Annotated in this window: 153 protein-coding genes, 2 tRNA genes, 2 rRNA genes, 1 pseudogene and 2 riboswitches (2 of these 160 cut by a window edge); of the genes and pseudogenes, 98 read left to right on the forward strand and 60 right to left on the reverse strand. The window is 61.9% G+C overall.

Going from position 1 to position 170,000, the window contains the following annotated elements; all coding sequences use genetic code 11:
- The 3 genes from H351_RS12735 to H351_RS12745 form a co-directional block, all read left to right on the forward strand.
- Positions 1-2,169, forward strand: a 23S ribosomal RNA gene (locus tag H351_RS12735); it begins 966 nt to the left of the window's first position.
- A gap of 152 nt (positions 2,170-2,321) precedes the next feature.
- Positions 2,322-2,438, forward strand: a 5S ribosomal RNA gene (rrf, locus tag H351_RS12740).
- Positions 2,439-2,927: 489 nt separating this feature from the next.
- The gene (locus H351_RS12745; RefSeq protein WP_244891484.1) at positions 2,928-4,247 is read left to right on the forward strand and encodes a plasmid pRiA4b ORF-3 family protein; all 1,320 of its coding nucleotides are present in this window, start codon (positions 2,928-2,930) and stop codon (positions 4,245-4,247) included.
- An 82-nt stretch (positions 4,248-4,329) separates the two neighbouring features.
- On the opposite strand, the gene H351_RS12750 is transcribed toward H351_RS12745, so the two are convergent.
- Together H351_RS12750 and H351_RS12755 are read right to left on the reverse strand one after the other, a co-directional pair.
- Positions 4,330-4,905 (reverse strand): TerD family protein, encoded by a 576-nt coding sequence (locus tag H351_RS12750; protein ID WP_003940660.1) that lies wholly within the window; start codon positions 4,903-4,905, stop codon positions 4,330-4,332.
- A 113-nt stretch (positions 4,906-5,018) separates the two neighbouring features.
- Complete coding sequence (locus tag H351_RS12755) at positions 5,019-8,201, reverse strand: DEAD/DEAH box helicase (protein WP_029255773.1); 3,183 nt, start codon at positions 8,199-8,201, stop codon at positions 5,019-5,021.
- Between the two features lie 111 nt (positions 8,202-8,312).
- Here H351_RS12755 and H351_RS12760 point away from each other — a divergent pair, with 111 nt between their 5' ends.
- Entirely contained in the window at positions 8,313-9,431 is a 1,119-nt protein-coding gene (locus H351_RS12760) for an alpha/beta hydrolase (protein WP_019749282.1), read from the forward strand.
- A gap of 52 nt (positions 9,432-9,483) precedes the next feature.
- On the opposite strand, the gene H351_RS12765 is transcribed toward H351_RS12760, so the two are convergent.
- Both H351_RS12765 and H351_RS12770 read right to left on the reverse strand, forming a co-directional pair.
- Positions 9,484-9,843 (reverse strand): excalibur calcium-binding domain-containing protein, encoded by a 360-nt coding sequence (locus H351_RS12765; protein WP_020970160.1) that lies wholly within the window; start codon positions 9,841-9,843, stop codon positions 9,484-9,486.
- Positions 9,844-10,015: 172 nt separating this feature from the next.
- Complete coding sequence (locus H351_RS12770) at positions 10,016-11,389, reverse strand: dicarboxylate/amino acid:cation symporter (RefSeq protein ID WP_003940669.1); 1,374 nt, start codon at positions 11,387-11,389, stop codon at positions 10,016-10,018.
- 339 nt (positions 11,390-11,728) lie between these two features.
- Here H351_RS12770 and H351_RS12775 point away from each other — a divergent pair, with 339 nt between their 5' ends.
- The 3 genes from H351_RS12775 to H351_RS12785 all read left to right on the forward strand — a co-directional run bounded on the left by H351_RS12775 (position 11,729) and on the right by H351_RS12785 (position 15,543).
- Positions 11,729-12,634: a phosphodiesterase gene (locus H351_RS12775; protein ID WP_020970159.1), complete on the forward strand. Its 906-nt coding sequence runs from the start codon at positions 11,729-11,731 to the stop codon at positions 12,632-12,634.
- 78 nt (positions 12,635-12,712) lie between these two features.
- A riboswitch (SAM riboswitch) is annotated at positions 12,713-12,826 on the forward strand.
- On the forward strand, positions 12,809-14,155 hold the full coding sequence (locus H351_RS12780) for an LLM class flavin-dependent oxidoreductase (protein WP_029255772.1): 1,347 nt from the start codon (positions 12,809-12,811) through the stop codon (positions 14,153-14,155). (Overlaps the previous riboswitch by 18 nt.)
- Before the next feature lie 20 nt (positions 14,156-14,175).
- Positions 14,176-15,543, forward strand: a complete 1,368-nt coding sequence (locus H351_RS12785) for an NtaA/DmoA family FMN-dependent monooxygenase (protein ID WP_020970157.1) — start codon at positions 14,176-14,178, stop codon at positions 15,541-15,543.
- A 51-nt stretch (positions 15,544-15,594) separates the two neighbouring features.
- Here H351_RS12785 and H351_RS12790 read toward each other — a convergent pair whose 3' ends face one another.
- Positions 15,595-17,088: a stealth family protein gene (locus H351_RS12790; RefSeq protein ID WP_020970156.1), complete on the reverse strand. Its 1,494-nt coding sequence runs from the start codon at positions 17,086-17,088 to the stop codon at positions 15,595-15,597.
- A 280-nt stretch (positions 17,089-17,368) separates the two neighbouring features.
- Between H351_RS12790 and H351_RS12795 the strand changes: the two genes are divergently transcribed.
- A complete protein-coding gene (locus H351_RS12795; RefSeq protein WP_024488025.1) occupies positions 17,369-17,602 on the forward strand; it encodes a hypothetical protein in 234 nt (77 codons plus the stop codon).
- Between the two features lie 3 nt (positions 17,603-17,605).
- On the opposite strand, the gene H351_RS12800 is transcribed toward H351_RS12795, so the two are convergent.
- Positions 17,606-18,031 carry a nuclear transport factor 2 family protein gene (locus tag H351_RS12800; RefSeq protein WP_020970154.1) on the reverse strand — a complete coding sequence of 142 codons (426 nt, stop codon included), beginning with the start codon at positions 18,029-18,031 and terminating at the stop codon, positions 17,606-17,608.
- A 381-nt stretch (positions 18,032-18,412) separates the two neighbouring features.
- Here H351_RS12800 and H351_RS12805 point away from each other — a divergent pair, with 381 nt between their 5' ends.
- From H351_RS12805 to H351_RS12825, 5 genes and pseudogenes are all read left to right on the forward strand, one after another.
- On the forward strand, positions 18,413-20,017 hold the full coding sequence (locus tag H351_RS12805) for an ABC transporter substrate-binding protein (RefSeq protein ID WP_029255771.1): 1,605 nt from the start codon (positions 18,413-18,415) through the stop codon (positions 20,015-20,017).
- Positions 20,018-20,025: 8 nt separating this feature from the next.
- Positions 20,026-20,985 carry an ABC transporter permease gene (locus tag H351_RS12810; RefSeq protein ID WP_029255770.1) on the forward strand — a complete coding sequence of 320 codons (960 nt, stop codon included), beginning with the start codon at positions 20,026-20,028 and terminating at the stop codon, positions 20,983-20,985.
- The gene (locus H351_RS12815) at positions 20,982-21,836 is read left to right on the forward strand and encodes an ABC transporter permease (RefSeq protein ID WP_029255769.1); all 855 of its coding nucleotides are present in this window, start codon (positions 20,982-20,984) and stop codon (positions 21,834-21,836) included. The genes H351_RS12810 and H351_RS12815 overlap by 4 nt, the downstream gene beginning before the upstream one ends.
- A gap of 36 nt (positions 21,837-21,872) precedes the next feature.
- Positions 21,873-23,573, forward strand: coding sequence for a dipeptide ABC transporter ATP-binding protein (locus tag H351_RS12820; protein WP_029255768.1), 1,701 nt, complete (start codon positions 21,873-21,875; stop codon positions 23,571-23,573).
- A 64-nt stretch (positions 23,574-23,637) separates the two neighbouring features.
- A pseudogene (locus H351_RS12825) lies at positions 23,638-24,612 on the forward strand (TauD/TfdA dioxygenase family protein).
- Here the strand turns inward: H351_RS12825 and H351_RS12830 are convergent.
- Together H351_RS12830 and H351_RS12835 are read right to left on the reverse strand one after the other, a co-directional pair.
- On the reverse strand, positions 24,613-25,455 hold the full coding sequence (locus H351_RS12830) for a hypothetical protein (RefSeq protein ID WP_029255767.1): 843 nt from the start codon (positions 25,453-25,455) through the stop codon (positions 24,613-24,615).
- A 31-nt stretch (positions 25,456-25,486) separates the two neighbouring features.
- Positions 25,487-27,280: an alanine racemase gene (locus H351_RS12835; protein WP_029255766.1), complete on the reverse strand. Its 1,794-nt coding sequence runs from the start codon at positions 27,278-27,280 to the stop codon at positions 25,487-25,489.
- 160 nt (positions 27,281-27,440) lie between these two features.
- On the opposite strand from H351_RS12835, the gene H351_RS12840 reads away from it, so the two are divergent.
- Both H351_RS12840 and H351_RS12845 read left to right on the forward strand, forming a co-directional pair.
- A complete protein-coding gene (locus H351_RS12840; RefSeq protein WP_029255765.1) occupies positions 27,441-28,886 on the forward strand; it encodes an amino acid permease in 1,446 nt (481 codons plus the stop codon).
- Positions 28,883-29,803 carry a universal stress protein gene (locus tag H351_RS12845; RefSeq protein WP_003940649.1) on the forward strand — a complete coding sequence of 307 codons (921 nt, stop codon included), beginning with the start codon at positions 28,883-28,885 and terminating at the stop codon, positions 29,801-29,803. Before H351_RS12840 ends, H351_RS12845 begins: the two co-directional genes overlap by 4 nt.
- Positions 29,804-29,845: 42 nt before the next feature.
- On the opposite strand, the gene H351_RS12850 is transcribed toward H351_RS12845, so the two are convergent.
- Positions 29,846-30,847 (reverse strand): MBL fold metallo-hydrolase, encoded by a 1,002-nt coding sequence (locus H351_RS12850; RefSeq protein WP_029255764.1) that lies wholly within the window; start codon positions 30,845-30,847, stop codon positions 29,846-29,848.
- 296 nt (positions 30,848-31,143) lie between these two features.
- Here H351_RS12850 and H351_RS12855 point away from each other — a divergent pair, with 296 nt between their 5' ends.
- From H351_RS12855 to H351_RS12885, 7 genes are all read left to right on the forward strand, one after another.
- Positions 31,144-32,244: an LLM class flavin-dependent oxidoreductase gene (locus H351_RS12855; protein WP_029255763.1), complete on the forward strand. Its 1,101-nt coding sequence runs from the start codon at positions 31,144-31,146 to the stop codon at positions 32,242-32,244.
- Positions 32,245-32,353: 109 nt separating this feature from the next.
- A complete protein-coding gene (locus H351_RS12860; protein WP_244891485.1) occupies positions 32,354-34,477 on the forward strand; it encodes a hypothetical protein in 2,124 nt (707 codons plus the stop codon).
- Complete coding sequence (locus H351_RS12865) at positions 34,470-35,987, forward strand: ATP-binding protein (protein WP_029255761.1); 1,518 nt, start codon at positions 34,470-34,472, stop codon at positions 35,985-35,987. Before H351_RS12860 ends, H351_RS12865 begins: the two co-directional genes overlap by 8 nt.
- Entirely contained in the window at positions 35,984-38,908 is a 2,925-nt protein-coding gene (locus tag H351_RS12870; RefSeq protein ID WP_019749268.1) for a Z1 domain-containing protein, read from the forward strand. The genes H351_RS12865 and H351_RS12870 overlap by 4 nt, the downstream gene beginning before the upstream one ends.
- Positions 38,909-38,941: 33 nt before the next feature.
- Positions 38,942-39,796: a ParA family protein gene (locus H351_RS12875; protein ID WP_003940667.1), complete on the forward strand. Its 855-nt coding sequence runs from the start codon at positions 38,942-38,944 to the stop codon at positions 39,794-39,796.
- Entirely contained in the window at positions 39,793-40,284 is a 492-nt protein-coding gene (locus H351_RS12880; RefSeq protein ID WP_029255760.1) for a hypothetical protein, read from the forward strand. The genes H351_RS12875 and H351_RS12880 overlap by 4 nt, the downstream gene beginning before the upstream one ends.
- A 378-nt stretch (positions 40,285-40,662) precedes the next feature.
- On the forward strand, positions 40,663-41,454 hold the full coding sequence (locus H351_RS12885) for an HNH endonuclease (protein ID WP_244891486.1): 792 nt from the start codon (positions 40,663-40,665) through the stop codon (positions 41,452-41,454).
- A 45-nt stretch (positions 41,455-41,499) separates the two neighbouring features.
- On the opposite strand, the gene H351_RS12890 is transcribed toward H351_RS12885, so the two are convergent.
- Positions 41,500-42,090 (reverse strand): T3SS (YopN, CesT) and YbjN peptide-binding chaperone 1, encoded by a 591-nt coding sequence (locus tag H351_RS12890; protein ID WP_019749265.1) that lies wholly within the window; start codon positions 42,088-42,090, stop codon positions 41,500-41,502.
- Positions 42,091-42,333: 243 nt separating this feature from the next.
- Here H351_RS12890 and H351_RS32515 point away from each other — a divergent pair, with 243 nt between their 5' ends.
- The 6 genes from H351_RS32515 to H351_RS12910 all read left to right on the forward strand — a co-directional run bounded on the left by H351_RS32515 (position 42,334) and on the right by H351_RS12910 (position 48,266).
- Positions 42,334-42,831 (forward strand): IS1096 element passenger TnpR family protein, encoded by a 498-nt coding sequence (locus H351_RS32515; RefSeq protein ID WP_276328045.1) that lies wholly within the window; start codon positions 42,334-42,336, stop codon positions 42,829-42,831.
- Between the two features lie 178 nt (positions 42,832-43,009).
- Positions 43,010-43,729, forward strand: coding sequence for a hypothetical protein (locus H351_RS32520; protein WP_244891511.1), 720 nt, complete (start codon positions 43,010-43,012; stop codon positions 43,727-43,729).
- A gap of 388 nt (positions 43,730-44,117) precedes the next feature.
- Positions 44,118-45,770 (forward strand): sodium:solute symporter family protein, encoded by a 1,653-nt coding sequence (locus H351_RS12900; protein WP_182262229.1) that lies wholly within the window; start codon positions 44,118-44,120, stop codon positions 45,768-45,770.
- Positions 45,771-45,797: 27 nt separating this feature from the next.
- Positions 45,798-45,929, forward strand: a complete 132-nt coding sequence (locus H351_RS32435; RefSeq protein WP_003941363.1) for a putative transporter small subunit — start codon at positions 45,798-45,800, stop codon at positions 45,927-45,929.
- Positions 45,930-46,032: 103 nt separating this feature from the next.
- Positions 46,033-46,476: a MarR family winged helix-turn-helix transcriptional regulator gene (locus H351_RS12905; RefSeq protein ID WP_007726042.1), complete on the forward strand. Its 444-nt coding sequence runs from the start codon at positions 46,033-46,035 to the stop codon at positions 46,474-46,476.
- The gene (locus H351_RS12910; protein WP_029255757.1) at positions 46,473-48,266 is read left to right on the forward strand and encodes an AMP-dependent synthetase/ligase; all 1,794 of its coding nucleotides are present in this window, start codon (positions 46,473-46,475) and stop codon (positions 48,264-48,266) included. Before H351_RS12905 ends, H351_RS12910 begins: the two co-directional genes overlap by 4 nt.
- Here H351_RS12910 and H351_RS12915 read toward each other — a convergent pair.
- Complete coding sequence (locus H351_RS12915; RefSeq protein WP_029255756.1) at positions 48,263-48,643, reverse strand: helix-turn-helix domain-containing protein; 381 nt, start codon at positions 48,641-48,643, stop codon at positions 48,263-48,265. The genes H351_RS12910 and H351_RS12915 overlap by 4 nt on opposite strands.
- A 223-nt stretch (positions 48,644-48,866) precedes the next feature.
- Here H351_RS12915 and H351_RS12920 point away from each other — a divergent pair, with 223 nt between their 5' ends.
- The 3 genes from H351_RS12920 (at position 48,867) to H351_RS12930 (ending at position 51,146) form a co-directional block, all read left to right on the forward strand.
- A complete protein-coding gene (locus H351_RS12920; protein WP_223257939.1) occupies positions 48,867-49,112 on the forward strand; it encodes a hypothetical protein in 246 nt (81 codons plus the stop codon).
- A gap of 124 nt (positions 49,113-49,236) precedes the next feature.
- Positions 49,237-50,826, forward strand: coding sequence for an FAD-dependent oxidoreductase (locus H351_RS12925; protein WP_029255754.1), 1,590 nt, complete (start codon positions 49,237-49,239; stop codon positions 50,824-50,826).
- Positions 50,823-51,146, forward strand: a complete 324-nt coding sequence (locus tag H351_RS12930; RefSeq protein WP_007726052.1) for a 4Fe-4S dicluster domain-containing protein — start codon at positions 50,823-50,825, stop codon at positions 51,144-51,146. Before H351_RS12925 ends, H351_RS12930 begins: the two co-directional genes overlap by 4 nt.
- Here H351_RS12930 and H351_RS12935 read toward each other — a convergent pair.
- Positions 51,136-52,191 carry a 2,3-butanediol dehydrogenase gene (locus H351_RS12935; RefSeq protein WP_003941279.1) on the reverse strand — a complete coding sequence of 352 codons (1,056 nt, stop codon included), beginning with the start codon at positions 52,189-52,191 and terminating at the stop codon, positions 51,136-51,138. The two genes, H351_RS12930 and H351_RS12935, sit on opposite strands and share 11 nt — an antisense overlap.
- 164 nt (positions 52,192-52,355) lie before the next feature.
- Between H351_RS12935 and H351_RS12940 the strand changes: the two genes are divergently transcribed.
- Both H351_RS12940 and H351_RS12945 read left to right on the forward strand, forming a co-directional pair.
- Positions 52,356-52,862 (forward strand): DUF3558 family protein, encoded by a 507-nt coding sequence (locus tag H351_RS12940; RefSeq protein ID WP_029255753.1) that lies wholly within the window; start codon positions 52,356-52,358, stop codon positions 52,860-52,862.
- 41 nt (positions 52,863-52,903) lie between these two features.
- Positions 52,904-53,230 (forward strand): hypothetical protein, encoded by a 327-nt coding sequence (locus H351_RS12945; protein ID WP_029255752.1) that lies wholly within the window; start codon positions 52,904-52,906, stop codon positions 53,228-53,230.
- Position 53,231: 1 nt separating this feature from the next.
- Here H351_RS12945 and H351_RS12950 read toward each other — a convergent pair whose 3' ends face one another.
- The 3 genes from H351_RS12950 to H351_RS12960 all read right to left on the reverse strand — a co-directional run bounded on the left by H351_RS12950 (position 53,232) and on the right by H351_RS12960 (position 56,778).
- A complete protein-coding gene (locus tag H351_RS12950) occupies positions 53,232-53,585 on the reverse strand; it encodes a UBP-type zinc finger domain-containing protein (RefSeq protein WP_003941317.1) in 354 nt (117 codons plus the stop codon).
- 70 nt (positions 53,586-53,655) lie between these two features.
- The gene (locus H351_RS12955) at positions 53,656-55,092 is read right to left on the reverse strand and encodes an ATP-binding protein (RefSeq protein ID WP_003941311.1); all 1,437 of its coding nucleotides are present in this window, start codon (positions 55,090-55,092) and stop codon (positions 53,656-53,658) included.
- A 9-nt stretch (positions 55,093-55,101) separates the two neighbouring features.
- Positions 55,102-56,778, reverse strand: coding sequence for an NAD(P)/FAD-dependent oxidoreductase (locus H351_RS12960; RefSeq protein ID WP_029255750.1), 1,677 nt, complete (start codon positions 56,776-56,778; stop codon positions 55,102-55,104).
- Positions 56,779-56,991: 213 nt separating this feature from the next.
- Between H351_RS12960 and H351_RS12965 the strand changes: the two genes are divergently transcribed.
- Together H351_RS12965 and H351_RS12970 are read left to right on the forward strand one after the other, a co-directional pair.
- A complete protein-coding gene (locus tag H351_RS12965; RefSeq protein ID WP_029255749.1) occupies positions 56,992-57,486 on the forward strand; it encodes a DUF3558 domain-containing protein in 495 nt (164 codons plus the stop codon).
- A gap of 44 nt (positions 57,487-57,530) precedes the next feature.
- The gene (locus tag H351_RS12970) at positions 57,531-57,884 is read left to right on the forward strand and encodes a hypothetical protein (RefSeq protein ID WP_144440108.1); all 354 of its coding nucleotides are present in this window, start codon (positions 57,531-57,533) and stop codon (positions 57,882-57,884) included.
- A gap of 56 nt (positions 57,885-57,940) precedes the next feature.
- Here H351_RS12970 and H351_RS12975 read toward each other — a convergent pair whose 3' ends face one another.
- Together H351_RS12975 and H351_RS12980 are read right to left on the reverse strand one after the other, a co-directional pair.
- Positions 57,941-58,402 (reverse strand): 6,7-dimethyl-8-ribityllumazine synthase, encoded by a 462-nt coding sequence (locus H351_RS12975; RefSeq protein WP_003941401.1) that lies wholly within the window; start codon positions 58,400-58,402, stop codon positions 57,941-57,943.
- A gap of 46 nt (positions 58,403-58,448) precedes the next feature.
- Positions 58,449-58,961: an Lrp/AsnC family transcriptional regulator gene (locus H351_RS12980; protein WP_003941343.1), complete on the reverse strand. Its 513-nt coding sequence runs from the start codon at positions 58,959-58,961 to the stop codon at positions 58,449-58,451.
- Positions 58,962-59,180: 219 nt separating this feature from the next.
- Between H351_RS12980 and H351_RS12985 the strand changes: the two genes are divergently transcribed.
- The 3 genes from H351_RS12985 to H351_RS12995 all read left to right on the forward strand — a co-directional run bounded on the left by H351_RS12985 (position 59,181) and on the right by H351_RS12995 (position 63,025).
- Positions 59,181-60,296 (forward strand): Glu/Leu/Phe/Val family dehydrogenase, encoded by a 1,116-nt coding sequence (locus H351_RS12985; RefSeq protein ID WP_029255747.1) that lies wholly within the window; start codon positions 59,181-59,183, stop codon positions 60,294-60,296.
- A gap of 129 nt (positions 60,297-60,425) precedes the next feature.
- Positions 60,426-61,544 carry a methyltransferase gene (locus tag H351_RS12990; protein ID WP_029255746.1) on the forward strand — a complete coding sequence of 373 codons (1,119 nt, stop codon included), beginning with the start codon at positions 60,426-60,428 and terminating at the stop codon, positions 61,542-61,544.
- Positions 61,545-61,657: 113 nt separating this feature from the next.
- Entirely contained in the window at positions 61,658-63,025 is a 1,368-nt protein-coding gene (locus H351_RS12995) for an acetamidase/formamidase family protein (RefSeq protein WP_029255745.1), read from the forward strand.
- A gap of 20 nt (positions 63,026-63,045) precedes the next feature.
- On the opposite strand, the gene H351_RS13000 is transcribed toward H351_RS12995, so the two are convergent.
- From H351_RS13000 to H351_RS13030, 7 genes are all read right to left on the reverse strand, one after another.
- A complete protein-coding gene (locus H351_RS13000; protein WP_029255744.1) occupies positions 63,046-64,392 on the reverse strand; it encodes a T3SS (YopN, CesT) and YbjN peptide-binding chaperone 1 in 1,347 nt (448 codons plus the stop codon).
- Positions 64,393-64,604: 212 nt separating this feature from the next.
- On the reverse strand, positions 64,605-65,087 hold the full coding sequence (locus tag H351_RS13005) for a hypothetical protein (RefSeq protein ID WP_020970103.1): 483 nt from the start codon (positions 65,085-65,087) through the stop codon (positions 64,605-64,607).
- 165 nt (positions 65,088-65,252) lie between these two features.
- Complete coding sequence (locus H351_RS13010; RefSeq protein ID WP_020970102.1) at positions 65,253-65,810, reverse strand: LysM peptidoglycan-binding domain-containing protein; 558 nt, start codon at positions 65,808-65,810, stop codon at positions 65,253-65,255.
- A gap of 306 nt (positions 65,811-66,116) precedes the next feature.
- Positions 66,117-66,911: an ABC transporter ATP-binding protein gene (locus tag H351_RS13015; protein WP_029255743.1), complete on the reverse strand. Its 795-nt coding sequence runs from the start codon at positions 66,909-66,911 to the stop codon at positions 66,117-66,119.
- Positions 66,912-66,919: 8 nt separating this feature from the next.
- Positions 66,920-67,723, reverse strand: coding sequence for an ABC transporter permease (locus H351_RS13020; RefSeq protein WP_003941393.1), 804 nt, complete (start codon positions 67,721-67,723; stop codon positions 66,920-66,922).
- Positions 67,701-68,729: an ABC transporter substrate-binding protein gene (locus H351_RS13025; RefSeq protein WP_029255742.1), complete on the reverse strand. Its 1,029-nt coding sequence runs from the start codon at positions 68,727-68,729 to the stop codon at positions 67,701-67,703. The genes H351_RS13020 and H351_RS13025 overlap by 23 nt, the downstream gene beginning before the upstream one ends.
- Entirely contained in the window at positions 68,729-69,472 is a 744-nt protein-coding gene (locus H351_RS13030; protein ID WP_029255741.1) for a TenA family protein, read from the reverse strand. Before H351_RS13030 ends, H351_RS13025 begins: the two co-directional genes overlap by 1 nt.
- Positions 69,460-69,555: riboswitch (TPP riboswitch) on the reverse strand. Its footprint overlaps the gene before it by 13 nt.
- 130 nt (positions 69,556-69,685) lie before the next feature.
- Between H351_RS13030 and H351_RS13035 the strand changes: the two genes are divergently transcribed.
- Entirely contained in the window at positions 69,686-71,254 is a 1,569-nt protein-coding gene (locus H351_RS13035; protein ID WP_029255740.1) for a carboxylesterase/lipase family protein, read from the forward strand.
- On the opposite strand, the gene H351_RS13040 is transcribed toward H351_RS13035, so the two are convergent.
- Both H351_RS13040 and H351_RS13045 read right to left on the reverse strand, forming a co-directional pair.
- Positions 71,247-72,521: an MFS transporter gene (locus H351_RS13040; protein ID WP_020908357.1), complete on the reverse strand. Its 1,275-nt coding sequence runs from the start codon at positions 72,519-72,521 to the stop codon at positions 71,247-71,249. The genes H351_RS13035 and H351_RS13040 overlap by 8 nt on opposite strands.
- A gap of 122 nt (positions 72,522-72,643) precedes the next feature.
- Entirely contained in the window at positions 72,644-72,913 is a 270-nt protein-coding gene (locus tag H351_RS13045) for a GNAT family N-acetyltransferase (RefSeq protein ID WP_020908356.1), read from the reverse strand.
- A gap of 575 nt (positions 72,914-73,488) precedes the next feature.
- Between H351_RS13045 and H351_RS13050 the strand changes: the two genes are divergently transcribed.
- Entirely contained in the window at positions 73,489-73,815 is a 327-nt protein-coding gene (locus H351_RS13050) for a hypothetical protein (protein ID WP_003941297.1), read from the forward strand.
- 57 nt (positions 73,816-73,872) lie between these two features.
- Here the strand turns inward: H351_RS13050 and H351_RS13055 are convergent, their stop codons facing one another.
- A complete protein-coding gene (locus H351_RS13055) occupies positions 73,873-74,496 on the reverse strand; it encodes a Type 1 glutamine amidotransferase-like domain-containing protein (protein WP_020908354.1) in 624 nt (207 codons plus the stop codon).
- A 34-nt stretch (positions 74,497-74,530) separates the two neighbouring features.
- Entirely contained in the window at positions 74,531-75,349 is an 819-nt protein-coding gene (locus H351_RS13060) for a maleylpyruvate isomerase family mycothiol-dependent enzyme (protein ID WP_029255739.1), read from the reverse strand.
- 191 nt (positions 75,350-75,540) lie between these two features.
- Between H351_RS13060 and H351_RS13065 the strand changes: the two genes are divergently transcribed.
- Positions 75,541-77,079 (forward strand): AMP-binding protein, encoded by a 1,539-nt coding sequence (locus H351_RS13065; RefSeq protein WP_029255738.1) that lies wholly within the window; start codon positions 75,541-75,543, stop codon positions 77,077-77,079.
- Positions 77,080-77,170: 91 nt separating this feature from the next.
- On the opposite strand, the gene H351_RS31390 is transcribed toward H351_RS13065, so the two are convergent.
- Positions 77,171-77,332 carry a DUF488 family protein, N3 subclade gene (locus H351_RS31390; RefSeq protein ID WP_019749235.1) on the reverse strand — a complete coding sequence of 54 codons (162 nt, stop codon included), beginning with the start codon at positions 77,330-77,332 and terminating at the stop codon, positions 77,171-77,173.
- Positions 77,333-77,606: 274 nt separating this feature from the next.
- Between H351_RS31390 and H351_RS13070 the strand changes: the two genes are divergently transcribed.
- From H351_RS13070 to H351_RS13080, 3 genes are read left to right on the forward strand one after another with little or no spacing between them, the layout of a single operon-like run.
- On the forward strand, positions 77,607-78,746 hold the full coding sequence (locus tag H351_RS13070) for an NAD(P) transhydrogenase subunit alpha (protein ID WP_029255737.1): 1,140 nt from the start codon (positions 77,607-77,609) through the stop codon (positions 78,744-78,746).
- Positions 78,746-79,069 carry an NAD(P) transhydrogenase subunit alpha part 2 gene (locus tag H351_RS13075; RefSeq protein WP_003941319.1) on the forward strand — a complete coding sequence of 108 codons (324 nt, stop codon included), beginning with the start codon at positions 78,746-78,748 and terminating at the stop codon, positions 79,067-79,069. The genes H351_RS13070 and H351_RS13075 overlap by 1 nt, the downstream gene beginning before the upstream one ends.
- Complete coding sequence (locus H351_RS13080; protein ID WP_020908350.1) at positions 79,069-80,496, forward strand: NAD(P)(+) transhydrogenase (Re/Si-specific) subunit beta; 1,428 nt, start codon at positions 79,069-79,071, stop codon at positions 80,494-80,496. Before H351_RS13075 ends, H351_RS13080 begins: the two co-directional genes overlap by 1 nt.
- A gap of 375 nt (positions 80,497-80,871) precedes the next feature.
- Here the strand turns inward: H351_RS13080 and H351_RS13085 are convergent, their stop codons facing one another.
- From H351_RS13085 to pdhA, 5 genes are read right to left on the reverse strand one after another with little or no spacing between them, the layout of a single operon-like run.
- Positions 80,872-81,525 carry a hypothetical protein gene (locus H351_RS13085; protein WP_029255736.1) on the reverse strand — a complete coding sequence of 218 codons (654 nt, stop codon included), beginning with the start codon at positions 81,523-81,525 and terminating at the stop codon, positions 80,872-80,874.
- Positions 81,526-81,554: 29 nt separating this feature from the next.
- Positions 81,555-82,760, reverse strand: a complete 1,206-nt coding sequence (locus H351_RS13090; RefSeq protein WP_019749231.1) for an MFS transporter — start codon at positions 82,758-82,760, stop codon at positions 81,555-81,557.
- 10 nt (positions 82,761-82,770) lie between these two features.
- On the reverse strand, positions 82,771-84,006 hold the full coding sequence (locus H351_RS13095) for a dihydrolipoamide acetyltransferase family protein (RefSeq protein ID WP_029255735.1): 1,236 nt from the start codon (positions 84,004-84,006) through the stop codon (positions 82,771-82,773).
- Positions 84,003-84,980 carry an alpha-ketoacid dehydrogenase subunit beta gene (locus H351_RS13100; protein WP_029255734.1) on the reverse strand — a complete coding sequence of 326 codons (978 nt, stop codon included), beginning with the start codon at positions 84,978-84,980 and terminating at the stop codon, positions 84,003-84,005. The genes H351_RS13095 and H351_RS13100 overlap by 4 nt, the downstream gene beginning before the upstream one ends.
- Positions 84,977-86,065: a pyruvate dehydrogenase (acetyl-transferring) E1 component subunit alpha gene (gene pdhA, locus H351_RS13105; protein WP_029255733.1), complete on the reverse strand. Its 1,089-nt coding sequence runs from the start codon at positions 86,063-86,065 to the stop codon at positions 84,977-84,979. The genes H351_RS13100 and pdhA overlap by 4 nt, the downstream gene beginning before the upstream one ends.
- A gap of 221 nt (positions 86,066-86,286) precedes the next feature.
- Between pdhA and H351_RS13110 the strand changes: the two genes are divergently transcribed.
- Positions 86,287-87,315: a phosphotransferase family protein gene (locus H351_RS13110; protein WP_020908344.1), complete on the forward strand. Its 1,029-nt coding sequence runs from the start codon at positions 86,287-86,289 to the stop codon at positions 87,313-87,315.
- Here the strand turns inward: H351_RS13110 and H351_RS13115 are convergent.
- Genes H351_RS13115 through H351_RS13125 form a run of 3 tightly spaced genes read right to left on the reverse strand, consistent with a single transcriptional unit; the run spans position 87,312 to position 89,506 of the window.
- Positions 87,312-87,761, reverse strand: a complete 450-nt coding sequence (locus tag H351_RS13115) for an acyl-CoA thioesterase (protein ID WP_029255732.1) — start codon at positions 87,759-87,761, stop codon at positions 87,312-87,314. The two genes, H351_RS13110 and H351_RS13115, sit on opposite strands and share 4 nt — an antisense overlap.
- The gene (locus H351_RS13120) at positions 87,758-88,996 is read right to left on the reverse strand and encodes a benzoate/H(+) symporter BenE family transporter (protein ID WP_003941402.1); all 1,239 of its coding nucleotides are present in this window, start codon (positions 88,994-88,996) and stop codon (positions 87,758-87,760) included. The genes H351_RS13115 and H351_RS13120 overlap by 4 nt, the downstream gene beginning before the upstream one ends.
- 36 nt (positions 88,997-89,032) lie before the next feature.
- A complete protein-coding gene (locus H351_RS13125; protein ID WP_003941284.1) occupies positions 89,033-89,506 on the reverse strand; it encodes an Lrp/AsnC family transcriptional regulator in 474 nt (157 codons plus the stop codon).
- Between the two features lie 102 nt (positions 89,507-89,608).
- Between H351_RS13125 and H351_RS13130 the strand changes: the two genes are divergently transcribed.
- Both H351_RS13130 and H351_RS13135 read left to right on the forward strand, forming a co-directional pair.
- On the forward strand, positions 89,609-90,232 hold the full coding sequence (locus H351_RS13130) for a LysE family translocator (protein ID WP_003941342.1): 624 nt from the start codon (positions 89,609-89,611) through the stop codon (positions 90,230-90,232).
- A 22-nt stretch (positions 90,233-90,254) separates the two neighbouring features.
- On the forward strand, positions 90,255-91,091 hold the full coding sequence (locus H351_RS13135; RefSeq protein ID WP_029255731.1) for a sulfurtransferase: 837 nt from the start codon (positions 90,255-90,257) through the stop codon (positions 91,089-91,091).
- A 1-nt stretch (position 91,092) separates the two neighbouring features.
- On the opposite strand, the gene H351_RS13140 is transcribed toward H351_RS13135, so the two are convergent.
- Together H351_RS13140 and H351_RS13145 are read right to left on the reverse strand one after the other, a co-directional pair.
- A complete protein-coding gene (locus tag H351_RS13140; RefSeq protein ID WP_003941357.1) occupies positions 91,093-91,554 on the reverse strand; it encodes a DUF6328 family protein in 462 nt (153 codons plus the stop codon).
- A 13-nt stretch (positions 91,555-91,567) separates the two neighbouring features.
- On the reverse strand, positions 91,568-92,386 hold the full coding sequence (locus H351_RS13145; protein ID WP_029255730.1) for a shikimate 5-dehydrogenase: 819 nt from the start codon (positions 92,384-92,386) through the stop codon (positions 91,568-91,570).
- A gap of 127 nt (positions 92,387-92,513) precedes the next feature.
- On the opposite strand from H351_RS13145, the gene H351_RS13150 reads away from it, so the two are divergent.
- Positions 92,514-94,088 (forward strand): molybdopterin-dependent oxidoreductase, encoded by a 1,575-nt coding sequence (locus H351_RS13150; RefSeq protein ID WP_029255729.1) that lies wholly within the window; start codon positions 92,514-92,516, stop codon positions 94,086-94,088.
- Here H351_RS13150 and H351_RS13155 read toward each other — a convergent pair.
- Positions 94,075-94,710, reverse strand: a complete 636-nt coding sequence (locus H351_RS13155; protein WP_019749222.1) for a TetR/AcrR family transcriptional regulator C-terminal domain-containing protein — start codon at positions 94,708-94,710, stop codon at positions 94,075-94,077. The genes H351_RS13150 and H351_RS13155 overlap by 14 nt on opposite strands.
- Positions 94,711-94,868: 158 nt before the next feature.
- On the opposite strand from H351_RS13155, the gene H351_RS13160 reads away from it, so the two are divergent.
- On the forward strand, positions 94,869-96,101 hold the full coding sequence (locus H351_RS13160) for a metal-dependent hydrolase family protein (RefSeq protein WP_021334169.1): 1,233 nt from the start codon (positions 94,869-94,871) through the stop codon (positions 96,099-96,101).
- Between the two features lies 1 nt (position 96,102).
- Here the strand turns inward: H351_RS13160 and H351_RS13165 are convergent, their stop codons facing one another.
- Both H351_RS13165 and H351_RS13170 read right to left on the reverse strand, forming a co-directional pair.
- The gene (locus H351_RS13165) at positions 96,103-96,804 is read right to left on the reverse strand and encodes an HNH endonuclease family protein (RefSeq protein ID WP_029255728.1); all 702 of its coding nucleotides are present in this window, start codon (positions 96,802-96,804) and stop codon (positions 96,103-96,105) included.
- A gap of 80 nt (positions 96,805-96,884) precedes the next feature.
- Complete coding sequence (locus H351_RS13170; protein ID WP_029255727.1) at positions 96,885-97,805, reverse strand: NADP-dependent oxidoreductase; 921 nt, start codon at positions 97,803-97,805, stop codon at positions 96,885-96,887.
- A gap of 92 nt (positions 97,806-97,897) precedes the next feature.
- Here H351_RS13170 and H351_RS13175 point away from each other — a divergent pair, with 92 nt between their 5' ends.
- From H351_RS13175 to H351_RS13185, 3 genes are all read left to right on the forward strand, one after another.
- Entirely contained in the window at positions 97,898-100,714 is a 2,817-nt protein-coding gene (locus tag H351_RS13175) for a DEAD/DEAH box helicase (RefSeq protein ID WP_029255726.1), read from the forward strand.
- The gene (locus tag H351_RS13180) at positions 100,711-101,484 is read left to right on the forward strand and encodes an SWIM zinc finger family protein (RefSeq protein WP_029255725.1); all 774 of its coding nucleotides are present in this window, start codon (positions 100,711-100,713) and stop codon (positions 101,482-101,484) included. Before H351_RS13175 ends, H351_RS13180 begins: the two co-directional genes overlap by 4 nt.
- A 149-nt stretch (positions 101,485-101,633) precedes the next feature.
- Positions 101,634-102,383: a GntR family transcriptional regulator gene (locus tag H351_RS13185; RefSeq protein ID WP_019749216.1), complete on the forward strand. Its 750-nt coding sequence runs from the start codon at positions 101,634-101,636 to the stop codon at positions 102,381-102,383.
- A gap of 54 nt (positions 102,384-102,437) precedes the next feature.
- Here H351_RS13185 and H351_RS13190 read toward each other — a convergent pair whose 3' ends face one another.
- Entirely contained in the window at positions 102,438-102,896 is a 459-nt protein-coding gene (locus H351_RS13190) for a PTS sugar transporter subunit IIA (RefSeq protein ID WP_019749215.1), read from the reverse strand.
- Positions 102,893-103,123, reverse strand: a complete 231-nt coding sequence (locus tag H351_RS13195) for a PTS sugar transporter subunit IIB (protein ID WP_003941324.1) — start codon at positions 103,121-103,123, stop codon at positions 102,893-102,895. Before H351_RS13195 ends, H351_RS13190 begins: the two co-directional genes overlap by 4 nt.
- Before the next feature lie 327 nt (positions 103,124-103,450).
- Between H351_RS13195 and H351_RS13200 the strand changes: the two genes are divergently transcribed.
- The 11 genes from H351_RS13200 (at position 103,451) to H351_RS13250 (ending at position 115,038) form a co-directional block, all read left to right on the forward strand.
- Entirely contained in the window at positions 103,451-104,794 is a 1,344-nt protein-coding gene (locus tag H351_RS13200; protein WP_029255724.1) for a PTS transporter subunit EIIC, read from the forward strand.
- Between the two features lie 2 nt (positions 104,795-104,796).
- Positions 104,797-105,066, forward strand: coding sequence for an HPr family phosphocarrier protein (locus H351_RS13205; protein WP_019749212.1), 270 nt, complete (start codon positions 104,797-104,799; stop codon positions 105,064-105,066).
- A complete protein-coding gene (ptsP, locus tag H351_RS13210; protein ID WP_029255723.1) occupies positions 105,066-106,739 on the forward strand; it encodes a phosphoenolpyruvate--protein phosphotransferase in 1,674 nt (557 codons plus the stop codon). The genes H351_RS13205 and ptsP overlap by 1 nt, the downstream gene beginning before the upstream one ends.
- Entirely contained in the window at positions 106,736-107,977 is a 1,242-nt protein-coding gene (locus H351_RS13215) for an N-acetylglucosamine-6-phosphate deacetylase (RefSeq protein WP_029255722.1), read from the forward strand. The genes ptsP and H351_RS13215 overlap by 4 nt, the downstream gene beginning before the upstream one ends.
- Positions 107,965-108,744, forward strand: a complete 780-nt coding sequence (nagB, locus tag H351_RS13220) for a glucosamine-6-phosphate deaminase (RefSeq protein ID WP_019749209.1) — start codon at positions 107,965-107,967, stop codon at positions 108,742-108,744. The genes H351_RS13215 and nagB overlap by 13 nt, the downstream gene beginning before the upstream one ends.
- A 1-nt stretch (position 108,745) precedes the next feature.
- The gene (locus H351_RS13225; RefSeq protein WP_029255721.1) at positions 108,746-109,468 is read left to right on the forward strand and encodes a copper homeostasis protein CutC; all 723 of its coding nucleotides are present in this window, start codon (positions 108,746-108,748) and stop codon (positions 109,466-109,468) included.
- Between the two features lie 129 nt (positions 109,469-109,597).
- On the forward strand, positions 109,598-111,115 hold the full coding sequence (locus tag H351_RS13230; protein ID WP_019749207.1) for a CoA-acylating methylmalonate-semialdehyde dehydrogenase: 1,518 nt from the start codon (positions 109,598-109,600) through the stop codon (positions 111,113-111,115).
- 14 nt (positions 111,116-111,129) lie between these two features.
- Positions 111,130-112,290: an isobutyryl-CoA dehydrogenase gene (locus tag H351_RS13235; RefSeq protein ID WP_029255720.1), complete on the forward strand. Its 1,161-nt coding sequence runs from the start codon at positions 111,130-111,132 to the stop codon at positions 112,288-112,290.
- Complete coding sequence (locus H351_RS13240) at positions 112,287-113,345, forward strand: enoyl-CoA hydratase/isomerase family protein (RefSeq protein WP_019749206.1); 1,059 nt, start codon at positions 112,287-112,289, stop codon at positions 113,343-113,345. Before H351_RS13235 ends, H351_RS13240 begins: the two co-directional genes overlap by 4 nt.
- Positions 113,346-113,368: 23 nt before the next feature.
- Entirely contained in the window at positions 113,369-114,262 is an 894-nt protein-coding gene (gene mmsB / locus H351_RS13245; protein ID WP_003941308.1) for a 3-hydroxyisobutyrate dehydrogenase, read from the forward strand.
- Positions 114,262-115,038 (forward strand): enoyl-CoA hydratase, encoded by a 777-nt coding sequence (locus H351_RS13250; RefSeq protein ID WP_029255719.1) that lies wholly within the window; start codon positions 114,262-114,264, stop codon positions 115,036-115,038. Before mmsB ends, H351_RS13250 begins: the two co-directional genes overlap by 1 nt.
- A gap of 93 nt (positions 115,039-115,131) precedes the next feature.
- Here the strand turns inward: H351_RS13250 and H351_RS13255 are convergent, their stop codons facing one another.
- Positions 115,132-115,665 (reverse strand): MarR family winged helix-turn-helix transcriptional regulator, encoded by a 534-nt coding sequence (locus H351_RS13255; protein ID WP_020970065.1) that lies wholly within the window; start codon positions 115,663-115,665, stop codon positions 115,132-115,134.
- An 85-nt stretch (positions 115,666-115,750) separates the two neighbouring features.
- Between H351_RS13255 and mraY the strand changes: the two genes are divergently transcribed.
- Complete coding sequence (gene mraY / locus H351_RS13260) at positions 115,751-116,827, forward strand: phospho-N-acetylmuramoyl-pentapeptide-transferase (protein WP_003941316.1); 1,077 nt, start codon at positions 115,751-115,753, stop codon at positions 116,825-116,827.
- Here the strand turns inward: mraY and H351_RS13265 are convergent.
- The gene (locus tag H351_RS13265; RefSeq protein WP_029255718.1) at positions 116,824-118,110 is read right to left on the reverse strand and encodes a multidrug effflux MFS transporter; all 1,287 of its coding nucleotides are present in this window, start codon (positions 118,108-118,110) and stop codon (positions 116,824-116,826) included. The two genes, mraY and H351_RS13265, sit on opposite strands and share 4 nt — an antisense overlap.
- Before the next feature lie 222 nt (positions 118,111-118,332).
- On the opposite strand from H351_RS13265, the gene H351_RS13270 reads away from it, so the two are divergent.
- Positions 118,333-118,403, forward strand: a tRNA-Cys gene (locus tag H351_RS13270).
- 159 nt (positions 118,404-118,562) lie between these two features.
- A complete protein-coding gene (gene dcm, locus H351_RS13275; RefSeq protein ID WP_021334279.1) occupies positions 118,563-119,858 on the forward strand; it encodes a DNA cytosine methyltransferase in 1,296 nt (431 codons plus the stop codon).
- An 82-nt stretch (positions 119,859-119,940) separates the two neighbouring features.
- Here the strand turns inward: dcm and H351_RS32780 are convergent, their stop codons facing one another.
- Both H351_RS32780 and H351_RS13280 read right to left on the reverse strand, forming a co-directional pair.
- Positions 119,941-120,066 (reverse strand): hypothetical protein, encoded by a 126-nt coding sequence (locus H351_RS32780; protein ID WP_255246884.1) that lies wholly within the window; start codon positions 120,064-120,066, stop codon positions 119,941-119,943.
- Between the two features lie 394 nt (positions 120,067-120,460).
- Entirely contained in the window at positions 120,461-121,108 is a 648-nt protein-coding gene (locus H351_RS13280) for a TetR/AcrR family transcriptional regulator (RefSeq protein WP_029255717.1), read from the reverse strand.
- 97 nt (positions 121,109-121,205) lie between these two features.
- On the opposite strand from H351_RS13280, the gene H351_RS13285 reads away from it, so the two are divergent.
- Together H351_RS13285 and H351_RS13290 are read left to right on the forward strand one after the other, a co-directional pair.
- Positions 121,206-122,996, forward strand: coding sequence for an N-acyl-D-amino-acid deacylase family protein (locus tag H351_RS13285; protein ID WP_029255716.1), 1,791 nt, complete (start codon positions 121,206-121,208; stop codon positions 122,994-122,996).
- Complete coding sequence (locus tag H351_RS13290) at positions 122,993-123,838, forward strand: alpha/beta fold hydrolase (RefSeq protein ID WP_029255715.1); 846 nt, start codon at positions 122,993-122,995, stop codon at positions 123,836-123,838. The genes H351_RS13285 and H351_RS13290 overlap by 4 nt, the downstream gene beginning before the upstream one ends.
- A 73-nt stretch (positions 123,839-123,911) precedes the next feature.
- Here the strand turns inward: H351_RS13290 and H351_RS13295 are convergent, their stop codons facing one another.
- Genes H351_RS13295 through H351_RS13305 form a run of 3 tightly spaced genes read right to left on the reverse strand, consistent with a single transcriptional unit; the run spans position 123,912 to position 127,010 of the window.
- Positions 123,912-125,051 carry a sulfotransferase family protein gene (locus H351_RS13295; protein ID WP_020908307.1) on the reverse strand — a complete coding sequence of 380 codons (1,140 nt, stop codon included), beginning with the start codon at positions 125,049-125,051 and terminating at the stop codon, positions 123,912-123,914.
- A gap of 7 nt (positions 125,052-125,058) precedes the next feature.
- Complete coding sequence (locus tag H351_RS13300; RefSeq protein ID WP_007726165.1) at positions 125,059-125,841, reverse strand: SDR family oxidoreductase; 783 nt, start codon at positions 125,839-125,841, stop codon at positions 125,059-125,061.
- Positions 125,842-125,843: 2 nt separating this feature from the next.
- The gene (locus H351_RS13305) at positions 125,844-127,010 is read right to left on the reverse strand and encodes a hypothetical protein (RefSeq protein WP_021334277.1); all 1,167 of its coding nucleotides are present in this window, start codon (positions 127,008-127,010) and stop codon (positions 125,844-125,846) included.
- A 116-nt stretch (positions 127,011-127,126) separates the two neighbouring features.
- Here H351_RS13305 and H351_RS13310 point away from each other — a divergent pair, with 116 nt between their 5' ends.
- The 5 genes from H351_RS13310 (at position 127,127) to H351_RS13330 (ending at position 132,495) form a co-directional block, all read left to right on the forward strand.
- Positions 127,127-128,062 (forward strand): helix-turn-helix domain-containing protein, encoded by a 936-nt coding sequence (locus tag H351_RS13310; RefSeq protein WP_029255714.1) that lies wholly within the window; start codon positions 127,127-127,129, stop codon positions 128,060-128,062.
- 143 nt (positions 128,063-128,205) lie between these two features.
- The gene (gene cysD, locus H351_RS13315) at positions 128,206-129,132 is read left to right on the forward strand and encodes a sulfate adenylyltransferase subunit CysD (RefSeq protein ID WP_019749195.1); all 927 of its coding nucleotides are present in this window, start codon (positions 128,206-128,208) and stop codon (positions 129,130-129,132) included.
- A complete protein-coding gene (gene cysC / locus H351_RS13320; protein ID WP_029255713.1) occupies positions 129,132-130,976 on the forward strand; it encodes an adenylyl-sulfate kinase in 1,845 nt (614 codons plus the stop codon). The genes cysD and cysC overlap by 1 nt, the downstream gene beginning before the upstream one ends.
- On the forward strand, positions 130,973-132,127 hold the full coding sequence (locus tag H351_RS13325; RefSeq protein ID WP_019749193.1) for a 3'(2'),5'-bisphosphate nucleotidase CysQ: 1,155 nt from the start codon (positions 130,973-130,975) through the stop codon (positions 132,125-132,127). Before cysC ends, H351_RS13325 begins: the two co-directional genes overlap by 4 nt.
- Entirely contained in the window at positions 132,124-132,495 is a 372-nt protein-coding gene (locus tag H351_RS13330) for a nuclear transport factor 2 family protein (protein WP_007726173.1), read from the forward strand. Before H351_RS13325 ends, H351_RS13330 begins: the two co-directional genes overlap by 4 nt.
- A gap of 9 nt (positions 132,496-132,504) precedes the next feature.
- On the opposite strand, the gene H351_RS13335 is transcribed toward H351_RS13330, so the two are convergent.
- Complete coding sequence (locus tag H351_RS13335; RefSeq protein ID WP_019749192.1) at positions 132,505-133,656, reverse strand: N(5)-(carboxyethyl)ornithine synthase; 1,152 nt, start codon at positions 133,654-133,656, stop codon at positions 132,505-132,507.
- Between the two features lie 233 nt (positions 133,657-133,889).
- Positions 133,890-134,267, reverse strand: a complete 378-nt coding sequence (locus H351_RS13340) for a MarR family winged helix-turn-helix transcriptional regulator (RefSeq protein WP_029255712.1) — start codon at positions 134,265-134,267, stop codon at positions 133,890-133,892.
- Between the two features lie 85 nt (positions 134,268-134,352).
- On the opposite strand from H351_RS13340, the gene H351_RS13345 reads away from it, so the two are divergent.
- The gene (locus H351_RS13345; protein ID WP_019749190.1) at positions 134,353-135,882 is read left to right on the forward strand and encodes an MFS transporter; all 1,530 of its coding nucleotides are present in this window, start codon (positions 134,353-134,355) and stop codon (positions 135,880-135,882) included.
- A 73-nt stretch (positions 135,883-135,955) separates the two neighbouring features.
- Here the strand turns inward: H351_RS13345 and H351_RS13350 are convergent, their stop codons facing one another.
- From H351_RS13350 to H351_RS13365, 4 genes are all read right to left on the reverse strand, one after another.
- Positions 135,956-137,818 carry an FAD-dependent monooxygenase gene (locus tag H351_RS13350; protein ID WP_051636483.1) on the reverse strand — a complete coding sequence of 621 codons (1,863 nt, stop codon included), beginning with the start codon at positions 137,816-137,818 and terminating at the stop codon, positions 135,956-135,958.
- Positions 137,819-137,820: 2 nt separating this feature from the next.
- The gene (locus H351_RS13355; protein WP_019749188.1) at positions 137,821-139,149 is read right to left on the reverse strand and encodes an MFS transporter; all 1,329 of its coding nucleotides are present in this window, start codon (positions 139,147-139,149) and stop codon (positions 137,821-137,823) included.
- Between the two features lie 128 nt (positions 139,150-139,277).
- Positions 139,278-140,204, reverse strand: a complete 927-nt coding sequence (locus tag H351_RS13360) for a LysR substrate-binding domain-containing protein (protein ID WP_029255710.1) — start codon at positions 140,202-140,204, stop codon at positions 139,278-139,280.
- Positions 140,205-140,293: 89 nt separating this feature from the next.
- A tRNA-Arg gene (locus H351_RS13365) sits at positions 140,294-140,369 on the reverse strand.
- A gap of 243 nt (positions 140,370-140,612) precedes the next feature.
- Between H351_RS13365 and H351_RS13370 the strand changes: the two genes are divergently transcribed.
- On the forward strand, positions 140,613-142,982 hold the full coding sequence (locus tag H351_RS13370; protein ID WP_029255709.1) for a phosphoketolase family protein: 2,370 nt from the start codon (positions 140,613-140,615) through the stop codon (positions 142,980-142,982).
- Between the two features lie 70 nt (positions 142,983-143,052).
- Here the strand turns inward: H351_RS13370 and H351_RS13375 are convergent, their stop codons facing one another.
- Both H351_RS13375 and H351_RS13380 read right to left on the reverse strand, forming a co-directional pair.
- A complete protein-coding gene (locus tag H351_RS13375) occupies positions 143,053-143,772 on the reverse strand; it encodes a DUF305 domain-containing protein (RefSeq protein ID WP_029255708.1) in 720 nt (239 codons plus the stop codon).
- 4 nt (positions 143,773-143,776) lie between these two features.
- Positions 143,777-144,604 (reverse strand): DUF3105 domain-containing protein, encoded by an 828-nt coding sequence (locus tag H351_RS13380; protein ID WP_021334274.1) that lies wholly within the window; start codon positions 144,602-144,604, stop codon positions 143,777-143,779.
- 216 nt (positions 144,605-144,820) lie between these two features.
- Between H351_RS13380 and argS the strand changes: the two genes are divergently transcribed.
- From argS to H351_RS13490, 22 genes are all read left to right on the forward strand, one after another.
- The gene (argS, locus tag H351_RS13385) at positions 144,821-146,473 is read left to right on the forward strand and encodes an arginine--tRNA ligase (protein ID WP_029255707.1); all 1,653 of its coding nucleotides are present in this window, start codon (positions 144,821-144,823) and stop codon (positions 146,471-146,473) included.
- On the forward strand, positions 146,470-147,891 hold the full coding sequence (lysA, locus tag H351_RS13390; RefSeq protein WP_029255706.1) for a diaminopimelate decarboxylase: 1,422 nt from the start codon (positions 146,470-146,472) through the stop codon (positions 147,889-147,891). Before argS ends, lysA begins: the two co-directional genes overlap by 4 nt.
- Entirely contained in the window at positions 147,888-149,201 is a 1,314-nt protein-coding gene (locus tag H351_RS13395) for a homoserine dehydrogenase (protein ID WP_007726192.1), read from the forward strand. Before lysA ends, H351_RS13395 begins: the two co-directional genes overlap by 4 nt.
- Entirely contained in the window at positions 149,198-150,280 is a 1,083-nt protein-coding gene (thrC, locus tag H351_RS13400) for a threonine synthase (protein WP_029255705.1), read from the forward strand. The genes H351_RS13395 and thrC overlap by 4 nt, the downstream gene beginning before the upstream one ends.
- Positions 150,281-150,324: 44 nt before the next feature.
- The gene (gene thrB / locus H351_RS13405) at positions 150,325-151,269 is read left to right on the forward strand and encodes a homoserine kinase (protein ID WP_007726194.1); all 945 of its coding nucleotides are present in this window, start codon (positions 150,325-150,327) and stop codon (positions 151,267-151,269) included.
- 503 nt (positions 151,270-151,772) lie between these two features.
- On the forward strand, positions 151,773-153,911 hold the full coding sequence (gene rho / locus H351_RS13410; RefSeq protein ID WP_021344853.1) for a transcription termination factor Rho: 2,139 nt from the start codon (positions 151,773-151,775) through the stop codon (positions 153,909-153,911).
- Between the two features lie 226 nt (positions 153,912-154,137).
- Positions 154,138-154,374 (forward strand): 50S ribosomal protein L31, encoded by a 237-nt coding sequence (rpmE, locus tag H351_RS13415; RefSeq protein ID WP_003941310.1) that lies wholly within the window; start codon positions 154,138-154,140, stop codon positions 154,372-154,374.
- Between the two features lie 146 nt (positions 154,375-154,520).
- On the forward strand, positions 154,521-155,600 hold the full coding sequence (prfA, locus tag H351_RS13420) for a peptide chain release factor 1 (RefSeq protein ID WP_003941341.1): 1,080 nt from the start codon (positions 154,521-154,523) through the stop codon (positions 155,598-155,600).
- Between the two features lie 77 nt (positions 155,601-155,677).
- Positions 155,678-156,610, forward strand: coding sequence for a peptide chain release factor N(5)-glutamine methyltransferase (gene prmC, locus H351_RS13425; RefSeq protein ID WP_019749178.1), 933 nt, complete (start codon positions 155,678-155,680; stop codon positions 156,608-156,610).
- The gene (locus H351_RS13430) at positions 156,607-157,269 is read left to right on the forward strand and encodes an L-threonylcarbamoyladenylate synthase (RefSeq protein WP_003941345.1); all 663 of its coding nucleotides are present in this window, start codon (positions 156,607-156,609) and stop codon (positions 157,267-157,269) included. Before prmC ends, H351_RS13430 begins: the two co-directional genes overlap by 4 nt.
- A gap of 2 nt (positions 157,270-157,271) precedes the next feature.
- Entirely contained in the window at positions 157,272-158,597 is a 1,326-nt protein-coding gene (locus H351_RS13435) for a serine hydroxymethyltransferase (protein ID WP_019749177.1), read from the forward strand.
- Complete coding sequence (locus H351_RS13440) at positions 158,594-159,781, forward strand: glycosyltransferase family 4 protein (RefSeq protein ID WP_029255704.1); 1,188 nt, start codon at positions 158,594-158,596, stop codon at positions 159,779-159,781. Before H351_RS13435 ends, H351_RS13440 begins: the two co-directional genes overlap by 4 nt.
- A gap of 32 nt (positions 159,782-159,813) precedes the next feature.
- On the forward strand, positions 159,814-160,284 hold the full coding sequence (locus H351_RS13445) for a Cg1360 family ATP-synthase-associated protein (RefSeq protein ID WP_019749175.1): 471 nt from the start codon (positions 159,814-159,816) through the stop codon (positions 160,282-160,284).
- A gap of 280 nt (positions 160,285-160,564) precedes the next feature.
- Positions 160,565-161,392, forward strand: coding sequence for a F0F1 ATP synthase subunit A (gene atpB, locus H351_RS13450; protein WP_019749174.1), 828 nt, complete (start codon positions 160,565-160,567; stop codon positions 161,390-161,392).
- 83 nt (positions 161,393-161,475) lie between these two features.
- The gene (locus H351_RS13455) at positions 161,476-161,718 is read left to right on the forward strand and encodes an ATP synthase F0 subunit C (protein ID WP_003941327.1); all 243 of its coding nucleotides are present in this window, start codon (positions 161,476-161,478) and stop codon (positions 161,716-161,718) included.
- 7 nt (positions 161,719-161,725) lie between these two features.
- Positions 161,726-162,283 carry a F0F1 ATP synthase subunit B gene (locus H351_RS13460; protein WP_019749173.1) on the forward strand — a complete coding sequence of 186 codons (558 nt, stop codon included), beginning with the start codon at positions 161,726-161,728 and terminating at the stop codon, positions 162,281-162,283.
- A 5-nt stretch (positions 162,284-162,288) separates the two neighbouring features.
- Entirely contained in the window at positions 162,289-163,113 is an 825-nt protein-coding gene (locus H351_RS13465; protein WP_003941304.1) for a F0F1 ATP synthase subunit delta, read from the forward strand.
- Positions 163,114-163,175: 62 nt separating this feature from the next.
- Positions 163,176-164,819, forward strand: coding sequence for a F0F1 ATP synthase subunit alpha (gene atpA, locus H351_RS13470; protein WP_019749171.1), 1,644 nt, complete (start codon positions 163,176-163,178; stop codon positions 164,817-164,819).
- Between the two features lie 48 nt (positions 164,820-164,867).
- A complete protein-coding gene (locus H351_RS13475) occupies positions 164,868-165,851 on the forward strand; it encodes a F0F1 ATP synthase subunit gamma (protein WP_003941320.1) in 984 nt (327 codons plus the stop codon).
- Between the two features lie 3 nt (positions 165,852-165,854).
- On the forward strand, positions 165,855-167,306 hold the full coding sequence (gene atpD / locus H351_RS13480) for a F0F1 ATP synthase subunit beta (protein ID WP_003941349.1): 1,452 nt from the start codon (positions 165,855-165,857) through the stop codon (positions 167,304-167,306).
- 6 nt (positions 167,307-167,312) lie between these two features.
- Positions 167,313-167,681, forward strand: coding sequence for a F0F1 ATP synthase subunit epsilon (locus tag H351_RS13485; RefSeq protein ID WP_019749170.1), 369 nt, complete (start codon positions 167,313-167,315; stop codon positions 167,679-167,681).
- Between the two features lie 49 nt (positions 167,682-167,730).
- Complete coding sequence (locus H351_RS13490; protein WP_029255703.1) at positions 167,731-168,153, forward strand: DUF2550 domain-containing protein; 423 nt, start codon at positions 167,731-167,733, stop codon at positions 168,151-168,153.
- A gap of 10 nt (positions 168,154-168,163) precedes the next feature.
- Here H351_RS13490 and H351_RS13495 read toward each other — a convergent pair whose 3' ends face one another.
- Entirely contained in the window at positions 168,164-168,736 is a 573-nt protein-coding gene (locus tag H351_RS13495; protein WP_020908291.1) for a cob(I)yrinic acid a,c-diamide adenosyltransferase, read from the reverse strand.
- Positions 168,737-168,790: 54 nt separating this feature from the next.
- Between H351_RS13495 and murA the strand changes: the two genes are divergently transcribed.
- Positions 168,791-170,000 carry the 5' portion of a UDP-N-acetylglucosamine 1-carboxyvinyltransferase gene (gene murA / locus H351_RS13500; RefSeq protein ID WP_003941314.1) on the forward strand. The gene runs 50 nt beyond the window's last position, so the window shows 1,210 of its 1,260 coding nt (coding positions 1-1,210); the start codon lies at positions 168,791-168,793; its stop codon lies beyond the right edge, outside the window.

Consider the following 170,000-nt stretch of genomic DNA (forward strand, 5'->3'; position numbering starts at 1 on the left):
CTACTGGATGGTCTAGGGGGCCCACAAGCTTACCGAAATCAGCCAAACTCCGAATGCCGGTGAGTGAGAGCGCGGCAGTGAGACTGCGGGCGATAAGGTTCGTAGTCGAGAGGGAAACAGCCCAGATCGCCAGCTAAGGTCCCTAAGCGTGTACTAAGTGGAAAAGGATGTGGGGTCGCGAAGACAACCAGGAGGTTGGCTTAGAAGCAGCCACCCTTGAAAGAGTGCGTAATAGCTCACTGGTCAAGTGATCCTGCGCCGACAATGTAGCGGGGCTCAAGTACACCACCGAAGCTGCGGCATTCACGCAATAGCCCCCAGTTGATCCAAGGATTTTCTGGCAGGTGTGTGGATGGGTAGGGGAGCGTCGTGTGGCCATGGAAGCGGCAGGGTGACCTAGCCGTGGAGGCCACACGAGTGAGAATGCAGGCATGAGTAGCGAAAGACGAGTGAGAAACTCGTCCGCCGAATGACCAAGGGTTCCTGGGCCAGGTTAATCCGCCCAGGGTGAGTCGGGACCTAAGACGAGGCCGACAGGCGTAGCCGATGGACAACGGGTTGATATTCCCGTACCCGTGTGAACGCGCCCATGGTGAATCAGTGATACTAACCATCCTGAAGCCACGAGAAGACCTTCGGGTCTCGAGTTGGTGGATGCATGGGACCTGATCTGGTAGTAGCCAAGCGATGGGGTGACGCAGGAAGGTAGCTGAGCCAGTCAGTGGTAATACTGGTGTAAGCGTGTAGGGCGTGACCTAGGCAAATCCGGGTCACACATAGCCTGAGACGTGATGCGTAGCCGATTGAGGCGAATTCAGTGATCCTATGCTGCCGAGAAAAGCCTCTAGCGAGCTTTCACACGGCCCGTACCCCAAACCGACACAGGTGGTCAGGTAGAGAATACTAAGGCGATCGAGATAACTATGGTTAAGGAACTCGGCAAAATGCCCCCGTAACTTCGGGAGAAGGGGGGCCCTGTTTGGTGACGACATTTACTGTCTGAGCTGGGTGGGGCCGCAGAGACCAGTGAGAAGCGACTGTTTACTAAAAACACAGGTCCGTGCGAAGTCGTAAGACGATGTATACGGACTGACGCCTGCCCGGTGCTGGAAGGTTAAGAGGACCGGTTAGTTCCTTCGGGAGCGAAGCTGAGAATTTAAGCCCCAGTAAACGGCGGTGGTAACTATAACCATCCTAAGGTAGCGAAATTCCTTGTCGGGTAAGTTCCGACCTGCACGAATGGCGTAACGACTTCTCAGCTGTCTCAACCGTAGACTCGGCGAAATTGCATTACGAGTAAAGATGCTCGTTACGCGCGGCAGGACGAAAAGACCCCGGGACCTTCACTACAGCTTGGTATTGGTGTTCGGTTCGGTTTGTGTAGGATAGGTGGGAGACTGTGAAACGGTGACGCCAGTTATCGTGGAGTCGTTGTTGAAATACCACTCTGATCGAATTGGACCTCTAACCTCGGACCATGATCTGGTTCAGGGACAGTGCCTGGTGGGTAGTTTAACTGGGGCGGTTGCCTCCCAAAATGTAACGGAGGCGCCCAAAGGTTCCCTCAGCCTGGTTGGCAATCAGGTGTCGAGTGCAAGTGCACAAGGGAGCTTGACTGTGAGACTGACAGGTCGAGCAGGGACGAAAGTCGGGACTAGTGATCCGGCACCGGCAAGTGGAAGCGGTGTCGCTCAACGGATAAAAGGTACCCCGGGGATAACAGGCTGATCTTCCCCAAGAGTCCATATCGACGGGATGGTTTGGCACCTCGATGTCGGCTCGTCGCATCCTGGGGCTGGAGTAGGTCCCAAGGGTTGGGCTGTTCGCCCATTAAAGCGGCACGCGAGCTGGGTTTAGAACGTCGTGAGACAGTTCGGTCTCTATCCGCCGCGCGCGTTAGAAACTTGAGGAAGGCTGTCCCTAGTACGAGAGGACCGGGACGGACGAACCTCTGGTGTGCCAGTTGTTCCGCCAGGAGCACCGCTGGTTAGCTACGTTCGGAAGGGATAACCGCTGAAAGCATCTAAGCGGGAAGCCTGTTCCAAGATGAGGTTTCTCACCCCCTCGAGGGGGTAAGGCCCCCGGCAGACCACCGGGTTGATAGGCCAGAACTGGAAGTGCAGTAATGCATGCAGGTGACTGGTACTAATAGGCCGAGGACTTACCACAAAGAAGCTACGCGTCCACTGTGCGGTATCTGAAACAACACACAGATACCTTGATTTCGATCATCCATCATCGATCACCCCTTGATATTCACGGGTGGTGGGTGTGTGGAGGATCTGGATCACAGGTTGGTTACTGTGACAGTTTCATAGAGTTACGGCGGTCATAGCGAAGGGGAAACGCCCGGTCCCATTCCGAACCCGGAAGCTAAGCCCTTCAGCGCCGATGGTACTGCACTCGACAGGGTGTGGGAGAGTAGGACACCGCCGAACACAATGTAGAGAAGCCCCCCAACCAGTACTGGTTGGGGGGCTTTCTCGTACCCAAAACACCCCCCCCAAAAACCACCCCCCGGATCGAGCGAACGGCACGTCCGTCGCCTCAGATCGACCCAACGCCCCGTTCACACCATCAAGGGGCGGGCGCACGGCCGGCTCACCACCCCGTCCGGGATCGAGCGAACGACACTTTCGTCGCCTCAGATCGACCGAACGTACCGTTCGCACGATCAGGGCACCATCAGGGCAGGAATTGGGTGAGGAAGATGCCAGCGCCGACGCACGTAGCGACTGGTTAGCCAAGGTACAGATTGTGAACCCTCTCATAGGTGCGAAGTACTCTCCGATTTTGTGCCTTTGTCCCTAGTACTTTGGCCTAGGCTGAGTGTCATGGTGGGGTTGAGCAGCTCGCGGGTGTCGCATTTGCGACTCGTTCCGACGGAACCTGAAGAACTGCAAAGGTTTGTACAAGAAGCTGGCGGAGTGCGTGGGGGCATTCAGATTGCGCGATCGTTACGTTCGAAGAGGCGCGCGGTTCCGGCGCAATACGCGATACGTATCAGCGTCGACAATGTATCCACTCAGATCTGGCGACGAATTCTCGTCGCGTCGGATTTGAATCTGGGTGACCTGCATTCGGTGGTTCAACGGGCAATGGGGTGGAGTGACCGTCATTCGCACGCGTGGTCCAAGTCAGGAACCCGATTTCCCGGCGAGGTCGAAGAGTATGTAGCTTCCGGAAGCAACGCCGAGCAGCGCCTCGCCGGACGAGTGGCGATCGTGGAGTCTGCGGTACGTCTGGACGAGGTCATGGTCTCGCCGGGCGATGAACTTAGATATCGCTACGGACGCTTCGGAAACTGGAGTCACACGCTGACACTTGAATCTTCGGAAGTACTGCCCGACGGATTCCAAATTGTCTGTGCCGCGGGTCGCGGTGCGTGTCCGCCGGAGGAATGCGTCGGGCCTGACGAGTACGAGCAGCTCCTCGGTGTCCTCGCTTCGGAGAAGTTGCGCTCCCACGAATGGACCCTCGAATGGCCGCAAACCGAATTCGAGCCGACACGATTCGAGATCGCTGAGGTCAACAATCGGCTTCATATACCTCGACCGGACGAGATCGTTGCGCCGTACGACACCGCAATGCTCGTCGAATGCCTGGAACCCTCGCGAGTCCCGGAACTGCGCGCGGTCCTCGCCCGAGCCGGCATTGACGATGAGTCGGCAATCGGAGAGTTGGTCCACGTCGAGGCGGGCCAACGCCTTCAAGCGGTCTTGACGCTGATCGGTGTCGAAGGGGTCGACGCTGATGACTTCTTCACGACGGTCGACGCGATGCTCGACGAACCCGAACTAGGACCTGTCAACCTTCCCAAGGGGCGATCACTCTTCGCAGTACTCAAGAGATTTGGCCTGGTGCGAAAGCACAAAGGGCAGATTGTGCTGACGAAGCGGGGACAGTCAGCGCAGCGGGACGCATCAATCATGTGGTCGGTGATCGTCGACAGCGTTCCGGTGGCGCCGGGCGGCTCGCAGAGAGCAGTGGAACTTCTTGTCCTCCTCGCCGTAGCCGCTGGTTTGTCGCCGGCAGATCGTCATCGCTTCGTCGCGGGAGCACTGGAGTCGATTCGGTCGTCAAGCATCCTCATGTCCGGCGCTCAGACTTCCAAACGTGACACGTCCGGGAGCACCGTAGAGGTGCTCGGTTTGATCGGCGCTACGGGGTACGAGCTGGGGAAGTTCGGCACCAAAGAGGACTCTCCCTGGGCAGCTCACCTGGCGAGGGCGATCCTGCAGCGTTAACTCGCGCGTTCGATGCAGACAACCGAAACGGGGTTCGATCCGGCACAGCCGAATCGAACCCCGTTTCGTGTCCTGGTAGAGATCAGATGTTGACGCCGTAGTCGCGGGCGATGCCGGCGAGTCCGGATGCGTAGCCCTGTCCGACTGCGCGGAACTTCCACTCGCCGTTGTGGCGGTAGAGCTCACCGAAAAGCATGGCGGTCTCGGTGGAAGCGTCTTCCGAGAGGTCGTATCGTGCCAGTTCGGATCCATTCGACAGATCTACGACGCGGATGTAGGCGTTGGTGACCTGCCCGAAGGACTGGAGTCGGGCATCGGCGTCGTGAATCGAGACGGGGAAGAAGATGTTGGTGACGTTGGGCGGTACAGCCGGGAGGTCGACGTTGATGACTTCGTCGTCGCCGTCACCTTCACCGGTGAGGTTGTCGCCGGTGTGCTCGATGGATCCGTCGGGCGAGCGAAGGTTGTTGTAGAAGACGAAGTGCAGGTCGGAAAGAACCTTGCGTTCCGGGCCGGTGACCAACGCGCTGGCGTCGAGGTCGAAGTCGGCACCACTGGTGCTGCGTGCATCCCAGCCGAGACCGACTGCGACCTTGGTGAGGTTGGGTGCGGCTTTCGACAGAGATACGTTGCCGCCCTTGGCAAGTGTGACGCCCATTCAGGTTCCTCTCGTTCGAACGAAGTGGATTTCTTCGTTCGGGAGTTCTGTGTTGTCCGTTCTCGACTCACATTACCGTGAGCGGGTAGGTGCGGTTCGACCGAATAGCTACCTCACTCGAACAGCGCGCGAAGATCCTCGGCGTCGAGTCCGGTGCCGAGTGTCCCTTCGGCGTCCATGACATTCGAGAACAATGCCGACTTCTTGGCTTTGAGCGCCATGACCTTCTCTTCGATCGTGTCTTTGGCAATGAGACGGTAGACCATGACGTTTCGTGTCTGCCCGATGCGGTGAGTGCGATCGACCGCTTGTGCCTCGGCGGCCGGGTTCCACCAAGGGTCGAGAATGAAGCAGTAGTCGGCCTCGGTGAGGTTGAGGCCGAAGCCACCAGCCTTGAGGCTGATCAGGAATACGGGGGCTACGCCAGACTTGAACTCCTCCAACACTTCACCGCGATTGCGCGTCGAACCGTCGAGATAGCTGTACGGAATTTTTTCCACTTCGAGTCGTTTGCGGACAGAACCGAGGAACCCGGTGAATTGGCTGAAGATCAACGCACGGTGTCCGCCCGCAATGACGTCGTCCAATTGCTCGACGAGAGCGTCGACCTTGGCTGAGGGGACAGGTCCGCTTTCCTCGTCGACCAGCGAGACGTCGAGACTGAGTTGGCGTAGCACCGTCAGCGATTGCAGGATCGTGAATCGGTTCTTGTCGACGTCGTCGAGCAGTCCGAGAATCTTCTGCCGTTCGCGTTGCAGGTGGGTGTCGTAGATCGCGCGATGGCTCGGATGCAACTCGATCTCGAGTACCTGCTCCTGCTTCGGCGGCAAGTCTGCAGCCACCTGTTCCTTGGTGCGCCGAACCATCAGCGGTTTGACGCGCCGCCGAAGTTGCGCCAATCGCTCTGTGTCGCCTTCCTTTTCGATGGGAGTGCGGTAGACGTCGGTGAACGTGGTGGGGCTGGGAAACAGTCCTGGTGCAGTGATCGCAAGGAGCGACCACAACTCCATGAGATTGTTTTCCATGGGTGTACCGGTGATCGCGAGTTTGAAAGGTGCGTTCACTGCCGTCGCACTTTGGTGGACCTTGGACTTGTGGTTCTTGGCGAATTGGGCTTCGTCGAGTACCAGTCCGGACCAGACGCCCGCCGAATACGCATCGGTGTCGAGGCGAAAGAGAGCGTACGACGTCACGACGATGTCTGCCCCGTCGACGAGTGTTGCGAGGTCGGTTCTTCTGCGCCGCAGAGTATCCGTGATGACAGCGGTGTGGAGGGTTGGTGCAAACTTGGCCACTTCGGATTTCCAATTGGAGACCACGCTGGTGGGAGCAACGATCAGAAAGGGCGGCGCCGCTGGATTCGATTGCCGTGCAGTGCAGATCATTGCGAGAGTTTGCAGGGTCTTGCCCAGGCCCATGTCGTCGGCGAGTATGCCGCCCAGGCTGTGCTGCCGGAGGAAGTTGAGCCAGCGGAATCCGTCGACCTGATAGGGGCGCAGTGTTGCCGTCAACGTGGCGGGGACATCGACGGGATCGATCCCGGAACCGCCGAGCAATCCTGCGATCTGCTTCTTCCAAGCTGCTGCCTGATGTTCGACTCTTCCCAGTGCCGTCAATTCTTCCCACAGCCCGGCTTGAAACTTGCTGATCGCGAGTTTGCCGGTTGGTCGATCGAGCAGCGACCGCGCTTCGGTGATGAGTCGGTGTAGACCGAGAAGGTCAGGTGCGTCGAGTCGGAAGAAGGCGCCGTCCGGCAGCAGTATGTGAGTCTCACCCTTGCTCAGGGCGGAGAACAGCGTGGTGAACGGAACGCCTTGTCCCGCAACGTCGACGGTGACGTCGAGGTCGAACCAGTCGGATCCGCTGCTCCCGTCGGGGGCTGACGTGCTGAGGCCGATCACGACAGCGTCGTCTGCGGGCCGATAGTCGGCGGGAGTGCCCACGACGGTGAGGTCGACGTCGTCGTTCGCGTCGAGTTGGGGGAGGAGGTCGAGTGTGAACTGCATGGAATCGAGACCGGCCAACGTTCCCGCGAGAGTGGCCTTCGCCGCGGCCGCACCGAGGCTCTTGGCAATGGCATCTTCGGCAACGTGGTTGCGGATCTCGGACTCGTCGGTGGTTGTGTCTGCGGTAGAAATGATCAGTTCGTCGGCATCGACTGTGTACTTCCATGCCGATTCGATGTCGATGCGGTGGTTGTCCGCGTACGTGGCGACCAGTTGTAGCCGAGGACCGGACACAGTCGGTGGGTTGTAGGCGCCGTCGGAAGATATGACGGGAGCGAGGTTTCCGAGTTTGAACACGAACCGCGAAGTGAATGCATCCCGATGCTCGGCGGGTATGTCGACCGATTTTCCGGAGTCGATCAACTGCCTTAATTGGTGGGTTATCGGCGTGTGCAGTGGTGCGAGAGTGATCGCGTTGGCGGCGTCGAGCGCGAAGACGCCATGTGCCGGCGTGCCGACCAGTCCCCAGTCGGAATGAGTCACGATGTGCCCACCGGCCTGAATTCGGGGCGTCAGGCGGAGGTTGTTGTCTTCTACACCGTGGACGTCGAGGCAGATGCTGGCATCGTCGAGTAGGGAGATGTTGCCGAGGCCGGCCTTCGAGTGAACGAGTGAAACGCCGACGCTGATGGCCTCACGAAGAAGCGACCAGAGTTGCGGGCTTGCGAACCCGGCAAGATCGATTTCCGCGGCATTTTGATTTCGGTAGTAGTTGCCGGCGCTGTGGAGGAGATGTATGTCGCGTAGAACCCGGAGGTGATCTGCGGGGAACTGAAAAGTGCTTCCGAGTTTGTTCCAGGCGAGCCCGCCGGAGATCCACCCTCTCGCTCCTGGTTGTACGGGTTTGATGATGAGCCTTGTCGATGCGCCCTTGGTTCGGGTGGTGAATTGAATGCCAAGTCCACGTGTAGTGCGGCCGGCCGGGTCTGGTCGGAGCAACTCCTCGAGCGCGCTGTCCCATCCGAGGTGTTGTGGAGTCTTGTTCGCCTCGGCAACCGCTGCGAGCACCAACGCGACTACGTGCTTGCAGTTCATCCGCACGGGACACGTGCAGAGGCCACGCGTGAACGTTGCTGTACCGGCCGCGCTGCGACTTACCGAAATCGTGCAGGTGTACGGCTCCCGCGCAGTTCCCGATACAGCGCCGGTCAAGGTGTCAGCGGTGTCGTTCCATCCGATGGATTCGACTGCATTCTGCCGCAGGTAGACAAGTCCGCGTTCGTAGGTGGTTGTGCCCACGACAGCGCGAATTCGGTCGAGGTCGAGGGCCCTGACTGAATCCAGTTGCACGGGGCCAGCCTAGTAGCGGTGACCGACAGATCTTGTCGTGGTCGTTTGTCCAAGAAAGTCCGAACTGCACGGTATGTTCACGGAAACATCTTTGACTGGTTTGGGAGTTTCATGAGGACTGAGCGGCGTGCGTGGATCCGATCTGCGCGCACAGGTGCGGTGTGTTTGGCCGTTTGTGCACTTTCTTTGCAGTTGGGCGGACTGTCGACGGCAGCGCCGAGTTCCGGGAGCTCGGGAAGCTCGGGAAGTCTGGGCAGCGTCGAGGGCAGCGTGAGTTCGGGGTCGACGATCCCAGGACCGCTTCAGGAGGATCCGGGCCCCAAGCCGGAGCTGCGCGACGACATCGTCGTCCCGGCCATCGTCGGCGAGAAGGTGACCGCACCGCAGGCAGTCAGGCTGACGGTGGCGTCGCCTGCACTTCGACGCGAGGTCGGCGTCGAGATCTTGCTACCCGCGGACAATTCGGTTCCGCGCCCAGCGCTGTACATGCTCGAGGGCGTCGACGCCGGAGAGAAGAGCAGCGGATGGATGACGATCGGCGGCGCCCCGGCGTTCTTCGCCGACAAGAACGTCAACGTCGTGATGCTTAATGGCGGAATCGCGAGCCTGTACTCGGACTGGGAGAATCCGGATCCGCGGCTGGGACTGCACAAGTGGGAAACCTTCATCACCGAGGAGTTGCCACCGCTGATCGACGCGCGACTCAAGACCAACGGAATCAACGCGATTGCCGGCAATTCCATGGGCGCAATGGGTGCAATGATGCTCGCCCAACGCTTTCCGGACATGTATCGCGGCGTTGCCGTGTTCAGCGGCTGTTATTCCACGATGGATCCGCTCGGCCGAACTGCCGTCCAGGCCACGATTTCTTCGCGAAGCGGAGATCCGGCCAACATCTGGGGTGTGCCAGGAGGCCCCGAGTGGGAGGCACACGATTCGTTGATCAACGCAGAGAAGCTGCGTGGCAAGGAAATCTACGTGTCGACGGCAAATGGTCGTCCCGGATCCGACGAGACGCTGCAGACTCCTGAACTGCTCGAGCGCCTGGTGATCGGCGGCGGCATCGAGGTTGCTGCGCACGCCTGCACCAAGATGTTCGACGCGCGGTTGCAGGAGCTGAAGATTCCGGCGCAGGTGGATTACGAGCCGAACGGCACACACGCGTGGGCATATTGGCGTGAACGACTGCCCAAGGCGTGGCCGACTCTGTCCCGGGCATTGGGCGTCTGACGGTTCGACAACAGTGCTCGGGTTGTGGGTGCACCACAACCCGAGCGTTGGATCACTCGCAGGCGATGCCGTCGTTGTCCCGGTCGAGATGCGGGGCATATCCGTTCTGGCCCCGGTACAACGGAGCTGCGCCGGCGTTACGCACGGCAGTGCAGTTCTGGTAATACCGCGCCGGTGCGGGAGTGTTCTGCGGCGCCGGCTGGTTCTGGGGCGCTTGCGGAGCGGGCGGTGCAGGCGGTGCGAAGACCGGGGGAAGGAACGGCTGGACTGCGTCGGCAGAGCCAGTCGGAATCATGCGTGCGATCTCGATCGGTAGGAAATCGAAAACCGTGGATGCCTGAGCGGCGGGTGCGGCAACCAGAGTGATTGCGGCGCAACCTGCGATGCTGAATGCCAGACGGCGGAGCTTCATGTGACCTCGTGTTCAACTGGGCAGCCCTTCCACTTCGGAGGGCTGTGCCGGCTGAGCATACTGGTCATAACGACCAAATGGTTTATTTCAGTAAGGGTGAAACCTGGGGTGAAAAGCAGCGTCCCCGCACCGTATTGCTCGGGTGCGGGGACGCTGCTGCTGTCAGCGAGGGTTACGCGTCGACAAGTTCCTCGGCGAAGGGATCACCGTTGCGGGGAGCGTCGAAGCGCTCCTTGTCGAGGATTCCCTCACGCTTTGCGACGATGACCGGGACCAGTGCCTGGCCGGTGACGTTGACTGCGGTACGGCCCATGTCGACGATCGGTTCGACTGCGAGGAGCAGTCCGACGCCGGCCAAGGGAAGACCCAGGGTGGAGAGTGTGAGTGTGAGCATGACTGTCGCACCCGTAGTTCCGGCCGTTGCTGCCGAGCCGATGACCGAAACGACGACGATCAGCAGGTAATCGGTGAAGGTCAGCGGAACGTCGTAGAAGCCGGCGACGAAGATTGCCGCGATCGCGGGATAGATTGCGGCGCAACCGTCCATCTTCGTGGTGGCACCGAGCGGAACGGCGAACGAGGCGTACTCACGCGGAACACCGAGGTTGCGTTCGGTGACGCGTTCGGTCAGCGGCAGGGTGCCGATCGACGAGCGCGAGACGAACCCGAGCTGAGTTGCGGGCCAGACACCGGAGAAGAAGCTTCGAACCGAGAGACCGTGTGCGGCAATCAGGATGGGGTAGACCACGAAGAAGACAATGGCCAGACCGATGTAGATGGCGGCGGTGAAGACGCCCAGCGAGCCGATCGCATCCCAGCCGTAGGTGGCGACAGCGTTGGCGATCAGCGCGGCGGTGCCGATCGGGGCGAGGCGGATGATCCACCACAGGACCTTCTGGACGATCGCGAGCAGCGAAGCGTTGAACTCGAGGAACGGCGCAGCCTTGGGACCGATCTTGAGTGCAGCAATGCCGATTGCGCCGGCGATGACGAGCAGCTGCAGGACGTTGAAGCTCAGCGATGTAGTCGCCACGCCTTCGGCGACGGAAGTCTTTGCACCCAACCCCAGGAAGTTGTTCGGAACCAGTCCGGTGATGAACGCCCACCACGAGCCGGAGCTCTTGGGTTCCTTCGCGGCTTCGGCGGCGACGTCGGTCCGTGAACCGGGATCGGTGATCAGGCCGACGATGATGCCGATGATCACAGCGATGAAAGCGGTGATCGCGAACCAGAGCAAGGTCTGCACGGCCAGGCGAGCTGCATTGGCGACCTGGCGCAGGTTGGCGATGGAGCTGACAATGGCGGTGAACACCAGCGGGATCACCGCAACGGTGAGCAGCTTGACGTAACTCGAACCGATGGTCTGCACGGTGCCGACCAACCAGTTGACGTTGCCGTCGGCTGCATCAGGCATTGCCCGGGCGACGAGACCGATGATGACGCCGAGTACGAGACCGGCGACGATCTGCGGTCCGAATGCCGTCGCCCAGGACGGAAAACGGGACGTGGACTTTTCCGGCACGCCGGTGGAGGTGGAGCTGGGCATGACTATGCCTTTCGAAAATCAAGGGAGCGAAACGCAGCGCGGCACCAGAGGCCGGGCAGATTCGAAGAAATGTTTCCTGGTACGCGTCAGGTCAGAGCGAGCGCGTACACATTGCGCTCGCCTGCAGGCGAAGGTCGACGTAACGCCGACTGGTCAGGAACAACACTGTCCACACACTACTCGCAGCTTCAACTACTCGATCCCGAGGGTCGCCGCGGGAGTTCGCTTCGTGTTCGTCGGGCGTGCCCCGATCAGTCACTGTTGGTCGGTTGACTAGTCTCGACGATCAGTAGGTGCCGCACCGGCGCCTAAGCGTCGGCAAGCGGAAGCGAGAGACCGATGAGCGTTCGGAATGCCGAGTACCCGCGTCCGAAGCATTTCCTGGTGCACCTCAGTGACACGCATCTGGTGGCTCAGGGGGAGTTGTACGACGCCGTGGATGCGTCGACGAGATTGCGGGAAGTGCTCAGCGGGATCGTGGCCTCGGGCGCACGCCCGGATGCACTGATATTCACCGGCGACCTGACCGACCAGGGACACCCCGACGCATACGCGGAATTGAAAGCCATCGTGGAACCCGTGGCGGCCGAGATCGATGCGCAGGTCATCTGGGCGATGGGCAACCACGACGACCGCTCTACTTTCAGGTCTCTGCTGTTGGGCGAGGACGCCACCGATCATCCCGTCGACAACGTCTACGACCTTGACGGACTGCGGGTGATCACCCTGGATTCGTCGGTTCCCGGTCACCACTACGGTGAGATCTCGGATCGTCAATTGGATTGGCTACGCTCAGAATTGGCGGTGCCCGCGCCCGACGGAACAATTCTGGCGCTGCATCATCCGCCGGTTCCGTGCATTCAGGATCTCGCGGTTCTGGTGGAGTTGCGCGATCAGTCCCGGTTGGCAGACGTCTTGCGTGGCAGCGACGTCCGGGCGATTCTTGCTGGGCATCTGCACTATTCGACGACGGCGACGTTCGCCGGCATTCCGGTGTCCGTGGCGTCGTCGACGTGTTACACCCAGGACTTGAACGTGGAAGTCGGTGGTCAGCGTGGTCGTGACGGGGCTCAGGGGTGCAACCTGGTGCACGTCTACGACGAGACAATTGTTCATTCGGTCGTTCCACTCGGCGCGCACGTGACGGTCGGTGAGCCTGTCGACGCGGCCGAGGGAGCCCGGAGGCTCAGCGCTGCCGGTATTCGAATCCTCGAGAGCGAAAAGGCGGCACGCTCGATCATCTGAGGTGGCAGGCGGTTTCCGGCACCCCGGCGCAGTTCTGGGTGATTGCCGGGCTGTCGCGTACTCACTACCGTCGAGGTAGGTGCAGAGCTCCAGCAACAAGGACCGGCTAGCTGGACGGCAACCCTTCATGCCGATGGGGTGCCCCGGAATCACACCTGGCGATACGCGCGGTGCGTGTCGCAAGCGGCAGTCGCCACGAGAACCGTCAGTCGGGTGCTGACGGTTTCTGCGGTCGGCACTGTGCGCTCCCGAGTAGTTCTCGAACAGGAGTATGCGCCGATGACCTCCACCCCCTCTTCTCATCTTGCTCCGTTGCATCTCGCCGTAGCGCTGGACGGTGCCGGTTGGCACCCTGCAGCCTGGCGAGAGCCACACTCGCGCCCGAGTGAGCTGTTCAGCGCGTCGTATTGGACTGACGTGGTGACGACCGCCGAGCGTGGTCTGCTCGATTTCGTCACCATCGAGGACAGTCTCTCGGTGCCGGCCAACCCACTCGAGCCCGTCGACGACGCGGTTGATCGGGTGCGCGCTCGGCTCGACGCACATCTCGTGGCCGCCCGACTGGCACCGATCACGAGCAACATCGGCTTGATCCCGACCATCACCACCATTCACACCGAGCCGTTTCACGTGTCCAAAGCCGTTGCCACGCTGGATTACACCTCGCGCGGTCGCGCCGGATGGCAGGTGAAGGTTTCGGCGTCGGAATCCGAGGCAGCACAGTTTGGGCGTCGCGACATCCCCGCGCTCACCGATGCCGACCGTCAGTCGATCGTTTCAGGCGTCCTCCCGGACTTCGTGCGCGACCTGTTCGACGAAGCTGCGGAGGCGGCTGACGTAATCCGGCGACTCTGGGACAGCTGGGAGGACGGCGCCGAGATCCGCGACGTGGAGCAGCGCCGGTTCATCGACCGAGACAAGCTGCACTACATCGACTTCGAGGGAAAGTACCTCTCGGTCCGTGGACCGTCGGTGACTCCGCGCCCGCCGCAGGGGCATCCCGTCGTTACCGCGTTGGCACATCAGCGGGTCGCGTACGAACTGGCGGCGCGGACGGCCGATCTGGTGTTCGTGACGCCGTTCGACGACGAGCAGGTCACGGCAATCCTGGGTGAAGTGCGAGCAGCCGAAGAACACGTGCAGCGCACCGGCGAACCTCTTCGGGTCTTCACCGACATCGTCGTCTTCTTCGATACGCCGGAAGAAACCGGAAAGGAACGGCTCGCTCGCCTCGACGCGCAGGCCGGCGCCGAATACCGTTCGGACGCGCTGACCTTCACCGGCTCTGCTGCGGAGTTGGCGGATCTCCTGCTCCGGTGGCAGCAGTTGGGAATCGACGGCTTCCGGTTGCGGCCGGGCGTCCTCGTGGACGACCTCGACGCCATCGCAGGTGAGCTGGTGCCTGAATTGCAGCGACGCAACGTATTCCGCACCGAATATCCGCAGACGAATCTTCGCGGACTCCTTGATCTACCCATCGACGTTCCCAACCGCTACGCCGCCGGCACTCCGGCCGCCTGACAGACGAGGAATAGATTCTCATGAGTTCTCAGAAGCGTAAGCAGGTCATCCTGGGTGCCTACCTCGGCGGCGTCAACCATCACACTGCATGGTGGGATCCGCAGGCGGGCAGCCAGATAGAGTTCGATTCTTTCGAGCACACCGCTCGAACCGCCGAGCGTGGGAAGTTCGACTTCTTCTTCCTCGCCGAAGGCCTCGCCCTTCGTGAGCGTGCGGGACAGATTTTCGACCAAGACATCATCGGTAGGCCGGACACCTTCACGGTCCTTGCGTCGTTGGCGGCGGTAACCGAACACCTCGGATTGGCCGGCACCATCAACGCCACGTTCAACGAGCCGTACGAACTGGCCCGCCAATTCGCGACGCTCGATCAGTTGTCCGGAGGGCGTGCCGCCTGGAACGTCGTCACCTCGTTCGACGCATTCACCGGCCAGAACTTTCGCCGCGGCGGATACCTCGACCGCGCGCAACGATACGAGCGTGCGGAGGAGACCGTAGCGCTGGTGCGTGAACTGTGGGATTCGTGGCGAAGCGACGACATCGTGGCAGACAAGGCATCAGGGCGCTTTCTCGCGCGACCGGATGCCGGTGAATTCGCTTTTCATGGATCGCATTTCGACGTGAACGGCCGATTCACAGTGCCGCGTAGCCCGCAAGGGCGCCCGGTTATTCTGCAGGCCGGGGTGTCGCCGCAGGGGCGCGATTTTGCTGCCGGCAATGCCGACGCGATCTTCTCACCGTACGGTCAGTTGCCCGAGGCGGCCGATTTCTATCGCGATATCAAAGCACGTGCCGTCGCGGCCGGACGTGACCCGGGTGACATCAAGATCCTGCCGTCGGCGAGTTTTGTTCTCGGCACCTCGGAGGCAGATGCGATCGAGAAGTACCGAGAGATTCGCGACCAGCAGGTCACCGGCCAGACCGCTTTGGTTCTGCTCGAACAGATCTGGAATCTCGATCTGTCGAAGTACGACCCCGAAGGACCACTACCCGATATCGCTCCGGATCCCGAGGCTCCGCCGATCATCCAGGGCCGCGCCTTCATTCACCAAGATCGTTTCGCGACCGTCGCAAAACTGCGCGCGGTAGCCGAGAGCAAGAAGTTGAATCTGCGCGAAGTGGTGATCGATCAGTTCGAGCGTGGACCGATCGTCGGTACACCGCAGCAGGTTGCCGAGAAAATAGATTCGTTTGTCAGCAACGACGGTTCGGACGGATTCATCCTCGGGTCGCACCTCGTGCCGACCGGCCTCGACGAGTTCGTCGACGACGTGGTGCCGCTGCTGCAGGATCGAGGTGTTCTCCGCAGTGACTACGAAGGAACGACGTTGCGTGACAATCTCGGACTGCCCATCCCGGTGCAGCGGGAGCGTGCGACAGCACGCTGATCGACCGAAGTAGCAAGGGCCCAGCCGAAATCGGCTGGGCCCTTGTTTTGTCTAGGCTTCCCAGGGCGCCGGGATGGGGTAATAGCTCTCCAGAAACTCCGTGATCTTGCGTGTGCGAAGTTCCAGATCGATTTCCGGAGCGCTGCCGTCGTTGAGGCAGAAGAAGTCCATGGAGCGCTTGGCGAGCAGTGAGTCCATGTCGCGCAAACCGGCTTTGACCGTCGTATCGACGTACTTGACGGCTGCGGACTTCTGTACCACCGACCGTCCACTCATCAGTGTGTAGTAGTGATACAGCGAATTGGTCACCGAGATATTGGAACTCGCGCGGAAGGTGCTTGCTGCAGTTGCGGCGAAGTCTTCGGCGAACTCGCGTTCCATCTCGGCCATCACGCTTTTGCGTAGTGGCGTCGCTGCGTGCTCCAGATGCCTGGTGGTCATCAGACCGAAGCGGTCCTGGAGTAGCCGGCGGTTGACGCGAGCCGCATTCTCGAACCCGCTGCGGTCGTTGTCGTTGTGTCCCAATCCGATTCTGGTGTCGGCCTCGATGAACATGCTGATCCCACCGGGGGAGAAGAACATGTCCGGGCCGACGGGGCGACCGAAGAACATGTCGTCATTGGAGTAGAGGAAATGCTCTGCCAGACCCGGAATATGGTGCAGCTGGCACTCGACAGCTTGAGAATTGTGGGTGGGCAACACACTTGGATCGGCGAAGAACTTTTCGCTGGGCATGAACGTGACTCGCGGATCGTCGGCAAGCCAGTCCGGACGATCGGAATCGGTTGCGACGAAGATCCGCCGGATCCACGGCGCGTACATGTGGATGGATCGAAGCGCGTATTTGAGCTCGTCGATCTGACGGAAGCGCGCTTCTGATTCGTCGCCCTCTCCGACGATGTAGTTCTGCATGCGCTTGGCGCGCTGAGCCTGAAACTCCTTGGAAGAGCCGTCGACCCAGGAAAAGACCAGATCGATATCGAAGCTGATATCGGAGGCATGATCGGCGAACATGTTCTCGATAGTCGGCCAGATCCGGCCGAATCGCTCGACGGTTCCTCGGACAGCTTCTTCGGGGAGGACGGTTCGTCGTGTCAGTGAGTTCTCGACGGGTAGGACGATTTCTTCGTCGGAAATCGACCACAATTCGATTTGAACGCCGATGTTCGCGCCGTAGTTCATGCCGCTTGCGACGTGAACCCGCGGACGGAACAAGCGGAAGATCCGTGACTTGTTGGTTTTCGACAGGGCACCGTCCGCGACAAGGAGCGCTGGGCTCTTCTTCGCGTCGACGGTTTTGGAATAGAAGGGTGCGTTGGCGCATCCCTCGACAAGCGCCTGCCGCAGGTTTTTGCGCTCGGTCCAGCTCACCGCGATCACGGGGCGCTCGTCGTTTCCGCGGACGAGCAGATACTCGATTCCTGCGGCGTCGAGGATGTCGCGGATGAAGAGGAGATCTTCGACCATCGCTTCGAGCGGCGTGGTGGTCGTGATCGCGAGGGCAAAACGATTCTTGAATCGGACGGTCTCGGGTAGCTCGCCCATCCGTGCGCGTGACGCGGCCGACGCCGGTTCCACGGGATTGGGGCTGTCCTGCTCCGGGGGTACGAAGTAGATGTCGTGCGGAGCGGGAGATTCTGTAATGGGATGCCTTCCGATTCTGATCCAGCTGTGTATCTGTCGCCCCCGACGCTGCGAGAGCGTGGTGGCGACGAGCTCAGTCTATGCCGTCGGCGCCGAAAGTCGGACATGAGTGACGGCGATGGGTAGGGCGGGGCGAGTCGGGTACCCCGAGGACCGAAGCGAGAGTGAAGGAGGAGAACCGATGCGTGTGAAAGCGATGGTCGGAACAGGCGCGATGGCTGTTGCGCTGGCCGCCGGCCCAGTTGCCACAGCTTCTGCTGAAGGCGCCGAGACGGCGGGGTCGGAGGGTTCACCGGAGATGCTGACCTGCGAGGTGGTCTTCGATGCACTGGAAGACATGAGCCCGGAATGGACGGAAGAGGGGATCGATCAGGTCGAAGACTGGTGTGAGGCGATCACCGGCGAAGAAGACTGAACGTCAGCCGCGCGAGATCACTCGTCGCGACAGTCGCCACCGCCCATCTTCGAGCTCGAACTCGTCGGCGTAGCTCCCGACGCCACTGAGCTTGGGAGTTGTGGTCGTGTCGACGTAGAACGTCCACACCGCATCCGCGCGGGCTGTAGTTTCCGACGTCACGTTCACGGCGATCGCCGTGGTGACGTGACGTGTGAACGTGCCAGGCCCTTGAATTCCGGCCGCCCTGCGCTCGACTACTCCAGCAGCAATTTCTTCACGGCCACGTCGTACCTGTGCGGGGATACCGCGATCGGGATTGGCCGGCATGTTCCATTCGGCCTCGCGTGTGAACTGCTCCACGTAATCCTCGACCGAGCCGGTATCGGCAAGATGTGCGATGCGAGCGAGCGTTGAACGAATCTGTTCGGCAGGGCCCTCGGGTTGCATGCTGTTCTCCGTACGTGTGGGTGCTGTGGTGGATCGCAGGATATTGCCCGTGGACCGACCGAACACCGAGGCGTCCCAGTCAGTGGCAGCAGTTGAGAGAAATTCAGATCACCGTGAGTTCAACTATTTCCCCGATATCAGGGGAAATGGTTGAGTATCCCCTGAAGGCAAAAGCCTTAATTCCGACCGGGAGGTTTCACACCGTGTCCGTCGCTCCTCGATGTCGGCTCTGACTTCTTCAGCGCCACAACGACTGTCGTAGCAGCTCGCTTTTCTGAATTCCCGGGAGTGAGCATGTCGGAACGACACTCTTTCCCATTCTCGCAAGCGTGTGCCCTGAGAGTGCACAGCTGCGCACCTATTACGAAGGACAACACCTCCGTGAACTCGTCTCTTTCGACGGCCGGTCTCGACCGCCGTGCCTTCTTCCGTGGCAGTGCGATCGCCGCATTCGCCATCTTCGGTAGCGGCTCACTGGCCGCGTGCTCCTCTGCAGTCGGCGAACAACGTTCGGACACAGGTGAATCAGTTGAGCCGGTTCGAGGTGGGACGCTCACACTGGCGATACCGGACGACGTCAGCCCTGCGGCACTTTTGACCAGCACCACCGTTGCCGGTGTCACGATATCCGGGCTCGTGTACGAGACCCTGACCCGCTATCCACTCGATTCGGTAGTGCCACAGCCAGTTCTGGCCAAGGCCTGGAAGCTGTCCGACGACGGGCTTACGCTCACGCTCGATCTGCGCGATGACGTCACCTTCCACTCCGGCCGGCGCTTCACCTCCGCTGATGCGGAGTTCTCGCTGCGCACCTATGCGGACCCGAAATTCTCGGCCCAGCTCAGGAGTACGGCGGCCGCCATCGCCGGCTTCGACTCTTCGGATCCCAATACGCTGGTTCTCACCCTCGCACACCGAACCGGGAACATCTTCGATCTTCTCGATCTAGCGCCGATCTTCGACCCCGAAACGTTCGACAAGGCGGTGACCGGTGAATCCTTCGTTGGTACGGGCCCTTTCGTATTCACCTCACGCACCCCGAACAGTTCCATCTCCTTCGATCGGAACCCGAACTACTGGGTCGCCGAGCGGCCGTACCTCGATCACGTGGAAGCGCGGATCGTTCCGGACGCCCAAGCGCGCCTGACATCGCTGAAGTCCGGACAGGTCTCTCTTGTTGCTCCGGCGTCGTTGCCCTTCCGTGACTCACAGAACTTGGCCAAGACCAGCGGGTTCGTGACAACCTCGATCGAGGGTGCGGAACTACAGATATACCTGGGCGCAAACGTCACCGCCGACGGGCTGACCGATGTGCGGGCACGAAAGGCGTTGGCCTACGCGATCGATCGTGACCGCATCATGAGTGAGGTGTATCGCGATACGGGGTATGCGGTCAATCTGCCGTGGCCGAAGTCGTCGCCCGCCTACGACGCTGCCAAGAACGCGACCTACGCTCGCGATGTCGACAAGGCGCGCGCCCTGGTCGGCGATCTGGGTGCACTGCCGACCATTCCGTTGACCTACACAGGAGCGAGCCCGGATTTCGAAGCCGCCGCGCAGATCGTGCAGGCCAATCTCGCCGAGGCAGGGATCCGCGTCGAATTGGATCCTGTCGAGGCATCCATCTTCGTCAAGCAGTTGATCGGCGCTGAGTTCAAAGGACTTTGGCTGACCAATCACACTTTTGCGCAATATGTTCCGTCAACCCTGACGGTCAGCGCCTACCCGTTCAACGCTGCACACAATGCCTCGAAGTTCAGTTCGCCGGCGTATTCCGCCGCAGCGGAGGGTGCGTGGCAGGTTCCCGACGGTTCGAGCGATGAGGCAAAGAAACTGTATGCCGAATTGGGCACGCAACTGTTGAACGAGTTGTTCTTGATCGAGATCGGTGTTGTCGTGCCGCAGGTATCGGCGGCCGAGACCGTTCGTGGTCTGGCCTGGACAAAGGGTCGCCAGCCACAATTCGCCAACACATTCCTGGCGTAGGGGATTCGATGATTCGTTACATTGCGGGGCGACTACCGTCGGCGGTGGTGGTTCTCTTCCTCGCGTCGATATTGATCTTCTCGGTGATGCGTCTGGTGCCTGGCGACCCCGCGTTGGCTCTCGCCGGCCCCGATGCAACTCCGGAAGCGATTGCAGCCATTCGTCATTCGCTCGGTCTCGACAAGTCGATTCCCGCGCAGTACCTGACCTGGATCGGCGACGTACTGACATTGGATCTCGGGCGTTCGTTCGTTCTCGGGGGCCAGATTTCCGATCTGGTGCTGGCGGGGTTGGGGAACACCGCAGTTCTGGCGGGAAGTGCGTTGCTGCTGGCCGTCGTGTTGAGTCTGGTGCTCAGTGTTGCGGTGGTGGTGTGGCCGAAGAAATGGCTGACCTCGGTGGTGAACCTTCTCAACACTCTCTCGGTTGCTCTGCCCAACTTCGTGACCGGTATCCTCCTGGTTCTCGTCTTCGCGGTGCTGATTCCGGTTCTGCCATCCGGTGGTGTTCCACCAGGTGGGTATCTCGCTCGTCCCGACATCACGTTCCAGTACCTGCTGCTGCCGTCACTGTGCCTCGCACTTCCTGTCGCGGCCGCTCTCACCAGGTTCCTGTCCGAAGCGCTGCGCACCGAGATGGCGCAGCAGTACGTGATAACCGCTCGCGCAGCCGGTGTGCCACGGTGGAACTTGGTTACACGCAGTGCATTACGCAATGCACTGCCAACCATGCTCACCGTGCTCGGAATTCAGACCGGGCACCTTCTCGGCGGAGCCGTACTGGTTGAGGCGATCTTTGCCTGGCCTGGCATCGGCCAATTGATCGAGCAGGGAATCGGTCGGCGGGATTACCCGGTGGTGCAGGTGCTGCTCCTGCTGTCGGTCACGATCTTCGTTCTGATCCAACTTCTGACCGACATCGTGCATGCCTACCTCGACCCACGCATCCGAATCGGAGGGCAGCAATGACGGTGGCCGATCAGTCTGTTGACGAAAGGGTTCTGCGATCTCGTCCTGTGGGCGCTGCTCTGACGCACGGTCAGGGGTTGGCGGGTGTGTTGATCCTGGTGGTCATCGCAGTAGCGGGAATTGCTGCTCCACTGTTGACCCACTACGGGCCCAACGAGCAGATCGAGGGTGCAAATCTGCTGGGGGCCAGTGCACAGCACTGGTTCGGAACAGATCAGGTCAACCGTGACGTCTTCGCCCGTTCTCTTTACGGAATCCGGATCAACCTCGTAATCGTGCTCGTCGCGGTGCCAGTGGGCGCGATCATCGGTTCGCTCGCAGGCCTGGTGTCGAGTATCAATTCGGTGGCAGATGTCATCGCACAGCGGATCTTCGATGTGATTCTTGCCTTCCCGCTGTTGATTCTGGCGATCACGTTGGTCGCGATCACGGGGCCGGGAGTAGCGCCGGTGATCGCGGTGATCGTGGCTGCTGAAATACCCTTGTTCGGGCGCCTGGTGCGAACGACGGTGTTGAAGGTGCGCGAACTCCCGTTCGTGGAGTCGGCCGAGGTAATCGGTGCGGGGCGGTGGTGGGTACTGCGTAAGCATGTGCTGCCCAACGCCGTAGAACCGCTGGGTGTGCAGATTGCGCTCTCCATGTCGGTTGCGGTGTTCGCCGAAAGTGCGATGAGTTTTCTCGGAATCGGCGTGCGCCCGCCGGATCCGTCTCTCGGTTCGATCATCGCGGGCGCCATTCCGAACCTCGATGCCAATCCGGCCTACGCGATCGGACCGTTGGTGATCGTCTCGGCGTTGGTCCTGAGCTTCCTGCTGATCGCCCAGGGACTGGGCAAGGCCCGCCGAATCTGAAATTGCCACCGCCACCACCACTTCAAGGACGTAGTCATGAATGCAACACCCGCACAGGCAGTTCTCGCCATCCGGGATCTGGTGATCGAGTTCGATGCCGACGGTTCCCGTGGCTCGTCGACAACTGTGGTCGACCACGTCAACCTCGAATTGGGTTTCGGTGAGATATTGGCGTTGGTCGGCGAGTCCGGATCCGGTAAGTCGTTGACCGCACGCGCTGTTCTCGGGTTGTTACCGGACGGCGCGCAGGCCCGCGGGTTGATCCAACTCGGTGGCCAACAGGTGCTCGGTGCCGACGAGGCGACGCTCAATCAATTGCGGGGGACTCGGGCCGCGATGGTTTTCCAGGAGCCTCAGACTGCACTGAATCCAGTGCAGAAGGTGGGTTGGCAGATCGCGCAGGCGCTGCGGGCACACGGCAAGATCTCGCGTGCCGACGCCAGAGTTCGCGCAATCGATCTTCTACGGATGGTGGAGATTCCGGAACCGGAGCGTCGGGTCGACTGGTATCCGCATCAACTCTCGGGTGGACAGAAGCAGCGGGTTGTCATCGCGCTGGCGTTGTCGGGTTCTCCTGATTTACTCATCGCCGACGAACCGACTACTGCGCTCGACGTCACCGTGCAGGCCGAGATTCTGCAACTCCTGCGTAATCTGCGTGATCGTTCGGGCACTGCAATACTGCTCATCACACACAACATGGGTGTCGTTGCGGACATCGCAGATCGCGTGCTGGTGATGCGATCGGGCAGGGTCGTCGAGCAGCAGTCCGTTTTCGATCTCTTTGCGACGCCGCGTGAGTCGTACACACAGGCTTTGCTTGCGGCCGTGCCACGTCTGCCGGAGGCCGACCAGCCGAAGCCTGTGGTTGCTCTGATCGATAGCGAAGGCGACGCGCAAGTCCCGCCGATCCTGCGGTTCGACGCGGCCTCCATCGTGTACCCGGCGAGGCTGGGCAACAAAGAGTTTCGTGCGGTCGATCAGGTGAGCCTGACGGTTCAGGCCGGCGAGGTTGTCGGACTGGTCGGTGAATCGGGATCAGGGAAGACAACTCTCGGCCGGGCCGCGCTCGGTGTTATCAGGGCCAGTAGTGGCATCGTTGCTTTCGACGGAACCGATCTCGGAAAGATCTCCGCCGCGAATCTTCGGGGCCTCCGCAAGGGAATGGCCTTGATTCATCAGGACCCTGCGGCATCTCTCGATCCGCGTCGGACGGTCGGACAAAGCGTCGGCGAGCCACTCGAAGTCCATCGCTTTGCCACCGGAGCCCTGCTGCGAAACCGGGTGGGGGAGTTACTCGAATCAGTTCGCCTACCGAAGTCTTTTGCTCACCGGGCACCAGGAGAACTTTCCGGTGGTCAACGCCAGCGTGTTGCGCTGGCCCGAGCACTTGCCCTCGGACCGAGACTGCTGGTGGCCGATGAGCCGACCAGCGCTCTGGATGTTTCCGTCCAAGCCGATGTTCTATCACTCTTTGCCGATCTCAGGGAGGAATACAACTTCGCATGTCTGTTCATCAGCCACGATCTTGCAGTCGTCAATCAGGTAGCCGACCGGGTAGCGGTACTTCGCAGCGGGGAGTTGGTCGAAGAGGGCCCCGCTGCAGAGGTATTCAGCTCGCCACGCCAGGACTACACACAACAGTTGGTTGCCGCGGTGCCTGTTCCAGATCCGCGTCGTCAGCGCGCCGGGCGGGAACGGGAATCACTGGTTCCCGACCTGACTGTTGCCGTTTGACCCGTCTCGACATCAAACAGCATTACCACCACCTCAACCTTTTGCAGACTCATAGGAGCTTGACATGTCCATCACCGAACTCGAACGCGTCACTCAGACCCCGGAGCAGATCTACGCTGCCGGCGGAATCACTGTCCACAAGGTCGGTGAGCTGATCGGCGCCCGCATCGACGGCGTACACCTCTCTGGGGATCTGTCCGAAGAGACCGCCTACGCGATCAACTATGCGCTGGCAGCGCACAAGGTTGTGTTCTTCCGTGGGCAGCAGCATCTCGACGACACGTCGCAGTACGAATTCGCCGGAACCCTCGGCAGCCAGACCACCACGCATCCCACTCTCAAGTCCAAGGACAACAAGCTGTTGGTGCTCGACGGCGCTGCCAGCAGCTGGCACACCGACGTCACTTTCATCGATCGCATCCCGAAGGCATCGATCCTGCGCGCGACCACAATTCCCGAGTACGGCGGAGCCACCACGTGGGCGTCTACCACGGCTGCGTACAACCAACTGCCGCATTCGCTCAAGGTATTGGTCGAGAATCTGCGCGCTGTCCACACCAATGCATACGACTACGCCGAGATTATCGACAAGGTGAAGCAAGGCGACGCTCAGCGCGTGACGAACTACTCCGAATTCACTCGCGAAATCTAGGAGACGGAGCATCCGGTGGTTCGGGTCCATCCTGCGACAGGGGAGAAGACTCTGCTTCTCGGTCACTTCGTCAAGGAGTTCGTCGGACTGAAGCCGTCGGAGTCGGTTGCTCTCTACCAGCTTCTGCAGGCACGAATCATCAAGTTGGAAAACACCGTTCGGTGGTCATGGGCTCCCGGTGATCTGGCGATCTGGGACAACCAGGCAACCCAGCATTACGGGATTTCCGATTACGGGACACAGGCGCGCAGCGTGCATCGCGTGACGTTGGCCGGTGACGTTCCCGTCGATGTCCACGGTGAGCAGAGCCGCATCATCAAGGGCGATGCATCCGAGTTCTCGATCGTTGCAGACATCGACCGGCTTCCCGGCTTTGCCGCGAACTGATCAGTCCTGCTGCGGGTGATCCGGCGGGAACATCTGTCCCCATGAGTGATTGCATGCTCGGCACGTCCATTCCGGGGTGTCCGGTCCCACGACGCAGCCTGTTCCGGCGAGCCACGGTAGGTGATCGAATGGATGGACCGGCATCCCCGGGGAACACTGAGCGGTTCTGTGTGCACCGCAGAGTGGGCACGGTGGATTTTTCGCCAGCATGTAGTCGATGAAGTTGGTGTGCCCGGACGTGGCCATCCTTCCGGTGCATTTGCGGCACAGGACGGCTGGGTAGTCGTCACCAGGTTCAGCCTGCCTGAAGATCCGTGATGCGGAATGAAAGTGAAGGCGATCGCCGCTGTTGAACTTTCGCAACGGCATCGGTGAGCTGCAACCTGTGCAGTTGCCCCGCTCGTTCATCAACGTTCGGGCGTGGGCAGCGGTGGACGTCGGATCCAGCGTGTCGATGTCGCCGAAGTAGTGCGCATAGTGTGACTGGCCGGCCGTGAGAATTTGGTCGGCCAGTGCGTCGTCGACCGGCCCTGGATCCGTGGGAAACGTGATGGACCATCGTTGTTCGAGTTCTGGAACGGTGGGCATACCGTGGAGTTCGTACGGGCGTTCATCGACTTCCATCCGCGACGTGCCGTCGAAGGGCGCAGCCACGGTCTCGATGCAGAGCAGCGTGCGAGGAGTGGTGTCGAGAACAGTGATCAGCAGGTCGCCGATGGCCATCTTTCCGCGCATGATCCAGGGATCGACACGGGCACGGGGTTCGAGAAACGCGACCACGGCATCGAGCCACGGCGTGCCGAGTGCGATGAATACGTGCTGACCGGAGCTCCGCGTGATCATCGAACGATTCTCGCAAGGGCTGCCGACAACGTCAGGCTTTGACCACCTTGCGCCCGAGCAGCGATGCAACCAGTCCGTCGACGAAGGTCGCCTGACGGCCGAGAGGATCGGAATCCGCTCCCACAACGCTGCCGATCGAAATCGATCTCGTCAGGCCGGTCTCGCTGATGAATTCGGCGGCGAGGTGCGCTTCTCGGAATGTGAGGCCGCCCAGATGCGTCGTGTCGTCGACGCCGAGAACGCGCCCGTCGATGATGTCCAGGTCGAAGTGGACGTGGACGCCGTTCACACCCTGACCCGCCGCGGCGAGGACGCGAGGCATCAAGGCCGCCATGCCATGGCGATCGATCTCGTCGATCGTCACCAGCAATACTCCGTACTCGTCGAGTGCGCGCTTGTGATCGACCGTGGCGTTCTTGACGCCCACCAAGACGGTGTTCTCCAAACTGGGGCCGTGCAGATCCGCCGCCGACGACAGCAATTGTTCGATATCGCCGTGGGAGGCGAAAATAATTGCACCCAAATCAGTTCCGGGTTCGGTGGCGATCGGAATTTTGGTGTTCTGCCAGGCCTCGGCAGTGAGCCACAGCGGCAACGTCGTGAGATCCGCGGCGGCGTTCTCTCCTTGAATGCAGCTGAAACCGATTCCGGACATGTCCTCGCGCAGACCGTGATCGAGGAGATGGCTTGCCAGCCCGCTAGTTTCGAGGTCGATCAATTCGACGGTCGCATTGGCATCGATCGGTTCGGTGCCCAGGACGTAGCGCTTTTCGACGTAGGGCGATGTCATCGCCATCAAGAGCGCGCCGTAATCGATCGTGAAGTCGACGGTGCCACCCAGTCGGTATTCGTCGCCTGTTTCTCCGGCGTCGACGAGGAGGTGATCGCTACTGGCGCTGATCACCTTCAGGCGCGGATCGATCGGGGTCAAGCCTTCCGGCGAGATGTCTTCGCGGCCGATGGACAAGATCAGGCGTCGGCTCGGCTTGTCCTCGTTGTCGAAGACGGGGCGTCGGCCGAATGCGTCTTCCCCTGAGACTCCATACGGCCGCGACGGCTTGACCTTGGCCTCGATGATGTCCGCGGTGAGAGTGAAGGCATCGTTGTTCAGCAGTTCGTACAGTCCGGGGGGAGTAGGTGATTCGGCCAAAACGATGCTGGCGCCCAAACGCAGATGGTTGATCCCCTCGGGCATCGTGCCCGTCTCGAGTAGTGGCAGCGAGAACGTATTGCCGCCGGAAACGATCGGCAGTTCGATCGAGAACCGCTTCGTGATTTCGTCGGCTAGGTAGACCAGATTCGACAGGTTGTCGACGGTCGGTTGGATGCCACCGACACACGCGAGGTTCGCGCCGATTCCGATCAGTCTGATGCCCTCGATGGGAAGGATTTCAGCGACTACGTCCAACGCCTCCGCCGGCAGGATCCCTTCGCGGAGATCTCCGAGGTCGATCATCAGCACGATGTCGTGGACGACGCCTCGCGTTTGTGCTGCTCTGCCCAGCGCAGCAATCGTCGTCAACTCGGAGTTGAGGCTGATGTCCGCGTAGCGGATCGTGTCGTCGATCTCGTTGAGCGACGGTGCGCGGATCAGCATCAGGGGAACGGTGATGCCGTCGCGGCGAATGCGGGCCAGGTTGTCCAGACGGGAGTCGGCGATCTGCGCGACGCCGCCGCGGACCATTGCTCGTGCCACTTTGGGGGAGCCGCACGTAGATTTGCTGACACCGGCCACCGATATACCGTGAGCGCTGGACGCCTCGACGAGGACGCGCGCATTCTGTTCGATACGACGCAGGTCGACGGTGATGGTCGGTCCGGTCATGATCTCCCCGTTTTCTCCGAAGGCGGTTCACGATCCGGGCATTCCAGACCGGACGGTTGGCGTGAGCTGGGCAACTTTGCTCCAGCTGTTGTGTCACAGGACACTTACGTGCAGTATAAGGATACAACAGTTTCCTACCAGGCACTCTAGAGGAGCGTCGATGGCTACTCTCGTCAAACACGTACTTCGGCGCAAGCCGGCTTTGCAGATAGACCAGGAGACCGGCGCAGATACCAACGGCGGTGAGCTGACCCGCAGTATCGGTTTGGCGCAGTTGTCCATGTTCGGCATCGGCGCCACGATCGGCACCGGTATTTTCTTCGTCCTCTCGCAGGCGGTCCCGGTCGCCGGTCCGGCAGTGATCATCTCCTTCGTTGTTGCCGGTATCGTCGCGGGACTCACGGCGATTTGTTACGCGGAGTTGGCCGGAGCTGTCCCGGCGTCGGGCTCGTCGTATTCCTACGCGTACGCGACGCTCGGAGAGCTTCCGGCCATGGCCGTCGGCGCGTGTCTGCTTCTCGAGTACGGAGTCTCGGCCGCGGCGGTGTCCGTCGGATGGTCGCAATACTTGAACCAGCTGCTTGGCAACCTCTTCGGGTTCCAGATCCCCGACGCGTTGTCACAAGCGCCGGAGCAGGGCGGCATCATCAATCTGCCCGCAGTGATCCTGGTGTGCCTGTGCGGTGTTCTGCTCATCCGCGGCGCCAGTGAATCGGCCAAGGCCAACGCCATCATGGTCTCGATCAAGCTCGCAATTCTGTTGCTCTTCATCGTGGTCGGCATCGCCGGATGGAACAGCAATCACTTCGCCGACTTCGCACCGTTCGGATTCAGTGGCGTCATGTCCGCCGCCGGAATCATCTTCTTCTCGTACATCGGCCTCGACGCTGTGTCCACTGCCGGCGAAGAAGTGAAGAACCCTCGTCGCAATCTCCCTCTCGCGATCCTCATTGCGCTCGTGTCCGTCACCGCGATCTACATCGCCGTTGTCGCCGTGGCGATCGGTGCACAGGATTCCGCATCGTTCGAAGGTCAGGAAGCCGGGCTGTCCGCCATCCTCGAACAGGTGACCGGGTCTACCTGGCCGGGAACACTTCTGGCCGCCGGTGCGGTGATCTCGATCTGCAGCGTCACGCTCGTGGTCATCTATGGTCAGACCCGCATCCTGTTCGCGATGTCACGCGACGGCATGATTCCGTCGATCTTCCACAAGGTGAACCCGCGGACTCTGACGCCGGTGCCCAACACCATCATCGTCTGCGTCGTCATCAGCATTCTGGCCGGTTTCATTCCCATCAACTTCCTCGCCGAAATGACCAGTATCGGAACCCTGGTGGCCTTCCTCGTGGTCTCGATCGGAGTCATCATCCTGCGGCGCAGTGACCCGGACCTGCCGCGCAGCTTCAAAGTTCCCGGCTATCCGGTGACGCCGATCCTCTCGATCCTGGGCTGCCTGTGGATCATCAAGGACCTCCGAACCGTCACGATCTACGTGTTCCTCATCTGGGTGACCGTCGCGATCATCTGGTACTTCGCCTACGGTATGAAGCACTCGCGCCTCGGTGCGAAGAACCGCGCCGAATTGGGATCGGAGTCCGAGTCATGACGCTGCTCGCGGGATACGCACCCGACGGTGACAGTTCCGGAACCGTCCATCTTGCAACGCTGTTGGCGCGCTCGTCCGGTGAACCGCTGGTGATCTGCGCGGTGATTCCCTCGCCGCCACCGCCCGGAATGGCGCGTGTCGACGCCGAATACCACCAGCAGTTGCGAGCCGAAGCCGAAGCGGCGCTGGCGAAAGCGCGGGCAGACATGCCCTCCGACGTCGACGTGACCTATGTCGTACATGAGGCTCAGTCGACGTCGAGTGGCCTGCTCGATCTCGTTCACGAGCACGAAGCCAAGATGATCGTCCTGGATTCGTCCACAGCCGGGGTGTTCGGTCACGTCGCTCTCGGCAGTGTCACCTCACGCTTGCTGCACAGCTCCGACGTTCCGGTCGCGCTGGCGCCGAGGGGATTTCGAACCAAGCCCGGTGAGGTGGTCCGCCGCGTCACTGCCGCATACTCGGGCACACCCGATCAGGACGATCTGGTGCTCGCCGCCGCGACTGTGGCTGCGCGTGTCGATGCCGGACTCAGATTGGCGGCGTTTGCAGTTCGTGCGAACGCGCAGTACACGACCACGCTCGGGACCGAGGGGGATTCGCCGATCATCTCCGAGTGGGCCGAGGTGGTCGAGCGTGAGACCAACGCTGCCTTCGAGCGCGTGCGTGCACTGCCCGAAATACCCGACGTCATGGAATCGGTTATCAGCCATGGTCGTAACTGGGCCGAGGCGCTCGAGGGCGTCGAGTGGGATCGAGGTGACGTTCTGACAGTCGGCTCGAGCAAGGCAGGTCCACTGGCCCGGGTCTTCCTCGGCAGTCGGGCGGCGAAGATCGTGCGGTACTCACCGGTTCCGGTGGTGGTGGTCCCGCGATCGGCGTCGACCCGAATAGTCGATCAGGCCGAAGCGGAATAGCGATCAGGGCCGACGAGCGGAGTGCTTGTCGGCCCTGATCTTTCAGATGGAGCGAGCGAAGAGCGCGGGCTCGGAGCCGGGAACCTGAGAGACCTGCTCTCGGGCAACCAGATGGCGAAGGTGAGCTGCACCTTCGGACAACGCCATCGTCTTTCCCATCGGTGAGATCTCGGCCCACGGCTTGTACCACTTCATCTTTGCCGCGACGTCCCACACGGTGAGCTTGTCGTCGGCGAACTCCTGGAGCAGATGATCGAGTCGCTCCTGGTGATGCTCGATCAACTCGCCGGCGCGACCTCCGACGTCGTCGATCGGAATGCCGTGAGCGCCGAGACCGCGGGTGATGTTCATGTTCTGCACCCGTGCGAGCGAGTCGAGGAAATCGGCGAGGGCGTCACGCTCGTCGAGGGGGTACACGAAGTTGCCGACGTGCGGTGTTGTCTTCTGCAGGACGTGGTCGCCGGTGAACATGACGTCGGCGTCGTCGAGGTAGAAGCAGACGTGGCCAGGCGTGTGGCCGGGGGTGTAGACAACGCGGAGGCCGCGGCCGGTGAGCGCGATGATCTCGTCGTCGGCGAGAAGGCGGTCCGGAGCGGACTCGGGGCCCACCGGAGACTCACCCGCGGCAGCCAGTCGGAAGGCATCACGGTCAGCTGCGGGCGCTCCGGCACGTTCCATGTTGTCGAGCTGGTACGCCATCCACTCCTCATTACGCGCAGTGGCCATCTGATCGAACAGGTAGTGGTCGTCCTCGTGCATGGCGATCCAGGCGCCGGATGCCTCGCGGACCCGTCCGCACAGTCCGGTGTGGTCCGGATGGAAGTGCGTGACCACAACGCCCTCGATGTCGGTCACCGAATGCCCGATCTCGGCGAGCCCTGCGTTTAGGCCCTGCCAGCCGTTGTCGTCACCCCAACCAGCGTCGACCAAGATCAGTCCGCCGGGGGATTCCATGGCGTAGACGAGCGTGTGCCCGAGCGGGTTGTCCGTGATTGGGACAGGAATCTGAAATATGCCATCACCGATGGCTGCCGCACCGTTCATATCAAGTACCTCTTAACGATAAGGGAACGCACTCTTAGTACTTCATGTTTACCGTGCGCTCGATTGGTCGGTGACACAGGTCCTGCCTGGCGGGAGTTCGGCATGTTTTCGGTCGACTTCGGATCGGTGAGAGTTTTATCGACTGAATGGTCTCATTGAGGCGAAAAATGTTGCTGAATAGAGTGTTTCGCGAGTTCGTTGCGTTGGGCGCGTCCTCGGATGGCAGATCCGTCGAGCCGCCGCGCACTAGCCTCCGAGGGACAGGCGCGCTGTGCGGTTATCGAGAAAGACGGGTCATGCGTTTTCAGGTTCTGGACATCATTTTCAATCCACCCCATCCAGTGACCGGCGAGGAAGTTGCCCCGTCCGATCGGCTCAACCGCGTCGTCGAACTGGCGGTTCTCGCCGAAGAACTGGGTATCGATTCGTTCTCGGTGGGTGAGCGCCATGCCGGGCCGGTTCTTTCGTCGGCGCCAACCGTCGTTTTGGGGGCGATTGCGCAGGCCACGGACAGAATCCTGCTGTCGACGGGTGTCACCGTCCTGTCGCTACTCGACCCGATTCGAGTCGCCGAAGATTTCGGAACCATCGATCAGCTGAGCCGGGGACGCCTCGAGATCGTGATCGGCAAGGGCAACGAGGTCCTTCAGTACCCGCTCCTCGGGTTGGATATCGCCAAGCAGTACGAATACCTGGCCGAGAACTACGAACTCCTCAAACTGCTGATCAGCGAGGAAAACGTCAAGTGGGTGGGGACTCACCGACCATCGCTCGAGGGCGCGACGACGCTACCGCGTCCCTACGACGGACCGTTCCGTATCTGGCATGGATCGGCTACCTCGTTCGAGGCCGTCGAACTCGCGGCGAAGTGGGGCGACCCCATCGTCACCGCCAACGCCTTCCAGCCTCGTGAGAACTACAAAGTGCTGATCGACCACTACCGCGAGCAGTACCTGGCGTACGGGCACGACCCGTCCAAGGCGTACGTCGGATCGGGTTCGGGCGGATTGTTCCTCGCCGATACCACCGAGCAGGCCATCGAAGAGTTCCGTCCGATCTACGAGGGCGCCGTTGCACAAGCTGACAAACGCAAGCACGACCCCAAAGCGGTCGGAAAGTCGACGAGCTTCCGGACGATCGAGGAAGCCGTCGACCGCGGGCCGGCGTTGGTCGGGTCTTCGGAGCGAGTCGCCGAGAAGATCCTCGATTACCACCAGAGCTACGGCCACGATTTCCAATCGGTGTCGGTCAATCATGTGCTCGACTTCGAGCAGCAGAAGGACACTCTGCGCCGCTTTGCCGAGGAGGTCATCCCGCTGGTGAAGGCCGAACTGTCGACGACGCTGTGGACGTCGGTCGACAAAGATCGGGCGAAGGGTTTCACCGCCGTCGACTGAGCGGAGAAGTCTGACTGTCGGGTAAGCAGGTCCGGCGCTGCGACCGCTCACAAGCTGCAGTAACTTGTTACCGACATCGCGGTCGGTTTTGACTGCAATGAAGGTATCCGTGAGTGGGAGTAGTGCGTTGACGTTGGGTGTGAACTCGCTTCCCGCGAACGAGCTGAGTCAGACGCTGTGGGTCGATCTGTTTCCTTGGTTGGACGACTACGTATCCGATCGTGCTGCGCTGCTCGAGCCGCTGTCCCCGTCGCCTGATTGGTGGTTCAGCGAAGCGCCGTCGTTCACTGTTCTCGAGGTCGATCTCGAGAAGGTTCTCTCCGAGCTGGCGTCCCTCTACATCGCTCACCACGCGGCAGCGGTATTACAAGAGAGCTTTCCGCTCCTTGGTGAAGATCTCCCGCTGGAGGTGTTGAGTCTCGATACTCGCGCAGTGACGGCGTTGTCACGGCTCACCACCGACAAAGCAATCGGCGGTCTACTGACGCACACGACCGCTGAGATCTTCGGCGTGCGCGGAACTAGCGAACAGACGGTGCACGACATAGTGCTCAACCTGTTGGTCTGTGCGGTCATGACGACTCCGCTCGCCCGCGTCGAGACCGCTGAGGAAGCAGTTGCCCCACCCGCGATCACAGCGCTGCTCGACGATCTCGCTCAGCTGGCAATGTGGCGACGGGTCCGAGGCCAGGACAGCAGACCACTCGTCACCGTCGAGATCGACGATGAATCTCCGGCCTCGATTCAGGAAGTTGCCGCCCGGATCTCGGCTCTGACGCCGAACGACTTGCCCGACACCGACCGTACTGACGCGATGGACGAGATCGACAATCTCTTCTCGCAGCTGGATGAGCGGGAGTCGTTGGTGTTGTGTGAGCGGATCGTGGCGCGAGTTCCGCAGCGCAGGGGAGCGATCGGAGCCAAGCTCGGTGTGGGCTCGGGGCGAGTCGGGCAGATCGAGGCCGACGTGAAAGTCAAACTCAACGCGGCGTGCGGATTCGGGACGGCGGTGGGGAACCTGCTTGCCAGCCTGCGCGTCGAGATTCAGCCGGTAGCTTCGCTTGATCGCCTCCTCGACGTGCATCCGAGCATCGCGGCGGAGGTGCCTGGTTACGGAGTTCCGCTGTGGTTGGTTCTGGACCGTCTCGACGACTACTTCGAGGTGACTGACGGTTGGGCTGCCGCTCCGGGCGTCGCGGAGGCCAAGAAACGCACTCAGACCTTGCTGGAAGACTTTGAGTCCCCCAACGGTGTGGTTGCACTCGACGACGTCGCCGAAGTGGTGTCGATGTCACGCGGCGAACTGGAGAAGTGGCTTGCGTGGTGCGGCGTTGTCGTTGTGGCGGAGTCTGCGCTGACGCGTGCGCGTCGGATCTCCGATCTGGCAGTCGGCGCGCTCGAAGCCGTCGGATCGCCGAAGTCCGTCGTCGAGCTTGTGGAGTTGCTGAAGTCCGATCGCAGTGACCGGTCGATCGAGCGCGCGCTCGAGGCCGACGATCGCGTGGCGCTCGACGGCGCAGTGTGGCGGCTGCACGCCTGGGGAAGTGCGGATTCCGTTGGGGAGGAATCGCTTTCTTCGGGAGAGGCTGAAGGAACCAGTGAGTTCAACATTGGTGGTGACGGGATCGTCCGGCGCAAGCGGACACGTAACACTGCGAAGACGCCAGAGTTGACTCGCCGCCTGTACCGGTCAGGTAGTACGTGGCGGTATCGACTGACCGTGACCTCCGATCATCTACGGGGTTCCGGGTTTGCGGTGCCCGCCGGTGTTGCGGTCGCTGCGGGCTGTGTGCGCGGCGAGACCATCGAGTTGGAGAGCCACCTCGGCGTTCAAGCAGTTCGGTGGACCGGAGCGCAGCCGACGTTCGGCACTATCCGCCGATTCCTGCGTGAACTCTCCGCTGTCGAGGGCGAAGACGTGCTGCTCGAGCTGTGGCAAGACGGAACCTTCCGCGTGGTTCGACCGGCGATCGTCCACTCTGACATCGACCCACTACGTCAGGCACTCGCAGAGGTTGGCAATCGCGAGCCATTGCGAACTGCCGAGAGACATGTGGTGCGGATCCTTGCCGAAGCCGTGTGTCTGGACGGCGAAGACCGTCCACGAAAGATACTGCGCGCGTACGAAGATCGTGGTGAGGACGTGATTCTGGACTTCTTGGAGGCGGCGTGGAGGCGCGGCGAATCATCCGAAATCGACGAGGCAGACGGTAAGGATGCATCTCATGACTGACGTCGCGGGCACCCGCATAGTGGGCACCAAGATCCTTGCGGCGGACGAGTCCCTCGCCGGCGCCATTGGCTTGCACCACACCATCGCGACAGCGCTCGCCGATCTGATCGACAACAGCCTCGACGCCGCGGCCTCCCACGTGCTGATCAGGTTCGTTCAGGACGGCACACGGATCGTGTCGATGATGGTGATCGACAACGGTTCCGGCATGGACAGTGACACCATCGATGCTGCGATGACCTACGGCCGTCGACGCGACTATGCCGCCGAGGACCTGGGTCATTTCGGTGTGGGGATGAAGGCAGCGTCGTTGAGTCAGGCTCGTTTGCTACGAGTGTGGTCTCGAAAGTCGGGCCACCCGACGCAGGGCCGCGAGATCGACTCCGCCTCAGTGCAGGGGCGTCAGTCAGTTTCGGTGATCGAGGACCGGCAAGCCGCCGAATTCTTCGACGCAGTCACGCCTCGCTTTCCGTTCGACACCGGAACTGTTGTCGAATGGCGCGGCATCACAACCTTTCTCATGTCCGCACACGCGGACGAGCAGACCAGCTGGCTCGAACAGACCATCAACGACGTGCGCAGTCATCTCGGCGTCGTATTTCACCGTCTCATCGAATCCGGCCGGATTGCTCTGACTGTCGATGTCTTCGACGTCGAAGCGGGACGCGCTGGCGCGCTGCGCAAGGTCAGCGCCATCGACCCGTTCCGGTATCCGCGCACCGGTGACCTCAACTACCCTCGGACACTTACCGTGTCGATCGCCGGTGCCACAGTAACCGCCGAAGCTCACGTGTGGCCCGCTCGGAGTAATGCACCGGAATTCCGTATCCACGGCGCCCCCGGCCGCGACCAGCAGGGGCTCTACTTCTATCGGCACGATCGACTCCTGCAGATCGGTGGATGGAACGCGATAGTGCGGGGCCGACCGGATTACGGATTGGCACGAATTGCCGTCGATCTGAACGATTCTCTGCTGCAGCACATCACAATCAATCCCGAGAAATCGGGGGTGACGCTTGATGCCACTGTGTCGGCTGCCGTCGACGGGGCCGTCTTCACGGAGGGGAACGGTGGATTCCGCTCGTATTTGAGCGACGCCGAGCGCGCGGTGCGGGCAGCCCGAAGTTCTGCACCTCGGCCGATCAGCGTCATCGAGCCGGCATCCGGCTTTCCGGAAGACGTGCTCGATTCCTTCAGCGACGCCTTCGAATTCAGTGTCGGCGATGATCCTGTTGCCGTGGGTTGGCGAGCTTTGGCGCGTGATCAGTTCTTCGAAGTCGACCTCAAGACTCGTACTTTGTGGATCAATGCGCGTTTTCGGCGTGATCTGCTCGGACGCCGCAGCCTTGACCCGGCTGATGCTCCGGTGCTCAAGACTCTTGTCTTCCTGTTGGTGAGTGAGATGTTCGAAGGAACGAGAATCGGCGCTCGTCAGAGGGAAAAGTTGCAGGCGTGGCAGGAAGTGTTGATTTCCGCAGTGGCAGCGCACCGGGAGCAGGTAGTGCAGTGAGTGATGAAGTATTCCGTGCGGTTGCACGTGAACTCGGTGACGGGTTTCCGCCCGAGAACGTGCTCTACCCGGTCAACGCGCGCCTGCGAGCGAGCTATCCGGATGGCCTGACCATCGCGGACGTCATCGATGTGTTCCTCGACGACAGTGCGGTCGGTGTACGAACGGCGCTCACCTCGCGTCTGCGGCAGTGGGATGCGGAAAGTGTTGAGACATGGGTAGGTTCGACTACCCCGCAGAGCCCGGAACGGCGAGCTCGGATCTACGACCTGTTGGGACTGCCGGTAGACGCGCACGCCGAGATGGATGCGCGCTTCCCTCGCGAAGGTGGGCCCGTTGTCATTGCGGCTCAGCAGCCGTGGGACCCCTGGTACACCTCCGAGCGCCGGCGCGAGCACGACTTCTATTGGCGGGCTTACAAGCGAGTTCTAGCCGACAAGAACTGGGACGAAGCAACAATCGGAAAGCTGGACATCGCAACGACCGAGGTTGTGCATCGACTCGCCGACCCAACCAGGCCGGAGCCGTATCAGTCCAAAGGTTTGGTGGTCGGCTACGTCCAGAGCGGAAAGACGGCGAATTTCAGTGGCGTAGTAGCCAAGGCGATCGACGCTGGGTACCGCTTGGTCATCGTTCTGACAGGCACGATCGAGATTCTCCGGAGCCAGACTCAGCGACGCCTCGACATGGAATTGGTCGGTCGTCAAAACATCAGTGCCGGTGTGGACGACGACTACGCCAACGACGAGGACTGGCGGGACGGGAACTTTCTCGAACACGAAATCGATCCGAACAAGACGAACGAAATCCCGGCTATCCGTCGGCTCACCACCTCGACCTTTGACTACAAGAGTCTGCTCGCGGGCTTGAGCGCACTGCACTTCGAAACCGTGGATCACTCTCTTCCACTCAATGATCCGAAGAATCTGTACCCGAGCAATATTCGTATCGCGGTCGTGAAGAAGAACGTCTCCAGCCTCAAGAAGCTGGTGGCCGATCTGAAGAAAGTCCCGACCGAGCTCGATCAGATCCCTGCCCTGATCATCGACGACGAAGCCGATCAGGCATCGGTGAACACGATCGATCCGAAGAAGATGAAAACCGAGCAGATCGAGCGGACGGCGATCAACGGTCAGATCGCTGAGATCCTCGGTCTACTCAAGCGTGCCCAGTACATCGGTTACACCGCAACACCTTTTGCCAATGTGTTTGTCGATCCGGAGGACAGCGTCAACGTCTTTCCTTCGGACTTCATCGTCAGTCTCGAGCGGCCCGGCCCATACATGGGTGGTGCGGACTTCCACGATCTCGACGATCTCGAAGACGACGACAAGACTCCGGCCAATTCGAACCAGAAAGCGTACGTACGGGATCTCCGGGCCGAGTGCGACGAGGATCGTTCTGCCGAGCAACTGCGGGCCCTCGACTCGTTTGTCCTGACCGGGGCGATCAAGCTTTTCCGGGAATCGAAGGGCGCCAAGCAGTATCGGCACCACACGATGTTGGTGCACGAATCGGTGAAGCAGGCCGAGCACGACGCTGTGGCCAATGATTTCAAGGCCTTGTGGAAGTCGGCGGGGTACAGCCAGGCTAAGAGTCTCTCGAGGCTGGAAAAGCTCTGGGCCGGGGACTTTGCTGTGGTGAGTGCTGCGCGTGGTAGCGAGTTGGCTAATCCCAGCTCGTTCGGTGAGCTGGAGGAGTTCATCGGCGCCGCCTACGACAAGATTTCCGAGGGAACCAGCCCCGTCATCGTGGTCAACGGGGCGGCCGAGAAGGACTACAAACAGGATTCCCTCGACTTCCAGGAACGGGGAGTATGGAAGATCCTTGTCGGCGGAACAAAGCTGAGTCGCGGCTTCACAGTCGAGGGCCTGACCATCACTTATTACACGCGTCGCACGGGCCAAGCTGACACGTTGATGCAGATGGGACGCTGGTTCGGATTCCGCCCCGGGTACCGAGACTTGGTGCGCCTGTTCATCGGCCGCACGGTTGGCGGACCCGCCGGCGCGGACTACGACATGTACAAGGCGTTCGAGGCGATCGTTCGGGATGAGCAGGAGTTCCGGAACGAGCTCACCAGGTTCAGCGGCGTGAACGAGAAGGGCGAACCGTGGGTCACTCCACGCGATGTGCCGCCGATGGTGTTTCAGCAGCTGCCGTGGCTCAGACCAACGGCTCGAAACAAGATGTTCAACGCCGATCTGGTTTATCGAGGCATGGGTGGTGAAAGTTTCAGCTTCACGATGCAGCCCCCGCGAGGCGACGGTTCGATCAACGCTCGGCACTTCGAGGCGGTTACACCATTGTTGAAGTCGTTGGACGAAACAGGGTCCTTCAATTTCGTTGACAAGGATGACGTTTCGCGATCGTTCACTGCGCGATACGGCATCGTGCCTGCCCATGTGGTGTTGGAGGCCGTCGACCAGTTCGAGTGGGCGAACGGGTGGGATTTCGGTCCCCACCGCGAAGCGCTCTCGACCGCAATCGAATCCGGATTGCTCGAAGACTTCGCAGTTCTGCTTCCGTACCCCAAGACCCGGGAGCCGATCGAGATCAAGGGTTGGCACGAGAAACTTCCGATCGTCAATCGCAAACGCCAGGAACGCGAGTACCGAACAGGTTTCACCGGTACGGCCGTTCGTGAGCGCGATGCGATCGAGCACATTGCGGGCAGCCCGAAGAAGAACGGCGGACCGCTTGCGGGTGCTCTTCATCGGAAGACTCGCGGTGCATTGATTCTGGTATTTGCGAACGATCCGGCTCCTCGTCAGTTGAAACGGGCACAGGCTGGTCCCGTGGACTCGCGCGATTTTGCGACGTTGTTCTCGTACGCGCTTCCGCACGCGGCGGAGCCGTTGGGGCGAATCGGTTTTCGGGTGAAGCAGTCAGGGACAGGGGCGATCGTCGATGCGAACTAGGTGTGTTGTGGTGGGAGACAGGAATGGGTTCTGATGGCTAAGACGATTGCGACGATCAACCTCAAGGGCGGCGTCGGTAAGACGACGATCACCGCGGGGTTGGCCGAGTTCATGTCGCTCGAATTCGGTCAGCGCGTGCTGTTGATCGACCTCGACGCGCAGATCAATCTGACGACGATGATGATCAGTGAGGATCACTGGCTCGAACTCAACAAGCAAGGGCTGACCAGCGCAACCATTTTCCGTGACGCCGTCGATGGCACGTCGAACTTCGATCTCGAAGCCTCGATTCAGCGCGGAGTCTCGCCGGTCAAGCGAGTGACGGGTGTGGATCTGCTTCCCTCATCTCTCGATTTGATCGAGCTGCAGGAGGAGATCAGTGCCCTTCGGGTTGCTGATCGGAACTCCACCAAGCCGGTTGAATTGTTGAGGGATGCCGTCGCACCGGTGATGCCGTACTACGACTACGTCCTGATCGATTGCCCGCCGAATCTCGGGCCGATCACACTCAACGGATTGGCAATGGCAGACGGCTACGTGATCCCTACGATCCCGGATGTGCTCTCCACGTACGGCATTCCGCAGATCCAGACGCACATCGCGAAGTTCGGCAAAGAACTCGGCCGTGAACTCTTCGAACTCGGGTTGGTGATCACCAAGTACAAGTCCAACTCGGCGGTGCACCGCACGACTGTGCGAAATCTTCGACGCGATCCCAACGTTCCTCACGTCCTGCCGGAGTATCTCGCGGAGTCGAATCAGATTGCCGCGTCGGCGGAGTTTCACCCGTACAGCACTTTGAAGGTGAAGTACGGCAACGCAGGTCAGTTCGATCAGATGCGTGCGATCACGCAGAACATTCTCACGGAAGCGCAGGCGAAGCTATGAGTGCGGGTATCGATGAAGCGCGTCGTCGGGTGCAGGTGCAGGAAACCGGTGCAGCGCTCCTGAAACTGGGAGCAACCAACGCCTCAGCATCGGTGTTGCTGGCCAAGCTCGTTCAGGTCGTGGCGGAGGAAGCCGCCCGCACTCCGCGTTTTGCGAAGGCAATCGAAGAGGCTTTTGCGGTTCCATCGGATGGAGCGACGGTTGCGTTGCCTGCTGCTGTGCCGGCGCCGCGTCGTCGTGCTGCTGCCCCGAAGGTGAAACGGGAGCCGGGGGCTTTCGACCCGTTCGAGGTCTTCAAGGCGGACGGGGAAGCGGTTCTGCTGGAGCGTCTTTCAGCTCTCGATGCGGACGGTATCAAGGACATCATCGCGGAGCAGGAGATCGACACGCACAAGGAGACGGGTCGCAAGCGCAAGGTGGATGTGCTTGCGATCTGGACTGTCGAGCGCGTGAAGGCACTGACCTCGAAGGGGAGTGCGTTCCGGTAGGGGCCTGCGGCCCAGTGCGCCGTTGTGGTCCTTGGGGCCGCCAGATTGGCACACGCGTTCGCCGGAATCCTTCATCGGTGGATGGCGATCCCCCACGAGTGGCTTCGAACGATTCCGCGCGGCGCCGGCTAGTGTGTGAACTTGCGGGTTGGACACTTACCAGGAAGGCGCAAAGTGGCACCTTCGGTAATCTCCGAGTTTCTTGATCCGTCGCCCGCCGCGCTGGCGGCGCAATGGAAATCGGTACTCGCACGCGAGGAGGTACCGAAGGGAAGCCGACAGGTGCCGTTCGTTCCGAGCGAGGTCGTGTTGTCGCTCTGTGCATCGCTGTTGGTTGACCATCGCCGGTTCGGTAGCTCTTCTGCACATCGTGCGGGAATGCCGGTCCAGCATTTTGCGAGTTTGTTCAAGCGTCGGCCCACGAGCTTTATCGCAAAGATGGCGAACCTGGATGGAACACGTAGTCATGGCGGGCGACATGAGGTCGAAGTCGCGTCGTTGATGCTTTCGGACAGCGTGTTGATGCAGGACGTATACCTTCGAATTCTGCGATCGGCGCGTTCCCACGGAATTGACGAACACGCGTTGCCAGACTTCCTCGAATTGGAAAACGGCGAAACGCTGTGGTTGGCGGGACAAGAAGAGTTAGTCCAAAGTGAGATCGAGAGATCCTTGGAGCAGTCGCTCGAAAAGTGGTCTAGCGAGCGTAACGATATTCCCATCGCGACCACTCAGCGATTGCTGACCTCCAGAGTTCGGATCGGCCAGCATCGGTTCGCCGCTGGCGTACTCAGCAATCACGAGCACCGTTGCGTGTTCTGTGGCCTTAGCGCGAACATCGGTGGCCGACGCCGGCCGCGCCTCCTTACTGCAAGCCATATCAAGCCCTGGCGAGACAGCACTGACAAAGAGCGACTTGACCGTCGCAACGGCTTCACCGCGTGTCCGACACATGACATTGCCTTCGATACGGGGCTCATCACCGTCGACGAGGACTTGAACCTCCATTACGCGCCCGGCGTCGAGAGCGATATGGAGATCGAAAGCCCGCTTCGCGCCGCACTCGGGAAGCCACCTCTGAGAGATCGATTGATCTTGCCGGACAAGGCGGAGCGTCCGGACGTTGTCTATCTGGACTGGCACCGCACGCAGATCTATGTCGCTTCGTGACAAACGCCAGCGGGCGCTCTGCGGAACTGATCGAAGAGGGCCAGTCTATTTGACTTGGCTAATACCAAGATCGCCGTCGGCGGCGTCTGTATTGGCGCCGCACGCACAGTCGCAGTCTCCTCCGCAACCGCCGGGATTGCAGTCGCCGGCGTAACTGTCGTCATCCGCGTCGCAGTCGAGGGACCCGCCGAAGGATTCAGCAAAATCGTCGTCGAGTTCGTGAGTGAAGTCGTGAACCTCGTCGATCAAGTTCAGCAGATGCTGCGGGGCGAAGGGGTCCGCGTCGAGCATCGTGGAGACCAGCAGGTGGTCGCCGCTGAAAGCGAAGCGCAGGCGCGGCCATTCCTGCGCGAGTTCGATCAACCGGGTTGCAGCGTGCGAGGGATTGCCGAGGCCGGTCAGAACCGAAGACCAGACGTTGATCTGGGGGCCGTCATCCGCAACTGTCACGTAGACGACAAATCCGTGAACCGGCACGACGATGTCGCCGTCGTCATCGGTGGCAGGCTCACTGCCCAGTAGTTCGGCGAGGGTCTGGACGCACAGGCGAACCAACTCGTCGCGCTCGTCCGTCACCAAGGCAATTGCGCCGTTGATGTGGAGGGGCTGGTCGGCGGTCGTGTCGTGGTCGCTCATGGATCCTCATGTTCTGTGCCAGTCCGATCAGGCGCTGGGCACGGTTTTCGTGCGGTAGGTGTCAGGTCTACGGTAATCGGCGCACACTATTGTCCGCGCAGTGGATGATTGAAGATGCCTGGCTAGGTCCGCACTGATCTGGACTTGACAGCCGACCAGCGACGTCATGCAAGCCCCGACAAATCGGGCAACCTTGTGGCAGTGAGTATCTCGGATGTCGGTAGGTAGATCTAGCCTCCATACATGACGGGTCAGCGAGTTCGGCGAGCTTCACATCTGCGTTTGGTACCTGCATATCAAGCGGTGCAAAGCCAGATGAAGGTCCTTACGCCGAGGCAGATGCGGAATCAGCGTCGACGGCCGGCGGCGGCGAACTTTGTCATGCGGATCGAAATCGATTGCATCACGCCGCCTATTTGGAGACGGTTTTCGGTTCCGTCGAATATCGAACTGGACCAGCTTCATTCGATTGTGCAGGCGGTGATGGGATGGGGAGATCAACACGCTCATCAGTGGGTGAGTGTCCATCATTCAACGGGCAATGGCCCAGATCGGTATATCGCGCCAGAGGTGATCGAGCGCGACGGATACCAGGAAGACGAGTTTGGTGAGGACGAAGTCCGGATCGACGAGGCAGTTACCGCGGTCGGGGAGTACGTCCGTTATGAGTACAAACGCCCGCGCAAGGTGGAGTCACACGTTGGTTCTGGAGCAGATTGTCGAAGACCAGCCGATTTCTGAGCCATCTTGTCTTGACGGTGCGAGGGCGTGCCCGCCGGAGGATTCTGGCGGTCCGATCGGGTATCGCGAGTTCCTGAACGGGCAGGCGAGTAATGGACTGTTCGATCCCGAACGTTTTGTTCCCGCAGAGTCCGATGCAGCAGTCACCATTGCAGTGGCATTGCATAAGTCACCGCCTGTGGGAAGCTCGCTGTTCGAGAAGTTCTTGCGCCGCTTGTCTGTTCATTCCGCGCCGAAACTGTTTGCCGCAGTTGCCGAAGCGGAGCTTCGTGGCGGATACGACAACTACTTCGAGGTGATGCGTGAAGGAGCAACCCGTCAACTGCTGTGGCTGCTGAACTCCGCGCGAGGTGGTGGGATTGTCTTGACGGCGTTCGGGTCACTGCCTCCCGACCTTGTTGCGTCTGCCCGAGACGAACTCGATTGGGACAGTGAGTGGATCGGTGTCACGGCAGGGAGCGGCTCGCAATTGGCAGTTCTCGTTGAAGTCGCAAAGACACTGCGATTGGTCAGAAAACTCCGAGGCACATTGATTTTGACTGGACTCGGCGCGTCAGTTCTTGCGTATGAAGGCGAGCTGTGGCGTCACATCGTGACGGCCATGCCGTTGGGAAAGGGTGAGTTGGCGCAGGAAGCCGGCCGAATTCTGTTCCTTACGTTGGCTGCCGGCTTGTCGCAGTCCGAACGTAGTGAAGTGATGATCGAAGGCCTCACGGCATTGGGTTGGTCGACAACAGACGGAACACGACTCGGAGACGACGACTGGACGTGGATGGTGCGAGACACGCTCGTGTACTTGCGAATGATCGGGGCGATTGTCTCCAATCCGCTGGACCAGCATGTTTCCGCCGATCCCGAGTGGGGTCGACGGTTTGCCAGGATGGTCCTGTCGAAGTAGCTGAGCGATCGAATCGAGCATCGATTTCAATCGATGCGGAGTTGTTATATGCGCTGGAAGCGCATGATTTTTCTGCGGCGGAATCATGAATATTTTCGGGTGGGAAAATATTGGAGTTTTTGTTCGAAATTGCCATCATGCTATGGTCGATTCTCGGTTGTTAAATTGCGTGGTCGAGCCAAAAGCTTGCGCAGAAGATTTATTTTGTGGAGGTTGGGTTTCCGAAAAGACGAAGTGCGTGTTGCTAGTCAATTGAATATGTGACCGGTGTTGGTATGGCGGTCGCTCCTAGGGCGTGCAGAAACGAAGCGCAAAGATCCTGAACAGGGGTTTTGTGCTTTGTTCTGCCGATTATGTGCGAAGGATGTGGCATGTGACGGGGTCCGACATGGTCCAGTTCAGTACCTTGGTAATTGTTTCACTGCTTATTTCTTTTTATGGTGGAACTTTTCTGATTTCTCTTCGTATTGGTAAGAAGCAGGAAAATGCCGACGGTTTTATGACCGCCGGAAACAAGTTAGGATTTGGTGTTTCGGCCGCGAGTATGACGGCCACCTGGATTTGGGCGTCGTCGATGTACGCATCCGCCACTTCTGGCTACACCTACGGAATCTCCGGCCCCATTCACTACGGTTTATGGGGCGCGTTGATGATTCTCTTCATTTATCCGTTTGGCCAGCGAATTCGCAAAGTAGCGCCGAAAGCCCACACGCTGGCCGAGGTCATGTACGCGCGGCACGGACGCTCGAGTCAGCTGATGCTCGCGGGTTCCAATATCGTCGGTAGTCTCATCAGTTTGATGTCGAACTTCCTCGCTGGTGGTCTGCTGATCGCGTTGCTTTCGCCGTTCAACTTCATCCAGGGTGTGTTCATCGTCGCGCTGGGCGTTTTGCTGTACACGCTGTGGTCGGGCTTCCGTGCTTCGGTGTTGACCGACTTCGTTCAGCTGATCGGAATGCTCGGTGCGGTAGCGGTTTTGGTGCCGTTCATCTTCTTTGCGGCGGGGTTCCCGGCAGCCTTCGAATCCGGGGCAAGCAACCTTACTGCTGAGCAGGGCAACTTCTTCTCGAGCGTTGCCTTCTTCGAACAGGGGGCGCCGTACATCGCGGCAGTTCTTGCCTACGCAATCGGCAACCAGACCATTGCCCAACGTCTGTTCGCGGTCCGCGAAGACCTGATCAAGCCCACCTTCATCACCGCAACCGTGGGATATGGCGCCACGGTCATCGGCGTCGGAATGCTGGGTGTGCTCGCTCTATACCTCGGAATCGAGCCGATGGATGGTGACGTCAACAACCTGATTCCGCAGATGGCCGCGTCGTACCTGCCCGGAATTTTGCTGGCTGTCTTCTTTGTCATGATCATCGGCGCGCTGTCATCGACGGCGGACTCGGACCTTGCTGCGCTCTCGTCCATCGTGATGACCGACGTGTACGGCCAAGCCGTCGCAGGCAAGGCTAAAGCGAACCCTCGCCGGATGCTGCTCATCGGCCGAGTAACGATGATTGTTGCCACGGCGGCGGCTATCTCCTTGGCAAGTCTGCAATTGAGCATTCTGGACCTGTTGGTGTTCGTCGGCGCGCTGTGGGGCGCTTTGGTGTTCCCGGTTATCGCGAGCTTCTATTGGGGAAAGGTCACCAACAAGGCCTTCACTGTGTCGGTGCTGGTGGCTCTTGCTGCCTTCTTGCCCGTCCGATTCAGTTGGGTGCCGATGGATGGGATGTTCGGGATTCTCTCCGACATCGTTGCCGTTGTCGGTATCGGAGTGGTGCTGGGGCTCATGGTATTTGGATTCTTCGGTCTGAAGGTTGCGCAGATCGTCGGTGGCCTGGCGATCGTGCTGTCCGCACCATTCGCAATCGGCTTCCTGCACGACTACCCAACGCTCAGCGGATCTTTGGTGGCCTATGCCGTCAGTACCGTCGTGTGCTTTGCGATGTCCGTCAATCAGCGTGAGACGTTCGATTTCGAACTCATCAAGCAGCGGACGGGAGACTTCGACGATGACGAGCTTCCTGCTGTCGGAGCGTCCGGAAAGTAACCGTCGAGACAAGTAGAAGGAATACGAATGAGTACAGCCCTACTGACCATTTATGTTCTGATCTGGCCGGCGTTGGTCTTGGTCGTGCTGGGAGTCATCAGCAAGGGATTCTTCAAGGATTGGGCAACTGCTCGCCGCAACGGTGAGGATCTGGTCTAACTTTTCACGCCGCCACCGACGGACTTCTTGTCGGTGGCGGCGGTCATATTGCAATCGGGACTAGGGGCAGCGTTATAGTTGCCCAGTGCAACACGACGGAGCAATGGCGCTCACCGGTCCACCAGCCGTTCATGACGAGCTGGTGCACCTGACGCGGCAGCTGATGACGGGGGATCGGCATTCCGATGATCACCCGTCGATCGCGCAGCATTCCTTCCTCTCCTTCATCGGCCGCAACGACGGCTGCAAGGCCACGGAGATATCCGAAGTCTTCGGCGTCAATCGCTCGACCATTTCGCGCCAAGTGCGCGGGTGTATCGAGGCAGGCTGGGTGTATGCCGATCCGGGATCCGTTCGTCAGGGCAATCCGCTGCACCTCACGGAGGCTGGCCGCAAATACCTCGACGCCGCCGACGCGCGTCGGCTCGACCAAGTCGCCGGCAGGCTGCACGATTGGACCGAGTCCGAGGTCGCAGACTTCGCCCGCGCACTCCACCGCTTCAGAATCAGCATCGAATCGCAGACCAACGGAGATGACACCCTGTGAGTGAGTACAGCGCCAAAGCCCAGTTCACCATCTCCGACAATGAGTCTGTGGTGCACACCGTCTTCACTCACGCCGAGCGCACGCCCGAACTGACGGTGTTCTCCCGCCCCCAGGGAGAGGGTTGGGTAGACGTCACAGCCAAGGAGTTCGCCGAGCAGGTCACCGGCGTCGCAAACGGTCTCATTGCAGCCGGGGTGCAGGCAGGCGACCGCGTCGCACTCCTCTCCGCGACCCGATACGAGTGGACGCTCTTCGACTTCGCCATCTGGGCTGCCGGCGCCGCTACCGTTCCGATCTACGACTCGTCGTCTCAGGGGCAGGTCAGCTGGATCCTCGAAGACTCCGAGGCCGTCATCGCGATCGTCGAAACCGGCGCGCACGAGCAGCTGTTTCAGGACGCGCCAAGCACCCTCAAAGCCGTCATGCAGATCGACGACGGCGCTGTGGAGAAGCTGACCGCACAGGGTGCCGACGTTGACGACACCGAGCTGAAGAAGCGGCTCGCGGGCATCAAGGCCGACGATCTTGCGTCACTCGTCTACACCTCCGGCACGACAGGCCGTCCCAAGGGATGCATCCTCACACACCGCAACTTCCTGTCCGAGGTGCGCGGGATTCTCACGGCATCGATCGGCAAGGTGGCGGTTCCGGGAAACCGAGTCCTGACCTTCTTGCCGCTCGCGCACGTACTGGCCCGCGCGGTGTCCCTCGCGACGTTCGAAGCTGGTGCGTCGCAGGCGCACTGGTCCGACTTTGCCACCATTACAACTCAATTCGAGCGGTACAAGCCCAACACCATCCTCGGTGTTCCGCGTGTCTTCGAAAAAGTTCGTGACGGCGCAGCACGCAAGGCGGAATCCGGTGGAAAGATCCCCAGCGCGATCTTCGCCTTCGCCGAAGCCACCGCCAAGGAGTACAGCCAAGCCCTCGACAAGGGCGGTCCCTCGCTGATCTTGAAGGCGAAGCACGCAGTGGCAGACAAGCTCGTGTATTCGAAGCTTCGTGAGGCTCTCGGCGGCGAGTGCTGGTTCGCGATCTCCGGTGGCGGCGCCCTCACTCCTGAGCTGGGGCACTTCTTCCGTGGGCTCGGAGTTCCGATCTACGAGGGCTATGGCCTCACCGAAACCACAGCAGCGCACTGCGTCAATGTCCCAGGTGCTCAGAAGATCGGAACCGTCGGACAGCCGATGGGCGGCAACGGGGTACGCATCGCCGAGGATGGCGAGATCGAACTCGACGGTGGAGTCGTCTTCAAGGGCTACTGGAAGAACGACAAGGCCACCGAAGAGACATTCGTCAACGGCTGGATGCGAACCGGTGATCTCGGTGAACTCGACAGCGACGGTTACCTTTCCATCACCGGACGCAAGAAGGATCTTCTGGTGACGGCGGGCGGCAAGAACGTCTCGCCGGGCCCGATGGAAGACCGTATCCGTTCGCATTCCATCGTCTCGCAGGCAGTTGTCGTCGGCGACGGGAAGACCTACATCACGGCGCTGTTGACCGTCGACCCCGAGGTGTTCGAGAAGTGGAAGTCGGAGAACGGCAAGCCTTCCGGCGCCACCGTCGCCGAACTACGTGATGACAAGGACCTTCGAGCGGAGCTGCAGAAGGCTGTCGACGACGCCAATGCCGCTGTCTCGCATGCGGAGTCGATCAAGAAGTTCGTCATTCTCGATCGCGATCTGACCGAGGAAGACGGTGAGATGACAGCGACGCTCAAGATCAAGCGCAATGTCGTCGTTGATCGGTTCTCGAAGGAGATCGAAGGAATGTACGCGAAGAGCTAGGCGCGTTTGGGGAACTGCTCGCGGTAGGCCATCACGTCATCGAGGCGGAACCTGCGGTGGGTGCCGCGTAGTTCGATCGGGAGTTTCCCGGCGTCGGCGAGCTTACGTACATACGTGTCCGAAACGCCGAGGATCTCTGCTGCCTGCGAGGTGGTGAGGAGTTCTGCGCCGGGCCCGAGGGCGACGCTGTCGCCGGCAGCGAGGTAGGTCAGGAGCTGCACGACGGCGTCGCCGACCGATGGCGGAATCTCGATGCTCACGCCGTCGAACACCAGCGTGGTCGTGTCCGTCGAGGTTGCGGCTCTCTCGGCCAGAGCTGTCTTGATTCGCTCGGCAGCGTCACCGTCGACTGCGGAAACGATGTGGTCGATGCTCACGCGTTGTATCTCCGATCGAAGGCAGTGTGTCGCAAGCATAGACAGCGGTAGTGTCCGTCGGCACGCTGGATGGCGCTGTGTGCGTTGCATTACATGAGTGCCGTGAGTGGAAAACTATTTACCCACGTAGATCGGAATTCGAAGGGTTTGGCGCGCAAAGATATTCGACTCGACGCATATGTAACTCACCAATCTTGGTGTACCCGCAAGTAACATCCTGAGCGTGGCTAGACGATCGGTAACGGTGAGATTCGACGTAGAGGAACTGAGGGCCCTAGAGACCCTCCAAGAGCTCACGGGGGCGGACATTTCCAGCGTCATACGTGAAGCTGTGATCGAACATGCGCGTCGATGTGTTGTGCAGGGAAAGCCCCGCGACATCACCGAGCGACGCAAATCGCTGACCTTGCAGGAAGCCTTCGCCAAGTACTCCGCGTTGTGCACCGACGAGGAGCGGGAAGCGTCGTAGCGCTCTGCCGATGCGGCGGTGAGCGGTTGAGTTCACAGTGATTCTGACTGTGGCGCTGGGTAGTTCGTTCGAGGAATATTGCGGCAACAGAAGTGTTGCGTAGACCTCTGACAGGAGCTGGCCAGTGACGGACGTCCTCGAACTCTCCACCGATGTATTGGTGATCGGTGGTGGCCCCGCCGGCGCGTGGGCGGCGTTGCGTGCGAACAAGGCCGGTGCAGACGTCGTCCTGGTCGACAAGGGATACTGCGGAACGAGTGGCGCGACGGCCCCATCCGGAACGGGTGTTTGGTACGTCGAGCCGGATTTGACAGCCCGTGAGCTGGCCAAGGCCGGACGCGAGGCGCTCGGCGGATATCTGGCCGACCACCATTGGATGGACCGCGTCCTCGAGCAGACCTACTCCAACATGGATCTCCTCGCGGTGGAGGGTAGATATCCGTTCCCTGTCGACCCGAGCACGGGCAAGCAGATACGTACCGGCTTGCAGGGACCTGAATACATGCGACGGATGCGCACCTGGATTCGTCGAGCCGGGGTGCGGATCCTCGACCATTCGCCGGCACTGGAGTTGTTGGTGGACGGCGAGGGCCGAGTTCGCGGAGTCGCCGGATACCAGCGTCACGAACACCAGGACTACCGCGTCTCGGCAGGCGCGGTAGTGGTCGCCAGCGGAGGTTGTGCGTTTCTGTCCGGTGCGCTGGGCACCAACGTCGATACCGGTGACGGTGCATTGATGGCAGCGGAAGTCGGAGCCGAGTTCTCCGGCATGGAGTTCTCGAACGCGTACGGGATCGCGGCGGCCGGATCGACGATCACCAAGACGGCTTACTACGCGTACGCGACGTTCTTTCACGCAGACGGAAGCGTGCTCGAAGGTGCCGGTTCGGCGAAGGGGAGGTCCGTCATCGCCAGCACGTTGCGGAACGAGCCGGTCTTCGCGCAGATCGATCGGGCCGACGCTGAGGTGCAGCGTCGAATGAGGCTGGGGCAACCCAACTTCTTCCTGCAATTCGATCGCCGCGGAATCGATCCCTTCACCGACAAATTCGAGGTCGGCATGCTCGCAGAAGGCACGGTGCGCGGCACTGGGGGAATCAACGTCGTCGATGACGATTGCGCGTCATCCGTTCCGGGACTGTTTGCCGCCGGGGACGCTGCGACCCGAGAGCGAATCTGCGGAGGGTTTACCGGCGGGGGAAGTCACAACGCCGCGTGGGCGATGTCTTCTGGTTCGTGGGCGGGAACCGGTGCTGCGCGCTATGCGCTGTCGGTCGGACGTGGGTCTACCAGTGGTCTTCGCGGAGCCGGAACCGTCGGATTGCGTAATCCGGCACGAACCGGGTTTACTGCCGACGATGTGGTGAAAGCTGCTCAGGCGCAGCTGATTCCCTTCGACAAGAACTACCTCCGCAGCGGTGATCGAGTATCCGCAGCGCTCGGTGAGCTCGAATCGCTGTGGGGTGCAGTGAGTGCGGATCTGGGCGCAGATCCTGCAGGTCGGATGGCGGCGCGGCAGGCTGCCGCGATCACGGCCGTCGGTCGCTGGATGTACCACTCGACGTTGGCGCGGACCGAGACTCGGGGAATGAGCAAGCGGGACGATTATCCCGAACTCGATGTGACGCAGCACCATCACGTCCTCACCGGCGGTTTGGATTCGGTGTGGACCCGGACTTCTGAATCTGTCGGGTCTGCACTGGTGGCGTCATGATCGAGCTGGTGTCCGCGCCTGACTGCATCGGCTGCGACAAGTGCGTAGACGTTTGTCCTACCGATGTTTTCGACCGGACGCCGTCGGGCGTCCCGGTGATTGCGCGCCAATCGGATTGCCAGACCTGCTTCATGTGCGAGGCATATTGCCCGACGGATGCGTTGTATGTGCATCCGCAATCCACACCATTGGAAACGGCCGATGTGATCGAGGACGATCACATCGGCCGCTACCGAGAGAAGATCGGATGGGGCAAGGGGCGGGCACCTGGGTCGCTGACTGCGGTGGGCCCGGAGGTGCCCCGTCCGGTCACGACCTGACGAGAATCTTGACCGCAGTGTCGTTGTGCTCGATCAGAGTGGTGAATCCTTCGGAGATCAACTCTTCGAGCTGAATACGACCGGTGATGAATGGCGCCAGATCGACGACACCGTCCTGGACCATCTTGATGACCGCTTCATGGTCACGTACGTACGCGATGGTTCCGCGTAGATCGATTTCCTTGAGGACCAGCTTCTGCATGTCGATGGTCGCGGGCTTGCCCCAAATCGACACGTTGACAACAACTCCGGCGGGCCGGACCGTGTCGAGCATGGTGTCGAGGACCGCGTTGACGCCTGCGCATTCGAAGCCGATGTCTGCGCCGATGCCTCCGCTGAGTTCGAGGACGCGCGCTTTGACGTCTTCGGTGGTGGGATCGATGACGTAGTCGGCGACTCCACTGGAGAGGGCCTTGGCCTTGCGGGCTTCGCTGAGTTCGGTGACGATCGTCGTGACACCCAGACCCTTGAGAACTGCCGCAACGAGGAGTCCGATCGGTCCGGCTCCGCCCACGATGGCGACGTTGCCGCTTTCGGCTCCACTGCGTACGACTGCGTGATGGGCGACGCTCAACGGTTCGATGAGAGCTGCCTCGTCGAGCGGGATGTTGCCGATCTTGTGGATCCAGCGACGGTCGACGACGACCTTCTCGCTGAGTCCGCCACCGCCGCCGGCCAAGCCGATGAACCCCATCTTCGTACACAGGTGGTAGTTGCCCGCCTTGCACGGGGCGCACTCGTTGCAGACGAAGTACGGCTCGACGACAACATTTTCACCGACCTCGACGTCCGTGACACCTTCGCCGACCTCTTCGACGGTGCCGGAGAACTCGTGGCCCATCGTGACCGGCGCATTCTCGTGTGAGAGTGGATGCGGGTGTCCGGGTGCGGAGATGAAGATCGGTCCCTCGAGGTACTCGTGGAGATCGGTGCCGCAGATTCCGCACCATGCGACCTTCAGCTTGACTGTTCCTGGCCGCAATTCGGGCTCAGGGATCTCTTCGATCCGGATGTCTTTCTGCCCGTGGAACCGTGCTGCCTTCATTGATCCGCACCTCACTTCGTTGTGAATCCCCTGGTAGATCGACGCTAGGCCGATTATCGGCGTGGGTGAAGGGTTGCAACGGAATGCAATGTCGTGGAACCGATCGGCGCTGGGGAGCGTCCAATACTGTGAGCGGGTCGTGAACGAGGGGGAGTGCTGTGGGAGTGAGGGGTGCAGTGGTCTTGGTCGCGGCCGCGCTGTTGGTTGGGGGTTGTTCCTCGACGGTCGAGGGCGAGGCTTTCCCTGTCGATGTGATTGGGATGTTTGATCCGTGTGAGGTTCTCAGCAATGAGGAATTGGAGAGAGTAGGAGTTGACCCGGCAACAAAAGAGGTTGACATAGTCAACACCCATATCGATGGGTTCAATATATGCAAGTGGGAAGGATCTTGGTTCTTCCTCCGTCTGACTTCCACAACACACTCGCTTGCGGACGTCGAAGCAAATCCGGTGATGCGCGATCTACATCGAATTCAACTTGCCGGCCGAGAGGTCCTGATGTTCCAGGAACACAATGACAAGGCGGACACCGCGTGCAATATCGCCTTCGCGACTGCTCAGTCCACGGCGATGATTCGAGTGGGTGCGAAAGTCGGTGACCAGCGCCCCGAAACTTCGTGTGCACTGGTTGAGCGGGTCGGTCTGACCGTGTTACCGCTGCTTCCCGAATAACGCTCGGAAGAGATTCGACTCGTAGTGAATTGGAGTATGTGATGTCCGGTTTGTATCTGGAGAAGAGGGTCGCAGAGGATCTGGCGAAGGCGTGTGATGATCTAATTTCGCTGTTCAGGTCACTGTCGGACGATGCGAACTATCTCGGGCAAGTGGGAGGCTTCGGCACTCTCGGATCCGCCCGGGCACTGCAGGTTAAGTTCGAGGAAAAGGCGGTTGGCGGCCCGGATGCGCTCGTCGATGTGTTGGCGAGTCATATCGCGGTCGTGGAGGCAATGCAGGCTCAGTTTCAAGCCTGCATCGTCAACGCATTGGATCAGGAGTCGTCGAACGTCTCGACTTTGAGGTCGATCGACCAACCGAACTGAGTCAGTGGATGTGTTGCTGCCAATCGGCTGGGACACGACCCTTAGGTCCCGGCGTCGGCTGATCTACGGGATGTGAAGTGGGCGCCGCCAATTCAGGTCCGTCGTACGCCTCGTTGGTTTCGAAGCTCCAGAACCAATCCTCACCGGGTTCGTAGCTCTGCATGAACGGATGCTTTGTCGAGGCCGCATGCTTGCTCGCGTGCTGTGACGGTGAGGAGTCGCAACACCCCACGTGACCGCATTGCGCGCATCGACGCAGGTGCACCCACCAACCGCCGCTCGCATCGCATTCGACGCATCCCGCGCCACTGGGCGGCACACTCGGATCGATCCCCGCTGGAAGTCCGTCGGTCATGGTCCACCCTCTCGCTGACTGAAGTCGGTCATTTCATCGTGCGCTTTGCCTACCGGCCGTGCAAGGGCGACTAGTCGTCGCGCGTATCCCGCGGTGGGCCCGCGATGGGCAACAAAACTCTGAACCGGGTGTTACCGGGCTCAGACGTGACCCGCAGCTCACCACGATGCTTGCCGACCACAATTCGCCACGAAATATCAAGGCCGAGACCGGTTCCCTCACCGACAGGCTTAGTCGTGAAGAAGGGTTCGAAGATCCTGTCGATGACGTCATCGGGAATCCCGGCGCCGGTGTCGCAGATCTCGATGCACACGCGGTCACCGTCGCGGCTTGTCCGAACGGTGAGTGTTCCCGATCCGTCCATGGCAGACACCGCATTGTCGATGAGGTTGGTCCACACCTGATTGAGTTCGGCGGCGTAGGCGTCGATCGGTGGCAGCGCGAGGTCGTATTCCTTGACGACTTCGATTCCGCTTCCGATCTTTTGCCCCAACATGATCAACGTGCTGTCAAGTAGTTCGTGGACATCGATGGTCTGGAAGGGTGCGCGGTCCATCTGAGAATACTGTTTGGCTGCACCGACGAGAGTCGAAATCCTCGTTGTGGAGTCGGCGATCTCGTTCATCAGGAGTTCGGATTCGATGGTGTAATTCAGCCAGCGAATTGCGCCTTCGAGTACGGACTCGTCAACGGCTGCAGCAACATTCTCGAGCCAAGCGGTGTCGAGACCAGCTTGCACGAAGGTCGGAGCCAGATCCCAACCCTCTCGAATCGAATGATCCTCGAACCATTCACCCAACGAATCCTCTCGATCCGAGGCTTCGAGGGGAGTGAGCGTCGGCGCCTTGGCGACAACCTCTGCAACTTCCTCTTGAAGTCGCATGAGAGTGACGAGGGCATCGCGGTCGTAGGTGCCCGACGCGACCATTCCCAGTTTGTGACGCATGCCTGCGACACGCTCGCGCAAAGAGGCTGTCGCTCGAACCGCCGCGGCTGCAGGGTTATTGAGCTCGTGAGTCAACCCGGCCGACAGTGATCCGAGTGCAAGGAGTCGCTCTCGCTGATCGATGATTTGCTGAGTGTTCTTCTTGCCGAAGAAAACACCTTCGAGCAGATGAACCGCCATCGGAAACCACTCGCGCATCGCGTTGCCGAATTTGTCGGCGTCCAGGACGAAAAACGTCGAAGGAGTCGTCACTCGCATCGACCCCGCGTAGACCTGCGGTACACGATCGCCGAGATACGCCGTCCAGCCTCCCGAGTAGACGCCGCGCTGGGTGGTCCTGTTGATCTCGATGTCTTCGCCGCCCGACAGTTTGGACAGCACCACCTCGCCCTCGATGAGGACGTAGAAGCAGGTGGCAGGCTCACCTTCGAGGTAGACCTGACCTCGATCGATCTCGGTGATATGGCCTGCCTGGCACAGTGATTCGAGTTGATCGTCGGTGAGCTTCTCGAACAGGAACAGGGTGCGGAGCAGGTCGGGGCTGCATTCAGGAATGGACATCGAATCTCCCTATTGTTGAGCGAGATAGCGGTGGACGAACATCACGGCCATCGCGCCCTCTCCGACGGCCGACGCGACGCGCTTGGCCGATTCGGCGTGTACGTCCCCGGCAACAAACACTCCGGGGACACTGGTTTCGAGATGATGTGGTGCGCGGTCGAGCGGCCACCCGTCCGGGGTGACGCCTTCGGACGGAAGGTCCGGGCCGGCAAGAACGAAGCCATTTCCGTCGCGGACCACCACGTCTCCGAGCCAGTCGGTCAGGGGAGCGGCACCGATGAAGATGAACAACCACTGAGCATCGACAGTGTCTTCTTCTCCGGTGGCTCTGTTACGCAGTGTGATTCGTTCGAGGTGATCGTCACCCTCGGCTCCGATCACCTCCGTGCACGTGCGCACGGTGATCTTAGGATTCTTTTCGATCTGCTGAATCAGGTAGTAGGACATCGAGGCTTCGAGCGAGTTGCCGCGAATGAGAATGGTGACGGACCTAGCTCCGCGGGAGAGATAGACCGCAGCTTGGCCTGCCGAATTGGCGCCGCCGACTATGTACACATCCTGCTCGCTGCACCGAGCGGCTTCGGTGACAGCTGACCCGTAGTAGACCCCTCGCCCGGTGTATGTATCGAGCCCCGGCGCCGAAAGTTGGCGATAGGAAACACCTGTCGCCAAGATGACCGAATGAGCGTCGACCGACGAACCGTCGTCGAAACGCACTGTGCGGGCCGAGCCGTTGATTTCCAAACCGGTGACGTCGCGAGCGGTGATGACTTCGGCGCCGAACTTGGTTGCCTGGCGCCTCGCCCGATCGGCCAACTGTGCGCCGGAGACTCCGTCGGGGAAGCCGAGGTAGTTCTCGATCCGCGAACTCTGGCCGGCCTGACCGCCTGTCGCTCGCCGTTCGATGAGAACCGTCCGAAGCCCCTCCGAAGCGCCGTACAGAGCAGCTCCCAGACCCGCTGGGCCGCCGCCGATGACAACGAGATCGTAAAAGTCTTCGGAGAGAGTAGTACTCAACCCGAGTTTGTCGGCAAGTTCGGCGTCAGTGGGCTCGACGAGGACATCCCCATTGGATGCGATGACGACGGGAAGCCGCAGTTCGTCGGTACCGGCAGCCGAGAGCAGTCGTTGGCCCTCCGGCTCGTCCGACATGTACCAGCGATAGGCAAGTTGGTTGCGTGCCAAGAACTCTCGAACGTCGGAGGATCGCTCGGACCAACGATGGCCGATCACCTTTGTTTCCTCGGCGGGGTGATGACTCGAGCTTGCCCAGGCATCGAGAAGCGCATCGATGACGGGGTACAGCTTCTCTTCCGGCGGATCCCAAGGCTTGAGGAGGTAGTGGTCGAGGTCGACGACGTTGATGGCGTCGATCGCAGCATCAGTATCGGCGTAGGCGGTGAGGAGAACGCGACGAGCTACGGGGTACAGGTCCATTGCCTGTTCGAGGAACTCGATTCCACTCAAACCGGGCATGCGGTAATCGGCGACGATCACAGCGACTGCATCGCCGCGAAGTTTCATTTCGCGCAAGGTTTCGAGAGCCTGGTCGCCGGACTCCGCACGAATGATTCGGTACTTCTCGCCGTACCGCTTGCGGAGGTCTCGAACGACGGCACGCGAAACACCAGGATCGTCGTCGACGCTGAGGATCGCTGGTTTGGCCGGGGCTTTCGGTGCGCTCACTCGGTGCCTTCCCGAAGTTGTAGTCAACCTCTCCAGTATGCGACTGCTGAGCTGAGCGTCAATCGCTGGAGATGCGCTCTGAGTGAACCAGCGATCGTGACCTGGGAATTTCAAGATTGCGGGAACCGATCCGGCCTCCGATGCATCCAATACAGTGGGTCCACATCAACAGGGGGTGCCATGCGGGGGTCGGTGGGGGTTGGGCGACTGCTCATGGCTGGGATGTTGGTGTGGGCTGCGGCAGGATGCAGCTCAGTCGTGGAGGGGGCGGCTGAGCCTGCATCCGGCCAAGAGGGTTTGTTCGATCCGTGCAAGGACATCCCGGACTCGGTTCTGGAAGAAGTGGGGCTTGATCCGGCGACCGAGGAAGTTGATATCGCCGGCGTCGAGCAGCCGGGTTGGAAGATTTGCTCGTGGACTCAGTCCGGGTACTACGTGATCGTCTTCTCCGGCGAGAACTCTCTTGACGATGCGAAGGCAAATGCAAGCTTTACGGGGTTTGAGACTTTGTCGATCGGTGGTCGGCCGGCGCTTCGGTTTCACAGTGCCAGTGACCCAGATATCGATCGTTGTTACGTGGGTCTGGACGTATCACTTGGTTCGATTTGGATAGCGGCCGACGCAAAAAATTCTCAGCAACAAGAGGATTCAATGTGTTCCATAGCTTCCAGATATGCCGAGGCGCTGGAGGGGGCTTTGCCGCGCTAGAGCGAGGACTGACTGCGGGTAGCGGAACACTAGAGGGGAACGAAATGACCGGATTCTTTGGCGGTTGGCAGGCAGATCAGATCAGTGTTGATCTCAAGGCGGCACAAGGTTTGGTCGCGTCGTGTTCTGAATTGTTGATCGAATTGTGGGCCGTCGAACGAGAGGCAGCGTCACTCCAGTTTCTCGATGCGATGGGAACACTCAAGTCAGGGCAGGACCTCGCCGCGAAGTTCTCCAAGAAGGCCGTCGGCGGTGAAGATTCGTTGGAGAAGTCATTGAACAGCCACATCCAAGTGGTCACCGAGATGCGGGACTTCTTCCAGCAATGTGTCGACCGCTACGGGGAAGTCGACGACTCGAATGCGTCAGCGCTGACTAGCGCTGAGACGCCTCGATAGACACAAAAAATCTCGCTGAGTCGATGGCATTCGACTCAGCGAGACTTGGTTAACGACTAGCTGGTGGGCAGGGCCTTCAACGACTTGACGGTGGCGTCGACCGCGCGAGCAGCCTCGGCGCCCTTCTTCACGAAATGCGTGCTGAAGTAGTCGACGTGCTCGGCGTGCTCGTGGAAGTGATGCGGCGTCAAGACCACCGAGAAGACCGGAACGTCGGTGTCGAGCTGCACGCGCATCAGACCGTCGATGACAGCCGTCGCCACGAAGTCATGCCGGTAGATACCGCCGTCGACGACCAGACCCGCGGCAACGATCGCCTGGTAGCGGCCGGTCTTGGCCAACCGCCGGGCGTGCAGCGGGATCTCGAAAGCTCCCGGTACCTCGAAGAAATCAACCGTGTCCTTGGGGTAGCCGAGCTCGACGATCGCGTCGGTGAATCCGTCGCGTGCACGGTCGACGATGTTGCGATGCCACGTCGCCTGAATGAACGCGATGCGCTGTCCCTGGATCTCACTCATAACCATGAAACTAGCGCACTGGGAAGCATCGACGCGACCACCCGTCCTAGTCCTGCTGACGGGGGAAGGCGGTCGAACGACCCCATCCGGCGTCATTGGTGAGGTGCTCGAGGAGAGGCTGAATTCGATACGGAAGGGGATTGGTCAGAGCGATGGTCGTGGTCGAATGCGTGACGCCTGGAAGTGACACGATCTGCTCGGCCAACTTCTGCAGCGCCGCGTGCGTCGAGGTGGCAACCCGTACGAGCAAATCCTCGCGACCGGTTGTGGCGTGAATTTCGATCACCTCGGGCAACTCGGTCAGACTCCGAGCGACTGCGCTGATCTTGCCCTGCTCGAGTTCCAGACCGACAAATGCCTGAATCGGGATACCGACCTCGGGGAGATTGAGATTCGGCCGAAACCCGGTGAGAAGTCCGTTGGATTCCATGCGCTTCATTCGCGACTGGACGGTGTTGCGGGCGACGCCCAACGAGTTGGCCAACTCGGCCACACTCATCCTCGAGTCCTTGCTGAGCAGTCCGAGCAACTGGACGTCGAGCTTGTCGATGCTGAGCACTTTGTGAACCTCTCCTCAGTGATATGGGTCACTGGATGATCGAATTGACTAGTTCAAGAGATTTGCATTGACCAAATCGTAGCTCAGGCAGAGCATTGGTTCCACGAATTGCTCAGCGGGATTCTCTTTGGGTTATTTGTCCCCAATAGTACCCAACGGCCATTTCGTCCCAATGTTTCGACTGCACCCCGTTTATCCTTCGGAAAGGTCTATCCCACAATGACTCTCACCGCCGAGCCCGTGAACTCTGTTGTTTCCCATGACGACACTGCGGGCGTGTTCGATCGCGCCGACTACCTGCGCGATTACCCCCACGAGCAGGTGAGCTTCTTCCAGGATCCCGCGAGCGGCCTCAAGGCCATCGTCGCCATCCACTCCACGACGCTCGGCCCCGCGCTCGGCGGAACGCGCTTCTACCCGTACTCCGACGAATCTGCCGCAGTCACAGACGTTTTGCGTCTCTCGCGCGGAATGACCTACAAGGCTGCGGTTGCCGGCGTGGACCTCGGCGGCGGCAAGGCCGTCATCATCGGCGACCCCGCAACGGCCAAGACCGACGAATTGCTCGGCGCCTACGCAAAATTCGTCCAGACTCTCGGCGGCCGCTACATCACCGCTGGTGACGTCGGAACCAACTCCAACGATCTTGACATCATCGGTCGTAACACCGACTTCGTCGTCGGCCGCAACGCTACGGTCGGCGGTTCCGGCGACAGCGCTCCGATGACGGCCCTCGGCGTATTCCAGTCGATGCGCGCCGCGGCACAGTCGCATTGGGGCACTCCGTCGCTCGCAGGCAAGACCGTTGGTGTCGAGGGCACAGGCAAGGTCGGCTACGAGCTGATCAAGCTTCTCCTCGCAGACGGCGCGACCGTTCTCGCGACCGACGTCAACGCCGGAGCGCTCGATCGCGTCAAGGCGGACTTCCCGCAGGTGAGCATCGTCGACAGCATCATCGACGCCGATCTCGACGTTTACGCACCCTGCGCGATGGGCGCAACCCTCACCGACACGACCGCACGCTCGATCAAGGCCGAGGTTGTCTGCGGCGCTGCCAACAACCAGCTCACCGTGCCCGAGGTCGAGAACATCCTCCGCGACCGCGGCATCACCTGGACCCCCGATTACGTCGCCAACGGCGGCGGCCTCATCCAGGTCGCCGGCGAGCTGAAGGGCAACTCGGCCGAAGAGGTCAAGCTCAAGGTCGAGAAGATCTTCGACACGGTCAGCGAGATCTTCGCGAAGTCGAAGAACGACGGAATCCTCGCCGGCGAGGCTGCTGACGCGGTCGCCGAGGCTCGGATCGCCGAGGCAGCTCGCGTCGCCAAGGGCTGACATCCCTCTCGCAGTCATGTAGCGCGGCCGGTCCCGACTAGTGTGGACACCAGACGAGCAGATTTTGCAGATCTGGACCACATCAGCCGGTAGACCGGCCGCTATGCGTCGGACGCCGGAAGGGCTTACATGACTGAACAATTCGCAGTGTGGACCGAGAACGACGTCGAGCAATCGGCCCGTTGGGGTTCGACGAGCAACGCCCCGGTGCCCAAGCGCATCGTCGTCGCCGACGACACGATGAAGGCCGACGACGCCTATCGCTTGGCATGCGAAGGCACGGCGTTGTTGTGGCGCGGAGATTTTCAGAACGCTCGCCAACTGTCGAAGGCCGTCGCGTCGCGCATCGACCGCAAGCCGCGCCGAGCGTCCGACGACCCAGCCAAAGCCTTCCATCTCCACCGGCAGACCCAAGGACGCCGCGCGCAGATCCTCGGCATGCTGCTCATTCCCTTGGACGCAGATCTGTCGATGCCACTCCGGCGAGCCCCGGACGCGCAAGTAGCGTTGACCGAAGCGTTCGGGATTACCGGTGAGCCTTCGGTTCGCTCGTTGCGTGACATCCTCGGCGCGATCGGCGCTCACGAGTGGCACCGCAAAGGTGTTTTCATCGAGGCTCTCGACGCACGAGTGCATCCCGCCTTCGGAGTGTTCTCACCCGTCCGCGGGGAGTATGTCGATCTTGTCGCGTCTGCTCCGCTACCGTCGACGGAATCTGCTTTCGATATCGGAACAGGTACCGGCGTTCTTGCTGCCGTCCTGGCGCGGCGTGGAGTTCAGACAGTGACGGCCACCGACCAGGACCCCCGGGCATTGCAATGCGCGCGCACCAACCTGTCGCGGCTTGGCTACGGCGATCAGGTGAACGTGGTGGAAGCAGACCTCTTTCCCGAAGGCACCGCTCCGTTCGTGGTCTGCAATCCTCCCTGGATTCCGGCCAAGGCCACCTCGCCCATCGAATACGCCGTCTACGACCCTGCTGGAGCGATGCTGAAGGGCTTCCTGACTGGTGTCGCAGCGCATCTGGACGACGGGGGAGAAGCGTGGCTGATCCTCTCGGACATTGCCGAACACCTCGGTCTCCGAACGCGATCCGAACTACACGACCTGATTGCGGCCGGTGGGCTCACTGTTGTCGATCGCATGGACGTCAAGCCGACGCACGCAAAGGTCAGTGACCGAACCGATGCGCTTCACGCTGCCCGGGCACGAGAGACGACCTCGCTCTGGCGGCTTCGCCGTCGCTGAATTCATTCTCAGTCAACGGTATTTCCCTGCCATGAAATGGTAATGAACGAGTAACAAATCGGGTCTAGCTTTCTTCGCAGTCGCACATCGTCACGCACTCCGGAGGAATCTCGATGGAAAACACTCTTGCCCGCAACGCAGCCGAAGATCTGACGAAAGGTCTTGGCCGACGCGGATTCATGAGGGCAGTCGCTGCCCTCGGTGCGGGAGTAGGCGTTGCCGGTGTGGCTTCGGGATGCGCGCACTCGAACGCGTCGCCGGCTGGATCGTCCTCCTCTGCGCTGCCGTTCGCCGATGGTGTGCCGATTCTGCAACCGGGCAGCGGAAACGTCAGCGGCGACCACTATCTGAGTTCGGATCCGTCGGACGTCATGTGGGGTTATGTGCCCAACATCCACACCCGCGAGGTGATGCGGATGAAGTCGGGTCAGACCGTCACGATCGACGCCCTCTCGCACGAGGGAATTCTCGAGGATCAAGGGCGCAATCCTCTCGAATACTTCGGTAGCAAAGGCGTTTCCGAGAAGGACGTGCTCGAAGATGCGATTGCCGTTGCGGCCGAATACAACCGAACCGAACGAAACTTCGACAAGGACGGACCGCACGTCGTCACCGGCCCGGTCTTCGTCGAAGGCGTCCAGCCTGGAGACGTACTCAAGATCGAGACTCTCGAAGCCATTCCCCGCGTGCCGTACGGCGTTGTGTCGAGCAGACACGGCAAGGGCGCTCTCGCCGTCACAGCAGACGGAACCGCTCCAGCGGGAATCACTCTGGACGAAGTCATGCCGCCGGTCGCCACAGACGGGCGCGCGACAAAGGACCCGTTGAAGTACGGCGGTGTTTCCACCTTCACGGCGATCGAAGACGGCAAGGGCGTGATGCCTTTCGGACAGTCGAAGGTGCGGTTTCCCTTGCGACCCTTCATGGGAATGATGGGAGTTGCCTATTCCTCGGATGCCGACCCGACGTCCCCGTCGTCGAACTCCATTCCTCCGACCCTGGGCGGCGGAAACATCGACATCAGGCATCTCGGTGTCGGATCAACCTTCTATTTGCCGGTATTCGCTGAAGGCGCCCTCTTCTACGTCGGTGACCCACACATGGCCATGGGCGACGGTGAGGCGGCGCTGACGGCGATGGAAGGATCGCTGCGCGGCACGTTCCGACTCAGCGTGTGCAAGAAGGATTCCGGTGACGCTCCATCGGTGGCTTTCGGGTACCCGTTCGCCGAGACCGAGGAGGCCTGGATTCCGATCGGCCTGTCCGACCCCAACGGTTCGGTCGATGGGCAGAACAGTGACCTCAACGGCGCCATGCGGCGCGCGGTGGTCAACGCACTCGACTTCCTCGAGCACGATCGCGGTATGGATCGAGCGACGGCCTACGCCTATCTTTCTGCCGCAGCCGATTTCACGGTCTCACAGGTAGTCGATCGAACCGTGGGCGTCCACGGACAGATCTTCAAATCCCACTTCGAATAGAGGGAAGGCGATCCGTCGTGTCAGGACGGATCGTCGAAGAGACTCTGTTGCAAGGGATCGGCAAACAGGCCCATCTGCTCAGGTTGCGGCTTTGCCGGCGTCTCGGTTCGAGAATTGGGCAGGACCACCAGTCGCAAAGCCCCGCGAAGACGGTCGACCATGAGTTCCCACCCACCGACCTGATCCTCGTATCCTGCAGCCTCTTCGGCGTCCCCGCGACTGTGGGCGTCCACCGCCTGACCACGGAGCTGAATCTGCCATTCGTTACTGATGTGGAGGAGCTGAAGAATCAGATCGCGATCGCGCCCGCAGACATCGGCTACCGCGTCGAGATCCTCGGCCACGTCCAGATCGAGATGCAGCAGGGTCTCGAGTTCGGGAGGCAGGTCCTCGGCCGTCAGATCAGGCTGCAGCGAGGAGGAGTCACCGCTCTTGTTCGCGAAGAAGAGGTCTCCGCCGACGCGTGCGGCGAACTCGTCGTCCACGGTACGCAGGAACGACGTCAAGGCTGCGCACGTATCGGTGAGTTGTTTGGGAACGAATGGTGAGCCCGCCACCTCGAGGAACACCGACAGACGGTCGTCGATCAAGACGAACTTGATGCGCGACCACTTGCGGTTGAGATCGGCGATGACCTCGGCTGCACGAGTGCGGTTGCTGATGTCCTGAACGAGTGGGGAGAACAACTGCACGTCCATGGACTCGGAAAGCGGACCGACGAACATGACCGTCGAACCGACCCGAATTGGTATGTCGCCGTCGCTGTCCCGCTCGGGAAGCGTGCCGAGCATGGGAAGCAAAGCGAGAGTGACCAACTCCTTGAGGTGGTCGACGTCGTTGGGCATGTAGGCCGCGGTGGGGTCGAGTGTCGGAAGTTCTGTCGACTCGACAACCGACGGATCGAAATCCGGAGTCTGCTCGTTGCCGGTGAGATCGCTGGATAGAAAAGCCGGGTGCTGCACACCGAACACATCACGGAACGCAGCGACAGTCATCGCTGCGAGCTGATCGGCCCAGTTCTGCGCCTTGTCGACGCAGAAGGCGGGGGAGTTGTTCGGATCGTCGAGATTCTCGGAAGGCGGATTCCAGCCGAGTGCGATCAACTTTTGTTCGTCGGCATATTCGAGTCGATAGCGCGGATGAAGGAAGTCGTTGGAAGGAACCTCGCAGCGGACTGTGTTCTCGTCCCACACGAGGAACTGAACACATGGCGCTGCGCCGTCAGCTGGATCGAAGTCGCCGGTGGACGATTCCACGGCAAGCACGTCGCCGTCGACCATGATGGAAATGTGATCGCCGAGGCGACGTTGAAATTCTGCCCATGCCCGGTCGACACTGACATCGAGATCGAAGCCCATTGCGCTCATCAGCCACCTCCTTCCGCAAAAGCTCAGACCTATACGGTATCGCGAGGTCCCGACAATGCTGCTGTCCTTTTCCGGTCGACCGGATTGCAGCGGGCCACGAACCTTGACGACTAGGAAGGTTGTCGCAGGTAGATCGGGTATTTGAGAGCGGCGACTGAAGTGTGCCTGTAACCGCCGTCACGCCAGGCGGTATGCAGGCGAAAGAGCGATGACTATCCGGCGAGAACGGGCGAGACCTCGACGACGGGCGGCGTGGACCCGGTCGTGACAACTGGGGTGGTGCTGGTCTTGGTGGTCGTGGCTGTCGCGGTCGGTGACGAGGTCGCGGTAGCCGACGCGGTGGTCGTGGACGAGACCGGTGTTGTCGTACTCGTTGCAGTCGTAGTGGACGTAGCGGAGCTCGTGCTTGTCGCGGTCACCACCAGCGGCTGATTACGAGGAGCAGTCGTCTCGTCGGCGATTCGCCAGGTCGGCGTCGGCGGGATGACAACCGTGGGAACTGCAACCGAGCTGTAGAACGCGGCCGGTTCGATCCCGGCGACGGACTCCACGGAAACCGACGAGACCAGAGCGGGAGGCTTCACCACAGGGCCGCCGGAACCGAATGCGCCGGCTGCTCCGCCGAAAACGAGGCCTGATGTCAGAGAGAGAGCGGCCACTGCGACAGCGCCGATCATGACTGTTCTGTCTTTCATGCACACCTGTCCTTCGGGAGCAGTACGGAAGTACTGTAGGCGAAAAGATGCCGCAATGGAGTATCAGGGCCTGCTGGGCGGGACGCGAATCTGTGTGGCGTAGAACACAAAAGGCCCTGGGTGCCGACGCGGACGTCGGCACCCAGGGCCAGGTCAAGCAGTGAATCAGGCGGGGATCGTCAGTACCTGACCGGCGTTGATGAGATCCGGGTTCGGGATGCCGTTTGCATCCGCGATGCGCTGGTACTGGTTGCCGTCACCGTAGAAACGCTCGGCGATTGCCCACAGGGTGTCGCCGCTTTCGACGGTGTAGCTCTGCGCTGCCGGAGCGGCGGGTGCAGGCTCGGGCTCCGGTGCCGGAGCGGGCTCCGGGGCAGCCTCGGCGGCCGGAGCCTCGATTGCAGTGTCCGAAGACCACAGAGCATTTCCACCGGCGGACAGAACGACGTTGCGATCGTCCTGAACCGAGAGGGAGGCACCGTCGTTGCCTGCGGTCTGCGATGCCCACACGGCGTCGGAGTCCTTGTAGATGACGAAGTTTCCGTCAGTCTGCACCTCGGCGCGGTTGGCGCCGGATCCGTTGGTGCCTGCGGCCCAAACAGCCTGTCCGCCCTCGGACAGAACCAGGTTGCCGTCGTCCTGCAAGGTGAGGGTGTATGCGCCGTTGTCGGACTTGAGTTCCTGGCCGACTCCGAGGCTTTGACCTGACTGCAGTGTGCTCACGCTGTCCCTTTCCAAATCTGTTGCGATGACTGTGCCTCCACGATTCCGCTTTACCGTCCAGTTACCTTCTGGCCGTTGGTCTCGTAGGCGACCGAGTGTACGTTACCGAAGAGTACGGAGAATTGTGCAGCGTTGACGGACTGCGTGTCGAGCGTTCGGATCTTGCTGATATTAAGGCGTTTTGGGTGAAAGTGCCGGATCATGGTACGTGACCTCGTCAGGTTTCGGTGCGCATTCTCCTGAACTCCAGGTGAACTCGAAACTCTCTCAGCGCATTATCAGTAACTACTGCATTATCAGTAACCGCTAGGGGTGTAGTGACTTGCGCGTCTCGTCGTGGAGAACGGCATGCAGTTCACGCTCGACGTCGGCGAACTCGGGCGCGGTGATCATGTCCAGCTCGCGTGGTCTCGGCAAGGGAACGTCGACTACGCACCTGACCGTTGCCGGACGCGCAGACAGAACGACCACGCGGTCGGACAGATAGATCGCTTCACGAATATCGTGGGTGATCATCAGCACGGTCCACCGGTACTGCTGCCACACGTCTTGCAGCCAAGCCTGCATCTCGGTGCGGGTCAACGAGTCCAGCGCGCCGAACGGCTCGTCGAGCAGCAGGACAGGTTTGCCCTGAACAACGGTGCGCAGCATCGCCGCTCGCTGGCGCATACCGCCCGACAGCTGTGACGGCCGGGCGTCCTCGAATCCGGACAGGCCGAACGCGGGGAACAACTCACGAGCGCGCTCGCGTGCTTCCTTCTTGCCGACTCCCTGCACTTCCAAACTGAGGGCCGTGTTGTCGAGTACCGAGCGCCAAGGGAACAGAAGATCCTTCTGCGGCATGTATGCGGTGTGCACCTCGGCGGCTGCTTCGGATTCAGTTGCGTGCGTGCCCACACGGACCGAACCCGAGGTCGGGGATTCGAGCCCGGCCAGGACGTTGAAGATCGTGCTCTTGCCGCAGCCGCTCGGCCCGATCACCGACACGAATTCGCCCGCATCGGCGCGGAAGGACACCGAATCGAGCACGAGACGCGATTCTCCGGCCGTGTCGAACCTCTTGGTCAGGTCCTGAATTTCGACCATTGCATCCTCGACCATCGGGTCAGTCATGTCCGCGACCTTTCGTTCATCGCCCATGGTGCAACGATGCGCTCGATGGCGAACGTCAGCAAGTACAGAGTGACGCTGATCAACGCGGTCACCAGTACGGCCGCCAACACCAGGTCGGTGCGGAAGGAGTTCTTCTGGGTGCTCATGTAAATGCCCAAACCGGAAGTAGCGCCGACGTATTCGGAGAACACCGCGCCCACGACCGCGTAGGTGATACCGATACGCAGGGCGGTGAAGAATCGCGGAATCGCCGAAGGAAGGCGGACGTATCGGAACTCCTGCCAGCGAGTGCTGCCCATACTGCGCAGGAGAGCGCCCGCTTCACGGTCGGCCGCGGCAAATCCCTCGATGAGTCCGATGGTCATGGGGAAGAACGTCGCAAGCGCGATCACCAACACCTTCGGCAACAACCCGAAGCCGAACCAGATGATCATCAGCGGCGCGATGGCGATGATCGGCAGCGTCTGCGAGACGACAAAAAGTGGTACCAGCGCGCGTGACAACCACGGCGAAAAGTCCACGACCACAGCAAGAATCCAGGCCAACACCAGTGAAACAGTGAAGCCGACCAACGTGACCTGCAATGTCGACCAGGCGTGGCCGGAGATGATCTCGCGGTTGTCCCACCCCTGGGACAGAACGCGCCCCGGAGACGGAAGTACTTGCGGCCGAATCCCACTGATCTCGACGTAGATCTGCCACGCCGCTACGAGGAGCACCACCACGGCGAGCGCGGGAAGCGCCCGCCGCATGGTCGAGACCAGCCGTCCGCTCACGTCAGGACGCGTCGAGATACTCATTGGTGAAGTACTCCGACCAGTCCGGCTTCTGGGTCAGCGGCTTCCCGTCGGGTCCGGCGAGCAATGCGTTGTCGAAGAGGAATCCCGAATAACCCGACCAGGTTTCGAGATTCTGCGTACCGACGACGCCGTTGGCGTCTTTCATGTAGTCGGCGGCGAGCATCCGCTGACTGTCACGGACGAGGTCTTCGTCGGTGAAAGCTCCGGGGTTCGCGTCGATGAGATCCTGCGCGGCCTGGTCCGGGTTGTCGGCAGCAGTCTGATATCCGCGTTGAACGGCCTTGACGAACTTGCGTGCCTCGTCGGGATGGTCCTTCAACCACTGCTGGTTGCCGTTGATCACGATCGAATATGCATCGGGGAAGCCGTAATCGGTGTACTGGAAGTACCGCATCGGAGTTCCGTTTCGCTCCGCCTCGAGGCCTTCCCACGCAAAGTAGGAGACCGTGAAATCGGCCTGGCCCGAGTACACGGCTTCGTACGCGGACGTACCGAGCGTGACCGTCGTGAAGTTCCCGGTCCCGCCGTCGTTGCGGATGATCTGCTGCAGCGTTTCGACTTCGCCGGGATCACCGAACCCGGCGTACGTCTTTCCGTCGAGATCACGCGGGCGCGTGATGTCCGCACGATCCGCCTTCACACCGATGCCGGTGGCGCGGTGCTGAAGTGGCGCGATGACGGACGTCGTGGCGGCGCCGGCCGCTCGGGCGAACGTGGCCTGACTCTGTGTGCTGATGCCGAACTCCGCGTTGCCGGCGTCGACCAGGGTGTCGGGAGAGGTGTTGTTGTACGGCAGGATCGAGACGTCCAGACCGGCGTCCTCGAAGTAGCCCTCTTGGAGTGCAACGTACAAACCGGTGTGGTTCGTGTTCGGGGTCCAGTCGAGTGCGAACCGAATGGTCCCGTCGGAAGAGCCGGTGTCAGCGGCGCATCCGGTCAGAACTGTGAATGCGGCTGCGATCGCGGCAGACGTGGCAAGTGTGCGGCGTAGCGCCGCAAACGACATCACGACGCCGGCCAAGGCTGCTGGTGGAGTGCGGAATCCCAGAACATCAACTCGTAGCGACTGGCGATGCGGAATGCTTCACTCATCGCCTCACGCTCTGTCTCGGTGGCTGCTTCGGCCGCAGCATCGACCAGTACGCGGGCCTGCGCCACCGACTCGTGGAATTCGGGTGCGTCGTACGTCGTGACCCACTGTGCGTACGGATGCGACGGATCGGCGTCGAGTACCGCGCGCGCTGAAGCGGCAAGATCGCGACCGACCTCGGCGTAGATCCAGAAGCAGGGGAGTACTGCCGCTGCGGAGACCGGGTAAGGCGCAGTTGCCGCAGTCGCCGTCAGATACGAGACGTATCCCAGGCAGGCCTGCGAATGCTCGAGCCTTCCCGATCCCGCTGGAAGAATTCCACCGGTGAGAAGTCCGTCGTGAAGCGCAGATTCCACTGTCGCTGCCGTGGACGCGGAATTCGACCAGAAGCCCGCGGACTGCGGATCCGGGGCGTGGGCCGCGACCAGGGACAACGCTTTCGAATACCCCTCGAGATAAAGCTTGTCCTGCTCGATGTACGTGCGAAACGCGTCGAGAGGCAATGTTCCGTCGCCGAGGCGTTCGAGGAACTCCAGTGAGTCGATCGACTCGCGGAGGACCTTCGTCTCGGCCCAGAGCCGATCGGTGAACCGATCCGTCGACGGCGCTGTGGCCACCGAGTTTTCGGCAGAATTGTATGCAGGCTGCGTAGTAGCCATGACATCCCTTCGTCAGCATTACCTGATCAGGTTCCCGGGTGTGTTCTCAGCCCCGCCCATGCGGAGCACCCCGTGTCAGAACTAGGCGACCTTAACACCGAGCCTCTGCTTCGTCGGCGCCTACCTGGCAGTTGAGTAGTCGGCGCACATCGGCCTTATGTTGGTACGTTTGGTCTTGTTTGCCACACGCGCGGGTCGGGAGGGGATTCAGACATGGAGACCGACGTTCGACCGAATCTCGGCGAGGACGGAACACTCGTGATCCGTGCCCGCGGCGGAGACGCCCGCGGGTATCCGGATGGCGGAATATTCGCGTGGAAGGGCATGCCTTACGCAGCAGCGCCGGTGGGTGAACGGAGATTCCGCGCGCCGCAACCCGCTGAGTCGTGGGACGGGGTGCGCGACTGTCGTGAGTTCGGGCCGATCGCGCCGCAGGGCCAGAGCCCGGCGGTTCCGATCGATCGGGCCTTCAAAATCGACGAGGACTGCTTGTCGATCAACGTGTGGGCCCCGCGCCCCGACGGCACGCCGCGACCGGTGATGGTGTGGATTCACGGCGGCGCCTACTGCCTCGGGTCCGCCGCCCAAACGATCTACGACGGCCGTCATCTGGCTGAAACCGGTGACGTCGTTCTCGTCTCCTTCAACTATCGCGTCGGTGCCCTCGGATTCCTGGACCTGTCTGGATTCTCCACCGCGGATACCGTTTTCGAATCGAACTGTGGTCTGCGAGACCAGATTGCGGCACTCGAATGGGTTCGAGACAACATCGACGCCTTCGGGGGTGACCCGAGTGCGGTGACGGTGTTCGGTGAGTCGTCCGGCGCAGGATCCATCACGACGCTCATGACCTGTCCGAGCGCCGAAGGTCTGTTCCATCGTGCGATTGCCCAGAGTCCTCCCGCGACCTCCGTCTACGGGGCCGAGCGCGCCAAGACCGTGGCGGAGCGGTTTCTCGAACTGCTCTCGATCGACCCTGAAGACGCAGGCGATCTGCTGACCACGGATCTCGAACTGCTCGTCAAGGCAAGCGATGACCTGGTCAACGAAATTCCGACCCGGATTCCGGGAACTTTGGCGATGGCACCCGTTGTCGATCGTGATCTGGTGCCGCACTACCCGGTTGCGGCTTTCCAGAAGGGTTACGCGCACCGAATTCCACTGATCATCGGTTCCAACAAGGACGAGGCGTCGATCTTCAAGTTCATGAAGTCTCCGCTGATGCCGGTGAGCGCGCAGTCGGTCGAGGCCATGCTGCAACTGCTGGCGGATGATCACCCAGACATCTCCGCGACCAAACTTGCCGAGATCATGTCGGCTTACCCTGATCACGCGAAACCAAGTGGCGCGCTGGCACTGTCGCGGGACGCGGCGTTTCGCATGCCGACTCTGTGGATCGCCGACGCCCACTGCAGGCATTCCCCTACGTGGGTGTACCGCTTCGATCACGCGACGCCGATGCTCAAGGCCGCACGGATCGGCGCGGGCCACGCGACCGAATTACCCTATGTATTCGGCAATTTCGGAACACTGAACGTCGACCCCACGTTCTGGCTGGGTGGACGGAAGGCTGCGATGGAGGTAGCCGGCCGTATTCAACGGCGATGGCTGGCCTTCGCGCGGCATGCCGTGCCGGCAGCTCTCGACGGTTCGAAGCACTGGGCGCCGTACGAGGAAGAGAAGCGGTCGACGCTGTTGATCGACTCGGCCGACACCCTCGTCAGCGACCCCGATCACGGACTGCGCGTCGCCTGGGGCAACGACGTGATGGGGTTCAACTGACGTCGGTCGAGTGTCGCGGACGATCCAGTTCGCGAAGCACCGGCAGGGAGGCACAGACTGCGGCGATCAGGATGATCGGAATCGACAGGGCCACAAAGGTCGACGCGATTCCGAGTTGATCGAGCAGAGGGCCGACCGCGAGGTAACCCAGCGGGCCGGCGGCGTAGGCAGTCGACGTCATGACACCGACGACGCGTCCGCGCATGTGCTCCGGGCTGTGCGTCTGCATGGCGTAGTTGGCGATCGGGCCGACTGGTCCGTAGACGAGCCCCTGCAGTCCGGCGAGCACGAGGATCACCCACAGCGGAGGTAGAAGCGCCATGGCAAGCATCGCTATGCCGAGAACGGCAACGGCAAAAATCATGATCAGTCGCCGGGACATGATCGGTGCCAGCGGAGCGTAGGCGAGAGAGCCGATGATGCCGCCGATCGCCAATGCCATCAGCACCGATCCGAGTTGCGCCGGTTGATCCAACTCTGTGAAGTACACCGGGAACACGACACTCTCCACCGGCATGTAGAGCGCGACGACGGCCATGTCGATCAGCGCCAGAGTGCGCAGCAGTTTGTTGTTCCAGACAAACCGAAGACCGTCGAGTGTGCCGTGCCAGATCGATTTCGGACGATGTTCGTGTTCTGGGACTCCGGCGCCAGGAAGGCGGATGAAGGCAACCACGACGATCGAGAACACAAAACCAGCCGCCGTCACCCAGAGCGTGTTCACCGCCCCGATCGTTGCGATCAGGACACCGCCGATGCCAGGGCCGATCAGATATGCGACGTTGAAATTGGCCTCGTACACGCTGTTGGTGCGATCGAGCTTCCACTTGGCTGTCCGAGTTGCTGCAGGCAGCATAGACTCCCTCGCCGCCATTCCGGCGGGGTCGAACACCGCACCGAGCGCGGCCAACGCCGCGATCACCGGGATCGTCAAGCCCGCGGTGGCCGCGATGATCGGGATCGCCGCTACGGACATCGCCGAAAGAGCGTCGGAAATCATCGACGTTCGACGGCGTCCGAATTTGTCGACGAATGTCCCCGAGAACAGGCTCGACACGAGTAGCGGAATGGCTGCTGCGCCGGCAACTATCGCCGCGTCGGTAGCCCGGCCGGTTCGTTCGAGAACAAGCCAGGGGAGTACGACGATGGCGATACCGTTGCCGATCGCCGAGAACAGCGTCGCGAGATTGACGAGGACGAGAGGGAGATAGCTGGGGGTAACTACGTCCTCGGATGCAGGTGGGCGCCGATCTGCTGAGGCGACCACGTTCTTTCCTTCCCCGAGATGGTGCCGACCAGGATTTCGAGAGTTTCGACGACGGCACCATCGACGCTAGCAGCGGGGGTTGCAGGTCCGCGAGTGATTTTTCGCGGGCCGTCCTCGTTCGGTTATGCCTGGTAAACGGGGTTCTCTGCAACAAACTTCTCGACGTACGAGCACGTCGGAAGGATCTTCAATCCCTCGTTCCGGGTCTGATCGAGCGCTTCACGCACCACGATGGCGGCAAGCCCGCGCCCGCGAAACTGTGGGTACGTCACCGTGTGGTGGAAATCACGGACACCGGAATGGTCCGAGTACTCGGCAAAACCGGCCAGTTCGCCGTCGACTCGGATCTCGAAGCGCGTTTCCGCGGAGTTGTGCGCCACTGTCTCGGTCATCTTCGGGCTCCGTTTCGAAAGGGCGGCCGGTTGCGGCGCGCCGCGTCTGCGTTCTGTGGAGCCACGCTACCTGGCAGGCGGTCCGCAATATCGCTTGCCGGCGTGAGTTCCGTTACTTAGCGCAACTACAACTGGACGACCGTTCAAGGGACCTTGGTCGTGTCGGATCAGGAAGAAAACTGGTCTGTACGTGCCGATTTGCCCGTACTTTTGTGCCCACATTGGGTGATACATATGCATCACGAACGTAAACATCCCAATATGTGGGACTCGTCACAAAGTTTTTTGTCATCTGTTCGGATGGATTAAGTGGAGGGCCTGAAACGGGCAAATTGCAGGTCAGCGGGGCGCGGATTGTGTGTCGGCGAAGGGTACGAGCGCCCGGAAACCCCAGGGGTATTGCCTTGGTCATCAGATCGTTTCTCGGACGTGATCCCAAAGACCCGCTTGGGGGGTTAGCGTTTGAATCGTCGGGGATAGAAGAAGCGTTACAACTTCGCCAAAAAAACTTTGGCGCGGCTTCGCAACGGTTCGATTTCGAGTCTTCGTCGGACAACTTCGAGGAAGGAACGCACATGATTTTCGGGCAGCGTGAGTCGAACAGTTACTTTGCCGCAATTTTTTCGTACGACTTCCTTGACGAAGGTCTGGGATACGAGACCATCGCACGGATCCACCGGGGCGAGATCTGCGAGTGGATTCGCGATCTCGAGGCGTCCGGGTTGTTCTCGGCTGCGGAGGTCCATGCCGCCGAACTGGCATGGCGCGAAAATCCGCGCCTGCTCCTCGACGCCCTTCTCGAGGACGCCGACGAGGTCTCGGTCAAGCGCTGGGAGATTGCGTGGACGAGGCTAGAGCGTCAGTCGCCGGCAGCCGGAACCGCGGTGGCAGAGCACGGCTGATCCAGTCGGGCCGAGTCGACTGCCCAGTCTGCGTCAAGATCAACCGTCTGCGTCAGATCAGCGGTCGACGACTATCACCTCTTGATCAGTAAGCACGGTGAATTGCGCGCCAGCAGTGGTCAGCGCTGCGACCGTCCGCGCGGTCACCTGCGGATCTTCGAGTAACGAATCGCCGCCGTGCGGCACTATCGCGAAGTCGACCAGCGCGAGCCCGGACCAGATCGGGTCGATACCGCACGTAGGCGTGACTTCAGCGGGGTCGTCCGACGCGTCGAGCCCGATCAGAGTCGGAGTCGCCAGACACGCTCCCGCGCTGTATCCCGCATAGGCCACGAGGCCCGAACGAACCAGCATCTCGATGACCCGATCTGCGCCGCTTCGGGCTAGCTGAGCTCGCAGGACAAACGTGTTTCCGCCGCGAACCCACAGACAGTCGAATTCGCGAAGCCGGACTTCGAGTGCTTCCGGTGCACCCAGGAAGTCTCGGACGTCAACTTCCTCTGCCGTGAAGCCCGCAGCCCGCAATGGGGTCAATTCGCTTGTCACTGCCGAACTGCGGGCATTGACGGGCCACGAATCTGCAGCCGCGGCGATCACCGCTATGCGTGCGCCGCGGCCTACAAGATCGACAAAAGCCTCGCGGTGGTCGCCGAAACGGTAGGACGAGAGAAACAGTTTCACTTCTCAGTACCTTCGCGACCTACCCACCCAGCTCTCAAATCGTGAACGCCAGATTGTCGACGACGCGTGCGCCCACCGTGGTGTCGCCGCGAAGTGAGATGTCGGTTCGATGATCGGACGCGTGGACGCGGCCACCGGCAATCCGGGTGAAGAGCGGTGAGCTCATCGAGATGGTCGTGGTCGCCGGACCGTCGAGCTCCGGGACGAGCGTTGCACGCGCATCGACCGAGACGTGAAGTGAACGGGCAAGTGGCCCTTCGAGTTCGAAAGTGATCCGTGCTCCCTCGGGTGCCTTTCCTCGTTTCCCGACGACAAATCCGAGCGCGCTGGTGATTTCGCCGAATGCAGTCTCCGCGCGCAATCCGCCTTCCTCGCCTGGAATGCCGACTGCATCTCTGATGTCGAGTTCGTGCATCCAACAGTCGAAGGTCCGAATACGCATGAACCGGCCATAGGGCGCAAGACCGACCGGTGTTTGTGTCTCGGCGTCCCAGTCTGCGCCCGTCATCGAGCGAAGAGCGTCGGCTCGCGTGGCGGTGATATCGCGATAGTGGGCCAACAAGTCCGCGTGCGGCGTCCGCCTCAGGCCTTCGACCCAGCGCTCGTTGAACGCCGCAATCTCGTTGTGGACGTGAGGCAATGCGTGCACGTCCAGGTCGATCGACGGCGGATTGATGCCCGCGAGCAGTGATTCCGTACCGATCAGGTGGGACACGATGTCATGAACCGTCCACCCCGGAAGGTTGGACGGTGCCAACCACTGGTCACCGTCGAGTTCGGCAAGCAGTGCGTCGATGACTTTCCATTCCTCGGTCAACGCGTCGACTACTGCGTCCTGGGGCCAACCACTCATGCGGACATCTCCTGTTTCGGACGGTGCGGTTCTCCTCACTGTATGTCGCGCCGGATAAGTGAGCGGGCATTCCCATGCTTCGAGTCGGTGTCGCCAAACATCCGAGGGAGGCAGAGTTCCTGTGGTAGACCAGGATTGTCGACGCCGAAGCAGGCTCACGCGGCGTTGTCGTCACCGACAGAGGAGTCTTCGTGTTTCCAGGAAATTTTGTCCAGTTCACCCCGGACAAGCCCGCCGTCATTCGCCCGGCCACGGGTGAGTCCATCACCTATCGGGAACTCGACGAACGGTCGACGCAGTTGGCGCGATACTTCCGAAGTGTCGGTGCCAAGCCTGGGGACCACGTCGCTCTCATCTCGAACAACGATCTCCGGGCGTTCGAGGTGTACTGGGCAGCATTGAGATCAGGTCTCTACATCACTGCGGTGAACTGGCATCTCACGGCTGCGGAGACCGCCTACATCGTCGACGACTGCGAGGCGACAATTCTGGTGGCGTCGGGTCAGGCGTCGACAGCAGTTCCGTTGGACGAGAAGCTGATTCCGCGCGTGCGTCACCGATTGGTGTACGGCGGCGCCCTCGAGGGTTTCGACGACTACGAGGATGCGGTCGATGCTCAGTCCGCCGATCCACTCGACTCGCAGCCACGTGGGGCTGACATGCTGTATTCGTCAGGAACCACGGGGAGGCCGAAGGGGATCAAGGGAGACCTTCCGGAGGGCGAGGTGGACACCACCATGGATCCGTACACCGCGGTGTTCGCGCCGATGTACGGGTTCGATTCCGACACAGTCTATTTGTGCCCGGCTCCGGTCTATCATGCGGCGCCCCTGCGCTTTTGTGGCGTGATCAATTCGGTCGGCGGAACCGTGATCTTGATGGATGCATTCGAAGCCGAAACCGCGCTGGAGTTGATCGGTAAACACGCTGTGACGCACAGTCAGTGGGTGCCGACGATGTTCGTTCGAATGTTGAAACTTCCGAAGGAGACCCGCGATCGTTACGACGTTTCGACGGTGAAGGTCGCCATTCACGCTGCTGCTCCCTGTCCGCCTGAAGTGAAGACGGCAATGATCGACTGGTGGGGGCCGGTGATCCACGAGTACTACGCCTCGACCGAGGGTTCGGGCGCCACCTTCATCAACAGCGAGCAGGCCTTGGCGCATCCGGGTTCCGTCGGTCGTGACGGAGTGATGGGGATCGTGCACATCTGTGACGGCGCCGGGCGTGATCTTCCGGTCGGCGAGGTCGGTACCGTGTTCTGGGAGCGGGAGACTCTGCCATTCCGGTACCACAACGACCCCGAGAAAACGGCTGCCGCGCAGCATCCGGATCATCCGACGTGGACAACGAGTGGAGATATCGGCTATATCGACTCCGAGCGTTTCCTTTATCTGACCGATCGTGCGGCATTCACGATTATCTCTGGTGGCGTCAATATCTATCCGCAGGAGTCTGAGAACATCCTTACCTTGCATCCGAAAGTGTTCGACGTGGCGGTCATCGGTGTTCCCGATGAAGAAATGGGCGAACAGGTCAAGGCGGTTGTCCAACTGGCGGAGGGAGTCGAGCCGAGTGCCCATGTCGCCGAGGAATTGCTGGAATACGTTCGCAGCCAGGTTGCACATTTCAAAGCTCCGAGAAGCATCGACTTTGCCGACGAATTGCCTAGGACCGCGACAGGAAAGCTCGTAAAGCACAAGTTGCGGTCTCAATATGTGAGCAGTTGATCCTCCGGTGAAATACTAGGACATCAGAGTAATTCTGCGAGATAGTCGGCAAGGACCTGCGCGTGGCTGTATCGCAGGTCCTTGCTTGCTGTCAGTAGAACAACGGGTCGAGAATCCGATGCCGGTGCGATGCGTACTGCAGGTTTTCGCGTTTGACGCCGCGCGGCCAGAGTCGGTCGACGAGGAGACGGACGGCGTTACATTCGGAAGCTGGTTCGTAAACTCGCTCGACGGTGATTATTCGGCGCGTCATTCTCATGCCTTTTCGTCTTTCGGCCGTTTCAAATAGTGGAATAGCCCGCCATTCGAGTGTGATCGGCCTCACAGTAGGCTTCTTGGGGTATGTCCAAACATACTGTTCGGACTCGATTCAGATGGAGAAAGTGCGTCGTCGGTTTCCCTACGCCGCGGTAACTCTGGCTACTATCAGTCACCATTCACCCAAAAGCGGGTCATCTTCCGCTCATCACATGCTGGTTGCCGCTCGTCGCAGCAGGCGAACCACCAACCGCAGAAGGTAATGGAAAATGGAAACATCGAAGAGCGCACAAGTGCGTCCGACGGTCGGCGTCCCTCGAGAATCGAGTGATGGTGAGCGTCGGGTCGCATTGGTGCCGAAAATTGTGTCCGCTTTGATCGGCAAGGGCGTCGACGTGGTCGTCGAGTCCGGGGCCGGTCTCGGGGCGTTGATTCCCGACGAGTTGTACACCGCTGCCGGCGCGAAGATCGGCGATCCGTGGACTGCTGACGTCGTGGTCAAGGTTGCGCCCCCGTCGACAGAAGAGATCGCCCGGATCAGTACCGGCGCGAAGCTCATCGGTTTCCTGAATCCGCGTAATGCGGACAACCGCATCGCCGAGTTGAAGGCCGCCGGCATCGAGGGATACGCAGTGGAGGCGATTCCTCGTATCTCCCGCGCGCAGGTGATGGACGCGTTGTCCTCGCAGGCGAACGTGTCCGGGTACAAGGCTGTTCTGTTGGCAGCATCGGAGTCGACGCGGTTCTTCCCGATGCTCACCACCGCTGCAGGCACGGTGAAGCCTGCGACCGTTCTGGTGCTCGGAGTGGGTGTGGCAGGTCTGCAGGCGCTGGCGACAGCCAAGCGCCTCGGTGGCCGCGCTACCGGGTACGACGTGCGTCCTGAGGTCGCCGACCAGGTGCGTTCGGTGGGTGCACAGTGGCTCGACCTCGGAATCGACGCGGCGGGTGAGGGTGGATACGCCCGCGAGTTGACCGACGACGAGCGAGCGAAGCAGCAGCAGGCACTCGAAGATGCGATCAAGGGCTTCGACGTTGTGATCACCACTGCTCTGGTTCCGGGTCGTCCGGCGCCGCGCCTGGTCACCGCTGCCGCGGTCGAAGGCATGAAGCCGGGCAGTGTCGTGGTCGACCTCGCGGGTGAAACCGGCGGTAACTGCGAGCTGACCGAGCCGGGTCAAACCGTCGTCAAGCACGGCGTGACCATTTGCTCTCCGCTGAATTTGCCGGCGTCCATGCCTGAGCATGCGTCCGAGTTGTACTCGAAGAACATTTCCGCGCTGATCGAACTGATGCTCGTCGATGGCGGGGCGAGCGAAGCGACGGGGAATGTTGGTGCATTGGCGCCTGATTTCTCCGACGAGGTTCTGGCCGGTGCGTGCGTCACCCGTGAAGAGAAGGGCGCCTGATGTACACATCACTTCTGGCGAACATCGCGATCCTGGTGTTGTCCGGGTTCGTCGGTTTCGCTGTGATCTCCAAAGTTCCGAACACCCTGCACACCCCGTTGATGTCCGGCACGAACGCCATCCACGGCATCGTCGTCCTGGGTGCGTTGGTCGTCCTGGGCAAGGTGCACGATCCCTCGATCGGGTTGCAGATCATCTTGTTCGTCGCGCTCGTCTTCGGAACCGTGAACGTTGTCGGTGGTTTTGTGGTCACGGACCGCATGTTGGCGATGTTCAAGGCCAAGCCGGCCGCCAAGTCTGTGTCGAAGGATGGTGACCAGTAATGGAATACCTGGTCAATGCGCTCTACATTGTCGCGTTCTCGATGTTCATCTACGGCCTCATGGGCCTTACCGGCCCGAAGACCGCAGTCCGCGGCAACCAGATCGCCGCGGTCGGCATGCTCATCGCCGTCGTTGCAACTCTGATCTCCATTCGTGATGCGGAAATGGGGAACTGGATCCTCATCGCTGCCGGCCTTGTCATCGGTGTCGTGCTCGGCGTCCCGCCGGCGCTGCGCACGAAGATGACGGCCATGCCGCAGTTGGTGGCACTGTTCAACGGTGTCGGCGGCGGCACGGTCGCGTTGATCGCGTACGCGGAATTCCTGGACTCGGACGGGTTCACCGCTTTCCAGCACGGCGAGTCGCCGACGGTGCACATCGTCATCGCTTCGCTTTTTGCCGCGGTGATCGGATCGATCTCCTTCTGGGGCAGCGTGATCGCGTTCCTGAAGCTGCAGGAAACTCTGCCTGGTCGTCCGATCGGAATCGGTAAGCTCCAGCAGCCGCTCAATGCTCTGCTGCTCATTGCCGCCGTCGCGTTCTCGGTAATCATCGGTATCAAGGCGATCTCACCGGAAGGCCCGACCAGCTCACTGTGGATCGTCGGCGTGCTCGTACTCTCGGGCATCCTCGGACTGATGGTCGTGCTGCCCATCGGCGGCGCGGACATGCCCGTCGTCATCTCGCTGCTCAACGCTCTGACCGGTTTGTCAGCTGCTGCTGCAGGTTTGGCGCTCAACAACCAGGCGATGATCGTCGCCGGCATGATCGTGGGTGCTTCGGGCACCATCTTGACCAACCTCATGGCCAAGGCCATGAACCGGTCCATCCCGGCCATCGTGGCCGGCGGCTTCGGTGGCGGCGGCGAAGCGCCGACCTCCGACGGCGTCGTGCGCACGGCAAAGGCGACCTCGGCCGCCGACGCGGCTATCCAGATGGCCTACGCCAACCAGGTCATCGTCGTACCCGGATACGGACTTGCCGTCGCGCAGGCTCAGCACGCGGTCAAGGACATGGCGAAATTGCTCGAGTCGAAGGGCGTCGAGGTCAAGTACGCCATTCACCCGGTCGCCGGCCGTATGCCTGGTCACATGAACGTTCTTCTCGCAGAGGCGGATGTCTCGTACGACGCGATGAAGGAAATGGACGACATCAACGACGAGTTCTCTCGTACCGATGTCACCTTGGTGATCGGCGCGAACGACGTCACCAACCCGGCGGCGCGCAACGATCCGAGCTCACCGATTCACGGAATGCCGATCCTCAACGTCGACCAGTCGAAGTCGGTCATCGTGCTCAAGCGTTCGATGAACTCCGGTTTCGCCGGTATCGAGAACCCGCTCTTCTTCGCCGAGGGCACCTCGATGCTCTTCGGTGATGCCAAGAAGTCGGTCTCCGAAGTAACCGAGGAACTCAAGGCGCTGTAGCGCTCGAGCTCGGAAGGGGCGTCCACTCGTAACCACGAGTGGGCGCCTTTTTCGTGTCCCTGTGTTGCAACGATTCCTGTGCTGAAACGGCTTCTTGTGCTGAAACGACAAAGGCGCCTGGTCCGAGACGAAACTCGGAACAGGCGCCTCTGGCGACGTTTTACGGGACCTCGGGGGTTTCGGGGTCGGAAGAGAAGCCGGAAAGTAGTTCGATCAACTTCTGGATCAGTTCGAGCGGGTTCAGATCTTCGAGGCTCACGGTAAAGACTCCTTCGCTGTGGAACTACTTGATTCGGACATTTCAGAACATACGTCATGCCCCGCCGTCGCGGGAGGGCTTAACGGCGAGAATCTCTGAATCACAAAGATTTAGGACTAAAGTCGGATGCTCCGGTGCCTTGAGAACGCGATTGCTGCCGTATCCGGGCGTAGCGCTTCACGTTTCGCGGCGATGGGCGATCGTGCCATCAAAATGGCTGCAGCACAGGCCCATACCAGAGCGATCAGAACGCCAGCTATCACTCCGAAAAGGCCGCTCATCTCGGCGGCCAGTGCGCTGGCACCGATCGCAGCAACCCCCACGAATCCGAGACCGGCGACTACCGGACGCCACTGCGGGGCAGAGATCAAGATCGCCGAGCAGTACAGCGCGGTCGCCGCTGCCACATGTCCGCTGGGCAACAGGTCCTGGGGCACATCGGGGAGCCAGGAACCGAATGCCGCATTGGTGAGATTGGCGCCCATTCCGAGGAGCAGGATCGCGCCGATGCCGTATGGCAGTCCGCGGATCATCGAGACGACGGCCAGAGCAGTAGTGGCTGCGAGTACAGCGGTGACGTCGAATCGGCCTACCGTCCACTCGGCAAGTGCGCGCACCTGTTCGGGGACGCTCACCCCAGGCGAGGTGGGTCGCACGAAATACAAGACGCCCAGCGCTACGACGGCGATCGCAGCAAGGACGAGGAAGCGAGTGGTTGTGGAGGGAGCGGGGTGCTGGGTGGAGGTCGAGACGGTCACGAGTACCAGCATCCCTGTTGAGTCTGTGCCGATCGTGAGGATCAGCTGTGAGGTCTGTAGGCGGTCGGAGAATCGCGCCGAACGACACCCGCACAAGCCGCTGCGACCAGGACGCATGCAAACGGGATCAACATTGCTGTGGTGAGAGGCACAAGCGTGGTGACCCAGCCGATGGTTGCCGGACCGGCGAGGAATCCGATGTATCCCATGCCGACGACGCGAGACATGTTGGTGCCGGCCGAACCTGAGCCCAGATTTCCCGCCGTGGTGAAGATCTGCGGAATGCATCCCGACAGGCCGGCGCCGAACAGGGCCCAACCGAGCAACGTCAGTGGTAGCCAGCCCGACACCACGACGGTCAGCATTCCGATGGACGAGAGCAACGCACCGTAGCGAACCACTGCCACCGGGCCGACTGCCGCGCTGATCCGATCCGCGGTGAATCGGCCGACGGTCATCATGGCAGAGAATGCACCGAACGACAGTGCAGCAACGGCATTCGAGACACCCAGATCTTCCTTGACCTGCAGTGCGCTCCAGTCGTTTGCCACTCCCTCGGCCAGCATCAGAACAAAGGCGAGGGTTCCGAGGGCAAGTACGCGAGCCGAGAATCTGCCGTGTGTCTTTCCGGTAGTCGACGCGGTTTCGGCATGCACGTCGACGTGAGGGAGCAGGGGTCGCGAGCACAACCAGACCGCGAGCAAGCCGATTGCCGACGCGATGCTGAGCGTGACGTACGGCGGAAGATCCAGTGCGAGAGTGCCGAATCCGATGACGGACCCTAATACGCCGCCGACCGAGAACATGCCGTGAAAGGCCGCCATGATCGGGCGCCGGTACAACTGTTCGGCCTCGACAGCCTGCGAGTTCATCGACACGTCCAACGCGCCGTTCGCGAAGCCGAATACAACAAGTGCAGCGCCCAGTTGCCAGGTGTTCGTGGCAAATCCCGGGCCGAGAGTGGCGAATGCCAGCCCGCTACCCGCCAGGATGACCATGCGCCTGCTGCCGTATCGATCGGCGAGCGGACCGCTCAATTGCATACCGGCAATGGCTCCGACAGCAAGAAGGAGAAGCAGTGAGCCGAGCGTCGAGTGACTGATTCCCACACGGTGTTCGATGGACGGAATGTGGACGACCCACATCGCGAGCAGAAATCCGTTGATGCCGAAGATGCCGAAGATGCCGGCCCGGGCGCGTACCAGGGCGGAGGTGGGGACTACTCGGTCGGTGGGGTTGACGCTCACTCGTTCCTTTTTACAGGTGAGACAGCAACAGGTCCGGGTCCGCGAGCATCTGTGCGACAAATGAGAGGAATCTCGCGGCCTGCTCACCATCGAGTATCCGGTGGTCGAACGTCAACGTCAGTGTCGCGACGCTCCGCGCTTCGATCTTGCGCTCGATTACCCAGGGACGCTCGCTCACTGTGCCCAGGCAAAGGATGACGGCTTCTCCCGGATTGAGGAGCGGAATGCCCCCGTCGACGCCGAAGACTCCGACATTGGTGATCGTGACGGTTCCGCCGGTCAGGTGATGGACGTCGGTCACTCCCGCGCGGGCAGCGACGGTCAGTTCGGTCACCGCGCGTGCAAGTTGGACCAGGCTCAGCGTCTCGGCGCTTTTGATGTTGGGCACGGACAGTCCACGTTCGGAGGCGACGGCGATGCCGAGATTCACGTGATCGTCGATGACGGCGTCGCCGCGGGCCTCGTCCCAATGCGCGTTCACCATCGGGTGCGACGAGATCGCCGTAACCAAGGCCCTGGCCGCGAGAGTCAGCGGAGTGAGAGAAAGTCCGGTGAATGCGTCCGAGGGACGGAGCCTGCCGAGTAGTTCCATCGAAGGCGTGACATCGGCGGTGAGGAAGACGCTGGCCTGAGGGGCACGGGTACTGGCGACCATCGCCGACGCCATCTGTTTCCGCATGCCGGACGAGACCGGCTGTTTCTGTATACCGGATCCGGCCGGCCGCGGAGCTTCATTCGACGCGGCCTTCACGCGAAGCGCGTCTGCGACGTCCGCTGCCGTGACGGCACCGTCGAATCCACTTCCGGTGATTTCGCTCAGATCGATGCCGGCTTCGCGGGCCGCGCGCCGCGCCGAGGGTGTTGCGGGCCGACGCTCGGTACTCGCCGCGGTTTGCGAGTGTGGCGTGATCCTGTTCCGTCGTCGGCTCGGTCTCTCGGCCGCGGGTCCGTATCCGACCAGCACGCTCGGAGATTGTGAATCACTTGGAGACGGTGAATCTGCAGGCTCCTCGATACGGATGATCGGAGTGCCGACCGGGACGGTAGTGCCAGGTTCGACGAGGAGTTCTCTGACAACGCCGACGTAGGGCGACGGCAGTTCGACAAGAGCTTTGGCTGTCTCTACCTGGGCGAGAACTTGATTGAGTTCCACCGTGTCGCCGACGCCGACCGTCCATTCGACCAGATCGGCGGACGTCAGGCCCTCGCCGAGATCCGGCAACCGGAATTCGTGCCCTGTACTCATGCTGCCAGCGTCCGGTCGAGTGCTGCGAGGATCCGGTCGGCGTCCGGAAGGTGAAATCGCTCGAGCTTGACGGGCGGGTAGGGGATGTCGAATCCGGTGACCCGCAGGATCGGTGACTCGAGCTGATAGAAGCAGTGTTCCGCGACGTGTGCTGCGATTTCGGCGCCGACGCCGAGAAACTTCGGCGCCTCGTGGACGACGACCAGCCGTCCTGTCTTGTTCACCGACGCCTCGATCGTGTCGAAGTCGATGGGGGAGAGTGAACGCAGATCCACGACCTCCAGATCGTGGCCTTCTTCTTCGGCGATCCGCGCGGCGTCGAGCGCGGTGGGGACCATGGATCCGTACGCAACTACTGTCGCGTCGTCTCCAGGGCGAGCGACGCGGGCACGGTGGAGCGGAAGCTCGGGCGCGGCATCGGTATTCACGTCGGCGGTATCCCAGTAGCGCCGTTTGGGTTCGAGGAATATCACCGGGTCGTCGGCCGCAATGGATTGGCGGATCATGTGAAAACCGTCGATCGGATTGCTCGGGTACACCACCCGCAGTCCCGCGGTGTGAGCGAAGTACGCTTCCGGCGACTCCGAATGATGTTCCACCGCACCGATTCCGCCGCCACTGGGAATCCGAATCGTCAGTGGCGCAGACGCAGCGCCTCGGGTGCGGTACTGGATCTTGGCCACCTGCGAGACGATCTGATCGAAAGCCGGGTAGACAAACCCGTCGAACTGAATTTCGCAGACAGGCCGATATCCGCGCAAGGCAAGACCGAAAGCTGTTCCCACGATCCCTGATTCGGCGAGGGGCATGTCGATCACCCGAGTGTCGCCGAAGTCCTTCTGCAGGGCGTCGGTAACCCGGAATACACCGCCGAGACGGCCCACGTCCTCTCCCATGATGACAACGCGACGATCGTCTTCGAGTGCGCGTCGAAGGCCGGTGTTGAGCGCGGTCACCAGATTCATGACGGTCATGACGAAGCCCCTTCCATGCTGCGGAGATACGCGCGATGCTCTTCGCGTTCAACGTCGATCAGTGGGTGTGCCTCGGCGTAGACGTGATCGAAGAGCGCTGACGGGGGTGGATCGGCGAGCGCGATGGTTGCGCGTCGCAGTCCAGCTGCGACGTCGTCGGCCGCCGCCGCGATGGTGCTGAGTTCGTTTTCTCCGAGAAGATCTCGACGGCCGAGGAACAGACGCATTCGCTCGAGCGGATCGCGGCTTCTCCACTCCGACATGTCGGTATCGGCGCGGTACCTGCTCGGATCGTCGGACGTCGTGTGCGGGCCCATTCGGCAGGTGATCGCCTCGATGAACGTCGGGCCGCTGCCTTCGCGTGCGCGATTGAGCGCCGAGCGCGTGACTGCGAGAACGGCGAGGACGTCGTTGCCGTCGACGCGGATCGCGGGGATGCCGTAACCGATCGCCCGATGTGAGATGGGCGTGCGTGACTGGAGGGATACCGGTTCACTGATGGCCCACTGGTTGTTCTGGCAGAAGAAGACAACGCCGACACGGAAACTGGCGGCAAATCCCATCGCCTCGGCGATGTCGCCCTGACTTGTGGCGCCGTCGCCGAAGTACGCGATCGTTGCGATCTCGGCGCCGTCCAGGTGTGCGCCGAGTGCGTATCCGGTGGCGTGCAGCCCTTGGGAGCCGACGACGATCGCCGGATTGGTGACGTTGAATTGTTTTGGATCCCAACCGGAATGGGAGATTCCTCGCCACATGGTGGTCAGCAATTCGGGGGGAACTCCCCGGCAGTACGCGACGGCATGTTCGCGGTAGCTGGTGAACGCGAAGTCGTCTGGGGCGAGTGCTCTCGCGGAACCGACCTGGGCGGCTTCTTGGCCGAGCATCGGAGCCCACAAACCTATTTCGCCTTGACGCTGCAGGGCAACAGCTTCGGTGTCGATTCGGCGACTCACGACGAGATCGCGATACAACGACAGCAGTTCGTCAGGCCCGATGTCTGTTATCAGACGGTCGAATTCGGGACGGCACACTCGTGCGCCGTTCGGTTGGATGAGTTGGACCGGATAATCGAGGTTGTCGATCATCTTCGCTCACCTCGGTTTCTGCTCATGCCCGGCGCGCCTCGTGAGTACGCCGCACAATCCCGATGTGTTGTATGCAGTTGTCGCTCTACCATCAGGATCCCCCTGATTGGGAAATCCGCAAGTATTTTCACTGCCGTATCAAGACCTGAACTTCGAACTGGCGAGTAACAAACGTGTCGGTACGGCCAACCGATCGGAATTCAACCGCTAGCATCGGTGCGGTGACTGCAGTCGGTTTGAACGAAGAAGCTGTTTCCGCGTGGATCGCCGAACTGGGGGTCGGCGCCACGACACCACTGACTTTCGAGAGGATCGGTAACGGGCAATCGAACCTGACCTACTCCGTGACGGATGCGGGCGGAGGACGGTGGGTACTGCGCAGACCTCCACTCGGCACGTTGTTGGCGTCCGCGCACGACGTCGTTCGCGAGCACCGCATCCTGTCCTCGCTCCAGGGAACCAAAGTGCCGGTTCCGAAGATCCTCGGCATCACGGAAGATCCGGAGATCACGGACGCTCCGCTGGTCCTCATGAGCTACATCGACGGCGTTGTGATCGACGGCGTTCCAGTGGCTCAGAAGTTGACCGAGGACGAGCGTCGCGCGGTCGGATTGGCGATGCCGAAAACCCTCGCAAGCATTCACGGGGTTGACCTGGAAGAGACCGGCCTCGACGATCTGGCCAGCCGCAAGCCCTTTGCCGAGCGTCAGCTCAAACGGTGGTCGGCGCAGTGGGAGAAGTCGAAGACCCGCGATGTTCCGGACGTCGACAGGTTGGCCGAGATTCTGCACCGAAACATTCCGGAACAGAACGAAGTGACCTTGGTTCACGGCGACTTCCACCTCAACAACGTCATCACCGACCCGGTCGAGGGGCGCATCGTTGCCGTCGTCGACTGGGAGCTGTGCACGTTGGGGGAGCCGCTCGCGGATCTCGGTGCGCTACTCGCGTACTGGCCGGAAGCCGGTGACAAAGTTGCCGGTCCGTTCATGGCGTCCACGCTGGAAGGCTTCCCGAACCGCGACGAGCTGGTCGCTGCCTACGTCGAGGCGACCGGCCGCGACGTGTCAGCGGTCGGATATTGGCACGTACTCGCTCTGTGGAAGCTCTCGATCATCGCCGAGGGCGTGCTGCGACGCATTCTCGACGATCCGCGGAACAAAGCCGAGCACGGCGGCCCGACGGTCGCGCTGATCGACGGAATCGTTGCACGCGCCGTCTTGACGGCAGATCAGCTCGGCCTGAGCTAGTTTTCGGTCAAGGTCCCGGCTGCTGATCTGATCGCAGCCGGGATCTCCACCGGCTTACGGGTGTCGGCATCGACGTAGACGTGCACGAAGCGACCAGTCGCGGCAGGTTCCCAATGGCCGCTTTCGACCTCGTGGAATATCGCCAGCGCGTAGATGATGCTCTTGGTGCCCAGCTTCTCGACGGAGATACCCACCTGCAACTGCTCGGGGAACGACAGTTCGCTCAGGTACCTGCACGACGTCTCGGCGACGACGCCGATGGCAGGCAGATTGCGGATGTCGGTTCCAGTGGAAGACATCAGCCAGGCGTTGACCGCGGTGTCGAAGTACGAGTAGTAGGTCACGTTGTTGACGTGGCCGTAGTGATCGTTGTCGTCCCACCGCGTCGGGACGGGCCAGAGAACGGGAAACTCGCTGATCGACGGGGGCGTCTGCGCTGTGCTCACGGCTTCGACTGTAGTGAGGACTTTCGCGAGAGTGAGGGCAGGGTGGTGCCCTGTAGGACTGCGCGCACGATCAGCCCCACCAACAGTGCCCAGAATGCCGAACCGATTCCCAGGATACTGACCCCGGATGCGGCGATCAGAAACGTGACCACGGCGCCTTCACGTTCACTCGCCTCGCTCAGCGCCGACGTGAGGGCGCCGGCAAGCGTGGCCAGGAGCGCCAGTCCGGCAACAGTTTCCACGACTCCGGCCGGTGCGGCGGCTACCAGAGCCGCCACCGCGGCCGCGCCGGCAGCGAGAACGAGATACGCCCAGCCTGCGGTGAAGGCAGCGATCCATCGACGTTTGGGATCCGGATGTGCGGTGGGGGCGGCGGCCAGGGCTGCGCTGATCGCCGCGAGGTTGATCGCATGGCCACCGGCCGGTGCGCCGACGATGGTGCCGATACCCGTCACGATCATCGACGGTCGCCAGGGAACGGTGTAGCCGAACGAATTCATCACGGCCACACCGGGAATGTTCTGCGAAGCCATCGTGACGATGTAGAGGGGAATCGCAATGCCGATCATTGCCTGCCAGGTCCACGACGGCGCGGTGAGATCGATGCGGGGAATCATGGCGCCGGCGTCGAGCACTCGATCCGACGTGACGAGGCTGATCCCGATCACGACCGCTGCTGTGAGAAACGCGAGCGGAACCGCCCATCGCTTGGAGAAGCGCTGCGCGGCAAGCCAAACCAGGATGACGGGCGCGACCGCCGCCGGTGCGTCCCGGACGGCGATGATCGGCGCCAGGCACAACGGCATCAGAACCCCGGCGAGCATCGCTTGCGCGAGGGGCGTCGGGATTGCCGAGATGATCCTTCCGAGCGTCGGCCACAGTCCGGTCAGCACGATCGCGATTCCGACGACGATGAATGCTCCGACCGCGGCCGGCCACCCACCCTCGACCGCTCCGGCGCCGGCGAGCAGAGCGGCACCGGGCGTCGACCAGGCCAGGGTGATCGGCATCCGATACCGGCGTGAGAGCCAGAGCATTCCCAACGCTTGGGTCACACACAGAACCAGCAGTCCGGACGCCGCCTCGGTTGCGTCCGCACCGACAGCCGCGAGGCCGGTGAGCACCACCGCGAACGAACTGGTGAAGCCGACGAGGGCCGTGACGATGCCTGCGCTCATCGGTTGCGAGTTGCTGCGAACGGCTTCCGGTTCGGTGGTATCTGTGGAGTCCGACATGGTCAGTGATTCTGCCCGACCCGCCCCAGACCCGATTTACCTGTCCGGTCGGATGGGTGAGGTGACCGCTTTGCCGTAGATGAGGTGCGTTTGGGCGTGCCAGACCTCGGGATGTGCGGCGAGGTGGTCGATCAATACTCGCTGTAGATGAGCACTGTCACGGACCGCGACGTGGAGGAAGAAATCCTCAGGCCCCGAGACGTTGAAGAGCGCAAGCGTTTCCGGCAGTGCTAGGGCGTCGGCGGTGAACCGGTCGACGAGGTCGCGGCGGTGTGGTCGCAGTTGAACGGCGATGATCGCCTGCATCGACCGGCCAACGGCTGCCGGATCGACAACCGCGTGGATACCGCTGATCGTTCCGTTGGCACGTAGGCGTCGTACGCGCTCGTGGCACGAGGAAGTCGCCAAGCCGACTCGATCGGCCAACACCTTGTTGGTGATCGACGCGTCGTTCTGCAATTCGGCCAAAATCTTCCAGTCCACCGGATCCAGAGGCTCATTCTTCGTCATCTGCCGAACTATATCCGGAGTCGTTTTGAACTTCCCGGATCCAGTTGCACACTCCTGGCATGAACATGTGTCTCGAATCAGCTCGGGTGTGAGGTATTTCGGATGAGTGTCGGTCAATGGCTCGCTTTCGGTTCCCTGCTATCCATCGTCCTGTTCACGCCGGGACCGGATTTTGTCCTGATCCTGCGTCATTCTCTGGCAGATCGTCGGACCGGCGCGGTGGTGGCCGCCGGTGTGATTTCCGGGCTCTTCGTTCACACCGCTGCCGCGTCACTTGGTCTCTCCGCACTTGTGGCGACACGGCCACAGTTGCTCTCTGCGCTCACATACGCCGGGGCGGCATATCTGACCTGGCTCGGCATCTCCGCGATTCGAAGTGCTTTCAAAGCCCGAGCCTCGGACGAGGGAATTCCGGCAGCGAAAGAACCGATCGCGGTCACCACGGCATTTCGCTACGGCTTCCTCTCGAACCTGCTGAACCCGAAGGCGCTGTTGTTCTTTCTCGGGCTACTCCCGCAATTCATCGAGCCGGGTGAAGGCGCAGGGCTGCGCACGTTGATGTTGGCGGGCGCGACGGTGGTCGCCGCGGCACTGTGGTGGGCGATCGTGGTGGTGTTGGCGGCCGGAGCCGGCAAGAAGCTGCGTCGTCCTGGCGTCGGCAAGCGAATCGACGTGGTGACGGGAGTGTTGTTGGTGGGTCTCGGTGCCTTCTTCGGGGTTGCATGAGTGGTCGTGTCAGGATGGGTTCATGACACTTCCCGTGCTGATCGATGTCGAAGAACTGTCCGCTCTCATCGAGGCCGGCGCTGCGCCGCGATTGCTCGATGTCCGATGGGCGCTGGGTGATTCGAACGGCGAGCAGCATTTTCGCGACGGCCATATTCCCGGCGCGGTCTTCGTGAACCTCGACGAGGAACTTGCCTCGCCGCCGTCGCCGGACAAGGGAAGGCATCCGCTGCCGAGTCTCGAAGACCTGCAGGACGCTGCGCGTCGTTGGGGAATCGACGACGGTGATTCGGTGGTGCTTTACGACGCCACCGGCAACACGGCCGCTGCCCGTGGTTGGTGGCTGCTGCGGTGGGCCGGGCTCTCGGATGTCCGACTGCTCGACGGCGGGCTACAGGCCTGGGAGTCCGCGGGACTGCCGTTGGCGGCCGGTATCGGTGAGTCGGTCACTCCGGGCAGCGTGACTTTCACCGGCGGCAACATGCCGACGGTCGACATCGACGGCGTCGGCGACTGGACGCGTGCGGGCGGTGTGCTTCTCGACGCCCGAGCGGGGGAGCGGTACCGCGGCGAGGTCGAGCCGATGGATCCCGTCGCAGGGCACATCCCCGGTGCGGTGAGCGCGCCGACCGCGGAGAACATCACCGGCGACGGGCGGTTCCTGGATGCGACCCGCCTGCGTGAGCGGTTCGCCGGACTGGGCGCCGGAGACAGTGTCGCGGTGTACTGCGGATCCGGAGTAACTGCAGCGCATGAGATTGCGGCACTCGCGATCGCCGGTTACGACGCGACGCTGTTCCCGGGCTCGTGGTCACAGTGGTCGAACGACAGCACTCGCGCCGTCGACACCGGAGCCTGACTCAGCTCTTGGTGCGATCGATGAATGACGGCACGAGAAACCACAGTGCCGTGAACATGATCGCGGCGCACGCTGCCAAGACCTTCGCAGCAACTCCGCCGACGGCGACCTCGGCGATCAACAGGACCGTGCCGGTCATGGAGGCGGCGAGAAAGGCTATGCCGCACAGGGCGAATCGGTTGGCCACGGGCAATATGTTCTCGCGGTGCCCACGGCGGAAGAGCATGCGATGCCAGACCGCGGGTGCCATCAGGAACCCGAACGAGATGGCAACAAGTATCACCGTCACCAAGTGGATGCCGCGGATGTACGCCGACGCTTCCTCGTAGCGTTCGGTGAATGCCACGGCCAGCAAGAAGGCAAACAGGATCTGCACACCAGAGAGCGCGACGCGCAGTTCTTGCAACAACTCGTTGAAGTTCCGCGCGAGTTGTTGAGGTGGAGTCTCCCCGGTCTCGTTCACGGCGACGTGGTTCCTACGCCCGTGAGTATTCCGACGCTCGCTGGATCTGCTCCGCGCTCGGACGCACGCCGGTGTAGAGCACGAACTGCTCGGCGGCCTGAAGGGCAATGACCGACGCTCCCGTGATCGCCGTCTTGCCGAGTTCGGTCGCCAACGCGATCAGTGGCGTGTTCGCAGGCATCGCGACGACGTCGAAGACGACATCGGCGGCGCGCACTGCTAGTTCGGGGAACGACAATGCATCTGCCTCTGCGCCGCCGGACATACCGATCGGAGTGGCGTTGATCAGTACACGGGGACGAAGCTCACCGAGTTCGGCCTGCCAGTCGAAGCCGTACTGCTTCGCGAGCGACGACCCCACTTGCTGGTTGCGGGCGATCACGGTGACGTCGGTGAATCCGGTGTCGCGCACCGCAGCGACGACTGCTTTTGCCATGCCACCGCTGCCGGCGACAGCGACGGACAGGCTCGTGTCGACGTCGTTGTCACGCAGCAGATCGGCCACCGCCTGATAGTCGGTGTTGTAGGCGTGCAGCACTCCGGACTCGTTGACGATCGTGTTCACGGAGTCGATGGCGCTGGCCGAATCGTGCATGACGTCGATGTGCTCGATGACCTGTTCCTTGAACGGCATCGACACCCCGCAGCCTCGAATCCCGAGTGCTCGGATGCCGCCGATCGCGGCTGGCACGTCTTCGGTGGTGAAGGCTTTGTAGACGAAGTTCAGGCCCAATTCCTCGTAGAGGTAATTGTGAAACCTGGTGCCGATGTTGCTCGGTCGCCCGGAGAGCGACATGCACAGGAGCGTGTCCTTGTTGAGGTCGACGGTCATTGTCCCCACTCTAATCGCGAGTTCGGCGTAGTTCTTGATGGAGGAGTGCACCCATCCGGATGTCCCGCAGCGCCGAATGTCGGGTATCCGATCGAAGCACCACTCGCACCGACAGAGCCGAGACGACATGGTCACACAGAACATCGACGAGCACCCGAGCACCGAATCTCGTCCACCGCGTCGTAGATGGGCTGCTCACGCGATCTCCGGAGTGTTGGCCGCGGCTGTCGTCCTGGGCATCGGTGAACTGGTGGCGCTGCCGATCAACCCGGACGCGTCGCCCTTCTACGCAGTTGGCGCGACCACCGTCGACCGAACCCCGGCGTGGGCTCGCGAGTTCGCGATCGACACCTTCGGCACCAACGACAAGCCGGCGCTGTTCATCGGAATGTCGATATTGATCGTTCTGCTCGGTGCGGTAGCCGGGCTGTTGGAACGGCGACGCCGCCCGATCGGCAGTGTCATCCTCGTTCTTCTGGGCGCGGTTGGTGTGTATGCGGCGATGCAGCGCCCGACTGCCGATGCGATGTACGTGTTCCCGACGCTGGTCGGTGTGGTGGCGGGCGTCGCAACCTTGCGGTTGCTGATCACGCAACTCGAGGTGCCGCTCTCGCCTGGCGTCGCCGACTCGTGGTTGCCTCGTCGTCAGTTTCTTCTGCTGGCAGGTGCGGCGTTGGCAGTGGCTGCGGCAGCGGGTGCCGCCGGGAAGTTCGTGGGGCAGAGAATCGCCGGAGCAGTAGCGAATCGTGAAGACTTTGTCGTGCCCACTGCCGCTGACCCGGCGCCGCCGATTCCGGCGGGTGCGGACATCGCGATTGCGGGTGCGTCGACGTACATCACGCCCAACGACGACTTCTATCGAATCGACACTGCACTCCTCGTTCCGCAATTGACGACGGATTCGTGGGAACTGCGGATTCACGGAATGGTGGACCGCGAGATGACGTTGTCGTTCGACGATCTGGTGGCGCGAACGCCCATCGAACGGGTCATCACGCTGACGTGTGTTTCCAACGAGGTGGGCGGCGTTCTGGCCGGGAACGCGAAGTGGATCGGTTATCCCATGAAGGACCTGCTCGACGAAGTCGGTGTCCATCCCGACGCCGACATGCTCCTGTCGACCAGCGTCGACGGCTTCACAGTCGGCACCCCGGTCGAGATAGTCACCGACGGCCGTGACGCGATTCTCGCCGTGGCGATGAACGGTGAGCCGTTGCCGTTCGAGCACGGCTATCCCGTTCGGCAAGTAGTTCCCGGCCTGTACGGTTTCGTCTCCGCCACCAAGTGGGTGACGGAGTGGGAACTGACGCGTTTCGACAAGGTTGAGGCCTATTGGACCCAGCGCGGTTGGGGTGCGCAGGCACCGATCAAGACGTCCTCGCGTATCGAGGTGCCGGCAGCTTTGGCGCCGATCGAGCCGGGCCAGGTGCTGGTGGCGGGAACGGCCTGGGCGCAGCATCGCGGGATCGAGAAGGTCGAGGTTCGCGTCGACAACGGCGAATGGCAACCGGCGACACTGGCGCAGGAGTACTCGATCGACACCTGGCGTCAATGGTCGTGGATGTGGGATGCAGGCTCAGGTTTGCACACCGTGCAGGTCAGAGCGACGGATTTGGACGGGAACGTTCAGGTGGAAGAGCGCACTCCGCCGATTCCCGGTGGAGCCACTGGATGGCATACGAGGTCGTTCACCGTGAAGTGACAGGTAGATCCGAATGGGATTCGGTATACAGGCGGACGACGCACTGGGCCATCCATCCAGCGATCAGCGTTCGCAGGCCGAAGTCGAAGGTGTCGTCGGTTCGCAGTGGGTTCGCGGCCTCACGCGTGACCTCGCTAGGGTTGGAGGATTGAGTCCACGCGACATCCGGCGTCGAGAGTTTCACGACGGATCCGAGAACCAGACTGTCCAGCGTGGAAATTGCGTGACGCGTATCGGTCGAATCGAAACCCCCGTCCGAAAATGCTTGAACGAGTGCAGTATCAATATCAAAAGTCACCTCGGTGCGGACGCTGCGTGTCATGAGTAGCGGGATGAGGCGCCAATGTTCGACGGCAGCTCGGCGATATGCCCACCCCCACGCGCTGATCCGTTCGCTCCATCCTGCGGGTGGGTGGGGGACAGAGATCGACGACATCACGCGGATGCGCATGAGTTCGACGATCTCGGATCGACCCGAAATATGTGTGTAGAGCGAAGACGGAGTCACGTTCAGTTGCTTGGCAATCCCGGGCATGGTGAAGTCGCCGGTTGCGTCGACAGCATCCAGAGCCGCGTCGGTGATGTTTCGCGTGGACAGTATCGGCTGAGTGGGACGCGGCATCGATTCTCCTGGTGAGGGATTCGTCGGCAATCTCGGACTTGATCGATTGATGACAACTCCTTGATTTCGGGAGCCGGTATGCATCATACTAACCGAACCCTATTCGGTATGTCGGCGGAATCTTCCGGCGATCGGTACACGTCGGAGGAACATTCAATATGTCTGTCGTATGGCTGACCGGTGCAACGATCATCGACGGCACGGGCGCCGACCCGATCGAGAACTGCGCTGTTGCCGTGGAAGATGGCCGCATCAGTGCACTCGGTGGAACGCCGCCTGCGGGGGCGGAGGTGCTGGACTGCACCGGGCTGACAATCACGCCCGGCCTCATCGACGCACACGTTCATCTCGGTGGATCGAGCGATCTCGCACCGAGTCTGCGGCGTCAGATCTCGGTAGCCGAGCTCGCTGCAGACATGTTCGCGACCTGCGCATCGACCCTCGACGGAGGATTCACCACTGTTCGTGACTGCGGCGGAATCGACGGTGGACTCGCCGGAGTTGTCGCCTCGGGCAAGATTCCGGGTCCGCGGATCATTCAGTGCGGCCCGATCCAGTGCCAGACAGGTGGACACGGACACCTGGCGGCCGAGTGGGAGCCGACTTCGGACTGGTCCGATCATGACATCCCCGGATTACGTTGTATGTCTCTGCTTTCCGACGGTCCGCACGAAATGCGAAAGAACGTTCGCGAGACGTTCCGCAGGGGTGCGGACTTCCTCAAACTGTGTGTTACCGGGGGAGTGGTATCGACTCATGACAAGCTCACCGATACCCAGTTCACGGTCGACGAGATCGAAGTTGCCGTCGAGGAAGCCAATGCGCGCGGTACCTATGTCACGGTGCATGCCCACAACAACGAGGGAATCCGAAACGCTGTCACTGCCGGCGCGAAATGCGTCGAGCACGGCTCAGGTATCGACGACGAGACTGCCAAGTTGATGGCCGAGCACGACGTCGCGTTGGTGCCGACGTTGGCTGTGGTGCAGGCACTCTCGGACAGCGCGGCGTCAGCAGGTCTACCCGAATCGATTTCGGCGCGGATCGGCCAGATGATGCAGGGTCAGATCGACGGGCTTCTTGCTGCTCGAAATGCCGGCGTCAGAGTGGGATTGGGATCGGACCTCATCGGTACCGATCAAACGGGCCGGGGAATGGAGCTAGTCCTGCGCGCCAAGGTCGAAACCCCGATGGACGCATTGGTTTCCGCTACCCGGATCAACGCCGACATTCTCGGTATCGCCGACGAGGTCGGCACCATCGAAGTCGGCAAGTTCGCCGACCTCGTTGCGTTCCGCGGCAATCCGTTGACGGATCCGTCCATCTTCGCCGATCGTGAGCGCATCGCACTCGTCATTCAGAGCGGTCGAGTGGTGAAGGACGGCCGGTAGCTCAACAGCGAGTGGCGAGTTCTGTCAACGCCGAGTGATCCGCCCGGCTGACCGGTAAGCCGTAGGAAATCGCGACGGTCAAGTACTTGCCGGCGTAAAAGCATCGGTATGCAGGATCGGGCGGCAACCACTCACTGGGCGTGCTGTCGCCTTTCGACTGGTTGTCGGGGCCGTTGACGGCCAACAGGTTCAGTGACGTGTCGTTCGCGAACCTCATCCGAAGCGCGGGCGTCCAGGAGTTCGCGCCGAAGTCCCAAGCCGCGGCGAGTGGGAAGACGTGGTCGATCTGGACGGACTTGGCCTGGCTGCGTTCGAATTCGATGCGATCACCGGAGTACGGGTCGGTCATCGCGCCCGACAGTACGACGCAGTCACGTGTTCCCGGTTTGAACACCACGTCCGAGAGATCATGGGCCAGAACGTTGTTGCGGGTATCGCACCCGTCGTGGCCACCTGGTGCGTCCTGGTCGTCGGACCAAGCGGGGCCGAAGACGCAAGCCTCGCCGTTACCGCAGCCGCGCTCGTATCCACCCGGATGTGGTCGGTTGTCGACAATCGCGGTCCGGGACAGCAGCGATTCGAGCTCCGATCGTGTCGGGCTGCCCGGGGCCGACTCGAGACGCTCGTCCCCGAACCATCCGCAGGACGCGACGAGACATACGAGCGCGAGCGTCGACAGGATCGCAGATAACCGTGCAACCACCTGTGCCCCCGCCCGTCGTAGACGGTGATTCAACGCCGCCCGTCGTAGAACGTGATTGAACCATCGGGGGCCGACAGAAATCAGCCGAACTCGATCACCACTTTGCCGGCTGAATGGCCGTCTTCGACTGCAGCGAGCGCTTCCCCAGCGCGGGAGAATGGGTAACGGCCGGCCACGGACGGGTCGAGGGTCCCGTCGGCCACGAGCGCCGCGACCTCCGTGAATACTGCTGTAGTTCTTCGGCGTTCGACACCACCGCCGCCGAGTCGGCTCGCCGCCAGAGGATCGGCGATGCTCAGGATCGGCGCGTCCGGTCGGGCGAGCTCAGCGCCGCGAGTGAGAGTGTCCCCGCCGACCAGGTCGAAAACCGCGTCCACTCCGCCTGGGGACAACGCGGACACTTCGCCTGCAAAGGCGTCTCCCGACGCAACCCACCGTGCTCCCGCTCCCTCGATCGCGGTTCGCTTGGACTCACTCGCGACGCCGATGACGTCGATGCCGCGAGACACCGCAAGCGCGGTCGTGCTGCGACCAACGCCGCCGCCGGCACCGAGGAGCAGGAGTGTCGCTCCGGGCTTGAGCCCGAGATCGTGGAGAGCGTCGTAAGCCGTTCCCGCCGCAACCGTCAGCACCGCGGCATCGGCCCAGGACACGGTCGGCGGCTTGTGTGCTGCCGACGAGACGTTGAGCAATGTCGACGCGGCGTAGCCGCCGAAGCCGGTAGCGGTAGCGCCGAACACTTCGTCGCCGACCTCGAACTCGGTGACCCGCGGACCTACTCCGATGACAACACCAGACACTTCGCGGCCCAGAACCGCAGGCAGCGTCACCGGGACAGTATCTTTTCGAGTACCCGCGCGAACTTTCCAGTCAGCTGGGTTGACGCCTGCCGCTCGGACCGACACCAGCAGTTGGCCGGCACCCGGTGGGGGCAGGGTGACGTCGAAGTAGGACTGTGTGTCGGGTCCGCCGTACTCGGTGAAGCCGTATGCCGTCGTCATGACTGCCAGCCTATTGCCCAGCCAGATCGGAAGGACGGTCCGGAAGGGTGGTGTCGAAGAGCGGTGTCGGTGGCACCTGATTGGATGGTCGGATGCTGCATGGACTCTGGTCACCGGGATCGGGGCTCAAACTGTGGGTCGACGGGCACGACGGTGCCGGAACCGACGATCCGCGAGATCCGGTCAGTGCTGTCCTGCATCGTAAGTTCCGTCATCGTGTGAATGTCGCTATGCCGCCCGTGCCTGGCGGGCCTTTGCAGAGTGAGTACGCAGCTGTTGCGTTGGCGCCGCCGGACGCAGTCGCTCTCCTGCTGCGGTTCAAGGCCGACGATCAGCGAATCGCGGGAGACCTGCACTTTCTCGTGCACGTGGCGCGAGGAATCGACCGTTGGGTGCGCGCCGGCCGGGTGGTGCCGGCGCTGACGCGAGCCGAGGGTAGTTGGTGGCCGCGGTGGCAGTTGTCGGTGGGGGAACGCCAGCGCGCCTGGATCGGCGAATTGGTAGTGGCCATGCCGCCGGTGCAGCGGTCAGTCGGCTCGCCGAGGGCGACGATCGAAGACATCACGAACGAACTCACGGACCCGATCGTCCGTCGTGTTCTCGGTGACTCGCATCCGGTGGTGCAGACCCCGCTGTGGCAGGCCGTGTTGTCCGGGGACGCTTTCGACGACGTGTCGGTACGAGCGGCCGAGGGACTCGCCGAATGGGGGTCGACGTTCACCGCCGGAGAGCCGGACCTGGTTCTGCGGCTGATCGAGCCTGAACTCGACGACAATTCCGATCCCGACGACGATGCGCTGTGGCGTCTGCACGTGTGTTTGCGTCCCGAAGGTGAAGCGCCCGAACGTGTTCGACTGCACCGGGCAGATCCCAAACGTATCCAGCTCGGTAGCCGCAAACTCGAAGAGGCGATCAAGGCTTACCCACGTTTTCGCGACGTGCCGCGCGACGAGGACAGTCTCGACCTGTTGCTGCCCACTCCTGTCGTGATGGACCTGGTCGGACACGGCGCGATAGTCCTGCGAGAGCGAGGGATCACGCTGCTGCTTCCGCGTGCCTGGAACGTGGTGTCTCCATCCCTGCGTGTGCGGGTGACCTCGGCGGCGTCTCCGATCGTTGCGGAGAATCGTACGGTCGGTATGGACCAATTGCTGGAATACGATTGGGAATTGGCGCTCGGAGACAAGGTGCTCACCGCCGAGGAAATGACCCGACTGGTCGATGCGAAGTCCGATCTGGTCCAGTTGCGCGGCGAGTGGGTTCAGGCGGACAAAGACGTCCTGGCCCGCGCGGCTCGTTTTGTCAGTCAGCGGCACTCGAGCGGGGACCGAGCGATTGTCGATCTGATCAAGGATTTGATCGCCGACGACCTCAAAGACCTGCCGGTCGAGGAAGTGAAGGCAACCGGATGGGCTTCGGCACTGCTCGACCAGTCGGTAGCTCCGCGGCAGGTCGCGGTACCGTCGACGGTCAACGCGACTTTGCGTCCGTATCAACGACGCGGTCTCGACTGGTTGGCGTACATGAGTGCCCTCGGGCTCGGCGCGGTACTGGCCGACGACATGGGTCTGGGTAAGACGCTGCAACTGTTGGCGTTACTTGCGCACGAGAAGTCCAAGACAGCAACACTTTTGGTGTGCCCGATGTCGGTCGTGGGAAACTGGCAGCGTGAAGCGGCGCGATTTGTGCCGAGCTTGCGCGTCTACGTTCATCACGGTTCGGATCGCGCTACCGGGGCGGAGTTGGAACAGGCAGTTCGTGAGAGTGATCTGGTGATCACCACCTACGCGCTCATGACCCGCGACGTCGCGGCGCTCAAGGATCTCGACTGGCGGCGCGTGGTGCTTGACGAAGCTCAACACATCAAGAACGCCAAGACATCTCAGGCCCGCGCTGCTCGCAGCATTCCTGCGGACCATCGCGTTGCTCTGACCGGAACGCCGGTGGAGAACCGGCTGGACGAGTTGCGGTCCATCCTCGATTTTGCCAATCGCGGGGTACTCGGCTCTGAGCAGATGTTCCGCAAACGGTTTGTCGTGCCGATCGAGCGGGAAAAAGATCAACTTGCCGTCTCGAGACTGCGAGCCGTCACGTCCCCCTTTGTGCTGCGACGGGTCAAGACCGATCCCTCCGTGATCGCGGATCTCCCGGAGAAGTTGGAGATGACGGTTCGAGCGAATCTCAGTGAGGAACAGGCGGCGTTGTACCGCGCCGTGGTGGACGAGATGATGGCGCAGATCAAGGGAACGGAAGGGATGAAGCGCAAAGGCGCCGTCCTGTCTGCGCTGACCAAACTCAAACAGGTGTGCAATCATCCGGCGCACTTCCTGCGCGACGGTTCGCCGGTGATGCGCCGCGGGCAACACCGTTCGGGAAAACTTGGCCTGGTCGAAGATATCGTCGAGTCGGTCACGGCCGACGACGAGAAGGTTCTGTTGTTCACACAGTTTCGTGAGTTCGGGGAATTAGTGGTGCCGTACCTGGCCGACCGGTTCACCACCGAGGTTCCGTTTCTCCACGGCGGCGTGTCCAAGGCCGGGCGCGACGCGATGGTCGAGGCATTCCAAGGCGCAGACGGTCCGCCCATCATGGTGCTCTCGCTCAAGGCCGGCGGCACGGGTCTGAATCTCACAGCGGCCAACCATGTGGTTCACCTCGACAGATGGTGGAACCCGGCGGTAGAGAACCAGGCGACGGACCGTGTCTTCCGCATCGGTCAGAGAAAGAACGTGCAGGTCCGCAAGATGGTGTGCGTCGGAACTTTGGAAGAGCGAATCGACACGATGATCGCGAGTAAAAGTGAACTCGCCGAACTTGCAGTCGGGACCGGTGAGAACTGGGTGACGGAGATGAGCGTCGAGCAATTGGACGAGTTGTTGCGACTCGGCGACGACGCGGTGGGCGAATGAGTCCGCGCGGTAAGGGCCCCGATTTCAGCGAGTACACCGGGCCCCGGCGGCGGGCACCTGCGCCGGTCAAGCCTCGTCCAGCGTTCGGGAGAACGTTCTGGGGCAAGGCTTTTGTCCGCGTCGTCGAAGAGATCGGCGACAAACCTCGTGTCACGCGTGGGCGAACGTATGCGCGTTCGGGTCAGGTTTTGGCGCTCGACATCGAACCGGGAGTGGTGACGGCCGAGGTTCAGGGCAGCCAACTTCAACCTTTCGTTTCCACGCTGTCGATCGACACTCTTGATCAATCGGATATCGACGACATCATCACCAAGATCCGCCGAGTGCCGGGAAGCCTTGCCGCGCTGGTGTCCGGCACTGTCCCGGACATGCTTGCTGCCCAACTGATACCGGACGGCCCGTCGGCTTTCCGTTTCGACTGCACCTGCCCCGATGACGGTTGGCCGTGCAAACACGCTGCGGCCGTGGCGTTCTTGACTGCCGAGCGGATCGACACCGATCCGCTGAGGTTGCTGAGACTTCGCGGGGTCGACCTGGAGCAGTTGATCGGGGGAGTGGAGGACGAGTCGACTGTTCCGGTAGACGTCGAGAATTGGTTCGGAATCGCTGCTGCCCTCCCCGCGCTACCGAAGGTGCAATTTCGACCGGCGATAGACGATCTGGATATCCGCCGTCTGCGTGAGGCGGTGGCGGCACTGGGATTGGACATGGCTCAGCAGAACGTCGCCTTGGACGAAATACGGTCCATCTACCGACGGTTGGACGGTTGAAATCGGACAACTCCGGACTGATGCTAGTTTCCTACCGTGAATTCCAGTATCGTTAATTGGACCGGTCCGGTCGGGACCTGCCCGCGATTTCAGATCGTTATCGTCGGCGAATAGACGACTATTCATTTCTCGGAGGGACAGTCGCTGTGATGCCCGTTCATTTGCGCGACAGCGCAATACCCAAACATGAGCAGTTGCGCACCATTCTCCTGCGCAAGTGCACCCAAGAACTCCAGCCTGGCGACTTGATGACCAGCGAGCGAAACCTGATGCAGGACTACGGCGTCAGTCGGATCACTGTTCGCGAGGCCATCGGCCAGTTGGTCAATGACGGACACCTCGTGCGTGTGCGTGGCAAGGGCACCTTTGTCGCGCACCGCGCTGTCCAGTCCAAGCTGCACCTTGCGTCGTTCACCGAGGAGATGAGGGCCCAGGGGCATCACCCCACCACAGTGGTCCTGGTCAGTGAGCAGGGGCCGGTCCCCGAAAGCACTGCTGCCGCACTGAATATGAGACCGGGTTCCGAGGGGTATCACGTCAAGCGCTTGCGCCTCGCCGACGGCGAGCCGGTGAGTGTGGACGACGGCTGGTTCAATCCGGAACTGTTGCCTGGTCTACTCGACATGGACTTGACGGGTTCGATCTACCGGGCGACCGCTGACAAGTACGACAAGCCGATCGACCGGGCAGAGCAGACTGTCAGTGCAGATGGTGCCAGTACGGAGATCGCGACTCTCCTCGGCACTCGTAAAGGCGCGCCGGTTCTGTACTTCGATCGAGTGTCGTTCAGTGAGATCGCGCCGGTCGAACACACTCGCAGTTGGTACCGATCCGACCGCTACCAGTTGCAGATGGAAGTGCAGGGCCAGGCGCGGCCCAAAACGCGCGGAGACCAATAGCCATCGTTCGAAACGAAAGGGCGAGCACACCTTCCGGTGTGCTCGCCCTTTGCGTTACGCCGACCAGTCGAACAGAGTGTCGCCTGTGGCGACGTCCCCACCGACGGAAGGGGATTCGACGGTGTCCGGTTTGGAATCCATCACGACAACCGGGCAGATCGCCGAGTAGCCGGTCGTGTCGATGTGCGCTGGATCGAAGCTGACAATGGGATCACCCGCATCGACGGTGTCACCCTCGGCGGCGATGAGCGTGAATCCGTCGCCTTCGAGCTTGACCGTGTCGATGCCGATATGGACCAGCACACCGGTGGCCTTCTCGCCGAAGATCACAAACGCGTGGGGGTGAAGTTTCAGGATCTTTCCGCTGATCGGCGCCACGACCGTGAGCGGGCCTTGACCGCGGGCGGGTTCGATCGCGACGCCCGAGCCGACCATCTGCTGAGCGAAAACCGGGTCCGGGACGTCCGCGAGTGCGACGACCCGGCCGGGCAGCGGGGCGAGGACGACCGTCACAGGATGTCCTCGATGTCCTCGGCAAGGGTGTCGGCTTCGGGCCCGACGATGACCTGGACAACCGTTCCGGCTTTGAGCACGCCGTGTGCGCCGGCAGCCTTGAGAGCGGACTCGTTCACCTTCGCTCCGTCCTTGACCTCGGTACGCAGGCGGGTGATGCAAGCCTCGATCTCGACGATGTTCTCTGCGCCGCCGAGGCCCTTGATGATTGCTTCCGCTTTCGACATTTGCTGCTCCTGATTGTCGGGTTGGTCGTGATCGTTGAACGGTCGTACAGGTGGGCTGACTAGTTGCTGGTCAAGGCTATCCCGGTTACGTATGTCACATTTGGGTGTTGACAACTCGCCTCCACCAGGTAAAACTACAACTGGTTATGACCGGACAGTACCCGTTGGAAGTCCGGCTCCACAACAGTTTCGACAAAACGGTTTTGCCCTCACTTCCGAGCATGAACCGTGACCTGCATTTTCACGAAACCTGCACGTGCACGACACCCGAATTTCCAGAACCAGCGGCCGATCGCGACGCGGCCCGGCGAACGAAGAAGGTCCTTGATGACTCTCGAAGACACCCCGAAGAAGGAATCGAAAGTGTTCGCCGGGGTTCAACGCCTCGGCCGAAGCTTGATGCTTCCGATCGCCGTTCTGCCGGCTGCGGGAATCTTGCTCCGCCTAGGCCAGGACGACCTGCTCGGGCGATTCAGTTCGATGCACAGTGCTGCCGCAGTGATCTCTGCGGCAGGACAAGCAGTCTTCACGTGGCTGCCGCTGATCTTCGCCGTCGGTATCGCGATCGGCTGGGCCAAGAAGGCCGACGGCTCGACTGCCTTGGCAGCCGTCGTCGGCTACATGGTGATCGACGGAGTGTTCAAGGCGATGTCGCCCATCGTCCTCGAAGGGAAGACCGACCCGAACGGGGATCAATCACTGATCAACTACGGTGTGCTCGCCGGCATCGTGATGGGCTTGCTGTCGGCGATCTTGTGGCAGCGGTTCTATCGAACGAAGCTTCCCGATTATCTCGGATTCTTCAACGGGCGCAGGCTCGTTCCCATTCTGACAGCGATCACAGGTCTCGTCGTCGGTGTCCTGATGGCATTCGTGTACCCGTTGTTCAACTCCGGATTGAACTGGGTCGGTGAAGCAGTTGCTTCCAATACCGTTGTGGGCGGCGGCATTTACGGCGCAGCGAACCGCCTCCTGATCCCCACCGGCTTGCATCACATCTTGAACTCCGCCGTGTGGTTCCTGATCGGCGACTACCAGGACGCGAGCGGACAGATCGTTCGCGGTGACCTCAACCGGTTCTTCGCCGGCGACCCATCTGCCGGCACGTTCATGACCGGCTTCTTCCCGATCATGATGCTCGCCCTCCCCGCTGCAGCCTTCGCAATCTGGCGCAACGCCAAGCCTTCTCAGAAGAAGCTCGTCGGCGGCATCATGCTCTCCACCGGCCTGACTGCTTTCCTCACCGGTATCACCGAGCCGCTCGAATTCTCCTTCATGTTCGTCGCGTGGCCGCTGTACGTCATCCACTCGCTCCTGACCGGAACGTCGATGGCCTTGGTCAATGCGCTGGGGATTCACGACGGATTCACGTTCTCCGCAGGCTTCTTCGACTACGTGTTGAACTTCGGCAAGGCAACCAACGCATGGATGTTGATCCCGATCGGACTCGGCTACGCCGTGATCTACTACTTCCTTTTCAGCTTCGTCATCAAGAAGTGGAATCTGCGCACGCCGGGACGAGAAGAAGAGGTCGAGGTGGCCGCAGGTGAGCCCGACGCCGCGCTGCTCGAGGCCGAACTGGCACTGGCTGCCGAAGGTGACAGCCGCACCGACGCCCCGCTCGTCGCCGAACTGGAAAACAAGCTCGACAAGGAACTGGGAGGACGCTGACCATGGCGATCGCAACCACGACAATCGGATCCCGAGTCGGGCTCCACGCACGACCCGCAGCGCTCTTCGCGCGCGCCGCGGCCGACCTGCCGGTCGACGTCACCATCTCGCTGGGCGACGGCGAACCCGTCGACGCCTCCAGCATGTTGTCTGTCATGACTCTCGGAGCCGCATTTGGGGATTCGGTGACGTTGCGTGCTGACGGTGACGGCGCCGATGCTGCGGTCGGTTCGCTCGCAGAGCTTCTCGCCTCCGAACTGGACGAAGCCTGATGACGGCGAGTGTGGACAACCGCATCGCGGGTATCGGAGTGAGCGCGGGTTCGGTCTGTGCGCCGTGGTTGCGATTCTCCACGCCTGAGCCGACTTCGGCGTCGGACCCGATCACCGGCAGTCCCGAGGCGGAGCTGATCAGGATCCGTGAGGCACTGGACGCCGTCGCGGAGGAACTGCTCTCGCGTGCAGAGACAGTCGAGGGCGTGTCGGCAGAGATCCTGACGACGTCGGCTGCGATGGCGCGCGATGCGGGCATCGTGAAGGCGGCCGAGGCGAACCTGGAATCGGGGTTGCCGACCGCACACGCCGTCGCAGTTGCCTTCGACGCATTCTGTGAAAAGCTCACGGCGCTCGGTGGGTACATGGCCGAGCGGGCAACGGATTTGCGCGATCTCGGGCAGCGAGCCGTGGCCGTTCTTCGCGGGGAACCGATGCCCGGAATCCCCGCTCCCGGTCATCCGTACATCCTGGTGGCGCGCGACCTCGCTCCGGCAGATACAGCGACGTTGGGCAACAGTGACGTGGTCGGATTGTTGACTGCCGAAGGAGGTCCGACCAGCCACACCGCAATCTTGGCGAAGTCGCTCGGAATCCCGGCCGTGGTCAACTGCTCGGGAACCGATCTGCTCGCGGAGGGAAAACTCCTCATCCTCGACGGCACCACCGGGACGGTCACCATCGATCCCTCGGCAGAAATGCGCGAGCGCGCTGTCCTCGAAGCATCGTTCGTGGCAGAGCAGTCAGCTTCGGCACATGGTCCAGGACGCACGCGTGACGGGTTTGCGGTGAGGTTGTCGGCCAACATCGGAACCCTCGAGGACGCCGCGCGGGCCGGGGCGGCGGATTGTGAGGGCGTCGGACTGTTCCGTACCGAATTCTCGTATCTCGGGCGCCACGACGCACCTTCGGTGGAGGAGCAAGCGCAGACGTATGCGTCGGTGCTCGGGCACTTCGCCGGACAGAAGGTGGTGGTCCGCACTCTCGATTCGGGTTCGGACAAGCCGTTGCCGTTTCTCGATCTCGGGGTCGAGGAGAATCCGGCCCTTGGTGTCCGCGGGCTCCGTGTCGGCACGGTCTATCCCGACACACTCATCAGTCAGCTCGACGCCCTCGCGGCGGCAGGCAACGCGACGGGCGCCGATCTGTGGGTGATGGCGCCGATGGTAGCCACTGCCGACGAGGCGAAAGACTTTGCAGAACTTGCGCGTTCGCGGGGGATCGGCAAGGTCGGAGCAATGATCGAGATTCCAGCTGCAGCGTTGCGAGCGAAGGATATCCTCGAGCACCTCGATTTTGTCAGTATCGGCACCAACGATCTGAGCCAGTACACCTGCGCCGTGGATCGTATGGCCGGAGGCCTGGCGCAACTGCTCGATCCGTGGCAGCCGGCGGTCCTCGATCTGATCGCGATGGTCGGTCAGGCGGGCGCCGACGCCGGGAAACCTGTTGGTGTGTGCGGAGAATCCGCGTCGGACCCGCTGTTGGCTCCGGTTCTGGTCGGTTTGGGCGTGACGAGTCTGTCGATGTCGGTCCCGGCATTGGGTGCAGTTCGCGCGAAACTGGCCTCTCTCGATCTGGCGGTGTGCAAGGACATGGCCGCTGCGGCGCGGGGCGCGCGAAACCCGCTCGAGGGTAGAGCAGCTGTCGCGCGGATTCGCGAGTCAGCATGAGTACATCAGGCTCGGCTGCTGTCGGCGATCGGCTCGTACTGCGGGGAACGGTGATCGGATCTCCGATCGGCAAGATTCACGACGGAGTTGTGGTCGCGGACGGTGAGAAGATCAGCTGGGTCGGCTCGGCTGCGGACTACGTGGCGTCCGCACCGGTCGTCGTCATTCCGGAACGCACCGACACTGTGATCATGCCCGGCCTGATCGATGTCCACAGCCACGGCGCAGCTGGTGCTGGTTTCCCGAACACCGACGCCGATGGTGCGAGCCGCGCTGCGGCGCACCATTGTGAGCACGGCACGACCGGAATGCTGGCCAGCCTGGTCTCTGCACCGCGCGCAGATCTGGTCCGACAAGCAACGATGCTCGCCGATCTGGTCGAACGCGGAGAACTTCTGGGTATCCACCTCGAGGGGCCGTTCATCAACGGCGTTCGCTGCGGTGCCCAGGATCCGGCGGCGATCGTGCCCGGCGATCCGGACCTTCTCGAAGCCGTCTGTGACGCTGCGCGGGGGACCGTGCGGTCCATGACCTTGGCGCCCGAGACCGAGAACTTCGAAGAGTTGCTCGCGATCATGCGTCATCGCAATATCGTGCCGAGTTTCGGTCACACCGATGCGGACGCGGCAACGACATCGGCGCGCATCGATGCTGCGGTGCAAGGGGATTGGGCCGGTCAGATCAGCGCAACCCACCTCTTCAACGGGATGCCGCCCCTGCACCATCGATCTCCGGGTCCCGTCGCGGCGTGCCTGGCGGCTGCCGCGAGAGGCGAGATGGTGGTGGAACTGATCGCAGACGGTGTGCATCTTGCGCCCGAGACCGTGTCGATGGTCTTCGACGCTGTCGGACCGGACCAGATCGCCTTGGTCAGTGATTCGATGGCCGCGGCCGGAATGGACGACGGCGACTACCAACTCGGTGCGCTCGACGTCACGGTTGCCGACGGAGTGGCAAGACTCGCGACCACCGACGGCAGTTCCGGTGCCATCGCCGGAGGGACTGCAAGATTGCTCGACGTGCTTCGCAGCACTGTCCTCGACGGCGGCGTCGCGCTGGAAGACGCTGTCGCAGCGGCAACTCGGAGCCCTGCGCGTCTGCTGGGGCTTGGCGACCTGATCGGATCGCTGGCCGTGGGCTGCCGAGCCGACATCCTTGTCACCGATCGTCACTTGCGCCTGGGGCGTGTACTACTCGGCGGAAAAGCCGCCGGAAAGGAACAATCATGGAAATCGTAATTCAGCCGACACCCGCGGAGGTCGACTCGACCGTCGCGGACATCGTCGAAGGCTACGTCAGAGCCGGGGCGACGACGCTTGGACTTGCAACGGGGTCGTCGCCGATCGGAACCTATCGTGAACTGGCAGCGAGGCATCGCGATGCCGAACTCGACTTCTCGCTGGCTCGGGCGTTTCTGCTCGACGAGTACCTGGGATTGCCGAAACGCCATCCGGAGTCGTACTACTCGGTGATTCGGTCGGAGTTCGTCGATCACGTCAATCTGGATCCGGCGATGGTGTCGAGTCCCAACGGTGAAGCACCGTGCCCGGAGAAAGAGATCGCACGATACGACCAGAGCATCGCGGCGGCCGGGGGAGTGGACGTGCAGTTGCTCGGCATCGGCACCGACGGTCACATCGGCTTCAACGAGCCCGGATCGTCGTTGACCTCGAGAACTCGCGTGAAGACGCTGACCGAGCAGACCCGGATCGACAACGCACGGTTCTTCGACGGGGTGGACGACGTCCCACACCACGTGCTGACCCAGGGTCTCGGAACCATCAGCGATGCACGGCATCTGGTGATGATCGCGACCGGAGAAGGGAAGGCCGATGCGATCGCCGCTGCCGTCGAAGGTCCGTTGTCTGCGTTCTGCCCGGCTTCGGTGATGCAATTGCATCGCCATGTCACCGTCGTGATCGACGAAGCTGCTGCCAGTTCGCTCAAACTTGCCGACTACTACCGGTATGCGCTCGAACACAAGCCGTCGTGGCAGTCCTTCTGACATGACGGTTCTGGAGCTGGCTGTGCAGGACGTGCGGGGGGCGAGGATCGCGCGTTCGGTGGGAGCGACTCGAGTCGAGTTGTGTGCGGCACTCGGCCCGACGGGGGGATTGACGCCCAGCATCGGAGTGATCGAGGCTGCGTCGGAAGTGGGGATCGCGGTTCACCCGTTGATCCGTCCGCGCGCCGGAGGTTTCGTGTTCTCACCCGACGAAGTGTGGGTGATGGAGCACGACGTACTTGCTGCCGTGGCCGGAGGAGCTTCCGGCGTCGTGATCGGCGCACTGACAGAAGACAATACGATCGACACCGTCGTGCTGCGTCGCATCATCGGATGCATGGACCGTGCGCGGGTCGAGGTGACGGTACATCGTGCGATGGACGTGGTGGCCGACCGTCTGACCGCGCTGGACGAACTGATCGAGTTGGGCGTGACCCGCGTGCTGACGTCCGGGGGTGCGGATACCTGCAGCGAGGGTCTCGACGAGATCGGTCGAATGGTCGAACATGCCGCAGGCCGGATCCAGATCATGGCCGGTGGCGGAATAACCGTCGACGACATCCCGGCAATCGCCGCCGTCGGCGTCGATGCGGTGCATCTCTCGGCACGCAAGGTTGTCGCGGTGTCCGGTGGCCCGGGTGGGGGATCGGACGGATACGACGTCACCGATGCAGTAGTCGCGCAGGAAGCGGCAGCCGCGCTCCGCGCTGTGCGCCTTTATTAACCCCCCGCGGTTAATAAAGGCGCACAGCCCTTGGGCTCTAGACATACATGGACATCCAACTATAGGATGGTAGACATATTCACTGCTGCCTCCTGGGCGGTCCATACGAGCAAGGAACGGGTTAGCACAATGGTTGAAAATGCGACGGTTCACGAGTTGACGCACTTCGTCGGTGGCAAGCGTGTTCCCGGGACATCTGATCGATTTGCGGACGTGTTCGATCCCAACACCGGCAAGGTGCAGGCCCGCGTCCCCCTCGCGAGCAAGGCCGAGACCGAAGCCATCATCGCCAATGCCGAAGAGGCGCAGCAGGTGTGGGCAGCATACAACCCGCAGAAGCGCGCCCGCGTGCTGATGAAGTTCCTGCAGCTCGCTCAGGCCGAGATGGATTCTCTGGCCCGCCTCCTCTCGTCCGAGCACGGCAAGACCGTCGCCGACGCCAAGGGTGACATCCAGCGTGGCCTCGAGGTCATCGAGTTCGCCGTCGGCGCTCCGCACCTGCTCAAGGGTGAATTCACCGAGAGTGCCGGCACCGGCATCGACGTGTACTCCATGCGTCAGCCGCTCGGCGTCGTCGCAGGCATCACGCCCTTCAACTTCCCCGCGATGATCCCGCTGTGGAAGGCCGGCCCCGCCCTCGCCGCCGGTAACGCCTTCATCCTCAAGCCCTCCGAGCGTGACCCCTCTGTCCCGCTGCGACTGGCTGAGCTGTTCCTCGAAGCCGGACTGCCTGCGGGTGTGTTCAACGTGGTCAACGGTGACAAGGAAGTTGTCGACGTCCTGCTCACCGACGATCGCATCAAGGCTGTCGGCTTCGTCGGCTCCACGCCGATCGCTCAGTACATCTACGAGACGGCCGCAGCTCACGGCAAGCGCGCACAGTGCTTCGGTGGCGCCAAGAACCACGCCATCGTCATGCCGGACGCCGACCTCGACGAGGTTGCCGACGCCCTGATCGGTGCAGGCTACGGCAGTGCCGGTGAGCGTTGCATGGCCATCTCGGTTGCCGTTCCCGTCGGCGAGGAGACCGCGGACGCTCTTGTCGCGAAGCTGAAGGAGCGCGTCGCGAAGCTCAAGATCGGTCGCAGTGACGACGAAGGCGTCGATTTCGGACCGCTCGTTTGCCAGGATGCCCTCGACCGCGTCAACAACTACGTGCAGATCGGCATCGACGAAGGCGCAACGGCAGTCGTCGACGGCCGCGGCTTCACCCTCGAAGGCCACGAAGGTGGATTCTTCGCCGGCGCAACCCTGTTCGACAACGTCACCTCGGACATGCGCATCTACAAGGAAGAGATCTTCGGACCTGTCCTTCAGGTGGTCCGCGCTGCCGATTACGAAGAGGCACTGCGTCTTCCGACCGAACATGAGTACGGCAACGGCGTCTCCATCTTCACCCGCGACGGCGACACCGCGCGTGACTTCACCGCTCGCGTCAACGTCGGCATGGTCGGCGTCAACGTGCCGATCCCGGTCCCGATCGCGTACCACACCTTCGGTGGCTGGAAGCGCTCCGGCTTCGGTGACCTGAACCAGCACGGTCCCGACTCCTTCCGCTTCTACACCAAGACCAAGACGGTGACGCAGCGTTGGCCTTCCGGCAAGAAGGAAGAGACCAATCACTTCGTCATCCCCACGATGAACTGATCGGACTACCTTCCATGTTTACTCTGACCGATGACGAGCGGGCGATTCGTGACACTGCCCGCGACTTCGCGGCCGAGCATCTGGCGCCCAACGCAGTGGAGTGGGATCAGACCAAGCATTTCCCGGTGGACGTCCTCCGTAAGGCGGCGTCCCTGGGAATGGGCGGTATCTACATTCGTGAAGACGTGGGCGGCAGTGAGCTGAGCCGCGTCGACGCTGCTCGGATCTTCGAAGAGCTCGCCAAGGGCGATCCGTCGATCGCCGCGTACATCTCCATCCACAACATGGTCACGTGGATGATCGACCAGTTCGGCGACGACGAACAGCGCCACAAGTGGGTACCCGGACTCTGCTCGATGGATCAGTTGGGCAGTTACTGCCTGACCGAACCCGGTGCAGGTTCCGACGCGGCCGGCTTGAGCACCAAGGCCGTTCGTGACGGCGACGACTACATCCTCAACGGCGTCAAGCAGTTCATCTCCGGCGCAGGCACTTCCGACGTGTACGTCGTGATGGCGCGCACCGGATCTGCCGGTGCCAAAGGGATCTCGGCGTTCATCGTGCCCAAGGATTCGCCCGGACTGTCGTTCGGTGCCAACGAGGTCAAGATGGGCTGGAACGCGCAGCCCACCCGTCAGGTGATCTTCGAAGACGTGCGAGTTCCTGCCGCCAACATGCTCGGTGAAGAGGGCAGCGGCTTCCGCATCGCCATGAAGGGTCTCAACGGCGGCCGGCTGAACATCGCCGCCTGCTCGGTCGGTGGGGCCCAGGCGGCGCTGGAGAAGGCAGTCGCATATCTGGTGGACCGCAAAGCTTTCGGTTCGGCACTGATCGAGTCGCAGGCCCTGCAGTTCCAGCTCGCCGACATGCGTACCGAACTCGAAGCGGCCAGGACGTTGCTGTGGCGCGCCGCTGCCGCACTCGAAGACGGAGCGTCCGACGTCGTGGAGTTGTGTGCGATGGCCAAGCGCTTTGCCACCGACACCGGGTTCGACGTAGCCAACAAGGCTCTCCAGCTTCACGGCGGGTACGGCTATCTTGCTGAGTACGGGATCGAGAAGATCGTCCGCGATCTTCGGGTTCATCAGATCCTCGAAGGCAGCAACGAGATCATGAGGGTGGTCATCGCGCGAAGCGTGGTCGCATCAGGTCAGGGAAAGCAAGGAGCAGCATGAGCGACGAGCTCGAGGTATTGATCGAAAAGCGTGACGGACTGGGGCTCATCACCCTCAACCGGCCCAAGGCGATCAACGCCCTCAACCACTCGATGGTCAAGGCGATGGCCAAGGCACTCGCGGAATGGAAGTCCGACGACGACGTCAAGGCGGTCGTACTCACGGGCGCCGGCGAGCGTGGTCTGTGCGCCGGCGGCGACATCGTCTCGATCTACCACGACGCCAAGGACGGCAAGACCGGTTCGCTCGATTTCTGGCGTGAGGAGTACATCCTCAATTCCGAGATCGCGAACTACCCGAAGCCGTACGTCGCAATCATGGACGGGATCGTCATGGGCGGCGGCGTCGGAGTGTCCGCACACGGCGACATTCGCATCGTGACCGAGCGCTCGATGATCGGAATGCCCGAGACCGGAATCGGTTTCATCCCTGACGTGGGCGGAACTTACCTGCTCTCGCGTGCTCCCGGTGAACTCGGAACGCACATCGCGCTCACCACGGCGCGACTGAGCGCCGGCGATGCCATCGCAGCAGGCTTCGCGGATCACTTCATCCCGTCGGAGAACATCGAGACGTTCATCGCCGCACTCGCGTCGTCTTCGGTTGCCGACGCCGTGGCGCAGTACGCGGAGCCGGCTCCGGTGTCGGAACTGTTGGCCCAGCAGAGCTGGATCGACGCCGCGTACTCTGCCGACGACGTCTCCACCATCGTCGAGCGTCTTCGAGCGAGTGGAATCCCCGAGGCGGAGAAGGCAGCGGAGCAGATTCTCGGCAAGTCCCCGATTGCACTGTCGGTGACCCTGCGATCCCTGCGACATGCCAAGGAAGCAGCAAGCTTGGAAGAAGTCCTCAACGAGGAGTTCCGGGTCTCGACGGCAGCGCTCGCCTCACACGACCTGGTCGAGGGTATTCGCGCCCAGGTAGTCGAGAAGGACCGAAACCCGAAGTGGTTGCCGGCAACCCTCGAAGATGTCACGGCTGAATCCGTCGATGCCTACTTCGCCCCGCTGGGCGACAACGAGCTCGGACTCACCCCTCAACCGCAAGGCAACTGATCACCGCCGAAGGAGCATCACTAATGAGCACCATTGGATTTATCGGACTCGGTCACATGGGTGGCCCGATGGCGGCCAATCTCGTCAAGGCCGGACACAAGGTCGTCGGTTTCGATCTGGCACCCGCGGCGCTGGAGCAGGCAGTCAAAGACGGTGCATCGGTAGCGGATTCGGCGGTCGATGCCGTTCGCGGTGCCGACGTCGTGATCACGATGCTGCCGAGCGGTAAGCATGTTCTGGGTCTGTACGAAGAGCTGCTGCCGGTGGCAACACCGGGCACGCTGTTCATCGACTGTTCCACCATCGACGTCGCCGACGCCCGCGAGGCACACGACAAGGCCGAAGCGGCCGGTCACCGCAGCGTCGACGCACCGGTCTCCGGTGGAGTCGTCGGGGCTACCGCAGGCACGCTGGCATTCATGGTCGGCGGTTCCGAGGCTGACTTCCAGGCCGCGTCACCGTTGCTGGACGTGATGGGCCGCAAGGTCGTTCACTGCGGCGACGCCGGTGTCGGCCAGGCTGCCAAGATCTGCAACAACATGATCCTCGGCATTTCGATGATCGCGATCAGCGAGGCATTCGTGCTGGGCGAGAAGCTCGGCCTGAGCAACCAGGCGCTCTTCGACGTGGCGTCCAACGCCTCGGGGCAGTGCTGGGCACTGACCACCAACTGCCCGGTACCGGGACCGGTGCCCACCAGCCCGGCCAACAACGACTACCAGCCCGGCTTTGCTGTCGCGCTGATGGACAAGGACCTCGGTCTGGCTGCAAATGCGCTGCGCAACAACGGCGTCGATGCGGAGATCGGGCTCAAGGCCGCGGAACTCTACAGTCGCTTCCACGCCGCGGGCGGTGGCGGTCAGGACTTCTCTGCCATCATCAACGACATCCGTGACCGTTCGACCGAAGGACAGTAGTGACCGACTTCAACACCATCATCCTCGAGCGTAAGGGTCGCGTCGGCGTCATCACGCTCAACCGCCCGAAGGCTCTCAACGCCCTGAACTCCGAGCTGATGAACGAGGTCGTCGCCGCGGTTGCCGACCTCGAAGCGGACAACGGCATCGGAGCCATCCTGATCACCGGTTCCGAGCGCGCCTTCGCCGCCGGCGCCGACATCAAGGAAATGCAGTCCAAGACGTACATGGACGCATACGTCGAAGATTTCTTCACCCCGTGGGATCGCGTCGCAGCCGCTCGTAAGCCGCTGATCGCCGCCGTCTCCGGGTACGCGCTCGGTGGTGGCTGCGAACTGGCGATGCTCTGCGATTTCATCATCGCTTCGGATACCGCGAAGTTCGGCCAGCCCGAGATCAAGCTCGGTGTCATTCCGGGTATCGGTGGCTCACAGCGCCTTACGCGCGCCGTGGGTAAGGCCAAGGCCATGGAGCTGTGCCTGACCGGCCGCAACATGGACGCAGAAGAGGCCGAGCGCGCAGGCCTGGTTGCCCGGATCGTTCCGGCCGCCGAGTTGCTCGACGACGCATTGAAGACCGCAACCACCATCGCCGAGATGTCGCTGCCGATTGCGATGATGGCCAAGGAAGCGGTCAACCGTTCCTTCGAGACCACACTTGCCGAGGGCGTCCGCTTCGAGCGTCGGGTGTTCCACTCGACCTTCGCGACGGAGGATCAGAAGGAAGGCATGACCGCGTTCGTGGAGAAGCGGTCCGCCGAGTTCAAGCACCGCTGAAATTCGTTAGCGCTGAACTTTCGAACAGCTGAAACTGCCCTCACACTCGTCGAGAGTGTGAGGGCAGTTTCTTTGTGTGTACGGGTCGTCGGTTCACCACTTGGTGGGCGCGCCGCCGGTGTCGAAGTCGCCCGCAGTCTTGCGAAGTTCAGTGAGGATCGTCACCAATTGCTCGAGCTTGTCCTGCTGGAGTCCGGGGTGTGCGAACACTTTGCTGTTGAGCATTTCAGTGGCTTCGAGGGCCAGCGCGCGACCCGCGTCGGAGATCTCGATGAGCGTCGCACGTCGATCGCTGGGATGCGGAACCCGTCTGACCAGCTCCGCTTTCTCCAAACGGTCGACGGCATTGGTGACGCTGGTGGGGTGAACCTGGAGTCGGGCACTTGCCTTGGCCATCGGGAGGGCGCCCGACCTGGTGAAGGTGAGAAGCGTCAGCAGTTCGTAGCGGGCGAAGGTCAGCCCGAGAGGCTTGAGTACCTCTTCGACCCGCGCCATCATGATCTGTTGCGCACGCATCACCGACGTGACCGCAGCCATACCGTCGGCGACATCGCTCCAACCGTGCTTCGTCCACTGACGATGCGCCTCTTCGATGGGGTCGAGGGGGAGCGGCGCGGGGGGAGACATAAGTTCGATCATCCCATGCTGGCAAGCGGTCGGGTGCCTTGTCTGATTGTGTGTCGCAGCCGCTTACGTCTGTAGAGTCCCACGGGTGATTTCAATCCTCGTAGCGGGTGGCGTCTCGTTGTTCGTCGCGCTCTTCCTGACTCCGTTTCTCATTCGTGTGCTTTCGCGGCAGGGGCTCGGGCACGAGATTCGGATCGAGGGTCCGCAGAGTCATCAGGGCAAGCGTGGCACCCCGTCGATGGGCGGCATCGCGATCATCGCCGGCATGTGGGCGGGCTACCTGGCGGCACACATCATCGGTTTCGGCTCGCGGCTACCGCGGCTGTCTGCATCCGGTTGGTTGGTTCTCGCGCTGGCGACGTCACTGGGAATTGTCGGCTTCCTCGACGACTTCATCAAGATCCGCAAGAAGCGCAATCTCGGGCTCAACAAGACGGCGAAGACCGTCGGTCAGCTCGCGAGCGCCATCATCTTCGGCATTCTCTTCCTGCAGTTCTCCAACAACAACGGAGTCACCCCCGGAAGCCAGTACCTGTCCCATGTGCGAGATATCTCGGTGTTCTCCATGGGTGCCATCGGCTTTGTGGTCTTCTTCTGCATTCTGGTGTTCGCCTGGTCCAACGCCGTCAATTTCACCGACGGTCTCGATGGTCTCGCGGCCGGTTCGATGGGCATGATCCTGGGGACCTACGTCGTCATCGCCGGTTGGCAGTACCGGAACTCGTGTGTCCTCGAGCCTGCCGCCGGTTGCTACGACGTTCGTGACCCCCTGGATCTCGCTATCGTCGCTGCCGCGGCAGGCGGGGCGTGCCTCGGCTTCCTCTGGTGGAATGCCGCCCCGGCTCAGATCTTCATGGGTGACACCGGCTCCTTGGCGCTGGGCGGCCTGGTGGTCGGCCTGTCCGTCACGACGCACACCGAGTTGCTAATGGTCATCATCGGCGCCCTGTTCGTGGCTGAGATCCTGTCGGTGATCATCCAGGTTCTGGTCTTCCGATCGTCCGGCCGACGCGTATTCAAGATGGCCCCGATCCATCATCACTTCGAGTTACTCGGTTGGCCGGAAACCGTCGTGATCGCAAGATTCTGGATCTTCGTCGCGATCTCGTGCGTCCTGGGACTTGCCACCTTCTACAGCGAGTGGTTCTCCGCTGCCGGTTAGACCGATTCACTCTTTCGGGTCGTATCACTCTTTCGGGTCGTAGCCAGAAGAGCGACCAGACCGAGCGACACACACGCCGTCATCGTGACGGCCAGGGCTGTGCTCGTGTTTCCCAGCAGGCCGACGGCCGGCGCGATGGCCGCACCGACGCCGAACTGGAATGCACCGAGCATTGCCGCGGCAGTACCGGCCGCTTCGCCGTGACGAGCGAGCGCCAGTGCCGGGGCGTTGGGAAGAACGAACCCGATGGCACCGGCCATGACCCACAGTGCGATCACGAATCCGGTTAGCCCGCCCAGTTCCAGGACCGCGACGGCAATGACGACGGCCCCGGAGACAACGGCAGCCACGAGGGCCCACTTGGTGATCTGCTGGGGAGTCCAGCGATCGAGCAGTCGGACGTTGACCTGCGAAGCACCGATCAACGCAATCGCGCCCGCACTGAAGAGCAGTGCGAACTCCTGCTGATTGAGGCCGTACTGATCTTGATAGACAAACGACGCGCCTGAGACATACGCGAACAACGACGCCATACCGACGCTGGAGACGAGCGTCAGGACCATGAACGTGCGGTCGCGGAGCAGCGAACCGTAGGTGCGGAGAACCGACTTCAATCCGCTCGGGCGACGCTTTTCCTTCGGCAGTGTTTCGGACAGTCCGAAAGCACCGATCATCGCTGTGCCGACGCCGATCAGTGCCAGGACGACGAAGATCCCGCGCCAGTCGAGGGCGACGAGGAGGGCGCCACCGATGCTGGGCGCCAGAATCGGCGCAACGCCGAGCACGAGCATCAGCCGGCTCATCACGACGGCAACGGTGTTACCGCTGTAGAGGTCGCGGACGATCGCCATGGTGACCACTGCCGCGGCCGCCGCGCCCATGCCCTGGAAAACCCGCAGGATGCCGAGGACCGCGATGCTCGGTGCGAAGACCGCCAGCAGCGAAGCCAGGATGTGCACACCGATCCCGGCGAGCAGCGGCTTCTTGCGGCCGAGAGTGTCCGAGAGCGGCCCGACCAACAGCTGTCCGAGTGCGAGGCCGATGAGAGTTCCGGTGATCGTCAGCTGAACCGTTGACGACGAGACCCCGAGATCGGCGGCGATATCCGGCAGCGCGGGCAGGTACATGTCGATGGTGAAGGGCCCGAGCGCAGTCATGGAACCGAGGGCAAGAATCTTCCCGACGCTGGGCTTACGGTCGACACTGCTCATTTCCAGCGGGGCTGCCTCCAAGGGCGGAGCTGCCTTCACGGGCGGGGCAACGGCGGTGTTCTCGGCACTCATGAAACCTTCTGGGTTGTCTGGGTCTGGCGAACTGCTCGGTCGTTCGGGCGAAATTCGTATGATCTGCGCCCGCCGAGGGAGTCAGCATCGAGACTGACCGATTTGTTCCCGAAGGGCTCGCAGTTTTCCCAGAGACTGGAACGGCGGGTGGGATCGCACTCGAATCATGCTGAGCGGAACTGTGGTTCGACGCCGTGACTCAGGGCAGAGTTACTCACTGACGCGGGTGTGGCTGAGTGGCTAGGCACCGGCCTGCAAAGCCGTTCACACGGGTTCGAGTCCCGTCATCCGCTCGTGTCGGAGACCGGCAGGCCTACCGCCTGCCGGTCTTCCTTGTGAGGTCCCGGTTCACGGGGTCGGCTGCGATAGTCTGGGCTGCCGGAGCGAGCGGACCATATGAGTGAGGCACTGAATTGATTTCGGGACAGGACCTGCGATCACGGCGCTTGGACGTGGGGATCAGTCAGTTCCAGTTCGCCCGTCAAGCGGGAGTCTCGTCAGCCGTCGTCTCCGCGTGGGAACTCGACAAGGCGTATCCGAAGCCACCGGCGGAACGAGCAGTTCTCACGGCCCTCTCCGCGCTGGAAGCGGCCAAGCGTGAGGGTACGTACGCGGCCCCCCGGAAGCGATCGAGCGGCAGTACCCGTGCGCGTCGAGTGACACCGGTCAACGACCCCGCCTCGGTGGCCAGGCGTGCCGTCGCGGGGGCAGGAAGCGGCGGCCCCACCGTATTGACAGCGTTCTCGGGTTGTGGCGGTATGGCCGAAGGCTTTCGGATGGCGGGGTTTTCGGTGGAGGGATACATCGAAGTCGTGCCGGAGGCGCGTGCGACCTTCGATCGGAACTTCCCCGGCGCGAGGTGCCTCGGCGAGGACATTCGGGCGATCGACGAAGCCCGGGTGAAAGATCTTCTGGCACAAGTGGACATCGATGTGTTGGCTGGGGGACCGCCGTGTCAGGGGTTCAGCCTCGCCGGCCGGCGAGACCGCGACGATCCGCGCAACCATCTCTTCCGGAACCTGCTGCAGCTCGCCGAATTGGTGAAGCCGAAGGTCTTGGTGATGGAAAACGTGCGACTGCTGCTCAGCATGAAGGACCCGGACGGTGGGATGGTCGTCGACCGGATTCTCGGCGAGATGGCTGCATGCGGTTACGACGCGTCGGTCAACACGGTCAATGCGCAGGATTACGGCGTCCCGCAGTTCCGGGAACGAGTGTTCATCGTGGCGACCCGCCGCGACAGTAGTATCGGGCCGCTGCGTTTTCCGCCGAAGACTCACGGCGTGAATGGTGTTGCGCCGCTGAGGACTTTTCGCGATGCCACCGTCGACCTGGCCCCGCTGGAATCCGGGCAGGCTTGCGAGACGGACCCGCTGCACTGGGCCGTCGAGCATCCCGAGCACGTCTTGCGGTGGCTGCGTGATGTACCAGAAGGAATGTCGGCGCACGACAACGAAGATCCGGCCATGCGACCGTCGTCCGGGTACAACACGACGTACAAGCGCCTCCGGTGGGACGAGCCGGCGTCCACGGTCGGAACCACTTTCGGGATGATCTCGGCTTCACGCAACGTGCATCCGAAACACACGCGATCGTTGACCGTTCGAGAAGCTGCTCGCCTCCAGACCTTTCCCGACGACTACGTCTTCGAGGGTAAGTGGGGAGCGGTGCGCACGATGATCGGCAATGCGGTGCCGCCGCAGCTGGCGTCGGTACTGGCAGGAGAGATCAAGAAGGCACTCGGCTGAGATAGAGCACCTACGGAAAATGGGGCCGACAATGTCGGCCCCATTTCGAGTTACGCCCTGGCAGGGGTGTGGTGCAAGCGAATCAGCTGAGGTTGAGCTTGGCGATCAACGGCTGGACGACCTTGATGATGTCGATGACGGCGCTGAGGGTGTTGATGGAACCCATGTTTCGGTCCTCCGTGTCGTATGTACAGGTTTGTATGTACAAGGTTGTGTCTGCGTGGTGTTTCTGTACGACCTTGTGTCGCAGACACAAGTTAGCAAACTGGACGCTTGTTTTGGTCGAAATGACCACTTTGCGCTGAAGTTGCTGAAAAGTTCACGGATTGTTCAGGAGCGGAAACAAAAAACAGGCCGGACTCCCCGAAGTCCGGCCTGTCGATGACGCTTTGCGATCAGCTGAATGCCGAAAGTGCGCTGATGAGGCCGATGCCCGCAACTGCGACCTTGAGGACACTCAAGACGTCTTCGAGCTTGACACCCTCGGGCAATACGTTTTCGACAGACTCCATGTTGGATCCTTCATGTGTTGGGGTCGTGGTCCAGCGCCACTGCAAGCAAGATACCCAATCGTGACCACCTGTGAAACCCCGGCGCGAAGATCACAGTTTTGTTGCGCCGGACTCACTGGCTGTCGCAGCCATGGTGGCCGCCACTATTTGTTCCACGCTGATGCCCGCCGCCGGTAGGCAGTGGTAGAAAACTCGTTCGCAGAGGTCGACCATCTCGCCTCGTTCGAGGGTCGGCTCGTCGATCCAGTTGACGACTATTTCCTCCATGAATGCCTGCCACCCGGCGATGGTCGCCTCGACGGTCGCATTCGATTCGATGCCCAGATTTGTGAGCGCGGCGACGATCCATGTGGTGAACGTTCGGCGCATCCCGCGATAGATCGTGCGCATCCGGACGTCGCCACTGCCGGCCATCCGCATCACGGCGAGGTAAATGGTGGGGTGCTCGATAACGGCATCGACGAAAGTTTCGATACCTGAACGCAGCTGGGACGTGATCGGTAGTTCGGGATCCGGTCGCATTCGATCTTCGAGATCGGCCGAGGCAGCCTCGAGGATGGCGTTCTGGAAACCCTTCTTGTTCTTGAAGTAGTGAAACAGCAGTGGCGGCGAGACACCGGCCTCGGCTGCGACGCGATCCATCGACAGTTGGTCGAAAGGCTCGGTCCGCAACATGTGTACTGCTACCTCGAGGATTTGCCTCTGACGGTCTTCGGGGGAGCGGGGGACTGCGGCCATTCCGACATCTTATGTATTGGTTCGGGAGGTTCATTGACTTTTACTCAACGCTGTCTATAACGTGAGGTAACACATACGTGAGGCGAGGAGTCCGACAGTGTCTGCTTTCGACATCGTGGTCAACGACGGGTTGTGGTTCGACGGGACGGGGGCTCCTGGTCTGCGTCGAAATCTCGGAATTCGAGACGGCGTGGTCGCGGAGGTGTCCACGACGCGCCTGGAGATCGGGCCGGACACCGAGGTGATCGACGCGGCCGGCAAGTGGGTTCTCCCGGGCTTTGTCGACGTCCACACGCACTACGACGCCGAAGCCTTGGTCAGTCCAGGCCTTCCGGAATCGGTTCGCCACGGCGTCACTACGGTCGTGCTCGGCAATTGCTCACTGTCGACGGTGTATTCGACCCCGCGTGAAATCGCTGACCTGTTCAGCCGGGTCGAAGCAGTTCCCCACGACGCGGTGCTGCGCATCCTCGAAGCGAACAAGACCTGGACCGGTCCCGCGGCCTACACCGCCGCACTCGAAGCCCTTCCCCTCGGACCCAATGTCGCGGCATTCATCGGCCACTCCGACATCCGCACGCACGTACTCGGATTGGGGCGCGGCACCGACAAGAAGGTCAAGCCGACCCGCTCGGAACTCGGCCGGATGGGCTCGATGCTCGAGGACGCCATCGATGCGGGGATGCTAGGCCTGTCGTCGATGACCAATGCCCTCGACAAGATCGACGGCGACGAATACCGTTCTCGCTCTTTGCCGTCGACGTATGCACGGTGGAAAGAGTTCCGATTCCTCAACCGCATCCTTCGCGATCGCGGAAAGATCTTGCAGAGCGCTCCGACCATCAACCTGCATCCGAACGTCGCGGCGTTCTTCGCCGAAAGCTCCGCCATCGGACGCAAGAAGCCGCTCAAGACGTCGCTGCTCTCCGGTGCGGATTCGAAGGCCTACCCGGTGATCGTGTACTTCATGCTCGCTGCGGCCCCACTGCTCAATCGCTTCGCGAAGACCGATTTCAAGTGGCAGCACCTTCCGGTTCCCTTCACCGTCTACGCGGATGGAATCGACCTGGTCGTGTTCGAGGAGTTCGGTGCCGGCGCCGCCGCTTTGCATCTCAAGGACCAGGTGGAGCGCAACGAACTGCTCCAGGACGAGTCGTACCGTCGCGCATTCCGTAAGGACTACGACAACAAGTTCTCACCCCGCATCTGGCATCGCAATTTCTACGATGCGGTCATCGTGGGATGCCCGGACGAGACGTTGATCGGCAAGAACTTCGGTCAGGTCGGTGACATCCGCGGAGTGCACCCGGTGGACGCGTACCTCGACCTGGTGGTGAAGTACGGGCGAGATCTTCGCTGGCGCACCACCATTGCCAATCACCGGCCCAAGTTCGCGAAGAAACTCGCCGCGAGTTCCGGTGTGCAGATGGGCTTCGGCGATGCCGGCGCACATCTGCGCAACATGGCGTTCTACAACTACCCGGTGCGACTCCTCAAGCGCGTCAAGGACGCTCAGAGTGACCGCAAGCCGTTCCTCACCATCGAGCGCGCAATCCACCGCCTGACCGGTGAACTGGCGGACTGGTACGGCATCGACGCCGGACATCTACGCCAGGGCGACCGCGCGGACTTCGTTGTCATCGATCCAGCCGGGCTCGACGAGTCGGTCGACGGCTTGTTCGAGGCAACCGTTCCCGAGTACGGCGGGATCAGTCGAATGGTCAACCGCAGCGACGATGCGGCCGTCGCGACAGTGATCAACGGCCGACTCGTCTACCGCGAAGGTGAATTCGCCCTGGGATTCGGCATCGAAAAGACAGGCCAGTTCCTGCGCGCAGGTGAAAAGGCTCCGATTACACGGGCCGCGAAGACTAGCGTGGCGCTATGACTACGCCGGCGGATCGCCTCACCTCGTACTCCCGGTCCGGGCTGACCTTCGACGTACGCGACGAAGGACCGGCAGACGGTCCGGTCGTGGTCCTCTTGCACGGATTTCCGCAGGATTCCCGCTCATGGGATCATCTCGCGCCGTTACTGCACGCCCGCGGCTTCCGCACCGTGGCGCCGGACCAGCGAGGGTACTCACCCGGTGCCCGGCCGAAAGCGCGCTGGGCCTACCGCGGGTCCGAACTCGCCGCCGACACTGTCGCGCTGATCGACACACTCGGTGTGGGGAAGGTGCACCTGGTCGGCCACGACTGGGGTGCCGCAGTCGCATGGCAGGTGGCTGCCGAACGGCCGGATTTGCTCGATACCGTTACCACGGTGTCGGTTCCGCACCCGCTGGCCTTCATCAAGGCGATGGTGACCAGCACTCAGGGACTGAAATCGTGGTACATGGGGGCGTTCCAATTGCCCTTCGTTCCTGAGAAGATTCTGGCCTCGACTTCGCTGGGCGAGAAGTTCCTGGTTTCGAGTGGGCAGACGCCGGCGAATGCGCGGCGCGATCTGAACGCCATGCTCGCTCCCGGCAGACTGCGCGGCGGTCTGAACTGGTACCGCGCGATGTGGATGACCAAGCCGAACCCGGCAGCTGCCCGGGTCACCGTGCCGACCCTGCACGTCTGGAGTGACGGCGACGCCGCCATCGGGCCCAAGGGTTCTGCCCTCACTCCCGCGTTTGTCGACGGTCCGTATCGGTTCGAAGTTCTCCGGGGTGTGAGCCACTGGATTCCCGACGAGGCGCCGACGGAGTTGGACCGGTTGCTCGGCGAGCATTTCAGCAGCTGACCGAGTTGCGGACTGAAGCCCCCGCCGTCCGGCGGGGGCTTCAGTCGTCAGCAAGGTCGTCGACCAGCGGTGGTCAGCGAGTTCCGAATCGCTCCTCCACCTGTTCCTTCGTCAGGCCGAACTCCTCGAGCGTGTACTTGTGCGACGGTTTGCGAGCACCCGAGCGGCTTTCCTCGTGCATGGCCTCCATCGACTGCTGGGCGGTAGATGTCAACGGGATGTCGAAGTGCGTGTAGATGTTCTCGACGGTTCCCAGTGGATCGGTGACGAAGTCCTGATAGTCGACGTCGATGAACTGCGCGGGATTGTGGTGTGCGCGTGCACTGTCGAACTGCTCGAGCCCCCTGGCCCACAATTCGAGCTGACTTTCGCCGATCACCTTGTCGGTGAACGTGTTCGACCAACCCTCTGTCGCCTGGGCGGCCAGGCTGCATACCGACGGAATGATCGTCGTAGGGGAGCGGTGAGTCTGGATGACGAGAGCGTCGGGGTACGCCTCCATCAATTCGTCGAGCGCAAACAGGTGGCTCGGGTTCTTGAGGACCCACCGTCGATCCTGATCGGGCAGACCGATCAGCTGCAGGTTCTTCTTGTGTCGTGCATAGGCGTTCGACCACTCCTGGTCCTTCAGCCATGCGGAGTACGTGGGTAGATTCGCCAGGCACTCGTACGACACGGACTTGAACGTCTGACGCAAGAGTTGCCAACATTCTTCGACTTCACTGGCCGACATGTAGTGCACGCCCATGAATTCGGGATGCTCGACGTGGTGTTGACCGAATGTCTCCTCGATCTTGGCGAAGACCGGGTTCGATTCCCACGTATCGCGAGGCGGGCGAGGCTGAGGGAACTCGGTCAGCCACATCTCGAGGCCCTGGTGAGCCGGGTCGACCGTGAGGAGGCGGTGCAAGGCAGTGGTGCCCGTGCGTGGCAATCCGGTGACGAAGATCGGCCGCTCGATCTTGACGTCGGCGTGTTCCGGATGCTCCTTCCACGCCGATTCGCTGAGGAGACGGGCCACCAGGGCGCCGCGAAGGAATACCCGAGAGATCTTGCTGCCGAAGGGCGTCAGATCCTCGTCGCGGTCGTAAGACTCGAGGAGGACCGACAGAGCCTCGGTGTAATCGTCGACGCCGAAGTCCGTCAGGCCGGTCATCCGCGTCGCCGAGGCATGGAGATCCTCGACGGTGCCGACGTGAGTGCGTTCAGTCATGGTGCTCCTAGTGATGGAATTCGCCGCAGTTGACGTCGATGCATTGGCCGGTGATCGCGCTGGCCATCGGGGACGCCAGGAAGATCGCCGCATCGGATACTTCATCCGTCGTCGGCAGGCGCTTGAGGTCGGTGTTCGACGCAGTGTGCTCGTAGATCTGCTCGACGGTCATGCCGAACTTCTCCGCCTGGTGCGCGAAGTATCCCTTGAGGGTGTCGCCCCAGATATAGCCGGGTGCAATCGAATTGACACGAATTCCCTGCGGGCCGAGTTCGGTGGCCAGGGACTGCGACATGGCGAGCAGGGCCGACTTCGCCATCTTGTAGCTGCCGTAACGCTCTTGCGAATGCCGCAACACCATCGAATTGATGTTCACCACGGAGCCGTCCGACTCGGCAAGTGCCGGCGTGAACAGCTGAGTCAGGCGCAACGCACCCAGTACGGTCAGTTCGATGCTGTCGCGGATGTGCTGGTAATCGGTGCGAGCCAACGGTTTCATCGACGGAATCGAGAATGCGTTGTTGATCAGAGTGTCGACTTTGCCGTAGGCGGCAATGGACTCGGCCACCAGATTCTCGGCGGAAGCCTGGTCGGTGATGTCGGTGGCAACGGTGACGGCGCGCCCACCGGCATCGACTATTTCTTTCGCAACGTCGTCGAGTCGCGATTGCGTACGTGCTGCGAGAACAAGACTCGCGCCGGCCGACGCACATCGAAGGGCCAGAGCGCGGCCGAGTGCCGGGCCGACTCCGGAGATGACTACTACACGGTCTTCGAGCAAGGCGGTCATGATTACCCCAGCATTCGGTTGTCGATGGCCGCCTGGCGCTGGGCAATGCGCGCTGCCCAGTCCTCGGCGGTGATGGTGTTGGTGTCGAAATGCGGCAGGTGCTTCGCAATATCTGCGACGGCGACGATTTCGACGGTGGGACCGTCCTGCGGCGTCAGCTCGCGGGACACGCGCTGCCAACGGAACTGCAGAATGCCGCGCGGATGTCCGACGGTTTCGATCCAGTTGGTGACACCGGGGTTCTTCTCGCTGACCACCATTCGGACCATCCCGTCCGGATCGACCTGTGCCTGGCCGTTGTTGAGGGAGGTCTGATGATTGACGTAGTCCAGTGAGATGTACCAGAGGCTCCCCAGTTGGAAGCCCAGATACGGTGCGTCGGAGGCGGGAACGGTGATGATCATCGCCTGCTCGTCGGTGAGTTCGTAATGTCCCACCGACGAGTACTGCGTTGCCAGCCCGCCCGGTGTCAGGCGTGGTTCGGTCATGGTGTTGACCGTGAGCTTGAGGTAGAACCACTCCGGGAACTGGAGCCACGTCTTGACCCGCGTGACCAGTGCCTTCCCAGCCCGGGCGTAACGCTTCTCGGTCTCTTCGGCGGTGAGAGGTGGCGGCGCGATCCCGATCGAATCGGTGCGCTCGATGCGGATCACGCCGCGCTGCTGACTCCAGTCGCTGTAGACCTCGCGAACGACCAGCTGCGAGGATCCGGGGGCCAGGGTGTAGTAGTTGGCTCGGCCGTCGGCGGGGCCAGGGCCGAACCAAGCGACGAAGTTGCCGTCGTCGTCTATCTCCAGCTCGCGGTCGTCGAAGGCGATTTCGCTTCCGGGAACGTTGGAGTTGGTGTAGTTCCCACTCAACACCTGGAAGCTGAGATCGGCTGTGGTGCCGCGCTTTCCGGTGACCTTGTATTCCTTGTCGTCGTTGATGCGGGCGCCGAAGTAGAGGGTGTCCGGGTTGTCGAGCCCCATCTTGGTGAATGGTCCGGTGCCCTGGATGAAACTCGGATGGGTCTTTTCGCTGGCCCAGGCGGCATGCGTCGTCGCGATGATTCCGCCGGCCAGATATTGGTATCCCTCCAGTAGATCCTGTTCGGATCTGATGTGCGGCGCAGTCTCGATCAATTTCTCGGCTTCGGCGATCGCCTCGGCAAACGGGTCCGTCAGCACGCTGGCTCCTCACAGTTCCGACTATGTCGCCGGTCCAGAGCGTCGTGGTACAAATATGTACCTATTTGGTAGATGTTGGGTATTTCGACAATAGAACGCGTTCTAGGGAGTGGTCAATGGGTGGACCGGAGAAGACGCCTGAAGCAGCACGCCCGAGGGGGAGACAATCGCCTCCCACCGAACGGGTGGTTCAGGTGCTCGACTACCTCGTCGGCCGCCCTGATCAGCGGTTCGGGCTGTCGGAACTGGCCCGCGCGCTAGAGATCAGCAAGCCCACCTGCTTGGGAATCCTCACGGCGCTGGCTGATCGTGGATACCTGACTCGGGACGAGGTGTCGAAGACCTATGGGCTCGGTCCGGCCTTGATCGCGGCCGGACGTGCAGCTCAGCGAGGATTTGCCGTCGGACCCATTGCCCGCACCCATCTGGAGAAAGTGAGCACGGAGTTCGGAACGACGTGCACGGCGTCCGGTGTGATCGGTGATCAGATCAGCGTTCTCGAAGTGACCGGACCGATCGGAGCGCGTCGCGCCGCCAAGGTCGGTCAGGTGTACCCGTTCGCACCACCGGTCGGACTGATGTACGTCCTCTGGGGTTCGGATCACGACATGGACAGTTGGCTGGGCAAAGAGCCGAGCCTGCCGGTGCGCTTGGATCGCGAGCGTCTGTGGAACGTGGTCCGCGAGTGTCGCGCTGCGGGGTATCTGGTCGAGAGTCTGGATCCAGTCGGGCAGCGACTGCACACGTTGATGGCGGGCGTTGCGACGCACGATCTTCCGCCGGAGGTGCGTGAACTGCTCGGGGAGATGGTGTCGAGCCTGGGCGAGAGGGTGTACCTCGGGCGCGACATCAGCTCTGACGACGAGCATCCCGTCAGTCTCATCGCGGCCCCGACCTACGACGCCGAAGGGCATCAGGCCCTTGTGCTGACACTTTATGTGGGCGGGGCGATTACGGGCGCCGAGATCGAGCGAAGGGCTGCGGCGCTGGTTGCGGCGGCGGATGCAGTGACGGCGGAAGTTGGTGGCCGGAGTCCGGTTCGCGGTTTGTGACGTCTGATTGCCGGTCATTGACCTTTGGGTAGAACGAGTTCTATTCTGTGATTGCGTTCAATTTAGAACCAGTCCGGTACATAAATGTACCGATGCGGAAATGGTGTTCCGCACGGAGTACGTGATGCTCAGGAGCGAAAGACATGGCAACACTCCAGACCCCGCCCGCCTACGAGTTGTCGCATTTGCGGGCACTCGAAGCGGAGGCGGTCCATATTTTCCGCGAAGTCGCAGCGACTTTCGAAAAGCCGGTCCTCCTGTTCTCCGGAGGTAAGGATTCCGTCGTGATGCTGCACGTAGCGGCCAAGGCATTCTGGCCTGCCCCATTGCCGTTCGCCGTGATGCACGTCGACACCGGTCACAATTTCGACGAGGTGATCGAGTTCCGCGACCGCACGGTCGATCGCTTCAACCTGCGTCTTGTCGTCTCCAGCGTGCAGGACGACATCGACGCCGGACGCGTCATCGAGGATACCGGAGTCGGTTCCAGTCGCAATCGCCTGCAGACGCACGCGTTGCTGCGCGGAATTCGCGACAACAAGTTCGACGCCGTGTTCGGTGGTGCTCGCCGAGACGAGGAGAAGGCGCGCGCCAAAGAGAGGGTGTTCAGCTTCCGGGACGAGTTCGGGCAGTGGGATCCCAAGGTGCAGCGACCTGAACTGTGGAACCTGTACAACGGCAAACACCGTAAGGGTGAACACATTCGGATCTTCCCGCTCTCCAACTGGACAGAGCTCGACATCTGGCAGTACATCGAGAAGGAACGGATCGACCTTCCCGGCATCTACTACGCCCATCGTCGCGAAGTTGTTCCGCGCGACGGAATGTTGTTGGCACGCACCCGCTTCCTCGAGCTTCGCGCCGGCGAGGAGTCCTACGAGGCGTTGGTGCGCTTCCGTACGGTCGGCGACGCAACGTGTACCGGATGCGTCGAATCGTCGGCCGAAACACCGGCCGCTGTCGTGGAAGAAGTTGCGGCGAGCCGTATCACGGAGCGTGGCGCAACCAGAGCTGATGACCGGATTTCCGAAGCTGGCATGGAAGATCGTAAGAAAGAGGGGTACTTCTGATGCCGCAACTGCTGAGAGTCGCTACAGCGGGCAGTGTCGACGACGGAAAATCGACACTCATCGGCCGGTTGCTCTACGACTCCAAGTCGATCTTCGAGGACCAACTCGAGGCCGTGGAGCGAAGCAGTCGAGAACGCGGCGACGAGTACGCCAACCTCGCGCTACTGACCGACGGATTGCGCGCCGAGCGTGAACAGGGCATCACGATCGACGTGGCCCACAGGTATTTCGCGACCCCTCACCGGAAGTTCATCATCGCGGACACACCCGGGCACGAGCAGTACACCCGCAACATGGTGACCGGCGCTTCGACGGCCGACCTTGCCCTGATCCTGGTGGACGCACGCAAGGGTGTGCTCGAACAGACGCGGCGGCACGCTTTCTTGTCGACTCTCCTGGGGATACCCCACCTCGTGCTGTGTGTGAACAAAATGGACCTCGTGGGCTGGTCTCAGGAACGGTTCGAGGAGATCAAGGAAGAATTCCGGCAATTCGCGATCAAACTGGACGTCCACGATCTGACGTTCATTCCGGTGTCGGCGCTGTTGGGGGACAACATCGTTGCCCGGACCGAGAACATGTCCTGGTACGACGGGCCTTCTCTGCTGCACCATCTCGAGCAGGTACACATCGCTTCGGATCGCAACTTGATCGACGCGCGTTTCCCGGTGCAGTACGTGATCCGTCCGCAGAAGCAAACGGATGCCGACCTCCACGATTTCCGGGGATACGCCGGAACGGTTGCCAGTGGCGTCTTCAAGCCCGGCGATGAAATTGTGGCATTACCTTCAGGATTCACCTCGACGGTGAAGGCAGTCCACGGGCCGGGCGGTGACGTGATCGACGAGGCGTTTGCGCCCTCGGCCGTCTGCATCGAGCTGGCCGACGATCTCGACGTCAGCCGCGGGGACCAATTGTGTCGGCTCAACAACCGGCCGCAGGTCGGGCAGGAAATCGATGCGATGGTCTGTTGGTTGACTGAACAGACCACCCTGTCGGAGAACAACCGCTACTCGTTGCTGCACACCACGCGCTCCACGAAAGCGCAGATCGTCAAGCTCGACTATCGCCTGGACGTCAATTCTCTGCACCGCGACGAGAAGGCAGAATCTCTGTCCCTCAACGAGATCGGTCGCATCTCGATCAAAACGCAGCAGCCGTTGATGTTCGATCCCTACCGCCGCAACCGCGTGACAGGCAGCTTCATCCTCGTGGACGAGACCACGGGCAATACCGTCGCGGCCGGAATGATCAACGGTCCGACACTCAAGGAATCGCGCGTCGTCTGGCACAGTTCGGAGGTTTCTCGCGAGGAACGTGCGACTGTCGGCGCCACAGTCTGGCTCACCGGTCTCTCGGCCTCGGGTAAGTCGACGATCGCGGTCGAACTCGAACGCCGCTTGGTGGCCGCTGGTATCCCGGCGTACCGCCTCGACGGCGACAACCTCCGGCACGGATTGAACGCGGATCTGGGATTCAGTGCCGAGGACCGAGCCGAGAACGTCCGCCGAGTCGGCTCGGTGGCGCAGTTGTTCGCTGATTCAGGTGCAGTGGCAGTGGCCTGCCTGATCAGCCCGTACCGCGAAGATCGTGATCGAGTGCGGGCGGCGCACGAGGCCGCCGGGCTGAAGTTCGTCGAGGTTTACGTCGACACCCCGATCGAGCAATGTGAAGCCCGAGACCCCAAGGGTATGTACGCCAAGGCCAGGGCCGGGGAAATCAAGGGTTTCACCGGAGTCGACGATCCGTACGAGGCTCCAGCCAGTGCCGAGCTGGTGATCAGACCCGAAGACGGAACGCCTACCGAACTTGCGCTGCGAATTATGGAAGTGTTGGACCGGTGAGCGAATCCACACACAGCAGAATCGCCGACGAGGCACTCGCGGCGGAATTGGCGCAGGCCGCTGGTGCGATCCTCCTGGGGATCCGAGCCGAGGGCCTGGGTGTCGACGACGGTCGTGAGCTTGGTCGCCGGGGCGACAAGGCCGCCGATTCCTACATCCTCGACCGGTTGGCCGCCGAGCGGCCGGAGGATTCCGTGCTCTCGGAGGAGTCTGCCGATGATCGCAATCGTCTGGACGCATCCCGGGTTTGGATCATCGATCCGCTGGACGGCTCCAAGGAATACGGCTTGCCGGATCACGCGGATTGGGCAGTGCACGTGGCGCTTTGGGAGCGCGGTAGCGGAATTACCGCAGCCGCGGTTGCTCAGCCGGCGCTCGGAGCGGTGTACTCCAGTGGCGACGAGGCCGATTCGGTTCCCGCGAATTCGCCGCTCCGCGTAGTAGTCAGCGGATCGCGACCACCCGCATTCACCGAAGCGGTGGCAGCCGAACTCGGCGCCGACGTGGTGCACATGGGATCGGCCGGCGCCAAGGCGATGGCGGTGGTGCGAGGCGAGGTCGACGCCTACCTGCACGCCGGTGGGCAGTGGGAATGGGATTCGGCTGCACCCGTCGGCGTCGCACAGGCGGCCGGGCTGCATTGCAGCCGCATCGACGGTTCACCGCTGCTCTACAACGAATCTCATCCCTACCTTCCGGATCTCGTGATCTGCCGACCGGAGTTGGCTGAGTCGATCCTGGGTGCAATTGCCAAGCACTCCACGGAGTCTGCGGTCAGTGGGCGCGTCGCCATGGCGCGTGAATACGTGAACGCATTGCTCACTCACGACGCAACGAAGGTCCGATTCGCCGCTGACGCCTGGCGGGTCGAGAACGGTCAGCGAACCGGTGACACCGGCGCTTTCATCAGCAACGAGCTCGAGCAGGGGCAGCAATATCGCGGAATCGTGGCGATACGTGAACTCGCGCTGCGTGAGTGGGGCGAAAGCGTCGTCGCGCGGTATCTGCTCGACCTCGGAACACCTGGCCAGGCACCGGCCGTCACAGTTTTCGTCACCGAGTACTTCGGGATACCGGCAGGCGAGATCGAAAGCATCCTGGCAATCATCGAACCCTACGAAAACGATTCGAAAGAGGCTGGAACACAATGACATCGGATAAGCTGATCACCGATTTCTGTGCGCTGTGGGCGGACGCCGATGTTGCAAAGATCGTCGACTACTTCACCGATGACGTCGTTTATCACAACATTCCGATGGAGCCCGTGGTCGGTCGCGAGGCCGTCCGGGCGTTCATCGAGCAGTTTGTCGGTGCCTTCGGCAACATCGACTTTCAGATCAAGCGTCAGGTCGCGGACGGCAACACCGTCATGAACGAGCGCGTCGACGTCTTCACCATCAACGGCGCCGAGGTAGCGCTCCCGGTCATGGGGGTATTCGAAGTCGAGGACGGAAAGATCAAAGCCTGGCGCGACTATTTCGACATGGCACCGATCAACGCGGCAGCCGGCCAGGCCTGATCGGGGCGCCTATTCCGCGATGACAGCGTGCGGGTAGTCCGCCGAACGGTGCTGGAAACGCGTAATGGCGGGATTCACGATGACGCCGTCACGGATTTCGATGGCGCGGTCGACGGTCTCGTCTGCCTTCCAGGCCGTCTCTCCTGCCATCACAGTGGGCAGGTAGGGAAGAAGTGATTCGCTGATCTCCCACGACGCGGAGTTCCACAGGTACGACGGGCTGTGATCGACGCCGTAGTAAGTGATGTTGTCGCCGACGATGAAGGTCGGATCCGCGAACGAGGTGGGACGAGCCCAGCTGAACCCCATGCCTTCGTCGCACGAGACGTCGACGATGAGGCTTCCCGGTTGGAAGTCCATGAGATCTTCCTCGGTCAGGAACGTCAGCGGGGCATCCGTGTTCTGCAGTACGCAGTTGACGACGATGTCGTGCTCGGCCAGGAAGCCCGGTACCGGCACGCTGTGGTTGTCGAGCATGACGTGGCTGCCGCGGACATCGCCGTTGTTGTTGTCGAACGAGACCATTCGCGCCGAGTGGATGGGGGAGCTGACGGCGGTGACGCCGCGCTGAGTCAGTACGTCCACTTCGTGGATACCGTGCGCCTTGAGTGCAGTGACAGCGCCGCGTGCAGTGGCACCGAAACCGATCACGGCGGCAGTGAGACGGCGGCCGTAGTCTCCGGTGGAACCGATCAACTGCAGGGCGTGCAGTACCGAGCAATAGCCGGCCAACTCGTTGTTCTTGTGGAACACGTGCAGATTGAACGATCCGTCGCTGTGCCAGAAGTTCATCGCTTCGAAGGCGATGAGAGTCAGTTTCTTGTCGATCGCGATCTGTGTCAGCTCGGTGTCCTGGACACAGTGCGGCCAGCCCCAGAGAACCTGACCCGACCGTAGTTCGGCGAGGTCACGCACCAACGGCTTCGGTAGCAGAACCACATCGGTTTCCGCCAAAATCTGCTTGCGCGTGCGGATTCCGGCCACCAGACGCGAGAGGTAGTCGTCGGAGTAGCCGAAGGGGTGGCCGTAACCCTCTTCGAGGTAGATCCGAGAACGTAGTTCGGCATCGATGCGATCGAAATGCGCAGGATGGATCGGCAACCGGCGTTCTGCCGGTTTGCTCGACTGTCCGATGACTCCAAGGGTGCGTGCGTTGTTCAATTGTGTATCTCTCGATAGGAGCAGGTAGAGATGTCAGACAGGCGCCTGAGGGACTAGCAGAAGCCGCAGGAACGCTGGCAGATTGCCTCGGCCAGGATCGCGTGAAGGCGTGCCGGCTGCGCTGCTGTCGATCGCCGACGGCAACAGAAAGGCGCGCCGGTATGTGCTCAGTCTAGTCCGGAACGGTCCTCGCCCGGCGGCCGGGCGAGGTGCGGTGCTGCTCCGACGTAGGGCTACTGCTCGCGCAGGCGTGAATGCAGCACGGCCAGTTGAATTTTGCTGGCATCCGTGTGTACTTGACGACCTTTGTCGGTGACGTCGATGAAGACTCCGCGCCGGTCAGCCTCGCACAGTGCTCGCTGAACCAGTCCGGCCTTCTCGAGGCGGGCGACGCTGCGGGAGAGCGCACTGGGACTCAGGTACATCTCCGAAGCCAGATCCTGCATCCGTGGACGCTCACACGAGGTGTCCATGAGTCGGTCGAGGGCCTCGAAGTCGCTCATACTCAGGCCGTGCGCCGACTGCATCTGGCGATCGAGCTCGCACGCGATGTCGTTGTAGCTGGTCGACAACGAGCGCCAGGTGTTGCGCAATTCCGATTCCGACGTCACGACCGCATTCTAGTTGAAGACTCGATTACGTGCAATTGCATTAAATGCTTGTGCATTAAGTGCAGGTGCATCTATTCTCGCTGACGTGACTTGCACAGACTCGACACTCAAACCATTCGATTCGCCGGAATCCCCGGGTTCTACGGAATCCACGGATCCGGCCACAGGAGAGGGCTGGTCCCTCAAGCTGTGGGGCATCCTCGCGGTGCTCTGCCTCGTGTTGTTCCTCGACGGTCTCGATGTGTCGATGGTGGGCGTCGCTCTACCGTCCATCGGCAATGAACTGGGCCTGTCCACTACTTCGCTGCAGTGGATCATCAACGGCTACGTCCTCGGATTCGGCGGCTTGTTGCTACTCGGTGGACGTACCGCCGATCTTCTCGGGCGCAGGAAGGTCTTCCTGATCGCGCTGACCGTGTTCGCAATCGCTTCGCTGGTCGGTGGCCTTGTCGACAACGGAACACTGCTGATCGCATCACGATTCGTGAAGGGACTGGCGGCGGCCTTCACTGCGCCGACTGCAATGTCCATTCTCACCACGACGTTCAAGGAAGGTCCGGCCCGTAACCGTGCGCTTTCGGTGTTCTCCGTGTTCGGCGCCAGTGGTTACTCGTCGGGCCTGATCCTGGGTGGGCTGTTGACCAGTGCCGGTTGGCGATTCACGTTCCTGATGCCGGTCCCGTTTGCCGTCATCGCGCTGATCGGTGGGTACTTCCTCATTCCGCGGGACCGTCCCGCAGATACCGGGGGACACGACCTCGTCGGCGCCGTCACCCTGGTGACGGGAATGCTTCTCACGGTGTACACGATGGTCTCGGCTCCGACCCGTGGGTGGGCACACCCGATGACGCTGGGTTCGTTCGCCGTCGCAGCCGTGCTTCTGGCGACGTTCTTTTTCGTCGAGAAGAAGGTGGCTCATCCACTTGTGCGACTTGGGCTTCTGCGCGTCGGCACCATCGTTCGTGCGAATCTGGCCATCATCGCGCTCTTCGGTTCCTACCTGAGCTTCCAGTTCATGATGACGATCTTCCTGCAGTCGGCCCTCGGCTGGTCGCCCCTGAAGATGGCGATGGCACTGCTCCCCGCGGGCATCATCGTCGCCTTCGGATCGCCGTTCGTCGGACGGCTGGTCGACTTGTACGGCAGTGCCAAGCTCATCATCGCGGCACTGACCTCGCTCAGCGTCGGGTACCTCTGGTTCCTCTTCGCGGGCAGCGATTCACCGTCGTACGTTGTGGCGATTCTGCCGAGCGTCATCCTGCTCGGACTCGGATTCGCGTTGGGGTACACCTCGATCATGGCCCAGGCCACCTCCGGCGTCGACGATTCGGAGCAGGGTTTGGCGTCCGGGCTGGTGAACACGTCCGCTCAGGTCGGTGCGGCGCTCGTACTCGCTCTCACTACCGCCCTCGTGACCGCCGGATCGCACACCGCATCCGGTGCCGGTACCGCCGGATTCGAACAGTTCCATCCCGGACTGATCCTGGTTACCGGAGTGGCGCTGGTGGGCTTGGCGATCACCGTCTCGCCGCTGGTACGTGGAAGGTCGCTGCGGGGAAGATCCGTGCGTGAAAGGCGCGCTGAGGAAGAAAAGGAATTGGCCGAGGTCAACTGAATACTTGCTTCATCCGCGAATGCGCTCGGCCGCGTAGGAGACAATCCTGCGCGGCCGAGTTGCTGTGTCTGAACTATCGGGCGGCAGATTTCAGGGCTGCGTCGAAACTCGTCGACGTAGCTTGCGAACCGAGAATCAAGGCAAGACGCACCAACATGGCTTCGCGGTCGGACGGATCAGCCTGATCGAGTGCGTTCGACAGTGCCAACCAGACGTGCTCGCGGCGGCCCTCGTCGTCGATCACCGCAGTTGTCGCCGACTGTGCCGTATCGAAGTGCGTCGGCGCAGTGCCGGCGGTGAGGTGCTTGGCCACGTCGTTCAATTGCGTGGGATCGCTGATGCGGCAGAGCGTCAATCCGTCGGGCCGAATCACGAAGATCTCGCCGACACGAGCACCGAGGGCAGATGCGAGATTGCCTTCGGCATCGCGAATCGTGGAGTCGTTAGTTCCCGCGGTGATCACCCGTACGGTTTCCGGTGCAAGGGCCTGAGCGAGAATCTCGGCTTGCGTGTCGAGTTCGGATACCAGCTCAGCTGACAGTCCGAAAGCCAGCAGGCCGAATCCAGTACCGCGCAGACTGTTCAAGGAGGTTTTCGAACCGTCCGCCGAGACCTGGACGACTCTGTCTTCCAGCGGATCCCCGGGTAGTACGCCCTCGGTGCCCGCAGCTGTGGGCCACGTCAGCGGCGAGAGACGGGCGTGCGTTGCACTCGACTGGCGCGGGTTGATGAGGTGCGCGAATTCGCTTCGCTTGGTGGCGAGTTCGAGTACGGCGTCGCGGGTGGTTCGGTAGCCGTGACTGCCGGGCGACATGATGAGCGTCGACTTGCCTGCATTGTCGACGTTCTGCTGCCACGCGCTACGACGTTCCTTCGAATACGCGTCGAGGATGGCGGTATCGGCAGCTCCGTTGATGACGGCCGCCAGTTGCCACACCAGGGTCTCGGCATCTTCCATGCCAGAGTTGAGGCCACGAACACCGAAGATCGGAACGAGATGCGCGGCGTCGCCGGCAAAGAGCACACGGCCGTGAGTGAAATCTTCCAGGGCGAGTGCATGGGCGCGGTAGAAGCCGAACCATTCCAGGGTCCAGGGGATGTCGCTCTCGAGCCATTCGAGGTGACGCGTGATGCGGTCACGGATGCGATCTTCTTGCGTCTCCGCTTCCGGATCGTCCGACGCGTCGAGCTGGTAGTCGATGCGCCAGATGTCCCGTGGTTGGCGGTGCATGATGATCGTGGAGCCCGGGTTGCTGGGTGCGTCGAACCACACCAGACGCTCGGCCGGGAGTTCCGATTCCCAATGAATGTCGGCAATGACGTAGTTGCCCTCGTAGCTGTTGCCCTGCAAGCGGATTCCGCTGAGTTCGCGCATCTTGCTGCGTCCACCGTCGGCAGCCACGACCCACGCCGCACGCAGTTCGCGGGTTCCGAACGCGGTGGAGACGGTCAGTGTCACCTCGTCGTCACCGCCGGAAATGCCGGCGATCGACGACGACCAGTGGAAGTTCACCAGTGGGTGGGCGAGCAACTTGTCGGTCATGATCTGTTCGAACTCGGATTGCGAGACGTTGACCATGGGTCCGCGCGCGTCGTGCTCGGCGGATGCCATCCGGAACTGCAGTACTTCCTGATCGCGGTAGTAACTCCGACCACCCACCCACGGTAGAACGATGTCTTCGAGTTCGGCGCCGAAACCAAGGCGTTCGGCAACTTCGAGGCTGTGCCGTGACACGCAGATCGCGCGACTGCCGAACGAGACCTGATCGGCCGCTTCGAGAATCGTGACGGCAATGCCGCGCTGCGCCAAGCCCATGGCTACGCCCATGCCGACTGGGCCGGCTCCGACGATCACGACGGGAAGTGCGTCGGCCGAATGCGCCAGGGAAGCGAAGTCCTCGGGTGCGTACTTCTTCGGATGAAAGTAGGTCGACATGGTCACGAGGCTTTCTGTGCGGCAGTGTTTTTCGGGATCAGTTGAGGTTCCGGGAGTAGCAGGATGGAAACCAAGCTGATCACGGCAATGATCACGAAGTAGACGGTGATGGCGAACGAGGTGTCGAAGGCGGCGTAGAGCGCGGTGGCGATCATCGGGGCCAGACCGCCGCCGAGGATTGCGCCGATCTGGTAGCCGAGTGACGCTCCGCTGTAGCGGATGTGTGCGGGGAACAATTCGGCGAACAGCGCCGCTTGTGGGCCGGCGCAGCAGCCGAGCGTGAAGCCGAGGGCGATCATCGATACGAGCATCACCGGGACGATCGCCGTGTCGATCAGCGGAAAGAACACCGCTGCCGCCACTACCAGGGTGATCGAACTGCGGATGTAGACGGTTCGGCGTCCGAGAGTGTCCGACTTGTGAGCGCTGAAAGCCATTCCCGCCATCCAGAACGGGCAGGATGCGATGAGGAGGAAGAGCATCGTGGTTTTGCTGAAGCCGAGTTCGGTCTCGCCGTATTTGAGCACGTAAACCATGTACGCGTACGCAATTCCGTTGGTGGCGATGAAGGTTCCACCGGCGAGGAGCACTGTCTTCCAGTGTCTGGTGAGAACCTCGAGAATCGGCATGGACTCCGCCGGTGCTTCGGACTTCGAAGCGGTGAACTCGTCACTTTCCTCGAGGCCGAGACGGATCCACATCGCAACGCCCACAAGAACTGCGCTGAGCAGGAACGGGATTCGCCATCCCCAGGAGTTGAATGCATCGTCGTCCATGAAGGCGGCGAGGGGGAGATAGACGAGATTGGCCACCAGTACGCCTGCGGGAACACCGATTTGTGGTGCGCTGCCGTACAGCCCCTTCTTGCCCTCCGGTGCGTTTTCGGTTGCGACCAGAACTGCGCCGCCCCACTCGCCGCCGACACCGAGTCCCTGAACGAATCGCAAGGTCACCAGGAGTATGGGGGCGAAGACGCCGATGGCGGCGTAGTTGGGTAGCAGGCCGATGGCAACGGTGGCGCAGCCCATCAGCATCAACGAGGTGACCAACATGGATTTGCGTCCGATGCGGTCGCCGAAGTGGCCCATCACGATTCCGCCGATGGGACGCGCGACGAATCCGACGGCGAGGGTGGCGAAGGCGGCCAGGGTGCCGGCCAGATCGGACGTGCCGGGGAAGAACTGCTTGCCGAGCACGAGCGCGGCGGCGGTGCCGTAGATGAAGAAGTCGTACCACTCGATGGCGGTGCCGACAAAGCTGCCGAGGGCGGCCTTGCGCGCCTTGACCGTCGCGGCGGTGCGCGTAGCGGTCGGTGAGGCGATGGAGGTCATGAAGTGCCTTTCGAGATGAATGTGGCTTGAAGAAACAATGACGTGCGCCACAACAATTGAAAAGCGAAAGAATTGGAGGTTCTTGCACGGAAAATGCGTGGAACTAGCTCCGCTGCCTGGTAGTGGGACTATTGGGCAGGTTCCGAGGGTGAAACGAATTCTATGAAAGCGCGTGCCACGCGGCTGAGGCGAGTGTTCTGGTGCCACGCGAGAACTACGTGCACCGACGGCACGACAGGGGAAGCGATGGTCTTGACGACTACCTCGAGCCCCTCGTACGTGACGTCCATCTTGGGGCGCTGGAGTAACAGCGTCCAGCCGAGTCCGCGCCCGACAAATGCCCGCGCCGTCTCGAAGTTCGCGGTTCTGTATGCAACCTTCGGGATGAATCCGCCTGCGCGGCAGACGTCGAGCGCGTGTTTGGTGCTCGGCGGCGCGTCGAGGAGAACCATCGGGTGTTCCGCGAGGTCCGGAAGATGGATCGGTCGCTCGGACCGCGCGAGTGGGTGTTCTGCACCCAGGACGATCAAGGGTTCGCGGATGGCCAACGGAACTGTGCGCAATTGTGGAGACAGGTCCAGGTCGTAAGCGATCGCGAGGTCCAACTCGCCGTTCTCGAGATGTGCCTGGAGCCGATTCTGAGTGTCCTCGCGGAACTCCACCTGCGCGTCGGGATTCTCACGGGTGAACCCGGCGATCATCGACGGCAATACCGTCGGCCCCAGAGCGGGATAGCAACCGATCGCGATGGGCCCCGACACGTTTCCGCCGGTTCCGAGCGCATCGGATTCGAGCTCCCCGGCTTGCTGAAGTAGCGCCCGGGCGCGCACCAGAACGGATTCACCGGTGCGGGTCAGTTGAATGCCGAATGAGCGACGGCGAACGCACAGTTGAACTTTGAGCGCGCGTTCGAGTTCGGTGAGCGACGCGGACAGGGCGGAGGGGGAGAGGTGCAAGCGCTCGGCCGCGCCGCTGATCGTACCGGTCTCGGCTACCGCGACAAACGCAGCCAGCTGACGCATCGTGTACGTGGGAGCAGGATCGATGCGAGGCATGAGATCGACAGTAGTCGGATAGATTGCCCTGATTATTTTGGTGCGGCACCGTGGAGAAGTCGAAGATCAATCGCTGACCTGCGTCTTCGTGGTGCCCCCGGCAGGATTCGAACCTGCGACCTTTCGCTCCGGAGGCGAACGCTCTATCCCCTGAGCTACGGGGGCGCACCGAATACTCGGTGTGCCGATTGGGCTGCGTTAGCGTAGCGCATCACGGGGGGACAAGACCAAACCGGCACCCGTCTCGGCATGGCGTCGTCGCGGGAGGCAGTCGAGGATGCGGCCGGGGACCATGGTCGTCGAATCATCTGTACCGACTGACTCGGATGCTTTTTACGCCTAGGCTCGGCTCTGAGCACAGGCTCGGGCGGACTGCTCGGGCACCCTCGTGAGGTACGGGAGTCGTTGATGACCGATCACCACTATTCCGAAGATCAGCTCGCGCTCGACCTGAAGTGGTGGGCAGCGGCCAACTACCTGACCGTTGCGCAGATCTATCTGAAAGACAACACGCTTCTGCGGGAACCGTTGCGAGCCGAGCACATCAAGCCTCGACTGCTCGGACACTGGGGGACCAGCCCTGGCCTGTCGATGATCTACACGCTCCTCAATCGGCACATCGTCGCCACTGATGCCGACTGGCTGTACGTCACGGGCCCGGGGCACGGCGGCCCGGCGCTGGTCGCGTCGACGTATCTCGAGGGAACGTATTCGGAGATCTATCCGGAAGTCTCGGACGACGCCGAGGGTATCCACCGGATGTGTCGGCGATTCTCGGCTCCCGGCGGAGTGCCCAGCCATGTGAGTGTGCAGACACCCGGAAGCATCCACGAAGGCGGCGAGCTCGGCTACGCCCTTGCACATGCGGCCGGCGCTGCCTTCGATCATCCGAACCTCGTGGTGGCCTGTGTGATCGGCGACGGCGAAGCCGAGACCGGGCCGTTGTCCGGCTCGTGGAAGCTCCCGGCGTTCTTGAATCCACGACGCGACGGCGCGGTGTTGCCGATCCTGCACGTGAACGGTGCCAAGATCGCGGGCCCGACCGTGTACGGGCGCAGCAGCGACGAGGACATTCAGGCCTACCTCGGCGGCCAGGGGTGGGCGCCGATCGTCGTCTCCGGTGACGACCCCGACGTCGTGTTTCCTCAGTTGTATCAAGCGATCTCGCAGGCACACGAGAAGATCCGCGAGATGCAGGGTGCCGCACGCCGCGGCGACGAGTGGACGGGTTCGTGGCCGGCAATAGTCTTGCGGACGCCGAAAGGATGGACCGGTCCGCACACCGTCGACGGAATCTTGGTCGAGGGCACACATCGTGCGCACCAGGTGCCGTTGTCCGGCGTGCGAACCAACGAATCGCATCTGCGGCAACTCGAAGAGTGGATGCGGTCGTACCGTCCGGACGAGTTGTTCGACGCCAACGGATCACTGGCCGCGGAACTGGCGGCGCTCTCGCCGGCGGGGGACAAACGCATGGGGAGCACTCCCTACGCGAACGGTGGGCGACTTCGCGTCGATCTCCCGATGCCGCCGCTCGAAAAGTACGCGCTTCCCATCCAATCCCCGGGTTCGACCTTCCACGAGACGACACGAGTTCTCGGCGAGCTTCTGCGCGACATCTACGCCGCCACGGAAACCGAGGACAGCGGCGGGATCTTCCGACTCTTCTGTCCGGACGAGACGTCGAGCAATCGCCTCGGCGCCGTGTTCGAGACAACCGACCGCTGCTGGCAACTGCCGATCACCGACTACGACGACGGGCTGTCCTCGGACGGTCGTGTCATGGAGGTCCTCAGCGAGCACCTCTGCGAGGGTTGGCTCGAGGGCTATCTGTTGTCCGGTCGACACGGGATGTTCGCGAGCTACGAAGCGTTTGCGATGGTGAGTGTCTCGATGCTCATCCAGCACGCCAAGTGGCTCCAACATGCCGTCGACCTGCCGTGGCGGGCGTCCGTCGCTTCGCTCAACGTGCTGCTGACCAGTACATGCTGGCGCAACGATCACAACGGATTCAGTCATCAGGGCCCCGGCATGATCGACGCCGTTATTCCCTTGGCACCCAGTGTGATCCGCGTGTGGCTGCCGCCGGATTCCAACACCTTGCTCTCGATCTCGGATCACTGCCTGCGTAGTACCGACCACGTCAACTTGATAGTCGTGGACAAGCAACCGCATCTGCAGTACCTCACGCTCGAGCAAGCGCACGAGCACTGTGCGGCGGGCGCTTCGGTCTGGGAATGGGCCGGAACCGAGGCTCGCGGACAGGAACCGGACGTGGTCCTGGCCGCTGCGGGAGATGTGCCGACGCAGGAGATCCTGGCTGCTGCACAGTTGCTGCGCGATCACACGCCCGAACTGATCACCCGCGTCGTCAACGTCGTCGATCTGATGGCCCTGCTGACGCCAACCGAACATCCCCACGGATTTGGGGAGCGGGTCTTCCTCGACCTGTTCACCGCGCAGACCGACGTAGTGTTCGCATTCCACGGGTACTCGCGTGCGGTGCACGAACTGATTCACGGGCGTCCGAGTCCCGAACGCTTCCACGTTCGCGGATTCAGTGAACAGGGAACAACCACAACACCGTTCGACATGGTTGTCCTCAACAAGATGAGCCGCTACCACCTGGTGATCGAGGCGCTACGACGCTCCAAGCGTCGGCCGGCCGGGGCGTCCGAGTTGGCGGAGTTCTGCCGGACACAGCTCGAAAAGCACTCGCGTTACATCGTCGAGCACCTCGAAGACATGCCGGAGGTAGAAAACTGGACCTGGTCCTGAAATTCAGGACCAGGCCCAGTTGGGTCTGAACATTCTCGGTTCAGCTCAGTGCAGTGCAGTGCAGTGCAGTTCAGTTCATGGGCAGCGGCACTGCGCCGCGAGCTGCCAACATGTCGGTCATCAGCTTGGACTCGCTCTGCTGCGTGTTGACCATGGTCTGCGCCAGGCTGCGCACCGGACCCTCGGTGGCGTCGGCAGCTGCGTACTCCATCATCGGAAGCCCACCTTCGTGGTGACGAAGCATCAACTGCAGGAACAAGGTGTCGAGTTGCAGGCCTTCCGCCGCGCGGAGAGCCGCAAGGTCCTCGGGGGACGCCATGCCGGGCATGGTGTCGACCGGCCCGGAATGACTCATGTCCATCGTGGCCGAAGTCCCGTGCGATCCGTGGCCGGAGCCCGAATCCGACGACATCCACTCCATGTACGGACCCACCTTGGACAGCGGCTGATCCCACATGGTCAGCCACGCCTGCATCTGACCGAGCTGGTTCTGCTGCGTGGTCAAGATGTCGAACGCCAGCGTGCGCACATCGTTGTCCGTTGACTTCGTCAGGGCGATGGACGCCATGTCCACGGCCTGGCTGTGGTGCACGCTCATGTCCTGCGCGAAGCCCACGTCCACCGAATCCGATGCCGGAACGGTCAGTGACGACTTCGCATCGGGTCCGAGGAGGTTGGTCAGTGCGCCGAGGGCAAAACCGACGGCGATCGCGCCGATCAGACCGATGATCAGCAGTGCGGTGCGCTGACTCGGCTTCGAAGGCTGATCGGTGGTCTCTGAACTATTCACCGGACTATCCACCGGCGGGAATCTGCTCGTCGGTGGCCGGGGTAGCGCCCGTGCCGTCCATCTGGATGGCGTCGGCGCCCGGAGGCGTCGGATCGAACGGCGACGTCGACGGGGTGAACAGCGGGTTGGTGCAGCTCGCTCCGACCTCGGGGTAGACGTTCGGGTTCTGGTTCAACGCGGTGATGAACTGATCGATGCGATCGTCGTCGGCCTTGTCGATCTCGAGGCGATGGCCCCACGACTGCAGAGAAATGGGGCTGCTCTGGCCGGGGAACGGCGACATCAGCATGTAGGACTTGCCGTTGACGCGTCCGGCGAGGCTGTCGATCTGGTCCTGGTCGACGAGATCGGGGTTGTACGTGATCCAGATGGCGCCGTGCTCGAGCGAGTGGACGGCGTTCTCGGTGCGAATCGGGTCGGCGTACACGGTTCCGGTGCAGTTCGCCCAGGTGGCGTCGTGCGGGCCACCGAACGGCGGGGTCTGGTCGTACGCCACGCGCTGAGTGGAATCGACGTGCTGGCCGGCCGGGTACTCGATCTTGAGGACGCCGTCGATCTTGTCGGACGGATCCTTGTTCTCGGAGCTGTACTTGTACGGCTCGAGGGCCTGCCGCTCCTCGACCTTGGGCCACAGATTGATACCGAGCACGGCGATGAGTGCGAGCACAGCCACACCGGCGCCGATCGACAGCCAGGGGATCTGGCGGGGAGCGGGGACGCCGCCCTTGCCCTTCTTGGCCGGCCGACTGTTCTTGTTGGCGGCCTTGATGGCCTTGGCTGATTTGGCCCCGGAGTTCTTGTTGGGACCGCGACTATCGGAACCGCTTGGCATCGATTGGGCTCTTTCGGTGTGTGGGCTTGAGGTGTGGCGCGCCCGCGCATGAAGGTACGCGGTGGTAGCTCGGGCATTACCACTGTACTTTCCGAGTCTGAGGGCAAACTTTGAGAGTGGCGTGCGACACGCCACAGCGGCCCCGCGCACGTTCACGGAGAGCGAGGCGTGAGGCGAGTCTCCACTTCCGGTGTGCAGGCAATAGGATGAATACCTGTGACTCCAGCTGACCTTGCCGAACTGCTCCGCGGAACCGCAGCGAGCGTCCTTGCCGATCGTGGCCTCGACGTATCCGTGCTGCCCGAAACCCTTACCGTCGAGCGACCACGCAACCCCGAGCACGGCGATTACGCCACCAACATTGCCATGCAGGTAGCCAAGAAGGTCGGCACCAATCCCCGCGAGCTGGCGGGCTGGATCGCCGAAGCCCTCACCGCTGCCGACGGAATCGAATCCGCCGAGATCGCCGGACCCGGCTTCCTCAACATTCGGTTGGACAAGGACGCCCAGGGCGCGATCGTCGTGTCGGTTCTCGAAGCCGGTGCGTCGTACGGCTCGGGTGACTCCCTCGCCGGCAAGAAGATCAACCTCGAGTTCGTCTCGGCCAACCCCACCGGACCGATTCACCTCGGTGGAACCCGTTGGGCTGCAGTCGGAGACGCGCTCGGACGCATTCTGTCCGCGCAGGGTGGATTGGTCACACGTGAGTACTACTTCAACGATCACGGTGCCCAGATCGACCGCTTCTCGCGTTCACTGATCGCTGCAGCGAAGGGTGAACCTGCTCCGGAAGACGGTTACGCCGGTGCATACATCGCCGACATCGCCGCCTCGGTTCTGAAGCAGCGTCCCGACGTCATGGAGCTGCCCGCCGACGAGCAGCAGGAAACCTTCCGCGCCATCGGCGTCGAATTGATGTTCACGCACATCAAGCAGACCCTCCACGACTTCGGCGTCGACTTCGACGTCTACTTCCACGAGAACTCGCTCTTCGAATCCGGTGCGGTCGAGAAGGCCGTCGAATCCCTCAAGGGTTCGGGCAACCTCTTCCACGAAGACGGTGCGTGGTGGCTCAAGAGCACCGACTACGGCGACGACAAGGACCGCGTCGTCATCAAGAGCGACGGCAACGCCGCCTACATCGCCGGTGACATCGCCTACTTCCAGAACAAGCGCGCCCGCGGGTTCGACCTCTGCATCTACATGCTCGGTGCCGACCATCACGGATACATCGGCCGTCTCAAGGCTGCCGCGGCCGCATTCGGCGACGATCCGGACACCGTCGAGGTGCTGATCGGCCAGATGGTCAACCTCGTCAAGGACGGCACTGCCGTCAAGATGAGCAAGCGCGCAGGCACCGTCATCACCCTCGACGACCTGGTCGAGGCAATCGGCGTCGACGCCTCGCGTTACGTCATGATCCGCTCGTCGGTCGACTCGAGCATCGACATCGATCTCGACCTGTGGACCAAGACCAGCAGCGAGAACCCCGTCTACTACGTCCAGTACGCGCATGCACGCCTCGCGGCGATCGCTCGCAACGCCGCGGACCTCGGTCTGTCCGCCGACGCGAGCAACCTCGCCCTGCTCACCGTCGAGCAGGAGGGTGACCTCATCCGCACGATCGGCGAGTACCCACGCGTCGTGTCGAGCGCGGCGAATCTGCGTGAGCCGCACCGTATTGCCCGCTACCTCGAAGAACTCGCGGGTGCGTACCACCGCTTCTACGGCGCGTGCCGCATCCTTCCGCAAGGCGACGAAGACGCCACCGACGTGCACCGCGCGCGTCTGGCTCTCTGCGCCGCCACCCGACAGGTCCTGGCCAACGGCCTCGAACTGCTCGGCGTCACCGCACCGGAGCAAATGTGAACGCGCACCCCGCCGGCCCCAAGCATGCCGAGCAGTTGCAGGCCCCCGGCTTGCCCGACCGTCCTGCCAGCCCCGAAGCCTTCGGTGAACTCTCACCGCAGGTGTGGCCGCGCAACGCTTCTCGCGGCGACGACGGTGAAGTGACCCTCGCGGGTGTCAAGGTCGGTGAACTTGCCGAGAAGTACGGCACCCCGCTGTTCGTCATCGACGAGGACGACTTCCGCTCGCGTTGCCGCGACATGGCCCGCGCCTTCGGCCCGGATGCCAAGGTGCACTACGCATCCAAGGCATTCCTCTGTGGCGAGATCGCACGCTGGGTCGCCGACGAAGGCCTCTCGCTCGACGTCTGCTCCGGCGGCGAACTGGCGATCGCGTTGCACGCGGACTTCCCGGCCGAGCGAATTGCCATGCACGGCAACAACAAGTCAGTCGCCGAACTGGCCGCTGGTGTCGCCGCGGGCGTCGGGCATGTCGTGCTCGACTCGGCGATCGAGATCGACCGACTCGATCGTGTCGCCGGTGAGGCCGGTGTCGTACAGGACGTGTTGATCCGACTGACCGTCGGCGTCGAAGCGCATACCCACGAATTCATCTCCACCGCACACGAGGACCAGAAGTTCGGTTTCTCGCTGGCCGGGGGAGCGGCGATCGACGCGGTCCGTCGCGTCTTCGCTGCCGACAACTTGCGACTGGTCGGCCTGCACAGCCACATCGGTTCGCAGATCTTCGACGTCGACGGTTTCGAGGTGGCAGCGCACCGCGTGATCGGTTTGCTCCGCGACGTCGTCACCGAGTTCGGAGTCGAGAAGACCAAGCAGATTTCGATCATCGACCTCGGCGGCGGCATGGGGATCTCGTACATCCCCTCCGACGACCCGCCGCCCGTCGACGAACTGGCAGCAAAGCTCGGCCACATCGTGCGCAACGAGTCCGTACTGGCCGGATTGCCGGAGCCGACGCTTGCCGTCGAACCCGGCCGCGCCATCGCCGGACCTGGCACGGTGACGCTCTACGAGGTCGGCACCATCAAGGACGTCACGGTGGGTAGCTCGCTGACACGCCGCTACATCAGCGTCGACGGCGGGATGAGCGACAACATCCGCACGTCCCTCTACGGTGCGGAGTACGAAGCCAAGTTGGTTTCGCGAACTTCCGAGGCTGATCCCGTCGTTGCACGTATCGTCGGTAAGCACTGCGAGTCCGGTGACGTGGTCATTCGGGACACCTGGATGCCCGAGGACGTCGGGCCCGGTGATTTACTAGCGGTAGCAGCGACCGGTGCATACTGCTATTCGATGTCGAGCAGGTACAACCTGCTCACCCGCCCAGCCGTGGTGGCGGTGCGTGACGGAGTCTCACGCGTGATTCTGCGGAGGGAAACAGTGGAAGATCTGCTCAGCTTGGAGGTATCGCAGTGACGAGCGAATCGGCGCATCGCGCTATCGGTGTGGCCGTTCTCGGCCTCGGCAACGTCGGGAGCGAGGTCGTCCGGATCATTCGTGAGCAGGCCGAGGAACTCGAAGCTCGCGTCGGCGCCCCGTTGGAACTGCGGGGAGTTGCCGTCCGCCGTATCGGCTCGGACCGCGGAATTCCCGAGGAACTGCAGACGACGGACGCCGAGTCCCTGGTCGGTCGTGACGACGTCGACATCGTGGTCGAGGTGATCGGCGGAATCGAGCTCCCTCGCAAGCTGATTCTCTCTTCCCTCAACTCCGGTAAGTCGGTCGTGACCGCCAACAAGGCGCTGCTCGCGGACCACACCGGTGAATTGGCGGAGGCTGCAGAGGCCAACTCTGTCGACCTGTACTTCGAGGCCGCTGTTGCCGGTGCGATCCCCGTGATCCGCCCGCTCACACAGTCGTTGGCCGGAGACCGTGTCAACAAGGTCGCCGGAATCGTGAACGGCACCACCAACTTCATCCTCTCCGCGATGGACGAGACCGGCGCCGACTACGAAGAGACCCTCGCCGAAGCCGGACGCCTCGGATACGCGGAAGCCGACCCGACCGCGGACGTCGAAGGCTACGACGCCGCGGCGAAGGCTGCGATCCTCGCGTCGATCGCGTTCCACACCCGCGTCACTGCCGCGGACGTGTACCGCGAAGGAATCTCCACGATCACCTCCGCCGACCTGGCGTCGGCGAAGGCACTCGACTGCACGATCAAGTTGCTCTCGATCTGCGAGCGCATCGTCACGCCCAAGGGCAAGGAGCGGATTTCTGCTCGCGTGTACCCGGCGCTGGTTCCGCTCAGCCATCCGCTGGCCTCGGTCAACGGCGCGTTCAACGCCGTTGTCGTGGAAGCAGAGAACGCCGGCCGGCTCATGTTCTACGGCCAGGGCGCTGGCGGCGCCCCCACCGCTTCCGCGGTGATGGGTGACCTGGTGATGGCGGCGCGCAACAAGGTTCACGGCGGCCGCGGCCCCCGCGAGTCCAAGTACGCCAAGCTCAAGGTCGCCCCGATGGGCGACATCCTCACGCGCTACTACGTGAACATGGAGGTCGCGGACAAGGAAGGTGTGCTGTCCGCAGTCGCCGCCGAGTTCGCCAAGCACGGCGTGAGCATCTCCGTCGTCCGCCAGGAGGGCGCCGGCGCCGGCGCGCGTCTGGTGGTCGTCACTCATGTAGCAACCGACGCGGCTCTCTCCGAGACCGTGGCGGCCCTCAACGAACTCGAATTCGTCACCGCTGTGACCAGCGTGCTGCGACTGGAAGGCACTGAACAATGACCGGCATCGTCAACCCCGTCCACAAGGCATGGCCGGGTCTCATCGAGGCATACCGGGACCGTCTCGCGATCGGTGACAACTGGAAGACCGTCACCCTGCGCGAAGGTGGCACCCCGCTCCTGCCGGCCGGCCACCTCTCCGAGATCACCGGCTGCGACGTCTACCTCAAGGTCGAGGGTCTCAACCCCACCGGTTCCTTCAAGGACCGCGGCATGACGATGGCCGTCACCGACGCCTTGGCCCGTGGCCAGCGCGCAGTTCTGTGCGCGTCCACCGGCAACACCTCCGCCTCGGCCGCTGCGTATGCAGCTAAGGCAGGCATGACCTGCGCCGTGCTCATCCCGCAGGGCAAGATCGCCATGGGCAAGCTTGCGCAGGCAGTCATGCACGGCGCCAAGATCATTCAGGTCCAGGGCAACTTCGACGACTGCCTCGAGCTGGCACGCAAGACCACGGCGGAATTCCCCACCATCGGTCTGGTCAACTCCGTCAACCCGGTGCGCATCGAAGGTCAGAAGACCGCGGCATTCGAGATCATGGACGTGCTCGGCAAGGCTCCCGACGTGCACGCTCTCCCGGTCGGAAACGCAGGAAACATCACCGCGTACTGGCGCGGATACTCCGAGTACTACGCGGACGGTCTGACCACGGTCAAGCCCCGCATGCTCGGCGTCCAGGCAGCCGGTGCGGCTCCGCTGGTCAACGGCGCACCCGTCAAGGACCCCGAAACCATCGCTACCGCAATCCGAATCGGTTCCCCCGCTTCCTGGAACGGCGCTGTCGCCGCGAAGGAAGAGTCGAACGGTGCATTCCGTGCCGCCACCGACGAGAAGATCCTCGAGGCTTACCGTCTGATCGCCGCCACCGAGGGCGTCTTCGTCGAACCGGCGTCGGCAGCCAGTGTCGCCGGCCTGCTCGCCGCACGTGCAGAGGGCTGGCTCGAGCGGGGCCTGACCGTCGTGTGCACGGTGACCGGTAACGGTCTCAAGGATCCTGACACGGCTTTGAAGGGTATGCCGAACGTCGAGCCGATCGGTGTCGATCCCGTTGCCGTCGCGGCTGCCCTCGAGCTTGCATAGTGTCCGTGGATTCATCGACCACTCCGCGGAATCCGGTGTCTGACATGACTATAACCCTGCCTATCGGCCTTTCGGTGACTGCTCGCGTCCCGGCCTCGAGTGCAAACTTGGGGCCGGGGTTCGACACCCTCGGTCTGGCGTTGGGGTTGTACGACGAAATCGTGGTCACCACAACGGATTCGGGCCTTCAGATTCGCGTCGAAGGTGAAGGCGCTGCCGACGTACCTTGGGGTCCTTCGCATCTCGTGGTTCGCGCTATCGAGCGCGGTCTCGAAGCGGCCGGGGTGTGGGCCAGTGGCCTGGACGTGTTGTGCCGCAACGCGATCCCGCACTCGCGCGGGTTGGGATCCTCGGCTTCTGCGGCTGTCGGCGGACTGGCAGCAGCCAACGGTCTGGCGCGCGCACTCGATGCCGAGATCGGCTTGACGGAAGAGCAGTTGGTTCAACTCTCGTCCGAGTTCGAAGGTCACCCGGACAATGCGTCTGCCAGTGTTCTCGGTGGCGCAGTCGTCTCGTGGAGTTGCCCACCGGCCGTCGAAGGCGACGAGCCGATCTACTCCGCGGCGAAACTCGATGTCCATCCCGACATCCGTGCTGTGGCACTGGTTCCCGAGGAGCGGTCGTCCACCGCACACACTCGTGGCCTCCTGCCCGAATTGGTTCCGCACCAGGATGCCTCGTTCAACGCGAGCCGCAGCGCGCTGGCTGTCGTTGCGCTCACTGCTCGGCCCGATCTGTTGATGGCAGCCACCGAGGATCGCCTGCATCAGGCGCAGCGCGCACCCGCACTGCCGCTCACGACGCGATGGATCGGGATCCTGCGCGAGGCGGGCATTGCCGCGACTGTTTCGGGAGCAGGCCCCACCGTGTTGGCGCTCAGCACAGAGCCTTTCCCCGTCGAGCTCGCCGAAGCGGCGCGGGCAGACGGACTACGTGTGCTCGAATTGGACATCGCCGACGGCGTCGAAGTATCCACGACGACGGTCTGATCCCTGCCTTGGTCCTGGTGATCGCCCACTACCGATCGGTAGTGAACTGACACACCCAGTCGTCCAAATTCTTGCCGGACTCAGGTTTGGACGCTATCCTGGGCTATGTCCGTACATCGTGCGCGTCAGTCGCCGGTGCATCACCAGGGGGCAAAACTCCTTCCCAATCGGGGTCCACAGTCCTTGGCATGATTCTCGCAGGCATGATCCTCACGCTTGTACCTTCTCCGAAGGTTTGAATCCTCCGCGGATCGAACACTCAGAGGTTCCATATCTCTGGGGTTCAACACACGGGGGAGTGAATCGTCGACGAAGGCGCGTTGGGCAGGTTTGCGAGCGCATGAAAAGTTTGAGGCGAGAGTTTCCGACAATCATGTGACGGCGGACAAGCCGGCAGTTCTGGACAGCAACCACGTACGGCACCACCGAGTTCGGTATTCAATCGAACTGCGGGACGAACCCTCGACTTTGCGCAGTGCGAGTGAGGGAAGGAAAGGACCTCCGTGACCGATACGGACCTCATCGCCACTTCTGCACCCGCCGGGTCGGAATCAGGCGACAATTCTCAGGCGTCATCTTCAGCATCGAACGGTGCGGTGGCGACCTCCACGAAGCGTGCCGAGACGCGCCGTGGTGCCGGACTCTCCGGCATGGTGCTCACCGAACTCCGCACTCTTGCGGGTGAACTGGGCATCAAAGGCACTTCCGGCATGCGCAAGGGCGACCTGATCGCAGCCATCAAGGAGCGCCAGGGCGGCAGCGCAAAGGCTGCACCCGCACAGAGCGAACTCACTCTCGACGACGCACCCGTTGCGCGCACTCGTGCCAAGAGCACCCGCGCCGCACGCACCGAAACCCCCGCAGCCGAAACGGCTCCCGCGGCAGAATCCGCTCCTGCCGAGGCAGCGCCTGCGCGTACCGAATCCGCCGAGGATTCCGATCAGAGCGCACCCCGTCGTGGACGTCAGCGTCGCGGCGCCGCTCGTCGTGCAGGTTCACCCGACCAGGGTGAACTGAGCATCGAGCAGGACACTCCTTCGGCAAAGTCCGATGCGGACACCTCGAAGGCCGCCGATACCTCGAAGGTCGCCGAGACCGCCAAGGCTGAGGCTCCGGCCGAGCGTCCTGCGCGCACCGAGGGCAAGTCCGACGCTGATCAGGCTCCCGCCGAGCAGGGCAACGAGCGTCCCCGCCGCGAGCGCAACCGGGACAATCAGGGCCAGCGAGACAACCAGGGCCAGCGCGAGAACCAGGGCAACCGGGGCAACCAGGATCGCCAGGATCGCCAGGACCGTCAGGATCGCGGCAATCAGAACAACGCCGGCCAGAACAACGCCGGTCCGCGTACGGACAACCGCAACAACGGACCGGACGACGACGAAGAGGGTGGACGCGGACGCCGCGGACGCCGTTTCCGCGAGCGCCGTGGCCGTGGTCGCGACCGCGGTGAGGGTGGCGCACCCAACGATTCGCGTGAGACCGAAATCCGCGAGGACGACGTCCTTCAGCCGGTCGCCGGCATCCTCGACGTGCTCGACAATTACGCCTTCGTGCGTACATCCGGGTACCTCGCCGGTCCCAACGACGTCTACGTCTCCATGAACCTGATCCGCAAGAACGGCCTTCGCCGTGGTGACGCCATCACCGGTGCCGTCCGCGTCTCGCGTGACGGTGAGCAGGGCAGCCAGCGTCAGAAGTTCAACCCGCTGGTCCGCATCGACACGGTCAACGGCGGCGACGTCGAGGCCGCGAAGAAGCGCCCCGAGTTCAACAAGCTCACGCCGCTGTACCCGAACCAGCGACTGCGCCTCGAGACCGAGCAGCACATTCTCACCACGCGTGTCATCGACCTGGTGATGCCCATCGGTAAGGGCCAGCGCGCCCTCATCGTGAGCCCGCCCAAGGCCGGTAAGACCAGCGTGTTGCAGGCGATCGCGAATGCCGTCGCCACCAACAATCCTGAGTGCTACCTGATGGTCATCCTCGTGGACGAGCGTCCCGAGGAAGTGACCGACATGCAGCGCAGCGTGAAGGGTGAGGTCATTTCCTCCACCTTCGACCGCCCGCCGGGAGATCACACCGCAGTTGCCGAGCTGGCAATCGAGCGTGCGAAGCGCCTGGTCGAGATGGGTAAGGACGTCGTCGTACTGCTCGACTCCATCACGCGTCTGGGTCGTGCGTACAACAACTCCTCGCCTGCGTCCGGACGCATCCTCTCCGGTGGTGTCGACTCGACGGCGCTCTACCCGCCGAAGCGTTTCCTCGGCGCTGCCCGCAACATCGAGAACGGCGGATCGCTCACCATCATCGCCACCGCGATGGTCGAGACCGGATCCACCGGCGACACCGTGATCTTCGAAGAGTTCAAGGGCACCGGCAACGCCGAGCTCAAGCTCGATCGCAAGATCGCCGAACGCCGCGTGTTCCCGGCCGTGGACGTCAACCCGTCCAGCACGCGTAAGGACGAGCTGCTCCTGAGCCCGGACGAAGCTGCGGTGCTGCACAAGCTCCGCCGCGTCCTGTCCGGTCTGGACTCGCATCAGGCCATCGATCTGCTGATCGATCGACTGAAGAAGAGCAAGAACAACCTCGAGTTCCTGATGCAGGTCTCCAAGACCGCACCGGGTGCGATCGACGACTGATCGACTCGACGTCAAAAGGTCCACAACCAGCTGGTTGTGGGCCTTTTGCGTGGGCGGAACAAAACCGAGGGGCAGTGCGTTGACAACTTCGTACAGCCACCCCGAGGCGTGCGAGACGCGGATTATCTGGTGAGGTACCGCATCTGGCATACTGAACGGCCGAGTCCGGTTCCGGTTCACGATGTCGATTGGCGACGTCGACCCGGCGACCATTGAAAGGGACACCATGAAGGCAGGAATCCACCCAACCTACGTAGCGACCACCGTCGTCTGCGGTTGCGGTAACACGTTCGAGACCCACAGCACCAAGGAGTCCGGACGCATCAACGTCGAGGTTTGCTCGCAGTGCCACCCGTTCTACACGGGCAAGCAGAAGATTCTCGACACCGGTGGACGCGTCGCTCGCTTCGAGGCTCGCTACGGCAAGCGCGCAGACAGCAAGGTCCCGGCCACCGAGTCCTAGCTGTTCCGCCGACGCCCGATCTGCCATGCGCAGATCGGGCGTCGGCTTTTTTGTGCCTGCACTCGGTTTGCGCGTTTCCCGGGTCCCGGCGTCGAAATACCTTCAAGCGCGCACCGTAGGAATCGAAACTCAGAGCGGAGCGAACCATGGCAGGCGCAACCCAGCCCTCGGCCATCGACGACATCTTGGCGGAGCACGCCGGTCTCGAAGCGCAGATGTCCGATCCAGCGCTGCACAACGACCCTGCCGCTGCCAGGCGCGTCGGTAAGCGGTTCTCCGAGCTCTCGCCGATCATGTCGACGTACAACAAGCTCACGGCTGCGCAGGACGATCTGGAAGCTGCGCGCGAACTCGCCGCCGACGATTCCAGCTTCGCCGCCGAGATCCCCGATCTCGAAGCCGAGGTCGCGCAGCTCGAGCAGACGCTGACCGATCAGTTGGCGCCGCGTGATCCGCATGACGGCGACGACATCGTCCTCGAAGTGAAGTCCGGTGAGGGCGGCGAAGAATCCGCGCTCTTCGCCTCGGACCTGGCCCGCATGTACGTCCGCTACGCGGAACGGCACGGCTGGCGCGTCGAGATCCTCGACGCGACGGTCTCCGATCTCGGCGGATACAAGGAAGCCACGCTGTCGATCAAGAGCAAGTCAGATACCCCGGACGGAGTGTGGGCGAGGCTCAAGTTCGAGGGCGGGGTTCACCGCGTCCAGCGAGTGCCCGTCACCGAATCCCAGGGACGCGTTCACACTTCGGCCGCCGGCGTTCTGGTCTACCCGGAGCCCGAAGAGGTCGAGCAGGTCCAGATCGACGAGAGTGACCTGCGTATCGACGTCTACCGTTCGTCCGGCAAGGGCGGTCAGGGCGTCAACACCACCGACTCCGCGGTTCGAATCACGCACCTTCCGACCGGCATCGTCGTCACCTGCCAGAACGAGCGCTCGCAGCTCCAGAACAAGGCGCGTGCCATGCAGGTGCTTGCAGCCCGTTTGCAGGTAGTCGCCGAGGAAGCCGCGGACGCAGAAGCGTCGGCAGGTCGCCAGAGTCAGGTTCGGACGGTGGACCGTTCGGAGCGCATCCGCACCTACAACTTCCCCGAGAACCGCATCACCGATCACCGCATCGGATTCAAGTCGCACAACCTCGACGCGGTGCTCGACGGTGAGCTCGACGCACTTCTCGACGCATTGGGCAAGGCGGACCGAGAGGCGCGTCTCGCGGCCGAGTAGATGCAGACCATGACTGACCTCCGTCCCGCCGGGAACTCGGTGAACCGCGTGTCGGTCGAGCGTGGCAGGCTGTACCCGTGAGTCGACTTCCACTTCGTTTGGCGCTGATCGAAGCTGCAAAACAGCTCGACGCTGCAGGTGTGCCCAGCCCACGCACCGACGCCGAGTTGTTGGCATCCCACCTGCTCGGCGTCGAACGCACGCGTCTCGGTCTGATTCCGTTGGTCGATCCCGAGGTCATCGCCGCGTTCGACGAGTTGGTTGCGCAACGCGTGAAGCGGATTCCGTTGCAGCACATCATCGGAGTCGCATCGATGGGCAACATCGACGTCGCTGTCGGTCCGGGTGTCTTCATTCCGCGGCCCGAAACCGAATTGCTCATGGGTTGGGCGCTCTCGTTCCTCGAAGGTTGCGGAAGCAAGCCGCCGGTAGTTCTGGACCTGTGCACGGGATCGGGTGTACTCGCGCTGTCCATCGCCGAGGCCCGTCCAGACGCCGTCGTTCACGCCGTGGAGAAAGAGCCCGCCGCGTTGGCATGGGCGCGTCGTAACGCTGCCGACCGCGAGGCGGCCGGTGATACACCGATCCATCTGCATCAGGGTGATGTCACCGATCGGAACCTGTTGCCAGGGCTCGAGGGCGGCGTCGATCTGGTCGTGTCCAATCCGCCGTACATCCCCGAAGGCGCGCAATTGCAGCCTGAGGTCATGGATTACGACCCGCACACCGCGTTGTTCGGTGGCGCCGACGGTCTGTCCGTCATCAAACCCATGATCAGCAACATCGCGCGGTGGCTTCGAATCGGCGGCGCGGCAGGCATCGAGCACGACGACACCAACGGCGACGGCGTCGCTGCGCTGTTCTCGGCGCGCCGGGTGTTCGGCGACGTTGCACAGCATCCCGATCTTGCCGGTCGTCCGCGTTTCGTCGTCGCCAGACGTGTCGCCACCGACGTCGAAGCGCAGCGGAATCGAACGCCCGAAGTGCAGAGTGAAAGGATGGCTGAGTGAGCACCGTGTACGACTGCAGTCAGACAGATTCCCGAACCGCAGGCTTGGCCGCCGCGAAGAACGCGCTCAAGGCCGGCCGACTCGTAGTTCTCCCTACCGACACCCTTTACGGACTCGCCGCGGACGCGTTCGACAGCGAAGCTGTCACGAGTCTGTTGCGCGCCAAGGGACGCGGGCGAGACATGCCCGTCCCGGTACTGGTCGGATCGTGGAACACCATCGACGGGCTCGTCTACAGCGTGCGCCCCCAGGCCCGGGATCTGATCCGCGCGTTCTGGCCCGGCGGACTGAGCTTGGTCGTCGAGCAGGCGCCTTCACTTGCCTGGGACCTCGGTGATACCCGCGGAACCGTCATGCTCCGCATGCCCTTGCACCCGGTTGCTCTCGAACTGTTGCGCGATGTCGGACCGCTTGCCGTCTCGAGCGCCAACATTTCGGGGCGTCCGCCGGCAACTACCGTCGAGGAAGCCCGAGATCAGCTCGGCGGATCTGCCAGCGTGTACCTCGACGGAGGCAAGGCCGAACACGCCGTTGCTTCCACGATCGTCGACCTGACCGGCAATTCACCGCGTATCTTGCGAGTGGGTGCCGTCTCGGCAGAATCCATCGCCGAGGTATTGGGCACCAGTCCGGAAAGCCTCGTAGAGGGAGTTTCGTAACGATGGTCGGCGCCGGCGGCGAGCGCGCGGGGGAATCCACGTATTGGGGACCGGATTTCGGTGAGCTTGCCACGGCAGACCCCGAGATCGCGGCTGTTGCGCTGGCCGAACTCGAGCGTCAGCGCGGCGGGCTTCAACTCATCGCGAGCGAGAACTTCACCAGCCCCTCGGTACTGGCTGCCTTGGGTTCGACCCTGAGCAACAAGTACGCCGAGGGCTATCCGGGTCGGCGTTACTACGGCGGGTGCGAGTACGTCGACGTAGCCGAGAATCTGGCGATCGACCGGGCAAAGGCACTGTTCGGCGCCGAGCACGTCAACGTCCAGCCGCATTCGGGGGCCACCGCGAATCTCGCGGTGTACGCCGCATTCGCCAAGCCCGGCGACACCGTATTGGCGATGAGTCTGCCGCACGGTGGGCATCTGACTCACGGGTCTCGGGTCAGCTTTTCGGGGCAGTGGTTCACCACCGTTCCCTATCACGTCGATTCGGCCACCGAATTGATCGACTACGACGAGGTTCGCACCCTGGCTCTGGCGCACAAACCGAAAATCATCATCGCCGGCGCGACCGCGTACTCCCGAACCATCGACTTCGCAGCCTTCCGGTCGATCGCGGACGAGGTGGGTGCGATCCTGTGGGTCGATGCCGCCCACTTCATCGGACTCGTGGCAGGCCGGGCGATACCGTCGTGTGTTCCGTATGCCGACGTGGTCTCCGCGACGACGCACAAGGTCCTCAGAGGCCCGCGCGGCGGAATGATCTTGTGCCGCAGCGAGCATGCCTCGGCTGTCGATCGCGCGGTGTTCCCCTTCATTCAAGGCGGCCCGATGATGCATGCGATCGCTGCGAAGGCGGTTGCCTTCAAAGAAGCGTCGACGCCGGAATATCGTTGGTATGCACAGGAAGTGGTTGCCAATGCGTCGGCGCTCGCGCAGTCGTTGGAAGCTCGCGGCCTGCGCACCGTGTCCGGTGGAACCGACACGCATCTGGCGCTTCTCGACCTGCGCGCAAGCGGTGTCACCGGAGTCGACGCCGAGCGTAGGTGCGGACTGGCTTCGATCACGCTCAACAAGAACGCGATTCCGTTCGATCCGCAGTCGCCGGCCGTCACGTCCGGAATCCGCGTCGGATCCGCGGCCGTGACGACCCAGGGATTCAACACGTCCGACATGAGCGTCGTGGGGGAGTTGATCGCGCGTGCAGTCGTAGCGGATCCAGCCACCACGTCAGGGGAGGCCGAGTTGGCATCAGTTGCCGACGGCGTTCGCGAACTGGTACGGGCAAAGCCTGCCTATCCCCGCCAGACGGGTGATCTCGCGCAGTGATCACTTCCTACGAGGCGACCACGTATCTGGCACAGGGCGGCGGGGGAGCGGGTGTTCCCATCCGTGAACTGTTGCTCGTGCTGTGTACGGCGGCGGTAGTGACATACCTGGCGACTGGCGCAGTCCGGTTGTTGGCGCTGCGGTTCGGCGCCGTCGCCATACCGCGTGATCGGGACGTTCACGTCGAGCCGATTCCGCGCCTCGGTGGCGTCGGAATGTATATCGGCATGGTTGTCGGTCTGCTGTTCGCGCAGCAATTACCGGCGCTCACAAGAGGTTTCGGCTTCGGTAGTCCAGATGTACACGCTGCGCTCGTAGCGGGCGCCGTCATCGTCCTCGTGGGCGTGATCGACGACAGGTGGGGTCTCGACGCTCTCACCAAGTTCGTGGGTCAGGTGACTGCTGCCGGAGTTCTTGTGGTGATGGGCGTCAGTTGGTTCATCATCTACAACCCTTTCGGTGGTGGCGGTGGGTCCACGATCATCCTCGATCAGATTCAATCGGGACTGTTCACGGTGGCTATCGCCGTGGCGACCATCAACGCGATGAACTTCGTCGACGGTCTCGACGGATTGGCCGCCGGTTTGGGCCTCATCGCGGCCTTGGCGATCCTCATCTTCTCGATCGGTCTGCTCCACGATCAGGGCGGCGACGCGAGTGTCTACCCGCCGGCGATGATCGCGGCGGCCTTGGCAGGCGCTTGTCTCGGTTTTCTTCCGCACAACTTCAATCCAGCGCGCATTTTCATGGGCGATTCCGGGTCGATGTTGATCGGTCTGATGCTGGCTGCGATCTCGACCAGCGCGTCCGGTCGTATTCCGCTCGCTGCCTACGGAACCCGCGACCTCGTCGGCCTTCTCGCGCCGTTGTTGCTGGTCGGAGCTGTGATGTTCATCCCCATGCTGGACATGCTCCTGGCCGTGATCCGCCGGACGAAAGCGGGCGTCAGTCCGTTCAGTCCGGACAAGATGCACCTGCATCATCGCCTCCTGCAAATCGGACACACGCACCGACGGGTTGTGCTGGTCATCTACCTGTGGGTCAGCGTTCTGGCTTTCGGTGCCGTCGGATCCTCGCTGCTCAATCGACAGCTGGTTGTCGTTCTGGTTGCGGCCGGGTTGGTCATCGCCTTGTTCTTCACCGCGGTGCCGTCCCTGATCGATCGCAAGCAACAGCGTCGCTAGCCAAGTTTCCCGATCCATTACCCTTGGGCATCGTGACGAACACGCCGCAGCCTGTACCTGCCTCGCAACCCATCCCTGATTCGACCGCCGCCATGAAGTCGGCCGTGAAGTGGGGTGTGATGGGGCTGATCGCGCTGGCCGTGGTCGGCGCGCTCCTGGGCGGGCTCTTCGCCGGCAAGGAAGGCGTCTACGGCGCTTTGATCGGCGCAGCCGTCGGCGGCGGGTTCATCCTGTTCACGGCGCTGGGCGTGCTGCTCACAGCGAAGTTGCCTGCGCTCACGGCCGGTGCAGTTCTTCTCGGCACGTGGCTGCTGAAGATGATTCTCGCGATGGTTGTTCTCTTTGTCCTCTCGGACATGGATTTCTACAACAAGACCGCTCTCGTCCTGGTCATCATCATGTCGCTGGTCGTCGTGCTCGGTGCGGAGACATACGGCGTTCTCGGAACCAAAACTCCGTACGTCGATCCCACTCCCAGCAGCAACGTCGACGACGACGAGTAGTACTACAAGAGGTAACTAATCGGACTTCCAGGTACCCCATCTACACAATGTCGTAGATGACTTGATAAGGTTCGGTTCAAGCGAGAGCAATGGTGGGCCGAGTTACACTCAGCCGACGATGCCATGTGCTCGCAGGTGGTCGAAATTCTGACCACTGAGTCGACGAGAGTCGCCGACACCGACAGACGCCAGGCCCCTCTAGGGTTCTCCAGCTGCTGACGAATGCGCGAGTCGAACTTGTCGACTTGTAGATCGTCAATGTCCGATCGAACCGCAGTCAATGATGGCTGCGGACCGACTACGGGAGAGAACGCTGAGCGTCACCACCCTGGCCGCGGATGAATTCCATGCGCCGTCACTAGACGATTTTTTCCCGCCCTCCGTGTTGATTCACGCGGGCCCCTTCGAGCTCGACCGTCTGATGCTGATTCGTCTGCTGATGTCGGTGCTGGTCGCAGCCTTCTTCGTGATCGCGATGCGCAGCCCTCGATTGGTTCCCCGTGGGATGCAGAACGCCGCTGAGCTTGCGCTCGACTTCGTTCGTATCAACATCGCCGAGGAGATCCTGGGCAAGGAACAGGGCAAGCGCTTCCTGCCGGTCATCACGACGATCTTCTTCATCGTGGTCGCCAGCAACATGGCCAGCATCATTCCTTTCCTGAACATCTCGCCGAACGCACGAATCGGTATGCCCCTGGTACTCGCGGCGCTCGCCTACATCGTGTTCAACTACGTCGGAATCAAGAAGTACGGCTTCTTCAAGTACGTCAAGAGCAGCATCGTCGTTCCCGGCGTTCCGCTGCCCCTGCACTTCTTGTTGGTGCCCATCGAGTTCATCTCGACCTTCATCCTGCGCCCGTTCACGCTGATGGTTCGTCTCATGGCCAACATGTTGGCCGGCCACATCCTGCTGGTGCTGTTCTTCAGCGCGACGAACTACTTCTTCTTCGTGTCCGGCGGATTCCAGGCGATCTTCGGCGTTCCGTCGATCATCGCCGGTATCGCATTCACGTTCTTCGAGCTGCTGGTCATCTTCCTGCAGGCTTACGTGTTCGCGTTGCTGACCGCGGTGTACATCGAACTGGCGCTCCACGCCGACGAGCACTGACCTTTTACCTCCTCACCAGCTACACCAAGAACTGAGCCTCTTGCCGAATCCGGCAGAGGTCAACAGAAAGGGAATGGAACACCATGAGCATCGCTTACCTCGCTCAGGAAGTTGTCGAGACCAAGTCGCGCGGCTACGGAGCCATCGGCTACGGCCTCGCAGCAATCGGCCCCGGCATCGGCGTGGGCATCGTTGTGGGCAAGGCAATCGAAGGCATGGTCCGCCAGCCCGAGATGGCCGGCCAGGTTCGTACCACCATGTTCCTCGGTATTGCATTCACCGAGGCCCTCGCATTGATCGGCCTTGTCGCCGGTTTCATTTTCTAAGACAGACATGGGAGCCACCTTCGCAGTGCTCGCGGCAACAGAGGAGACACACAATCCTCTCTTGCCCGAGACATACGACATCGTGTGGTCCGCGGTTGCGCTCGTCGTAGTCGGTTTTGTCTTCTGGAAGCTCGTTCTTCCGAAGTTCCAGAAGGTCTTGGCCGAACGCACCGAGCAGATCGAGGGCGGCATCAAGAAGGCCGAAGACGCACAGGCAGAGGCAGCGGCCGCGCTCGAGCAGTACCGCGCGCAGCTCGCCGAAGCTCGTACCGAGGCAGCGCAGATCCGTGAGGAAGCGCGTACCCAGGGTCAGCAGATCATCGCTGACATGAAGGTTCAGGCGCAGGACGAGAGCGACCGCATCGTGGCCGCAGGCCACAGCCAGCTCGTCGCCCAGCGTCAGCAGATCGTCGCTGAGCTCCGCTCGGATCTCGGCAAGACCGCTGTAGACCTGGCCGAGAAGGTCATCGGGGAGTCTCTCGCCGACGACGTGAAGCGCGCCGGAACGGTTGATCGTTTCCTCAACGAGCTCGACACCGTCAGCGCTGATTCAGCCAGGAAGTGAGCAACATGTACGCAGCGAGCCGTGAAGCCTTGGCGCAGACTCGTTCTGCGCTGAGCAGTGCCCTGGGCGCCGTCTCTGCAGGAGCCGCAACTGCTGCTTCTGCTCAGGCTGGGTCCGAGCTCTTCTCGGTGGTCGAGGTACTCGACGGCCAGCGCGCTCTTCGCAGCGCGCTGGCTGACGCTTCGGCACCGGCCGCTGGTCGCCAGGCTTTGGCAGAGCAGTTGTTCTCCGGAAAGGTCGGCGCCGAGGCGCTCGCCACCGTGAAGGCAGCTGCAGGCCAGGACTGGTCTGCGGCCCGCGACTTGGTCAACTCGCTCGAACTGCTCGGACGCGAAGCTCTGCTCCGCGCCGCAGCCGATCAGAGCCAGTTGGACACCGTTGAGGACGAGCTCTTCCGTCTCGGTCGCATCGTGGCAGGGGATCCCAGCCTGGAGCAGACGCTCTCGGATCTGTCGGTTCCCGCAGCCCGCAAGCGTGAGTTCCTCTCCCGCTTGCTCTACGGCAAGGTCACTGCGGTCACCGAGGCACTCGCCGGACAGGCCGTCGGCCGGTTGAAGTCTGCACCCGCAGACACTTTCGATCAGCTGTCGAATCTTGCCGCAGCGCAGCGCGATACCACCGTTGCTCACGTTCGCAGCGCCTCGGCGTTGAGCTCGGAGCAGTCGGATCGCTTGGCCAGCACTCTTACCCGCACCTACGGGAAGCCGGTAGCAGTACACGTCGAGGTTGATCCAGAACTCCTCAGCGGCTTGGTCGTCCGGGTGGGCGACGAGGTTATCGACGGCAGCGCAGCGGGTCGACTCGCAGCACTGCGGAAGAACCTCAAGTAGTCCTTCAGCCGAACACATACTCCAGATCTTTTCGAAGACCAGACACCGAGAGCAGGAAAAACATGGCGGAGCTGACGATCTCCTCCGACGAGATCCGTAGCGCGATCGACAACTACACCGCGAGCTACTCCCCGGAGGCCTCCCGTGAGGAGGTCGGCACAGTGACCGACACCAGTGACGGCATTGCGCACGTCTCTGGCCTGCCTTCGGCTATGTCCAACGAGCTGTTGGAGTTCCCCGGTGGAATCGTCGGCGTCGCGCTCAACCTGGATGCCACCGAAATCGGTGCCGTCATCCTTGGCGATTACCAGAACATTCAAGAAGGCCAGGAAGTAAAGCGCACGGGCGACGTTCTGTCGGTTCCCGTCGGCGATGCTTTCCTCGGCCGCGTCATCGACCCGCTGGGTGCGCCCATCGACGGACTCGGCGAGATCGAGAGCACCGAGAACCGTGCACTCGAGCTCCAGGCCGCTTCGGTGCTCGAGCGCCAGCCGGTCGAAGAGCCGCTCCAGACCGGTATCAAGGCTATCGACGCCATGACCCCGATCGGCCGCGGCCAGCGCCAGCTCATCATCGGCGACCGCAAGACCGGCAAGACCGCGGTCTGCATCGACGCCATCCTGAACCAGAAGGCCAACTGGGATTCCGGCGATGTCAACAAGCAGGTGCGCTGCATCTACGTTGCCATCGGTCAGAAGGGTTCCACCATCGCGGGCGTCAAGGCTGCCCTCGAGGAGAAGGGCGCGATGGAGTACACCACCATCGTTGCTGCTCCGGCCTCTGATTCCGCAGGCTTCAAGTGGCTCGCACCGTACACCGGCTCGGCCATCGGCCAGCACTGGATGTACCAGGGCAAGCACGTTCTGGTCGTGTTCGACGACCTGACCAAGCAGGCAGAGGCGTACCGCGCCATCTCGCTGCTGCTTCGGCGCCCGCCGGGACGCGAGGCTTACCCCGGTGACGTCTTCTACTTGCACTCCCGTCTGCTGGAGCGTTCGGCGAAGCTGTCCGACGCACTCGGCGGTGGCTCGCTGACGGCTCTGCCGATCATCGAGACCAAGGCGAACGACGTCTCGGCGTACATCCCGACCAACGTCATCTCCATCACCGACGGTCAGGTGTTCCTCGAGTCCGACCTGTTCAACAAGGGCGTTCGCCCCGCGATCAACGTCGGTATCTCGGTCTCCCGCGTCGGTGGCGCTGCACAGACCAAGGGCATGAAGAAGGTTTCCGGTTCGCTACGTCTGGAACTGGCTCAGTTCCGTGAGCTCGAAGCGTTCTCCGCTTTCGCATCCGACCTCGACGCTGCCTCCAAGGCTCAGCTCGAGCGCGGTGCCCGTCTGGTCGAGCTGCTCAAGCAGGATCAGTACAGCCCGATCCCTGTCGAGGACCAGATCGTCTCGATCTACCTCGCCGGCGAAGGCATCTTCGACAGCGTTCCGATCGGTGACGTCCGTCGCTTCGAGAAGGAACTGCTCGAAGACCTCAAGCACTCGGCTGCTGGCGTCTACTCCAGCATCAACGGCGGTAAGGCACTCGATGCCGACAACGCTGCTGCGCTGATCGCTGCAACGAACAAGTTCAAGGAAGGCTTCATCGCATCCGACGGAAGCCGGGTCGTGAACGAGGCCGAGGCTGACGCTTTGGGCGCCGACGAGGTCGAGAACGAGCAGATCAACGTCAAGCGCAAGACCGTCAGCAAGTGACGTACGCGCCCATGACACTGCGAATTCCGAAGGGAGAGTGATTGATCGATGGCGAGCATTCTCGAATTGCGGTCTCGTATCAAGTCGGTCAACTCGACCAAGAAGATCACCAAGGCACAGGAACTGATCGCGACTTCGCGTATCACCAAGGCTCAGATTCGCGTCGCCGCGTCCAAGCCGTATGCCGAGGAGATCACGAAGGTACTCACCGAATTGGCGAGTGCGTCTGCTTCGCTCGATCACCCGTTGCTCAACGAGCGCCCGGAGCCCAAGCGGGCTGCGGTCCTCGTTGTCACCAGTGACCGCGGCATGTGTGGTGGCTACAACTCCAACGTCCTCAAGCAGGCAGAAGAGCTCATGGCTCTCCTCCGCAGCGAGGGCAAGGAGCCGGTCGTGTACGTGCTCGGTTCCAAGGGACTCGGCTACTACACGTTCCGCGGCCGCGACATCGGTGCTGCGTGGACGGGCTTCTCGCAGGATCCGGGTTACTCGGATGCAGCGAAGGCCAGCCGCCACCTGGTGGAGCTGTTCATGGCTGGTTCGGGTAACCAGGTTGCCGCTCCGAACGGTGAAGGCACGATCGAGGGCGTCGACGAACTCCATATCGTCTACACCCGCTTCGTGTCGATGCTGACGCAGACTCCCGAGGTTCGCCGTATGGCTCCTCTCGAGGTCTTCGTGTCGGAAGAGCGCATCGAACTCGGTGACGACATGCTGACCAACGGCCACGACGACGACCATGACAATGGCCCCGTCGCGGACTTCAGCTTCGAGCCCGAGCCCGAGAAGCTTCTCGGTGCTCTTCTCCCGAAGTACGTCAGCACTCGTATCTTCTCGTCGCTTCTCGATGCTGCGGCATCGGAGTCGGCAGCCCGTCGTACCGCCATGAAGGCCGCGACGGACAACGCAAACGAACTGGTGAACACGTTGAGCCGTCAGGCCAACCAGGCTCGCCAGGCCCAGATCACCCAGGAAATCAGCGAGATCGTCGGCGGCGCCAACGCGCTCGCCTCGAGCGCAGGAAGTGACTAGCACATGACCGCAGCAGTAACCGAAAACAACGGGGCAGGTTCGGCTTCGGCCGTAGCCGGCCGCGTCGTGCGGGTCATCGGTCCCGTCGTGGACGTTGAATTCCCGCGTGGCGCTGTTCCTGAACTGTTCAACGCCCTGAACGCCGAGATCACGCTTCCCTCGGTCGCCAAGACGCTGACGCTCGAGGTTGCACAGCACCTCGGTGACAACCTGGTCCGCACCGTCTCCATGCAGCCCACCGACGGCCTCGTCCGCGGCACTGCAGTGACCGACTCGGGCAAGCCGATCTCGGTTCCCGTCGGTGACGTCGTCAAGGGCCACGTGTTCAACGCCCTGGGCGATTGCCTCGACACCCCCGGTCTCGGCCGCGACGGCGAGCAGTGGGGCATCCACCGCAAGCCACCAGCCTTCGATCAGCTCGAAGGTAAGACCGAGATCCTCGAGACCGGCATCAAGGTCATCGACCTTCTCACCCCGTACGTCAAGGGTGGAAAGATCGGCCTGTTCGGTGGCGCCGGCGTCGGCAAGACCGTTCTGATCCAGGAAATGATCACGCGTATCGCTCGCGAGTTCTCGGGCACCTCGGTGTTCGCAGGCGTCGGTGAGCGTACCCGTGAGGGCACCGACCTCCACCTGGAAATGGAAGAGATGGGCGTCCTCCAGGACACCGCCCTTGTCTTCGGCCAGATGGACGAGCCGCCCGGAACGCGTATGCGCGTCGCCCTGTCCGCACTGACGATGGCGGAGTACTTCCGCGACGTTCAGGGCCAGGACGTCCTGTTGTTCATCGACAACATCTTCCGCTTCACGCAGGCAGGTTCCGAGGTTTCCACCCTCCTCGGCCGTATGCCTTCGGCAGTGGGCTACCAGCCCACGCTGGCGGACGAGATGGGTGAGCTCCAGGAGCGCATCACCTCGACCCGCGGTCGCTCGATCACCTCGCTGCAGGCTATTTACGTGCCCGCCGACGACTACACCGACCCCGCGCCGGCTACGACGTTCGCGCACCTCGATGCCACCACCGAGCTCTCGCGCCCGATTTCGCAGATGGGTATCTACCCCGCTGTGGATCCGCTGAGCTCGACCTCCCGCATCCTGGAGCCCGGCATCGTCGGTGCCGAGCACTTCCGTGTTGCCAACGAGGTCAAGCGCATCCTGCAGAAGTACAAGGAACTGCAGGACATCATCGCCATCCTCGGTATGGACGAGCTTCAGGAAGAGGACAAGGTCCTCGTCGGCCGCGCCCGTCGTATCCAGAAGTTCCTCGGCCAGAACTTCATCGTTGCCGAGAAGTTCACCGGTGAGCCCGGCTCCGTCGTGCCGCTCCGCGACACGATCGAAGCCTTCGACCGCGTCTGCAAGGGCGAGTTCGATCACCTGCCCGAGCAGGCATTCAACAGCTGCGGTGGACTCGACGACGTCGAAGCTGCAGCCAAGAAGATGGCCGGGAAGTAGTCCACGATGGCTGAGATGACCGTAGAACTCGTTGCCGTCGAGCAGCGCTTGTGGTCTGGTTCGGCGACGCTGGTCAGCGCTCAGACCACTGAGGGCGAAATCGGCATCATGCCCGGGCATGAGCCGGTCCTCGGCCAGCTGATCGAGGGCGGAACCGTGTCGATCACCCCGGTCGACGGCGAGCGTATCGTTGCTGCAGTACACGGAGGGTTCCTCTCCGTCACTGCGACGACGGTGACGATTCTTGCCGAGTCCGCGGACATGGCACAGGACATCGACGTCGAGGCAGCCAAGGCTGTCTTGGCCGAGAACTCGGGCGACCTCGAAGCGATTGCGGTCGCCAAGGGTCAGCTCCGGGCCGTCGAGCGCGCGTAAGTTACTCGAGTAAAGCCGCGACGGGAGCCGACGAACAGTGACATTCGGAATGACTGTGTTGATCATTCTGGTTGTGCTGCTCGCGGTTCTCGTCGCGGCTTTTCTGTATCGTCTGCTGGTTCTACGTCGCGGCGGTACCGCTGCACTGCTTCGTGTTCTGCCATCCCCGGGGGACAGCGGGTGGCGTCACGGAATCATTCGCTACGGCGAAAGCACCTTCGTCTTTTTCAAACTGTCGAGTCTGCGGCCGGGCCCGGACTCCAGGATTGATCGTCAAGGAATCGAGGTCGAGAGCCGTCGCTCTCCCTCGGGTACCGAATTCGACATCATGAGCGACGACATCGTCGTGGTCAAGGTCAACGACGGATCGTCGGCCTACGAAATCGCCTTGGACAGTGGAGCATTGACAGCTTTCCTGTCCTGGGTCGAATCACGGCCGGACGGGCGCGCCCGTAGGCGACGCACCGCCTGACCGGTCCCGCTCAAGCCCCGGCGCCGGGCTTCCAGAGCACATCGCCTTCAGGATTTGCCACTCTTCCCATGATGAAGAGCAGATCCGACAATCTGTTGAGATATTTCGCGGGGAGGACGCTGGTGTCTTCCGGGTTCGCATCGATGGCGGACCAGGCCGCACGCTCCGCACGCCGCGAGACGGTTCTTGCTACGTGAAGCAGGGCACCCAGGGCAGTTCCACCGGGCAGAATAAACGAATTCAACGGCGCCAGTTGCTCATTGAGCTCATCGCACCATCCTTCGAGTCGATCGATATAGGCCTGAGTCACTCGCAGCGGTGGGTACTTCGGGTTCTCGACGACAGGGGTGGACAGGTCGGCCCCCGCGTCGAAGAGGTCGTTCTGGATCTGGCGCAGCATCGCGAGCAGATTCTCCGGGGGTGTGCCGAGGGCAACGGCCACACCGATCGCCGCGTTGGTCTCGTCGCAATCCGCATAGGCGACCAGACGCGGATCGTTCTTGGAGACTCGCGAAAAATCACTGAGGCCGGTGGTCCCGTCGTCGCCGGTCCGGGTGTAGATCTTCGTCAGGTGAACAGACATAGGGCTACGGTACCGGCGCGGTGCCGACGAGGTTGTGGCTCTAGGCTGTGAACCGTGAGTGAGCACTTTCTTGTGACCGGGGGTAACCGCCTCGAAGGTGAAGTACTGGTGGGAGGGGCCAAGAACAGTGTGTTGAAGCTGATGGCCGCTGCGCTGTTGGCCGAAGGCACCACTGTGGTGACCAACTGCCCGGACATTCTCGACGTGCCCCTGATGGCGGACGTCTTGCGAGGGCTGGGCTGCGAGGTCGAACTCGAAGACTCCGAAGTGCGGATCACGACGCCGGCCGAGCCGAAATATCACGCTGATTTTGACGCGGTCAAGCAGTTTCGGGCGTCGGTGTGTGTGCTTGGTCCGCTGGTCGCGCGTTGTCGACGCGCTGTTGTCGCACTTCCTGGCGGCGATGCGATCGGTTCGAGGCCACTCGACATGCACCAATCCGGGCTCCGCCTGTTGGGCGCGCGTAGCGAAATCGAACACGGATGTGTCGTTGCCGAGGCAGACGACCTTCACGGCGCGAACATTCGCCTGGTCTTCCCGTCTGTGGGTGCAACCGAGAACATCTTGATGGCAGCAGTGCTCGCCCGAGGTGAAACGGTGATCGACAACGCTGCACGTGAGCCCGAGATCGTGGATCTCTGCAACATGCTCAACGAAATGGGCGCCAAGGTATCGGGCGGCGGAAGTTCGACGCTCACCATTCAAGGCGTCCGCAAGTTGGAACCGACTACGCACCGTGTCATCGGTGACCGCATCGTTGCCGCAACATGGGGTGTCGCTGCCTCCATGACCAGGGGCGACGTCCGCGTTCGCGGGGTGAATCACAAGCATCTCGGGTTGGTCCTCGACAAGCTTCGGACAGCCGGCGCGGAGGTGACTCCCGAGGTAGACGGTTTCCGTGTCATCCAGCGTGAACGGCCCAAAGCAGTCAATTTCGCGACATTGCCTTACCCCGGATTCCCGACCGACCTGCAGCCGATGGCAATCGGTTTGGCGGCGGTTGCCGAGGGCACGTCGATGATCACCGAGAACGTATTCGAATCGCGTTTCCGATTTGTCGAGGAAATGATCCGACTCGGCGCCGACGCTCGTACCGACGGTCACCATGCTGTGATCCGCGGAGTTCCAGTGCTGTCGAGTGCGCCGGTGTGGTCTTCGGACATTCGGGCAGGCGCCGGGCTCGTGCTTGCCGGGTTGGTCGCGGACGGAACCACCGAAGTCCACGACATCTTCCACATCGACCGTGGGTACCCGCGTTTCGTCG

This window comes from Rhodococcus erythropolis R138 (assembly GCF_000696675.2).
GTDB classification, from domain to species: domain Bacteria; phylum Actinomycetota; class Actinomycetes; order Mycobacteriales; family Mycobacteriaceae; genus Rhodococcus_F; species Rhodococcus_F erythropolis.

Bases quoted from the DNA above. Each gene is read 5' to 3' on its own strand.
- H351_RS12820 (WP_029255768.1), top strand. From the start codon at position 21,873: ATGAATGCAACACCCGCACAGGCAGTTCTCGCCATCCGGGATCTGGTG.
- H351_RS13215 (WP_029255722.1), top strand. From the start codon at position 106,736: ATGAGTACATCAGGCTCGGCTGCTGTCGGCGATCGGCTCGTACTGCGG.
- H351_RS13295 (WP_020908307.1), bottom strand. From the start codon at position 125,051: ATGACTGAACGCACTCACGTCGGCACCGTCGAGGATCTCCATGCCTCG.
- H351_RS13240 (WP_019749206.1), top strand. From the start codon at position 112,287: ATGAGCGACGAGCTCGAGGTATTGATCGAAAAGCGTGACGGACTGGGG.
- H351_RS12965 (WP_029255749.1), top strand. From the start codon at position 56,992: ATGGCTGGGATGTTGGTGTGGGCTGCGGCAGGATGCAGCTCAGTCGTG.
- prfA (WP_003941341.1), top strand. From the start codon at position 154,521: ATGGCAGGCGCAACCCAGCCCTCGGCCATCGACGACATCTTGGCGGAG.
- thrB (WP_007726194.1), top strand. From the start codon at position 150,325: ATGACTATAACCCTGCCTATCGGCCTTTCGGTGACTGCTCGCGTCCCG.
- H351_RS12800 (WP_020970154.1), bottom strand. From the start codon at position 18,031: ATGCAACCCGAGGGCCCTGCCGAACAGATTCGTTCAACGCTCGCTCGC.
- H351_RS13475 (WP_003941320.1), top strand. From the start codon at position 164,868: ATGGCGAGCATTCTCGAATTGCGGTCTCGTATCAAGTCGGTCAACTCG.
- H351_RS13155 (WP_019749222.1), bottom strand. From the start codon at position 94,710: ATGCCGCGTCCCACTCAGCCGATACTGTCCACGCGAAACATCACCGAC.
- rpmE (WP_003941310.1), top strand. From the start codon at position 154,138: ATGAAGGCAGGAATCCACCCAACCTACGTAGCGACCACCGTCGTCTGC.
- H351_RS12955 (WP_003941311.1), bottom strand. From the start codon at position 55,092: ATGTCCATTCCTGAATGCAGCCCCGACCTGCTCCGCACCCTGTTCCTG.
- H351_RS13005 (WP_020970103.1), bottom strand. From the start codon at position 65,087: ATGAAAGACAGAACAGTCATGATCGGCGCTGTCGCAGTGGCCGCTCTC.
- H351_RS13350 (WP_051636483.1), bottom strand. From the start codon at position 137,818: ATGTCGACCTACTTTCATCCGAAGAAGTACGCACCCGAGGACTTCGCT.
- H351_RS13075 (WP_003941319.1), top strand. From the start codon at position 78,746: ATGTACACATCACTTCTGGCGAACATCGCGATCCTGGTGTTGTCCGGG.
- H351_RS32515 (WP_276328045.1), top strand. From the start codon at position 42,334: ATGACGGGTCAGCGAGTTCGGCGAGCTTCACATCTGCGTTTGGTACCT.
- H351_RS13205 (WP_019749212.1), top strand. From the start codon at position 104,797: ATGGCGATCGCAACCACGACAATCGGATCCCGAGTCGGGCTCCACGCA.
- H351_RS13125 (WP_003941284.1), bottom strand. From the start codon at position 89,506: ATGACGAAGAATGAGCCTCTGGATCCGGTGGACTGGAAGATTTTGGCC.
- H351_RS13070 (WP_029255737.1), top strand. From the start codon at position 77,607: ATGGAAACATCGAAGAGCGCACAAGTGCGTCCGACGGTCGGCGTCCCT.
- H351_RS13255 (WP_020970065.1), bottom strand. From the start codon at position 115,665: ATGTCTCCCCCCGCGCCGCTCCCCCTCGACCCCATCGAAGAGGCGCAT.
- H351_RS13085 (WP_029255736.1), bottom strand. From the start codon at position 81,525: ATGCTGGTACTCGTGACCGTCTCGACCTCCACCCAGCACCCCGCTCCC.
- H351_RS12985 (WP_029255747.1), top strand. From the start codon at position 59,181: ATGACTCTCACCGCCGAGCCCGTGAACTCTGTTGTTTCCCATGACGAC.
- H351_RS13145 (WP_029255730.1), bottom strand. From the start codon at position 92,386: ATGACCGTCGACCTCAACAAGGACACGCTCCTGTGCATGTCGCTCTCC.
- H351_RS12930 (WP_007726052.1), top strand. From the start codon at position 50,823: ATGATCGAGCTGGTGTCCGCGCCTGACTGCATCGGCTGCGACAAGTGC.
- H351_RS13465 (WP_003941304.1), top strand. From the start codon at position 162,289: ATGTACGCAGCGAGCCGTGAAGCCTTGGCGCAGACTCGTTCTGCGCTG.
- H351_RS12835 (WP_029255766.1), bottom strand. From the start codon at position 27,280: ATGACCGGACCGACCATCACCGTCGACCTGCGTCGTATCGAACAGAAT.
- H351_RS13370 (WP_029255709.1), top strand. From the start codon at position 140,613: ATGACCGATCACCACTATTCCGAAGATCAGCTCGCGCTCGACCTGAAG.
- H351_RS13095 (WP_029255735.1), bottom strand. From the start codon at position 84,006: ATGAGTACAGGGCACGAATTCCGGTTGCCGGATCTCGGCGAGGGCCTG.
- H351_RS12905 (WP_007726042.1), top strand. From the start codon at position 46,033: ATGGCGCTCACCGGTCCACCAGCCGTTCATGACGAGCTGGTGCACCTG.
- H351_RS12840 (WP_029255765.1), top strand. From the start codon at position 27,441: ATGGCTACTCTCGTCAAACACGTACTTCGGCGCAAGCCGGCTTTGCAG.
- H351_RS13235 (WP_029255720.1), top strand. From the start codon at position 111,130: ATGTTTACTCTGACCGATGACGAGCGGGCGATTCGTGACACTGCCCGC.
- H351_RS13310 (WP_029255714.1), top strand. From the start codon at position 127,127: ATGGGTGGACCGGAGAAGACGCCTGAAGCAGCACGCCCGAGGGGGAGA.
- H351_RS13120 (WP_003941402.1), bottom strand. From the start codon at position 88,996: ATGTCGGACTCCACAGATACCACCGAACCGGAAGCCGTTCGCAGCAAC.
- H351_RS12830 (WP_029255767.1), bottom strand. From the start codon at position 25,455: ATGATCACGCGGAGCTCCGGTCAGCACGTATTCATCGCACTCGGCACG.
- H351_RS12945 (WP_029255752.1), top strand. From the start codon at position 52,904: ATGTCCGGTTTGTATCTGGAGAAGAGGGTCGCAGAGGATCTGGCGAAG.
- H351_RS12975 (WP_003941401.1), bottom strand. From the start codon at position 58,402: ATGAGTGAGATCCAGGGACAGCGCATCGCGTTCATTCAGGCGACGTGG.
- cysC (WP_029255713.1), top strand. From the start codon at position 129,132: ATGCCGCAACTGCTGAGAGTCGCTACAGCGGGCAGTGTCGACGACGGA.
- cysD (WP_019749195.1), top strand. From the start codon at position 128,206: ATGGCAACACTCCAGACCCCGCCCGCCTACGAGTTGTCGCATTTGCGG.
- H351_RS12875 (WP_003940667.1), top strand. From the start codon at position 38,942: ATGGCTAAGACGATTGCGACGATCAACCTCAAGGGCGGCGTCGGTAAG.
- H351_RS13355 (WP_019749188.1), bottom strand. From the start codon at position 139,149: ATGACCTCCATCGCCTCACCGACCGCTACGCGCACCGCCGCGACGGTC.
- H351_RS13180 (WP_029255725.1), top strand. From the start codon at position 100,711: ATGAGTCCGCGCGGTAAGGGCCCCGATTTCAGCGAGTACACCGGGCCC.
- H351_RS13485 (WP_019749170.1), top strand. From the start codon at position 167,313: ATGGCTGAGATGACCGTAGAACTCGTTGCCGTCGAGCAGCGCTTGTGG.
- H351_RS13360 (WP_029255710.1), bottom strand. From the start codon at position 140,204: ATGCCTCGCATCGATCCTGCTCCCACGTACACGATGCGTCAGCTGGCT.
- H351_RS12845 (WP_003940649.1), top strand. From the start codon at position 28,883: ATGACGCTGCTCGCGGGATACGCACCCGACGGTGACAGTTCCGGAACC.
- H351_RS12815 (WP_029255769.1), top strand. From the start codon at position 20,982: ATGACGGTGGCCGATCAGTCTGTTGACGAAAGGGTTCTGCGATCTCGT.
- H351_RS13000 (WP_029255744.1), bottom strand. From the start codon at position 64,392: ATGAGCGCAATGGGCTTCGATCTCGATGTCAGTGTCGACCGGGCATGG.
- thrC (WP_029255705.1), top strand. From the start codon at position 149,198: ATGACCGGCATCGTCAACCCCGTCCACAAGGCATGGCCGGGTCTCATC.
- H351_RS12810 (WP_029255770.1), top strand. From the start codon at position 20,026: ATGATTCGTTACATTGCGGGGCGACTACCGTCGGCGGTGGTGGTTCTC.
- H351_RS13230 (WP_019749207.1), top strand. From the start codon at position 109,598: ATGGTTGAAAATGCGACGGTTCACGAGTTGACGCACTTCGTCGGTGGC.
- H351_RS12865 (WP_029255761.1), top strand. From the start codon at position 34,470: ATGACTGACGTCGCGGGCACCCGCATAGTGGGCACCAAGATCCTTGCG.
- H351_RS13490 (WP_029255703.1), top strand. From the start codon at position 167,731: ATGACTGTGTTGATCATTCTGGTTGTGCTGCTCGCGGTTCTCGTCGCG.
- H351_RS13185 (WP_019749216.1), top strand. From the start codon at position 101,634: ATGCCCGTTCATTTGCGCGACAGCGCAATACCCAAACATGAGCAGTTG.
- ptsP (WP_029255723.1), top strand. From the start codon at position 105,066: ATGACGGCGAGTGTGGACAACCGCATCGCGGGTATCGGAGTGAGCGCG.
- H351_RS12990 (WP_029255746.1), top strand. From the start codon at position 60,426: ATGACTGAACAATTCGCAGTGTGGACCGAGAACGACGTCGAGCAATCG.
- H351_RS12790 (WP_020970156.1), bottom strand. From the start codon at position 17,088: ATGGGCGAGCTACCCGAGACCGTCCGATTCAAGAATCGTTTTGCCCTC.
- H351_RS13130 (WP_003941342.1), top strand. From the start codon at position 89,609: ATGAGTGTCGGTCAATGGCTCGCTTTCGGTTCCCTGCTATCCATCGTC.
- H351_RS12880 (WP_029255760.1), top strand. From the start codon at position 39,793: ATGAGTGCGGGTATCGATGAAGCGCGTCGTCGGGTGCAGGTGCAGGAA.
- H351_RS13020 (WP_003941393.1), bottom strand. From the start codon at position 67,723: ATGAGTATCTCGACGCGTCCTGACGTGAGCGGACGGCTGGTCTCGACC.
- H351_RS12850 (WP_029255764.1), bottom strand. From the start codon at position 30,847: ATGAACGGTGCGGCAGCCATCGGTGATGGCATATTTCAGATTCCTGTC.
- H351_RS13435 (WP_019749177.1), top strand. From the start codon at position 157,272: ATGGTCGGCGCCGGCGGCGAGCGCGCGGGGGAATCCACGTATTGGGGA.
- H351_RS13300 (WP_007726165.1), bottom strand. From the start codon at position 125,841: ATGACCGCCTTGCTCGAAGACCGTGTAGTAGTCATCTCCGGAGTCGGC.
- H351_RS12900 (WP_182262229.1), top strand. From the start codon at position 44,118: ATGGTCCAGTTCAGTACCTTGGTAATTGTTTCACTGCTTATTTCTTTT.
- H351_RS13060 (WP_029255739.1), bottom strand. From the start codon at position 75,349: ATGAGTGGTTGGCCCCAGGACGCAGTAGTCGACGCGTTGACCGAGGAA.
- H351_RS13150 (WP_029255729.1), top strand. From the start codon at position 92,514: ATGGTCACACAGAACATCGACGAGCACCCGAGCACCGAATCTCGTCCA.
- H351_RS12750 (WP_003940660.1), bottom strand. From the start codon at position 4,905: ATGGGCGTCACACTTGCCAAGGGCGGCAACGTATCTCTGTCGAAAGCC.
- H351_RS13460 (WP_019749173.1), top strand. From the start codon at position 161,726: ATGGGAGCCACCTTCGCAGTGCTCGCGGCAACAGAGGAGACACACAAT.
- H351_RS13170 (WP_029255727.1), bottom strand. From the start codon at position 97,805: ATGACGACGGCATACGGCTTCACCGAGTACGGCGGACCCGACACACAG.
- H351_RS12770 (WP_003940669.1), bottom strand. From the start codon at position 11,389: ATGCCCAGCTCCACCTCCACCGGCGTGCCGGAAAAGTCCACGTCCCGT.
- H351_RS12885 (WP_244891486.1), top strand. From the start codon at position 40,663: ATGCCGGTCCAGCATTTTGCGAGTTTGTTCAAGCGTCGGCCCACGAGC.
- H351_RS12765 (WP_020970160.1), bottom strand. From the start codon at position 9,843: ATGAAGCTCCGCCGTCTGGCATTCAGCATCGCAGGTTGCGCCGCAATC.
- H351_RS12935 (WP_003941279.1), bottom strand. From the start codon at position 52,191: ATGAAGGCAGCACGGTTCCACGGGCAGAAAGACATCCGGATCGAAGAG.
- H351_RS13200 (WP_029255724.1), top strand. From the start codon at position 103,451: ATGACTCTCGAAGACACCCCGAAGAAGGAATCGAAAGTGTTCGCCGGG.
- H351_RS31390 (WP_019749235.1), bottom strand. From the start codon at position 77,332: ATGACGCGCCGAATAATCACCGTCGAGCGAGTTTACGAACCAGCTTCC.
- H351_RS13015 (WP_029255743.1), bottom strand. From the start codon at position 66,911: ATGGTCGAGGATGCAATGGTCGAAATTCAGGACCTGACCAAGAGGTTC.
- H351_RS13175 (WP_029255726.1), top strand. From the start codon at position 97,898: ATGCTGCATGGACTCTGGTCACCGGGATCGGGGCTCAAACTGTGGGTC.
- nagB (WP_019749209.1), top strand. From the start codon at position 107,965: ATGGAAATCGTAATTCAGCCGACACCCGCGGAGGTCGACTCGACCGTC.
- H351_RS13195 (WP_003941324.1), bottom strand. From the start codon at position 103,123: ATGTCGAAAGCGGAAGCAATCATCAAGGGCCTCGGCGGCGCAGAGAAC.
- H351_RS12950 (WP_003941317.1), bottom strand. From the start codon at position 53,585: ATGACCGACGGACTTCCAGCGGGGATCGATCCGAGTGTGCCGCCCAGT.
- H351_RS13380 (WP_021334274.1), bottom strand. From the start codon at position 144,604: ATGCCAAGCGGTTCCGATAGTCGCGGTCCCAACAAGAACTCCGGGGCC.
- pdhA (WP_029255733.1), bottom strand. From the start codon at position 86,065: ATGATCGACAACCTCGATTATCCGGTCCAACTCATCCAACCGAACGGC.
- H351_RS13290 (WP_029255715.1), top strand. From the start codon at position 122,993: ATGACTACGCCGGCGGATCGCCTCACCTCGTACTCCCGGTCCGGGCTG.
- H351_RS13455 (WP_003941327.1), top strand. From the start codon at position 161,476: ATGAGCATCGCTTACCTCGCTCAGGAAGTTGTCGAGACCAAGTCGCGC.
- H351_RS12785 (WP_020970157.1), top strand. From the start codon at position 14,176: ATGAGTTCTCAGAAGCGTAAGCAGGTCATCCTGGGTGCCTACCTCGGC.
- H351_RS12855 (WP_029255763.1), top strand. From the start codon at position 31,144: ATGCGTTTTCAGGTTCTGGACATCATTTTCAATCCACCCCATCCAGTG.
- H351_RS32435 (WP_003941363.1), top strand. From the start codon at position 45,798: ATGAGTACAGCCCTACTGACCATTTATGTTCTGATCTGGCCGGCGTTG.
- H351_RS12760 (WP_019749282.1), top strand. From the start codon at position 8,313: ATGAGGACTGAGCGGCGTGCGTGGATCCGATCTGCGCGCACAGGTGCG.
- H351_RS13025 (WP_029255742.1), bottom strand. From the start codon at position 68,729: ATGTCGTTTGCGGCGCTACGCCGCACACTTGCCACGTCTGCCGCGATC.
- atpB (WP_019749174.1), top strand. From the start codon at position 160,565: ATGATGGCTGCGGACCGACTACGGGAGAGAACGCTGAGCGTCACCACC.
- H351_RS13330 (WP_007726173.1), top strand. From the start codon at position 132,124: ATGACATCGGATAAGCTGATCACCGATTTCTGTGCGCTGTGGGCGGAC.
- H351_RS13050 (WP_003941297.1), top strand. From the start codon at position 73,489: ATGATTTTCGGGCAGCGTGAGTCGAACAGTTACTTTGCCGCAATTTTT.
- H351_RS13045 (WP_020908356.1), bottom strand. From the start codon at position 72,913: ATGACCGAGACAGTGGCGCACAACTCCGCGGAAACGCGCTTCGAGATC.
- atpA (WP_019749171.1), top strand. From the start codon at position 163,176: ATGGCGGAGCTGACGATCTCCTCCGACGAGATCCGTAGCGCGATCGAC.
- H351_RS13030 (WP_029255741.1), bottom strand. From the start codon at position 69,472: ATGGCTACTACGCAGCCTGCATACAATTCTGCCGAAAACTCGGTGGCC.
- H351_RS12775 (WP_020970159.1), top strand. From the start codon at position 11,729: ATGAGCGTTCGGAATGCCGAGTACCCGCGTCCGAAGCATTTCCTGGTG.
- H351_RS13265 (WP_029255718.1), bottom strand. From the start codon at position 118,110: ATGAGTGCCGAGAACACCGCCGTTGCCCCGCCCGTGAAGGCAGCTCCG.
- H351_RS13135 (WP_029255731.1), top strand. From the start codon at position 90,255: ATGACACTTCCCGTGCTGATCGATGTCGAAGAACTGTCCGCTCTCATC.
- H351_RS13495 (WP_020908291.1), bottom strand. From the start codon at position 168,736: ATGTCTGTTCACCTGACGAAGATCTACACCCGGACCGGCGACGACGGG.
- H351_RS13080 (WP_020908350.1), top strand. From the start codon at position 79,069: ATGGAATACCTGGTCAATGCGCTCTACATTGTCGCGTTCTCGATGTTC.
- H351_RS12970 (WP_144440108.1), top strand. From the start codon at position 57,531: ATGACCGGATTCTTTGGCGGTTGGCAGGCAGATCAGATCAGTGTTGAT.
- H351_RS12890 (WP_019749265.1), bottom strand. From the start codon at position 42,090: ATGAGCGACCACGACACGACCGCCGACCAGCCCCTCCACATCAACGGC.
- atpD (WP_003941349.1), top strand. From the start codon at position 165,855: ATGACCGCAGCAGTAACCGAAAACAACGGGGCAGGTTCGGCTTCGGCC.
- H351_RS13035 (WP_029255740.1), top strand. From the start codon at position 69,686: ATGGAGACCGACGTTCGACCGAATCTCGGCGAGGACGGAACACTCGTG.
- H351_RS13280 (WP_029255717.1), bottom strand. From the start codon at position 121,108: ATGGCCGCAGTCCCCCGCTCCCCCGAAGACCGTCAGAGGCAAATCCTC.
- H351_RS13160 (WP_021334169.1), top strand. From the start codon at position 94,869: ATGTCTGTCGTATGGCTGACCGGTGCAACGATCATCGACGGCACGGGC.
- H351_RS13225 (WP_029255721.1), top strand. From the start codon at position 108,746: ATGACGGTTCTGGAGCTGGCTGTGCAGGACGTGCGGGGGGCGAGGATC.
- H351_RS12795 (WP_024488025.1), top strand. From the start codon at position 17,369: ATGCGTGTGAAAGCGATGGTCGGAACAGGCGCGATGGCTGTTGCGCTG.
- H351_RS12995 (WP_029255745.1), top strand. From the start codon at position 61,658: ATGGAAAACACTCTTGCCCGCAACGCAGCCGAAGATCTGACGAAAGGT.
- mmsB (WP_003941308.1), top strand. From the start codon at position 113,369: ATGAGCACCATTGGATTTATCGGACTCGGTCACATGGGTGGCCCGATG.
- H351_RS13100 (WP_029255734.1), bottom strand. From the start codon at position 84,980: ATGACCGTCATGAATCTGGTGACCGCGCTCAACACCGGCCTTCGACGC.